At 59.2% G+C, this 230686-nt stretch carries 196 protein-coding genes, 8 tRNA genes, 2 other RNA genes and 1 pseudogene (2 of these 207 only partly in view); 103 read left to right on the top strand and 104 right to left on the bottom strand.

Annotation, left to right across the window (positions count from 1 at the left end):
- The 6 genes from HEQ72_RS04310 to HEQ72_RS04285 form a co-directional block, all read right to left on the bottom strand.
- Positions 1-440, bottom strand: the 5' portion of a protein-coding gene (locus HEQ72_RS04310; protein WP_168019618.1) for a low molecular weight phosphatase family protein. Its footprint begins 13 nt before the window's first position; the window shows 440 of its 453 coding nt (coding positions 1-440); the start codon lies at positions 438-440; its stop codon lies beyond the left edge, outside the window.
- Positions 441-443: 3 nt separating this feature from the next.
- The gene (locus HEQ72_RS04305) at positions 444-968 is read right to left on the bottom strand and encodes a UPF0262 family protein (protein ID WP_168022689.1); all 525 of its coding nucleotides are present in this window, start codon (positions 966-968) and stop codon (positions 444-446) included.
- A 164-nt stretch (positions 969-1132) separates the two neighbouring features.
- The gene (locus tag HEQ72_RS04300; RefSeq protein ID WP_168019621.1) at positions 1133-1411 is read right to left on the bottom strand and encodes a hypothetical protein; all 279 of its coding nucleotides are present in this window, start codon (positions 1409-1411) and stop codon (positions 1133-1135) included.
- Positions 1412-1581: 170 nt separating this feature from the next.
- Positions 1582-2883 carry a UDP-N-acetylglucosamine 1-carboxyvinyltransferase gene (murA, locus tag HEQ72_RS04295; protein ID WP_168019815.1) on the bottom strand — a complete coding sequence of 434 codons (1302 nt, stop codon included), beginning with the start codon at positions 2881-2883 and terminating at the stop codon, positions 1582-1584.
- A gap of 62 nt (positions 2884-2945) precedes the next feature.
- Positions 2946-3500: a dCTP deaminase gene (gene dcd, locus HEQ72_RS04290; protein ID WP_066134997.1), complete on the bottom strand. Its 555-nt coding sequence runs from the start codon at positions 3498-3500 to the stop codon at positions 2946-2948.
- A gap of 133 nt (positions 3501-3633) precedes the next feature.
- Positions 3634-3834 (bottom strand): hypothetical protein, encoded by a 201-nt coding sequence (locus HEQ72_RS04285; protein ID WP_168022650.1) that lies wholly within the window; start codon positions 3832-3834, stop codon positions 3634-3636.
- Between the two features lie 215 nt (positions 3835-4049).
- Here HEQ72_RS04285 and HEQ72_RS04280 point away from each other — a divergent pair.
- Positions 4050-4124 (top strand) — tRNA-Thr (locus HEQ72_RS04280).
- An 807-nt stretch (positions 4125-4931) separates the two neighbouring features.
- Positions 4932-6086 (top strand): hypothetical protein, encoded by a 1155-nt coding sequence (locus HEQ72_RS04275; protein WP_168022649.1) that lies wholly within the window; start codon positions 4932-4934, stop codon positions 6084-6086.
- Between the two features lie 114 nt (positions 6087-6200).
- Here HEQ72_RS04275 and HEQ72_RS04270 read toward each other — a convergent pair whose 3' ends face one another.
- Both HEQ72_RS04270 and HEQ72_RS04265 read right to left on the bottom strand, forming a co-directional pair.
- A complete protein-coding gene (locus HEQ72_RS04270) occupies positions 6201-6395 on the bottom strand; it encodes a hypothetical protein (RefSeq protein ID WP_066134887.1) in 195 nt (64 codons plus the stop codon).
- Between the two features lie 154 nt (positions 6396-6549).
- A complete protein-coding gene (locus tag HEQ72_RS04265) occupies positions 6550-7821 on the bottom strand; it encodes a dicarboxylate/amino acid:cation symporter (protein WP_168022648.1) in 1272 nt (423 codons plus the stop codon).
- Positions 7822-8023: 202 nt separating this feature from the next.
- Here HEQ72_RS04265 and HEQ72_RS04260 point away from each other — a divergent pair.
- A tRNA-Asp gene (locus HEQ72_RS04260) sits at positions 8024-8100 on the top strand.
- Between the two features lie 145 nt (positions 8101-8245).
- Positions 8246-8322 (top strand) — tRNA-Asp (locus HEQ72_RS04255).
- 68 nt (positions 8323-8390) lie between these two features.
- On the opposite strand, the gene HEQ72_RS04250 is transcribed toward HEQ72_RS04255, so the two are convergent.
- On the bottom strand, positions 8391-9857 hold the full coding sequence (locus HEQ72_RS04250; protein WP_168022647.1) for a multicopper oxidase family protein: 1467 nt from the start codon (positions 9855-9857) through the stop codon (positions 8391-8393).
- 179 nt (positions 9858-10036) lie between these two features.
- Between HEQ72_RS04250 and HEQ72_RS04245 the strand changes: the two genes are divergently transcribed.
- The 5 genes from HEQ72_RS04245 (at position 10037) to HEQ72_RS04225 (ending at position 16315) form a co-directional block, all read left to right on the top strand.
- A complete protein-coding gene (locus HEQ72_RS04245) occupies positions 10037-11314 on the top strand; it encodes an imelysin family protein (RefSeq protein WP_168019631.1) in 1278 nt (425 codons plus the stop codon).
- Between the two features lie 115 nt (positions 11315-11429).
- Complete coding sequence (locus HEQ72_RS04240; RefSeq protein ID WP_168022646.1) at positions 11430-12854, top strand: di-heme oxidoredictase family protein; 1425 nt, start codon at positions 11430-11432, stop codon at positions 12852-12854.
- Between the two features lie 27 nt (positions 12855-12881).
- On the top strand, positions 12882-13943 hold the full coding sequence (locus HEQ72_RS04235; protein ID WP_168022645.1) for an imelysin family protein: 1062 nt from the start codon (positions 12882-12884) through the stop codon (positions 13941-13943).
- A 5-nt stretch (positions 13944-13948) separates the two neighbouring features.
- Positions 13949-15088 (top strand): DUF1513 domain-containing protein, encoded by a 1140-nt coding sequence (locus HEQ72_RS04230; RefSeq protein WP_168022644.1) that lies wholly within the window; start codon positions 13949-13951, stop codon positions 15086-15088.
- A 39-nt stretch (positions 15089-15127) separates the two neighbouring features.
- Positions 15128-16315 carry an NAD(P)/FAD-dependent oxidoreductase gene (locus tag HEQ72_RS04225; RefSeq protein ID WP_168019638.1) on the top strand — a complete coding sequence of 396 codons (1188 nt, stop codon included), beginning with the start codon at positions 15128-15130 and terminating at the stop codon, positions 16313-16315.
- 26 nt (positions 16316-16341) lie between these two features.
- Here HEQ72_RS04225 and HEQ72_RS04220 read toward each other — a convergent pair whose 3' ends face one another.
- Positions 16342-17340: a hypothetical protein gene (locus tag HEQ72_RS04220; protein WP_168019639.1), complete on the bottom strand. Its 999-nt coding sequence runs from the start codon at positions 17338-17340 to the stop codon at positions 16342-16344.
- A gap of 403 nt (positions 17341-17743) precedes the next feature.
- On the opposite strand from HEQ72_RS04220, the gene HEQ72_RS04210 reads away from it, so the two are divergent.
- Positions 17744-18052: a formyltransferase family protein gene (locus tag HEQ72_RS04210; protein WP_168019641.1), complete on the top strand. Its 309-nt coding sequence runs from the start codon at positions 17744-17746 to the stop codon at positions 18050-18052.
- Between the two features lie 50 nt (positions 18053-18102).
- Positions 18103-19149, top strand: a complete 1047-nt coding sequence (gene pseI / locus HEQ72_RS04205; protein WP_209315623.1) for a pseudaminic acid synthase — start codon at positions 18103-18105, stop codon at positions 19147-19149.
- A 66-nt stretch (positions 19150-19215) separates the two neighbouring features.
- Here pseI and guaA read toward each other — a convergent pair whose 3' ends face one another.
- Positions 19216-20769: a glutamine-hydrolyzing GMP synthase gene (gene guaA, locus HEQ72_RS04200; protein ID WP_168022643.1), complete on the bottom strand. Its 1554-nt coding sequence runs from the start codon at positions 20767-20769 to the stop codon at positions 19216-19218.
- 211 nt (positions 20770-20980) lie between these two features.
- Here guaA and HEQ72_RS04195 point away from each other — a divergent pair, with 211 nt between their 5' ends.
- Positions 20981-22909: a methyl-accepting chemotaxis protein gene (locus HEQ72_RS04195; protein WP_168022642.1), complete on the top strand. Its 1929-nt coding sequence runs from the start codon at positions 20981-20983 to the stop codon at positions 22907-22909.
- A 2-nt stretch (positions 22910-22911) separates the two neighbouring features.
- Here HEQ72_RS04195 and HEQ72_RS04190 read toward each other — a convergent pair whose 3' ends face one another.
- From HEQ72_RS04190 to HEQ72_RS04175, 4 genes are all read right to left on the bottom strand, one after another.
- Positions 22912-24306 (bottom strand): RsmB/NOP family class I SAM-dependent RNA methyltransferase, encoded by a 1395-nt coding sequence (locus HEQ72_RS04190; RefSeq protein ID WP_245184119.1) that lies wholly within the window; start codon positions 24304-24306, stop codon positions 22912-22914.
- Positions 24307-24380: 74 nt separating this feature from the next.
- Entirely contained in the window at positions 24381-25844 is a 1464-nt protein-coding gene (gene guaB / locus HEQ72_RS04185) for an IMP dehydrogenase (RefSeq protein ID WP_066134857.1), read from the bottom strand.
- Between the two features lie 142 nt (positions 25845-25986).
- Positions 25987-26718, bottom strand: a complete 732-nt coding sequence (locus HEQ72_RS04180) for an RlmE family RNA methyltransferase (RefSeq protein ID WP_416046651.1) — start codon at positions 26716-26718, stop codon at positions 25987-25989.
- 13 nt (positions 26719-26731) lie between these two features.
- Complete coding sequence (locus HEQ72_RS04175; protein ID WP_168022687.1) at positions 26732-27802, bottom strand: Ppx/GppA phosphatase family protein; 1071 nt, start codon at positions 27800-27802, stop codon at positions 26732-26734.
- Between the two features lie 196 nt (positions 27803-27998).
- On the opposite strand from HEQ72_RS04175, the gene HEQ72_RS04170 reads away from it, so the two are divergent.
- A tRNA-Gln gene (locus HEQ72_RS04170) sits at positions 27999-28072 on the top strand.
- 98 nt (positions 28073-28170) lie between these two features.
- Here HEQ72_RS04170 and HEQ72_RS04165 read toward each other — a convergent pair.
- Both HEQ72_RS04165 and HEQ72_RS04160 read right to left on the bottom strand, forming a co-directional pair.
- Positions 28171-28815: an alpha/beta hydrolase gene (locus HEQ72_RS04165; RefSeq protein ID WP_168019651.1), complete on the bottom strand. Its 645-nt coding sequence runs from the start codon at positions 28813-28815 to the stop codon at positions 28171-28173.
- A complete protein-coding gene (locus HEQ72_RS04160) occupies positions 28808-29023 on the bottom strand; it encodes a hypothetical protein (RefSeq protein ID WP_168019653.1) in 216 nt (71 codons plus the stop codon). The genes HEQ72_RS04165 and HEQ72_RS04160 overlap by 8 nt, the downstream gene beginning before the upstream one ends.
- Positions 29024-29182: 159 nt before the next feature.
- On the opposite strand from HEQ72_RS04160, the gene cysE reads away from it, so the two are divergent.
- The 5 genes from cysE (at position 29183) to mnmA (ending at position 33253) form a co-directional block, all read left to right on the top strand.
- Positions 29183-29971, top strand: a complete 789-nt coding sequence (cysE, locus tag HEQ72_RS04155; RefSeq protein ID WP_168019655.1) for a serine O-acetyltransferase — start codon at positions 29183-29185, stop codon at positions 29969-29971.
- Positions 29972-29989: 18 nt separating this feature from the next.
- Positions 29990-30451 (top strand): Rrf2 family transcriptional regulator, encoded by a 462-nt coding sequence (locus HEQ72_RS04150; RefSeq protein ID WP_168019657.1) that lies wholly within the window; start codon positions 29990-29992, stop codon positions 30449-30451.
- Positions 30452-30481: 30 nt separating this feature from the next.
- A complete protein-coding gene (locus tag HEQ72_RS04145; RefSeq protein ID WP_168019659.1) occupies positions 30482-31588 on the top strand; it encodes a cysteine desulfurase family protein in 1107 nt (368 codons plus the stop codon).
- Positions 31589-31701: 113 nt separating this feature from the next.
- The gene (locus HEQ72_RS04140) at positions 31702-32034 is read left to right on the top strand and encodes a ferredoxin family 2Fe-2S iron-sulfur cluster binding protein (RefSeq protein ID WP_168019661.1); all 333 of its coding nucleotides are present in this window, start codon (positions 31702-31704) and stop codon (positions 32032-32034) included.
- 73 nt (positions 32035-32107) lie between these two features.
- Positions 32108-33253, top strand: coding sequence for a tRNA 2-thiouridine(34) synthase MnmA (mnmA, locus tag HEQ72_RS04135; protein WP_209316184.1), 1146 nt, complete (start codon positions 32108-32110; stop codon positions 33251-33253).
- 99 nt (positions 33254-33352) lie between these two features.
- Here mnmA and HEQ72_RS04130 read toward each other — a convergent pair whose 3' ends face one another.
- Complete coding sequence (locus HEQ72_RS04130; protein WP_168022641.1) at positions 33353-36049, bottom strand: Rne/Rng family ribonuclease; 2697 nt, start codon at positions 36047-36049, stop codon at positions 33353-33355.
- A gap of 788 nt (positions 36050-36837) precedes the next feature.
- Between HEQ72_RS04130 and HEQ72_RS04125 the strand changes: the two genes are divergently transcribed.
- The 4 genes from HEQ72_RS04125 to HEQ72_RS04110 all read left to right on the top strand — a co-directional run bounded on the left by HEQ72_RS04125 (position 36838) and on the right by HEQ72_RS04110 (position 42897).
- Entirely contained in the window at positions 36838-38181 is a 1344-nt protein-coding gene (locus tag HEQ72_RS04125) for an N-acetylmuramoyl-L-alanine amidase (RefSeq protein ID WP_168022640.1), read from the top strand.
- A gap of 112 nt (positions 38182-38293) precedes the next feature.
- Complete coding sequence (locus HEQ72_RS04120; RefSeq protein WP_168022639.1) at positions 38294-40771, top strand: penicillin-binding protein 1A; 2478 nt, start codon at positions 38294-38296, stop codon at positions 40769-40771.
- A gap of 115 nt (positions 40772-40886) precedes the next feature.
- Positions 40887-42012, top strand: a protein-coding gene (gene prfB, locus HEQ72_RS04115) for a peptide chain release factor 2 (RefSeq protein WP_168022638.1) whose coding sequence is annotated in 2 segments (ribosomal slippage) — positions 40887-40955 and positions 40957-42012 — 1125 coding nt in all. Because the reading frame shifts where the segments join, the coding sequence is not laid out codon by codon here.
- Between the two features lie 3 nt (positions 42013-42015).
- Entirely contained in the window at positions 42016-42897 is an 882-nt protein-coding gene (locus HEQ72_RS04110) for an alpha/beta hydrolase (RefSeq protein WP_168019669.1), read from the top strand.
- On the opposite strand, the gene HEQ72_RS04105 is transcribed toward HEQ72_RS04110, so the two are convergent.
- On the bottom strand, positions 42831-43190 hold the full coding sequence (locus HEQ72_RS04105; RefSeq protein WP_168019671.1) for a hypothetical protein: 360 nt from the start codon (positions 43188-43190) through the stop codon (positions 42831-42833). The genes HEQ72_RS04110 and HEQ72_RS04105 overlap by 67 nt on opposite strands.
- Before the next feature lie 184 nt (positions 43191-43374).
- On the opposite strand from HEQ72_RS04105, the gene HEQ72_RS04100 reads away from it, so the two are divergent.
- A complete protein-coding gene (locus tag HEQ72_RS04100) occupies positions 43375-43917 on the top strand; it encodes a hypothetical protein (RefSeq protein WP_168019673.1) in 543 nt (180 codons plus the stop codon).
- 95 nt (positions 43918-44012) lie between these two features.
- Here the strand turns inward: HEQ72_RS04100 and HEQ72_RS04095 are convergent, their stop codons facing one another.
- The 4 genes and pseudogenes from HEQ72_RS04095 to tyrS all read right to left on the bottom strand — a co-directional run bounded on the left by HEQ72_RS04095 (position 44013) and on the right by tyrS (position 47829).
- Complete coding sequence (locus HEQ72_RS04095; RefSeq protein ID WP_168022637.1) at positions 44013-44798, bottom strand: MetQ/NlpA family ABC transporter substrate-binding protein; 786 nt, start codon at positions 44796-44798, stop codon at positions 44013-44015.
- 31 nt (positions 44799-44829) lie between these two features.
- Positions 44830-45516, bottom strand: a complete 687-nt coding sequence (locus HEQ72_RS04090) for a methionine ABC transporter permease (RefSeq protein WP_066134819.1) — start codon at positions 45514-45516, stop codon at positions 44830-44832.
- A gap of 61 nt (positions 45517-45577) precedes the next feature.
- Positions 45578-46297 (bottom strand): annotated as a pseudogene (locus tag HEQ72_RS04085) (methionine ABC transporter ATP-binding protein); the annotation flags it as partial.
- 254 nt (positions 46298-46551) lie between these two features.
- Positions 46552-47829: a tyrosine--tRNA ligase gene (gene tyrS / locus HEQ72_RS04080; RefSeq protein ID WP_168022636.1), complete on the bottom strand. Its 1278-nt coding sequence runs from the start codon at positions 47827-47829 to the stop codon at positions 46552-46554.
- Between the two features lie 103 nt (positions 47830-47932).
- Here tyrS and HEQ72_RS04075 point away from each other — a divergent pair, with 103 nt between their 5' ends.
- Positions 47933-49039, top strand: a complete 1107-nt coding sequence (locus tag HEQ72_RS04075) for an anhydro-N-acetylmuramic acid kinase (RefSeq protein WP_168022635.1) — start codon at positions 47933-47935, stop codon at positions 49037-49039.
- Between the two features lie 40 nt (positions 49040-49079).
- On the opposite strand, the gene HEQ72_RS04070 is transcribed toward HEQ72_RS04075, so the two are convergent.
- Positions 49080-50477 carry a gamma-glutamyltransferase gene (locus HEQ72_RS04070; protein ID WP_245184118.1) on the bottom strand — a complete coding sequence of 466 codons (1398 nt, stop codon included), beginning with the start codon at positions 50475-50477 and terminating at the stop codon, positions 49080-49082.
- Between HEQ72_RS04070 and HEQ72_RS04065 the strand changes: the two genes are divergently transcribed.
- The 26 genes from HEQ72_RS04065 to HEQ72_RS03940 all read left to right on the top strand — a co-directional run bounded on the left by HEQ72_RS04065 (position 50476) and on the right by HEQ72_RS03940 (position 81088).
- Positions 50476-51780, top strand: coding sequence for a M48 family metalloprotease (locus HEQ72_RS04065; RefSeq protein ID WP_168019681.1), 1305 nt, complete (start codon positions 50476-50478; stop codon positions 51778-51780). The two genes, HEQ72_RS04070 and HEQ72_RS04065, sit on opposite strands and share 2 nt — an antisense overlap.
- 50 nt (positions 51781-51830) lie before the next feature.
- Positions 51831-52586, top strand: coding sequence for a DsbA family protein (locus HEQ72_RS04060; RefSeq protein WP_168022634.1), 756 nt, complete (start codon positions 51831-51833; stop codon positions 52584-52586).
- A 121-nt stretch (positions 52587-52707) separates the two neighbouring features.
- Positions 52708-53037 carry a heat shock protein HspQ gene (gene hspQ, locus HEQ72_RS04055; RefSeq protein WP_066134807.1) on the top strand — a complete coding sequence of 110 codons (330 nt, stop codon included), beginning with the start codon at positions 52708-52710 and terminating at the stop codon, positions 53035-53037.
- A gap of 46 nt (positions 53038-53083) precedes the next feature.
- Positions 53084-53474, top strand: an RNA gene (gene rnpB / locus HEQ72_RS04050) — RNase P RNA component class A.
- A gap of 338 nt (positions 53475-53812) precedes the next feature.
- A complete protein-coding gene (gene mraZ / locus HEQ72_RS04045) occupies positions 53813-54268 on the top strand; it encodes a division/cell wall cluster transcriptional repressor MraZ (RefSeq protein ID WP_168019685.1) in 456 nt (151 codons plus the stop codon).
- 3 nt (positions 54269-54271) lie between these two features.
- Complete coding sequence (rsmH, locus tag HEQ72_RS04040) at positions 54272-55228, top strand: 16S rRNA (cytosine(1402)-N(4))-methyltransferase RsmH (RefSeq protein ID WP_168022633.1); 957 nt, start codon at positions 54272-54274, stop codon at positions 55226-55228.
- A complete protein-coding gene (locus tag HEQ72_RS04035) occupies positions 55225-55620 on the top strand; it encodes a hypothetical protein (protein WP_168019688.1) in 396 nt (131 codons plus the stop codon). The genes rsmH and HEQ72_RS04035 overlap by 4 nt, the downstream gene beginning before the upstream one ends.
- A 1-nt stretch (position 55621) precedes the next feature.
- Positions 55622-57436 (top strand): peptidoglycan D,D-transpeptidase FtsI family protein, encoded by a 1815-nt coding sequence (locus HEQ72_RS04030; RefSeq protein ID WP_245184116.1) that lies wholly within the window; start codon positions 55622-55624, stop codon positions 57434-57436.
- A complete protein-coding gene (locus tag HEQ72_RS04025) occupies positions 57423-58910 on the top strand; it encodes a UDP-N-acetylmuramoyl-L-alanyl-D-glutamate--2,6-diaminopimelate ligase (RefSeq protein WP_168022632.1) in 1488 nt (495 codons plus the stop codon). Before HEQ72_RS04030 ends, HEQ72_RS04025 begins: the two co-directional genes overlap by 14 nt.
- Complete coding sequence (locus HEQ72_RS04020) at positions 58907-60316, top strand: UDP-N-acetylmuramoyl-tripeptide--D-alanyl-D-alanine ligase (RefSeq protein WP_168022631.1); 1410 nt, start codon at positions 58907-58909, stop codon at positions 60314-60316. The genes HEQ72_RS04025 and HEQ72_RS04020 overlap by 4 nt, the downstream gene beginning before the upstream one ends.
- A 56-nt stretch (positions 60317-60372) precedes the next feature.
- A complete protein-coding gene (gene mraY, locus HEQ72_RS04015) occupies positions 60373-61458 on the top strand; it encodes a phospho-N-acetylmuramoyl-pentapeptide-transferase (protein ID WP_066134785.1) in 1086 nt (361 codons plus the stop codon).
- A 12-nt stretch (positions 61459-61470) separates the two neighbouring features.
- A complete protein-coding gene (gene murD, locus HEQ72_RS04010) occupies positions 61471-62874 on the top strand; it encodes a UDP-N-acetylmuramoyl-L-alanine--D-glutamate ligase (protein WP_168022630.1) in 1404 nt (467 codons plus the stop codon).
- Positions 62871-64010, top strand: coding sequence for an FtsW/RodA/SpoVE family cell cycle protein (locus tag HEQ72_RS04005; protein ID WP_168019696.1), 1140 nt, complete (start codon positions 62871-62873; stop codon positions 64008-64010). Before murD ends, HEQ72_RS04005 begins: the two co-directional genes overlap by 4 nt.
- A complete protein-coding gene (murG, locus tag HEQ72_RS04000) occupies positions 64007-65125 on the top strand; it encodes an undecaprenyldiphospho-muramoylpentapeptide beta-N-acetylglucosaminyltransferase (protein WP_168019698.1) in 1119 nt (372 codons plus the stop codon). Before HEQ72_RS04005 ends, murG begins: the two co-directional genes overlap by 4 nt.
- Positions 65126-65127: 2 nt before the next feature.
- Positions 65128-66558, top strand: a complete 1431-nt coding sequence (murC, locus tag HEQ72_RS03995) for a UDP-N-acetylmuramate--L-alanine ligase (protein ID WP_168019700.1) — start codon at positions 65128-65130, stop codon at positions 66556-66558.
- Between the two features lie 20 nt (positions 66559-66578).
- Positions 66579-67532, top strand: coding sequence for a UDP-N-acetylmuramate dehydrogenase (gene murB / locus HEQ72_RS03990; protein ID WP_168022683.1), 954 nt, complete (start codon positions 66579-66581; stop codon positions 67530-67532).
- Positions 67529-68521, top strand: a complete 993-nt coding sequence (locus HEQ72_RS03985) for a D-alanine--D-alanine ligase (protein WP_168022629.1) — start codon at positions 67529-67531, stop codon at positions 68519-68521. The genes murB and HEQ72_RS03985 overlap by 4 nt, the downstream gene beginning before the upstream one ends.
- Positions 68509-69390, top strand: coding sequence for a cell division protein FtsQ/DivIB (locus HEQ72_RS03980; RefSeq protein ID WP_168022628.1), 882 nt, complete (start codon positions 68509-68511; stop codon positions 69388-69390). Before HEQ72_RS03985 ends, HEQ72_RS03980 begins: the two co-directional genes overlap by 13 nt.
- Before the next feature lie 56 nt (positions 69391-69446).
- Entirely contained in the window at positions 69447-70724 is a 1278-nt protein-coding gene (gene ftsA / locus HEQ72_RS03975; protein ID WP_168019707.1) for a cell division protein FtsA, read from the top strand.
- Between the two features lie 179 nt (positions 70725-70903).
- Positions 70904-72514: a cell division protein FtsZ gene (gene ftsZ, locus HEQ72_RS03970; RefSeq protein WP_168022627.1), complete on the top strand. Its 1611-nt coding sequence runs from the start codon at positions 70904-70906 to the stop codon at positions 72512-72514.
- Between the two features lie 352 nt (positions 72515-72866).
- The gene (lpxC, locus tag HEQ72_RS03965; protein WP_245184114.1) at positions 72867-73883 is read left to right on the top strand and encodes a UDP-3-O-acyl-N-acetylglucosamine deacetylase; all 1017 of its coding nucleotides are present in this window, start codon (positions 72867-72869) and stop codon (positions 73881-73883) included.
- A 134-nt stretch (positions 73884-74017) separates the two neighbouring features.
- The gene (locus tag HEQ72_RS03960) at positions 74018-75436 is read left to right on the top strand and encodes a S41 family peptidase (RefSeq protein WP_168022626.1); all 1419 of its coding nucleotides are present in this window, start codon (positions 74018-74020) and stop codon (positions 75434-75436) included.
- Between the two features lie 122 nt (positions 75437-75558).
- On the top strand, positions 75559-76413 hold the full coding sequence (locus tag HEQ72_RS03955) for an outer membrane protein assembly factor BamD (RefSeq protein ID WP_168019711.1): 855 nt from the start codon (positions 75559-75561) through the stop codon (positions 76411-76413).
- Between the two features lie 47 nt (positions 76414-76460).
- Positions 76461-78134 (top strand): DNA repair protein RecN, encoded by a 1674-nt coding sequence (recN, locus tag HEQ72_RS03950; RefSeq protein ID WP_168019712.1) that lies wholly within the window; start codon positions 76461-76463, stop codon positions 78132-78134.
- A 14-nt stretch (positions 78135-78148) separates the two neighbouring features.
- Positions 78149-80251 carry an NAD-dependent DNA ligase LigA gene (gene ligA, locus HEQ72_RS03945; protein ID WP_168022625.1) on the top strand — a complete coding sequence of 701 codons (2103 nt, stop codon included), beginning with the start codon at positions 78149-78151 and terminating at the stop codon, positions 80249-80251.
- Between the two features lie 99 nt (positions 80252-80350).
- Positions 80351-81088 (top strand): DUF599 domain-containing protein, encoded by a 738-nt coding sequence (locus HEQ72_RS03940; RefSeq protein ID WP_168019714.1) that lies wholly within the window; start codon positions 80351-80353, stop codon positions 81086-81088.
- A gap of 50 nt (positions 81089-81138) precedes the next feature.
- Here the strand turns inward: HEQ72_RS03940 and HEQ72_RS03935 are convergent, their stop codons facing one another.
- The gene (locus tag HEQ72_RS03935) at positions 81139-81417 is read right to left on the bottom strand and encodes a hypothetical protein (RefSeq protein ID WP_168022624.1); all 279 of its coding nucleotides are present in this window, start codon (positions 81415-81417) and stop codon (positions 81139-81141) included.
- A 777-nt stretch (positions 81418-82194) separates the two neighbouring features.
- Positions 82195-82271 (bottom strand) — tRNA-Met (locus HEQ72_RS03930).
- A 158-nt stretch (positions 82272-82429) separates the two neighbouring features.
- On the opposite strand from HEQ72_RS03930, the gene HEQ72_RS03925 reads away from it, so the two are divergent.
- Both HEQ72_RS03925 and HEQ72_RS03920 read left to right on the top strand, forming a co-directional pair.
- Positions 82430-83641, top strand: a complete 1212-nt coding sequence (locus tag HEQ72_RS03925) for an O-antigen ligase family protein (RefSeq protein WP_168022623.1) — start codon at positions 82430-82432, stop codon at positions 83639-83641.
- Positions 83642-83680: 39 nt separating this feature from the next.
- Positions 83681-84616, top strand: a complete 936-nt coding sequence (locus HEQ72_RS03920; protein ID WP_168019717.1) for a 2-hydroxyacid dehydrogenase — start codon at positions 83681-83683, stop codon at positions 84614-84616.
- A 3-nt stretch (positions 84617-84619) separates the two neighbouring features.
- Here HEQ72_RS03920 and HEQ72_RS03915 read toward each other — a convergent pair whose 3' ends face one another.
- The 14 genes from HEQ72_RS03915 to HEQ72_RS03835 all read right to left on the bottom strand — a co-directional run bounded on the left by HEQ72_RS03915 (position 84620) and on the right by HEQ72_RS03835 (position 100106).
- Entirely contained in the window at positions 84620-85426 is an 807-nt protein-coding gene (locus HEQ72_RS03915; RefSeq protein ID WP_168019718.1) for a hypothetical protein, read from the bottom strand.
- 265 nt (positions 85427-85691) lie between these two features.
- Positions 85692-87788 (bottom strand): calcium-binding protein, encoded by a 2097-nt coding sequence (locus HEQ72_RS03910; RefSeq protein WP_168022622.1) that lies wholly within the window; start codon positions 87786-87788, stop codon positions 85692-85694.
- A gap of 143 nt (positions 87789-87931) precedes the next feature.
- Complete coding sequence (locus HEQ72_RS03905; RefSeq protein WP_168022621.1) at positions 87932-88789, bottom strand: hypothetical protein; 858 nt, start codon at positions 88787-88789, stop codon at positions 87932-87934.
- A 122-nt stretch (positions 88790-88911) separates the two neighbouring features.
- Positions 88912-89619, bottom strand: a complete 708-nt coding sequence (locus HEQ72_RS11580) for a hypothetical protein (RefSeq protein WP_168022620.1) — start codon at positions 89617-89619, stop codon at positions 88912-88914.
- Positions 89620-89843: 224 nt separating this feature from the next.
- Positions 89844-90530 carry a calcium-binding protein gene (locus HEQ72_RS03895; RefSeq protein WP_209316173.1) on the bottom strand — a complete coding sequence of 229 codons (687 nt, stop codon included), beginning with the start codon at positions 90528-90530 and terminating at the stop codon, positions 89844-89846.
- 152 nt (positions 90531-90682) lie between these two features.
- Positions 90683-91414 (bottom strand): hypothetical protein, encoded by a 732-nt coding sequence (locus HEQ72_RS11575; protein WP_272487515.1) that lies wholly within the window; start codon positions 91412-91414, stop codon positions 90683-90685.
- Positions 91415-91655: 241 nt separating this feature from the next.
- Complete coding sequence (locus HEQ72_RS11570) at positions 91656-93665, bottom strand: calcium-binding protein (RefSeq protein ID WP_272487514.1); 2010 nt, start codon at positions 93663-93665, stop codon at positions 91656-91658.
- 190 nt (positions 93666-93855) lie between these two features.
- Positions 93856-94137, bottom strand: a complete 282-nt coding sequence (locus tag HEQ72_RS03865; protein WP_168022618.1) for a hypothetical protein — start codon at positions 94135-94137, stop codon at positions 93856-93858.
- A 69-nt stretch (positions 94138-94206) separates the two neighbouring features.
- Positions 94207-94282 (bottom strand) — tRNA-Lys (locus HEQ72_RS03860).
- A 130-nt stretch (positions 94283-94412) separates the two neighbouring features.
- On the bottom strand, positions 94413-95573 hold the full coding sequence (gene rodA, locus HEQ72_RS03855; protein ID WP_168019726.1) for a rod shape-determining protein RodA: 1161 nt from the start codon (positions 95571-95573) through the stop codon (positions 94413-94415).
- Complete coding sequence (gene mrdA / locus HEQ72_RS03850) at positions 95573-97549, bottom strand: penicillin-binding protein 2 (RefSeq protein WP_322099475.1); 1977 nt, start codon at positions 97547-97549, stop codon at positions 95573-95575. The genes rodA and mrdA overlap by 1 nt, the downstream gene beginning before the upstream one ends.
- Positions 97550-98065 (bottom strand): rod shape-determining protein MreD, encoded by a 516-nt coding sequence (mreD, locus tag HEQ72_RS03845; RefSeq protein ID WP_168022617.1) that lies wholly within the window; start codon positions 98063-98065, stop codon positions 97550-97552.
- Between the two features lie 18 nt (positions 98066-98083).
- On the bottom strand, positions 98084-98986 hold the full coding sequence (mreC, locus tag HEQ72_RS03840) for a rod shape-determining protein MreC (RefSeq protein ID WP_168022616.1): 903 nt from the start codon (positions 98984-98986) through the stop codon (positions 98084-98086).
- A 79-nt stretch (positions 98987-99065) separates the two neighbouring features.
- The gene (locus tag HEQ72_RS03835; RefSeq protein WP_066134692.1) at positions 99066-100106 is read right to left on the bottom strand and encodes a rod shape-determining protein; all 1041 of its coding nucleotides are present in this window, start codon (positions 100104-100106) and stop codon (positions 99066-99068) included.
- A gap of 420 nt (positions 100107-100526) precedes the next feature.
- Between HEQ72_RS03835 and HEQ72_RS03830 the strand changes: the two genes are divergently transcribed.
- A complete protein-coding gene (locus HEQ72_RS03830; protein ID WP_168022615.1) occupies positions 100527-101246 on the top strand; it encodes a hypothetical protein in 720 nt (239 codons plus the stop codon).
- A 68-nt stretch (positions 101247-101314) separates the two neighbouring features.
- A complete protein-coding gene (locus tag HEQ72_RS03825) occupies positions 101315-102556 on the top strand; it encodes an MFS transporter (RefSeq protein ID WP_168022614.1) in 1242 nt (413 codons plus the stop codon).
- A gap of 12 nt (positions 102557-102568) precedes the next feature.
- Here HEQ72_RS03825 and miaA read toward each other — a convergent pair whose 3' ends face one another.
- Positions 102569-103660 carry a tRNA (adenosine(37)-N6)-dimethylallyltransferase MiaA gene (gene miaA / locus HEQ72_RS03820; RefSeq protein ID WP_322099474.1) on the bottom strand — a complete coding sequence of 364 codons (1092 nt, stop codon included), beginning with the start codon at positions 103658-103660 and terminating at the stop codon, positions 102569-102571.
- On the opposite strand from miaA, the gene serB reads away from it, so the two are divergent.
- Positions 103642-104577 (top strand): phosphoserine phosphatase SerB, encoded by a 936-nt coding sequence (serB, locus tag HEQ72_RS03815; protein ID WP_168022613.1) that lies wholly within the window; start codon positions 103642-103644, stop codon positions 104575-104577. The genes miaA and serB overlap by 19 nt on opposite strands.
- Before the next feature lie 42 nt (positions 104578-104619).
- On the top strand, positions 104620-106080 hold the full coding sequence (locus HEQ72_RS03810) for a sigma-54-dependent transcriptional regulator (RefSeq protein ID WP_168022612.1): 1461 nt from the start codon (positions 104620-104622) through the stop codon (positions 106078-106080).
- Here the strand turns inward: HEQ72_RS03810 and HEQ72_RS03805 are convergent.
- Positions 106077-108302: a sensor histidine kinase gene (locus tag HEQ72_RS03805; RefSeq protein ID WP_168022611.1), complete on the bottom strand. Its 2226-nt coding sequence runs from the start codon at positions 108300-108302 to the stop codon at positions 106077-106079. The two genes, HEQ72_RS03810 and HEQ72_RS03805, sit on opposite strands and share 4 nt — an antisense overlap.
- A 233-nt stretch (positions 108303-108535) precedes the next feature.
- Between HEQ72_RS03805 and HEQ72_RS03800 the strand changes: the two genes are divergently transcribed.
- Positions 108536-110155 (top strand): ABC transporter substrate-binding protein, encoded by a 1620-nt coding sequence (locus tag HEQ72_RS03800; RefSeq protein ID WP_168022610.1) that lies wholly within the window; start codon positions 108536-108538, stop codon positions 110153-110155.
- Here the strand turns inward: HEQ72_RS03800 and HEQ72_RS03795 are convergent.
- Positions 110136-110732 (bottom strand): hypothetical protein, encoded by a 597-nt coding sequence (locus tag HEQ72_RS03795; RefSeq protein WP_168019740.1) that lies wholly within the window; start codon positions 110730-110732, stop codon positions 110136-110138. The two genes, HEQ72_RS03800 and HEQ72_RS03795, sit on opposite strands and share 20 nt — an antisense overlap.
- Before the next feature lie 84 nt (positions 110733-110816).
- Complete coding sequence (locus tag HEQ72_RS03790) at positions 110817-111701, bottom strand: DnaJ C-terminal domain-containing protein (protein WP_168022609.1); 885 nt, start codon at positions 111699-111701, stop codon at positions 110817-110819.
- 260 nt (positions 111702-111961) lie between these two features.
- Here HEQ72_RS03790 and pdxH point away from each other — a divergent pair, with 260 nt between their 5' ends.
- From pdxH to aroC, 4 genes are all read left to right on the top strand, one after another.
- Positions 111962-112564 (top strand): pyridoxamine 5'-phosphate oxidase, encoded by a 603-nt coding sequence (gene pdxH / locus HEQ72_RS03785; RefSeq protein ID WP_245184111.1) that lies wholly within the window; start codon positions 111962-111964, stop codon positions 112562-112564.
- Between the two features lie 220 nt (positions 112565-112784).
- On the top strand, positions 112785-113729 hold the full coding sequence (locus HEQ72_RS03780; protein WP_168022607.1) for a cation diffusion facilitator family transporter: 945 nt from the start codon (positions 112785-112787) through the stop codon (positions 113727-113729).
- 143 nt (positions 113730-113872) lie between these two features.
- Entirely contained in the window at positions 113873-114709 is an 837-nt protein-coding gene (gene fabI, locus HEQ72_RS03775; RefSeq protein ID WP_168019748.1) for an enoyl-ACP reductase FabI, read from the top strand.
- Positions 114710-114714: 5 nt separating this feature from the next.
- The gene (aroC, locus tag HEQ72_RS03770) at positions 114715-115803 is read left to right on the top strand and encodes a chorismate synthase (RefSeq protein WP_168022606.1); all 1089 of its coding nucleotides are present in this window, start codon (positions 114715-114717) and stop codon (positions 115801-115803) included.
- 30 nt (positions 115804-115833) lie between these two features.
- On the opposite strand, the gene mltG is transcribed toward aroC, so the two are convergent.
- The 5 genes from mltG to fabD form a co-directional block, all read right to left on the bottom strand.
- On the bottom strand, positions 115834-116850 hold the full coding sequence (gene mltG, locus HEQ72_RS03765) for an endolytic transglycosylase MltG (protein WP_168022605.1): 1017 nt from the start codon (positions 116848-116850) through the stop codon (positions 115834-115836).
- A 93-nt stretch (positions 116851-116943) separates the two neighbouring features.
- Complete coding sequence (fabF, locus tag HEQ72_RS03760) at positions 116944-118203, bottom strand: beta-ketoacyl-ACP synthase II (RefSeq protein ID WP_168022604.1); 1260 nt, start codon at positions 118201-118203, stop codon at positions 116944-116946.
- Positions 118204-118314: 111 nt separating this feature from the next.
- A complete protein-coding gene (locus HEQ72_RS03755) occupies positions 118315-118551 on the bottom strand; it encodes an acyl carrier protein (protein ID WP_066134645.1) in 237 nt (78 codons plus the stop codon).
- 217 nt (positions 118552-118768) lie between these two features.
- On the bottom strand, positions 118769-119506 hold the full coding sequence (fabG, locus tag HEQ72_RS03750; RefSeq protein WP_168022677.1) for a 3-oxoacyl-[acyl-carrier-protein] reductase: 738 nt from the start codon (positions 119504-119506) through the stop codon (positions 118769-118771).
- Between the two features lie 52 nt (positions 119507-119558).
- Entirely contained in the window at positions 119559-120506 is a 948-nt protein-coding gene (gene fabD, locus HEQ72_RS03745; protein WP_168022603.1) for an ACP S-malonyltransferase, read from the bottom strand.
- Between the two features lie 302 nt (positions 120507-120808).
- Between fabD and rpsF the strand changes: the two genes are divergently transcribed.
- From rpsF to HEQ72_RS03690, 11 genes are all read left to right on the top strand, one after another.
- Positions 120809-121276 (top strand): 30S ribosomal protein S6, encoded by a 468-nt coding sequence (gene rpsF, locus HEQ72_RS03740; RefSeq protein WP_168019758.1) that lies wholly within the window; start codon positions 120809-120811, stop codon positions 121274-121276.
- Positions 121273-121509, top strand: coding sequence for a 30S ribosomal protein S18 (gene rpsR, locus HEQ72_RS03735; RefSeq protein ID WP_168019831.1), 237 nt, complete (start codon positions 121273-121275; stop codon positions 121507-121509). Before rpsF ends, rpsR begins: the two co-directional genes overlap by 4 nt.
- A gap of 13 nt (positions 121510-121522) precedes the next feature.
- Complete coding sequence (rplI, locus tag HEQ72_RS03730) at positions 121523-122074, top strand: 50S ribosomal protein L9 (protein ID WP_168019760.1); 552 nt, start codon at positions 121523-121525, stop codon at positions 122072-122074.
- A 204-nt stretch (positions 122075-122278) separates the two neighbouring features.
- The gene (locus HEQ72_RS03725; protein ID WP_168022602.1) at positions 122279-123805 is read left to right on the top strand and encodes a replicative DNA helicase; all 1527 of its coding nucleotides are present in this window, start codon (positions 122279-122281) and stop codon (positions 123803-123805) included.
- Positions 123792-124880 carry an alanine racemase gene (gene alr / locus HEQ72_RS03720; RefSeq protein WP_168022601.1) on the top strand — a complete coding sequence of 363 codons (1089 nt, stop codon included), beginning with the start codon at positions 123792-123794 and terminating at the stop codon, positions 124878-124880. The genes HEQ72_RS03725 and alr overlap by 14 nt, the downstream gene beginning before the upstream one ends.
- 4 nt (positions 124881-124884) lie before the next feature.
- Positions 124885-125688, top strand: coding sequence for an MlaE family ABC transporter permease (locus tag HEQ72_RS03715; protein WP_168022600.1), 804 nt, complete (start codon positions 124885-124887; stop codon positions 125686-125688).
- Positions 125685-126473, top strand: coding sequence for an ABC transporter ATP-binding protein (locus HEQ72_RS03710; protein WP_168022599.1), 789 nt, complete (start codon positions 125685-125687; stop codon positions 126471-126473). Before HEQ72_RS03715 ends, HEQ72_RS03710 begins: the two co-directional genes overlap by 4 nt.
- Positions 126474-126477: 4 nt before the next feature.
- Positions 126478-127896, top strand: coding sequence for a DNA repair protein RadA (gene radA / locus HEQ72_RS03705; protein ID WP_168022598.1), 1419 nt, complete (start codon positions 126478-126480; stop codon positions 127894-127896).
- Positions 127897-127943: 47 nt separating this feature from the next.
- The gene (locus HEQ72_RS03700) at positions 127944-128681 is read left to right on the top strand and encodes a CvpA family protein (RefSeq protein ID WP_168022597.1); all 738 of its coding nucleotides are present in this window, start codon (positions 127944-127946) and stop codon (positions 128679-128681) included.
- The gene (purF, locus tag HEQ72_RS03695) at positions 128681-130165 is read left to right on the top strand and encodes an amidophosphoribosyltransferase (RefSeq protein WP_168019832.1); all 1485 of its coding nucleotides are present in this window, start codon (positions 128681-128683) and stop codon (positions 130163-130165) included. Before HEQ72_RS03700 ends, purF begins: the two co-directional genes overlap by 1 nt.
- 22 nt (positions 130166-130187) lie before the next feature.
- Entirely contained in the window at positions 130188-130919 is a 732-nt protein-coding gene (locus HEQ72_RS03690; protein ID WP_168022596.1) for an SDR family NAD(P)-dependent oxidoreductase, read from the top strand.
- Between the two features lie 10 nt (positions 130920-130929).
- Here HEQ72_RS03690 and HEQ72_RS03685 read toward each other — a convergent pair whose 3' ends face one another.
- Positions 130930-131682 (bottom strand): YqaA family protein, encoded by a 753-nt coding sequence (locus tag HEQ72_RS03685; RefSeq protein ID WP_245184109.1) that lies wholly within the window; start codon positions 131680-131682, stop codon positions 130930-130932.
- A gap of 182 nt (positions 131683-131864) precedes the next feature.
- Between HEQ72_RS03685 and HEQ72_RS03680 the strand changes: the two genes are divergently transcribed.
- The 7 genes from HEQ72_RS03680 to HEQ72_RS03650 all read left to right on the top strand — a co-directional run bounded on the left by HEQ72_RS03680 (position 131865) and on the right by HEQ72_RS03650 (position 137253).
- Positions 131865-132584 (top strand): substrate-binding periplasmic protein, encoded by a 720-nt coding sequence (locus HEQ72_RS03680; RefSeq protein WP_168022595.1) that lies wholly within the window; start codon positions 131865-131867, stop codon positions 132582-132584.
- Positions 132585-132589: 5 nt separating this feature from the next.
- The gene (locus tag HEQ72_RS03675) at positions 132590-133333 is read left to right on the top strand and encodes a substrate-binding periplasmic protein (protein WP_168022594.1); all 744 of its coding nucleotides are present in this window, start codon (positions 132590-132592) and stop codon (positions 133331-133333) included.
- A 31-nt stretch (positions 133334-133364) separates the two neighbouring features.
- Positions 133365-134075 carry a substrate-binding periplasmic protein gene (locus HEQ72_RS03670; protein ID WP_168022593.1) on the top strand — a complete coding sequence of 237 codons (711 nt, stop codon included), beginning with the start codon at positions 133365-133367 and terminating at the stop codon, positions 134073-134075.
- A gap of 32 nt (positions 134076-134107) precedes the next feature.
- Positions 134108-134839 (top strand): substrate-binding periplasmic protein, encoded by a 732-nt coding sequence (locus HEQ72_RS03665; RefSeq protein ID WP_066134595.1) that lies wholly within the window; start codon positions 134108-134110, stop codon positions 134837-134839.
- 30 nt (positions 134840-134869) lie between these two features.
- Positions 134870-135580 (top strand): substrate-binding periplasmic protein, encoded by a 711-nt coding sequence (locus tag HEQ72_RS03660; RefSeq protein ID WP_168022592.1) that lies wholly within the window; start codon positions 134870-134872, stop codon positions 135578-135580.
- Positions 135581-135723: 143 nt separating this feature from the next.
- The gene (locus HEQ72_RS03655) at positions 135724-136431 is read left to right on the top strand and encodes a substrate-binding periplasmic protein (RefSeq protein WP_168022591.1); all 708 of its coding nucleotides are present in this window, start codon (positions 135724-135726) and stop codon (positions 136429-136431) included.
- Between the two features lie 99 nt (positions 136432-136530).
- Positions 136531-137253, top strand: coding sequence for a substrate-binding periplasmic protein (locus HEQ72_RS03650; RefSeq protein ID WP_168022590.1), 723 nt, complete (start codon positions 136531-136533; stop codon positions 137251-137253).
- 74 nt (positions 137254-137327) lie between these two features.
- Here the strand turns inward: HEQ72_RS03650 and HEQ72_RS03645 are convergent, their stop codons facing one another.
- Positions 137328-138284 (bottom strand): TerC family protein, encoded by a 957-nt coding sequence (locus tag HEQ72_RS03645; protein WP_168019789.1) that lies wholly within the window; start codon positions 138282-138284, stop codon positions 137328-137330.
- A 262-nt stretch (positions 138285-138546) separates the two neighbouring features.
- Between HEQ72_RS03645 and HEQ72_RS03640 the strand changes: the two genes are divergently transcribed.
- Entirely contained in the window at positions 138547-140148 is a 1602-nt protein-coding gene (locus HEQ72_RS03640; protein WP_168022589.1) for an AAA family ATPase, read from the top strand.
- Between the two features lie 113 nt (positions 140149-140261).
- Here HEQ72_RS03640 and HEQ72_RS03635 read toward each other — a convergent pair whose 3' ends face one another.
- The 9 genes from HEQ72_RS03635 to HEQ72_RS03595 all read right to left on the bottom strand — a co-directional run bounded on the left by HEQ72_RS03635 (position 140262) and on the right by HEQ72_RS03595 (position 166381).
- Positions 140262-141818, bottom strand: coding sequence for an ABC-F family ATP-binding cassette domain-containing protein (locus HEQ72_RS03635; protein WP_209316172.1), 1557 nt, complete (start codon positions 141816-141818; stop codon positions 140262-140264).
- A gap of 69 nt (positions 141819-141887) precedes the next feature.
- Positions 141888-144962 carry an alpha/beta fold hydrolase gene (locus tag HEQ72_RS03630; RefSeq protein ID WP_168022587.1) on the bottom strand — a complete coding sequence of 1025 codons (3075 nt, stop codon included), beginning with the start codon at positions 144960-144962 and terminating at the stop codon, positions 141888-141890.
- Complete coding sequence (locus HEQ72_RS03625; RefSeq protein WP_168022586.1) at positions 144952-151968, bottom strand: SDR family NAD(P)-dependent oxidoreductase; 7017 nt, start codon at positions 151966-151968, stop codon at positions 144952-144954. The genes HEQ72_RS03630 and HEQ72_RS03625 overlap by 11 nt, the downstream gene beginning before the upstream one ends.
- A gap of 71 nt (positions 151969-152039) precedes the next feature.
- Positions 152040-152594, bottom strand: coding sequence for an isochorismatase family protein (locus HEQ72_RS03620; RefSeq protein WP_168022585.1), 555 nt, complete (start codon positions 152592-152594; stop codon positions 152040-152042).
- Between the two features lie 12 nt (positions 152595-152606).
- Complete coding sequence (locus HEQ72_RS03615; protein WP_168020229.1) at positions 152607-154025, bottom strand: FAD-dependent oxidoreductase; 1419 nt, start codon at positions 154023-154025, stop codon at positions 152607-152609.
- A 16-nt stretch (positions 154026-154041) separates the two neighbouring features.
- On the bottom strand, positions 154042-154911 hold the full coding sequence (locus HEQ72_RS03610; protein ID WP_272487518.1) for an ACP S-malonyltransferase: 870 nt from the start codon (positions 154909-154911) through the stop codon (positions 154042-154044).
- Between the two features lie 73 nt (positions 154912-154984).
- Positions 154985-160615 carry an SDR family NAD(P)-dependent oxidoreductase gene (locus HEQ72_RS03605; protein WP_168022584.1) on the bottom strand — a complete coding sequence of 1877 codons (5631 nt, stop codon included), beginning with the start codon at positions 160613-160615 and terminating at the stop codon, positions 154985-154987.
- A gap of 15 nt (positions 160616-160630) precedes the next feature.
- Positions 160631-161473, bottom strand: a complete 843-nt coding sequence (locus tag HEQ72_RS03600) for a polyketide synthase dehydratase domain-containing protein (RefSeq protein WP_168022583.1) — start codon at positions 161471-161473, stop codon at positions 160631-160633.
- A gap of 54 nt (positions 161474-161527) precedes the next feature.
- On the bottom strand, positions 161528-166381 hold the full coding sequence (locus HEQ72_RS03595; RefSeq protein ID WP_168022582.1) for a beta-ketoacyl synthase N-terminal-like domain-containing protein: 4854 nt from the start codon (positions 166379-166381) through the stop codon (positions 161528-161530).
- A gap of 473 nt (positions 166382-166854) precedes the next feature.
- Between HEQ72_RS03595 and HEQ72_RS03590 the strand changes: the two genes are divergently transcribed.
- On the top strand, positions 166855-167730 hold the full coding sequence (locus HEQ72_RS03590; protein WP_168020237.1) for a universal stress protein: 876 nt from the start codon (positions 166855-166857) through the stop codon (positions 167728-167730).
- Between the two features lie 41 nt (positions 167731-167771).
- On the top strand, positions 167772-168236 hold the full coding sequence (locus HEQ72_RS03585; RefSeq protein WP_168022581.1) for a hypothetical protein: 465 nt from the start codon (positions 167772-167774) through the stop codon (positions 168234-168236).
- Positions 168237-168288: 52 nt separating this feature from the next.
- On the opposite strand, the gene HEQ72_RS03580 is transcribed toward HEQ72_RS03585, so the two are convergent.
- On the bottom strand, positions 168289-169491 hold the full coding sequence (locus tag HEQ72_RS03580) for a pyridoxal phosphate-dependent aminotransferase (RefSeq protein ID WP_168020241.1): 1203 nt from the start codon (positions 169489-169491) through the stop codon (positions 168289-168291).
- Positions 169492-169692: 201 nt separating this feature from the next.
- Entirely contained in the window at positions 169693-170115 is a 423-nt protein-coding gene (gene ndk, locus HEQ72_RS03575) for a nucleoside-diphosphate kinase (protein WP_066136653.1), read from the bottom strand.
- Between the two features lie 226 nt (positions 170116-170341).
- Here ndk and HEQ72_RS03570 point away from each other — a divergent pair, with 226 nt between their 5' ends.
- On the top strand, positions 170342-172276 hold the full coding sequence (locus tag HEQ72_RS03570) for an ABC-F family ATP-binding cassette domain-containing protein (RefSeq protein WP_168022580.1): 1935 nt from the start codon (positions 170342-170344) through the stop codon (positions 172274-172276).
- 33 nt (positions 172277-172309) lie between these two features.
- Here HEQ72_RS03570 and HEQ72_RS03565 read toward each other — a convergent pair whose 3' ends face one another.
- From HEQ72_RS03565 to ssrA, 6 genes are all read right to left on the bottom strand, one after another.
- Positions 172310-172777 carry a DNA polymerase III subunit chi gene (locus HEQ72_RS03565; RefSeq protein WP_168020244.1) on the bottom strand — a complete coding sequence of 156 codons (468 nt, stop codon included), beginning with the start codon at positions 172775-172777 and terminating at the stop codon, positions 172310-172312.
- A gap of 95 nt (positions 172778-172872) precedes the next feature.
- Entirely contained in the window at positions 172873-173196 is a 324-nt protein-coding gene (locus HEQ72_RS11375; RefSeq protein WP_168020245.1) for a ribbon-helix-helix domain-containing protein, read from the bottom strand.
- Between the two features lie 107 nt (positions 173197-173303).
- Complete coding sequence (locus HEQ72_RS03555; RefSeq protein ID WP_168020246.1) at positions 173304-174014, bottom strand: alpha/beta family hydrolase; 711 nt, start codon at positions 174012-174014, stop codon at positions 173304-173306.
- A gap of 57 nt (positions 174015-174071) precedes the next feature.
- The gene (locus tag HEQ72_RS03550) at positions 174072-175682 is read right to left on the bottom strand and encodes a fumarate hydratase (RefSeq protein ID WP_168020247.1); all 1611 of its coding nucleotides are present in this window, start codon (positions 175680-175682) and stop codon (positions 174072-174074) included.
- Between the two features lie 269 nt (positions 175683-175951).
- Entirely contained in the window at positions 175952-176482 is a 531-nt protein-coding gene (locus HEQ72_RS03545) for an SspB family protein (protein WP_168020248.1), read from the bottom strand.
- A gap of 46 nt (positions 176483-176528) precedes the next feature.
- Positions 176529-176856: a transfer-messenger RNA gene (gene ssrA, locus HEQ72_RS03540) on the bottom strand.
- Positions 176857-176946: 90 nt separating this feature from the next.
- On the opposite strand from ssrA, the gene HEQ72_RS03535 reads away from it, so the two are divergent.
- Together HEQ72_RS03535 and HEQ72_RS03530 are read left to right on the top strand one after the other, a co-directional pair.
- The gene (locus tag HEQ72_RS03535) at positions 176947-177753 is read left to right on the top strand and encodes a thymidylate synthase (RefSeq protein ID WP_168020352.1); all 807 of its coding nucleotides are present in this window, start codon (positions 176947-176949) and stop codon (positions 177751-177753) included.
- The gene (locus tag HEQ72_RS03530) at positions 177750-178304 is read left to right on the top strand and encodes a dihydrofolate reductase (RefSeq protein WP_168022579.1); all 555 of its coding nucleotides are present in this window, start codon (positions 177750-177752) and stop codon (positions 178302-178304) included. The genes HEQ72_RS03535 and HEQ72_RS03530 overlap by 4 nt, the downstream gene beginning before the upstream one ends.
- Positions 178305-178319: 15 nt before the next feature.
- Here the strand turns inward: HEQ72_RS03530 and HEQ72_RS03525 are convergent, their stop codons facing one another.
- Positions 178320-179153, bottom strand: coding sequence for a 3-keto-5-aminohexanoate cleavage protein (locus HEQ72_RS03525; RefSeq protein ID WP_168022578.1), 834 nt, complete (start codon positions 179151-179153; stop codon positions 178320-178322).
- 264 nt (positions 179154-179417) lie between these two features.
- On the opposite strand from HEQ72_RS03525, the gene HEQ72_RS03520 reads away from it, so the two are divergent.
- Positions 179418-180386 carry a tRNA dihydrouridine synthase gene (locus tag HEQ72_RS03520; protein WP_168022577.1) on the top strand — a complete coding sequence of 323 codons (969 nt, stop codon included), beginning with the start codon at positions 179418-179420 and terminating at the stop codon, positions 180384-180386.
- Positions 180387-180440: 54 nt separating this feature from the next.
- Here HEQ72_RS03520 and HEQ72_RS03515 read toward each other — a convergent pair whose 3' ends face one another.
- The 11 genes from HEQ72_RS03515 to HEQ72_RS03465 form a co-directional block, all read right to left on the bottom strand.
- The gene (locus tag HEQ72_RS03515; RefSeq protein ID WP_168022576.1) at positions 180441-180623 is read right to left on the bottom strand and encodes a hypothetical protein; all 183 of its coding nucleotides are present in this window, start codon (positions 180621-180623) and stop codon (positions 180441-180443) included.
- Between the two features lie 17 nt (positions 180624-180640).
- A complete protein-coding gene (locus HEQ72_RS03510) occupies positions 180641-181081 on the bottom strand; it encodes a cell wall hydrolase (protein WP_168022575.1) in 441 nt (146 codons plus the stop codon).
- The gene (locus HEQ72_RS03505) at positions 181069-181365 is read right to left on the bottom strand and encodes a hypothetical protein (protein ID WP_167804925.1); all 297 of its coding nucleotides are present in this window, start codon (positions 181363-181365) and stop codon (positions 181069-181071) included. Before HEQ72_RS03505 ends, HEQ72_RS03510 begins: the two co-directional genes overlap by 13 nt.
- A gap of 63 nt (positions 181366-181428) precedes the next feature.
- Positions 181429-182946 (bottom strand): phage terminase large subunit, encoded by a 1518-nt coding sequence (terL, locus tag HEQ72_RS03500; RefSeq protein ID WP_168022574.1) that lies wholly within the window; start codon positions 182944-182946, stop codon positions 181429-181431.
- Positions 182947-182976: 30 nt separating this feature from the next.
- Positions 182977-184839: a phage head spike fiber domain-containing protein gene (locus HEQ72_RS03495; protein ID WP_168022573.1), complete on the bottom strand. Its 1863-nt coding sequence runs from the start codon at positions 184837-184839 to the stop codon at positions 182977-182979.
- A 39-nt stretch (positions 184840-184878) separates the two neighbouring features.
- On the bottom strand, positions 184879-185355 hold the full coding sequence (locus HEQ72_RS03490) for a hypothetical protein (RefSeq protein ID WP_168022572.1): 477 nt from the start codon (positions 185353-185355) through the stop codon (positions 184879-184881).
- A 45-nt stretch (positions 185356-185400) separates the two neighbouring features.
- Positions 185401-187332: a hypothetical protein gene (locus tag HEQ72_RS03485; RefSeq protein ID WP_168022571.1), complete on the bottom strand. Its 1932-nt coding sequence runs from the start codon at positions 187330-187332 to the stop codon at positions 185401-185403.
- The gene (locus HEQ72_RS03480; RefSeq protein ID WP_168020261.1) at positions 187329-187898 is read right to left on the bottom strand and encodes a hypothetical protein; all 570 of its coding nucleotides are present in this window, start codon (positions 187896-187898) and stop codon (positions 187329-187331) included. The genes HEQ72_RS03485 and HEQ72_RS03480 overlap by 4 nt, the downstream gene beginning before the upstream one ends.
- 46 nt (positions 187899-187944) lie before the next feature.
- Positions 187945-189009 carry a helix-turn-helix domain-containing protein gene (locus tag HEQ72_RS03475; protein WP_168022570.1) on the bottom strand — a complete coding sequence of 355 codons (1065 nt, stop codon included), beginning with the start codon at positions 189007-189009 and terminating at the stop codon, positions 187945-187947.
- A gap of 47 nt (positions 189010-189056) precedes the next feature.
- Positions 189057-189293 (bottom strand): hypothetical protein, encoded by a 237-nt coding sequence (locus HEQ72_RS03470; RefSeq protein WP_168020263.1) that lies wholly within the window; start codon positions 189291-189293, stop codon positions 189057-189059.
- A 46-nt stretch (positions 189294-189339) separates the two neighbouring features.
- On the bottom strand, positions 189340-190161 hold the full coding sequence (locus HEQ72_RS03465) for a phage capsid protein (RefSeq protein WP_066134517.1): 822 nt from the start codon (positions 190159-190161) through the stop codon (positions 189340-189342).
- Between the two features lie 212 nt (positions 190162-190373).
- Here HEQ72_RS03465 and HEQ72_RS03460 point away from each other — a divergent pair, with 212 nt between their 5' ends.
- Positions 190374-191066 carry a chemotaxis protein gene (locus tag HEQ72_RS03460; protein WP_168020265.1) on the top strand — a complete coding sequence of 231 codons (693 nt, stop codon included), beginning with the start codon at positions 190374-190376 and terminating at the stop codon, positions 191064-191066.
- Between the two features lie 12 nt (positions 191067-191078).
- On the opposite strand, the gene HEQ72_RS03455 is transcribed toward HEQ72_RS03460, so the two are convergent.
- The 7 genes from HEQ72_RS03455 to HEQ72_RS03430 all read right to left on the bottom strand — a co-directional run bounded on the left by HEQ72_RS03455 (position 191079) and on the right by HEQ72_RS03430 (position 195054).
- Entirely contained in the window at positions 191079-191816 is a 738-nt protein-coding gene (locus tag HEQ72_RS03455) for a capsid assembly protein (protein ID WP_168022569.1), read from the bottom strand.
- On the bottom strand, positions 191813-192127 hold the full coding sequence (locus tag HEQ72_RS03450; RefSeq protein ID WP_209316171.1) for a hypothetical protein: 315 nt from the start codon (positions 192125-192127) through the stop codon (positions 191813-191815). Before HEQ72_RS03450 ends, HEQ72_RS03455 begins: the two co-directional genes overlap by 4 nt.
- Positions 192124-192933: a portal protein gene (locus tag HEQ72_RS11690; protein WP_322099472.1), complete on the bottom strand. Its 810-nt coding sequence runs from the start codon at positions 192931-192933 to the stop codon at positions 192124-192126. The genes HEQ72_RS03450 and HEQ72_RS11690 overlap by 4 nt, the downstream gene beginning before the upstream one ends.
- Positions 192879-193697, bottom strand: coding sequence for a portal protein (locus HEQ72_RS11685; protein ID WP_322099471.1), 819 nt, complete (start codon positions 193695-193697; stop codon positions 192879-192881). Before HEQ72_RS11685 ends, HEQ72_RS11690 begins: the two co-directional genes overlap by 55 nt.
- A gap of 3 nt (positions 193698-193700) precedes the next feature.
- The gene (locus HEQ72_RS03440) at positions 193701-194120 is read right to left on the bottom strand and encodes a hypothetical protein (protein ID WP_168022568.1); all 420 of its coding nucleotides are present in this window, start codon (positions 194118-194120) and stop codon (positions 193701-193703) included.
- A 173-nt stretch (positions 194121-194293) separates the two neighbouring features.
- On the bottom strand, positions 194294-194689 hold the full coding sequence (locus HEQ72_RS03435; RefSeq protein ID WP_168022567.1) for a hypothetical protein: 396 nt from the start codon (positions 194687-194689) through the stop codon (positions 194294-194296).
- A complete protein-coding gene (locus HEQ72_RS03430) occupies positions 194689-195054 on the bottom strand; it encodes a hypothetical protein (protein ID WP_168022566.1) in 366 nt (121 codons plus the stop codon). Before HEQ72_RS03430 ends, HEQ72_RS03435 begins: the two co-directional genes overlap by 1 nt.
- A gap of 117 nt (positions 195055-195171) precedes the next feature.
- On the opposite strand from HEQ72_RS03430, the gene HEQ72_RS03425 reads away from it, so the two are divergent.
- Both HEQ72_RS03425 and HEQ72_RS03420 read left to right on the top strand, forming a co-directional pair.
- Positions 195172-195807 (top strand): S24 family peptidase, encoded by a 636-nt coding sequence (locus tag HEQ72_RS03425; RefSeq protein WP_168020270.1) that lies wholly within the window; start codon positions 195172-195174, stop codon positions 195805-195807.
- Positions 195808-195950: 143 nt separating this feature from the next.
- Positions 195951-196829, top strand: a complete 879-nt coding sequence (locus tag HEQ72_RS03420; RefSeq protein WP_168022565.1) for a branched-chain amino acid aminotransferase — start codon at positions 195951-195953, stop codon at positions 196827-196829.
- Positions 196830-196852: 23 nt separating this feature from the next.
- Here HEQ72_RS03420 and HEQ72_RS03415 read toward each other — a convergent pair whose 3' ends face one another.
- The 4 genes from HEQ72_RS03415 to HEQ72_RS03400 form a co-directional block, all read right to left on the bottom strand.
- Positions 196853-199657: an ATP-dependent DNA helicase gene (locus HEQ72_RS03415; RefSeq protein ID WP_416046652.1), complete on the bottom strand. Its 2805-nt coding sequence runs from the start codon at positions 199655-199657 to the stop codon at positions 196853-196855.
- A gap of 61 nt (positions 199658-199718) precedes the next feature.
- Complete coding sequence (locus tag HEQ72_RS03410; protein ID WP_168022563.1) at positions 199719-200105, bottom strand: helix-turn-helix domain-containing protein; 387 nt, start codon at positions 200103-200105, stop codon at positions 199719-199721.
- 291 nt (positions 200106-200396) lie between these two features.
- Positions 200397-200471: transfer RNA gene (locus HEQ72_RS03405), tRNA-Asn, on the bottom strand.
- A gap of 70 nt (positions 200472-200541) precedes the next feature.
- Positions 200542-202803, bottom strand: coding sequence for a HAMP domain-containing methyl-accepting chemotaxis protein (locus tag HEQ72_RS03400; RefSeq protein ID WP_168022562.1), 2262 nt, complete (start codon positions 202801-202803; stop codon positions 200542-200544).
- A 200-nt stretch (positions 202804-203003) separates the two neighbouring features.
- Between HEQ72_RS03400 and HEQ72_RS03395 the strand changes: the two genes are divergently transcribed.
- The 5 genes from HEQ72_RS03395 (at position 203004) to groL (ending at position 208362) form a co-directional block, all read left to right on the top strand.
- The gene (locus tag HEQ72_RS03395; protein ID WP_168022561.1) at positions 203004-204623 is read left to right on the top strand and encodes a lysine--tRNA ligase; all 1620 of its coding nucleotides are present in this window, start codon (positions 203004-203006) and stop codon (positions 204621-204623) included.
- Between the two features lie 95 nt (positions 204624-204718).
- Positions 204719-205471, top strand: a complete 753-nt coding sequence (locus HEQ72_RS03390) for a glycosyltransferase family 2 protein (protein ID WP_168022560.1) — start codon at positions 204719-204721, stop codon at positions 205469-205471.
- A gap of 11 nt (positions 205472-205482) precedes the next feature.
- Entirely contained in the window at positions 205483-206193 is a 711-nt protein-coding gene (locus tag HEQ72_RS03385; RefSeq protein ID WP_168020279.1) for a TVP38/TMEM64 family protein, read from the top strand.
- Between the two features lie 174 nt (positions 206194-206367).
- A complete protein-coding gene (groES, locus tag HEQ72_RS03380; protein ID WP_066134482.1) occupies positions 206368-206658 on the top strand; it encodes a co-chaperone GroES in 291 nt (96 codons plus the stop codon).
- A 57-nt stretch (positions 206659-206715) separates the two neighbouring features.
- Positions 206716-208362, top strand: a complete 1647-nt coding sequence (groL, locus tag HEQ72_RS03375; RefSeq protein ID WP_168022559.1) for a chaperonin GroEL — start codon at positions 206716-206718, stop codon at positions 208360-208362.
- Positions 208363-208497: 135 nt separating this feature from the next.
- Here groL and HEQ72_RS03370 read toward each other — a convergent pair whose 3' ends face one another.
- The 7 genes from HEQ72_RS03370 to HEQ72_RS03340 all read right to left on the bottom strand — a co-directional run bounded on the left by HEQ72_RS03370 (position 208498) and on the right by HEQ72_RS03340 (position 215101).
- Positions 208498-209709, bottom strand: coding sequence for a glycosyltransferase family 4 protein (locus HEQ72_RS03370; protein ID WP_168020281.1), 1212 nt, complete (start codon positions 209707-209709; stop codon positions 208498-208500).
- On the bottom strand, positions 209706-210413 hold the full coding sequence (locus HEQ72_RS03365) for a WbqC family protein (protein ID WP_168022558.1): 708 nt from the start codon (positions 210411-210413) through the stop codon (positions 209706-209708). Before HEQ72_RS03365 ends, HEQ72_RS03370 begins: the two co-directional genes overlap by 4 nt.
- A complete protein-coding gene (locus tag HEQ72_RS03360) occupies positions 210410-211171 on the bottom strand; it encodes a TylF/MycF/NovP-related O-methyltransferase (RefSeq protein WP_245184132.1) in 762 nt (253 codons plus the stop codon). Before HEQ72_RS03360 ends, HEQ72_RS03365 begins: the two co-directional genes overlap by 4 nt.
- Positions 211172-211267: 96 nt before the next feature.
- Positions 211268-212278, bottom strand: a complete 1011-nt coding sequence (locus tag HEQ72_RS03355; protein WP_168022556.1) for a radical SAM/SPASM domain-containing protein — start codon at positions 212276-212278, stop codon at positions 211268-211270.
- Positions 212275-213438 carry a DegT/DnrJ/EryC1/StrS family aminotransferase gene (locus HEQ72_RS03350; protein ID WP_168022555.1) on the bottom strand — a complete coding sequence of 388 codons (1164 nt, stop codon included), beginning with the start codon at positions 213436-213438 and terminating at the stop codon, positions 212275-212277. The genes HEQ72_RS03355 and HEQ72_RS03350 overlap by 4 nt, the downstream gene beginning before the upstream one ends.
- Positions 213439-213471: 33 nt before the next feature.
- On the bottom strand, positions 213472-214260 hold the full coding sequence (locus HEQ72_RS03345; RefSeq protein ID WP_168022554.1) for a hypothetical protein: 789 nt from the start codon (positions 214258-214260) through the stop codon (positions 213472-213474).
- A gap of 202 nt (positions 214261-214462) precedes the next feature.
- Positions 214463-215101, bottom strand: a complete 639-nt coding sequence (locus tag HEQ72_RS03340; protein WP_322099470.1) for a LysE/ArgO family amino acid transporter — start codon at positions 215099-215101, stop codon at positions 214463-214465.
- A gap of 104 nt (positions 215102-215205) precedes the next feature.
- On the opposite strand from HEQ72_RS03340, the gene HEQ72_RS03335 reads away from it, so the two are divergent.
- On the top strand, positions 215206-216102 hold the full coding sequence (locus HEQ72_RS03335) for a LysR family transcriptional regulator ArgP (RefSeq protein ID WP_168022553.1): 897 nt from the start codon (positions 215206-215208) through the stop codon (positions 216100-216102).
- Positions 216103-216166: 64 nt separating this feature from the next.
- Here the strand turns inward: HEQ72_RS03335 and HEQ72_RS03330 are convergent.
- A tRNA-Ala gene (locus HEQ72_RS03330) sits at positions 216167-216242 on the bottom strand.
- A gap of 167 nt (positions 216243-216409) precedes the next feature.
- On the opposite strand from HEQ72_RS03330, the gene HEQ72_RS03325 reads away from it, so the two are divergent.
- The 3 genes from HEQ72_RS03325 to folD are packed head-to-tail and all read left to right on the top strand — an operon-like array spanning position 216410 to position 217924.
- Complete coding sequence (locus tag HEQ72_RS03325; RefSeq protein ID WP_168020285.1) at positions 216410-216721, top strand: YggT family protein; 312 nt, start codon at positions 216410-216412, stop codon at positions 216719-216721.
- Positions 216708-217046 (top strand): DUF167 family protein, encoded by a 339-nt coding sequence (locus HEQ72_RS03320; RefSeq protein WP_322099469.1) that lies wholly within the window; start codon positions 216708-216710, stop codon positions 217044-217046. Before HEQ72_RS03325 ends, HEQ72_RS03320 begins: the two co-directional genes overlap by 14 nt.
- Complete coding sequence (gene folD, locus HEQ72_RS03315; RefSeq protein WP_168020286.1) at positions 217043-217924, top strand: bifunctional methylenetetrahydrofolate dehydrogenase/methenyltetrahydrofolate cyclohydrolase FolD; 882 nt, start codon at positions 217043-217045, stop codon at positions 217922-217924. Before HEQ72_RS03320 ends, folD begins: the two co-directional genes overlap by 4 nt.
- 31 nt (positions 217925-217955) lie before the next feature.
- Here the strand turns inward: folD and HEQ72_RS03310 are convergent, their stop codons facing one another.
- From HEQ72_RS03310 to HEQ72_RS03295, 4 genes are read right to left on the bottom strand one after another with little or no spacing between them, the layout of a single operon-like run.
- A complete protein-coding gene (locus HEQ72_RS03310) occupies positions 217956-219287 on the bottom strand; it encodes a CCA tRNA nucleotidyltransferase (RefSeq protein ID WP_168022552.1) in 1332 nt (443 codons plus the stop codon).
- Positions 219284-219568: a DUF6111 family protein gene (locus tag HEQ72_RS03305; RefSeq protein ID WP_168020290.1), complete on the bottom strand. Its 285-nt coding sequence runs from the start codon at positions 219566-219568 to the stop codon at positions 219284-219286. Before HEQ72_RS03305 ends, HEQ72_RS03310 begins: the two co-directional genes overlap by 4 nt.
- Positions 219568-220200, bottom strand: coding sequence for a CoA pyrophosphatase (locus HEQ72_RS03300; protein ID WP_168022551.1), 633 nt, complete (start codon positions 220198-220200; stop codon positions 219568-219570). The genes HEQ72_RS03305 and HEQ72_RS03300 overlap by 1 nt, the downstream gene beginning before the upstream one ends.
- Positions 220197-220772 carry a DUF1285 domain-containing protein gene (locus HEQ72_RS03295; protein WP_066134417.1) on the bottom strand — a complete coding sequence of 192 codons (576 nt, stop codon included), beginning with the start codon at positions 220770-220772 and terminating at the stop codon, positions 220197-220199. The genes HEQ72_RS03300 and HEQ72_RS03295 overlap by 4 nt, the downstream gene beginning before the upstream one ends.
- 66 nt (positions 220773-220838) lie before the next feature.
- On the opposite strand from HEQ72_RS03295, the gene HEQ72_RS03290 reads away from it, so the two are divergent.
- From HEQ72_RS03290 to HEQ72_RS03275, 4 genes are read left to right on the top strand one after another with little or no spacing between them, the layout of a single operon-like run.
- Positions 220839-221876, top strand: a complete 1038-nt coding sequence (locus HEQ72_RS03290; RefSeq protein ID WP_168020294.1) for an AAA family ATPase — start codon at positions 220839-220841, stop codon at positions 221874-221876.
- A 14-nt stretch (positions 221877-221890) separates the two neighbouring features.
- Positions 221891-222796, top strand: a complete 906-nt coding sequence (locus HEQ72_RS03285) for a DUF58 domain-containing protein (RefSeq protein WP_168020296.1) — start codon at positions 221891-221893, stop codon at positions 222794-222796.
- Positions 222790-225519, top strand: a complete 2730-nt coding sequence (locus HEQ72_RS03280; RefSeq protein WP_168022550.1) for a DUF4159 domain-containing protein — start codon at positions 222790-222792, stop codon at positions 225517-225519. The genes HEQ72_RS03285 and HEQ72_RS03280 overlap by 7 nt, the downstream gene beginning before the upstream one ends.
- Positions 225516-227633 carry a hypothetical protein gene (locus HEQ72_RS03275; protein ID WP_168022549.1) on the top strand — a complete coding sequence of 706 codons (2118 nt, stop codon included), beginning with the start codon at positions 225516-225518 and terminating at the stop codon, positions 227631-227633. The genes HEQ72_RS03280 and HEQ72_RS03275 overlap by 4 nt, the downstream gene beginning before the upstream one ends.
- Here HEQ72_RS03275 and HEQ72_RS03270 read toward each other — a convergent pair.
- Positions 227587-229371 (bottom strand): bifunctional diguanylate cyclase/phosphodiesterase, encoded by a 1785-nt coding sequence (locus HEQ72_RS03270; RefSeq protein WP_168022548.1) that lies wholly within the window; start codon positions 229369-229371, stop codon positions 227587-227589. The two genes, HEQ72_RS03275 and HEQ72_RS03270, sit on opposite strands and share 47 nt — an antisense overlap.
- Before the next feature lie 380 nt (positions 229372-229751).
- On the opposite strand from HEQ72_RS03270, the gene HEQ72_RS03265 reads away from it, so the two are divergent.
- Positions 229752-230686 carry the 5' portion of a carboxypeptidase M32 gene (locus tag HEQ72_RS03265; RefSeq protein ID WP_168022547.1) on the top strand. Its footprint extends 556 nt past the window's final position, so only the first 935 of its 1491 coding nucleotides appear in the window; its start codon is at positions 229752-229754; its stop codon lies beyond the right edge, outside the window.

Raw genomic sequence — 230686 nt, 5'->3', positions numbered from 1 at the left:
GTGCTCTCGGGAGGGGGGCCAAACCGGTCCCGGATCCGCTTGATCAGCTCGTCACGCACCTGACGGTATGCATCCAGCCTTACCTCCCGCGATCCTTCAACGACAGAAGGATCGAACGTGTGCCAGAACTCGACATCACACGCCACCGTGCGGGTCAGCTCAACGGCCTTGTGTTGCGCTTCGGGCGACAGGGAAATCACCAGGTCAAAGCTGTCATCATCCAAGTCATCAAACGTCTTGGGGCTATGGCGCGACACGTCAATACCAATTTCGGCCATAACAGCAACCGCGAAGCCATCCAGCTGGCCACAACGAACGCCGGCTGAATCAACGTAGATTTTTTTTCCATACAGATGACGCAGGATGGCTGCCGCCATGGGAGAACGAATGGAGTTCATCGTGCAGACGAACAAGACAGCCGATGGATCGCTCCGCTCCACCCCTCAACTCCGCGCGTGCAGGACGCAGACCAAGGTGAACAAGCGGCGGGCCGTATCCAGGTCAATATCAATACCGGCATCGGAAAGCTGCTGGCGCAACATCGATGCTCCCTCGTTGTGGAGGCTCCGTCGCCCTGCATCAACCGCTTCGATACGCGACGATGCAGCCGTGCGGATGGCCCCGTAGTAGCTGTCGCAAACCATGAAATACTCCCGGATCACAGCCCGGAATCCTTTCAGGGACAGAAAAAACGTTTCTATTGGTACATCGCCTTCCGTCCTGACATCAAAATACAGCTTCTCTCCTTCAACGGAAAGGTGAAGACTGTACGGACCTTCATTCCCCGCACCTGACACACGGAACGTGTTGTCCTCGATAAGATCGTAAATGGCCACACGCCGCTCATGCTCGACCTCCGGCCTGCGGCTGCGCACGATTTTCTCATCCAGATAAACAGAGACAATCCTGTTCTTGTCTACAGCAAGAACCGCCGGTGTCTTCACACCGTCATTTCCTGACCCCGGCATCAAGAGGCACAGCTCCCGGACAGGGTCAAATACCGTCCTGTATGAAACAATCGGCAAGCCATAGTCTCTCCCAAGAACTGCCAGCAATGAAGGTGCCGGCCCGGCAAGGTTTGCCACACCACAACATCTTGTCAAGGCAGCACATGGAAAAGACTGCGAAAGTTCTACCGGAACCGTACGTAGTACGAGATACCAAAGAACCCGAGACCCAAGGCGATGATCGCAACCAGAACAACCAGAACAATGGTCTGCAGGGCAGAAACAACAGCCCCGCCGCCGCTGTTTATGGCCGCGTTCAACTGATCCATACGTTCCTGGATAGGCTTTTGCATCGCCTTCTTCTTGCCGGGCGGCAAGGCGTTATACATCTCCTGCAGACGCTTCAATTCCTGGATATTCTCTGCACGAGACCCCAGCTTGGGCTTGGACTTGGGCTTGGCCATTAACCCCTCATCTCACCCGGCCCCGCGCTACGCGGATGCCACACACCGGCCTTTGCCGCTGCCCGACTATAGCACGCACCCCCGGGCAATAAAGGGGGGCGGGCCTTTCTGAAGCCGTGGTCTTTCCCGGTGGACGAGAATAAGACCACAGCACAACACACAGTAAAGAATCAGCCACGTAAACGCTCTATATTGGCACCGCAGGCGGCAAGCTTGGCTTCCAGACGCTCGTAACCGCGGTCAAGGTGGTAAATACGGTTCACAATAGTCTCCCCTTCAGCAGCCAGACCGGCCAGAACAAGGGAAACAGAGGCCCTAAGGTCAGTGGCCATCACCGGGGCACCGGAAAGACGGGGCATACCGCGCACAATGGCAGAAGCCCCGTGTACATTTATTCTGGCCCCCATGCGGCACAGCTCCGGCACATGCATGAACCGGTTCTCGAAAATTGTCTCGGTAATCATTGACGCCCCGTTGGCCGTTGCCATCAGGGCCATGAACTGGGCCTGCATATCGGTGGGGAAGCCGGGATAGGGCTCGGTCATCAGATCAATGCCCCGTATCTCGGCACCATCAGCGCGGATACGAACCCCACGCGAGGTTTCAATCACCTCAACGCCACATTCGTTCAGGGCAGAAAAGACTGCGCCCAAGGCTGCAGAATTGGCACCGACCAGCTCCACATCACCACGTGTAATGGCCGCCGCAATAGCATACGTCCCGGTTTCAATGCGATCGGGCAAAACCGAATATTCTGTCCCGTGCAGGGACGACACGCCCTCGACCCGCAAGCAATTGGAGCCAATCCCGGAAATACTGGCACCCATCAGGGTCAAGCAATTGGCCAGATCCGCAATTTCCGGCTCCTGGGCCGCGTTCATGATCACAGTCTCGCCCTCGGCCAGGCAGGCTGCCATCAAGGCATTCTCTGTTCCGCCAACGGTGACGGCAGGAAACATGATGGTGCCGCCGCGCAAACGGCCATTCAGATCATCACGGATACGGGCGTTGATATATCCCTCGTCCAGCGAAATCTCAGCCCCGAGTGCTTCCATGGCCTTCAGATGCAGATCCACGGGCCTGGTTCCGATGGAACATCCTCCGGGCAATGAAACACGACATGCACCAAAACGCGCCAGCAACGGCCCCAGAACCAGAACGCTGGCCCGCATTTTCCGAACAAGGTCATAGGGTGCCGTCAGGCTGGTTATATCGGCAGCCTGCAACTCCAGCACACGGCCTGATGCACTGCCGACACCGCCCTCACCCCCGTTCAGGTGCATACTGGTTCCGTGCTGGGCCAGCAGGTGCGCCATGGTGGTGATATCCGCCAGATGCGGCAGGTTGGTCAGACGCAAGGTCTCCTCGGTCAGGAGTGCCGCCGCCATCAGGGGCAAGGCTGCATTCTTCGCGCCACCGATCGGGATCGTTCCGCGCAGGGGCGTTCCCCCGACGATGCGGATGCGATCCATCCCTCCGCGCTGCTCCTGCCGGGGGCGCTCTACCGTCAGGCTGTCCGCTGCCGGGCGCTCTATCACAGCCGGGGCAGTGTCACGCCCTTCTGGCCCATGTACTTGCCCTTGCGGTCGCCATAGGAAGTTTCGCATTCGGGATTCCCCTTCAGGAAGATAAACTGACAAGCTCCCTCATTGGCATATATGCGTGCAGGCAAGGGAGTGGTATTGGAAAATTCAAGCGTCACGTGGCCTTCCCATTCGGGTTCCAGAGGCGTGACGTTGACGATGATTCCGCATCGGGCATACGTTGACTTGCCAAGACAGATCACCAGCGTGTCACGTGGAATACGAAAGTATTCGACCGTACGGGCCAAGGCAAAGCTGTTGGGGGGAATAACGCAGACATCTGTCTTGCGGTTCACAAAGCTCTTGTCCGAAAATTCCTTTGGATCAACAACGGCGGAATCAACATTGGTAAAAATCTTGAACTCGTCGGCAACCCGGGCATCGTACCCATACGAAGAGACGCCGTAGGAAATCACGCCATCCCGCTCCAGACGGTCGGTAAAAGGCTCGATCATGCCGCGGTTGCGGGCCATTTCACGAATCCAGGTATCAGGCATGACGGCCATGGGGAACAGTCTCCATCATTTGGAACCGGGGTGTTGCCCTGTGACACAACGGGGCGGAAACGGCACCTTGTAGCGCAGCACGCGCCAGACCACAACGGCGTGTTTTTGGTTTCAGGCCCGTTTTACGGGCATATCATCCGGTTTCATCCCGGGGCACGGCAGATGTTGACGGGCATGTCCCTGAATCATCATCAGAAATGGCGCGCGACCGGATCTGCTGCTTGCGTCGCAACAGGTTCTCCCGCAGGGCCATGGCCAGACGATCCTGGCGACGATCTTTCGACGGTCGGGATCCACCGCCCTTCTCTTCCGAAACAACCGGAGTATCTGTCATCAGATAATTGCCTGTACAAAACAATCGCACATGATCCCGCTGCCAACAGGCCGGAACGCTGGCACTGTGCGATGATCAGGTCATCACCGTCAACCCACTGGCCCACATTTTTATGCTTGCATGGGTCGGTACGCTGTGCCATAAACCCGCCCACCCTGCGGGGTGCCCGAAAAGGCCTTGTCACAAGGCAACTTGGGCTGACAATTCAAGTCGTTGCTGCTGTAGCTCAGGGGTAGAGCACTCCCTTGGTAAGGGAGAGGTCGAGAGTTCAAATCTCTCCAGCAGCACCAGCCGGAACCCCCAGGAAAACCTGGGGGTTTTGTTTTTCCCGGACACACTGCCAGACGGTCTCGTATTGCATGCTTACCCCGTGCCTGCATGCCCCTTGATAAGGGGCGGCAAATCATGCCGCAGATACCACACATAGAACATCTAAAGATTATTTGCTTTTATGATCGAACTATCTTAGGGTGATGAATGTCGGCAGGTTCCAAAAATCTGTCGATAGAGGTCCAAAAACCTCGTACATACCCCACAGCAGACAGTCGCCTGTATTGCGCGGCGACTGTCTGTACGGTGACGGACTGATTCCTCGCGGTCCGTGCACGTGTATCATGGCGGGAGGGTGGCGAATAGAACACCCGCAAGGGAAATAAGCCCACCTGATACATCTGACTGTGGGCAGTGTTATTGGGTTTTTGGCCTCCCGCCACCACGTGTGTTGTCAGCGCATGTGGTGGCCGGCGTCTTCGTGCGCTAAACCGGGGACCCGGTGTGGCTTCCCCCCGATGGCCATCCTGTCCGGCTTTCTTGCTCCCCGCCGGACAGGGGCATCGGGTCCCCGGTTTTTTATACGGCTCCATCCCAGACATTCCCATGGCAATACAGAGCTCCACATTCAAACTTCCCCATAAACGCGTTATATAACAAAATACTACAATGTCAGCGTGAGATAATATCGATAAAACATCATTAATTTCAGTGAAACGTTGACTACCCCACAAGCAACCCTGTATGCAAACAACAGGGAATACAACCTGTGCGTTTTCAGAAAGCGCAACAAATAAGCCTTTAATAAAATTCAGAGGGTGCCAAACATGTCCGTATTCACCGTATTCTTTTGTGGAACCGCCTCAACAAGATACGATGCCCACAATCCCAACTACCCTAACGGAGAACTGGTCTCAACACTGGCTCACAACTGCCTTGGCAAGGAATTTGCGGACTGGGTGATCATTGACGGGCCGGGAAGCGGAAATCTTCAGGAAGACCAACTCTGGGAAAAACCCGGCGGTTACTACAGCGTAAAGGGAACTCTTTTTGGTGCGGGGTGGGAAGAGAATGTGGCGCATGCCCTTGCCCTGACAAAAGGAAAAGCCAACTGGAAGCGCCAGCAACTGACCGAGCAAGAATACACAGTCCTGAAAAATGCGGGCATTGCGATACAGGACTTAGAAGCGATAGGCTCTTTCTTCTGGAGACAATACAATTACGGTAATCGCATCGTTACCCCCCAGGACCTACAGGAACAGATCATACGCATGTTCCGAAAAGGACAGCGGATTCCCGAGCAGGTCAATCTGGTGGGATGGAGCCGGGGTGGCATCAGCTGTCACATGATGGCCAACGCCATGGCGGGTGATCCTGAACTCAAGCATATTCCCGTCAACATCTTCGCTATTGATCCCGTACCGGGGCCAGCAAACTTCCAGAAGCACCGGACAGGAATTGGCGCCAACGTCAGGGAATATGTTGCTTTCTACGCCCGGGATGAACGGTCAAAGGGCTTTGCCTGCGTCATTCCAGAGAACACAGCCGACACACGCATACATATTTTCCCCATGGCAGGCAGACATGCCACCCTGGTTGGAAACGGAGCCATCGACGGCGATGTGGGAAGGCAACGGTGTCTGGAACCCGGCATCATTGTACGCCACGTTGCAGAAACGTGCCTGACCCGATGGGGTGTTTCGCTATCCAACAAGCTTCTGTTGACGAACAAGAAGCTGGAGGATGCATACGCAGCCCTGTCAGCGGACGAGGGACTGTACGTACAAATGCGGTCCAACGTGTACACAATTCAGGAAAGCATTGGGGAGAACAAGGACCGCTACGTCTCTCACGGGAACAAAGGGCTTGCCTTCCACGATGTGCATGGCAACGCGTTCTACACAACCGATGGACTGTCTGCCCGCATCGGGCCTGATAACGTTATCCCGCTTCTTGAGCAACAGCCTGCCCATGCCGGATAAAGTCTGCGCATCACCACTTGGTCTGCAAGGAAGATGCCCGGCAACAGGTCGTTGACCATACGTTGAGGTCATATATCACAGGGGGACAGGGCCAAGCACCTGTCCCCTTTCTGATTAATGCCGTACCCCGGTATCGTGATCTGCAGGTACATCACACCCGGCACGGGCCAAGGCATCCAGAACAGAAACACGGGCGGCCCCGACAAGCAAAGCCGGCTCGCAATCCCCCCAACAGCGCAGCATCTCGACTTCCAGCTCTTCCAGGGCCGTCAGGATTTCTCTTCTTTTGGTTTCTTGCTGATGGTCCATGAGGCAACTTCTCCTGAAAAGTGAGAATGCTGAAAAATGCAGGGATTACGTTAGCATTTCACCCATATAGTTCTTTTTGTGTCCAGCCGTACACAAAATTAGCAACACACTAGCGTGCCATCTCATGGCCTTTGTCCTCGGCCCCCGTGTCCGGTTATAACGCAGTGTCATCCGGCGCCACATCATCTTCCACCAAGGCAGAGCACCCATACCTTTCGTCATCCAGAAGGACTTTTTCAGAACGGGCAACAAGCACAGGCACCAAAGCCTGACCGGTTACATTTGTAGCTGTACGCATCATGTCAACAACACGGTCAACGGCAACAATATACCCGATGGCCTCCAGCGGCAGACCAACGGCACCCAAGGTCAGAGTCAGCATAACAATCGATGGCCCCGGAACACCCGCTGTCGCCAAGGACCCCACCACACCAATAACAAAGACAGTCAACAAGGCGCCAGCCGACAGATCGACCCCCGTGTACTGGGCGATAAACAGGGTAGCAATGGCAGGAAAGATGGCCCCGCACCCATCCATTTTCATGGATGCCCCAAGGGGGACGGCAAAACTGGCATAATCCTGCGCCACACCCAGACGCCGCGTTGTGCAGGACAAGGTCAGGGGCAAACTGGCAAAGCTGGACGCAGTCACAAACGCAACCTGCATGGCCGGAGCCACACCACGAAAGAACTTTCGCGGATCAAGGCCGTGCAGGGACAAAAGTCCGCCATACACAACGAACAGGTGGAACAGGCAAGCCACATACAGGGCAAGGATATAGTGCCCCAAGGGCAGAAGTGATTCTGCCCCTGATGTCCCCACCACCCAGGCAATCAGGCCAAATGTTCCGATCGGTGTCAGTTGCAGGACCAGGCGAACAATCTGCATGATCACCTCATTGGCCTGTGCCACGCATGAACGCAGCAAAGCAGCCTTCTCCCCCAGTACGGCAAGGCTGCCCCCGAAAAGGAGCGATACAAACAAGACCTGCAACACATGACCTTCAGCCATGGCTTGAAAAGGATTGGACGGCACAACAGACAACAGCACATCGACCGGCCCCGGAATAACGGGGGTACGGGCTTCACCAACCGCCAGCTGTCCGATACCAATCCCGGGCTCCAGCAACAGGCCGGTTGCGATGCCGACCGCAGAGGCCAAGGCTGCTGTCAGAATAAAGTACAGAACCGTTTTTACCCCCAGACGCAGGGCACCACCAATGCTCCCCAATCCAGCAACGCTGGAAACGATGCTGGTCAACAGCAAGGGAACCACCAGCATCCTGATCAGGGTAATGTACACATCCCCAATCGGCTTGAACCAGACCGCCGCTTGCGGACCGGCCATATAGCCAGCAATTCCGCCCGCAACAAAGCCCGCAACCACCTTCTTCCACAAAGCAACCCGCATCCACGCTGACAACACAGGCTTCTCCTTACCTCTGAACGACCCTTCCGTTGAAGATAGGGCGCGACCCTGAATTATACAAATTTTTTGGGCTAAATTTTTTATTTAACATAGTTTTACCGCTAAATAAGCCGCGTCCGCCTGGCGGCCCCGCTCGCACCCGCACCTATTTTTCTCTTGCGCCGTGCATCGTCCCCCTATATAAACCGCGCTCTCGATTGCGGGTGTAGCTCAGTTGGTTAGAGTGCCGGCCTGTCACGCCGGAGGTCGCGGGTTCGAGCCCCGTCACTCGCGCCATCGAGATCATGAAAGACCGACCATTCCTGTGGTCGGTCTTTTGGTGTAATATCCGGGATTATCTCTCCCGAACTATCTGCCAAAACACAAAAAAAAGCTTGCCTGACCCGGTTCACATGGCTATAAAGCACCCGCACATCACAGCGCGGGTGTAGCTCAGTTGGTTAGAGTGCCGGCCTGTCACGCCGGAGGTCGCGGGTTCGAGCCCCGTCACTCGCGCCATAAACAAAAGCCCTGAACCATGGTTCGGGGCTTTTTGCTATGCCAGAAACCCCACTATCCATAGAACATCAGGCATCAACCCGGATCGTGCCCATCATACCAAAGGCCTGATGCTCGATGATATGGCAATGCACCATCCAGTCCCCGGGATTGTCGGCGACCAAAGCCACCCGCATACGCTCCTTGGGCAACAAAAGCGCGGTATCCGTAAAATGACCGGTACGGATAGACCGGCGGCTCGATGACAGCAGAGAAAAAGCCAGACCATGAATATGGATAGGGTGGAGGTGGGGCGTAAAGTTGTTCAGCTCCAGAATGTAACTGCGGCCTTGCTTCAGCACAGCCAACGGCGTTCCACCACCACACACCGCAGCGCGCACTTCGGGGAAACTTTGCCCAGGCAGGACCGGCAACACCATTCCATCCCTTTCTTCAGGATACCGCTCTACCCAGGCCCGCTTGTTGATCGACCACAGGGCATCCTCTGCTCCACCTTCTCCAAGACCGGCGTTGAAATCCATGCGTATAACCTCTGCTCGATCAACAGAAGGCATGGACACAGGGTTGGGTGGAAGCGGAACAATTCCGGACAAGGCACGGCGGCGCGACATCCCCTGTGATACAAGGCGCATCATAACCCAAGGCGTGCTGGATGATACGTTGTGCAGCTCGAACACCTCCCCCGGGTTGTCGGGCATGCGTACCACCACATCCATCCTCATACCGGGTCCCAGAAGCTCACGCTGCAAGGGCTCGGGAGCCACAAGCGGATGACCATCCACAGCAACCAGAATAGCTGGCGCCCCCTTCCCGACCACCTTGAAAACACGGGTCAGGTCAGCGTTACACAGACGCAAGCGCACAAGGCTACCCGAAGGTACCTGGTAATGCGGTTCCCGCTCCCAGTTTACCGTATGCCACCCCCCGAATGTACCGGCCCGTCCCGCTGCCTCGGGATCAGAGACGGGCAGCCATGCACCCTTTTCGTCACGGCGCCAGTCCCGAATCAGCAGGGGAATATCGGCATCATAACCGGGGTCATCGGCCTCCCGGACAACCAGAATACCGGCCAAACCGGCCCCAATCTGGTCAAGGCTTGCATAATGGGGGTGATACCAGTATGTCCCAGCATCCGGGGGAGCAAAACGATAGTGAAATGCCTCACCTCTTGCGACCGGATTCTGGGTCAGGAACGGAACGCCATCCATGGCAATGGGCAAACGAATGCCATGCCAGTGAACCGTTGTTGACCGGGCCATGGCATTGTGGAAATGAACAGACAGAGTATCTCCTTGGCGTACATCCAGCACAGGAGGCAAAGCAGCCGGAGCAGCCGGCGTCCGGGCATAGGACAGGACCGGAACAGGCTCTCCCCCCCCGGGGGTACCCGGCGCCTCTATGGCATACAGAACTTCATCACCTGATGCCGGAATGGCACGGTACAACAGACCAGCACCAACAAGACCGGCACCAACCGCACCAGCCCCAAGAAACGAACGACGGGATAACCCCGCTTTTTCCTTACTTTCCGACACATAACACTCCCGCCACGAAACCAGGGATAAAATACTAACTTGTTTGCCCGCTGATGATAGTAATTATTATTGACACATGAAAGCACAAAGCGTAGCAGACCATTAAACAGTGCGGGCGTCACCGCATTGCGCAAACCCACCCGGATATTCCCGCACGGGACAGAGGGGATCAGATCACGATGAGAGCATTTCTTGCCACAGCAACATTCCTGACCGCCACAGCGCTGACAGCCGCAGCCCCCACGCTGGCTGCAAGCAAGGCACAGGAAAAGGACGTGGTGTCCACCTATATCACACTTGCCCATGCCAAGTTCGAAGATGCAGAACAAACAGCCCGGGTTCTGCAGAAAGCGGTTGATGCGCTGGTTGCCCACCCCGACGAGAACACGCTGTCTGCCGCTCGCAAGGCTTGGATCGAAGCACGCGTTCCCTATATGCAAACCGAAGTCTATCGTTTCGGGAACCCTGCCGTTGATGACTGGGAAGGGCGGGTAAACGCCTGGCCTCTTGACGAGGGGCTGATCGATTACGTTGATACAGCCAGCTATGGCGAACACTCTGACGAGAACGCCTGGTTCCGCGCCAATGTCATTGCCAATCCGGTACTGGAGATCGGCGGGCAGACCATTGATGCCACCGTCATCAACAAGGATCTTCTGCAGAAACTGCACGAAATTGACGAGATAGAGGCCAATGTGGCGACCGGTTACCACGCAGTGGAATTCCTGCTGTGGGGACAGGACCGCAACGGAACCGGCCCCGGCGCTGGCGACCGCAAAGCCACAGACTTTGACCTGAAAGCCTGCACCAATGGCAACTGCGACCGTCGTGCGGCCTATCTGAAAGCAGCAACAGATCTTCTGGTTGAGGATCTGGCCGAAATGACTGGCGCATGGGACAAGAACGGTGCCATTGCCAAGGATCTGTTGGCTTCGGAACCCAAGAAAGCCCTGACGGCCATGCTGACCGGGATGGGAAGCCTGTCCTATGGTGAACTGGCAGGGGAACGGATGAAGCTGGGCCTCATGCTGCATGATCCGGAAGAAGAGCATGATTGCTTCTCTGACAACACCCATGCCTCGCACTATTATAATGCCGTTGGAATCCGCAGCATCTACAGCGGATCATACACACGCCCCGACGGGCGCACTGTGTCGGGCAAAGGCATGAAGATCCTGCTGCCACAAGTGGAACGCAAGGAACTGGGTGCAGCCCTGGACAAGACCGTGGCAAAAATGCAGGTGCTGATGGATATGGCAGCCAAAGGCACAGCCTATGACCAGATGCTGGGCGAAAATAACCCCACCGGAAACAAGGTCGTTCAGGATGCGGTTGACTCTTTGGTCGCCCAGACCCGCTCTATCGAGCGCGCCACGGCTGCCCTGGGCCTTGGTACCCTGGAGCTGGAAGGATCGGACAGCTTGGATGCTCCTGAAAAAGTCAGTGGCAACAGCTGATCATCCTTGATCAAAAACCGGGCCGGGTGGATGCTTCTGCACCGTCCGGCCCGTGTTGTTTGAGACCCAATGTTTCTCACAACAATTGTCCTTACCCCGTCAAAGCGATGTCTTGATGCCCCGCCGTTTGTATTCCCTGTTGACTGCCTTGGCCCTGCCTTTCCTTTGTACCGGATCAGCCCTGGCGACAGAACCGCGGCCTGACCAAGGCGAACAGACATCACTTGATCGGCGGGCTTTTTCCCGCTTTCTGCCCGGCCTTTCCGCTGACGAGAAAATGGGTGCTGCCGTTGGAAACGGCTTCTTCAAGCGGCTCTGGGTCAGCTCTCCCTCCTCGACCCAGGCATCAGATGGTCTGGGTCCCTTGTTCAATGCCCGGGCCTGTTCTGGATGCCACGTCCGCAATGGACGCGGGCGCCCACCCGATCCAGACAACGGATACGAACACAGCCCATCCTTCTTCCTGCGCCTGAGTATTCCTCCCCAGACCGCACAAGACGAGCACGACATACAAAGCGGCCATCTCAGCGTTATTGGCGACCCGACGTATGGCACCCAGTTGCAAAGTGCCGCCGTTCCAGGACTGAAAGCTGAGGGACGCGTTGGCGTAACATGGACCGAGGAAACCGTAACACTGGCCGGAGGAGAAAGCGTTTCCCTGCGCCGCCCGACCTGGTCTGCCCGGGACCTTGCCTACGGCCCCCTGTCCCCGCAGATCATGATCTCGCCGCGCATGACCCCGCAGCTTCCGGGGCTGGGCCTGCTGGAGGCTGTTCCCGATACAACCCTGCTGAACCTTGCCGATCCGGATGACCGGGACAATGACGGGATATCCGGGCGTATCAACCGGGTATGGAGCGCACGTGAACACGCCATCCGCATTGGTCGTTTTGGCTGGAAAGCCGGCCAACCCACCCTGGATGACCAGAACCAGAGTGCCTTCAACGGTGACATTGGCCTGTCCACACCCCTGTTCCCGCAGGCCCATGGCGACTGTACCGCAGCACAACCGTCTTGCCTTGCCGCGCCCCATGGCAACAGTGCGCAGTTTGACACTCTGGAGGCCCCCAAGTCCGTCACGGACTCTGTCCTGTTGTTTGTTCGTGCCCTTGCACCTCCATCCCGACGTAACCGCACGGATCCTGCCGTGATGGCAGGCGAACAGCTCTTCACACAGGTTGGCTGTAGCGGATGTCATCGCCCGCACCTGCGCACAGGCTCGTCGCCATACCCGTGGCTGGCACACCAGGACATTGCCCCGTTCACGGATCTGCTGCTGCACGACATGGGCGATGATCTGGCCGATCTCCGTCCGGAAGGCCTAGCCAGCGGTCATGAATGGCGCACCCCGCCACTGTGGGGCCTTGGCATGACCAAAGCCGTATCGGGCACAGAGGCCTATCTGCATGATGGGCGCGCCAGAACCCTGACCGAGGCTGTGCTGTGGCACGGCGGCGAAGCACGGCAGGCACGTGAAGCCTTCCGTGAGCTCCCGGCCGAGGACCGGGCAACCCTTCTGGACTTTCTCAGGTCCCTGTAACACCAGGATCATGGATACCGACCCGACATGACTGCACGCCTTGCCCTGACCACCCTGCTCCTGGTCACGCTCCTGCCTGTGAGCGGACGTGCCGCTGACAGCCTGCGCCTGACAGCCGAGGCTGTTGACACCGTTATCCTTCCCGCTTTCCAAGCATTTGCCGAGGCAACCGCAGCCCTTGACCGCACACTGGACCACAGCTGTCCAGAACAGGACAGCAAGGCCGCCTTTGCCACTGCATTCCTGGCTTGGCAAGGCGTGCAACATGTTCGTATAGGCCCATCACAGACAGAAAACCGCCACTACCGTATCCAGTTCTGGCCTGACCCGAAGAACCTGGGTGCACGGCACATGTCCACGCTGCTGTCGGCACCGGATACAGCCCTGACTCCGGAATCCCTGTCCCGGGCCAGCATTGCGGTACAGGGGTTCCCGGCACTGGAACGCCTGCTCTGGAGGCCTGACCCTCTGACTGCACATGAATGCCGGGTTGCCCAAGCGATTGGACAAAACCTGTCATCCATGGCCCAGGCTATCAGAGCGGAATGGACAGAGCCAGACGGCGGATTTCGGGCAATACTTCTGAGGCCGGGTGACAATAACACCCTGTTCCGCAACCCGGCTGAATCCTTGCGGGCCATACACGGGACACTGTCCACCCTTCTACAGGCTGCGCAGGACATGAAATTGGGCAGCCCGATGGGATCCAATCCGACAAAAGCACGCCCGGAACGAGGCGAAGCCTGGCGGGCGGACTTACCGCTACAGGCGCTTCTCGCAAATCTTGATGCAGCCCTTCAGCTTTACCAAGGCCCCGCAGGAAAAGATGGAGGACTGCGCGCCGGAGTTCTGGAGTATGAAGACAGCGAAATCGTTGATATCAGCATCCTGCACGGGCTGACCGAAGCCCGCCGCCTGACGGCTGAACTGGCAACACGCACTTGGAAAGATGTTCTTGACGACCCTGCGGGCTACAGAACCTTGATGCTGATCCGGGCCAATATCGGTACCGCCCGCAGCATGGTGGAAACGGAAATGGCCGGCATGCTGGGGCTGGGCATTGGTTTTAATGCCCTAGACGGAGACTGACCCCCGTGGATGATCAGAACACCCCCCTTATATTATCCAGACGCTCCCTTCTATGGGGCGGCATGGGGGCCTTGGCAGCAGGCATGATCCTCCCCGCCACGCCAACACGGGCAGCCATCCATGGAACGGGAAATACTCTTCTCAGCTCTGCAAGAGACAACAGCGGACGCGATCATGCCGTGGCATGGTCCGAAGATTTTGGCATCGTATGGAAGACCCCCCTGCCCGGGCGTGCCCACGGTCCCGCCGTATCACCGGATGGAACCCGAGCTTTTTTGCCGGCACGCCGCCCGGGAAACTGGGCCACGGCGCTGAACCTTACAGAGGGTACCATAGCCGCATCTGTAGAATGCCAACCCGGAAGACACTTCTTCGGGCATGCTGTGTATACAGTCGATGGCCGCCATATCCTGACAACCGAAAACGCTTTTGATCACGGCGAAGGCCGGATCGGCATTCGGGATGCCCACAGCTATGCCTGGATCGGCGAGTTCCCCAGCTTTGGAACCGAGCCTCATGAACTGGCCTGGATGCCTGATCAGCGGACACTGGTTGTTGCCAATGGCGGCATCCTGACCAGCCCTGAATCCGGACGAGCCAAGCTGAACCTGGGTATGACCGAACCCTCCCTGACCTATATCGACAGCAAGACCGGCACCCTTCTGGAAAAGCGAACCCTGCCGGCGGCACTGCGGGCCGTCAGCCTGCGCCATTTGGCCGTTGCCCCTGATGGAACCGTTATCGTGGCCTGCCAGTACCAAGGGGCGGCGACAGACCGTGTACCCCTTGTTCTCCTGCACAGGCGTGGACGCGACCATGTTTTTCCGGCTCTTCCCGATGCCGTCGTCACTGGCCTGCGGCAGTATTGCGGCAGTGCCCTGTTTTCGCCGGACGGAGCCTATTACGTTGTCACCAGCCCGGTAGGAGGCATTGCCATCCTGGGCACAACAAACACCCCCGGAACTGTTCGAACAATCCAGCTGCCTGATGTCTGCGGTGCCGCCGTGCTGAACGGAAACCTGATTTTGACCAACGGCTTTGGCCAGATCATGGGCGGGTCGTTTGATGACTTTGACCCCGAACCCCGATCAGAGCCCCTGAAATGGGACAACCACGCCATCGCCTTTTCCAGCCCGTACACCTGAACACTTGCCGTTGGCAACAGTCCCGGCTAGAACCCGCTCATGGAAACTGACATCGTTATCATCGGGGCAGGCGCCGCAGGTTTAATGTGCGCCATGACGGCTGCCCGCCGGGGCCGCCGGGTTCTTGTTCTGGAACATAATGACCGTCCGGGGCGGAAAATCCTGATTTCCGGCGGGGGAAAATGTAACTTTACCAACCGGAATGCCGGCCCTGAATGCTATGTGTCCCATAATCCCCACTTTGCCCGCTCGGCACTGAAGCGATACACGCCGCAAGACTTTCTTGATCTTCTGGCAACCCACGGCATCCCTTGGCACGAACGGGACCACGGACAGCTGTTCTGTGATCACTCTGCCGCTGATATCGTCAATGTTCTGGTTGAAGAGGCTGTAGCAGCAGGGTCCACTATCCAGTGTGGCGTCTCTGCCGGTCATGTTGTCCCGACCGGGGAGGAAGACCGGCGCTGGCTGGTGGAAACATCCGCCGGCCCTGTTCGCTGCCAGTCGGTTGTGCTTGCAACGGGCGGCCTTTCCATTCCAAAGATCGGAGCCAGCAATTTCACCCTGCGCGTGGCAGGGCAACTGGGCATCCCGGTTCTTGATCCCTATCCGGGTCTGGTGCCTTTGGTCTTTGGAGAAGACGATCTGGCGTTTATGCGCCCCCTGACCGGCATCGCCCTGGACGCCACCGCAACCTGTGGCAAGACCCGTTTCCGCGAAGCCCTTCTCTTCACGCACCGCGGCTTGTCCGGACCGGTTATCCTGCAGATTTCCTCCTTCTGGAAACAGGGTGACGCAGTACGTATCAACCTGTGCCCCGACAGGGATATACCGGCATGGCTGGCTGAACGCCGCGACAGCCGCCCAAAGGCACGCCTGCATACGGTTGTCAGCGAGATCCTGCCCAACAGGCTGGCGCAAAGCCTGTGCGAACGCGCCGGCATGCCCGACACCGTGATCGGGCAAACCGGCAACAAGACCTTGTCTATCCTGGCCGACCAGATCCAGGCCTGGACCGTCTACCCGACCGGGACCGAGGGATACCGAACCGCCGAGGTCATGGTGGGAGGTGTTGATACCAACGCCCTGTCTTCCCGGACCATGGAAGTCAAAACCAAACCCGGCCTGTACATCATCGGTGAGGCCGTCGATGTCACAGGCTGGCTTGGCGGCTATAACTTCCAGTGGGCCTGGGCCAGCGGTCATGCCTGTGGCGAATGTGCCTGAGACACAGGCTGCCAGATAACCCCTTGTTATGACCGCTGCAAAGGTGGCAGAAACGCGCAGACGCGAACGGGCACCAACCCGATAACCGCGCTGCGACTGCTGTGCCAGAAGGCAGACAACAGCAAAAGAGCAGCACCAATCCCGGCACTGGAAAAGGCAAACCCAAGGCTGACCGCATCGCCGTGATCAAACAGAGATGCAAACACATAAACAACGTATCCAAGAGCGGATACCATCAGCGCACGGCGGTCAACAAGAAGGGATATCAGGGCCAATACGGCATACAACCCCATGACCAGAACAACACTCTCCAAGCCAACGCTCTCCTCTCGCACCCCCAGGAAGCTGAACACCGGGTGCACCAGCAAGGGAGCCGCCAGAAGGTGCAACCAGAAAGCAACGTCCGAGCGACGGGTCTGACGGCGAATATCGGAACTATCCCAGCGCATTGCCAGGAAAAACACAGCCAAACCACAGACAAAAAGAACAAGGTTATCGTAGGCATCCAGACCGGGAAGGAGACTGTCCAGAACAGTTACGCTCGTCAGGACAAGACCGGCAACACCAGCCGCCACCGTGACCGGCACACGGAAACGGATCCAATGCAGGGCCGCAGCCAAGGCCGCAACAAGTCCTGCAATGCTTGCATCGGCACCACGGTCATACAGGGCGGCAAAGGCACACCCGCCCGAGCCCACGACAAACGCACCAAGCAACGCGATCGATGGCAAAGCCATGCGGCGCTTGCGGGTAAAAAACTCCGCCAGAAACCAAGAGACCACAGCAACAAGTGCCGGTCCGGCCCATGGTTGGAACGAAAACCCGATCCAGGCACAAGCCCCAAGCAGCAAGCCACAGGCAATAACCACAAAGATATCATTGAAGCCACTGATCAGACGGAAATGCTCTTCATCCACAGCCAGCGTATTGCTACGCTGCTCCATATACTCACGAAAAGCCGCAACCACACCGGCAGACAAGATGCCGTCCGTTACGGCTCCGTCAAGATCATCATCCGTATACATTCAGCATAAACCCTTACGATATCATCCAGTGACGCATGCCTCACATAAGAAAGTGGCACAGGCATGACCTTGTATATCATTCATAATGGGGGGATTATTTACAGTCAGAATAGCCCACACCCATCGAGAACAGTATAAACATGCAACCAAAGATTATGACGCGCATGACAGCCCCAAAGAAAAGAGCCTTGTTCCAAGGCTATACAAGAGAAAAGACATCATTGATCGAAGAATTAGAGAAGGCAAATCGCGCCGCTTGGCTGCGCCGACGGTCATATTGAATACACTAGATGTTTTGACGTTGTCATAAGCTTCGGATACAGGCACATTCTCAAAAAGTTGGTCATCGAGAGCGCAAACACCCCTATCATAAACCTACATACCTCATATCTTCCCTGGAATCGTGGCGCTCCATCCTAACTTTTGGTCTTTCTTTGACTGCACACCAAGCGGCGTATCCATTCATTTGGTTGACGAAGGAATTGATACAGGCCCTATTCTCTACCAACGTTACGTAAACTTTACCAAAGAACAAAAGACATTTTCCCAAACATACAGGCAGCTCATTGTGGAGATTGAAAGCCTTTTTAAAGAAAACATCCGTGAAATCATACATGGTACCTATGAAGCTACCCCACAGCGAAGAAAAGGCTCTTGCCACAAAGCGGCAGACCTGCCACCGCAGTTTCGTGGGTGGGATTCCAATATCTAGGGAGAAATCACAAGGCTGGTTTCTTTAATGATCAACAGGGGTTGATAGTAATGCTTATCATATCAGGCCGGGAAGTATCGGAGCATCACCCCCCGTATGTCATTGCCGAGATTTCTGCAAACCACAACGGCTCGCTCGAACGTGCCAAGCTATCTATCGAAATGGCCGCAAAATCGGGGGCAAACGCCGTCAAGATACAAACTTATAACGCCGATACGATGACGATCGACTGCAACAAAGATGATTTTATCGTAAAGGGTGGCTTATGGAACGGATACAAGCTGTACGACCTTTATCGCGAAGCCCACACCCCCTATGAGTGGCACCAGGAACTCTTCCGCTTTGCCCGTGAAATTGGGATTACGTTGTTCTCGACACCCTTTGATGAAACTGCCGTTGACTTGTTGGAATCCCTGAATACACCGGCTTATAAAATAGCATCCTTTGAATTGACTGATTTGCCCCTGATCAGCTACGTGGCAAAAAAGAAGAAACCCATGCTGATGTCTACCGGAATGGCCAGTGAGGGGGAAATAGCGGAAGCCCTGGAATGCGCCCGAAGTCATGGGTGTGATTCCATTCTTCTATTCCACTGCATCAGCAGCTATCCCGCACCTGTCGAGCAAGCCAATATACGATCCATAACACAGCTGAAGAAGACGTTTGGTGTAACCGTTGGCTTATCCGACCATACGATCGGCAATATTGCGGCAACGGCTTCTGTTGCCTTGGGCGCTTCTGCCATTGAAAAACACTTTACCATCAGCAGGGCAGACAAAGGCCCTGACAGCGCGTTCTCAATAGAACCGAACGAACTGGAGAAGCTTGTAGGGGACGTCAACGAAACCTGGTCGGCCTTGGGAAAAGACGAACTTGTCAGGCCCAAGGCGGAGACCAACAGCAGGGTTTTCCGTCGATCGCTGTATTTTGTCAATGATCTCAAGGCAGGAACCCCCATAAAACCCTGCGACGTAAGAAGGATACGCCCCGGGTATGGGCTGCCGCCAAAGCATTACGATGAAATCATCGGAAAGATCACATCAAGAGATGTAGAACGTGGTCAGCCTGTCGGATGGGATGACATACAAAAACATTAAACGAACCCTCATGCCCAGCCACATCAATGACCTGACCGGGCATGACCGGGTCCCGATCCGCCCCCTCTACTCCCACTCGATCGTGCCGGGTGGCTTCGATGTAATATCGTAAACAACGCGGTTCACGCCCTTGACCTCGTTGATAATACGATTGGACAAACGGGACAGGAATTCATGATCAAAATGATAATAGTCTGCTGTCATACCATCCGTTGACGTGACAGCCCGCACGGCAAGGGCATAGTCGTAGGTACGGCCATCACCCATAACCCCAACCGTACGCACAGGAAGCAGCACGGCAAACGCCTGCCAGATGGCATCATACAGCCCGGCATTGCGAATTTCTTCCAGATAGATCGCATCCGCCTTGCGCAGAATATCCAGCTTTTCACGGGTAATATCCTGCCCCGGAATACGGATGGCCAGCCCCGGCCCCGGAAACGGATGACGTCCGACCATTTCTTCCGGAAGCCCAAGTTCACGACCCAACGCGCGAACCTCATCCTTGAACAGTTCGCGCAGTGGCTCCACCAGCTTCATGTTCATGCGCTCGGGCAGACCACCAACGTTGTGGTGAGACTTGATCGTGACGCTTGGCCCACCGGTAAAGGAAACAGACTCAATCACATCAGGATACAACGTCCCCTGGGCCAGGAACTCGGCACCCCCAATCTTGCCAGCCTCGGCCTCAAAGACATCAATGAAGGTTTTACCAATGATCTTGCGCTTTTCTTCGGGGTCTGTCTTGCCGGACAGAAGGCCAAGGAACAGCTCCGAGGCATCCACATGCACCAGATTAATATTGAAACGATCCCGGAAGACCCGCACCACCTGCTCGGCCTCTCCCTGACGCATCAACCCATGATCAACAAAGACACAGGTCAGCTGGTCACCAATCGCCTCGTGCACGATGGCAGCCACAACAGAACTGTCAACACCCCCGGACAACCCGCAAATAACACGACCCGTCCCGACCTGGGCCCGGATGCGGGCAATCTCGGTCTCGCGGAAGGACGCCATGGTCCAATCCCCGGAACAGCCGCAAATATCACGAACAAAGGTCTTCAGAAGCTGAGCCCCATGCGGGGTATGCACGACTTCGGGGTGAAACTGGACCCCATAGAAACGGCGTTCATCATCAGCAACGGCCGCAAACGGCGCTCCTTCAGAAGACGCAACAGCACGGAACCCGGGAGCCAGGGCTGTCACCCGGTCACCGTGGCTCATCCATACCTGCTCGACAGCATCAGGAATCCACGTTCCGTCAAACAGGCGGCAATGTCCCTGTACACGTACAAAAGCCCGGCCAAATTCACGGTGGTCCGACCCTTCAACATGGCCACCCAGCTGAGCCATCATGGTCTGCTGCCCGTAGCAAATCCCGAGAACAGGCAACCCCATGGAAAACAGCTCCTGCGGTGCACGCGGCGTATCCGTTCCTGTGACCGAGGCCGGGCCACCAGACAGAATAACTCCGGCAGGAGAAAAAGCCCTTATGCTGTCGGCACTCACCCGGTTGAACGGGTGTATTTCACAGTAAACACCAGATTCGCGCACACGCCGGGCAATCAGCTGGGTGACCTGGGATCCGAAATCGATAATAAGAATACGGTCAGTCATGGGGTTCCGTACAGATACAGGGCCAGAATCGGCAGAACAGGGGCGGACCTTAGCGCAAAGCGGCCCCGGCCTCCACCATTGTTTCATTCCTGCCGTGAACGCACGGACATATTGCATGTCTGCCCGGGCATTACAGCCCCGTATCCGTTGTTCATGCCTATCCCTTAAAGGATAAAGTTGCAGCAATAGCCGTCATGATCGGACAAGTGTCATGTTTCTGAGAAAAGCGCGGATCGAACTCCAGCTGGGGCTTATTGTCGGTGCCATTGTCATCGGCTTCGTGCCTATGTGGGGCCTGTCCCGTTGGCAGGAGCATACCATCCATCAAGCGTCCGAGCGTCAAAACAACGCCAGATCAATCAGGGATGGCGTTGAGGACATAAGATACAACTTCCTGAACGCCCGACGGCGGGAGAAGGACTTCTTCCTGCGCCTGAATGAAAAAGAAATCGGCAACCATGCCGCCGTCACAGAAGAGATTCTTTCTGATTTCAAGGCACTGGAAGCGCAACTGGATAAAGAACAAGCAGCCAATGCAGCCTCCGCCTCTGAAAAGTTCAAGACCTACAACGCCAAGTTCCAGTCCATTGTTGAGATGTGGAAAACTGTTGGCCTGAAAGAAACAGAGGGCCTGCGGGGGGATCTTGAAAAACGTGCCCTCGCGGCAGGCAGTGAAACAGCCATAAAAACCAGCGCCAGCCTGATGGCACGCTATCTGGACCTGCGACGCCTGGAAAAGGACGTCATGCTCTACAGCCGGCCCGCAGATATCGAGGAGTTCCGGAAAGATGCCACTGATCTTCTAACAGCGACAAACAACAGCGCCGTTATTGCGGACTGGCTGAAGCTGTTTGATCAGTATGTTGCTATCAGCGGTACCTTGGCCAAAGAAACATCCTCGCTGAGCAAGCTGTTTGCCGAAGCTGAACCCTTTCTGGAAGCTCTTATTGAAAGGGCCCGCAACGATGTTGCAGCCGCACGTGCGGCCCAGGACGAAACCATGGCGACAAGCCAGCTTATATCTTCCATCACCATGCTGGTTATCCTGACCGTTGTTGTTTGCATAACAATTATTGTTGCCCTCAGCATTTCGCGCCCCTTGGCCCAGATGACAACGGCTATGGAGAAAATATCAAGCGGGAACCTGAGTGTAGATATCCCGGCCGTTGGCTGGAAAAACGCCATTGGCCAGATGGCAGCGGCTCTGGTTGTTTTCCGCGACAATGCCTTGGAGGTTACCCGCCTGAATGCCATGGCTGAAAGCACCCGTGTCCGCACAGATGCAGAGCGGCGTGCAATGATGGAAAAGCTGGCCGAAGAGTTCCAAGCCACAGCCGGTGCCATGGTTGAAACGATGGTCAGCATGATTTCCCAAATAGGAGACCAGATCCGTTCCGTGGCCAACGATGCGAAAATGGTTCTGGAACGAGCTGATGCATCCAGTCGCTCGGCTGGGTCTGCCAGCCACAACGTCGAGGCTGTAGCTGCAGCCACCGAAGAACTGACAGCATCAATCGGTGCCATATCAGAGCAAGTGGAACGTTCCGCAGGGTTGGCGCACAAGGCATCAGACAGTGCCCGCATCACAATCCAGCGTGTGGAAAGCCTTTCAACCGCTGCCGTAAGGATTGGCGAGGTTGTCAGCATGATCACCGCGATTGCCGACCAAACCAATCTGCTGGCCCTGAACGCCACCATCGAAGCTGCCCGCGCCGGCGAGGCCGGAAAAGGCTTTGCCGTGGTCGCCAATGAAGTCAAAGGCCTGGCAACCCAGACCGGCCGCGCCACAGAAGAAATTGTCCGCCAGGTAGGAGCCGTACAAGCCGCAACAGAAGAAGCCGTACAGGCCATTAACGCCATTGCCGGCAATGTACACAATATCAACGATAACATTGCAGCCATTTCAACCGCTGTCAGCGAGCAAGGCGCCGCAACACGCGAAATCTCGAACAACGTGATCAATGCGGTTTCAGCAACCAGCGAAGTGTCTGACAACATCCGCGAGGTGGCCAGCTTGGCCAACACAACCAGCAAGGCCACCCATACCCTTGACGGGACCATTATAGAACTGCGGAGCAAAGCCTCGGCATTGCAGGACAGCGTGACCCAGTTCCTGGGCTATGTGCGGGGTGACAAATAGGTTCACGCCTCTGACGGCTCCGCACGTTCCAGCACGGCAACGAAAAACCCGTCGGTATCATGCTCCAGCGGATCAAGCCGTAAAAACGGGCCTGTCGCAGGGCAAGGAGCCGTGCCCACAAGATCGGACCACAGGGTCCGGACATCCAAAACGCGAAAATCCGGCGAAGATGCCAGAAAACGTTCTATACGTGCCTCGTTTTCCTGAGGCAGCAGGGAACACGTGGCATAGACAACTCTCCCGCCAGGCCGTACCAAGCGGGATGCGCTGTCCAGAATATGCCCCTGCAGCTCATCCAGGGCCTGCACACTCTGACGATCCAGCCGCCAGCGGGCATCGGGGTTGCGGCGCCAGGTCCCGGTCCCACTGCAAGGGGCATCAATCAGAACCCGATCAAAACGACCGGCAGAGCGCTTGACCCACTTGTCCCGTTCACCGGACAAGACATGTCGGGTCACATTGTGAACCCCGGCACGCCGCAAACGGACAGCTGAACGTTCAAGGCGCCCCTGTGACACATCACAGGCAACCAGCCGCCCCTTGTTCTCCATCCCCGCAGCCATAGCCAAGGTTTTGCCACCCGCACCGGCACAAAAATCAACCACGGCCATTCCCGGGCGGGCATCAACCAGCAGACCGACCAGCTGCGATCCCTCGTCCTGCACTTCGACCAGACCTTCACGGAACGTCTCGGTTGCAGGCAGGTTGGCACGGCCCTCCAGCCGAAGAGAGAGCGGCGACAACAGACCGGGACGGACCGTAATCCCTTCATTCTCCAAGCGGGCGATACCCTCGGCCACATCCGCTTTCAGGCTGTTGACCCGGATATCAACCGGGGCCTCGCGATTGAGCGCCTCAAGGAGCGGCATAACCCGGTCACCGTAACAAGCCGCCAGGTCCGGGATGATCCATTCCGGAACCTCACCCTGCACCCAGTCCGGCTGATCACTGTGGGTCAGCCTTTGGCCCCGCAACGCACGGATCAATGCCTTTTCCCGCTCGCGCAGACGATGCGGGCAGAATTTATCCCCTGAACAGAGGAGATCCAGGTCTGACAGGCTGTATCCCGCAACCAGCACACGATGAGCCAGAACCCGCAGACGCGGCGGAACATCGCCCCATTCCGGAGCTTCTCCCGGCAGGCCAAGCTGGCTGTGCAACCGACGGATCCACCAGCCGATACGCGCCCATGTCCGCAGGAGGCTCCATACGTCATCGGCAATGAACCGGCGATCTTTCGAGCCGATATAACGGCGTGCCCGGAAAAACTCCGACGCTGTGCCATCCGCCGGACGGGGGGAGGAGACAACAGCCTCCAGAAGATCAACAGTAGCTTGTAAACGGGCAGCAGGAATCACGATTGCAATCTTTTCATACCAAGCAGGAACCAGGGACAAGCCCCCAAGAAACCGGAGCCGATGGCAACCCACCGGCTCCGGAGCAAAGCATCAACAACGAAGACCAGATACCCTTACGCCCCTACACGGTAGTTCGGCGCTTCATGGGTAATGGTCACATCATGGACATGGCTTTCACGATAGCCGGCGGTCGTAATGCGACGGAATGTACACCGTTGCTGCATTTCGGCAATGGTACGGTTGCCGGTATAACCCATGGCGGCTTTCAACCCGCCAACCAGCTGATGCAGGATATTGCCCGCTGCACCCTTGTAAGGCACACGCCCCTCGATCCCTTCGGGAACCAGCTTGAGGTCATCCCGGACTTCTTCCTGGAAATAGCGGTCAGCCGATCCACGCGCCATGGCGCCAACAGACCCCATCCCACGGTAGTACTTGTAGGAACGCCCCTGATACAGGACCACCTCCCCGGGGGCCTCGTCCGTTCCGGCCAGCAGGCTGCCGATCATGCAGGAGTCAGCCCCGGCAGCAACAGCCTTGGCCAGATCACCAGAGAACTTGATCCCGCCATCAGCGATCAGGGGAATGCCGTGACTGTGGGCCACCGCACTGACCTCAAGGATGGCAGACAACTGGGGCACACCAACACCGGCCACAACGCGGGTTGTACAGATCGAACCCGGACCAATCCCGACCTTCACGGCGTCAGCCCCGGCTTCTGCCAAAGCGGCCGCTGCTTCCGGGGTTGCAATATTGCCGGCAATAACCTGGGCCGCCGGATAGTTCGACTTGATATCGCGAACAGCCTGAACCACCCCGGATGAATGGCCATGGGCCGTATCAACGACCAACACATCGACCCCGGCCTCCAGAAGGGCCTCGGCACGCTTCATGCCATCGCGGCCCACACCTGTTGCCGCAGCAACCCGCAACCGTCCATGATCATCCTTGCAGGCCAGCGGGTAATTCTGGGCTTTTTCCATATCGCGGACGGTCACCAACCCCACACACCGATAGGCATCATCGACCACCAGCAACTTTTCGATCCGGTGGCGGTGCAGCAGGGCCTTGGCCTCATCCTGGCCAAAGCCCCCAGTCACAGTAACCAGGTTGGTATCGGTCATATAGGATGAGACCGGCTGGGACCGGTCATTGGCAAAGCGCACATCCCGGTTGGTCAGAATACCGACCAGGCGACCTGTGCCACGATCAACAACAGGAATACCGCTGATGGAAAACTGTTCCATCATCTTCAGGGCATCGGCAAGGGGCTGGTCAGGGTGAATGGTCAGGGGATTGACAACCATACCGGACTCAAACCGCTTCACACGCCGCACTTCCTCGGCCTGCTCGGCAATACCAAGATTTTTATGGATGACGCCAATACCGCCTGCCTGGGCCATCGCAATGGCCATCGGGCTTTCCGTAACCGTATCCATGGCTGAGGACAAAAGCGGAATTCCCAAGGACACACCACGGGTCAGACGCGTGGAAACATTGGCCTGGGCAGGCAGAACATCAGAGGCTGCAGGAACCAGCAGCACATCATCAAAGGTCAGGGCTTCAGAGAAATTCATTAATTTTGCACCTTACGACCGGCAGCAGCATATTTCGGGGTGCGCGCCATCATACACAGAAAGTTTTCTGTGCCAAGCAACAGAATTGCAGCCCCGCACCCCGAAAAGTGCAACCCGGAACATCTATGAGACAGCAGATCCCTTAGCCCCGGAACCCCCGGGCGACCAGATACAGCTCCGGGCTTTCCTTGCGGCTGGCCGGGGGTTTTATGTGCTTGATGCTGTCAAAGCGGGGCTTGAGAACCTTGAGCAGGTCACCCGTCGCCCCACCCTGAAACACCTTGCAGAGAAAGGTTCCACCGGGGGCCAGAACCTCGGCCGCAAAGTCCCAGGCGACCTCCAGCAACGCAATAATCCGCAGATGGTCTGTACGGGGATCCCCGGTTGTTGGGGCCGCCATATCGGACATCACCACATCGGCAGTCCCGCCAAGGGCGTCTTTCAGGGCCTGCGGGGCAGCCGGATCAAGAAAGTCCAGGGTAATACAATGCGCCCCGGGAATTGGACCCCATTCCAGGATATCGATCCCGACCACGGTTCCGCCACGGGGCTGATCGGCCCGTGTCCGTTCTACCGCAACCTGGGTCCACCCACCAGGCGCAGCACCAAGATCAACCACTTTCTGACCGGGCTTAAGGAACGCCAGCTGCTGGTCCATCTCAACCAGCTTGAAAGCAGCTCGGGACTTGTAACCCTGCTGGCGCGCAGCCACCACATAAGGGTCATTCAGCTGGCGCTGGAGCCATTGCACAGACGACGTGCTGCGCCCACGGGCAGACTTGACCCGTACAGACGTCATCCGTACCGATACCGCCGACCGGTTCGACGCAGACGATACGCGACGACCGCTCTTTTTTCCTGGTGCTCGTGCCATAACAACCAAAAGATTAGTATACTTGAGAAATGCACTCCATGCCAAAATCGGCCGGAGTATTACGTACCCCCATAAGCCCCATAAGCAGCCCTTCGCGCAAGCCCCGATCTGCAATCGTCAGCGAACCACCTGGCCAAAGACTGAAAACAGCCTCCAGAATGGCACACCCGGCAATGACCAGATCAGCCCTCTGAGGGCCAATACACGGCGAATCTGCCCGTTGCCGGGCCGTCATGCCCATCAACTGCTGCCCCGCATCAAGAATGGCCGCACACGACACATCCAGTCCATCAACCGCTGCGCGATCATAGCGCGTCAAGCCAAGATGAAAAGCTCCCAAAGTTGTAACTGTCCCGGACGTACCCACCACCTGAAGCTGCCCCGTCGTCACACGTTCCGCAAGATTATGGCGCTCCCCAAAGGGTTGGACCATGGAGCAAATGCGGGCGCACACCTCCCGGTATGTGCGATACGAGAAGTCCCCCCCTCCACAGGCATCCGCAACGGTCACGACACCAAAGGGAAGAGACATGAAACCCTCAACCCGTAACCCGGAGGCACCCTGCGCAATCAGGACCAACTCAGTCGACCCGCCGCCAATATCAAACAGAAAGATAGAACTGGCCCCGGCAGAAAAAAGCCCCGAACACCCGACCAAAGCCAGGCACGCCTCTTCTGCGGCAGAAATACACTCTACGGTCAAACCTGTCTCGCGGTATACGGTCGCCAGAAACTCCAGCCCGTTCCCGGCGCGGCGACATCCTTCTGTTGCAACGTGGCGCGAGCGAACCGGACCAAACCGGCCAATCTTTTCGGCGCAGCTGCGCAAGGCGTCAAGTGTTCGCTCCTGCGCAGCAGCAGACAAAACGCCCGTTTCAGCCAACCCTTCCCCCAAGCGGGTTATGCGTGAGAATGAGTCCACAACCCTGAAGCGCTCTCCGTCAGGGCGGGCAATCAGCATACGACAATTGTTTGTCCCAAGGTCGATCGCCGCATACGCAGATGCCACGTCTGTCAGGCCACCACCGGAACCAGCAGAGTATCGACGCCCCTCTAACGGCGCGTTTACCGCAAGATCTGCCATACCGGCCCCTTCCATGCCAACCATACATACCCATATAATCATATCCTAGAGGGTTACAAACGGGGAAGCATGCTCCACGACAGCACTGAAAGTTAAAAAAGATAATAAAGGGGGTTCACAGCATGGAAACAGAAGGATATAAGGGCGCCCGCCTGCCGGATCGATCGATCAAGAGTGATCAGGCTGACTGTCCTGTTGGGGGATAGTTTAATGGTAGAACAGCGGACTCTGACTCCGTTAGTCTTGGTTCGAGTCCAGGTCCCCCAGCCAAAAACGAAACTCCCCGCATACATGTGCGGGGAGTTTCGTTTTCAGGGCAACGGAAACAAGGACCGGATAATACCAGCCCTTGCCAAGCTGCCCGCCTGTCACGCCATAACCATGGACTTTGCGATATAAGAATCCACGGTCGATACAACCGTATCAATATGGCCGGAGAAAAAGTGATCTGCCCCCGGAATGGAAACATGATCCACGCTGATATTCTTCTGGGCCTGAAGCTTGTCGGCCAGCTTCTTCACAGACTCAGCGGAAACAACCCTGTCAGCCGCACCATGCACGATCAACCCGGGAGAAGGGCAAGGCGCCAGGAACGAAAAGTCATAATGGCTGGCCGGCGGCGCAACACTAACAAAACCTGAAATCTCCGGACGACGCATCAGAAGCTGCATCCCGATCCATGCACCAAAGGCAAAGCCTGCCACCCAACACTGCCCTGCATGCGGATTTATGGCCTGCATCCAGTCAAGAGCGGAAGCAGCATCGGACAGCTCCCCCTGCCCGCTGTCAAAAGAACCCTGTGAACGGCCTACACCACGAAAGTTGAAACGCAGGACCGAAAAGCCACGCTGGGCAAACACATGAGAGAGGTCAAAGACAATCCTCTGGTTCATCGTGCCGCCATGCTGGGGATGGGAATGCAGCACAAGCGCCAAGGGGGCATTTGCGGTGCTGGAATGGTGATAGCGACCTTCCAGTCGGCCTTCAGGACCATTGAAGATGACTTCATGCATTGGCGTCTGTTTCTTCAGCAAGTTGGTTACCGGAATAAATGCGTGGAGCGAAATCGCACAGCAGGACCAGAACGAAATAAGGCGGCCCGGCGACAGTATAGCCCTGCCCGGACACAAAAAGCCATTCCCACGATACAGGGAAGAACGGAAACACACCACGACTGACCACAATTTTATCATAAACGCAATGAAAAACACGTTTGTTCATGCCCGTGTACGACTATTTTACGTTGCGCCGCCCCCGATTACTTGATCTTTCTTGTCAACTATCCTAGATTCGCCATAAAAAATAAAAGGCCTTTACACAGGCTTGGGAAGCCGGGGCCAACTCGAAAAATCGGGATCTCCCAGACATCAGGACAGCGCAATGATTTTCAGTCGCCTGAAAGAAGACATAGATACGATCCTGGCCCACGATCCGGCAGCACGCAGCCGGCTGGAAGTGGTCTTGGTTTACCCGGGCGTTCACGCCATCATCGCCTATCGTCTGGCACATCGACTCTGGAAAACAAACCTGCGCCTGCTGGCACGCGTGATTTCCCATCTTGCGAAAATGGTGACAGGCGTTGAAATTCACCCCGGCGCGACCATCGGGCGTCGCGTTTTCATTGATCACGCAACCGGCGTGGTCATTGGAGAAACCGCTGAAATCGGCGATGACGTGACCCTGTACCAAGGCGTGACCCTGGGCGGTACATCTCTTGCCAAGGGCAAGCGTCACCCCACCCTTGGCAAGGGGGTTATCGTCGGGTCGGGGGCACAAGTTCTGGGACCGATCACCGTCGGCGACGGTGCCCGGATCGGGGCTAATGCGGTGGTCCTTGCCGATGTTCCTGCCAATGCGACTGTGGTGGGCATCCCGGCCCGACAGGTTGTTCCCCGTGCGAAGCACGAGGCTGAATTCTGTGCCTATGGTATCCCTGAACGGGATATGCCTGACCCACTCGAGCGGGCTATAACAACACTGTGCGAACAGGTACGCACCCTGTCTGACCGGATTGACACGCTGGAGAAACAGAAAGGCTCAGCGGCATCCGCCCAGCCGGAGACCAGTCATACGGCCGTTGTTATCCCCACTCCGTTTGCCCAACCCGGACCGGACCGGACCCCGGGTGATGATAATACCGAAGACGGCAAAGCCGCTTCAGGCATTTAAGAGCGGGAGCCGAAAACCGTGAGACTGAGCACCAAAGGACGCTATGCGGTTATGGCGATGGCTGATCTGGCCAGCCAACCCGAAGGGAAGCCTGTTTCCTTGGCTGATATCGCCGTACGCCAGGAAATTTCACTGTCCTATCTGGAGCAGTTGTTCGGGCGGCTCCGCAAAGGCGGCCTGGTCAAAAGTGTTCGGGGACCGGGCGGCGGCTACCTTCTTGCCCGCACAGCCGGGCAAACGCGCATTTCCGATATCATCCTTGCCGTGGATGAACCTATTCAGGCCACACGCTGCACGCCGGGCAGTCCCGCTGGCTGTCACAACAACCGTGGACGCTGCCTGACCCATGACCTGTGGGAAGAGCTGGGCAACCAGATTTACCTTTACCTCAGCTCTGTTTCCCTGGAGCAAGTAGTCAAACGTACGATTCTGGGGACAAGCGGACCTCTGCCGGTGGTGGCCACCACCGCTGGAACCTGACGAGCAAAAACAACACAACCTGCCTGAAAAATGAACACGCGAACCGTTTATCTGGACTACAACGCAACGGCACCGGTCAGACCCCAGGCGATTGATGCCGTGGTACGCACCCTGCACATGACCGGAAACCCGTCCTCTGTGCACAACCCAGGGCGCAAAGCCAGGGCCATTGCAGAAGATGCACGGGAAACCGTTGCACAACTGGTCGGCGCTGTTCCGTCCCAGGTCATCTTTACATCCGGCGGGACGGAAGCCTTGGTCCTTGCCCTGCAAGGATACCCGCCCGGTCCCCGGCTTATATCGTCCATAGAGCATCCCTGCGTACGGGTTGCCACACCAGAAGCCAAGGATATTGCCGTAACGCAGGGCGGCATTGTTGATCTGGAGCATCTTGAAAACCTGCTACGGACCGTTCCTGCCCCAGCGCTTGTGGCGGTTATGCTTGCAAACAATGAAACTGGTGTGATCCAGCCTATCCGCGATGTTGTACGGATTGCTCATGCTGCCGGCGCCAAGGTTGTTTGCGATGCCGTACAGGCTGTTGGAAAGATACCCGTTGATTTCCAGAGCCTGGGCGTGGACGCACTGGCTCTGAGTGGCCACAAATGGGGTGGCCCCCAAGGCATTGGTGCCCTGATTACCCGCACACCGGAGCAGCTTGTCCCGCTTTTCACTGGAGGAGGACAGGAACGCGGAAAACGCGGCGGGACCCCCAATACTCCGGGTATTGCCGGGCTGGGCGCAGCCGCCGAGGCTGTCCTGAACCAGGGGCAGGCCGAACGGGAACAAATCCTCCATCTCCGTAACACCCTGGAAAGCCGGATCGTCTCCCTGGCTCCCGGGGCCAGAATCTGGGGCCATGCGGAAAACCGCCTTCCCAATACAACCTGCGTTGAACTGAAGGGGGTCAACCAGCAGCGTCAGATCATGGCCCTGGATCTTGCCGGCATTGCCGTATCTGCCGGATCGGCGTGCTCGTCCGGGAAAACAGCACCCAGCCCTGTTCTGGCCGCCATGGGGGCAAGCGAGTCGCAAGCCCGTGACACGATCCGCATCAGCCTGGGCTGGAACAGCCAGAAGTCAGATATTGAAGCCTTCCTGACAGCTTGGTCTCCCTTGGCGCGGGCTGCTGCGTAGGACAGCAGGGACCAACCGCCTGTTTCCTGTAAAATGCCTTGCCCCAACGCAGGACAGGAGCTATCCATTCCCGCACGTGTAACCATAATCTGTTATCATGGAGAGCTGTCGGCATGCCGAAGATGACCTTCCTCAGCCCTGATGGAACCCGACTCGAGGTCGAAGCCCCGGAAGGCCTGTCTGTACTGGAAATTGCCCATCGCAACGACGTTGATCTGGAAGGCGCGTGCGAAGGATCCTTGGCATGCTCCACCTGCCATGTCGTCATTGCTCCGGACTGGTTCGACCGCCTGGAGCCACCGGCAGAGGATGAGGAAGACATGCTGGACCTCGCCTTCGGGCTGACAAAGACCAGCCGGCTCGGATGTCAGATTATCATGAAGCCGGAACTGGATGGCCTGACCGTGCACCTGCCGGCAGGAAGCCGTGGGACAGCGGGAAGCTGACGCCCCCGCACAACACACCCGGAACAGAACACGTTCGCCGGAAACCCCCTCGGATACCGTTTTTGCTATGCAGATGATGTCCCACGCCCTGATTGATCTGGATATTCCCGGCAACCCGGCTGATACACGGGTTGTTGTTGCCATGTCTGGCGGCGTTGACAGCGCGGTGGCCGCAGCCATCCTGAAGGATGCCGGTTACCAGGTCATCGGGATGACCATGCAGCTTTACGATGCAGGCATAACGGTCGGACGCACCAAGACCTGTTGCGCCGGTCAGGATATCTATGATGCGCGGCGGACGGCAGACCATCTGGGTATCCCCCACTACGTGGTGGATTACGAAGCGACGTTCATGAAAGACGTCATGTCCGCCTTTGCCGATTCCTATATTGCCGGCGAAACGCCTGTTCCCTGCGTGTTGTGCAACCAGACAGTCAAATTCCGGGATCTGGTTCAGGCCGCTCGGGATCTGGATGCAGCAGCCCTGGTGACCGGGCACTATGTCCGCCGGATACCAACCCCGCAAGGGCCAGAGCTGTGGCGCGGTGCCGACCACGGGCGGGATCAGAGCTATTTCCTGTTTGCCACAACGAACGAACAGCTGTCGTATCTGCGCTTTCCCCTGGGTGCCCTGGACAAGGATCAAACCCGCGCCATTGCCCGCAGGCACGGGCTGGCTGTTTCCGAAAAGTCGGACAGCCAGGATATCTGCTTCGTCCCCGATGGCAACTACGCCCGCGTGGTGCAGGAACTCAGACCGGAATCTACCATGCCGGGTGACATTGTTCACATAGACGGCACCGTACTGGGACAGCATGAAGGCATTATTCACTTCACGGTCGGTCAACGCCGTGGACTGGATATCGGCGGGACGGCAGAGCGGCTGTATGTTATACGCGTGGAACCAACGTCCAGACGCGTCATTGTCGGCCCACGTTCAGCACTGGGCAGGGATCGCTTTGCCCTGCGGCATGTCAATTGGATGCCCGACAAGGGAACCTTGCCCACCGAGGGGGCTGCTGTCAGCATCAAGGTGCGCAACAGCTTCCATCCCGTTCCTGCCACAGTATACGGGCGCCCAGGTGGATGGGCAGAAGTCGTTCTGGATAACCCCGCTGATGGAGTATCCCCCGGTCAGGCGTGCGTTTTCTATATCGGGGAACGTATGGCCGGTGGCGGCTGGATCGCACGGAACGCTCCGTGGGAGCAGGATATCTGAAAGTCTTATAGCCTTCCTGCGCAACGCAAGAAATAGCCCAACAAAAACCCCGCCATGATCTGGCGGGGTTTTGCACATAAGCACCTTGTGAAACGCGGCCTACCGCTTCCACCAGCCCCGACGGGGAGCAGCGGCAGCATCGGACTCCCCAGCAGCTGCCATGGCAAGCTGCTGGGGCTCTGTTGAAGGAAGCGACTGATGCTCATCAACCTTCACGCTGGTCTCCTTGGCTGACGCCCCATCAGCATCGGCCACAGGGGTCGCAGCCTTTCGGGAAACACGACGCTTCTTGGGTTTCGGATCAGCCGCTTCCGCAACAAGCAGATCTGCTTCGGCCACAACCGCCGCACGGGAACGGGACGTCCGCTTGCGAGCAGGTTTTTTCGCTGGCACCGCCTCTTCCCCCCCGGAATGCTCAACTACATCCGCCACAACAGCGGCAGGAGCAACGATATCGACCCGGTCCAGAACAGCCACAGCATCCCCAGCCCCGGCCACAGCATTTACCGCTGCCATCAAGGACAGGTTATCAACAACAGGATCGGGTTGACCGGGATCTTCGTTCCGACGAACCCGCCTTACACGGCGCAGTGGGGGCCGTACAACAGCATCGCCGGCAATGCCATCAGACGGCGGAGTTGCCGTGACAGCATCACCGCTCACGGGCAGCGCCACCTCCGGGTCACCATGATCCGCCAAGGCCGAGCCTACCACATCAACCCCCTGCTCCGTGGGCCGCCGACGACGACGGCCACCACGCCGGGAACGGCGACGGCGCTTGGCATCACCCCCGTCATCATCAGACGCATCAGCCGTGACGGCGATACCCTGATCCTCATCAGAAGAGTCATCGCCATCAACCGCGACAACCGCATCATCAACACCCATATCACCGGACACGGTAAGATCACTGCCTGACGGCTCCACAGGCATCACAGCTCCGTCACGACGCCGGCGCCGACGCCGCTTGCGCCGCTTGCGAGGATCCCCCCCTTCTCCCTCGCCCGGTTCCCCACCTTGGGAGACAACGACAGAGACAGGCTCACCCACAGCAGCGACTGGAATATCAGCAAGCACCTCATCACCGGAAACGGGCAGATCGTCCTCTTCCTCATCCAGATCGGGCTGAACAGAAATCGGTATAGAACGAACACCGGCAGCGGGAAGCGATATAGCAGGCTTCAGCCGCTCGATCCGACACTCTGGTGGAATCAAGCTGTCATCACCCTTCAGGAAGGCCGTCAGGGCATAACGCTGTTCAATCTCGGTCAGTGCCGCACGCTTGTTGTTCAACACATACAAGGCAACCGGCGTTGCAACATGAACCACAACCTCGGAAGCACGACGGCGCACACCCTCTTCCTCGATCACCCGCAGAATATGAACCGCCGCACTTTCAACAGAACGCACCATGCCCGTACCGGCGCAACGGGGACAGGGCTGAAAACTTGTTTCCATAAGGGATGGACGCAAACGCTGGCGTGAAAGCTCCAGAAGACCAAACATACTGATCCGGCCCACCTGAATACGGGCACGGTCCAACCGCAGGGCTTCTTTCAGACGCCGCTCTACCGCCGCATTGTTGCGGGGCTCTTCCATATCGATAAAGTCAATGACCACCAGACCGGCCAGATCCCGCAGACGCAACTGACGGGCCACTTCCTCGGCCGCTTCCAGGTTCGTCTTCAGTGCCGTTTCCTCGATGTGACGTTCCCTGGTGGCACGCCCGGAATTGACATCGATGGCAACCAGTGCCTCTGTCTGGTTGATGACAACATACCCGCCAGACTTCAACTGCACCGTCGGGTTGTGCATGGCATCCAGCTGACTGTCCACCTGGAAACGGTGAAACAACGGCATGGACGGATCGCGGTAAGGCTGAACACGGCGCGCATGGCTGGGAGTCAGGATTTTCATGAAATCCTTTGCAACGCGGTATCCGTCCTCACCTTCCACCAGCACTTCATCTATATCGGTAGAATAGATATCACGAATGGCGCGCTTGATCAGATTACCTTCCTCATGCACCAAGGCCGGGGCACAGGACTGCATGGTGATATCCCGTATCTGGACCCAAGTTCGGATAAGATATTCGTAGTCACGCTTGATTTCGGCGCGGGACCGTTCCTGACCGGCTGTACGCAAAATCACTGCCATCTGGGACGGAACATCCAGATCGCTCATGATTTCCTTCAACCGCTTGCGGTCAGCGGCGTTTGTAATCTTGCGGGAAACACCGCCCCCACGAGCCGTATTGGGCATCAACACACAGTAACGCCCGGCCAAAGACAGGTAGGTTGTCAGCGCGGCCCCCTTGTTGCCCCGCTCTTCCTTGACTACCTGCACCAGCATAATCTGGCGGCGCTTGACCACTTCCTGAATTTTATAGGACTGCAACAGGGATTGACGGCGGGAACGATAGGCCTGCACATCGCCGCCTTCATCGACGGCTCCCTCAACCTCTTCCTGCTCTGCGGCAACGTTTTCGCGTTCGGCTTCTTCCGCTGCACGGGCAGCCTCTTCAGCCAACAGAGCCTGACGGTCAGCAACCGGAATTTGGTAATAGTCCGGATGGATTTCACTGAAAGCCAAGAAACCATGACGCCCGCCGCCATATTCAACAAAAGCAGCCTGGAGGGATGGCTCTACACGAATAACTTTTGCTAAGTATATGTTCCCTTTTATTTGTTTCTTTGTTGAGGTCTCGACATCAAACTGTTCGAGCCGTGTCCCATTCAAAACCACAACCCGTGTTTCTTCCGGGTGGGTCGTATCGATCAACATGCGCTTGGCCATAAGCCCTGAAACTCCGTGTCACCGCCGGCATACCCCGAACTTGGGGCAGCCTTTGGGAAATCGTGCCGACAAGGCTTCCGGCGCCACGCATCATGTCACCAAGGACACAGCCACCACGCACCGCGCCGGCTTGCCGACTGCGGAGCGAAAAAGAAAACTGTGTTACATCCATGGCGACGTGGGGCTGCACAAAAGCCTCGAATCTTTGTGGTTAATACCGTTTACCCTGGGTTAACCAGCCTGCCGGATTGCTGCGGTGCGATACTCCCCCTTCACCACGAACCTTCTCTGAACCGGCTTGACCGGCCGCGTCCGTTGGTAAAGCACACACGCCACACAGCCTGTTCAGACGCTACCCCCGCCCCCTCCCGAGAATCCAGCAACGCAGGGCTTGTGAGGAGGTAAGGGAGTAATATGGCAGGAAAACTGTCCAACGCCTGTCTGGCAACGGTAACCCATCACCGATGACAATAACGGTCCGTGCCCCCGGGTACAACATTTTGTTCAGCAATACCCCGCTATCACATCACTTCAGTACCCGTCCGGCTCTTGCAGAGACGCCGCAGCTTTGCTGTTGCAAGAAGGCTAGCACGTGGAGAAACTTGTCAAACTTGCGAAATAGCGCCATATGATCCGCACTGGATACCACACTCCAACGCCGTCCCGAAGCAGTGGAACGGGACAAAGCGCTACCCAAGGATGATTGGGGCCACCACAGAACACCTGCACGCCACCACCTGATACTGATACACCCTGCCCTGGCTGACATTTCCTCGATACCGGATACCATGGACACGCCCAAGACTCCTTCCAGAAATACACTTGCTGCCTTTGCTCCCGGCCGGGATGGCTTGGAATATCCCTGCCTGTCACGGCGGGCTGTCTTGGCTGGCGCAGCCGGTCTGGCCGGGGTCGTCCTATTCTCCAGCCACGGAGCCGAAGCGGTTGGCGCACGGAATGTACGCTTGGGCAACCATGGGACATTTACCCGTGTTGTGATCGATGTGACCGGCGACGTCCCGTTCAGTGCCTTTTCCCTGGCGAACCCAGCCCGTATCATCATCGACCTTCCGGAAATTGACTGGCAGTTCGAACAGCCGACTGTTCCGGGAAAACCGGGCCTTCTGGTCAAGGCCATGCGTTATGGCCTGTTCCAACCCGGCAACTCGCGCATTGTCCTGGATCTGGCAGAACCTGCTGCCGTGAAGAATATGTTTGTTCTCCCCCCGGGGGAACAAACCAGCTGGCGTCTGGTGGTGGATCTGGCACCCGTTGACGCAGCTATGTTCCAGCGCTCTGCCGGACCAAGAAACCGGACCGGCACATTTCGCCCCAAACATGGCCCACAGGATACGGAGCCGGCAACAACACAAGCCGACAACGCTCCACCCCGCCAGCCGATGACACCGGAAAAGCGAAAGGCCGTACCCTCTCCGGCCAAGCCTGTGATTGTCCTTGACCCGGGCCATGGAGGCATTGATCCCGGCGCCACCGGGGTATCCGGTATTTTCGAGAAGAACCTGACACTGTCCACAGCACGGGAACTCAAAGCTGCCCTGGATAAAACGGGCCGGTACACGGTACACCTGACCCGGGACCGGGATATCTTCCTTCAGCTAAGGGAGCGCGTGGCCATTGCCCGCACGCACCGGGCCGACCTGTTTATTTCAATACATGCCGATGCCGGTGCCAAACCATCGATACGGGGTCTTTCCGTCTATACCCTGTCGGACAATGCCTCTGACGCCGAGGCTGCCGCCCTTGCCACATCGGAAAACAAGGCAGACATTATTGCCGGAATCGACCTGAGCCACGAGAGCAAGGAAGTCACCAATATCCTGATTGACCTAGCCCAGAGGGAAACCATGAACCTGTCATCCCGGCTGGCTGAAATTGTGATTGCCGAACTGCGGCGCGACGTCACACTGCTGCCGCGGTCACACCGCTTTGCCGGGTTTGCTGTGCTGAAGGCACCTGATATTCCGTCATTTCTAATGGAAATGGGCTATCTGACAAACCGTGATGAAGAACGTCTGCTGCGAACCCGGGGCTATCGCAAGAAACTGGCATCAGCCATGGTCCGCGCCATAGACCGTTATTTCTCGGCCACCCAAAAAGCCTCTCTGCCATGAAACAGACACCAAACTTCGGTAGCTGGCGTGACCTTCAGCCGCTATAGTGTTCGGCTTCTCAGACGTATAGGCATCTGCGGCAGCGGCGCCGTGAAACAAAGGTATACCCGCCATGTCCAGGGTTCTGGTCGTTGTTTTCAGTTTGTTGCTTTTGTCCATTATCGCCGGGATCGCTGTTGTTGGCAGCGTTCTGTGGCACTTTGGACGTGATCTGCCGGACTATCGGCAGCTGGCTGACTACCAGCCACCGATCACAACGCGCCTTTATGCCGGCGACGGGCGGCTGATCACTGAATATGCTGTCGAAAAACGGGTTTTTGTCCCTGTCTCCGCCGTACCCCGCCGGGTTGTCGATGCCTTCCTGTCCGCTGAAGACAAGAACTTTTACCAGCACTACGGCCTGGATCTGACAGGCTTGGCCCGCGCGGTTATCGTCAATGCCCGCAATTTCGGTTCCGACAAACGCCCGGTTGGGGCCTCTACAATCACGCAACAGGTCGCCAAGAACTTTCTGCTGACCAACGAAGTATCCATAGAGCGCAAGATCAAGGAAGCCATTCTGGCCCTGCGTATCGAGCAGGCATTCTCCAAGGATCATATTCTGGAGCTGTACCTGAACGAAATCTATCTTGGCTACGGTTCCTATGGCGTAGCAGCAGCAGCCCTGAATTACTTCAACAAAACGCTGGATCAGCTCACCGTTGCCGAAGCAGCCTATCTGGCCGCTGTCCCCAAGGCCCCAAACAACTATCACCCGGTACGCAAACACGCCGCTGCCCTGGAGCGACGCAACTGGGTCATCATGAGAATGCTGGAAGACGGCAACGTCAGCCCGGAAGAAGCCACCGCAGCACTGGCAGACCCCCTGGAAACCAAGGACCGCGATGAAACAGAGTATGTCCAGGGCGCTGATTTCTTTGCAGAAGAAGTCCGCCGGCAGATTGTCGCCCGCTATGGCGAGAATTCCCTTTACAAGGGCGGCCTTGCCGTCAGGACAACACTGGACCCTATCTACCAACACCTTGCTGAAAAAGCCCTGCACAACGGCCTTATTGCCTATGACCGCCGCCATGGCTGGCGGGGTGTTCTGGCAGAGCTGGCTGACCCGGGTGCCTGGAAACAGGTTCTGGGCACATTCCGCCCCCCCCTTGGCACACCCGAACATTGGGGACTGGCCGCCGTTCTGAAGGTTGAACGGGAACGGGTCGTGGTTGGCTTTGCCGACGGCAGCACCGGAACTGTTTCCTTTCAGTCCATGAAATGGACACGGGCGCAAAGCCCGGGCGCTATCGTCAAGGTTGGCGATATCATCCTGGTTGGGGAAACCAACCGGGCACATGAATACAGCCTGGAACAAATCCCCAAGGTAGAGGGGGCGCTTGTGGCCATGGATCCCCATACCGGACGCGTTCTGGCCATGGTGGGTGGCTTTTCGTCCGAACGGTCGGAGTTCAACCGCGCCACACAAGCCCTGCGCCAGCCGGGATCGGCCTTGAAGCCGTTTATCTATCTGGCTGCCCTTGAGTCGGGATTCAGCCCGTCAACCCTGATCATGGACGCCCCCTTTGTGTACGACCAGGGCCCGGGCCTGCCGCTCTGGAAACCTAAAAACTACTCCGGCCAATACTATGGCCCAACCACCCTGAGGGTCGGGCTGGAGAAATCCAGAAACCTGATGACCATCCGCCTGGCCCAGGCCACCGGCATGGACAAGGTTGCACACACCGCTGAAATCTTCGGCATCGACCGGAAGTTCCCACGCAATCTGGCTTCATCCCTCGGGGCCGGGGAAACCACGGTTCTGCGCTTGACAACAGCGTATGCCATGCTGGCCAACGGCGGAAAACGGATCACACCAACCCTGATCGACCGAATCCAGGATCGTAGCGGCACAACAGTATACCGGCATGACACACGCCCATGCCCGGATTGCCGGGATGTGTTCTGGACAGGACAGCCGATGCCGGAAATCCCGGATTACCGGGAACAGATTGCAGATCCACGCAGTGTGTACCAGATCGTGCATATTCTGGAAGGTGCGGTCCAATATGGTACGGCACGTCGCCTCGCACCGCTCGGGGTTCCCATGGCGGGCAAAACCGGAACCACAAATGACAGCAACGACACCTGGTTCGTCGGATTTACCCCGGATCTGGTTGTTGGCGCCTTTGTCGGGTTTGATGAACCCAAGTCACTGGGACAGCGGGAAACAGGTGCCAGTACAGCCCTGCCAATCTTCCACGATTTCATGAAAGAGGCCCTGAAAGGAAAGCCGGTACGCCCCTTCGCGGTCCCACGCGGGATCCAGCTGGTCCGGGTGGATCACCGCAGCGGCCGCCTGGCCATGCCTGGTGACAGCGATGTCGTCCAGGAAGCGTTCAAGGTCGGCAACAGCCCGGGCTTTACCACCGGCGCCGTTGTTGACGGATCGGCAGCCATGGCAGAAAGCGTTGAAAGCCAGGACGATGCCGTCATTACCGACGAAGACGCACTTCTTGGCCCTGCCGATGTGTACCGCGAACCAGCCGACAGTGCAAAACGCCCCCCGCCCCGCCAGGATGGCCAACCCCGGGCCGGCGGGCTGTACTGAATGCAGGTATCCCATGCCGCAGGGTTGATACCACGGGCAAGATGCCATAAAACCCTCCTCCGTCAGGTGCAATGCCGGACACGGACATAAAAGCGAACAGGAAAGATACGAAACCATGCGCGCTGAAGCACAGGCGATGGCCGATGAGATCAAGCAGGCAATGGCCCTGCTGAGGAGGCATCTTTGACTGGGATACAGCCCACCTCCGACTGGATGAACTGAACGCCTTGGCTGAAAACCCGGCACTGTGGGACAAACCGGCTGAAGCCCAGAAGGTGATGCAGGAACGCACCCGCCTGGAACAAGCCCTGACCAGATTTCGCAAGCTGGAAGAGGAGTTTGAGGACGCCTGCACCTTGGTTGAACTTGGCGAGTCTGAAGGTGATGAGCCAACCGTCGAGGAAGGACTGGCCGCCCTGCGCCAGGTTCACGCGGAGACCGAGAAGCGCCAGCTGGAAAGCCTGCTCTCCGGCGAGGCAGACGCCAATGACGCCTATCTGGAAATCAATGCGGGGGCCGGCGGTACCGAAGCCCAGGACTGGGCCAACATCCTGATGCGCATGTATACCCGCTGGTGCGAGAAACACGGCTACAGCGTCGAGATTCTCGAGGAATCGGAAGGTGAAGAAGCTGGCATCAAGTCTGTCACCCTTCAGGTCAAGGGGCACAATGCCTATGGCTGGCTGAAAACCGAAAGTGGCGTGCACCGGCTGGTACGCATTTCACCGTTTGACAGCTCGGCCAGACGGCATACCTCGTTCTCGTCGGTATGGGTCTACCCGGTTGTTGATGACAACATCGAGATCGAGATTGCCGAAAGCGATTGCCGGATCGATACCTACCGGGCATCAGGGGCGGGTGGACAGCACGTCAACAGGACCGAATCCGCCGTGCGTATTACCCACATACCAACAGGTGTTGTCGTGGCCTGTCAGACACAACGGTCGCAGCACCAGAACCGCGATGCCTGCTGGAAAATGCTGAAAGCCCGCCTGTACGAGCTGGAACTCCAGAAACGCGAAGCGGCAAGCCAGGCCGAGCAGGACGCCAAGACAGACATTGGCTGGGGGCATCAGATCCGTTCGTACGTGCTGCAACCCTACCAGATGGTCAAGGACCTGCGGACCAGCCTTGAAACATCCGATACCCAGGGTGTTCTGGATGGCGATCTTGATCCGTTCATGGCAGCATCACTGGCACAGAAGATCAAGGGATACGCCGACACGGCCAACAGCGGATAGACAATGAACAACTTGGTCAACATAGCAGGGGCAACACTGGGCATTGGTATTGCCCTCTATGTTCTGGCTGTTTTTGGCATGTTCGCCTTCCAGCGTCACCTTCTGTATAAGCCGGAAGGAATACCGGCCCCGCCAAAGGCCAATGATGTGCCGGAAATGCGTGAAATCCTGTTCCGCACAACCGACGGGTTGGCTCTTGCGGCCTGGTGGTCTCCACCCCCGTCGGAAGAGGCAGCGACTGTCATTATCTTTCACGGCAATTCGGGAAACCGGGCGTGGGTAGCCCGCAAGATCCGCCTGTATCTGGATGCCGGCTTTGGCGTCATGGCACCGGATTATCGGGGATTTGGCGGAAATCCCGGCTCCCCCAGCGAAGATGGCCTGCGGATCGATGCGGTAGCGGCACGCAACTATGTTCTGGAAGAAGGCGTGCGTGAAAATCGTCTTTTCTATCATGGTGAGTCGCTGGGAAGCGGTGTGGCCACCTGGCTTGCTACCGAACATCCGCCTCGTGGGCTGATTCTGGAGGCCGCCTTTACCAGTATCCCGGATGTCGCCCAAGGAATTTATCCATGGCTTCCGGCCCGGGCTGTCGCACTTGACCGCTTTACGTCACTGCGCCGTATCGGTCAAGTACGGGCACCGGTTCTGCTGCTGCACGGCGAGAAAGATGAAACGGTGCCCCACACGCACAGCCAGGAACTTCTGGAAGCACACCCCGGCCCCAAGCAAAGAATTACGTTCCCTGACGGCGAACATGCCAATCTGTATGACCACGGGGCCGGTGTGATCGCCATCAGCTGGATACACGACCAGCTCTATTCCCGGGAATCCGGATCCGCTGCTTCGGGCTCAGGATCACTGCCTGCGCCGGAGCACTTGTAATAACTGCGATGCGGTGTTGCGACCGAACATTGCCAGTGTGATGTATGGGAAAACAGGGCTGTCCGACCGGTTCTGCGGCACTGCGCATCCGCCATGTCCTGCAGAACAGCTGGATCTTCATCCGAAACGTGGCAGATCACAATGCGATCCATGGTCGAAGCCCCAACCTGCTTGCCGGGGGATCCAGCCTCACGCCGGCTGTCAACCCATGGTGCCCCGGTACAACCGGCCACAGAGACCGCCAGCAAACATACGGACCCCAGAACCATCACTTTCCGACACACAGACCGCACAGTATTACTCCTGCCTGTAAAAGAATGTCCTTCTTACCCCTCAAGACAAGATGGAGCAACAGGGACGCCATCACCACCCTTATTGATATTAGTTATCATTATCATAAATGATGTGGATTCCGGGTCACAACAGCCCTATAGTGAGCGTATCCTTGTTCGGTTCTGCCTTCCCGGAGCGTACCTGATGTTTTCCGACAAAACCCTGACCCCGCGCGAAGCCATACGCTTGTGCATTCTGGGAACTGTATACCAGAGTACCATGCATTACGCTGATCTGGCCTCCTCTGCACGACTTTTTATTACGCGGCTGTCCGGTCCATCGCTGGAGCTGATGGGGACGTCAGTAGAGCTGCTGCGCTACGAAGGACTGATTGAACCTTTGGATGGAAAGGGCATGGAAGACAACGCGCGTGTTGCCATAACAGAGGCCGGCCGGAATGCATTCCGTACCCTGATGACAGCCCCCCTGCGGCCTGCCAGCGATCTGTCCAAGCTTGTCACTGCACTGAAGTTCCGTTTCCTCCACCTCCTTCCCCCGGAAGATCAGCGTGAACAGGTTGATCTTCTGGTGGAAACACAGGAAACAGGCTTGGCCCGACTGGCTGATCTGCGCGATGCGACAGCCGCTGATTCCGGCTACATGACACGCTGGCTGGATGAAGAAATACTGCGGGCAGAACAGAGACTGTCATGGCTACAGGGCCTGCGCGACCAGGTTGCCCCCTGAAAACACGAACAGGGCGACCGTGTTATAGCGCCTGCGCTCTTGCGCCATAAAAAACAGCGCCCACATCGGGGCGCTGTTTCGCGGAAACAAACGGATCAGAACGCCGGAACAATCGCCCCCTTGAAGGTATCCCGGATGAAGGTACGAATGTCTTCTGACTGATAGGCTGCCACCAGATCCTTGACCCAGCCCTCGTCCTTGTCCTTTGACCGGACGACAATAATATTGGCATACGGGCTGCTGGCATCTTCAATCACAATAGCATCTTTCAGCGGGTTGAGGCCCGCCTCCAGGGCATAGTTGGTGTTGATCGCCGCAATATCAACATCATCTAGGGAACGTGGCAGCTGGGCGGCATCCAGTTCTATGAATTTCAGTTTTTTCGGATTGCCGGTCACATCCGCCGCACCGGGCGTCATGCCGGCAGACGGATTGACGGTTATCACGCCCTTGGCTGCCAGCAGGAGCAACGCCCGGCCACCATTGGATGGATCATTGGGGATGGCAACCTTTGCCCCCTCTTTCAGGTCGGACAGGGACCGCACCGTGCGCGCGTAAACCCCCATTGGCTCGACAAAGTTTGTCCCGGCCACGGCCAGATCAACCCCCAGCCCCTTTTTCTGCTGTTCCAGATACGGAACATGCTGGAAGCTGTTGGCATCAAGATCACCGTTGGCCAAAGCCTGGTTGGGCAGAATATAGTCGCTGAAGGTGATAATCTTCAGGGTATGCCCTTTCGTCTTGATCAGCTCGGCCACCTTCTCGACAACCTGTTCGTGCGAGCCTGGCGTCACGCCAATACGGATCTCCTTGGCTTGGGCAAGAGAAATCAGGGTACCTGTAACAACAGCGGCCGCAGCCAGAACACCATACAAACGCATTGTAGAACCCCTTTATAATCTGCGTATCCCGTTACTGGATATTTCGTTTGTCAGCCTTGCGGGCCAACCAGTCCCCCAGTGTCTGGAGCCCCTGCACCAGAGCCACCAGGACCACCACCACGGCAATCATCACGTCCGGACGGAAGCGCTGATAACCATAACGGATTCCCAAATCCCCAAGACCACCCCCGCCAACAGCACCCACCATGGCGGAGTACCCAATCATCGCCACCAAGGCGAGGGTAATACCGTGGATCAAACCCGGCAGGGCTTCGGGGAGCAATACCTTGAACACCACCTGCAAGGGCCTTGCGCCCATTGCCTGGGCAGCTTCAACCAGACCGGCATCTACCTCGCGCACAGCCCCCTCGACAATACGGGCCAGAAAGGGTACTGCGGCCACGGTTAACGGAACAATTGCCGCCGTTGTCCCGATAGAGGTCCCGGCCACCAGCCGTGTAAACGGAATAATGGCGACGGCCAGAATAATAAAGGGCACCGACCGGGCGGCATTGACAACCGGCCCAACCACAACCTGGAACCAAGGCATCTCGAAGAGCTCACCCCGACGGCTTGTGGCCAACAGCACCCCAAGCGGAGCACCAAGCAGCACACTCAGGAACAGGGACACCGAGACCATGTACAGCGTCTGCAGGGTTGCCTCCCACAAGATGCCGATCGTGGCACTATCGAGCAGCAGTTCGTGAATCGAAGGCATGGCCGTTCTCCAGGGGAATCACATTGCCGTCTTCTTCCTCGTGACCATGCGCAAGCAGCAAACGGGTCACCGGGTGACGGGGGTCAGCAAAAACATCGGCTGTCGTACCGCTTTCCACCACTTCACCGTGGTCCATGACGGCAACCTTGTCACACAAAAGGCGTACCACCTCCATTTCGTGGGTGATCACCACCATGGTCAGGTTAAGACGCCGGTTGATATCTTTCAAAAGGCGCAGGATCTGGCGTGTGGTCTCCGGATCAAGAGCCGAGGTTACCTCGTCACACAGCAGAACATGGGGCTTGCTGGCCAAGGCCCGCGCAATGCCAACCCGTTGCTTTTGTCCACCGGATAGTTCCGACGGATAACGGTCACGCTTGTCTGCCAGTCCGACCAAAGGCAGGAGCGGCTCCACCGCCGCCTTTATATCGGCACGCGAGGCCCCCGCCAGCTCCAGTGGCAAAGCGATGTTCTGGAACACCGTGCGCGAGGACAACAGATTAAAGTGCTGGAAAACCATCCCGACCCGACGACGAAACAGGGGAAGTTCCCTCTTGCTCAGGGCCAGGACATCGATGCCATCAACTTCCACCAAGCCGCTGGTCGGGCGCTCAAGAACATTGATCGTCCGCAACAAGGTTGATTTCCCGGCACCGGAACGACCGATAATACCAAAGACCTCCCCTTCCCCTACGGTCAGGGTGATGCCCTTCAGGGCAGCATGAGGCAAAGTGCCCTTGCGGGCAGGATATACCTTGCACAAATCAACAAGACGGATCATTCAGGATCCTCCGGGCAACAAAAAAACCGCCAAGCCTTGCTGCCTGCGGCGCTTTGGGTATTCCCGTGCACTCGCTTTAGCCGCATTTATTAAGCGCCCGCAAGCTGAGAAGCAAATCGGCGCTGTGTACACACGTTAGCGGAAAGAAAGCATACAATCAAGCCCTAAAAGTACAAAATATCCGGAAGGACAAAACCGTGCGGTTGGGTTTCCGCCAGAAAGCCGGAATCCAACCGCACCCGGAAGGCAGGCAATCAGCCCAGACGCACCAATGCGTGCTTCTTTTTGCCTGCCGAAAGACGCACAGCACCATCCACCAGATCCGTCCGCGTCAGACAAAAGGCCTCGTCCCCAACGCGGGTATCATTAAGGCGAACACCCCCACCACGCACTAAACGCCGGGCCTCGCCCTTGGATGCTGCCAACCCGGTTGCAACCAGAACATCAAGGACAGAAACGCCCGCGTCCAAGGCAGAACCATCCAGCGACACCGATGGCAGATCATCACCGGCACGGCCGCGTTCAAACGTTTCCTCGGCGGTACGGCGCGCCGCAACCGCTGCCTCATCACCACGGGCCAAAGCTGTAACCGCATCTGCCAGAATCTTCTTGGCTTCGTTGATTTCAGCCCCCTGCAAAGACTCAAGACGTGCAATTTCATCCAGGGGCAACTCCGTAAACAGGCGCAGGAAACGCCCGACGTCCGCATCCTCGGTGTTGCGCCAGTACTGCCAGAAGTCATAGGCCGGCAAGCGCTCCTCGTTCAGCCACACGGCGCCGCTGGCTGATTTCCCCATCTTGGCACCGGATGCTGTTGTCAGAAGCGGCGAGGTCAGACCAAACACCTCACGATACGACTCTGTACCACCCTGCACGCGCCGCGTCAGTTCCACCCCGTTGACGATATTGCCCCATTGGTCGGATCCCCCCATTTGCAGGCGCACCCCTTTCCGCCGGGCCAGCTCGCAGAAGTCATACGCCTGAAGGATCATGTAGTTGAATTCCAGGAACGTCAGCGGCTGTTCCCGGTCCAGACGCAAACGGACTGAATCAAAGGACAGCATCCGGTTGATAGTGAAGTGGACACCGTACTCACGCAGAAACGTGATGTAATCGATACCGGACAGCCAGTCATTGTTGTCCACCATCATGGCGTCGGTGGCAGCATCACCAAACGTCAGATAACGGGCAAACACCTTGCGAATACCGGCCATGTTTGCCGTAATCTGCTCATTGGACAGCAGGCGACGGGCTTCGTCCTTGCCAGAAGGGTCACCGATACGCGTTGTACCGCCGCCCATCAGAACCACCGGCTTGTGCCCGGTCTTCTGAAGCCAGCGCAGAAGCATGATCTGGATCAGGGAACCAACGTGCAAACTGTCGGCCGTGCAGTCAAAGCCGATATAACCCGGTACAACCCCGGCACACAAGGCATTGTCAAGGTTTGCCAGGTCGGTACACTGGTGAAAATAGCCCCGCTCGCTCACCACCCGAAGAAATTCAGAGCGGGGGGTGTAAACAGCGGTATTCATCGACAGGTTCCTTTTGTACAGCAGTCAAAACAGGGGTAGAAATCAGGACAGGGGGCAAGCTTTAGCATACCTGCCCAGACACGACAACGGAGCCGGAACCTCAATGCTTCACCTGCCCTGCCGCGCCTTGGGACTGATGAGCGGCACGTCGCTGGACGGTGTGGATGCCGCCCTGATCGAAACGGATGGTGAGCGGGTCCACGCTTTTGGCCCTTTCCTGACCCAACCTTGGCCGGATGGTTTCCGCGATACACTGCGCGGGATCCTGGGGGAGAAGGACAACACAGAACAGGTCCGGCTTGCAGAACAAACCCTGACCGACGTACACGCCCGGGCCGTATCAGCCCTGCTGGAGAAAGCAGGGCTGGGCGCGCAGGACATCGGGATTATCGGCTTTCACGGCCAAACCATCCTGCACCGGCCCCAGCAACGACAAACCCGGCAGATCGGGGATGGTGCGCGACTGGCAGCCCTGACTGGTACACCGGTTGTCTTTGACTTCCGCAGTGCCGATGTCTCTGCCGGAGGACAGGGGGCGCCACTGGTACCGGTCTATCATCAGGCCCTGCTGGGATCTGTGGCCGATACAACGGTGGTGCTCAATATCGGCGGGGTGGCAAATGCCACGGTCATCACACCCCGGGGGCCCCTGATGGCGTTTGACACCGGGCCGGGCAATGCCCTGCTCGACGATTGGGCCCAGCGCCATACCGGCATACCGGCTGATACCGACGGTACCTTGGCCAAGGCCGGAACCGTTGACCACAAGGCCCTGGCCACCATGCTGGATGACCCATGGTTCCACAAGCCACCCCCCAAGTCCCTGGACAGGGATGATTTTGCGGGCATGATGCGCCACATTAACTCTCTGGGTGCGACTGACGGCGCCGCAACCCTGACAGCATTCACCGTTGAAAGTGTCCGCCTGGCACTGCGCTGGATGCCGACACCTCCAGACCGATGGCTGGTCTGCGGGGGAGGACGCCACAATCCCGCGCTGATGTCCGGGCTGCGGGCAACCCTTGGGAACGTTGATCCGGTTGAAGCTGTCGGATGGAACGGCGATGCCCTGGAAGCACAGGCTTTTGCCTTTCTGGCCGTGCGCCATATCAGGGGGCTGCCGCAAAGTTTCCCCGGTACAACCGGCTGCCCCCGCCCAATGACCGGAGGGCGCCTTGCCCCTGTACCGGGGCACGAAAAACCCGGCTGAGCAACAGCCCAGCCGGGTTCCCGCAATACAAAACAAGGAACTATTCGCTACGGCGTCCAATCAGCAGGCCATAACCGGCACCGCGACTGTCCGCAGCTACACGACACGAGCCGGGCCAGGGCGGCAAGCCGCGGTCACAATGCAGGGCAGAGACCAAGGCCGGACCAGAGGCCGACGAAGAGAGTGCCATCACGGATTTCGGCAGCACATCATCCCCACCTTTGCCCAGCGCGGACGACAAGACGGCAACCGCATTTCCGGCAGCCCCGGCACCCGCCGCCGCAATACCGGAGCGGAATTCGTTGACATGGTCATTGATGGCCAACGCAACCGCCAGAGGCGTATCGCCACCGGACGCAGGTGTCAGGAAGCTTCCAAAACCGGGGACCATCCGCCCGGTTCCGAACGGCTTGCGCATGGTCAACGCACACGCCACGGCTGAACCGGACGGATCAACCACTACAAAACCGGTACCACCGCCGTTCAGCCCTGCAACGGGCGCAACGGCACGCTTGATCCAGGCATCATGAATGCTGCCACCGGCACCGGACATCGGAGGTGTATACAGGGTATCATGCCCGTTCACGATCGTTTCAGGGGTGACCCAGCGCGGCTTCCACGACCGCATATGCTCAAGGGTCAATGAAGCCCCGGCATGCCTGGATGCGGCAACAAACTCGCGCCCCAGGACACCACCATACAAGTCAGCCGGATTCCGGCGCAGTCGTCCGATGAAGGCCGCCAAATCCATTTGGGTCAGATGATCGCCGGCCCGCACCGGCTCGCCGGTACCCCGGGCAAAAACCTGACGCGCTGCGGAATCGTGAACCAGACCGGCGCCATGCGTGCCCAGATCAACAGCCAGTGCCCTGGAAACGGGTTCCCCGAACCGGGCCAGTTGCTCCGCCGGGCCAAGAATTTCTTCCCACCGCATACGGCCATAGCGGGCATGCAGGGCAAACAAGCCACGCGGCAGGGCTGGCACGGCTGCAGAAGACTGTCCGGGCAGGAAGTCCAGCACCTCGGTTGTCCCTTGAGCCCGGTCGTGCACCACGCAGATGCCGCCCCCGCCGATACCGGCAGATGACGGCAGGGTTACGGCCAGCGAGAAACCCGCGGCAACAGCGGCATCAACCGCTGACCCACCGGCCGTCAGCACATCACGCCCGACCAGAACAGCCCGCGGCTCATCTGCCACAATCCCGCCAGCAAAACCTTTTACATAACCTACTGTTCCGGTTTTCAGGTCACGGGCCGGATCCCAGCATCCGGACAGAGCCGGGACCAGGGCTGTCATGACCATCGCCACAAACAGCCCCCGTTGACGGGGAAACATCCCCACCCTACGCTTTGTTTCTCTTTCCGGGGTCAAGACTGTGCACATATTCTTCTCGATCACTCGCATGTTCCGATACGCTGTCCTGGCATTGTCAGCCATGGCGATTATTCCGGGGAATGCCCTGGCCGGACGGGGTGGAGGCATCCTGCGGGATGCCGAAGTAGAAAGTATCATTCGTTCCTATGCCGATCCACTGTTCCGAGCCGGCGGCATTCCACCGGCCAGTGTCAGGATACGGGTGATCAATGACCCGTCGCTGAACGCCTTTGTTACATCCGGATCACGGATGTACATCCACTCCGGCCTTCTGGAACGTACCGAAAACCCGGAACAACTGATCGGCGTCATTGCCCACGAAACAGGACATATTGCCGGAGGGCATATTGTCAACCGGATCGATGCCCTGGAAAAAGCCGGCATATCCAGCCTGGCGGCACTGGCAGCAGGTATTGCCATCGGTGCGGCATCAGGTCGACCGGATGCCGGGCTGGCCGTCACATCACTGGGAACCAGCGTGGCAACCCGGAACTATTTCTCTTTCTCCAGAACACAGGAAGCTTCAGCGGATGCCTTTGCCCTCAAGGTCCTGGACAAGACCGGGCAAACCGCAGAGGGGCTTCTGGAATTCTTTCATATCCTGGAAGGTCAGGAATACCTAGCCTCGGCCAGCCAGGATCCCTATGTCCGGACACACCCGCTGAACGCAGAACGCATATCTGCCGTTGCCGCCCATGTGGAACAATCTTCCGCAACAACGCATGCACCAACGGCACAGATGGCCGCACACAAGAGAATGGTGGCCAAGATGTTTGCCTTCCTGCAAACCCAGGGCCGCACCCTGCAGAAATATCCGGAAACAGACCAATCTGTCGCGGGACGCTATGCCCGCGCCATCGCCTACTTCCGCCGTGGAAATACGGCCAAGTCCCTGCCCCTGATTGACGGCCTTCTGAAAGAGTATCCGTCCGATCCCTACTTTCATGAACTGCGCGGGCAAATGCTGGTGGAAAATGGGCGTGTTGCCGAAGGACTGCCAAACTATCGCAAGGCTGTCTCACTGCTGCCCAACGAGCCCTTGATCGCCACAAGCTATGGCCATGCCCTGATTGAAAGTGGATCACCCGAAGCCATGAAGGAAGCAGCACAGGTCCTGCGAACAGCCCTGGCCCGTGATCCGGAGAACAGTTTTGGCTGGAGACTTCTTGGCACAGCATGGGGACGCACCGGGAATGAAGGCCAGGCATCATATGCCCTGGCCGAATACGCCCTGCAAACCGGTGACCCCTCGCAGGCGTCCTTTCATGCCGGAAAGGCCGAAAAGCTTCTGGGGCAAAGCCATCCCCTGTGGCTGAGGCTTCAGGACATCAAGATGGAAGCGCAGAACCAGCTTGACAAGAAGTAGGCCTTTCCACTCTGCTCACGTCCCGAAACACAAATCCGGAGAGTACCCCAGTGCCCCTGTACCCGTTCCTTCGTCGCCTTGCCCTTTGCCTTGCCGGCCTGATCGCCTCGGGCATTGCCTTACCAACAACCACCTGGTCCTCTTCCCAGATCGACAGGACAGAGCTGCACCGGGAAATCCGGTCCTATCTTCTTGAGCATCCAGAGGTCATTACCGAGGCCATAGACGTCCTGCGGGCACGTCAGGCAGAACAGGCAGAGACCGAACTGCGCTCCGTCCTGGAAGCCCGCCGTCCCGAACTGGTGGCTTCAACGGCCGATCCGGTTCTGGGCAACGCCAAGGGTGACGTAACAATCGTCAGCTTCTCCGATTATCAGTGCGGGTACTGCAAGCGGATGCTCAAACCCTTGATGGAGGTGCTGAAACAAGATCCGAATGTGCGGATTGTTTTCAAGGAACTTCCCGTTCTTGGCCCGATGTCCACAAATGCGGCCGAAGCCGCTTTGGCTGCACACATGCAGGGAAAATACCGGTCGTTCTATACAGCCATGATGGAGCACCGCGGCGCCTTGACCGAAGCCATCATCCGGGACACAGCGCAGAAAGCCGGGCTGGACATGAAGCGCCTTGACCGGGATATCAAGCAAAAGTCTATTGCCGGAACGCTGGAGAAGAACATTGCCCTGGCAACGGCACTGGGTATTCGCGGCACACCGGCTTTTGTCGTTGGCGACCGGATTCTACCCGGGGCCGTAGACACCAACACGCTCATGACGGCCATAAAAAGTGCCCGGGAATCATCCTGATCACGTACTTCTGATCGTACATGGCTTGCAGGCCCCGTGGACATATCCTGTATCATTGTTCTTCAGGGCACATCTTATCCCGTAACCGGCCCGGATTCGGGCCCTTGCCTGTCGGGGAGCGATGAACATACGCCATGCAAGATTCGAAATTGGCCAGATTGTCCGGCACAGGATCTTCCCGTTCCGCGGGGTGGTTTATGATGTAGACCCGATTTTCTCCAACACGGAGGAATGGTGGCTGGCCATACCCGAGGAGGTGCGCCCTCCGAAAGACCAGCCCTTCTACCATCTTCTGGCAGAAAATACCGAAGGTCCCTATCACGCATACGTTTCTGAACAAAGCCTGATCGAGGACAACAGCGGTGATCCCGTTGAACACCCGGACGTCGACAGCCACTTTGTCTGCCTGCGTGACGGACACTATGTCCCGCGCCATGGAACCCCGAATTGACTGTTTCTGCTTGACCCCGGCCCGGAACGCTCTATGGTCCGGTTCGCCAGATGGCCGGATGGTCGCCCCTTGCCACCTTTGATGATGGCTGGGGGAGGAAAGTCCGGGCTCCACGGAAAAACGGTGCCGGATAACGTCCGGCGGGGGCGACCCCAGGGACAGTGCCACAGAAAGCAGACCGCTGCGGCCTTGGCAGCAGCAAGGGTGAAAGGGTGCGGCAAGAGCGCACCGCGCCCCTGGTAACAGGGGCGGCATGGTAAACCCCACCGGGAGCAAGACCAAGTAGGGACGGCAGCCGCAACAGGCGGCAGGCACTTTTCCGGGCCGCCGTCCGGGTCGGTCGCACCAGGTGTCCGGTAACGGGCATCGCAGATGAATGACCATCCAGCGCACAAACCGTGCGTGGACAGAACCCGGCTTACAGGCCATCTGGCACATCCCCCCCGCCACTCAGGCGCATAATCCACGAAAAGAAACCATTGCGCGATAAAATGCGTCGCGACAAAACCTGTACGCTCATGAAAAAGGTCAGCGTTCATGCGGGATGCGGCCTTTTATTCCCCGGCGGTCAAATCCCGTTATCACAGGGCAGGTGTCGTTGACACCCATGTGATCCCATGACATACCATGACATACCATAATTGCTTCCCGCCCAGCACGGACTCCGGCCACCGGCTTCACTGTCGGTCAGGGCGCATCCAAAGCGGAAAGCGTTGCTTTTGACACACCTGCGGTGCTGGTCACACCGCCCAACCATGGGAAGGCCCGGGAAGCGATGTCGCTTTTCGTTTCCACGATCATCAACAAGATTGACCGGAAGGGACGGGTGTCTGTTCCGGCACTGTGGCGATCATCCCTGACAGGGCAAGGCTTTGCCGGTGTTGTCTGCTACCCGTCCTTCACGACATCCTGCCTGGATGGCATGGGCATGGATCGCCTTGAAAAGATTGCCTCCAGCCTGGATCGGCTGGATATTTTCTCACCTGAACAGGATGAAATGGCCCAGCTTGTTTTTGCGTCTGCACGCCAGCTCGCCTTCGATACCGAAGGCCGGATCATGGTCCCCGAGGATTTGCTCGAACATGCGGGGCTGTCGAGTGAGGCCGCTTTTGTCGGTCGGGGGCGTACCTTCCAGATCTGGGAACCATCTGCCCTGAAAAAGGCCGAAGCCGAAATCCGGCGCCGGGCAGCGGAACGCCGCCCGTCCCTGCACCTTGGCAGCGGGGACTGAACCATGACAACAGAAACAGCCCTGCACATTCCGGTTATGCTGACCGAAGTCCTGGATGGCTTGCAGGTACACCGTGGCGGAACATACGTTGACGGCACATTCGGTACCGGCGGTTACAGTCGCGCCATTCTGGAGGCTTCAAGCGATACATGCGTTGTTGCCATCGACCGCGATCCCGAAGCCGCACCGCGCGCAGAGGATCTGGCCTCCTGCTACCCCGGCCGTTTCCTGTTCCTGCCCGGTCGTTTTGGTGACATGGCCTCCCTGCTGCAACAAGCCGGCGTTGGCCTTGTCGATGGCATCACCCTGGATGTCGGGGTCTCGTCCATGCAGATCGATACCCCGGGACGAGGGTTCTCTTTCATGCGCGAAGGTCCCCTGGACATGCGGATGGAAAAGGCCGGTCTATCTGCTGCAGACGTAGTCAATACCTTTGAGGAAGAGGATATTGCCTCGATTCTGTATCGCCTTGGCGAAGAGCGGCAGTCGCGCCGCATCGCACGGGCCATTGTACGGGAACGCCACAACGGCCCGCTGCAGACAACCCGTCAACTGGCCGAGATTGTCCGCTCTGTCGTGCACAAGGGCAAGGATACCATAGACCCGGCAACGCGGACTTTTCAGGGATTGCGCATCTTCGTCAATGATGAAATCGGTGAACTGCGCCGCGGTCTGGAAGGAGCACAGTCCATACTGGCCCCTGGCGGACGGCTGGCTGTTGTGTCCTTTCATTCCCTGGAAGACCGCGAGGTGAAGGCCTTCCTGTCAGAACGCTCTGCCAAAAGCGCCTCACGCCTGTTGCCGGGCGAAATACCGCCCCCGCCAGCAACCTTTGTCGGGTCAGGACGCAAGGCCGTACAATGCTCGGCTGCCGAGGCACAACGAAATCCCCGGGCCCGCTCCGCAAAGCTGAGAGTGGATACCCGAACCGATAGCCCCGCACAGGATGGTGCAGCATGATCCGCGGCACCACAGCATTATGGGTTTTTCTTGTGCTGGCCGTCAGTGTCGGCATGTTTCTGATGAAATTCCAAGTCCAGAACCTGGAAGACCGGCTGGCCGGACTCAACCGGGATATCCACAAGACACACAACGAAATTCGCGTTCTGTCTGCTGAATGGGCTTATCTGAACGATCCGGCCCGTATTGCGGACCTTGCGTCGCGCCTGCTGGGCCTTGGTATCCTGGATGGACAGGCCATGGCACAGATTGCCGACCTGCCGCTGCAACAGCCTGAAAACCCTGCACATCAGGGAACCTTCTCCCCGACACTGGCCAACCATTCCAGTCCGGAGATGGTGCCATCGCATACATCGCGATCCCGGGTTCCCTCCAGAACAGGGAAGCCATAGCATGATGGCCCGCCTGTTCCCACGTCGTCGGAAGGTCGCACCGTTTCTCTACCCAGGGGAAGAGCTGCTTCCATCCGCAGGCATTGACCGGAAAGGAACCCATGTGGTTCTGGACGGAGAGATCAAACAAGCCCTGGAAACCGGGCGCGTCCGCATGCTGGTCACAGCCAGCCTGTTTACCTTGGCTTTCTGCGGGATCAGTGTCCGGCTGTTCGACGTCATGGTCCTGGGGGCTGTTGACCACCAAGTCTCGTACAAGGCCAAGGCCGTCGCGAAAACCGAGGTTATTACACACACACGTGCAGACATTGTGGACCGGAACGGGCTTCTTCTTGCCACAAACCTGCCAACCGTCAACCTGTATGCCGACAGCCAGAAACTGATCAACCCTGCCGAGGCCGCAGACAAACTGGTCGCCGTTCTGCCTCACCTGAACCGACACGATGTGTTCAACCGCCTGACATCCGGTCGGCGCTTTGTCTATCTTGACAGGAACCTGACGCCACGCCAGCAGCAAAGCGTCAATTCCGAAGGCATCCCCGGGCTCTTCTTCGAGAATGCCGAGCGGCGCGCCTATTTGCAGGGTTCGTTGTTCAGCCACGTCCTTGGCGCCACAGACCCCGACAACAACGGCATTGCCGGAACCGAACTAACCTTCAACGAAGCCCTGCGCCAGAACCCCTCCATCCCGCTGCGCCTGACCGTGGATGCCAGGGTCCAGCATGCCGTCCGCCACACTCTGTTGCGCAACATGGAAAAGTTCAGCGCCACAGCGGCAAGTGCAGTGATCATGGACGTACGCAGCGGAGAAATCGTGTCGCTGGTTTCACTGCCTGATTATCAGCCGGAAAACTTCGGAGCCTCTGATGCCAATGCCCGCTTCAACCGGGTCACGTTAGGCGTTTATGAAATGGGCTCCATCTTCAAGCTGTTCAATACTGCCATGGCCCTGGAATCCGGTCAGATCCGCCTGCAGGACAGTTACGACACGATCAATCCGCTGAAAGTGGCACGCTTTACCATACGCGATGTACACCGCGAGAACCGTCGGCTGAATGTCGCCGAAATTCTGACCCGCTCGTCCAATATCGGTTCGGCCCGGATGGCCATGCAGCTGGGAACCGAATTCCAGAAGAAATTTCTTGGCAGGTTGGGCATTCTTGATGCAGCCCGTATCGAACTTCCTGAAACGGGCCACCCGCTGTATCCCCAGCCATGGCGGGACATCAATACCATGACCATATCGTTTGGCCACGGCATTGCGGTCACGCCGATCAGCATGATCAGGGGGCTGGCTCCCTTGGTCAATGGCGGCTACATGGTTCAGCCAACCCTGCTGCCACGCGATGCCGGCGATCCGGAACCGCAGAAAGTCCTGCGCACGGAAACCTCTCTGGCCCTGCGCAAACTGATGCGGACCGTCATTACGGATGGCACGGCCCGCAAGGCCGAAGTTCCCGGCTATATGGTCGGTGGCAAGGGAGGAACAGCCGAAAAGATCTCTGCATCCGGTGGATACAACCGCAAAAACAACATGAACAGCTTTGCCGGTGCCTTTCCCATGGATGATCCACGCTATGCGCTGGTTGTCACACTGGACGAGCCAAAAGGACTGAAGTCCACATGGGGCTTTGCAACATCGGGATGGAATGTTGTTCCAACAGCCGGCGAGATCATTGCTGAAATTGGCCCCATTCTTGGTATACAGCCCCATGTCAATGGCCAACCGATTGAGGTCAGGGCCATGAAAACTGCCCAGGCACGGGTGGCCAGGACAGCGGTTGTGGAAGAGGAAGGTATTGATGTTGCTCGGTGACCTGGCAGAAAAAGCCGGCATACAGAAACCGGATGAAGGGGCTTGCCGGACAGACATCCTTGGCATTACGGCCGACTCGCGGCTTGTAAAAGGCGGTTTCCTGTTTGCTGCCATGCCCGGAACCCGGTCCAACGGGCAGGATTTTATTGCCGATGCCCTTCAACGGGGGGCCGTAGCCATTCTTGCCGCACACGGCACCACCACACCTCGTGAAGCATCCTGCATTCCTGTTCTTGGAACCGACAACCCCCGGCGCGACTTGGCCCGGCTGGCCTCTGCCTTCTATGCACGCCAGCCCGAAACAACAACCGCTGTCACCGGAACCAACGGAAAGACATCAACGGCTGTCTTTTTCCGCCAGATCATGACCCTTCTGGGCAGAAGGGCCGCCAGCCTGGGCACGCTGGGGCTGACCGGTCCCGACTTTGACTGCACAGAAGGCATGACCACCCCGGACCCGGTCAGCCTGCATCGCCTTCTGGCCATGGCGGCGGATCGGTCCTGCTCTTTCCTGTGCCTGGAAGCGTCCAGCCATGGGCTGGACCAGTTCCGCCTGGATGCCGTGCGACTCAAGGCCGCCGCCTTTACCAACCTGTCCCGCGATCATCTGGACTATCACGGATCGATGGAAGCCTATCGGGCCGCAAAGACACGCTTGTTTACAGATGTGCTGGAACCGGGTGGCCTTGCTGTCCTGAATGCAGACAGTCCGGACTATGGCATCCTGGATGCCGCAACCCGTAAAGCCGGGCGCCGTGTCTGGAGTTATGGCAGAAACGGGCATGAAATCCGCTTGCTTGAAAACCGGGCCAGTCCACGCGGACAAGCCCTGTCGCTGGATGTCCTGGGTAACAGGATGGATGTTGACCTGCCCCTGACCGGGCATTTCCAGGCGATGAATAGTCTTGCTGCCCTTGGGCTGGCCTTGGCCTGCGATCGCTCCATCACACCGGCCGCAGCTGTGGCCACACTCCCTCGCCTGACCGGGGTGCCGGGACGACTGGAATATGTAGGCAGCTGTGCCGATACAGCCACTGTGTATGTGGACTACGCCCACACACCGGATTCCCTGGAACAGGCCATACTGGCCCTGAGGCCCCATACACAAGGGAGATTGATCGTTCTATTTGGTTGCGGTGGCGACCGCGATCCCGGCAAACGCTCCCTGATGGGCGAGATCGTCCATCGCCTGGCCGATGGCGTCATTCTGACAGATGACAACCCACGCACCGAAGACCCGGCTGCCATCCGGGCTGCCGCACGAACCGGGTGCCCGGACGCTGTTGAAATCGGTGATCGCGGCGAAGCAATCCGCACAGGCATTGCCATGCTGCGTGCGGGCGACGTGCTGCTGCTGGCAGGCAAGGGACATGAAAGTGGGCAGACCATCGGCATAACCACACTTCCTTTTGATGACCGCCACGTTGCCCGGGAAGCCCTGGAAGCCCGCATGCTACAGGAGATGGCGCCATGACCCTATGGAGATCATCGGACATTGCCAAGGCCACCGACGGCAAGAGCAGCGGAGCTTTTCCGGTCACCGGCCTGTCGATTGACAGCCGGACAACAGCACCCGGTGATCTGTTCATCGCCCTGAAAGGCCCCAACTCTGATGGACATGACTGGGTAAAGCAGGCTCTTGAATCCGGTGCGGTCGGCGCCTTGGTCCATAAGGCGGTACCAGACGTCAATCCAGAACAGCTGATTATGGTCTCCGATACCTTTACGGCCCTGCATGCCTTGGGACGAGAAGCGCGGAACCGTTTTGGTGGCCGCGTGGTTGGTGTCACCGGCAGTGTCGGCAAAACATCAACCAAAGACATGCTGGCGCACATCCTGGGCAATTTCGGTCCCACGCATGCCGCCTTCGGGAGCTTCAACAACCACTGGGGTGTTCCGGTTACCTTGGCACGGATACCTGCCGATGCACGCTACAGCGTCGTCGAGATGGGGATGAACCATGCCGGAGAACTCCGCGCCCTGACAGCCCTCGCCCGGCCCGACATTGCCGTGATCACATGGGTTTCGGATGCACATCTGGAATTCTTCCGTGACGTCTCTGAAATTGCTGATGCCAAGGCCGAAATTCTGGAAGGCGTACAGACTGGTGGCACAGCCATCCTGCCCCGCGACAATCCATTCTACGAACGCCTGGAAGCACGGGCACGGGATCTGAATCTGAACATCCTGACCTTCGGACAACACGGCGAGGCTGACGTGCGGCTTCTGGATCTGGTGATCGGGGCAGAGCAGACCGAGGTCTCTGTACGGCTTGACCGGGAAGGACTGAATTATACCATCGGAGCACCAGGTGCACACTGGGCCCGCAACAGCCTGGCCGCTCTTGCCGTTGTCCATGCACTGGGGCTTGACACGACACAGGCCGCCCGCACACTGGCAACGCTGGTCCCCTCACAGGGACGGGGCCAGACCCGGATCATCCCCCTGCCCGATAGGCGTGGATGTATCACGCTGATCGATGAAAGCTACAACGCCAATCCGGCATCGGTCCGCGCCGCCCTTGAAGCTCTTGCCGTTGCAAAACCCGGACCGGGCGGACGACGTATTGCCGCACTGGGGGACATGCGCGAACTGGGACCAACCGGTCCAGAACGGCACGCAGCCCTGGCAAAGGAAATTGTGGCACTGGGGATAGAGCAGGTGTATACCGCTGGACCCTTGATGATGAACCTGCATGAAGCCCTTCCCCCCGCGATCAAGGCTGCCCACGCCGTTGACAGTGCCACACTGGCGTCGTTGCTTGCACCGGCCCTGAAAAATGGCGACGTTCTGATGGTCAAGGGATCATTCAGTACCCGGATGGGGCATCTTGTCTCCTTCCTGGAAGCCATGACCGACAGCGTAAGCGAGGCGACCTGACCGGAAGCCCCCGCCCGTTTCCTCTTGCTACCCAAGGATCACAAGAAGACCACACGATGCTCTATTATCTATCCCAGCTGTCCGGCGATCTCAGCATCCTCAACCTGTTCCGGTATCTTACCTTCCGGGCCGGGGGTGCTGTGCTGACAGCCCTGCTGGTGGCCTTTGTCTTCGGGCCGGCTATCATTCGCTGGCTGAAGCACAAACAGAAGCAAGGGCAACCGATCAGGGAGCTGGGACCGGAAAGTCATCTGCTGACCAAAAAAGGGACACCGACCATGGGCGGGATGATGATCCTGCTGGGATGCACGGTCTCTACCCTGCTGTGGGCAGACTTGGCCAACTCCTATGTCTGGGCTGTTCTGCTGGTCACCATCGGCTATGGCCTGGTTGGCATGATCGATGACCTTCTGAAAGTCACCAAGCGGAATACAAAGGGCGTTCCGGGCAAGATAAAACTAGTCGCACAGTGTGCTGTCGGCGGGGTGGCCACATGGTGGATCATGTCGATCACAGATCCATCCATTGCATCGGCGCTGACCATTCCGTTTTTCAAGAACGTCCTGATCCAGATGGGTTGGTTCTATCTTCCTTTCGGCATGGTTGTCATTGTCGGCTCCTCAAATGCCGTTAACCTGACCGACGGGCTGGATGGGCTGGCAACGGTCCCGGTCATGATAGCCGCCGGCGTCTTTGCGCTGATCGCCTATTTCGTGGGATCAAACCTGTACGCAACCTATCTGGGGATCCAGCACATTCCGGGATCGGGCGAACTGTCGGTCTTTCTGGCCGCCCTTATCGGTGCATGCTTGGGATTCCTGTGGTTCAATGCACCGCCCGCAATGGTTTTCATGGGTGATACCGGGTCCCTGGCCCTTGGTGGCGCACTTGGCAGCGTGGCCGTTGTGACCCGCCATGAGATTGTCCTCGCCCTGGTGGGGGGGCTGTTTGTGCTGGAAACCGTCTCTGTCATTGTCCAGGTTGTCAGCTTCAAGCTGACAGGGAAGCGGGTCTTCCGGATGGCTCCCCTGCACCATCACTTCGAGAAAAAAGGCTGGGCCGAGCCAACCATCGTGGTCCGGTTCTGGATTATTGCCACTATTCTGGCCATTCTGGGCCTGTCTACCCTCAAACTGAGATAAGGAAGCCGGCGAATGCACCCAGCGCTGCATTACCTGAAAAGTCGCGTCGCCATCCTGGGACTGGGCAAGTCCGGGCTGTCAGCGGCGCGTGCTCTACAGGCTGTCGGAGCAACGGTGCTGGCGTGGGATGACAACCCCGAATCCCGCAACAAGGCCGCACGCATGGGGATTTCCATTGCCGAGCCATCAGAGAAAAACTGGGTTGGCCTGAAATCCGTTATCTGGAGTCCGGGTATCCCGAGTACCCTGCCCTCTCCCCACCCGACAGCACTGCTGGCACGCCGGATGGGTATTCCCCTGGTATGCGACGTTGATCTTTTGTGCGAGGCACGGACAGACGCCTTTGTCATTGCCATCACCGGCACAAACGGAAAATCCACAACCACGGCCCTGATTGGTCATATCCTGGAACAGGCCGGGCTTCCCGTTGCTGTTGGTGGCAACATCGGGGTTCCAGCCATGGACCTGCCAGAGATGGACTGGCGGGGAACCTACGTCCTGGAACTGTCAAGCTATCAGTTGGAGCTGATGCCTCACCTGAAGGCAAACGTGGCCGTATGGCTGAATATCAGCCCTGATCATCTGGATCGCCATGGCAACATGGATGGTTACGTCCGCGCCAAGACAAGGGTCTTTGCCGATCAGCCTGCCCATGCCACCAGCATTATCGGCGTTGATGATCCCGACAGCGCCCGTATGTACGAAACAGTATCACGGCACGCCCTGCACAAGGTCATTCCCGTACGCACAGGACGGGCAGTCGCCAGCGGTATCTTTGTTGCCGACGGCATCCTGTTCGATGCCAGTGAAGGCACGCCCGTTGAAATCTGTGACCTGCGTCCGCTGAAGCGCCTGCCGGGGATCCACAACGGACAGAATATTGCCTGCGCTTTTGCCGCAGCCAGGGCACGGGGTGTTGCCGTCCCCGTTATCATAGAAGCGCTACGCACCTTCCCCGGCCTTCCACACAGGCTGGAACTGGTCGAGGACATAGAGGGCGTACCCTTCATCAATGACAGCAAGGCAACCAATGCCGAAGCCACAGCCCGCGCCCTGGCCTGCTACGACCGGGTCCTGTGGATCGCCGGCGGGCAGGCAAAAAAAGGCGGCATCCAGGCCCTGCGCCCGCTGTTTCCACGCATTCGCCATGCCTTTCTGATTGGAGAGGCGCAAGACCTGTTTGCACAGGAGCTGGGGCAGGATGTGCCTTGGACCAAGTGCTCTGACCTGCAGAACGCGGTTGAACGTGCAGACGAAATTGCCGACCACGGCGATGTGGTCCTGCTCTCCCCGGCCTGCGCATCCTTTGACCAGTTCCGGAACTTCGAGCACCGGGGCGAAGTCTTCCGCCGGATTGTTCAGGAACTGGCCGAAGAAGAGTCCGAGGACGTACCCGAAGGAGAAGAGGCAACATGACCCTTCTTCAGTTCACCCGTACCGACACATCGATTATCGGCCGTTGGTGGTGGACCGTGGACAGGGTTTTGTTAACGGTTACACTGCTGCTGGTCATCATCGGGGCTATCCTGCTGATGGCAGCCGGACCCGCTGCTGCGGGGCGCATCCATGCCGAGCCATTCCACTTTGTCCGGCGCCAGTTTGTCTTTCTTCCCTTGGCTGTGGGCCTTATGTTTGCGGTGTCGCTGCTTTCGCCACGCTGGATCCGTCGTGTGGCCTTGGCGGGCTTCCTGGCATCGGTGACCCTGATGATTGTGGCACCATTCAGCGGGGTGGAAATCAAGGGCGCAACACGCTGGATCCATCTGGGTGGCCTGTCGATCCAGCCGTCCGAGTTTCTCAAGCCAACCTTTGCCATCGTTGCCGGGTGGATGTTTGCCGAAGGCCGAACGTCCGAAGCGTTTCCCGGGTTCCGGATTGCCAGTGCCCTGTTTCTTGTTGTTGTCGGCCTGCTGCTGATCCAGCCTGATTTCGGGCAAGCGATGGTTGTCACCGCCATGTGGAGCACACAGTTCTTCCTGGCCGGGCTGTCCTTGTTCTGGGTTTTCCTGCTGGTTGCGGTCAGTCTTGGCGGGGCGGCAGGGGCCTATTTGATCTTCCCGCACGTGCAAAGCCGCGTTGACCGGTTCCTGAATCCGGACGGCGGGGATACCTACCAGATCGAGAAAGCGCTTCAGGCATTTCGCAACGGCGGTATTTTTGGCCGTGGCCCCGGAGAAGGACGGGTCAAGGAGCAGCTTCCGGATTCCCATACAGACTTTATCTTTGCTGTTGCCGGGGAAGAATTCGGGGTTCTGTTGTGCCTGCTGATCGTGGGGCTGTTCGCGGTTCTTGTCCTGCGGGCCATGAGCCGAACCCTGCAGGGCAACAGCCTCTTTGTCCTGATTTCTGTTGGTGGACTGGCCGTTCAGTTCGGTCTTCAGGCCATTATCAACATGGCTTCCAGCCTGCATATGATGCCGACAAAAGGGATGACCATGCCTTTTGTGTCCTACGGGGGGTCATCCATGCTGGGACTGGCACTGGGGATGGGCATGATCCTGGCCCTGACCCGGCGCCATCTTGTGCTTGGCCCGGGGGGGACGCTGCCATGAATGGACAGGTGACTCCCCGTGGATGCATTGTGCTTGCGGCCGGGGGAACAGGCGGACACGTGTTCCCGGCCGAGGCGCTGGCCACAGAACTGTCAAAGCGGGGTTGGTCCCTGAGCTTGATCACCGACCAACGCGGACGCGCCTATGGGGGAACTCTGGGGCAGGTCGAAACATTTGGGGTGTCATCGGCGCAGGTTCTGGGACAAAGCCCCCTGGCCCGCATCGCCGCCCTTGCGGCGCTGCTGCGTGGAACCTGGCAAGCCCGGCGCATCCTGCAGCAAATACGCCCCAAGGCCGTTGTCGGGTTTGGCGGCTATGCATCAGTTCCGGCCATAGCTGCAGGCATACAGCTGGGTATCCCGGTTCTGATCCACGAGCAGAATGCCGTTCTGGGGCGTGCCAACCGCCTTTTTGCAAAACGGGTTCAGGCTGTTGCCACTGTTTATGACGCGATCCGCTTCCTGCCGCCACAGGTTCCGGCGATCCGTGTTGGTATGCCGGTCCGGAGTGGCATACAGGATATTGCAGGAACCCCTTACATACCACCGGGCCCCGATGGCCCCGTTGAACTTCTGGTCTTGGGCGGCAGCCAGGGCGCCCGTATCCTGACCGACGTCGTTCCCGCAGCCCTTGCCGCCTTGCCCGACGCCATACGCACACGCATTACCGTCAGCCATCAGGCAAGACCGGAAGATCTGGAGCGTGCCCGTCATGACTATGACCGTGCCGGAGTCCCCGCAACGGTCAACGCCTTCTTCGACGATGTACCCGAACGTCTGGCACGTGCGCACCTGCTGATCGCACGCGCCGGGGCATCAACCGTTGCCGAGGTAACCGTCGCCGGCCGGCCTTCTGTTCTGATCCCCTATGGCGCGGCAGCCGATGATCACCAAACGGCAAATGCACGGGCTGTAGAAGTCGCCGGTGGCGCGACTGTCATACCTCAGGATTCCTTTATACCCTCGACCCTGACCCATACCCTTGTGCATCTTCTGTCCGCCCCCGAGCATCTGGCTGCCATGGCACGGCACGCCGGCGCGTGGTCCATACCGGATGCGGCTGTCCGCTTGGGCGATGCGGTCGAGAACCTTGCCTGTACCCCGGAGACTGCCTGACCATGCGTGCGATTCCCCTTGATATTGGCCCCCTTCACTTCACCGGCATCGGCGGCATCGGTATGTCCGGTATTGCCGAGATCATGCATAACTTGGGATACGCCGTTCAGGGATCGGATGTTGCCGAGAATGCAAACGTCCAAAGACTGCGGGCGATGAATATCCCGATTTCCATCGGTCATGATGCCGCAAATCTGGGGAACGCAAAGGTTGTTGTCGTCTCTTCGGCGATCCAGGCTGCCAATCCGGAAGTCGAAGCCGCACGCACACGCCATCTTCCAATCGTACGCCGCGCTGAAATGCTGGCCGAACTGATGCGCCTGAAGTGGGCCATTGCTGTCGGCGGCACGCACGGCAAGACCACAACCACCAGCCTGATTGCCGCTTTGCTGGATACAGCCGCCATGGATCCAACCGTGATCAACGGCGGTATTATCAATGTCTGGGGCACGAATGCCCGCTTGGGCACGGGTGACTGGATGGTTGTAGAGGCTGATGAATCTGATGGCACCTTTACCAAGCTGCCAGCCACGATTTGCGTGGTGACCAACATCGACCCCGAGCATATGGACCACTATGGCCGTTTCGAACGGCTTCAGGACGCGTTCCACACCTTTGTCACCAACATCCCGTTCTATGGCTTTGCCGCCCTGTGCATTGATCACCCGGAAGTGCAGACCCTGATCGCCCGGGTGGCAGACCGGCGCATTGTCACCTATGGCTTCAGCCCGCAGGCAGAGATACAGGGGATCAACGTTGAGGGCGGTGTCAACGGGGCCCGCTTCGATGCCGTGGTGCGAAATGGTGATCCGCACACATCCCGTACGATCGAGAATATCCGCCTTCCCATGTTCGGGGATCACAATGTGCAAAATGCCCTGGCAACTGTTGCCGTCGGAGTGCGCATGGGGCTGACGGATGACGTCATCCGCCGGGCCTTGGCTGCATTTGGTGGTGTCAAACGCCGGTTTACGCGTACAGGCGAAAGTGACGGGGTCACCGTCATCGATGACTACGGCCACCATCCGGTGGAAATTTCTGCCGTCCTGAAAGCTGCCCGCCAGGCAACACGTGGACGCGTGATTGCTGTGGTGCAGCCGCATCGTTATTCACGTCTGAGAGACTTGTTCGAAGGATTCTGCACCTGTTTCAACGAAGCGGAGGAAGTCATTGTCGCCGACGTCTATGCGGCCGGAGAAGCACCCATCGAAGGCTTTGACCGCATGGCTCTGGTCAACGGCCTGCGCGATCATGGACACCGCAGCGTCCATGCCCTTGAGGGACCAGAACATCTGGCATCGCTGGTCAAGTCCCTGACCGCACCGGGTGATCTTGTTGTATGCCTTGGGGCCGGCAATATCACAGCATGGGCACAGACCCTGCCCCGTGAACTTGATGCCCTGTCAACCTCGGCCGGGAAAGTAACAGCCTGATGCCGGAAAGCACCCGAACCATGACACGAACAGCCGGAGCCCATCTGCTGGAGCGCCTGCGCCCCCTGATGGACGGGGTTCGCGGACAGCTTCGTGCCGATTACGATCTGTCACGGGTTACATGGTTCCAGGTCGGTGGCTTGGCTGATATTGTTTTCAAGCCCGAGGATGATACGGATCTGGCGCATTTCCTGTCCGTGCTGCCAGATGACGTGCCCGTAACCGTTATCGGTGTCGGCTCCAACCTTCTTGTACGGGACGGCGGCATTCCGGGGGTCACCATCCGGTTGGGACGGGGATTTTCTGCTGTCGTATCCAGCGAGGGGCACATCCTGAAGGCTGGCGCGGCAGCCTTGGATGTTCATGTTGCCCGCTTTGCGGCCGCACAGGGTTTGTCCGGTCTGGAATTCCTGAGCGGCATCCCCGGAACTCTTGGCGGTGCCCTGCGCATGAATGCCGGGGCCTATGGGTGCGAAATGGCCGATATCCTGCTGTCCGCCACCGCCATCGACCGCAGCGGGCGCTCTCATACCCTTGACCGGGAGGCTATGGGACTGTCCTATCGCCACTGCGCAGTTCCGGATAGCTGGATCTTTACCCATGCCACCCTCCGGGGAACACCGGGCTCCAGCCACGCCATCCAGTCACGGATGGACGAGATCGCCCAGTCCCGCGAAGACACACAGCCAGTCCGGACCCGAACCGGCGGCTCCACATTTGCGAACCCGGACGGCCACAAGGCGTGGGAGCTGATTGATCGCGCCGGATGCCGTGGCTTGCGCCATGGCGGGGCGCAGGTCTCGGAGAAACACTGCAATTTCCTGATCAATACCGGCAGTGCCACGGCACGTGACCTCGAAGAACTGGGGGAAATTGTCCGGCATAAGGTCTGGACCAGGTTCGGGGTGGAACTGCGTTGGGAAATTCGTCGTATCGGGGTCGAAAAACGAACGCCTGCCGGAGACAGATCATGAACCTGGACTTCACCAGCACAACAGCCACGCAACCTGCCAATGCCGCAGCTGTCGAAGAAGTTGCACGGCTGCGCGCAAACCGGCGCCACAGGAAGGTCACTGTCCTGATGGGAGGATTCTCCGCAGAGCGGGAGGTTTCTCTCAGCTCAGGAGCTGCCGCTGTCAGGGCCCTGGAAAGTGTTGGTTATGCCGTGCAGGCGGTGGATGTCTCACGCAATGTCGGGGCCTTGCTGCATCATCTGGAACAAACCAGTCCGGATGTTGTGTTCAATGCCCTGCATGGACGTTACGGAGAGGATGGCTGCATCCAGGGCATGCTGAATGTTCTTGGCGTCCCCTACACCCACTCGGGTCTGATGGCCAGTGCCCTGGCCATGGACAAACCGATGGCAAAGAAACTGTGTGCCAGTGCCGGCATCGCCGTTGCACGGGAAAAGATTGTCACGCGGGAGGACTTGATCGCGGGTGACCCCATTCCGGTTCCCTATGTTGTCAAACCACACAACGAAGGCTCATCGGTCGGTGTCGCAATCATCACCGACACCAAAAGTCCCCGGCCTTTTGCCACCCACTGGCCTTATGGCGAACGCGTCATGGCAGAAGAGTTCATCCCCGGGCGTGAACTGACAACAGCCATCATGGGGCACCATGCCTTGGGGGTTACAGAAATCACAACCAGCCACAGTTTCTATGACTACGATGCCAAGTACGCGGCGGGTGGATCCGCGCATACCCTGCCTGCCGACCTGCCTGCCGATATATATGCCGAGGTGCAGCGGCTGGCTGTCGTGGCCCATCATGTCCTGGGATGCCGGGGCGTATCGCGCGCAGATTTCAGGTATGATGGAAAACGGCTGGTGATTCTGGAGGTCAATACCCAACCCGGTATGACACCCACATCACTGGTGCCAGAGCAGGCTGCCCTGTCCGGGATTTCGTTTCCCGACCTTTGCACCTGGATGGTGGAGAATGCGCAATGCGACACATGACCATGGCCGTTCCCTTTCTGGTCTCCCTACCCGGTACCCGGGCCCGGAAATGGCTGGCAGCAGGTACGATGACCACGGCCTTGGTCATGGCAGCCTGGATGTCTGGTGCCATCGCATGGACGCAGAACATGTTGCGCGATGTAACGCTGGACGGCCTGATGGATATAAGCGCAGACGCCGGCATAAAGCTGCGCCAGATTACCGTAACCGGACGGGGGCGCACAGACCCGGATGATCTGCTCGGTGCCGTGGACCTGCCACGGGGTGCGCCGCTTCTGGAGCTGGATCCGGCAACCGTCCGGACACGGCTTGAACAGTTGCCATGGGTCCGGCTGGCGACTGTTGAACGGCACCTGCCCGATGAACTCCACATCACGTTGGTGGAAAAAACACCCATTGCCCTGTGGCAGAACGGAAGTGATTTCCGAATGGTCGATGCGGACGGCAGCGTCATCGGTCCCATGTTGCCGGAATACAGCCACCTGCCCTTGATCGCGGGTCGGGGTGCGCCCGATGCTGTCAGCGACCTGTTAACCCTGTTATCCGCAGAACCCGATATCATGCAACGTGTCCGGGCCGCTGTCCGGGTTGGATCCCGGCGCTGGGATTTGTGGATTGATGCTGTCGGCGAGGGAGGCACAGAAGTCAAGCTGCCTGAATTTAATACCGGCACGGCCCTGTCGCGACTGGCCGCCATGGACCGTGAGCAGAAACTTCTGGAGCGTGGGCTGGAAATGATCGACCTGCGTGTTGTGGACCGTATGATCGTGCGTGCCGCACCGACCACGCAGACACGCAGCACACCTCCGGGCAAGGGGCGTACCCAGCCCCCTGCACTGCCTGCAACCGGTCCGGCACGGAATGCCTGACGTTACTGAAACAAAAAACAAATACATAACAGAGTGCACGGAGACTACAGTATATAATGGCAAGAAACCGCCAACGTAATGATCCTGTTACTGCTCTTGACGTGGGCACGACAAAAGTTGCCTGCTTTGTTGCAACAGCGGATGAAAATGGTGACCTGCGGGTACTGGGCGTGGGGCATCATCGGTCACGCGGTATGCGCAACGGACAGGTTGCGGATATGGCCCAGCTGGAAGAATCTGTCCGCGCTGCGGTTGATGCAGCTGAACAAACAGCCGGCGTCCGCGTTGGGGATGTTTGCATCAATGTCACTGGCGGAGGCCTGCACTGCCGTAACGTGGATGCAGAGGTCTCTGTTGCCGGTCACGCCATCCGCGACAACGATGTGCGCCGCATCCTGGAACAGGGACACCAGTTCCTTTTGGCCGAAGGTGGCGACCGGGAGCTGATCCACTGCATCCCGACGGGTTACACCATTGACGGGACCGACGGCATTGTTGATCCACGCGGCATGTATGGCGATCGCCTGGGCGTGCGCATTCACATGGTTGCTGCGGGTGGCGGTGCCCTGCGTAACCTGGCCAATGTCATTGATCGTTGTCATCTGCGCATTGAAAGCCGCACGGCAAGTGCCCATGCCTCTGCTGTGGCCTGCACCGTGGATGACGAAAAAGAAATGGGCGTAACCGTCATCGACATGGGCGGCGGGACAACAAGCATCTCTGTATTTCTGGATGGACACCCTGTCTTTGCCGATGTCGTACCGGTTGGCGGGCATCATGTCACCAATGACATCGCTCGTGGCCTGTCAACACCAGCCGGAATGGCAGAGCGCCTGAAAACCGTCTGGGGCACAGTTCACAGCGCACCGGCCGATGCGCGGGAACTGCTGAAGGTTCCGCAAGTCGGCGAGGACGAAGATGCAGGTGCGCAGGAAATTCCGCGCTCCGAACTTGTCCGTATCATCAGACCCCGTATCGAGGAAACATTTGAGCTGGTCCGCGCACGGCTGTCCACGGCAGGAATGCTGCATGCCGCAGGCCGGCGTGTCGTGCTGACAGGTGGCGCAAGCCAGTTGCAGGGACTGCGTGAAATGGCCGAGCTGGTGCTTGACAAACAGGTGCGACTTGGACGGCCGCGACGGATCCGTGGGGTCCCCGAGAACGCTCTTGGTCCCGCATTTTCTACCTGCGCAGGACTGCTGCGTTACGCCATACGCGACCAGGCATTCCGGACCGCACCCGCCGATGCCGACATGGCCGGATTGGTGGAAAGAAATGCGCGCCCCAGTCGCGGGATTGGTCGTGTCTTTGGATGGCTGAAAGAAAATCTTTAGGAAAAAGCGCCGGGCCTCTTCCAACGTGGCTCAGGATTATGTACCAAGGAATGTCAAGATACGTAAAACAGAAACCTGACATAATGTAGCGGGATCAAGAACGGTATCAGTACCGCATCCGCACTTTCGTCAAAGGCACTGAACAGAAGCAGAAGCGATCAAGCCCGGAGGCCCACGATATGATAAACCTCACTGTTCCACAACAGGGTGAGCCCCTGCTCAAACCCCACATCACAGTTGTTGGTGTTGGTGGTGCTGGTGGTAACGCGGTCAACAACATGATTGCAGACAATTTGCAAGGTGTTGACTTTGTCGTTTCCAATACGGACGCACAGGCCCTGACCATGGCGCGGACCAACCGCCGCATTCAGTTGGGGGCAACCACCACCCAGGGACTGGGGGCCGGTGCACGTCCGGAAGTCGGGCGGGCGGCCGCCGAAGAGACAGTCGAGCAAATCGCTGCAGAAATCCAGGGATCGAACATGGTGTTCATCACCGCCGGTATGGGCGGTGGAACCGGAACCGGTGCTGCACCCGTCATTGCCAGGGTAGCCCGCGAGATGGGCATTCTGACCGTTGGTGTCGTAACCAAGCCGTTCCAGTTCGAAGGCGCCAACCGCATGCGTCTTGCCGAAAGCGGTATCGAAGATCTGTCCCAGTACGTTGACACCCTGATCATCATTCCGAACCAGAACCTGTTCCGGGTTGCCAACGAAAAAACCACCTTTGCCGATGCCTTCAAGATGGCGGACAACGTCCTTCACCAAGGCGTACGCTCCATCACCGACCTGATGATCCTGCCCGGCCTGATCAACCTTGACTTTGCCGACGTACGCACCGTCATGAGCGACATGGGGCGTGCCATGATGGGAACCGGCGAAGCCACAGGGGAACGGCGCGCACTGGACGCCGCCGAGGCCGCCATTGCCAATCCCCTGCTGGAAGATACCTGCATGAAGGGGGCACGGGGTGTTCTGATCAACATCACAACCGGCATGGACGTGACCCTGTTCGAGGTCGATGAAGCAGCAAACCGCATCCGTGATGAAGTGGAAGGTGAAGCGCATATCATCTTCGGCTCGTGCTTTGACCCAAGCATGGAAGGCACCATGCGCGTCTCCGTTGTTGCGACAGGCATCAACAGCGAGGCCGCCTGCCTGCCCCAGACCACGCCGATGCGCCCGGCAGTCCAGCAACAACCGCAGCCCCAGACGGTTCAGGTTGTACAGCCTCCCCGTGTTCCGGAACCTGCGACTGTTCATGCCCCACCTGCCTTTGCTGCACCGGCTCATGCCAACCCTGCCGCGGCTCAATCACCAATACCGGTCCCGGTGCAGGCGACGCAGACAACAGCACAGCCTTCATATCAGGCCATGCCCGCACAGGTTTCTGTCAGCGCAACAGCCCAGATGCCACCCAGAAGAGAGGCCGACAGCTTTATTCCTGCGCAGTCTGCAAGCCATGACCCCTTGGCCTATCAGATGCCGCAGCAGCATGGCTATGCCTCCGGCGCTACGGCTCATGCCCAAGCTACGGCAGTAGCTCCGGCTGCGGCAGTGGAACCCGTTCTGTATGCCGAAGAGCGTACAGCCCCGGCCAGCGCACCACGCAACAACCTGTTTGCCCGGCTCAGCCGCTTGGCACACCGGGATGAAATGGCCCCGACCGAAGCCCATGTCGAGGCTCACCCGGCGGCGGTTGCCCCTGCAGCAGCGCAGGCTATGCCGGTAACCCGGCGCGAGGAGGATGAGCTGGAAATTCCGGCGTTCCTGCGCCGCCAGGCCAACTAGTGGCTTTTGTGCTGGATTGCTTCACCCACAAAAGGTCCGGTGCATGATACCGTTTGCCTGATGTGGCAGAAACGTGCCAACCTGACAGGGAGAGCTTCGGCTCTCCCCTTTTTTTTCATATATTTACAATGCGTTATGGAGTATCAGATTGCACGCTTGAGAAGAATAATATGCCCCTTGCAATCAGGGCATATCGCCCAGTATGAAACATTTCGCAACAATCATTGATTTGCTCTGTTGTCTCCGGGTTGCTAAGCCTTTACCGGTTGAAAAGTTTGATGGCCCGCCGCTATAGGCCGGGTATGTTTTGTAGTGTTGTTCAGATTGTGCCCTGTGGATTGGATTGTACCAAATGATGTTTGATGGTCTGGCTGATGCATCTGTTGCCTCCCATGCGGTTGACACCAAGCGGGTGTCCCGTCGTGCCGGAGGACAAAGGACCGTCTCGTCATCATCCTTGTTGCGGCAGAGAACACTCAAAAGCACCATATCCTGCACAGGTATCGGGCTGCACAGCGGCATCAAGACCCGCATAACGCTGGCACCTGCTGCCCCGGACACAGGCATTGTTTTCCGCCGCACGGATATCGCGGGCAGCGCGGCCATAATCCCTGCGAACAGCGATCATGTCCGGGATTCCCGCCTGTGCACAGTTATCGGTGACAATACAGGCAATACCGTGGCAACGATTGAACATCTGATGGCCGCACTGGTCGCCATGCAGGTAGACAACGTGGAAATCCAGATCAATGGCCCGGAAGTACCGGCCATGGATGGCAGCGCCGCACCTTTTGTCTTCCTGACAGAATGTGCCGGGATCGTGGAGCAGGATGCCCCTCGCCGGGCCATACGGGTTCTCAAGCCCGTAAACGTCAGCGCACATGGGGCCGAAGCATCCCTGCACCCAGGGCGAGGCTTCAGCATAGACTTTACTGTTGATTTCCCTGCAGCTGCCATCGGTCGTCAGTCCTGTTCGCTGGACGTAACCAAAACGTCTTTCAAGGCTGCCCTGTCGCGCGCCCGTACGTTCTGCCTGATCGAAGATCTGCCGAAAATGCGTGATATGGGGCTTGCACTGGGGGGGTCCCTGGACAACGCCGTTGTGGTCAACGGTGCCGATGTCCTGAATGACGGCGGTCTGCGTTACGGCAACGAGTTCGCCCGTCACAAGGCCCTGGATGCCATAGGCGACCTAGCTCTTGCCGGACGGCCCTTGCTTGGTCATTACAGCGGCCTGAAGTCCAGCCATGCACTGAACACTGGCTTGGTCAAAGCTCTTCTGGCGGATCCTTCAGCATGGGAAGAGATTACCATGACAGAAGAAGACCTTACGCCCAACCGCGCCCCACTCTTCGCCGCCTCGGCCTGATATCATCTTTACGGTTGTTACCTGTGAAAAAAAACACGGCTCTTCTGGGACCGTGTTTTTTTTGTGCTGGCGCCCACGGTCAAGTTCTTCCAGAATTCCAGGCAGGCCAAAAGCCAAGGAAACCAGAAAAGACCATGCCGAGGATTATTCCAGTACTGTGCGTCCTTGCCGTACTTCTTCTTGTCCCGGTCTGGACAGAACAACAGGTGCGTGCCGCAGCTCCGGTATCACTGAACGGGATCTGGAAAGCCAGCAACCGGCCCGATGTCCTGTGGGTGGAGGCACCCTATTACACGATCTATCAGATGACCGGCCCCACGACCCTGATCCGCAAGCGGGGCATGGTTGATGACTTGCGCCGCGATGCTTCCGTTATTTCACGGCAGGGCGCCGATGAACTGATGATCACCAAGGGGGGTGATCTGGTTCCCGTACGTTACCAGCTGGCTGACGATGATACCGTGCGCCGTATCAAGGAGCGATCGGTGATGGAGCCAGCACGGGGGACAACCCTGACCCCTGATCTCAATACCATGGTCTTTCTGATGCTCTTGGCCAACGCCAACCGTTCCGAGGAAAGCCCCAACCTGAAAGAACAGGCAGCAGCCATTCTGGAAAACCTGCCCACAGCCAGCATACATGGCTCGGAACTCTTTACCCGCCTGTGCACAGCCTTGATTGAAAGCGGCGACGACCTGGGCACCATGGTCCGCCCTGACGGAGCACTCTGCGAGGCTGCCCCGGCATCGGCGGGCACCATGCTGAGCCTGTGGAAACAAGCGGGGGGTGCATCCGGCGATACAAGCGATGCAACCAGTCTGGAAGCCTTGCGCGGGGCGTTTATTGCCCATATGAACCGCACCATGCTGGGCGGGAAAGCCGTATTCAGTGCCCGGGGACGCATTGTCCGGGGAAAACTGGACGATGGATCGGCCTGGCTTGGGGTTCTCGACCTGGAAGGTTTGTCCGAGGAATCAGGGGCCGTCACAAACACGCAGGCCCTGATCAACGCCTTGAGCGAAGCCCTTGATGACCTGAAAACAGCACCAAGGCTGGTCCTGGACCTGCGCTTCTCCACCGGCGGCGGCCTGGCGACGGGACTGGAACTGGCCAGCCGCTTCACAGATGCCACGCGCGTTGCGTTTCTGGTTGCCCCGGCAAGTCCGCAGGCCGGTCTGACCGATGCAGAGGAAATTTACGTAACACCCAGCCTGCGCAGCAGCTGGTCCGCGCCCGTCGCAGTCCTGATCAGCGACCTGACAGCAGGAGCCGCTGAAGCCGCTGTTCTGGCCATGAATGATGTTCCCGGGATTATCCTCGTCGGGGACAATACACGTGGCGAGCTGGCCGAATCCCATGACTGGGTTCTTCCCAACAACTGGCGCGGCACCCTCAGCGCAACCCGCTTCCTGGCCAGCGACGGCACAGCCTATCAAAGGACCGGCATTCCCCCTGCCGTCAGAACATCGCCGGGCAGCGCCGATACCTTCCTTGATGACTTGGTAGCCGATATCAACCTGGCGATAACACAAATCCCGGCCCTGCCCCGCTAAACAAACGGGTTGGTTGCGAACGTCGTGTTTCTTCGTCATGGCACAGAGTATCTCTTGCCCCGCAGCCGGACCTGCGTGATATAGTCTGCCGACCTTCAAGACAGGGTGAACCGGATTATACCATGCTTCTGCTGCCCAACCCGCAGACACTCCGTTATCTTCTCCGCCACATGGCCACCATCTCTGTGGTCGCGCTGCTTGCCGCCTGCGCCGGAGACAAGGACCAGGAATACGTGGAACGCCCGGTCGGCGAGCTTTATGGCAAGGCGATCGAGGAACTGAACGACCGCAACTACGTTGAAGCCGCCCGGGCTTTTGACGAGGTGGAGCGTCAGCACCCGTATTCGACGTGGGCTACAAAAGCCCAGCTGATGTCAGCCTATGCCTATTACGAAGACGCAAAGTACGATGATGCCATCATTGCCTTGGACCGCTTCATCCAGCTGCATCCCGGCAACGTCGATACGCCATACGCCTATTACCTGAAGTCCCTGTGCTATTACGAGCAGATCAGCGATGTCGGTCGTGACCAGAAAATGACCGATATGGCCCGTTCTGCCCTGGAAGACGTCATCAACCGTTTTCCCGGCACATCCTATGCCCGGGATGCCCGCCTGAAACTGGATCTGACCCTGGATCACCTGGCCGGCAAGGAAATGGAGGTCGGGCGCTGGTATCTGCGGCATCAGAAATACCTGGCCGCCATAAACCGCTTTCTGGTCGTCATCAACCAGTATGATCGCACATCCCATGCCCCGGAAGCCCTGTACCGCCTGACCGAATCCTATACGGTCCTTGGTCTGAAGGATGAAGCCAAAAAGACAGCGGCTGTGCTGGGGCACAACTACCCGGGCAGTGACTGGTATGACGACGCCTATGACTTGGTCGAGCGTGGCGAGACAAATCCCGAGGCCAACAACGCAGCCCTCGACGAAGGCGGTGAAGGCTGGTGGGACAGCATTACCGACATCTTCTGAGAACGGCGGGTTCTGTCTCCGTATGAACACAAGGATAGCATCCTCTCATGCTTGTACGGCTGTCCATTCGTGACGTTGTTCTGATCGAACGTCTTGACCTGACGTTCGGAGCTGGCCTTGGCGTGCTGACCGGTGAAACCGGGGCTGGCAAGTCGATCCTACTGGACAGCCTGGGGCTGGCTCTGGGGGAACGGGGTGACAGCGCGTTGGTCCGCAATGGAAGCGATCAGCTGTCGGTTACGGCGGCGTTCGACCTTCCGGCTGCCCACCCGGCCCTGCTGCTGGCCCGTGAACAGGGACTGGACAGCCCGGACGGCGAGGAACTGGTCCTGCGTCGCACCGTGTCGCGGGATGGTCGGTCACGGGCCTTTGTCAATGACCAGTCCGCCAGCATCGGCCTGTTGCGCCAGCTCGGGCGGGCTCTGACGGAAATACACGGCCAATTCGATGCCCATGGCCTTCTGGATCCATCAACCCACCGGGGTGCACTTGATGAATGGGCGGGCACAGGCCAGGCCCGCCAGATATGCCAGCAGGCATGGCAAAGCTGGAACACAGCCCGCACCAACCGCCGCCGGATACAGGAAGGGCTGGACGCCGCCCGACGGGAAGAGGACATCCTGCGCCACCACGCGGAGGAACTGGCGGCTGTTGCCCCCAAAGCCGATGAAGAAAACAGCCTGGCCGAACAACGACAGTTGTTGATGAACCGCGAGAAACTGGCTGAAGGTCTGGAAACAGCCTTGCGGTCCCTTGCGGCGGGTGGAAGCGGGGTTGATGCCCTCTTGCGGTCTGTCTCACGGCAACTGGAACGCCTGACCCCCATGGCCGGGGAGGTCTTTCACCCCGTTATCGAATGCCTGGACCGGGCCGCTCTCGAAACGACGGAAGCCCACGCCACGCTTGAGCGGATCAGCAGCGCCCTGGATCTGGATCCCGGACAGCTGGAATATCTGGAAGACAGGCTGTTCACACTGCGCAGCCTGGCACGCAAGCACCATTGCCGGGTTGATGACCTGCCTGCTGTCCTGGAATCCCTGCATCAGAAGTTACGCGCCTTGGATGACGGGGGGGCTGATGTGGCGCAATGGGAGGCTGAAGAACGGCGTGCACGCGAGGCGTACCAGCATGCCGCACAAACCCTGTCGAACGTGCGTACCAAGGCCGCCGGACAGCTGGACAAGAAGGTTGCAGCAGAACTCCCCCCGCTGAAACTGGATCGTGCGCGCTTTGTGACGCGGGTTGAGGAACTGCCCGAAAACCGCTGGGGACCGGATGGAACGGATCTTGTCACCTTTGAAGTGGCGACCAATCCAGGGGCAACTCCTGGCCCGATCGGGCGCATTGCCTCCGGGGGGGAACTGTCGCGCTTCATGCTGGCCCTGAAGGTTGTTCTGGCCCGTTCGTCCACCATCCCCACGCTTGTGTTTGACGAGGTGGATACCGGTATCGGTGGCGCCACCGCAGCCGCTGTAGGGGAACGACTGGCCCGGCTGGCCGCGGATGTCCAGGTTCTGGTTGTCACCCATTCCCCCCAGGTCGCCGCACGGGGAACCCACCACTGGCGTGTGGTCAAGACAGTCCGGGGCGGAAAGACAACAACCGGGGTCGAACCTCTTGACGAAACAGCACGGCGCGAGGAAATTGCCCGCATGTTGGCTGGCGAAACCGTGACCGAGCAGGCACGTGCCGCCGCCGACAGCCTGATGCATTCCATCTGATCCGGACCGTGTGGATGAAAGAAATTGCTGCCCTTTCCCGACAGGAAGCTGTCGCGGAGATCGAAGCCCTGTCGGTCGAACTGCAACGACACGACACCCTGTATCACCGCGATGACGCCCCGGTTATCAGTGATGCGGATTATGACGCCCTGAAACGGCGTCTTCTGGCTTTGGAGGAACAGTTTCCCGATCTACGCCGTCCCGACAGCCCGTCGCTGCGGGTCGGGGCTCCGGCTGCAACCGGCTTCGGCAAGGTGCGGCACAAAGTCCCCATGCTGTCTCTCGACAATGCTTTTGATGCAGAGGAAACCGCCGAGTTCGTAGCCCGGGCCCGCCGCTTCCTGTCCCTGCCTGAAGACACCGTCCTGGATATCCTGGCCGAGCCCAAGATCGACGGGCTGAGTTTCTCTGCGCGTTACGAAGATGGTGTTTTCGTTCGTGCCGCAACCCGCGGCGACGGACAGGAAGGAGAAGACATCACAGCCAACCTTGCAACCGTTGCCGACCTGCCGGCGCGGCTGAATACGTCCACCCCACCCCGCATTCTCGAAGTCCGGGGCGAGGTGTACATGCGCCGTGATGACTTTGCGACCCTCAACAGCCGACACAGCGCACGTGGTGGCAAGGTCTTTGCCAATCCCCGCAATGCCGCCGCCGGGTCCCTGCGTCAACTGGATGCCAAGATCACGGCATCGCGCCCGCTACGCCTGTTCTGCTATGCGTGGGGAGAGCTTGACGGTTTCACGCCGGAAACCCACAAGGGCTGGCTGGACCAGCTGCAGGCCTGGGGGCTGCCTGTCAATCCGGAACACCGCCTGTGCCAAACGCTGGAGGATGTGGAACGCTTCGCAGCCGATATCTACGCACGGCGGACCGATCTTCCCTATGACATCGACGGACTGGTGCTGAAAGTCAACGACGTCGCACTACAGAAACGGCTGGGCTTTGTTGCCCGTGCACCCCGGTGGGCCATTGCCCGCAAGTTTCCTTCGGAACAGGCGCAGACGCGGCTGCGGTCCATTGAAATACAGGTCGGACGGACCGGGGTTCTGACGCCGGTTGCACATCTGGAACCTGTCACGGTTGGCGGCGTGGTTGTCAGCCGGGCGACCCTGCACAACGAAGACGAAATCCGCCGGCTGGATGTACGCGTCGGCGATCTGGTCACCCTGCAGAGAGCTGGCGACGTGATTCCCCAGATCCTCGGGGTTATAACCGGGCAACGCCACGCAGACAGCACCCCATTTGCGTTTCCCCATACATGCCCGGAATGCGGGGCTACCGCGACCCGCGAAGATGGCGCCGTCGCCTGGCGCTGTACGGGCGGCCTGACCTGCCCGACCCAGGCAACCGAGCGTCTGAAACACTTTGTTTCCCGCAATGCCTTTGATATCGAGGGACTGGGCGGGAAGCACATCGAGGCATTCTTTATCGATGCCCTGATCCGCACACCGCAGGATATTTTCACTCTGGAAGCACGCGACAAGGCAAGCCTGTCCAAACTGAAGAACCGCAACGGCTGGGGCCCGGCCAGTGCCGAGAAACTGTTTGATTCCATCAATGCCCGCCGCACCATTACCCTGGACCGTTTCCTGTTTGCCCTTGGCATCCCACAGGTTGGACAGGCCACCGCCCGCCTTCTGGCCCGTCATTACGGATCTTTGGGCAATCTGCTGGATACCCTGGACGCAATCCCCGTACCGGATGAGGAAGCCCGCCTCAGCGAGGCATGGCTCACCCTGACCGGTATTGAAACCATTGGTCCAGCCGTTGCGCAGGAACTTCTGGCTTTTGCGCGGGAACTCCACAATCGCGATGTGCTGCGGGCCCTGCAGGCTGAAATTACCATTCTGCCTGTCGAGGAACCGGATACAACCCACTCCGCGATTGCCGGCAAGACCATTGTGTTCACAGGAACCCTGACCCGGATGGGACGGGCTGAAGCCAAGGCCAAGGCCTTGGCACTGGGGGCAAAGGTCGCAGGATCGGTGTCAGCAAAGACCGATCTGGTTGTTGCCGGGCCGGGTGCGGGATCAAAACTGAAGCAGGCCGAGGCGCTGGGGGTCACCGTCATGGACGAGGACAGCTTTTTTGACCTTGTTTCCAACATGACCTGATGCCACACAGACGATCGTTTCCCTGCTCTCTGGCCCGGGCAACGGAAACCTGCCACAATTCACCTGCTTTCCCTGTCCCTGCTTGCGGATTATGCCCTGATGAACGCCTCGCCCCTCCCCTGGATGACTCTGGCCGACTGGCTTGGCTTGGCCAGCTTCTTTGCCTTGTGGACAGGTTATACAATCTTTGCCGATATCAGCCCGGCACGGCATCGATCGATTGCAACCCTGATGGCCAGCAGGCGGCGGGCCTGGTTCAGGGAAGCCACGCGACGGGATTTGCGCATTGTTGATGCCAATATTCTGGGCAACCTGCTGCAGGGCGTCAGTTTCTTCTCCTCCACCACAATCTTTGTCATCGGGGGCTTGATGGCCATGCTGGGAGTTACGGAAACCGTGGCCCATGCCATCGGGCGCCTTCCGTTTGCCGAAAATGGGAGCATCGATGCCCTGGAAAGCAAGATCTGCTTTCTTCTCGCCATTTTTGTATACGCATTTTTCAAGTTCAGCTGGGCATTCCGGCTTGCCAACTACTGCTCCATTACGGTAGGCGCACTGGGCCCGGCAGCGGATGCCGACAGTGAACGCTCCCGCTGTATTGCAGAAACAGCTGCGGTCCTGTCCTCGCGCTCGGGGCATCACTTCAACCGTGGCCTGCGAGCCTACTTTTTCGCACTGGGGGCGTTGGGGTGGCTGGTCAACCCTTTTCTTCTGACGGCTGTAACAGCCGGGGTTGTCGTAACCCTGTACCGTCGGGAGTTTCACTCCCTGGCCCTGCAATCCCTGTCGCACCTGAACGCGATCGATCCGGCACCTCCGACAAGGCCCGGCCAGTAATCACACCACGGCCCCGGGGTGGGCCATATTCCCGCCCCGGAACGCGTACATCAATGACGGGAAGAACGGTGTCCGCCACGCACCTTTGCTTCGGCCACAGCACGGTGGCGCAGGGCGGCAGCAGCCAAAACAGCGATACACAGAGAAACTCCAAAGACTGCCATAAATGATGCCATAGGCCCTGCCCCCGTCCTGAAGAATGACGATGACTCTATAGTGGGGAGACCCGCACCGGGCCGCAAGGGAGCCGTAGGAACCATAGGCTCTTTTTTCCGGACGGGAATATTCATAAAGCCCTTGATTGTATCTACAGATACAAGAAACCCCATGGATGCTGCTCAGAGCCCCGGCTTTCACAGATCTTGGGCACGGCACGCAAACAACATCGCACGCAGAGCTACCGGATACCCTTACCGCACCGGATTACCCCGAACGGCGAATCCACCCTGCCGGGCAACACGAGGGAGGAACCTCCTCTCCTGGAAAAAAGTCTTCCATGCGCTGTAGTTATCCAATCCCAATAATAAACGCCCACACTCCCCCCAAAGCCAGGGCGATGAAAGACGCAAAACCGGAGCCGATTGCCCAACGTCTGCAAGAATCACCACGCTCAGAGGATTCACACGTGTAAGCTGATTGTGAAAAATAGCAAAGAAATCCACGGAGTAGTGAAAGAGTGAACCCAGCAGAAAAACAAATCAGGGATCCGGAGTATAGTCTGAGCGTAGCCCCACTCTTGAAGGTAACAAGCGCAGCAATCGCCGCCAAATTCCCTGCAATTAGTCCATGAATAATCGTTACACCATAGTGGGCTGTGGACTGACAGCGGCCAGCGCAATTCGCTCTTGCTTATCGTACACGCCGCTCATCTGTTAGCGCCCCCCCCCTGAACATACAAAGAAAATACCTATATTAGGGATAATGGAAAAAGAATAAACAATCATTGACATCGGACAGGAATGTGCAAATTCCCGATAAAGATAAGTATGTTATGTTGATATAATGGAGCGAACCGATGCTCTTCACTACTCAAACAGTAGTTTGCCCTTATTTCGCAATAAAAAAGACCCCAGCACATCATAATATGTGAAGAGGTCTTCTGCATTTGGTAGCGGAGGAGGGATTTGAACCCCCGACCCCAGGATTATGATTCCCGTGCTCTAACCAGCTGAGCTACTCCGCCATCGCGCTGGGAGCGCTGTGTTTATCTGTTCTCCCATTTTGTGTCAAGCTGGATCTTCAACAATATATTCACCATCACACAATCACGGATCATGGACAAATGGCGACCAAAACAGCATGGTTCGGTCACCTTGTTGTTTGTACCGGATCCTTGCCACAATGCCTGCCCGCTGCCTTCTGCTGATACCACTGGCCCCCGTCATAGGATTCATTGCCCCGAAAGGCCTGTGGATCCTGGTGATGCTGACGGCCCTGTGGGGACTGTGGCACGTTCGCCCCTCGATGAGGGACCTGTGGTCCTACAACCCCTGGCTCTGGTCCCTGTTCCTTGTCGGGCTGGCACTGTCCCCCCTGTCCCTGATACCGGGCCACAGCGCTGTCGTCGCCCTGCGTCTCTTGCTGCTGACCCTGTGCGGTTCTGTGATCGCCATGGCCATGATGAGACTGGACACGCACCAGCGCGGCACACTCGCCCTGGTAACATTAGGCATCGCAACAGGGATTGGCGCCCTGGCCCTTCTGGATATGCAGACAGCCGGTATGCTGAGCATCCCGTGGCGCAAAACAATCACGATCAAGGCCTTGACCCAGGGCAGTCCCTACAGCCGTGGGGCAGCCTTTCTGGCACTGCTTCTGTTCCCCTGCGCCTTTGCCGGCTGGCAGGGGGGATGGCGGCGTAGCAGCATCACAATCGCATTCCTCGCACTTGCTGTCCTCAGCCAACACTCCAGTGAAACAGCCATCGGGGCCGTCCTTCTGGGTGGAACCGCAGCAGCAGTGATCCGCGTTCTGCCTGCCTTGTGGCGGTTGGTACCTGTGGCTCTGGCAACCGGCCTGCTGCTGATGCCTCTTCTGGCCCCGTCCCAGAATAGCCCGGCCTATTGCTTCTTTGTCGAACGGGCGCCATCCATGGCCCACCGCATGATGATCTGGACCTTCACAACCGGGAAAATCCAGGAACAGCCGCTGATCGGGTATGGCCTGGAGGCAGAGCGCGTCATCGAAGGGGGTAATGACACCATAGCCATGACCCGGTGCCATAATGGGACAACACTGGGCTATCTTGAAGCCATGCCACTGCACCCGCACAACGGCCCGCTTCATATCTGGTTTGACCTGGGCCTTGTCGGGGCCATCCTCGCGGCGGCGGCTCTTTTCTTTGCCCTGCGCCGTATCCCTCCCGGAACGCCACGGGTAGCCACCACAGGCGGAGCCGTTATAGCCTTTGTCATTGCATCGCTGGGCTATGGGCTTTGGCAAACGTGGTTTGTGTGCGCCTTGTGGATTGCCCTGCTGTTCCTGATCCCCTTGCCACAGGAAAACAGCATGGCCCCAAAAGATGGAGACCTTGATACAGCTGCAGCATCATGAGACCCTTTCGGGAAGAAAATCGATGACGGGCCTGTCTGAATGTCAACGGTTCTGGTTGCAACACCGTCCAACGCCGCACTGTGGGCAGAGCTGCTGCAACGTGCCTGCCCTGGAAGAACCATCTCCTTCTATGACAAGACAGCCCCGCTTGCCCGGTCAACCGATGACCTGATCCTCTGGAAGCCGGACCAAGACCTATTTGAGCATGTTGTGGTGAGACGCTCCATCTTTTGTCTTGGGGCCGGCGTAGACGCCATTCTGGCACTCCCCAACCTGCCCCGCACCGTTGACCTTTTCCGCCTGGTTGATACCGGCATGGCACCACAAATGGCAGCATGGTGCAGTTACGCCGTGCTTCACTTCTTCCGTGACATGGATGCCTATCAGGACAGCCAAAGGGAAAAGAGGTGGCACCCGCTGCCATACCGGGCACCCGCAGACTTCCCGGTTGGCATTCTGGGAGCCGGTACATTGGGAATAGCCGTTGCCCGAGCCTTGTCCGGGTTTGGCATACCCGTGACCGGCTGGCGTCGCACTGCCTCCGGACAGGCAACCGATTTTCCCTGTGTCTATGGCCCGGAAGGGCTGCACACCCTTCTTGCCAACAGTATGGCTGTCATTTGCTTGCTGCCCCTGACACCAAAAACCCGGGGCCTGATCGATGCCGGATTCCTGGCACGCATGCGCCAAGGGTCCGTGTTGATCAACGCGTCACGCGGGGATCTGGTCGTGGAAAAAGATCTGCTCAACGCTCTGGAGCAAGAACATCTGCACGGTGCTTTTCTGGATGTGACATCTCCGGAACCACCGCCCCTGGACTCATCCCTGTGGCATCACCCCGGCATCCGGTTGACACCACACAGTGCGGCCGCAACCATACCTGAAACGGCTGTCGCGCAAATAGCCGCTGCACTGGAACAGCTTGACCGGGGTGAGCGGCCCGCCGGGTACGTTGATCCCGATCAGGGATACTGACGATCAGCGGAACACGACCCTGTCGTGACTCAGCCACAGGATAGCCCCACTGTCAGTTCTCACCTGATGATACAGCGCACCTGTTTTCCGCATCCCGGGATCAGACACAAGCACATGCCGGGAATCAAGTGGCCCACTGACGACGGTTCTGGAGTGCAGAATGCGACACCCGGGGCCAGCTATAATCCGACCGGCCTCTGCATACTGGTGCATGCCCAGCGCGGCATGGTAACGGCGCAGAAGGTCGGGGTTAACACAGGCATACTCCTGCTGGCGAACCATGCCCTGCCCGAATTCCAGCACAGGCGAGGACGAAAGCCCTGCATCAATAAAGGTAGCAAGAGAATGTACAGGGGCCGCGTTATCCCCGTAACCGGTCCGATAATGGTTTGCCAGCGTCATAAGATCACGGGGAACGAACCCAAGCGACTGGTATATACGTGACCCGTTACCATCGCCCAAACGGTCCAGGCGTTGCTTCCAGTCGCTGAAACGGCAGCACGCATCGAAACCAACCCTGTGAAACTCCGGATCATGCCGGAATGTCTGCAATTCATTGTACAGTCCCCTCAGGACAGCAACATGATCGGCTTCTATCGGTGAAGCTGGCGACCCCATACGACCAGCAGACACGTTATGATCAAGATATCGGGGAAGAAAGAGTGCGCACAGAACAACAAGACATGCGAACAGGGCTGTCCGAACAACACGTCGCCGCACTGGCGGACCAAGGCGTACGCAGGACCGCATCGCCGCACAGGCCATGGCAAAAAACAGGATCAGGGACAGGATAAACGTGATTTCCTGCATGGTTTCCACCTTGTCCGAAAGCACAACGCTGACAAGTCAGGATTACAGGACACATTATTCCCCCCACCCGGATGCACAGGACAGGCAGAAACAGAAAGACAGCACACGGTATACAGCCAGAACCATGGCTGAAGCACACAAACAGCCACATATGTTACACGCTGGCATATGACCGCCTGGAAAGACAGGCACAGCAAACATGTCCCCGGGATTTCCCCGGGGACAAAATCAGTTCCTGCACCACGGCCGGGTCAGAGATGAGCTTCTACACAAACTCCGGTGCCGAAACAGCAAACAAACCACCGGTTATCAGCGTATAGTCTGTCACGTCAGATGGCATAAGGTGCACAACCCCCATCATGGTGATGGCCATTTCATGCGTCTGGATATCACCATCCACATCCCCGTACAGGACCAACCCACTTCCATCCTGTGCCCGCTGATACCAGAGGGAATGGGCTGTCGGCGTCTGACCGGAGAAACCGAACAGCTGCTCCCCCGGCTGCAGGGTGTTGGCATCAATATTCATCAAACAGATACGGTCACCATCAGCCCGGCTGAAATCAACAATGATGTCGCCGAATGTCTCGTCCAGGGACCAATACTGAAACGCATCGGATGACTCTCCACCGGTCAGGGTATCGGCTCCTTGCCCACCTGTCAGATAGTCAATGCCATCTCCGCCCTTCAGGCGATCATTCCCGTCGCCTCCAACCAAGTGATCGGAGCCATCACGCCCGACAAGAAGGTCATCGCCACCGCGACCATGGATCCTGTCATCCTCCGAACCACCAAACAGCAGATTGGCATTGTCTGTACCCAGAACAACATTGTTCACACCATCTTTACCAACAAACGTGCTGATGCCGACAAAATCAGGAGCCTCCAGATCCGCAACAATTGTGTCGTCCCTAGAGGACACAAACGTCAGTGCCGAACCAACAATATCGGCTGCCAGCCCGGATGAAGGCGCATTCTGCACACGGACTGCCGCCTGCATCACCCCGCTGTCGGGCACCCGCACCGGCGAACTGTCTGAATGGCCTAGGTCCGGAGGGAACGGCAGGTCTCCGGCCAAGAGAATATCCTTCCGCTCCAGATCATCGACCCCATTCAATCGCACTTTAAGCTCAGGGGTTGATACGTCACCATCCCTGTCCACAGACAGCAGCAGATCACCCCCGTCACGGGTGAACCAGGCCGAATACGGGGTTGCTACGTCGCCCGCAAAATCAAGCTGTGGTGCCAGCCTGGAAAGATCGATGCGGTCGCCCTCGTCCTGACTGAAGTCACGGATGATGTCCCCTGGCACAGGGTCAAACGCAGAAAAAACAAACAGATCGGCACCGGGTCCACCGATCATGATGTCCGCACCGATCCCACCGTCCAGAATATCATCCCCGAAGCCACCCGAGAGAGCATCATCACCAAAATCACCACGCATCACATTCGGACCTGCATCGCCGAGCAAAACATCGTTACCCATGCCCCCGGTCACGTTTTCGACATTGCGTACAACATCGCCGGGCACGCCACCGATCCAGACGGCACTGCTGTCCGAACCATTCAGCTCAACCCACAAAGACGGGAACTGTCCCCTGTAAAGGACCGTATCCCTGCCCCCTCCCCCGTCCAGGATCCGGTTCCCGCCAAGACCGGCCAGGACATCATCCCCTGGTCCGCCATACAACTGGCTGGCCCCGGACGCCACCAAACGGTTGTTAGCTGCATCCCCGATCACAGTCCCCATGACAGGGAACATCAACGTAACATTCTTGATGCTTTCCATGCCGGGCACTGTCAAATCGACCACCACCTCAGGGCTGCCGACAGATGGCTGCATGTGCATCACACGACCGCTCTGATGAATGACAAGGTCGGAATCCAGATCCTTGGGAACACGATGGCCAGAGCCAGATACATCAGCAAAAGAAGAAGCCGCCTCACCTACACCAGAATCCGCGACTGTGCCCCCTTCAAATTCCGGAAACACAATATTGCGCACACCGTCCTGGATCACGTCGCCAACCTGATCCAGAACGCGTCCAACCTCACGGCTGACATCCGGAAGCTCCACCTTCTTTACCGCGTCAACACCGTCCTGGATCACATCACCAACCTGATCCAGAACGCGTCCAACCTCACGGTCGACATCCGGAAGCTCCACCTTCTTTACCGCGTCAACACCGTCCTGGATCACGTCGCCAACCTGATCCAGAACGCGTCCAACCTCACGGTCGACATCCGGAAGCTCCACCTTCTTTACCGCGTCAACACCGTCATGGATCACATCACCAACCTGATCCAGGGCATCCCGACGTGCTTCCTTGTCTTTCAGAAGACGAGACCATTTGATCTTCATGGCAGATTCCCTCCTGCGCCTTGATAGCTATGAATCAAGGTGCGCTTTTTTCTCCATAAATATCAACCCTAGATATTTTCTTTTCTATACAAACAACCTTTAATAAATAGGCGAAAGCACCGTAAAACCAACAGCCACGGATACTACACAAGACCGTCCAGCAGCCCTTGGTCGAAGGAGAGAGGGGACATGCCCTGCAAGAAAATATTAATCTCGCAGCTGTTGAAATTCCCATCAACATCACCCTCCAGCAAGAGTGGCTTGCCGGCACCACTGACCGTATACCACAAGGCATGGGGCGCAGGTTTCTCACCGGAAAGAACGAAGGGCTGCTCCCCGGGCCTGTCCTTGTCTGCATCACCCAACAAGGCGATCTTCAGCTCCATAGAGACATGCGTTCTCTCGGCCACAGAGCGCGCAAGAGGTGCGCCATGCCCCTCGAATGCATTCGACGCAAAAACATACATGCCCGTTTTCTGATGATCCGCCAGCGCAGAGAGAAGCGTAACGGACTCAGAAGACGTTGTTTCGGCATGGCTGTAGAACCAAGCTGAACCATAATGATCAACGATCAGAAAAAGGGGGGACGAAACCGTTTCCGGTATTTCGATAAACCCATGAACATCTGGTCCGGACTCCGGATCTTTCAAAGGATCAAAAATATCATTCATGAACAGGTTGAATTCCTGGGTCTCCATATTCCCGTCTGTGTCCCCCCTGAGGGTGATAATCCCGTTTAATTCATCCAGCCACAGGGACCAGGGGAAAGAATCAGAGCCACTGAAAAACAACCCCTCACCTGTGCCAGAAAGATGGAAGGTCTGACCGTCATCGGTATGAAAGTCTGTTACGATATCATCACCGTCATACCCCTCTGTCACATAAGACAGCTGGTCCGGTACAGACGTATGCAACGTAAGATCCAGCATGGTATCGGCAAAGCCCTCAATATCCATCGGGCCTGCGGCATGAACGAACGAGCGTTGTGCATCATGTGTCATGGTATTCCCCCTTCATACGGTTTCTGACCGCAACAGCATCTCCCCCCTGCATCATCCAGAACAAGGATGCGGAGCAACAGCCAACGGTGCAAAAAGAAACCGAAGATAACAATCTTCAGGGGTTAGGCAATCCCATATTGAAAGACAACATCGGAGGGCTGTAGTTCAGCTACGCCCCGTAGAACGATCTGTATTTCCTGCGTGTCCACATGCCCATCCGTATCCCCCAGAAGGGTTATATCCTTGCCATTACCAGCAACACAGTACCACAGGGCATTGGCTTCCGGCTCTGTTCCGTGAAAGGACAAGGGCAAGGGGTGCTCGGGATCGGGCTTGAATCCATCCTGAACAGACGCCTGCAAAAGGGTGTCCGCAAACACAAACTGAATAACATCCCCCTGATCATGACTGAAATCCGTAATGATATCCCCCCGGGTTTCAGACACGCTGCTGTACAGGAAACGGTCAGCACCCGCACCACCGGTCAACAGGTCAGCACCCGAACCGCCGGCCAGCGTATCACGACCCGGGCCACCATCCAGAACGTCAGGCCCACCACGACCACGCAGCCAGTCATCACCATCCATCCCCTGCAACCGATTGGGGCGCCTGTCCCCGGCCAAGCTATCCGGGGCATTTCCCCCGATCACACCCGATGCATAACGGACTGTTGATACCTGCTCTCCCCCGACAAAGACAGGGGTCGGAGCACCCTCCTCCAACGAAACAACAACAGATCTGTCGGCACCGCTGTAATCCAGCACCTTGTTCTTGGAAGAATATCTCCATGTTACTTCGGCAGCGGCCAAAGGGCTTGGCAAGGAACGCATGGCGCCTCACATGACAGTCGAGGGAAGATCGTGAGCAGACGCTACACCTCTTGATTGTACCTGTGCAAGTACCAAGCTGGCTGGGAACAACCAACCCCTTTGACACAGGCTTCTTTATTTGGCTGTAAGGAAATGAATTCAGAACAAACAAAGAGAACCCCCCGAATCCACGACACCATGATTCCGGGGGGCCTGTTTATATAAGAGGTACGGAGGCGCGGGCCTTATACCCAGTATTCAAACACAAAGTCTGAACTCTGAAGGCTTGTCACGCCTTGCAGGGTCATGGAAATTTCGTGCGTGTCAACCTGACCGTCCGTATCACCGAACAGATGCAGGTCCTTGCCATTCTCGGCAACCTGGTACCACAAGGAATGAGGTGCCTCCGCTGTCCCGTTCAGGGCCATGGGCATGGGTTGCTCGGGATCAGGCACATACCCCGGCTTCGGGTGGTTATGGGCATACTGCTCTTCTTCCGTAAAAATGAAATTGATGATATCGCCCTGGCCATGATTGAAGTCGGTAATCACATCTCCTTGGGTATCGGATGCCTTCCAGTACACAAATTTGTCGGCACCCGGACCACCCGTAATGGTATCGGCGCCTTTTCCTCCGATCAGGAAATCATTGCCCGAACCACCGACCAAGGTGTCGTCACCTTTACCACCACCTAGCAGGTCATCGCCACCAAGCCCAACCAGAACATTGTTGTGGCTATCACCGTGAATGTTGTCTGGCGCCGACCCACCGATGACATTGCGGGCTCCATCTACCCACCCTGAGGAATGCCGCCCTTGTATCGATACATAGGACTGCTCAAGTGAAGCAACAATAGACCTGCTTTCACCCGCATAATCAATTGTATCCTGTGCATTCAGGCCATACATATTCCGGATCATAAATGAACTCATTGGAGAAACTCCCAAGGTAGAGTGAACGATGACAGGGTCACAAAGACCTGCCGGCAGGGCGCAGACCATCGTCCTGATTTTCAGCACAGCTGCCACATCAGGAATGATTTGCGGAAAAGTGGGAAAAATCAGGGCAAGGCCCGAAGGAACTCTCAGGTGTAGTAGTTAAATTGGATGTCAGAGTCCTGAATGTGGGCAACACCCTGAAGGGTTATCTCGACTTCATGCGTGGAAATGTCACCGTCGCTATCCCCATAAAGCACTACATCCCGACCATTTTCTGACGGCGTGTACCACAAGGTGTTTGGTGCGGGAGTGGTCCCGTTCAGAGGCAAGCGCATCGGCTTTTCAGGATCCTGGACATAACCTGGCTGCGATGCAGCATAGCTAACAGAATGATCGAACGAGAAATGAATCTCGTCGTATTCTGACCGATTGAAGTCCGTGATAATATCACCCTTGCTGTGCGACAGGCGGTTGAATACAAACACATCATATCCCGTACCACCGGTCAGGACATCGGCCCCTGGACCGGGTACGAGATAGTCATCACCTGGCCCTCCATCCAAGATATCATTGCCTCCATTACCAACCAGAATATCTCTTCCATCCATTCCCTTGAGAATATTGTCACGATCATCGCCCCTCAGAATGTCACCCGAAGATCCCCCAATAACATTCTTGTCGTAGCGGATGGATCCAATGCGCTCATCACCAACAATGATGGGCGATACAATACCAAACCCCTTGATCTGTACAAGAACGCGCTGATCTTGATCGCTGAGATCACGAGTTCCCTCCATGATGACATGCCGCTTGTCACGGGCCACATCACCTTCTGCATTCAGCCCGGCTACACCGGAATGTTCCACCGATACAGTCATCGTCAACATCCTTCCACGCAATATGCAAAACATCCATAACGAACCGTACATAGACAATCACACCCAGAAGGAGAGTCAAGGTAATTTTGACAATTAAAATCAGGTAATTTGTCATTAAAAGGACAGAAATATGTGCATCTACCGTCGCGGCGTAGGCCCAGTATCAAACAAAAAACAGGGCCCTTCCTACAGAGCCCTGCACCATGCATCCGAAATGGAAAAAATAACGAGAATTCCATTTTTATATAATAAAATCAGATAGGTGGAGAGATTCTAATCCTGGCATGGACACCACCACTTCCCACGTATCCACATCACCATCAATATCAGCAATCAAAATCAGCCCAGCTTCCTGATCTGCAAGGCGATACCAGAATGTATGCGGCGTGGCCACGGCATCAGAAAATCTGAAAGGCTGCTGTCCGACAAAGTCAGGGTTGGCATCAAACTGGTGGTGCAGCCAAATCCGGTCCCCCTGCGCACGATTGAAATCTGTTATCGTATCCCCATGCATATCCCACAAGCGAAAGTAGCCAAACAAATCAGCACCGGACCCACCAGTCAGGCTATCAGCGCCTTGGCCACTGAAAAGAGAGTCATGCCCCGGACCTCCGTCAAGAACATCGTCACCATCTCCTCCATACAAGGTATCACTCCCCCCCTCACCCCGAAGAACATCCTTTCCACCCCGGGAACGGAACCAGTTACTTTTACCATCACCAGTCAAGAGATCATTCCCGTCCCCGGTCTCAATCTGCTCGACATTACGCAAGCTGTCCTCAATGCTTCCGCCAATACGAACATAAGCATGCGTTGAGCCATTCAAGGTCACGGCAACATTTTCCACCCGGTTACTGTACACGGCGCGATCAAATCCATCACCCCCGTCCAGAACATCACGATCGGGGCCCCCATCCAGAACATCATTACCGGAGCTGCCAAACAAAAAGTCACGACCGGCCCCACCAGACAACTGATTGTCACGGTTGTTCCCGATCAGATGGTCATGCCCCGCACCCGTGACAATATTTTCAACACTGCGCAAGAGGTCTTCGTGAACTCCGTTGACGTACACAATACCATCGCCGGAATCATTCAACAGGACATACACAGAAGCTGTGTCACGCCGGGTATACAGCGCTGTATCATCACCGGCTCCCCCGTCCAGAACGTCGTTGCCTTCACCGCCATCCAGCAGGTCATTCCCCTCCCGTCCCATCAGGACATCATTTCCCCGGTTGCCCCAGAACATATTATGGCGGGTGTCACCGACCAAAACGTCGTGACCGTCACCACCCTCAACGTACTCGATATGACGGAGCGTATCTTCAGCAACACCCCCGACGTAAACAATCGTGTCCGCTCCGTTATCAAGATTGACAACCACGGCCTCGTTTTTCTCCCGGTAGATTGCCGTATCGCGGTCCCCCTCACCGCCATCGATCAGATCTTTTCCCTCGCCACCGTGCAGATCATCATTCCCGCCTCGCCCACGCAGGGTGTCATCTCCCTTTCCTCCGCACAGGTAATTGGGTTCATCATCGCCCACCAGAACATCGGACCCATCCCCGCCTTCCAGACTCTCGATATTCTTCAGGGTATCTTCCGGTCGCCCGCCAACGAAGACTACGCTCTCCAGCGGCCCCATCAGGACGGCCAGAACCGGTTCCTGCCTGTCGCTATAAGACGCCGCATCATACGCACCCAGTCCACCGTCAATCCGGTCTGCCCCTGTCCCTCCACGCAAGGTATCACGAGAAAGCGGGCTTCCGATCAGAAGGTCATCGCCATGACCACCGACCAAATCCACAGCATGGTGAATCTGGTGGCTGGCATCCAGAACATTGGGAAAGCGCAAAGCCCCATCAACGCTCGTGATGGACGCCATGGATGGATCATGCCAGTCCACAGAAACGGGGGACGACGCTTCAGCAAGATTCAAATGACCATCGCCGGCTGTCAGAACCAGACCAAGATCATCAGCCGATACACTTTTCACACCCGGCAAACGGTAACGGGCTTCAACGGTACGCAGGTCTCCGTCGGCATCAATAAAAATATCAAGGTTGTTCGCGTCACGTGAAAACCAGACCCCATACCGGAATGGATCCTGCCCACTGAACACCAATACAGAAGACAAAGGAGACAACATAGACCTCAGGGACTGCAGGGCATCAAGCCCATTTCCTGACACATCAGCGCTCTCCCTTAACACAACGTGGACAGAACGATCTTGGTCAATAGTATGCATGGCACCCCCCTTCCAAAAGAAAAGAGATGAAACCATAAGTTTAAAATGGAGACAGGTCCATCATCATACCGCCACAATAATATAATCACGAATTATACATACACATTACACAGAACTGTTTATTGCCGCATAACATACGTGCATGACCAATAAAGTACATGATTATCAGACTATTCTTATAAAGATGCATCTACCGAAGAACATCCTGCACAGCGACAACAAGATCGAATTCCGCAGGGTTCTGGATACCATCAGCGTCCATCAAACGAACCGCAAAACGCAGAAGGGTCCGGCAGGCTACAGCATCAGCAGCAAGGGAACGCAGTGCACTGTCGACAGCCTCACGCTCCGGGCGCAAACGCCGAATCCATCCGGCAAGCACGGAACAGCTATCGCTGGGCAGTTCTCCCCCGCCCACTTGTATCACGTTGGCTGCATAATCAAGCATAACGCCGACATCGGCATCGTCCATCAAGCCATCTACATGAGCAAGACCTAGAAAAAATAAAAAACCCGGCCTTCTAGGCCGGGTTTTTTATATTGGTGGGTGCACAAGGACTCGAACCTTGGACCCGCTGATTAAGAGTCAGCTGCTCTACCAACTGAGCTATGCACCCAATAGATTGTTTTTACGGAAGAACCGCGAAAACCTCCCCCTGTCGGAGAGGGGCGTTTTATAGCCCTCACCCTATGGGATGACAAGAGAAAAATACGTCCCTGCCATTCACGCGCTCTATCAGCCAGACCCTACCCATCATCAAAGGCACCGCCGCGACCGATATGAACATCGCGGTGCACATGCACACTCATCAAAATACCAAACCCCAGCATCAGGGTAATCATGGCCGTACCGCCATAGGAAATCAGGGGCAAGGGGACCCCGACCACCGGAATCAGCCCCATCACCATGGCGGTGTTGATGAAAATGTATAAGAAGAAGTTGCACACAATGCCTATGGCCACCAGCCGCCCAAACTGATGGCGGCAACGCAGGGCAATGGCGTATCCATAAGCAATAACCAGGATATAAAGCCCCAGAAGCCCCATACCCCCCAGCATGCCGAACTCTTCACCCAGCATGGTAAAGATAAAGTCTGTCTGATGCTCGGGCAGAAAGTTCAAATGGCTCTGGGTTCCCTGCATGTACCCCTTTCCCAGCACCCCCCCGGACCCCAGGGCTATCTTGGACTGGGTAATGTGATAACCCGCCCCGAGGGGATCACGCGAAGGATCGAGAAACGTCAGGACACGGTTTTTCTGGTAATCGCGCAACATGCTCCAGGCGACAGGAATGAAGGCCACCCCTGATACACCGCCAACAATAAAGATCCAGATCCGTACCCCAGCCGCAAACAAAAGCGCAACCGCGCCCATCATCAACAGAAGGGCGGTCCCCAGATCGGGTTGCTTGAGAACCAGAACCACCGGCGCCGCAACGATCAGTACCGGGGGCACAAGAAAGGTCAGGCTGCGCACCTCATCGTGATCTGCGCCATGGAAATACCGGGCCAGACACAGAATAACCGCAATCTTCATGATTTCTGAAGGCTGGATCTGGAAGACCCCCAGATCAATCCAGCGCTGCGCCCCCATACCGATCTCGCCGCGCACCTCCACCCCGACCAGCAGGATCAGACCAACAGCATACGCTACATAGGCATAACGCATGAACTGGCGAATATCGATCACCGCACAGGCCAGGAGGAACAACAGCCCAACCCCGAAACGAACAACCTGCCGATCCGCCCAAGGCGACCAATCCCCTCCGGCGGCTGAATACAGCATCATGAAACCAACAGAGGCCAGCAGGACAAGCAGCAAGATCAGGGACCAGCTGACATGCCACAGCTTTTCGCCTACAGGCATGTCGCCACGCCGGCGGCGCGTACCGGAAAGACCAAGGGACATCAGCCGCCCCTCCCGTTCTGGGTTTCAACATCAAGCGAGGGCATCTCGTCCGGTTCAACCGGGAACGATTCCTCGGGAACCGATGTGGCCTGTGCGGTTACGGGCTGTGCGGAACGCGCCGGATCCAGGCGCAGGGTTTCCGCCATGACCGAACGGGCAATCGGGGCCGCCGTGGCAGCCCCCCCACCGCCATGTTCAATAACAACGGCCACAGCATAACGGGGCGTGGACACCGGCGCATAACAGACAAACAACGCGTGATCGCGGCGTTCCCATGGCAGATGCTCATTCTTGATCACGCCGGTTTCCCGCTCCGCCCGCGAAATGCGCCGCACCTGGGCTGTCCCCGTCTTGCCTGCCATTTCCCCAAGATCCGACGGCAGCCTGGCCCGACGTGCGGTTCCTCCATCGGCATTCACAGCTTCCCACATCGCCCTTTGAACCAGCTGCATATGGGCCGCCGGAATACCCATGTCCGGCCCCGGCGTCGGCACACGCGGCACCAAGCTGCCCTGACTGTTCACAGTGACCCGCGACAGGGTTGGATGGACAGCCAATCCCCCGTTGGCAATACGGGCCGTCATCATCGCAAGCTGGAGAGGTGTTGCGGTTATATACCCTTGGCCAATGGCAGCCACCACGCTCTCGCCCGGGTGCCAGACATCCCCCATGACGGCCTGTTTCCAGCCACGGTCCGGTATCAGACCGGGTTTCTCCCCGGGCAGGTCAATACCGGTCAGGGTTCCAAGACCAAAGCGACGGGCCATGTCGGCAATCCGGTCAATCCCCAGACGACGCCCCACTTCATAGAAGTACACGTCACAGGAATGACGAACAGACCCGACCATATCAACATGGCCATGCCCCTGCTTGCGCCAACAATGAAACTTGGCCGTCCCCAAGGTAAAACTTCCCGGACAGTACACCGTCTGCTCAGGGCGAATGACACCGGCTTCCAGGGCTGCCAGCAAGACAATCATCTTGAAGACCGACCCCGGAGCATACTGACCGGCAATGGGCTTGTTTGCCAAAGGCCCCTTGGGATTACCGGTCAAGGCTTTCCATTCTTCAGCCGTAAGCCCCCGGCTGAACGCATTGGGGTCATACCCGGGCTGTGATGCCAGGGCCAGAAGCTCTCCGGTCATGACATCCATCACAACGACCGTCCCGCTTTCATCCCCGATCGCCTTGCAGGCAAAGTCCTGAATTCTGGAGTCAATGCTCAGGGCCAGTTCTGACCCGGTCTGGCCATCAACCCGCGCCAGTTCACGGATAACACGGCCAACAGCGTTCACCTCCACCTGCAAGGTACCGCCTGTTCCACGCAGGGCACGATCAAACTGGCGTTCGAGTCCGGCCTTTCCGATCCGGAAACCGGGCAGATCAAGCAGAGGATCCTCGGAGCCGACAAGATCCTCTTCCGAGACAGCCGCAACATAACCCAGGACATGCGAGGCCTCGGCACCAAAAGGGTAGTAACGCGCCAAACCTTCGTCGATGAAAACACCGGGCAAGTCCGGCGCATTGACCTGGATCCGGGCCATTTCCTCCCAGGTCAGGTTTTCACGAACCGGCACCGGTACAAACCGGCGCTTGCGGCGTACTTCGCGCAGAACCCTTGTCTTGTCCCCCTCACCCAACGGCACGATCCGACCGAAACGTTCCAGGGTTCCGGACAGGTCCGGTGTTTGTTCAGAAATGATCAGGGCCCGGAAGTTCTGCTGGTTCACAGCCATGGGCACGCCGAACCGATCAACAATCTGGCCACGGGGAGGAGGAAGCAAACGCAGGTTGATGCGGTTTTCTTCGGCCAGGGTGGCATATTTCTCGGCCTCGACCACCTGAAGAAAATACATCCGCCCGACCAGCGTTGCCAAAAGGGCAGCCTTGCCAGCCCCCAGAACAGCGATCCGACGCGTAAACAGCCGGGTCAGATCCTGTTCCCTGCGCGCTCCGCCCAGTGTACTTGAAGCCACTCAGACCTCCCGCAGAAAAGCCATCTGCAGCCGCCCGAAAATCCATGCGACCAGAGGATAAAAGGTGACAGTCATAAAGAACGTTGCCAGCGCCAGCGGCGGATCAGACACCATGCCCTGGGCAAGACCGGAAAGGGCCCACCGCACAACCGTGGCAAAAGCCGCAACCACCAGAAAAGCCCACCACGTTACGATAAAAGACCGATTGCGGAAGAAGCGTTCCTGGGTCAGCACGATCATCAGCGACAGCAGCAGGGTCAGGGAACCAACCCCCAGAGGCGTTGCACCCAGAATATCTTCCAGAAGGCCAACAAAGAAAGCCGTGCCGTATCCGGTGATATCCGGCCGCTGGACACCCCAGTAATAAATGCCGACCAGGGTCAGCATTGGCGATATACTGGCAAAGCCGGGCACATGCGTGGGCGTGGCCTCAACCAGCATCAGGGCAAGACACAGAAAAAACGGCAACTGGTGCCGGGCAAGTATATCCAGCCTTTGCAACAGGGATGGCTGCATGTCGCTCCTCCGCGCCCCTCAGCGGTTCTTTTCCGTCCGGGATTCCCCCGCCGCACCGTCAATGGATGGCGAGGCAAGGTCACTGATGACATCGGATACACCATAGTCAACCACCCGGACATACTCCAGACGGTCACGCTGGTAATAAGGCTTGATGCGGATCTCGCCATCGTTGACAGATGCCACAACACCTACCGGCAAACCCGGCGGAAAAACACCGGCCACGCCTGATGTGGCCACACGATCCCCTGGCACCACCGCCATCTGCCCGCGGGAAAACATCAGCCGCGGTCGGTCGGTATTATCGCCGGCCAGTATAGCACGCTGCCGGGCATTGCCGATCGCAACGGGAATCCGACTGTTGATATCGGTCAGAAGCAAAACGCGCGAAGCACGCCGCCCTGTTTCGATTACACGACCGACCAATCCCTCACCGGAAACAACGGCATGCCCCTTGGAAACTAATTCGCGGGCACCGGCCGTTACCAGGACAGAGTGCGCAAAAGCACCGCCAGTATCAGCCACAACGCGTGCGGATACAAATGTTGCCTGGGGACCGGGAACAAAATGCATCAGCTGGCGCAAGGATTCGTTTTCTGTCTCCAATACCCTGGCTGCTGTCTGCCAGCGCAACAAACGCGCATTCTCGTCGCGCAAGCGGGCGTTTTCTTCCCGAATGGCAGCCAATTCGCGGATATTGGCGGTCACAGCCGTGATAAAGGACGCAGGCTGGGACATCACATCCATAACCGGAACCAAGGCATCGGCTACCCAGATCCTGACACTGCGGACAGCAACCGTATCCGCCTTGCCGACAAGCATCAGGGCAAACGACAGGATCACCAGAACGACAAAGGCAAAACGCCCGAACAAGGTGCGCAGATGGCTCAGCCGTGTTGACGTCGGCGCAGATTGCTTCACGTTCGGTCAGCCCCTGTTTGTGTTGCCGGCAGACTGTGGAAGTATAGCACAGCTTCCCGGAATAGCACGACCAGAGCGCTCAGTACATCGACGTCAACACGTTGCGCAGCTTCTTCAGCTCCTCCAGGGCCCGTCCTGTTCCCAAGGCAACACACGACAAGGGATCGTCGGCAATGGAAACCGGCAGCCCGGTGGACACACGCAACACATAGTCCAGGTTCTTCAGAAGGGCACCACCGCCGGTCAGGACAATGCCTTTTTCAACGATGTCCGCAGCCAGTTCCGGAGCCGTGTGCTCCAGCGCAACCTTGACTGCCTCCACAATATTGGCAACAGGCTCAGCAAGGCTTTCCGCGATTTGCCGCTCCGAAATAACCAGCTCTTTCGGGACACCGTTCATCAGGTCACGCCCCTTGATCTCGATGGTACGTCCCTCACCCTCATAAGGGGGGCAGGCACACCCGATATCTTTCTTGATGCGCTCCGCCGATCCTTCGCCAACAAGCAGATTATGATTGCGCCGGATGTAGGCGATGATCGCCTCGTCCATTTTGTCGCCACCGACACGAACGCTGCGGGCATAGACGATTCCACCCAGTGACAGCACGGCCACTTCGGTGGTTCCGCCACCGATGTCAACCACCATCGACCCTGTCGGCTCGGTCACGGGAAGCCCGGCACCGATCGCGGCAGCCATCGGCTCCTCGATCAGATAGACCCTGCGGGCACCGGCAGCTTCGGCTGATTCCTGGATCGCGCGTCGCTCGACAGCCGTTGACCCGGACGGAACGCAGATGATAACCATCGGGCTGGCAAAAGAACGACGGTTATGCACTTTGCGGATGAAGTGCTTGATCATCTCCTCGGCGACTTCAAAGTCGGCGATGACACCATCGCGCAAGGGACGTATGGCCTGGATATTGCCCGGCGTGCGGCCCAGCATCTGCTTGGCCTCGTCCCCGACGGCCAGAACCTGCTTCTTGCCCTTGACCTCGGCGATGGCAACCACCGATGGTTCATTCAGAACGATACCGCGCCCCTTGACGTACACCAGTGTGTTGGCGGTACCAAGATCAATAGCCATATCGGCGGAGAGCCAGCCGGTCATCCTAGAAAGCATCTTGCCTCACTCGTCCTAAACGGGGTCGTTGCCTGGCGCCGGAAACGGCGGAACAATCTTTTGTATCGACCATCCGGAAACGCCAGCACCCAACGGCGGGGCCTGCTTTTCCCGAACGTTTGCGACATTGCTGCACACGCTGTTGCGCATCGCTGCCGCATCACCGCTGCCTGTTCGCCCAAACAACAGGTGACCGTGTGTTTATCTTCTGCCGCACGGTGAAGTTCAAGGGGAAACGATGCAGCGGATCATTCTTTTTCTCGCTTTCCACACCAATATCCTCCACAGTGCCGTCGTATATTTGCTGAACAAGCTTGTTCACAGGTTATCATGCCCTACGTTTTCGCCTCTGCCGATGCCGCACAGGGATCCGACACCCTTCTGACAAATATGACTTAATACCATGCACCGGTTTATCACATGACTGCCTTGTCCATCACACTTGCCTTGCGTCATACCCTCCAGGCGATTGCCCACGTCCCGAACCTTCTGGCGCACCTGATGCTGCCGGCACTGGCTGTCGCGACCCTGTCGGCTGGAATGCGGTTCAGCCTTGGACAGGAACACCCGGCGCTTGTAATCCCAAGCCTCCTGGAACTGTGGCTGGGGATCACACTCAGCGCCAATATGGCACGCTTGGCTGTCCTGGGGCCCGATGACCTGGAAAATCCCGGTCGCGCAGCCTGGCATCTGGGCAGACGGGAACTGGTGGTTCTGGTGATGAACATGTTGGTTGCCGCCCCCTTCTTCGTCAGCCTGGCTGTATTTGGAGCCATAGGAGCAGGATCCACCAACGCAGGCCCCGCAATGGGCGTTCTGCTTGCCCTGGCTGTAGCTGGCGGAGCATGGGTTGCCCTGCGTCTCAGCCTGGCACCGGTTGCGGCTGCGCTGGACCTGCCGGCCCCGGCCAGGGTCAGCTGGCGCGCATCGGATGGCATAGTCCTGAAGCTGTTTCTGCTGGGACTGGCCTGCACGCCGGTACACCTGCCATGGTTTGCCCTTCAGGTCACCGAACCGGACTCAGTCCTAGCTGGAATGCTGGCCGGTATCCTGCAGGTGATGGCCATGACATTCAGCTGGCTGGCCTTGGGGTTTGCCTTCCGGCAGGTCCGGGACCGGGAGGGACAGACAGTATCCTGATCCTGAAAGCATGACGTGTGCACGGACATGCGTCTGCGACCTTAAACACCAGCACAAGGGGGCCTGTTTTGGGGCATAAGACCATACTCAGCCTGGCGGGAATCTATCTCGTCATTTTCATCGACAGCCTGGGGGCCAGCCTGATCATCCCGATGCTGACCCCCATAGTCCATAACCCGGATATCGGGTTGATGGCCTCCGGAACCGAACACTATCGCAATATCCTGTATGGCGTGGCTCTGGGTGCCTTTTCCTTGGCCATGTTTTTTGGCTCCCCCCTGCTTGGCTCACTGTCAGACAGCCTGGGACGCAAAAAGACCCTGCTGATCTGCCTGGCCGGTCTGGCAGCCAGCTATAGCCTGATGACCTTTGCCATCATGCTGAAAAGCGTGTGGCTGTTCATTGGCGGGCGACTGGTCGGTGGGTTTTTCTCCGGCAGCCTGCCGGTTGCCCAGGCTGCCATTATTGATGTCACCGAACCGGATCACCGCGCCCGCTTTATCGGCTACATCATGTTTGCAGTTTCCCTGGGGTATGTGATTGGCCCACTGGTTGGCGGGTGGTTGAGCAATCCGGATATTACGCCCTGGTTCAGCCTGACAACGCCGTTTGTGTTTGTTGCCGTCCTGTCTGTGATCAACCTGCTGGCCCTGCTGCTGACCTTCAGGGACAGCAGCCATACAGGATCCGACCGTGTACCCTACCAGAACCCGGTTCGCACCCTTGCCGATGCCTTCCGTTCCGACAGCGCCCGCACCTGCTGTATCCTGCTGCTGTTCATGCTGGTGGGGTGGAACACCTTTTTCCAGTTCATTGGTCTGTTTGTCACCCTGGAGCGGAACTTTGACCCACAGACGGTCAGTCATCTGGTTGCCTGGGCCGGTTTCGGCCTGGCCGTGTCTTTTCTGGTTCTGGTGGGCTTGGCCCTGAAATACATGAAGCCTGCCACCATGGTCTCACTGGCCCTGTTCCTCATGGCCCTGTGTATCGGGGGGGCTCTGTTTGTCTCCCACCCCTATGCACAGTATGCTCTGGCCACCATCGGGGCCTGTGGCTTCGGCCTGTCCTACAGCGGGCTGATGGCACGCCTGTCCGCCAGCTTCGATGCAGACCGGCAAGGCTCCATCATGGGGCTTGCTGCGGCAATTGCGGCCTTCAGCGCCGGCTTCTCGGCATTCTCTTTCGGAGCCATGGCCAATATCAGCCCCGGCGCCCCCCTTGCGGCGGCGCTGGCTTGCGTTGTTCTGGCCCTGTTGCTGAGCTGCCGGCCATCGCTGGATCCCGCGGCAACCCTCCAGAGCCAACCTTGATTCCACCCCGGGTCACAGCCCGGCTAACAGAGCTGCAGCCTGCTCGCACCACTGTCGGGAATCCTCCCCCGACAGGCGCAGGGTTGCCGGCAATTGATGCCGGAACCAGGTAACCTGCCGCTTGGCAAAGTTGCGGGTTGCCTGTTGGGCTGCATCAATCGCGGCTTCTTCCGACATTACCTCATGCAACAACGCCCGCAGTTCCGGCACACCCAGTGCCTTCAGGACCGGGGCATCGGCAGGCAGCTCCATGGCATCCAGGGCCCGCACCTCGTCGCGTGCCCCCTGTTGCATCATCTGCACAAAACGCAGGTCACAACGCTGGTAGAGCCACGGACGTGCCGGATCCAGAATGATGGTCAGGACATCCGCATCAACAACCGGCACCGGCGGTTCTTTCTGCCATGCGGTGATGGACCGTCCGGTTGCCTCCAGAACCTCCAGCGCCCGGATCTGTCTCTGGGTATCCCCCACCGACAGACGGGCCGCTGTTACGGGATCCCGCTCTGTCAGCAGGGCATGAAAGGCAACATTCCCGATGTCGTCCATCAGCGCCCGTGCCTGCACCCGCACATCCCATGGAACATCTGGTATCGGCGACAACCCATACACCAAGGCACGCAGGTACAAACCCGTCCCGCCAGTGACAACGGGCAGGACGCCCTGCTCCCGGCATCGGGCAATATCCTGCGCCGCCATATCAGCCCAGCGCGCTGCCGAACACACTTCGTCCCCACCAAGCACACCATACAGGCTGTGGGGAACGCTTTGCTCATCCTCCACAGTCGGGCGGGCCGTGACCACGCACAGTTCGCGGTACACCTGCATGGAATCCGCATTGATAACGCAGCCACCAAAGCGATGGGCCAGATCCAGGGCCAAGGCAGACTTACCGCTGGCTGTTGGCCCGGCCACCACCACCACGGCCCTGTCACGCTGCACGTGGCCCAATGCATTAATTACCCTTGCCAACTGTCTTTCCTGCCCCGTAATACCTGTATCCGGATGACATACCGGGGCAAAAACCCCGGCTTCCGCGCCGGCATTCTGACCGCCTGTTCTCTTCCTTGCAAGGGCTGCCAAAAATGGATTGTGTGCTGACACTCATCGCCCCCGAAGCCGGTCAGTTGAGCCCGGACATGGTAAACACCGCGCGTGCCGCCCTGCGCAGCCGCCATGCCGAAACCGGGCGCCCGGAATGGCTGGCAAAGGAAGAAGCGTGCGACATTCCCTTTAGCGCCATCGACCCCAGCCTGGCCGATGCCGCTGTTCGCCACGTCCTGCAGGGGTACCAGCTTGACTGCATCAGCCAGCGCACGGAACACCGCCGCAAGATGCTTCTGGTCGCCGACATGGACTCCACCATCATTACCGGGGAAACGCTGGATGATCTGGCCGCCTTTGCCGGGGTCCAAGACAGGATCACGGCCATCACGGCCAAAGCCATGCGGGGCGAACTGGATTTCGAGGCCGCCCTGGAGGAACGCGTGGCCATGCTGCGCGGCCTGCCGGTCAGCACGCTGGAACAGACATGGCAGGCCATCACCCTGACTCCGGGTGCCCGCACACTGGTACAAACCATGCGGGCCCACGGGGCTTATTGCCTTCTGGCTTCCGGGGGATTCACGTTCTTCACAGAACGGGTTGCCCGGACCTGTGGCTTTGACGAACACCAGGGCAATACCCTTGAGCTGAACGGGCAAACCCTGGCCGGAACCGTCGCGTACCCGATCCTGAATCAGGGAACCAAGCTCCGCCTGCTGATGGAACGCGCCGGCGCACGGCACATCCCCCTCAGCGCCACGGCGGCAATCGGGGATGGCGCCAACGACATTCCCATGCTGAAAGCCGCCGGCCTTGGCATTGCCTGGCGGGCAAAGCCCTTGGTCCACAGCAGCACGGCGTTCCGGCTGGATTACTGCGACCTGACCGGGCTGTTGTATACCCAAGGGTATCGCAAGGACCAGATACAGGAAAACAGCAACCCCGGTTGCGAAGCGACCGTCACTGATATAGCGTAACAGGTGGGACTGAACGGGGGACCGGGGGGCGACCGCATATCCATGAAAGCCGGGATACTCATCGTTGAAGATGATCCCCTGATGGCGGAACGCTATGCCGGTGATCTTGCGGCATGGGAAACCCGTGCGGCCGAAACCGGCAGGCAGGCCATGGATATCCTGTCACAATCCCCGCCGGATGCCGTGGTTCTGGATGTCAACCTCCCGGATATGAACGGGCTTGAAATCCTGCGCCATATTCGCGGCAACGGCATGCCATGCGGTGTCGTGGTTGTAACGTCACAGGCCTCGGTTCGTCTGGCTGTCGAGGCTCTCCAGGCCGGGGCCGACGACTTCCTGGTCAAACCTTTTCCACCCGAACGCCTGCAGGTTACGGTCGGCAATGTCATTGCCAAACAAAAGCTCAGCACAAAGGTCGAGCAGCTGACCGAACAGCTCCAGCCTGAACCACCGGGGCAATGGGGTGGATTTATTGGGTCATCGGCCGCCATCCGGGGCGTATACCGGATGATCGAGGCCGCAGCCCCGTCACGCGCCACCGTCTTTATCACCGGCGAAAGCGGCACCGGCAAGGAACTCTGCGCGGAAGCCATTCACAGGGCCAGCCCGCGCCGCAACGGGCCGTTTGTTGCTGTCAACTGTGCCGCCATCCCCCGGGACCTGATGGAAAGCGAGCTGTTCGGACACCTGAAAGGGGCCTTTACCGGGGCCATCGCAACCCGGGACGGTGCCGCAAGCCAGGCTGACGGCGGCACGCTGTTCTTGGACGAGATCGGGGAAATGGACATCAACCTTCAGGGAAAGCTGCTGCGCTTTCTCCAGACGGGAATGGTCCAGAAGGTCGGGGCCGACAAGGCGCAAAAGGTTGATATTCGCGTTATCTGCGCCACCAACCGCGACCCCCTGAAAGAAGTGGAGGAAGGACGGTTCCGCGAGGACCTGTACTATCGCCTGCACGTTATCCCGATCCATCTGCCTCCCCTGCGGGAGCGGGACGGCGATGCGCTGGAAATTGCCCAGGCCCTGCTGCTGCGCCTAGCGGCCGAGGAAAACAAGCCCTTCCGCCGCATTGCCCGCCCGGCCGCCCTGGCGATTGCCGGACATGACTGGCCCGGGAACGTGCGACAGCTTGAAAACGTTTTGCGCAGCGCCATTGTCCTGCATACGGGGGAAGAGCTGACCCTGGACATGCTCCCCGAGCAACTACAGGCTGAAGCAAAGGCAAACCCCGGACCAGCCGCCTTGGCCATTCTGGGCAATACGGTTGCCGCCACATCCAGTGCCCTGAAAGCAGCGATCCTGCACAATCACGATGCAGGCCATCCTGATGCAGGCAATGGTCCGGATCATCTGAAGCCTCTGTGGCTGATCGAGAAAGAGGCAATTGAGTCCGCAATCCATGTGTGCGGGGGCAACATCCCACGTGCCGCTGCGCTGCTGGAAATCAGTCCGTCCACCATTTATCGCAAAAAGATCAGCTGGGCCGAGAAACAACCGAATTAAGGGGACAGGTAACCGGGGCTTGCCTCTTGCAACACCCTCTGCGGCTCAGAGGCAGAAACAGGATCGTGCAATGGAAGCGTAAAATGGACGGCACTGTCCTGCCCATCCGGACCCAGACCACCTGACGGATCAATCCACAAGCGGCCACCATAGTTTTCAACGATACGGCGGCACAGCGACAGCCCGATACCACCGGCTGTCACCACAGGGCGGGTGTCATCGCCATGTGGAGCCACATCATGATGCGTACTGATCGGCGCAGCATGCCCGTTGTAGGCAACAACACATTCACAGAAAGCCCCGGCCTGCAAAACACGGATCACAATCTTCAGCGCATGCTGCGGATCCCGGCTGTCGAGAATATGAAACAGCACATTACGGAACAGCCCGGCCACAGGCTCGGGATGTGCAGCAACCGACGGCAGGCGACCATCAACGGACAGTACGGCCCCACACTCCTCAAGAACCGGTCCAAGTCCCCTGGAAACCCGTGCAACCACATCCCACAGGGGTACGGGCTCGCATGCGCCACCACAGCCAATCCGGGAATAGTCGAGAAGCTCTGCAATCATGCGCTCCATGCGCCGCCCGCCCTCGGCAACACGCCCCATGTCGCTGCGGAATGACTCATCAAGCAGATCACCGGCCCTGTGGCCAATCTGCTGCAGGCCATTGACCATCGCACGCAAAGGATCCTGCAAGTCATGGGCAATGCTGTGGGCAAACTGTTCCAGTTCGCGGTTTGAACGTTCCAGATCATCGATCAACAAACGCAAACGATTTTCATAATGCTTGCGATCCGTAATGTCTGCCAAGCCGACCAACGCAATGGCACGACCATCCAGCGCACCGGTACGGGCGGATACCAAGGCCCAGAACGGTGGCGCCGCAACACGACGGAACTGCATGTCCAGACGCTCCACCGCGTCATTGTTACGTAAACGGGACAACACATCCGAGACCGCTTCGTGACTGACCCACAAATCCTCGGCCATTACACCGGACAAGCCATCGCACCGGATCCCGAACAGGTCGGCAGCAGCAGCATTAACGCGGGAAACAAGACCCGAGGTCAGATCAACCAGCATGAAAGGGGCGGGCGAAATATCCAGCAGATATTCCAGCTGCTGTCGGCCACGCAGGGCATTCTGCTCGCTGTCCTTCAAATTCCCCAGGGCACAGGACAAACGTTGAACCGCCTCCCCAATCACCTGGAACTCTTTCAGTGATGCCGGTTCCTGCATGGGAAGAGGATCCCCGCTGTAAATCGCATCCAGGGCTTCACGGGCACGAACAGCCGGTCGCACAACATGCCGCAGCAACAAAAGTCCGCCCACAAGGATCAGAACCAAGGATCCACACACCAGAACAGAGCCCATGATGATGCCCTGCCATCCAGCCTCGACAATCGCCGCAGCACTGTTCCGGACCGTGTTTGCAGCCGTCCTGGACAGATTTGCCGTCATATGCTCCAGCGACACACGCGTCTGGCTGGCCTCCTTGTCAGCCTGCACCAGGACCGCCAGCTGTTCGCGGCGCAGATCAACCACCGACAGGATATCCTGCAGCAGACTGGCGGCAATTTCAGGACATTCCAGACATGGAGAAGACCCTTTGTAGAGAGCAAGCAGACGGTTGCGGGCGGCAGAAATATGAACCTGAAGAGCTTGCAGCCGGTCCATGTCCTGCTCGGCCTCCACACGGGCCAACAATGACTGCAGTTCCAGCATGATCTGTGACCAGAGGGCATTGACAGGGCGGACAGGAATGATGACTTCGACCAGCCGCACCTGAATACCAACCCGTTGCACCGCCAATGTATCGGCAAGATCACGCAGATAGGCACTGCGCCGAATGGCAGACAGCGCTGTATCCAGACAAGCCATACTGTCCACGCCGGCAAGGGGAGCAAAACGGACAGCCGTTCTTTCTGCCGTCAGCAAAGCCTTGTCGCGACGGACAGGATCATTGGTTCCCAGAACCACTTCGGCTGTTCTGGCCAGTTCCGCCGCCAGTACAGCCAGTGTCTGTTGCCCCAGAACTTCCGGGATAATACGCCCCTCTGTTTCTTCAGCCAAGGATATGGTACGGCTGAAGGCTAGAAGAATAGCCAGCGACGCACCGGCAACCGTCACCAGCATCACAATGCTGGCGACCATAACAACGGAACGAAGGCTCATCCCCTTCAAGGGAAAGGCAGGCGAAGCCGAAGACGGGAACATGTCACACCCTGCTTACGGGGTACAGCCAAACCCCAGACATCCTGTCAACAAACAGGCCCGAAACTGACTTGAATTGTTGCACTTTATCAGCTTCTTGACCATCCTTCCACAGTCCATACCGCAACAGCCACATGGAGTCTGCAGGCGCTATCCGGTCTCCGGATCTATCATTGACACAAGCCCCGGCATGCAACACCAACGGCCATAATGATCGCGTCAGGAACAGGTGCACAATGACACAACAGCCCGAAAACCTGCAGAAGAAGATATGGAAAAGGGGAGCCATCCTCGCGGTGATAGCCTTGGTCCTGGCAAGCCACAGCGCGGCGTACGCACGCAACCTGTCGGAAAAAACCCTGCGCATTGCCCTCGCTTCGGAAATCATATCGGCGGACCCGCACCGCCATGTCTACATGCCTGATATCCTGCTGCTCTCACACATCTACGATACCCTGATCACACGCGATCAGGATGGGCGCCTTGCTCCATCCCTGGCCGTAAAGTGGGCACAGCCAGCACCGAATACATGGGATTTCACCCTCAGGAAAGGCGTCAGGTTTCACGATGGGTCACACTTGCGGGCACATGACGTGGCATCATCCATCCAACGGGCCCGGTCGGTGCGCGACAGCCCGGTATCCTTCGGCGATTACCTGTCTGCCATTGCGCGGACAGAGATCCTGTCACCCCATGTCCTGCGCATTCACACAACAGACCCCATTCCGGATCTTCCATACCGGCTGAGTATTCTGAAGATCATACCGGCCAAGGCTGTTATGGCCAGCCGGGCTGACTTTGACCAACTGCTGCAAAAAACAGGAAGCGGGCCCTATCAGATCCAGCAATTCGATCGCCAGAAGCAGGAAATCATTCTGCGGGCTTCCACCAGCTACCATGGACCGCCACCACAATGGGATACCGTTATCCTGCGCGTCATACCCGATGATGCCCTTCGGGTTACTGCCCTGATTGCCGGGCATGTTGATATTATCGAACAACTTCCTCCTGCTGATGCAAGCCGTCTGGTCCGTAATCCCGCCTATACGGTCACCAGCCTGAAACCCGACCAACTCCTGTTTCTGGCCCCTGACACCCGCAAGCGCCACAGCCCGTTTGTCCTGAAAACCGGAAACCGGAGTACCAACAAGAACCCGCTGCATGACCCACGGGTTCGACGGGCCATTTCACTGGCAATTGACCGCCAGACCCTGGCAGAAGACAGTCTGTGCGGCTTCGCGGAACCAACCGACAGCCCCCTGCCCACTTCCGTACATCCGACACAGCTTCGGTCAGAGCCGGAGCAAGCCAGGGAGCTCCTGCGCGAGGCCGGCTGGGAAGGCGGCTTCACGGTTACCCTGCATATGCCGGAAGACCGCTATGTATCCGCGCTTGAAATTGCCAACACCATAGCCCTGCAACTCAGCCGGATCGGGGTAACAGTTGTCATAGAACCCGTTGATCCGGAACGGTTCTACCGGGCCGCCGGGAATGGGGACTATTCATTGATGTTGCTGGGAATAGCCCTGGATATCCGGACCCCCATGCATCCTGCCTCTTCACTTCTCGGCAGCACACAAAAGATGAACCGGACAGGGTGGCAGAATCCACGTATGGACAGACTGCTGGCAGCGGCTGCGGAAACAGGAAACGCCGGAGATAAGGGCACGCGACTGGCAGAAATACAGGTCATCCTTGACGCAGAGGCACCCGTTATCCCCCTGTATCGACAGATCCCGCTTTATGCCATGCGGGCGCACCTGACCATGAACAGTACCCAACAGGAAGGAAACTTGGCCGACACGATCACACCGTCACCCTCTCCATCCCGCACGGTCAGTGACGCGGGGCATTGATCTGCGACAGGATCATCCGGCGCACCTCGGATACAGATCCCAGAACATCCTGGGCCCGCACCATAAGATCTGCCAACTTCGGCGTTGTCGTTTTGCCGGGAGACCCGACACCGCGTGCCACCTCGGCATACAGCTCGTCCAGCTGGCCGCCCGGATCCTTGATCTGCGAGGCATCCTCGTCCAGGGCCTTGTACAGCAGAACCACCGACATGGCCGCCGTTGCCCGGCTGGTCAAGGTAGACAGGTCACGGGTCAGCCCGATACGGGCTTCCGGCGGCAAGGAAGCGCTCTCTTTTTTCTGCTGGTCCGAATCAGTGATCCAAGACCGGGTATCTTCCAGAAGCCCCAGAAGGTCATGGAAGACTCCGTCAACAAAGGCGGATTCATTCTGTCGTTCTGCGCTCAAGGTCTCTCTCCGGGAAACAAGCCCCAGGCACAAGGCCGGAATGCAGGGATCATCACACAGAGGCAGGGCGCCGACAATCATCCCCGCACAGACCGGAATACCGGCGCAGAACCAAAGCCGGCTGCCATCATGCCCAAGAGCCTGATAAAACAAGAGGCTGGGAGCCAACATTCACGACACAGACTGACACCATCCTGGAAGGCAGGCCCGAAAACGTCGTTTCTGCACAGACACCAGGCCATACTGGACCCGATTCTATAGCCCCTGCGCAACGCCGGCATTTTGCAGAAAGTCCTTCAGAACCGGGTCCGATGGATCTTCCAGCACAATCATCAACCGGCAAATCTGGTCGCCACGCCCGCTTCCGGAACCGGAACGGACAATCCCTTTCCCCTTCAGACGCAACTGGGTTCCTGTGTTGGATCCGGACGGAATCACAAGCTGCACAAGCCCGTCAACCGTCGGCACCGTCACCCGCGCGCCCAAGACAGCCTGGGACAGGGATACCGGAATATCGGCCAGCACATTCAGACCATCACGCCGGAACAGGGGGTGATCCTGCACAGTCACCTCCACCAGGGCATCACCGGGCTGACCGTCGCCGGCTCCCGGAAGCCCCATGTCTTTCAGACGCAAAACAGCGCCTGTCTCGCAGCCTGCAGGAACCTTCACATCCAGCGCCCTGCCCGAAGCCAGGGTGATACGCTTGACCCCACCCAGAGCCGCTTCCTCGAACGTTACAGACAGCGTATAGCGCACATCCGATCCGGGCCGCGATGCGCCGCGGTGCTGATACCCGGTCCGGCGCAACAGATCGGCAAACAGGTCATCATCAGAGGCTCCATCGTCCTCATGGCCGTATCCCCATGGCGACCGTCCGGCTGTCCCCCTGGCATAGCGGAAAGAAGAGGCCCGCTCGCTGCCATCGGCATTGATCTCGCCCCGGTCAAAACGGGCACGGCGCCGTGGATCCGACAACAGGTCATAGGCCGCCGTAACATCGCGGAAACGCTCCCCGGCCCCGTCATCGCAAGGGTTGCAGTCGGGGTGCACCGTGCGGGCCAGGGCACGGTATGCCTTCTTGATCTCGGCACTCGTTGCCGTTCGGGGTACCCCCAAAACAACATAGGGATCCTGCATGCACCATCACTCCGTGGAACCGGAAAGCGGCAGGCCCGGATTCCGGAAGCCGTCACAGCCTGCCCATACACGCCCACCCCTTATAGTGGGAGCAGGCTGACAGAACCGCAAGCCCTGCACAAGAACACGGACAATACAAACCCATCCATTGCATACATCCTGTTTTTCTGGGAACCGGAAACAACAGGCGTTATGGTGGGGGAGCAATGCGCCCGGAAACGGCACAAGACCCGCAGCATGCCCAGCAGGATTGCCCCACCATGAGCAGCACTTCCCTTGACGAGAACGCCAACCCCATCGTCCAGTTCGGCCAGTGGCTGAAAGCTGCGGAAGCATCCGAACCCAACGACCCGAATGCCATGAACCTGGCCACGTGCAATGCACAGGGGCACCCGTCCTCGCGCATGGTGCTGCTCAAGTCTTTCGATCACCAGGGCTTTGTGTTCTACACCAACCGGGAAAGCCACAAGGGTACGGACCTGCAGGAAAACCCCCGCGCAGCCCTGTGCCTGCACTGGAAGTCCCTGCGGGCGCAAATCCGCGTGGAAGGGCACGTAGAAACCGTCAGCGAGGCCGAGGCCGATGCCTATTTCGCCTCCCGCCCGCGGGATTCGCGGATCGGGGCCTGGGCTTCTTCACAGTCCCGCCCGCTTGGCAGCCGTTTCGAGCTGGAGAAACGCATCGCCACATACGGCCTCAAATTCGGCTTTGGAGACATACCCCGCCCCCCCTACTGGTCGGGGTTCCGGGTTGTGCCGGCACAGATTGAATTCTGGCGTGACCGCCCTTTCCGCCTGCACGACCGCATCGTGTACACAGCCGAAAGCGACGGAACGTGGACAACCAAACGCCTGTATCCGTAACCGGACCGTCCTGCCTGCAACCAACCTCGCTTGGCGGGGCTTTCCCTGCATGATAGGACTGGGGGCCACAGCAAAACCCCGCAAGGTTGAGAGGCTGGCCCGGGACCTGTTCCCCGGCAGCACGCCATAACAGACCGGGACCACGCCACCCACCTTGGCCATCAATCGAAAACCCCGTTTCCGCCCACACCAGATACAGCATGCTCCCCATGGAAACACCATGACAGACAACACAGCACCCCCGGAAACCCCCACCTCTGTCAGCCCGGAGCAGGCCGCACGCCTGATGCGCGGTGTGACTGCCCTGGCAACCGGGATGGCGGTTCTGATGGTTGCCATCAAGTTTGCCGCCTGGTGGATGTCGGGTTCGGTCGCCCTGCTGTCCAGCCTGATCGATTCGGGCCTGGACTTTGCCGCATCCCTGATCACCATGCTGGCCGTCCGCAAATCCCTTGTACCGCCGGATGCCGATCACCGCTTCGGTCACGGCAAGGCTGAACCCCTGGCAGCCCTGGCCCAGTCTGTGTTTGTCGGTATATCGGCTGTCCTGCTGAGCATAGAGGCCGTATCGCGCGTGATCACCCCTGAACCGGTACAGCATGAAACAACCGGCATTGCTGTCATGCTGGTTTGTATTGTCCTGACCCTGGGCCTTGTCGCCGCACAGAAACGGGTTGTCCGGCTGACCGGGTCCGTTGCCGTATCGGCCGACAGCCTGCACTACTCCGGGGATTTGATGATCAATATGGGGGTCATTGTCGCCCTGCTGGCATCCTCACAGATAGGCTGGACATGGGCTGACCCCCTGTGTGCGCTGATCGTGGCCGGCGTTCTGGTCTACAGCATTGTCCGCATTACGGCCCATGCCCTGGACAACCTGATGGACCGGGAGCTACCCGATGCCGACCGCGAACGGATCCTGGCCCTGGCCGCGCACGATCCACGGGTCATCGATGCCCATGACCTGAGAACCCGGCGTTCCGGGCTCCAGACCTTTATCCTGCTGCACCTGACCCTGCCACGGGACATGACCCTGGGCAGCGCCCACGATATCTGCGAGGCCGTGGCAACATCCATACGCCAGGCCTACCCGGGGTCCGAGGTCACAATTCACCAGGACCCCGGCGGACTGATTGAAGAGCGACTGGATGACCGGATCCGCTAGGACACCGGTACCAACACGCCAGCGCAACCAATTCTGGCGTACACCATGCTGGTCCTTTGACGTCCATGGCAACTGGTGTAGGATGCCGCCTTTCTGCCTGTCGGCAGAACCACTTGTTGTCTCACCGCTGCTAAGAGGTCCTGATGAATGTTCCCGCGCCGCTGATGGCCAATAAAAAAGGCCTGGTCATGGGCGTTGCCAACGATCGCTCCATTGCCTGGGGGATCGCCCGCGCCTGTGCAGCCCACGGGGCTGAACTTGCCTTTACCTTTCAGGGAGAAGCCCTGGAGAAACGTGTGCGCCCCCTGGCCGCCGGAGTTGGCAGTTCCCTGGTTCTGCCCTGCGATGTTACCAATACCGACAGCCTGGAAGCCTGCTTTTCCACTCTTGAAAAGGAATGGGGGCAACTTGACTTTGTCATTCATGCCATCGCCTTTTCCGACAAGGAAGAGCTGAAAGGCCCCTATTACAACACCAGTCTGGACAACTTCCTGAACTGTATGCACGTCTCGGTCTATTCCTTTACCGAGGTGGCCCGGCGTGCCCGCCCGCTGATGAAGAATGGCGGCTCCCTGCTGACCTTGTCCTATTACGGCGCCGAACAGGTGATGCCGCACTACAACGTCATGGGCGTGGCCAAGGCCGCCCTGGAAGCCAGCGTCCGCTATCTTGCCGTTGACCTGGGCGGTGAAAAGATCCGCGTCAACGCCATATCCGCCGGCCCGATCAAGACCCTGGCCGCCAGCGGCATTGGTGATTTCCGCCTGATCCTGCGCTGGAATGAACTGAACGCCCCGCTGCGAACCAATGTTTCGATTGACGATGTCGGTCATTCCGGCCTGTACCTGCTGTCCGACCTGTCTTCGGGCGTGACCGGGGAAATTCATCATGTCGATGCAGGCTATCACACGGTTGGTATGCTCAATCCAGCCAGCGCCGGCGATCTGTCAGACCTGCTCGGCCAATTCCGGAAGGACTGAGACACGTGGCCGGCAACAGCTTCGGAACCATGTTCCGGTTCACGACATTCGGTGAAAGCCATGGACCGGCCCTGGGATGTGTGGTGGATGGCGTTCCCCCCCGCATCCCTCTGTCCGAAGAGGACATCCAGACATGGATGGACCAGCGGAAACCCGGCACAAGCCGCTTTGTGACCCAGCGGCGGGAGCCTGATACGGTCAAGATCCTGTCCGGCGTGTTCGACGGGCAGACGACCGGAACGCCCATCGGGCTTCTGGTGGAGAATGTCGACCAGCGCTCCCGCGATTATGGGGATATCGCCAACCAGTTCCGCCCCGGACATGCTGACCTGACTTATCAGCTGAAGTATGGCATCAGGGATTATCGCGGTGGCGGGCGTTCATCGGCACGTGAAACGGCAATGCGGGTCGCTGCCGGTGCCATTGCCCGCCGGGTTCTGGACCACCTTGTCCCCCACGGGATTTCCATACGCGGTGCCATGGTGCAAATGGGCCCTCACCGGATTGACCGCAACCGCTGGAACTGGAGTACGGTGGGGCAAAATCCCTTCTTCTGCCCCGATGCTGTTGCGGCGGCAGAATGGGAAAGCAGGCTGGAAGAGGCCCGCAAGGCAGGTTCGTCCTGTGGTGCCATTATCGAGGTCATGGCCGAGAACGTTCCGGCCGGGCTAGGGGAACCCGTCTATGACAAGCTGGATGCCGACCTAGCCCGGGCCATGATGTCCATCAACGCGGTCAAGGGGGTGGAGATCGGCGACGGCTTCGCGGCAGCAGCCCTGTCAGGGGAAGACAATGCCGACGAGATGCGACAGACCGACAAGGGGGGCATCGCATTCCTGTCCAATCATGCCGGTGGCATTCTGGGCGGCATTTCCAGTGGTCAACCGATTGTCGTGCGTCTGGCCGTCAAGCCAACATCCTCCATCCTGACCCCCAGACGCAGCGTGGACCAGGACGGACAGGACATCACCATCCGCACAACCGGACGGCATGACCCCTGCGTCGGCATTCGCGCCGTTCCCGTGGCCGAAGCCATGGTGGCCGTTACGCTGGCCGATCACCTGCTGCGGCATCGCGGACAGTGCAGTTGGTGAAGGCCGGGGCATGGAACACTGGCCCGTAGGCTAGCGGGCGTCTGCCCTTTCCTTGCCCCGACTGATCTTGCGCCAGCGGGCAACGTTGCGGTTATGCTCGTCGAGGGTCTCTGCAAAGACGTGCCCGCCCGTACCGTCAGCAACAAAGTACAGGTCCTTTGTCTGTGCCGGCGCCAGAACGGCTGCGATGGACTCCCGCCCTGGGTTGGCAATAGGGCCAGCCGGAAGACCCGGACGGGTATAGGTATTCCACGGGTGATCCTGCTCCAGATCCTTGCGCAGCAGTGCCCTGTCCAGACTGCCGTCATCCGGGCTGAGACCATAGATGACCGTGGGATCGGACTGCAGGGGCATCCCCAGACGCAACCGGTTGATAAAAACCGCAGCAACCCGCGGACGTTCCCCGGGAACAGCGGTTTCCTTCTCGACAACAGACGCCAAGATCAACGCCTGCTGCCGGTCCTTCAGCGGAAGTCCCTCTACCCGCTGTGACCACAATGCCTCAAGGGTATCGTCCATCGCCCCCATCATACGACGCACCACCGCATCGCGGCTGTCCCCACGCATAACCTGCCATGTTTCCGGCAGCAGGGTGCCTTCTCCCGGAGAAACCGTCAGCTCTCCGTCCAGAACCGCCATATCACGCACACGATGCAGCACTTCTGCGGTCGTCAAGCCTTCCGGAATGGTCAAGGGATAACGGACCATGCCCGTTCCGGCAGCCAGCTGATCAAGAACAGCCGCCATCGATGCTCTGGCGGGAATGGCATACTCGCCGGCCTTCAACGACGCACTGCGCCCGTCGAGCCGGGCTGACAGCAAGAAGATCTCGGTATCCAGGCGCCCGGGCAACAACCCGGCCCCGTGCAGACGTTCCGCGATGCCAGCCAAACCCGATCCACGCGGAATCAGGACCACAACATCCTGCTCATGCAAGCCCTGCTCTTCGTAACGCTGGTGGACCCGGAAAGCAAAGATGCCCGCACAGACTACCAACACACCGGCACACAAAAAGAATAATTTCCCCAGAAACCGCACGACACCCATCCTGAAAGCCCAACCAACCTTATACCAGAATCAAAGAACCGCCGCAGCCCATGCCCCGGCGGTTCCTTCTTGTCAACGACCGGGAAACCCGGATCAAACAGCCCCGATCACCAAGGAGGCATTGGTCCCGCCAAACCCGAAGGAGTTTGACATCGCCACCTTGATCGAACGTTGCTTGGCCTGATTGGGCACAAGGTCAACATCACACCCATCCAGCGGATCATTCAGGTTCAATGTCGGCGGACAGACCTGATCCTGCAAGGCCCTGACGGTGTAAATTGCCTCAACGGCACCGGCAGCACCCAACAAGTGACCGATAGAGGATTTGGTCGACGACATGGACAGGGCCCGTGCCTGTTCGCCAAACAGACGTTTCACCGCCCCCAGCTCGATTTCATCGCCCAGCGGGGTCGATGTACCATGGGCATTGATATAATCCACACCCGAGACATCCAGGCAGGCATCACGCAGCGCATTGCGCATTGCGCGGAAAGCACCGTTTCCATCCTCGGCCGGAGCAGTAATGTGGTGGGCATCACCGGACATTCCGTACCCCAGAACCTCGGCATAAATCTTCGCACCGCGCCTGCGGGCGTGTTCATACTCTTCCAGAACCAGAACCCCGGCCCCTTCACCCATCACAAAGCCGTCACGCCCCTTATCCCAGGGACGGGATGCTGTTTCCGGCGTATCATTGTAACCAGTGGACAGGGCCCTGGCAGAGGCAAAACCGGCAATCCCCAAGCGGCAGACTGCGGCCTCGGCACCACCGGCAATCATGACATCGGCATCACCATACTTGATGATACGGGATGCATCACCAATGGCATGGGCACCTGTTGAACAGGCCGTCACCACGGCATGGTTCGGTCCCCTGAATCCATAACGGATCGACACATGCCCGGAGACAAGGTTGATAAGAGAAGACGGAATAAAGAACGGACTGATCTTGCGCGGACCGCTGTTGGCAAGGGTCATGGCCGACTCTGAAATACTCGGCAACCCGCCGATACCAGACCCGATAATCACCCCGGTCCGCTCGCGCTCTTCCTCGTCGGAAGGCATCCAACCGGAATCTTCGACAGCTTCGATTGCGGCTGCAAGCCCGTAGACGATAAAGTCGTCCATACGGCGCCGCTCCTTGGCTGCAGCCACCGCATCAGGGTCGAAGCGCCACGGATGGCTTTCCTCGACCGGCACCTGGCCGGCAATGCGGGCCGGCAGATCGCCAACGTCAAAACGCCCGATAGCCCGAACGCCCGACACGCCCTTCAGAATCTGCTCCCAGTTTCCCCGGACACCGCTACCCAGCGGGGTAACCATACCCAGCCCGGTAATGACCACTCGCCTCATCACACACTGTTTCCGTTATTGTTCCTGAAAAACGGTAACAAATCCACAGGCCCCGGGTATGGTCCCACACCGTGGAAACCACCCCAAAGCCGGCAGACTTGTGCCGTAAAATCAGGCCGCGTTGGCCTCGATGAAGGAAATGGCATCCTTCACAGTCTGGATCTTTTCGGCTGCATCATCAGGGATTTCGACGCCGAATTCTTCCTCGAATGCCATAACCAGCTCGACGGTATCCAAGCTGTCAGCACCCAGATCGTTGATGAAGCTGGCAGTTTCGGTCACCTTTTCGGCCTCTACGCTCAGCTGTTCGATCACAATCTTCTTCACGCGCTCGGCGACGTTGCTCATTCGTCTGTTCCTCGGTTTCAGTTTTTGGCCGCTTCGGGAATACAGGATCCGAAGCTGGCCCGATTTGAACTTAATAACGCATCCGGTCAAGTAAAATCCGGGCACCCGCCCCGATCTTCGTCACTATATCCGGCTGCAAGCGTTCTGACCTAACACAGGACAGAACACAATACCAGACTCACAGAACACCAATACAATGCCCTGACGGAAATCCCTGTCAGATCATGGCCATACCACCGTTGACATGCAGGGTCTGGCCCGTCACGTACCCCGCCTCGCGCGAGGCAAGGTAGACGACAGCGGCTGCAATATCATCTGCCGACCCCATATGACCAGCAGGAATACCCGCGTTCAGCTTTTCCTTGTGGGCTTCGGGCAGGCCTTCCGTCATAGCGGTGGCGATGAAGCCCGGGGCTACGCAGTTGACAGTAATCCCGCGTGAGGCAACCTCGGCCGCCAAGCTTTTCGACATCCCGATCAGGCCGGCTTTCGAAGCCGCATAGTTACACTGCCCCGGGTTCCCGGTCACGCCGACAATCGAGGTCACAGAAACAATACGGCCAAAACGGCGCTTCATCATCCCCTTCAGGCAGGAACGGGCCAGCTGGAACGAGCTGGTCAGGTTGACACGCAGCACCGAATCCCAGTCTTCGTCCTTGAGACGCAGGGCAAGGTTGTCACGGGTCAGACCGGCGTTGTTGACCAGGATATCCACCTTGCCCATGGCCGCTTCGGCAGCGGGTACCAAGGCGGCAACCGAATCCGGATCCGAGAGGTTTGCCGGCGTTACGAACGCCCGCTCTCCCAGCTCGGCCGCCACCTGTTCCAGCGCGTCACGGCGCGTTCCGGACAGGGCGACAACAGCCCCCCGGGCGTGCAGGGCACGGGCCACAGCCCCGCCAATGCCACCCGAGGCCCCGGTAATCAACGCACAGGCACCGCTCAGATCAAACATGGCACGGCCCTTTTCCTTGTCCGATTCCCCGGCGCAAAACCCGACAGACGCATCAGGCGACAGATGTGGTGAAGAAAGCATCGATATCCTCCGGTGTGTTCAGGGCCTGCGCAGACATGTCGCGGTCAATACGCCGGGCCAACCCTGTCAGGACCTTGCCGGCACCGCATTCAACCAGGTCCGTCACGCCCTGCTCTTTCATATACAAAACACTTTCGCGCCAACGCACTGCACCGGTGACCTGCTCGACCAGAAGGCGCCGGATTGTATCCGGGTCCTGCACAGCAGCCGCGGTCACATTGGCCACAACCGGCACCACAGGCGGTGCGATGGCAACAGACGCCAGAGCCTCGGCCATGGCATCAGCCGCAGGCTGCATCAGGGCGCAGTGGAAAGGCGCCGACACCGGCAACATGACCGGCCGCCTGGCGCCACGGCCCACAGCAATCGCAATGGCCCGTTCAACTGCCGCACGGCTTCCCGATATCACGACCTGCCCTGGCGCATTGTCGTTGGCAGCCTGGCACACCCCCCCGTCACGGGCAGCCTCGGCAGCAATGGCGCGGGCTTCCTCAAGATCAAGACCCAGCAGGGCAGCCATGGCACCTTCCCCGACCGGAACCGCCTGTTGCATGGCCCGTCCCCGAATCCGCAGCAGCCGGGCTGTATCCGTTATGCTCAGGGCGCCCGCTGCACACAGGGCCGCGTATTCACCCAGGGAATGCCCGGCAACGAATGAAGCGGCCGTTGCCAGATCAAGGCCCCGGCTTTCCAGAATCCGGACAACCGCCATTGAGACGGCCATCAGAGCTGGCTGGGCATTTTCGGTCAGGGTCAGCGCGTCGCCCGGCCCATCGGCCATCAGGGCAGACAGATTCTGGCCCAGGGCGTCATCAACCTCCTGATAAACCGCCCGGGCAACCGGAAACGCATCCCCCAGCGCACACCCCATACCAACGGCCTGTGACCCCTGGCCGGGAAAAACAAATGCACGTAACATCCGTAGTACTGACCTTTGTTCCGGACATGAATTTAAAGAACGCGGCGAAGGTGATGACCCTGGCCGCCGATGTCAAGTCATACCGTCATGCAGCATTCACCAAGCGGTGGAAAACAAACAGAAAGTGTTCACCCGTCCCCCGAATACCCGGAAACAGCTGTCCGAACAGCCCGGTTTTGCTTGCCTGCCGGGCAAAATGGCGTATAGTGCCGCCCTTCGTTACTCCTTGCCGGATGGTCCGGCTATGCTCGCAGCCCCCAAGACACGGGGTGCGGGAAGAGAATCCAGAAGGGGTTTATATAATGCCTTTGTACGAAAGCGTGCTTATCGCCCGCCAGGATATCTCCACCCAGCAGGTGGAAACCTTGGCCGATGAGCTTTCCGGCATTGTCACCGAACGCGGTGGCAAAATTGCCAAAAAAGAATTCTGGGGCCTGCGCAGCCTGGCTTACCGGGTCAACAAGAACCGCAAGGGTCACTACGTCCTGCTGCACATCGATGCACCGGCCGATGCTGTCCTGGAAATGGAACGCGTCATGCGTCTCAATGAAGACGTGCTGCGCTACATGACCCTGCGCGTTGATGCCCTGGAGGAAGGTCCTTCGGCCATCCTGCAGCAGAAGGGAGAGCGCGAGCAGCGTGGCCCCCGTGGTCCGCGTGGCCCCCGTGAAGGCGGCTTCCGCAACGACCGTGGCCCGCGTGAAGACCGCGGCCCCCGTGAAGGCGGCTTCCGCAATGACCGCAACGACCGTGCCGAGGGAGTCAACTGATGGCTGCGCCCCGTCGTCCGTTTTTCCGCCGCCGCAAGACCTGCCCCTTCTCGGGCAATGGTGCGCCGGTGATTGACTACAAGGACATCAAGCTCCTGCAGCGCTACATTTCCGAGCGCGGCAAGATTGTTCCGTCCCGCATCACTGCGGTTTCGGCCAAGAAGCAGCGCGAGCTGGCCCGCGCCATCAAGCGCGCCCGCTTCATGGCCCTGCTGCCTTACGTCGTGAAGTAAGGGAGTACGGTCCATGGAACTGATTCTGCTTGAACGCATCGAAAAACTTGGCCAGATGGGCGATGTTGTCCGGGTCAAGTCCGGATATGCCCGCAACTTCCTGCTGCCGCAGCGCAAGGCCCTGCGTGCCAACAAGGACAACATGGCCTACTTCGAGCGCCAGCGCGCAGAGATCGAGGCTGTCAACCTGAAGCGTCGCGATGAAGCCGCAGCCGTTGCCGCAAAGATGGACGGCGTCCGCGTCGTCCTGATCCGTCAGGCATCTGAAGGCGGGCACCTTTATGGTTCCGTTGCCGCGCGTGATATCCAGGAAGCCCTGCGCGAAGCCGGCTACAAGGTCGAGCGTCGCCAGGTTGTCCTGAACACGCCGCTGAAGAGCTTGGGAAGCTATACGGTGCCTGTCAGCCTGCATCCGGAAGTATCGGTGGATGTGGCGGTTGTGATTGCCCGTTCCGCTGCCGAGGCGGAAGAACAGCAGAAGGTCGCCAGCGAAGAGCAGGTTGTCCCGGCTGAAGAGATCTTCGAGGACAGCGTCCTGGAAGAAGGCGAAGAAACAGAGGCCTGAGCCACCCGGCCCAAGCACCTGTTGCCATGAAAACCGCCCCGGTCCGGGGCGGTTTTTTTTCATGCAACAACGTTACCCCATCACGACTGACAGACACATATCCGGAACCGGAACGGAACCTGTGCGCACATCCCGCCAGACAGGTTCTGTTTTCGCCAAAGAAGAGCTTTGGCGCGGATGAAAAGCCGGTGTATTCTCCGCCCCATGAACAGTTATTCCGCCTCGACCTCTGCACCGGACGCCCCGGACCGGGATTCCGTCCTTCGCGTGCCACCGCACAATATCGAAGCCGAGCAGGCCCTGCTTGGCGCGATCTTCCAGTCCAACCGCGCCTATGAACGGGTCAGCGAATTCCTGACACCCGACCATTTCAGCAACGTCCTGCATGCGCGCATCTACGCAACATGCGGACGCCTGATCGAACAGGGGCACATTGCCAACCCGCTGACCCTGAAGGCATATCTGGAGCAGGACCCCCTTCTGCAGGACGCCGGTGGTCCACAGTACCTGGCGCAGCTGGCCAATGCCGTGGTCACCATTGTCAATGCGGCGGATTACGGGCGCCTGATCCATGATCTGGCATTGCGTCGGGAATTGATCGATCTGGGCCAGACCATGGTCAACGATGCGTTTGTGGTGGATTTCGAACGCACCGCCATGAATCAGATCGAAGGCGCGGAACAGAAACTCTATGACTTGGCCACCACCGGCCATCAGGAGGGAGGATTCCAGGAATTCCGGCTGGCGCTCAACACGGCGGTCAGCATGGCAGAGGCCGCCCACCGCCGTGAGGGGCAGCTGTCCGGTGTTCCCACGGCCTTGGCCGACCTGGACAAGAAGCTGGGCGGGCTGCACCCGTCCGACCTTCTGATCCTGGCCGGGCGTCCGTCGATGGGGAAAACCGCCCTGGCCACCAACATCGCATTCAACGCCGCCCGCCTGTACAAGGAGCGCGTGGATGCCTCCGGCAACCGCGAGGTTATTGACGGGGCCAAGGTTGCCTTCTTTTCGCTGGAAATGTCCGCCGAACAGCTGGCCACCCGGCTTCTGGCACAGGAAGCGGAGATCAGTTCCCACAAGATCCGCACCGGGGAACTGTCGAAGGAAGATTTCAAGCGTATGGTGCAGATCAGCCAGGAACTACACACCCTGCCCCTTTACATTGATGACACACCGGCGCTGTCGGTCTCGGCCGTGCGCACGCGCTGTCGGCGGCTGGCCCGCCAGCATGGCCTGGGCCTGGTGGTGATTGACTATCTGCAGCTTCTGTCCGGAACACCCGGGGTCCGCAGTGAAAACCGTGTGAACGAGGTTTCGGCCATCACCCGTGGCCTGAAGGCCTTGGCCAAGGAACTGAACGTGCCGGTCATTGCCCTGTCCCAGCTTTCCCGTGCGGTGGAACAGCGGGACGACAAACGGCCACAGCTGTCGGACCTGCGTGAATCAGGCTCTATCGAGCAAGATGCCGACGTAGTGATGTTCGTCTACCGCGAGGAATATTACCTGTCCCGTGCCGAACCGGCCCGGAAGGGTGATGAAAACGAAGACCGTTTCCAGGAACGCCACCGGGTATGGATGGAGCGATGCGAAAAAGCCCACAACGTGGCCGAAGTCATTGTTGCCAAGCAGCGTCACGGCCCCATCGGCACCGTGAACCTGTACTTCGACGGCAACTATACGAAATTCGGTAATTACATTGCCCCGGACCACCTGCCCCATGACCGTCATTGAACAGGAGCGGATCCGCACCGGTGGCCTGCTGACCATCGATGTCGCTGCCGTGGTCCGGAACTGGGACACCATGCGCCGGCGCATGGGCAACGGGCGTGACTGCGGGGCCGTGGTCAAGGCAGACTGTTACGGCCTGGGTGCAGCACAGATTGCCCCTGCCCTTGCCCGCAGGGGATGCCGGGTGTTTTTTGTCGCCATGCCCGGAGAAGGGATCGCCCTGCGCCGGGTCCTGCCCGATCCGGATGTGGCCATTCACGTCCTGACCGGCCCCTTGGACGACGGAACCGAACTGACGGCTCACCACCTGACCCCGGTTCTGAACACGCCTGAACAGCTGGCGGACTGGCAAACGCATGCTCCCGGCAAGCCATTTACATTGCATGTGGATACCGGCATGAACCGGCTTGGCATGCCCTTGTCTGCTTTCATGACCCTGCCTGACTCCTGCACCCCTGCTGTTGTCATGTCACACCTGGCCTGCGCCGACGAGCCGGGGCACCCCCTCAATGCCCTGCAACAGGACCGCTTTGCCACCGCACGGGCACGGTTTCCGGGTGCGGTGGCGTCCTTGTCCAATTCGGCCGGCATGTTCCGCGGGGATGATTTCCTGTTCGACCTCGGGCGCCCGGGCATTGCCCTGTACGGGGGCAACCCGGTCCCCGGACAATCCAACCCGATGCACCCGGTGGTACGCCTCGACCTTCGGGTTCTCCAGGTCCGGGAAATTGACACTGCAGGAACGGTTGGCTATGGTGCAACCCGCCCGGTAACCCCGGGTATGCGCCTGGCGATCGTGGCTGCCGGCTATGCCGACGGGCTGCTGCGCACCTTGGGAGACCAGGGGAGCGGGACGATACACGGGGCAAGGGTTCCGATCCTGGGGCGGGTTTCAATGGACCTGATCACGTTTGATATTTCGGCCCTCCCCGCCGGTTCTGTCCACCCCGGGGATTATGTGACCGTGCTGGACGCACACCACGGCATCGACAGCCTGGCCGCCGAAGCCGGCACGCTGGGCTATGAAATCTTGACCGGACTGTCCGGTCGCTACACACGCACCTGGACCGGAAGCTGAGCTGATGAACACGTCCCCCCATGTGGATGCTGCCCTTGATTTCATGGCCCTGGTCGGGCGCGTGTTCCTGGGCTTTGTCGAGCGGGCCGGACGGCTGTCGGTCTTTACCGGGGTTGTGCTGTTCCATTGCCTGACTCCGCCGTTTTATATACGGTCCCTGGTGCGCCAGATGGTGGAGATCGGGTACTATTCCCTGCCTGTAGTGGGCCTGACAACCCTGTTTTCCGGCATGGTGCTGGCCCTGCAAAGCTATACCGGGTTTGCCCGCTTTTCGGCTGAAAGCGCCGTGGCCACCGTTGTCGTGATTTCCATGACACGGGAGCTGGGGCCGGTTCTGGCCGGGCTGATGGTGGCCGGTCGCGTCGGGGCCTCGATGGCGGCCGAACTGGGGACGATGCGCGTCACCGAACAGATTGACGCACTAACCACCCTGTCCACGAACCCGTTCCGTTATCTGGTTGTACCCCGCGTCCTGGCTGCCACCCTGATGCTGCCGCTGCTGGTTCTGGTCGGTGATATTATCGGGGTGTTCGGCGGTTATATGATCGGGACGTGGAAGCTTGGCTTCAACCCGGCCATCTATATCCAGCGGACCTGGGAATACATGCAGGCCATGGATGTCATATCCGGGCTGGTCAAGGCCGGCGTATTCGGATTCCTCATTTCCCTGACCGGCTGCTACAACGGATACCACTCCGACCGCGGGGCACAGGGGGTGGGACAGGCCACCCGCAACGCCGTGGTTTCAGCCTCGATCCTGATCCTGATCTTCAATTACATGATTACGGAGTTGTTCTTCACCCAATGACCACACCCACGGCAGACAACCCGCCCAAGATCAGCCTGACCGATGTCAGCAAATCTTTTGGAAGCAAGACGGTTCTCAACGGCGTCACGCTGGATGTCATGCGTGGCGAAAACGTGGTTGTCATCGGGGGATCGGGAACGGGGAAGTCCGTCCTGCTGAAGTGCATCCTTGGACTGATGAAACCGGACAGGGGGTCCATCCGTGTTGACGGGGCGGAAATGACACGCCTTGGCTCACGCGCCCGCGACCGCATGGCCCGCAAATTCGGCATGCTGTTCCAGGGGGCAGCCCTGTTTGATTCCCTGCCGGTCTGGGAAAATGTGGCTTTTGGACTGATCCAGGGCGGACAGATGGACAGGGCACGGGCACGGGACCGGGCGCTGGAAAAACTGGCCCAGGTCGGGCTGGGGGATGATGTCGCCGATCTTCATCCGTCAGAGCTGTCCGGCGGCATGCAAAAGCGTGTCGGACTGGCCCGCGCCATTGCCGGGGAACCGGAAATCATCTTCTTCGATGAACCCACAACCGGGCTGGACCCGATCATGGCTGATGTGATCAACGACCTGATCATCAAGTGCGTGCGGGAGCTGGGGGCAACCGCTGTCACCATCACCCACGACATGACCTCGGCACGCAAAATTGCCGACCGCATTGCCATGCTGTACCAGGGGCGGATGATCTGGACCGGCACCGCCGCCCAGGTGTTTGAGTCCGGGAATCCCTTTGTGGACCAGTTTGTACACGGTCGTGCCGAAGGGCCGATCCAGATGACGGTCAGGGCCTGACCCCGTGGCCCGGGCAGCCAGCCAGTTTTCCTGCCAAAGCTGCGGCAGCGTGTTCCCCCGCTGGGCCGGCCGCTGTGACGGGTGCGGAGAATGGAACACTCTGGTGGAGGAAAATCGCCCCGGCACGGGACCAAAGGCCATAGCCGGTGCAAAGCCGGGGCGCCGGATCGACCTGGTCGGTCTGGAAGGACAAAGCAAGATCCCCCCGCGCATGCCTACCGGCATTGCCGAACTGGACCGGGTCTGCGGGGGCGGTCTGGTCCCCGGGTCGGCTCTTCTGGTCGGGGGCGATCCCGGTATCGGCAAGTCAACCCTTTTGCTGCAGGCTGCGGCGGCACTGGCTGGAACCGGGCTGAAGGTTGCCTATATCTCCGGTGAGGAGGCCATTGATCAGGTCCGTCTGCGCGCCGCCCGGCTGGGCCTGTCACGGGCCCCCGTCGGGCTGGCATCGGCCACCAATGTCGGTGACATTGTTGCCACCCTGGAAGAAAATGATCGCCCGCAGGTGGTGGTGATTGACTCCATCCAGACCATGTACCTGGACACCCTGGATTCAGCCCCGGGCAGCGTGGCCCAGGTCCGTGCGTGCTCGCACGAATTGATCCGCCTGGCCAAACGGCGGGGCTTTGCCCTGTTCCTGGTTGGCCACGTCACCAAGGAAGGTGCCTTGGCCGGACCACGGGTGATGGAGCACATGGTCGATACCGTCCTGTATTTCGAAGGCGAACGCGGACACCATTTCCGGATCCTGCGGGCGGTGAAAAACCGCTTTGGTGCCACCGACGAAATCGGCGTGTTCGAGATGACCGACACCGGCTTGGGGGAAGTCCTCAACCCCTCGGCGCTGTTCCTGGCTGAACGGCGTGGCAATATCTCGGGCAACTGTGTGTTTGCCGGCATAGAGGGCACCCGCCCGGTGCTGGTGGAAATACAGGCCCTGGTCTCCTCGTCCGGGGGGGGATCCCCCCGCCGGGCCGTGGTCGGGTGGGACAGCAGCCGCCTGTCCATGATCATGGCGGTACTGGAGGCACGTTGCGGTCTTGCCCTGGGATCAAATGACGTATATCTGAATGTTGCCGGGGGGTTGCGGGTCAGTGAACCCGCCGCCGACCTGGCCGTTGCAGCCGCCCTGGTGTCGGCAGCCTGTGGCACGCCGGTTCCGGCAGACCTTGCCGTTTTCGGTGAAGTCGGCCTGTCCGGGGAAATCCGGGCGGTAACCCAGGGGGAAGCCCGCCTGAAGGAAGCCGCCAAACTTGGCTTTGCCGAGGCACTGTCCCCGCGCCGGCGCCAGAAACCCGGCGCACGCGGGGGAACCGGCCCTGTGGATGGCATGGCCGTACGGGAAATAGGGCACTTGCAGGACTTGGTTGCCCTGTTCCCTGCAAAGGCCCTGCGCAAGCAGGACTGTGACGCGGAAGCCTGAGACTACAAAACAGCCGGATACCTGTCCGGCACTGCCCGGGGATTACCATGATGGACTCTGTGCCCTTGACCTTTCTGGATCTTGTTGTCCTGGCCGTGGTGCTGATTTCCGCCGCCCTGGCCTTTTTCCGGGGCTTTGTGCACGAGGTGCTGGCCATTGCCGCCTGGGTCGGGGCCGGATTTGCCGCCATGTACGGGTTTCCGCTGGCGCGTCCCTTTGCCCGCGATGCCATTCCCCTGCCCTGGGCTGCCGACGGGGCCGCTGCGGTCGGCCTGTTTCTGGTGGCCCTGGTCACCCTGTCGCTTCTGACCAAGGCCCTGTCCGGCCAGGTTCAGGGCAGCCGCCTGAACTCCCTTGACCGCTCGCTTGGCTTCCTGTTCGGCCTGGCCCGGGGGGTTGTCGTCATGGCCTTTGCCTTTATGGTCCTGTCATGGGTTTATCCGACGGCAGAAGGGCGGCCACAATGGATCTCCGGCGCCCGGACCCTGCCACTGGTCGAGGCCGGTACCGAGGCCCTGCGATCCCTGATCCCCGACCATCTGAAGACAGAAGAAGCCAAGGCCCGTGGCCTGACACGCCAGACGCAGGAAGACGTACACCGGGCCATAGAGGCCAAGGCCCTGTACGACAAACTGTCCCGCCCAAGCCCGGGCGCAACATCCGGATCCCCCGACCCGGCGCTTGCCCCCGCGCTGCAGCCGGGGTATGACAGCGCAGCCAGCAACAGCCTGGACCAGTTGTTCCAGGACGAGGCATCCCGGCAGCCCCCCGACGAGAGGCCATGATGGTCAACTTTCCCGCGTTCCCGTTCAGCCTGAACCGTCACGATGATGACAAACCACAGGAAGAGTGCGGCGTTTTCGGTATCTTTTCCGACCCCGACGCCGCCGCGCACACGGCTCTCGGCCTGCACGCCCTGCAACACCGGGGCCAGGAAGCGGCGGGGGTTGTATCCTGCGACGGAGAGAACTTCCACACCCACAAGGGACTGGGGCACGTCCACCGGGTCTTCCGGCCCGAAGCAGGGGTACCGGGCCTGCCGGGAAGCATGGCCATTGGTCACGTGCGTTACTCCACGTCGGGCGATACGGCCCTGCGCAATGTCCAGCCCCTGTACGCCGACCTGGCCTGCGGCGGCATTGCCCTTGCCCACAACGGCAACCTGACCAATGCCCTGACCCTGCGCCACCAGCTGGTCCAGCAGGGCTGCATCTTCCAGTCCACCAGCGATACCGAGGTGATCATCCAGCTGATGGCCCGGTCGCGCAAGGCTTCGGTGGAAGACCGCCTGATCGATGCCCTGTCCCAGGTGGAAGGGGCCTTCTCCCTTGTGGTCATGACCGCCGATACCCTGATCGGGGTGCGTGATCCACACGGTTTCCGCCCCCTGGTGCTGGGCAGCCATGGCGATGCCACCCTGTTTGCATCGGAAACCTGCGCGCTGGATATCATCAGCGCCGAATACGTGCGGGATATCGAACCCGGGGAAATGGTGGTGATCAACCGTGCCGGCCTGCGATCCATGCGGCCTTTCCCAACGGTCGGGCGGCGGTTCTGTATTTTTGAATATATCTACTTTGCCCGTCCGGATTCGGTCTGCGAAGGGCTGAGTGTCTATGACATGCGCAAGAAAATCGGCATGGAGCTGGCGCGGGAAGCCCCGGTTGCGGCCGATGTTGTGGTGCCGGTTCCCGATTCCGGCATTCCGGCCGCACTGGGATATGCCCAGGAAAGCGGCATCCCCTTCGAACTGGGGATCATCCGCAACCATTATGTCGGACGGACCTTTATCCAGCCGACCCAGAAAACCCGCGATATCGGCGTACGGCGCAAACACAACGCCAACCGTCTGTATCTGGAAGGCAAGCGCGTGGTCCTGGTTGATGACAGCATCGTGCGCGGCACCACCTCCACCAAGATTGTGGACATGGTGCGCCAGGCCGGCGCCGCCGAGGTACACCTGCGGATCTCGTCCCCTCCAACCGCACACCCGTGCTATTTCGGGATCGATACCCCGGAACGGGAGAAACTGCTGGCCGCACGCTTTGATGTTCCGGGCATGGCCCGCATCCTGGGGGTAGACAGCCTGGCCTTTATTTCGGTCGATGGCCTGTACCGCGCCGCCGGCCAGCCCGGACGGAACGAACAAAACCCCGGTTTCTGCGATGCCTGCTTTACCGGCGATTATGTCTCGAAACTGACCGATCTGGCCACGCCGGATACCCTGCGGGTGGTATCCCGTCTGAACGAACACCGTCGTAGCATCTGACTGCACAAGGATCTGAACAGCCGTGAGCAAACGACTGGAAGGGCGCATTGCCCTGGTAACCGGGGCATCACGCGGAATCGGACGTGCCCTTGCCCACCACCTGGCCACCGAAGGCGCCACGGTTGTGGCCGTTGCCCGCACACAGGGCGCGCTGGAAGAACTGGATGACGCGGTTCATGGCGCATGCGGAACCCGCCTGGTTCTGGTACCCGAGGATCTGCGCAAGACCGACAGGATCGACCAGATGGCCGCCGCCCTGTACCAAAGGTTCGGACGGCTGGACATTCTGGTCGGCAATGCCGGGCTTCTGGGGCAGCTGGGACCGGTCGGACACATCAAGCCCAAGACGTTTGATGATGTGATGAACACCAACCTGCGCGTCAACTGGGAACTGATCCGCTACATGGATCCGCTGCTGCGTCTGTCCGATGCCGGGCGGGCGGTGTTTGTAACCAGCTCGGTCGCGCGGGCACCACGGGCCTACTGGGGTCCCTATGCCGCATCGAAGGCCGCGCTGGAGGTTCTGGTCAGAACCTGGGCGGAAGAGGTCAGGCAAACCCCGCTGCGGGTCAACCTGTATGACCCGGGTGGCACCCGCACCCGGATGCGGGAACAGGCGTTCCCGGGGGAAGATCCGCAAACCCTGCCCCCGCCAGAGGTTCATGCCGCACCCGTTCTGGACCTGGTGGCCGCCGACTGCCCGCACCACGGGGCAACCATCGTATACCGGGAACAAGTGGAAACACCGCTCTGAACCGCCTGCCCTAGAACAGGAAAACAGCCCCGACCCCCAGGGCCAGAACAAACATCCCGCCCCAGAACAGCGGGTAGAAATGGGTGTCGATCACTGTTCTGGCCCGGGCGCCGTACATGCGGAACAGCCAGGCTACAAACAGGAAACGGGCACCACGGGTCAGGGCGCAGGCCAGAACAAAAGCCGGCAGGTTCATCTGCGCCACACCGCCGGCAATCGTGACCAGCTTGAAGGGAATGGGCGTCAAGCCCTTTGCCACAATAATCCAGGCGCCCCATTCGGCAAAGCCGTCACGAAACACGGCAAAGGCATCCTGCAGGCGATAGGCCTCGATAATCGGCCGGCCGACCAGCTCGTACAGGCCTGCGCCGATCGCATAACCAAAAAGCCCCCCCAGAACAGACATAAGGGTACACCACAGGGCCGCCCGTATAGCCCGGTCTGGCCTGGACAGGGCCACCGCCATCAGGATGGGATCTGGGGGAACCGGAAAGAACGACGCCTCGGCAAAGGAAACCAACCCCAGAATCGGAATGGCCCGGGGCCCCTCGGCCACGCGCAGGGTCCAGTCATACAGGCGGCGAATCAGCCCCTTGCGGACAGGTGGGGATGCAACAGGAACCGTTTCGGACAATCTGGACACAATCATCAAACCCAAGCGAACAGAAACAGGCCGCCAGATTGCCTGTCCCGGCACAAAAATACAGCCTTTTTTCCGACAGTCCTGTTCACAATCCACCGCCATACCGCACATAGGCGTCATGACCGGGCAGAATACCCTTCAGGGCACCGGACAGAAATATCTTGATGATTCATCGTTCTGCCCTGAAGCTGACAGGACAGCCCCGTACGGTGCCCTGTTCCGGCGCTCCGGGCTTTTGTTGCGTCATCCCTGTACAGACACCCTGCCCCCTGTCTTTCCCATACGGATGCGGAGTGCACTCCATGACGAAACGCTTTATCCCGGTTGTGCTTGCAGCCTTTCTGCCCCTTACCGCGACAGCAGCACCTCTGACCTTCAATACCGAGGACTGGTTTCCCTACAACTACACCAAAAACGGAAAGGTTGTCGGGTCATCGACCGAACTGGTCAAGCTGATCGGCAAGAACGCCGACGTTGAATATGAAATTGTGCTTGGCCCGTGGAACAAATCCTACACCGAGGCCCTGAACCTCCCCGGCAAGTGTGTTTATACCACTGCTGTCACCGACGAAAGAAAGCCCCTGTTCAAATGGGTGTATCCCATCGATACAACCCGTCTGATCATCTACAAGCTCAAGGGCAAACCCCTGACCGCATCATCCCTGGATGATCTAAAGGGCAAGAAAATCGGCAGCTATACCGATGATGCTGCGGCTGAATTCCTGAAGAGCAAAGGTTTCACCGTGGATGAAGCCCCGGCAGACAACGTCAATCCGAAGAAACTGGTAACCGGGCGCATCGATGCCTGGATCACAACCGATACATCCGGCCTGAAACTGGCCAAGGAAGCCGGTGTGGAGGTCGAGGAAGTGATGGTTGCCCATGAACATCCGCTGGGACTGGCCTGCAACAAGTCGGTCGAGGATGCCGTGATCGCCAAAATGCAGAAAGCACTGGATGACCTGATTGCATCCGGCGAGGCCGACAAGATCCGGAAAAGCAAGTTCCAGATGCAAGAGTAACCAGCATGCCCGGTTCCGGACCTCTCAGCCGCCATGCCAGCGCCCTTGTGGCCTGTGCCTTGGCTCTTGCCCCGGCTACAGCCGGGGCCGGGCGGCTTGTGTTCAACACCGAGGAATCCCCACCCTTCAATTACTTCCAGGACGGGAAGGTCGTCGGGACATCGGCTGATATTGTGCGGCGGATCGCCAAGGATGCTGACATTGCGTATGACATCATCGTCGGCCCCTGGAAAAAGAGTTACAACAATGCCCTGCACCAGGATGGGCACTGCGTCTTCTCAACAAAGTTTACCGAAGCCAGGGCACCCCTGTTCAAGTGGGTCATGCCGATCGAAATCAGCAAGTCCGTTATCTACAAGCGCAAGGGAGATCCCTTCAAGGCACTGTCCCTGGAGGACCTGCGCGGCAAGAAGATTGGATCGTACAGCAACGATATCTGGGTTGGTTACCTGCGCGACGCCAACATCGAGGTTGAAGAAGCCAACAGCGATTACGTCAACATGAACAAACTGAAGACAGGGCGCATCGACCTGTGGGCCGGCGGCGAAGGCGATGACCTGGTGGCTCGTGAAGCCGGGATCGAGGTCGAGGAAGCGCTGGTTTTTGCCGAAAATGTCATCGGGTTGGCGTGTAACAAAAAGATTGATGACCATATCATCGAGCGGTTGCAGGAGGCTCTTGACCAGCTTAACGCATCCGGAGAGGCTGAAGAGATACGCCGGTCCCGATACCAAACACCTGTCCCGTGATTTTGGATCTGTAACAAGGGGAACTGTTACAATGCCGGAATGCCGTGGTCCTGTCCTTTTCCTTGGCCTGGTGCTTGCGTGTGCACCAGCCGGTGCACAGCCGCTTGTGTTCAATACAGAAGAATGGGCACCCTACAACTATATGGAAAACGGGCGGGTTGCCGGTACATCCACCGACATTGTCCGCTTGGTCGCCAAGAACGCAGACATTGATTATGAAACCGTTCTGGGGCCATGGAACCGGTCCTATAACACCGCCCTGAATCACCCGGGAAACTGCGTGTTCTCCACCGTCATCACCGACGAACGCAAACCCCTGTTCAAATGGGTCGCCCCCATTGAAAGAACCCGCCTGGTCTTGTTCAAGCTGCGCGGAAACAGCCTCACAGCCACATCCTTGTCCGACGTGAAAAATATGAAGATCGGCAGCTACAAGGGATCGGTCGAGGTCGAGTATTTGGAAGCGCGTGGCCTGACCGTAGAAGAAGCGCCGGCTGATTACGTCAATGCCAGCAAATTGAAAAGCGGGCGCATCGATTTGTGGGCAACAGCCGATACATCGGTTCGTCAGGCCCGTGAGGCCGGAGTGGAGATAGAACCAGCCCTGGTCTTCAGCGAGAATGATCTGGGTCTGGCCTGCAACCTGGCCACCGATGATGCCGTTATTGCCAAGCTACAAGCTGCACTGGATGCCATAAACGCCTCCGGCGAGGCTGACAAAATACGCCAGTCCAAATTCTGAAATGATCTGACCGGTTCACAGGGGATACCACCATGAAGTCATTTTCTGCCATTGCCCTTCTGGCCACCCTCGTCATCGGACCGGCGGTAAAACCCGGTACGGCCATGGCCCAAGGGCAAACACTGATCTTCAACACCGAAGAGTGGTTTCCCTATAATTACGCCAAGGGTGACAGCGTGGTCGGCACAGCAACCGAGCTGGTCAAACGTATCGCCAGCAAGGCCGGTATTCCCTATACGATTACGCTCGGCCCGTGGAACCGCTCCTATAACAATGCGCTGACGCTTCCCAATCATTGTGTGTATTCCACCAATATCACCGAGGAACGCCGGCCCCTGTTCAAATGGGTTGCCCCCATCGAGAATGCCCGCTGGGTTGTCTACAAGAAAAAGGGAAGCCTGATAGAGGCCAAATCCCTGGAAGACCTGCGCAACCGCGTGTTTGGCGGCTATCTGGGGGATGCCATTGCCACCTATCTGAAAAACAATGACTTCAAGGTGGAGGAAGCCGCCAGCGATCACATCAACCCCCGCAAACTGGAAGCCGGACGCATTGATGTGTGGGCTACCTACGATGCCTCGGGGCTGAAACTGGCTCAGGACAGCGAAGTCGAGATCGAACTGGTACTTCCGATCCGCGACAACGAATTGGGGCTGGCATGCAACAAAATGGTCGATGACAACGCCGTTATGGCCATGCAAAAAGCCCTGAACGAGCTCAATGCATCCGGCGAAGCCGATGCCATCCGCAAATCCAAGCTCTGATCCCGGGCGACAGCACAAGGATCAAGACTCATGACCAGCTTTCGCGTTCCTGTCATCCTTGTTCTGGTATTGGCCTCCCATGCTGCCAGATCAGAGCCACTGATCTTCAATACAGAAGACTATTACCCGTACAATTATCTGGAAAATGGCAAGATCACCGGAACATCAACGCGCATTGTCGCCTTGATGGCAGAAAAAGCAGGCGTTTCGTACCGCCTGGTCACCGGTCCTTGGCAGCAGTCTTTCAGCAATGCCCTGAGCCAGAACAACAATTGTGTCTTTTCAGCGATCTTCAGCGAAGAGCGGAAAGATCTTTTCAAATGGGTCCTGCCCATAGACACCATGCGGATGGTCATCTACAAGCTGAAGGACAGCCCCCTGACAGCCAAAACCCTTGATGATCTCAAGGAGCATACCATTGGTGGGTACAGCGGCGATGCATCAGCATCCTATCTGAAGCTGCGCGGCTTCCGGGTCGATGAAACCACAACAGACAGCCTGAACCCCATGCGCCTGCGCACCAAGCGGATCGATGCCTGGGCCACATCAGACTTTCTTGGCCCCAAGCTGTCCAAGGAAGCCGGCGTGGACGTTGAACCTCTTCTTGTTGTCAGCGAACGCGCCATGGGATTGGCCTGCAACAAGTCAATTGATGATGTTACTATAAAAAAACTTCAGGATTCACTTGATGATATGAATAAAAATGGTGAACTTGAAAAAATAAGGAGCGATAAAAAGTAGAAGAAAGATACAAAAACTAAATACATATGAATGCATATTACAGATAACATATTGACCTTGGATAAAAATTAGTAGTTTAATCATCCGGCGCGTGGCGAGTGGAATTTCTGTGATTAAGCCCATCAAAAACGGGGAGTGTCCTGATGTTCAAACGCTTTTTGCCTGCTCTTGCCCTGCTCGTGGCACCGGGTGCGGCTGCAGCCCAGACCTTGACCTTCAATACTGAAGAATGGTTCCCCTACAACTATGCCAAGGATGGCAAGGTTGCCGGCACGGCCACCCAAATTGTGGAACGGGCTGCACAGGCTGCACAGGTCCCCTACACCATTGCCCTCGGGCCATGGAACCGGGCCTACAACACAGCCCTGACGCAGAAAGACAACTGCGTTTATTCGACCACCGTCACCGACGAGCGCAAGCCCCTGTTCAAGTGGGTCACGCCCGTGGAAACCGTGAAGTGGGTGGTTTACAAGGCCAAGGGCAACGCCCTGACGGCTGCATCCATGGACGATCTGAAAGGCAAGAAGATCGGTGGCTATGTCGGGGACGCCGTGGCCAACTACATGAAGAGCCAGGGCTTCACTGTTGACGAAGCCCCCGGCGATGATGCCAACCCGAAAAAGCTGCAAGCCGGGCGTATCGACGCGTGGGCCACAACCGATATTTCGGGGATCAAGCTGGCCAAGGACGCCGGCGTGGAAATCGAGAAGGTAATCGACATCCGCGAGAATGTTATGGGCCTTGCCTGTAACAAGGAAATCGACGATGCCATTGTCGCCAAGCTTCAGGCTGCGCTGGATGCCCTCAACTCATCCGGGGAAGCTGAAAAGATCCGTCAGTCCAAGTTCTGATCCTTACCCCTGTTGTACACCGTGGGAACACTGTTTTCCCCGGTGTACAACAGGGACCCTGCTTTCAGGCATAGGCGAGAGAGAGGTAAGGAGCACCTTATGCGCATACGCCCTGTGCTTGCCGTGCTTGCGTTCACGATGCTGCCAGAGCAGGCCACGTCGGCAACGCCGATCCTGACCCTCAACACTGAAGAATGGTATCCCTTCAGCTATACCAAAGAACACAAGTCCTCTGGTACAGCTGTCGAGATTGTGCGCCTGATCATGAAACAGGCGGGCATCAGCTACCAGATTGTCAATGGCCCGTGGAACCGGTCGTACAACACGGCCCTTGTCAAACCCGAAAATTGCGTCTTCCCGACCCAGATCACAAAAGACCGCAAGCCGCTGTTCAAGTGGGTCAGCCCGATCGAAACAAACAGGTGGGTGGTCTACAGGAAAAAGGGCAGCCCGTTGCAAGCCAAGACCCTTGATGATCTGAAAGGCAAGATCATTGGCGGCTATATCGGCGATGCTATTGCCGTACACCTGAAAGGCAGGGGCTTCTCGGTTGAAGAAGCAACAGCAGACCACTTCAATGTCAAGAAGCTGGAATCCGGCAAGATTGATGCCTGGGCGACAACCCAGATTTCCGGCATGAAGCTGGCCAAGGATGGCGGCCTGGAGATCGAACAGGTTCTGGAGATCCGCGAAAACACTCTGGCACTGGCCTGCAACCGTACACTGGATGATGCCCTCATCTCCAAGCTTCAGGCTGCCCTTGATGCCCTGGAAGCTTCGGGGGAGGCCGAAAAAATCCGCCAGTCCAAATTCCAGGAATAGACCGCCCCGCACATACACGCACCGGAATCAAAAAGGCGGGGAACCTGTCCCCGCCTTTCTGCACACCCCTCACATCATGGATCACGACTGTCCAGTGGCTCCGGCGCAGCCTGGGGACCTTCATTGCGGGTTTTCCAGATAGAAAGCAGGACCGATCCCCCGATAATGCCGACAATCAGGGACAAGGCGACCCAAGTTGGCATCTTGTAGAAATCGACCATCAGCATCTTCACACCGACCACGACCAGCAACAGCGCCAGGCCATATTTCAGATACCGGAACCGTGGCAACAACCCGGCCAGGGCAAAATACAGGGACCGCAACCCCAGAATGGCAAAGACGTTGGAGGTAAAGACAATAAAGGGATCTGTGGTAATGGCAAAAATCGCCGGAATACTGTCTACGGCAAAGACCACATCCACAGCCTCGACCGCCAGCAAAGCCAGGAACAAGGGCGTCGCATGGCGGACGCCATCGATGGTGACAAAGAAGTTATGGTCATGAAAATCCCGGGTCACGCGGAAGAAACGCCGGGCCAGACGCACCAGCCATATTTTCTCCGGCGCTGGCTCGGCGTCTGCGGCTACCACCATCTTGATACCGGTGAACACCAGGAACGCGCCAAACAGGTACAGAATCCAGTGGAATTCCCGGACCAGCGCTGTTCCGGCCAGAATCATGCCCGCGCGCATCACCAGCGCACCAATAATCCCCCAGAACAAAACCCGGTGCTGGTAACGGGGCGGAACGGCAAAAGCCGTAAACACCAGCGCAATCACAAAGATATTGTCGATGGAAAGGCTCAGCTCAATCAGATACCCGGTCAGGAACTCCATCCCGGACACAGGCCCACGGAGATACCAGACCCCCGCCCCGAAGCTCATCGCCAGCACAAAATAAAACAAACACATCAAAAGGGACTGGCGCAGGGACACAACCTCGTCCCGGCGGTTCAACACCCCGAGATCAAGCGCCAGAAGCCCAAGCACAAAGACGGCAAAGCCACCCCAGGCCAAAACGGTCAAATCCATGGACACGCTCCGGATACACAGGCGCGCCGCGTTCGCGCAGACTGAAACGGGGATCCGACATCACGGTGACGCCTCAACCGCCAGAGGGGCCCGGATCCAGGCACACAGAAGCCCAAATATCAGGAAAACAGCCGTTTACGTCAAGGTTATCCCCCATTCTTCACCATAATTATAAAAACAATGCGCTTTCTTGTTCACGTTCACGTTCGTTTCGGGTAGTGTCCGCAACACTTTTCCTGGACCAGCCCCGGATTGCTTCACGATGACCATACCGTCACCGCAGGATGTCGTTCTTGCATTTCTCGCCGACCCCGCCACACACAATGGACAGGCGGTTGAAAGAATAGACACCCACATATCAACGGTGTTCCTGTCCGGCGACCGGGCCTGGAAGGTCAAAAAGGCCGTAACCCTGCCTTTCCTGGACTTTGCGACCTGCGCCATGCGTCATGATGCCTGCCAGGCCGAAGTATCCCTGAACCGCCGCACCGCGCCGGACCTGTACCTAGATGTCATTCCGGTCACCCGCAACGGCAACGGAGATCTGATGCTGGGGGGGATCGGGGAACCCGTGGAATGGGTCATTGAAATGCGGCGCTTCCCCCAGGACATGCTGTTGTCTGCCGTTGCCCGGCGCGAGGGGGGGCTGTCCTACAACATGCTGCTGGATATGGCCGAAGCCATTTCCCGGTTCCACAGCAATGCCGAAATTTTCCCGGGCCGATTCGGCTCCAAGGGGGTTATGTCGATCCTGGACCGGAACCACAAGGCGACTACGCCTCACTGTGAGAGCGGAACAGGGACACCCGTTCTGGACCCGGATTCCGTCAGCGACCTGTTCGGGCAGCTGATGACAGAGGTTCGCCAGCTGTCCCCCCTGCTTGATGCGCGCAGCCATTCCGGTCAGGTCCGTCGCTGCCATGGCGACCTGCACCTGGGGAACATCTGCCTGTCCGAGAACAAGACGATGCTGTTTGACTGCATCGAATTCAACGAGCTGTTCTCGACCATCGATGTCCTGTACGACCTTGCCTTCCTGATGATGGACCTGCTGCACTGCGGGTACAAACCGGAAGCCTCCATCCTGCTGAACGCCTATCTGGAATGGCGCAATGACTTAGATGGCTTGGCCGCCCTTCCCCTGTTCATCGCCATCCGGGCGCAGATCCGCAGCTTTATATCGGCTTCCATAGCCCCTCATCAAAGCAGCCCTGTTGCCATGCAGGAACAGGCCCGCATCTATCACCGGGAAGCCCTGGCAGCCCTGCAACGCCCCACGCCGATGATTATCGCCGTCGGTGGATTGTCCGGCTCCGGCAAGTCCCGTTGCGCCCGTCACCTTGCCCCGCACCTGGGCGGCGCCTTTGGCGGGATCGTGTTGCGGACCGACGTGATCCGCAAGCGCATCCTTGACCACGACCCCTATGAACACCTGCCGCCGTCTGCCTATACCGGGGAAATGTCCCGCAAGACCTACGACACCCTGTACGATGACTGCCGCCGCGTTATCGCCGATGGCCTGCCCGTTCTTGCCGACGCCGTTTTTGCCAAGCAGGAAGAACGGGAACGGATTGAGGCCCTGGCCCACGAGCTTGGGGTTCCATTTATCGGCCTGTGGCTGGAAGCAGACCCCGAAATCGCCGCGACCCGCATTGAAAACCGCAAGCGGACCCCGTCTGATGCCACCGTTGAAGTTCTGCACAAACAGCTGGCATGGAATGTGGGTGAGGTGCGCTGGACACGCATCGACAGTTCCGGCAGCAAGGAAGTGACCGATGCCATCGCACTGGATGCCGTGCGGGCTGGCACAAGTGGTCTTCGTGCCAATAAAGTTGTAACGATGTCCGGCACGCGGAAAGGATAAACAATATACACCCCTCAGGTTTATACTTACTCTGGCATAAACCTGAAAGGTGTACTGCCCATGTTCCAACCCTTATGACACAGGCCCGGATGGAAGATCCCTGGCTCCTGCTGTCAGGCGGTCAGACGTATCTCGCCCGTCACGCCTATGTCCGCTATAAAGTCATTGTCGTGACTGACAATCAACAGGCTCCCGGCATAATCGCGCAGGGACTTTGCCAGCATAAGGCGTGAGTCCATATCCAGGTGGTTGTCAGGCTCATCAAGAAGCAACAGGGTATCGCCTGACTGGTGACTGATCGCCAGCATGGCCACCTTCATCTTTTCCCCACCGCTGAGGGTAGAAACCGCTTGGTCCGCCCGCTCACGCTTCAACCCTATGCCTGCCAAGAGCGTCCGCCTGTCTGTTTCCATCAGGTGAGGACAGAAAACAGACAGATTTTGCAGCGCAGATCCCGCATTATCCAGCAGCCTGAAATGTTGATCCAGATAGCACAGCCGTGCCCGAACCTGAATGGACCCCCCGGCAGCAGCTGCGTGCCCGGAAATAATTTTCAGCAGTGTGGACTTGCCGCTACCATTGGCACCGGACAAACGGATTTTTTCCCCGAAATCAAGCGAAAATGTAATGCTACTATGACTGTCATTATAAGGAAGGCTGACATCCGTAACGTCAAGTATACGTGTTGCACGCTTTTCTGGCTTGCCCAAGGACAACGTTTGCGGCTTCAACATTTCATGTTGCTGTCTCAACTGATCGAACTCAACCTTCATCGTTTCCAGATGCTGGTTCTGTCTGTTTTCCCTGGAACCGCCGGCACGTTCTGCATCCTGCTTCTTGTTATTCAAAATCATCTTTGACTGACTGCCAGAACGAGCAACCTGTTTGCCCTGGACAGCTCTTTGTCGGGCCTTCTCCCGATTCTTCTGTATAGTCTGGCGTACCTGCTTCATGTTCTTCACGGCATCCTTGATACGTCGCTCCTGACCAGCCAGTTCATTGGCACGCTCTTCCACAAAAACGTCATAGTTTCCACCATACCGATGTAAACCAAGACCGTTCAGTTCCAGAATCCCGTCCACACAGCGCAAGATATCGCGATCATGGCTGATCACCAAAACACCGCCACAAAATTTTTGTAGCTGCTCGACAAGCCAGATCTTCCCCTCTTCATCTAGATGGTTTCCTGGTTCATCCAAGATCAGATAGTCGCAGCGGGAGTGTAAAAACCGATGCAAGGCAAGCCGGGTGAGCTGACCTCCACTCAGAACCCGGCAAGGTAAAAAAGGATCAGCAGGCAAACTCAATGACCGCAGCTGATCTTCCAGCTCTTCCCTTAACAACCACTGATCCCCGATCAAGTCAAAATCATGGGGATCACATCCACCGGCAGCGACACGCGCCAAAGCTTCCAGTTTGCCACGAACCTCAAGAAAATCACTGATTGTTTCGTATTGGAACAGATTACCCTCCGCACCAAACTGCTTCATCCAGCCAATACGGCAAGAGGATGTGACCGAACCAGAACTGGGAGCGACTTCCCCAGCCAGTATTGAAGCCAGAACAGACTTGCCCGACCCGTTTCGGCCAATCAGCCCGGTAACCCCATCATCCAAAGTAAACGTCAGATCGGAAAAAAGCGTATCACCATCATTAAATTGATAGGTCAAACCCCTTGCATCTACCCTGATCACAAGACCTCCCACCATACCTTGAAACAGCTCAGGCACCACAAGGCATCAACCTACGAACTCTCTATTCAGGAAACGAAGCAAGTGCGTATTAAAAAAACGGCTCGCCGTCAGGGGGATAAAATGTCCATGGCCCTTCACAACCAGCCTGGAAGCACCGGGAATGCAAGATAGCCTGCTGAATGCGGCATCATCAATCACACAATCATCCTGACCATGCGCCAGCAGTACCGGCATGGAAATCTTGCCAAGACCTGCATTGATATCAAAACGCACAAGCGCATTATAGTAATAACGCAATACATTCATTGATGCACCGGCACCAATCTTGGCAATAAGATCCTCTGCTCCGTCAAAGACCACCTCCAGAATATCCTTATGCGCATTCAACTCATCATGAAGATCCAAAGTATTATCAAATACATCCTCATTAAAACTGGGCGCAGTACTAACAAGTGTCAATGAACGCACCAAGTCAGGATGATTGATCGCAATCAGGCAGGACAAACACCCCCCAAGAGACCAGCCCACCAGATCAATGGCATCGTTCCTTGCCTGCTGTCCCATGAAAATCGCTATATCTTCCGCCAATTCTTCCAATGAAAACGTCGAGGCATCAAACGGGCACTCCTTGTGACCGGGATAGATGGGAATCAAAACCCGTCGGCCAGATTGTGCCAGCATTGCAATCTGCTGAGTCCAAGCCTCCGCACCGGTGTTCAGCGGTGGCGTCAGGACAATGGGTCTCCCCTCTCCGTAACTCAACCACTGTGCCATTGGGCCGGAAACAACCGGAGATGAACCCCTCCCCGGGGCCACCTCAGGACTTGTGCCACCGCCAGCGCCGTCATCAACTCCATATGCAACAATCGCAGCACCAAGATCAGCCAGCGTTCGGTACTTGAACAAGTCATGAGCCTGCAACCCGGGACAGCGTTCCCGATAGGGAGACAGCAGCTTCAGGGCGGACAGCGAGTCCAGCCCAAGGTCTTCAATCAACACGTCAACAGGCAGTTCATCACGTGAAAACCCAAGCAGCTCAGCGACCGCCACACGCAACGTTTCCACCAGCGCATCGGATGAAGGCTCCAATGAACGCATTACAGGATCAGCCACCTCATCCTGCGCATCCCCGTCAAGCCAATAGCGCCTGCCGTCAAAAGGATACACCGGTATCCTCACATCCGGATCCAGTGACGCAACCGGCAGTAACTGTGAGCGCACCTGCTCCTGTTTGCCTGCACACCAAAGCGTTACCAGTGACACCATGGCCTCTGACAGGGAGAGGCCGCACATGGCCAGAGGCACGTCTCGCAGGGCATCTCCTGCTCTCAGCTCCTGCACCAGCTGATCCAGTGCCAACCGGAGACCGGACATATCTGCGGCAACAACAACGCAATGCAATCCGTAACAGGGCCGACGCAGCAACAGCTGACTAACATCGTAAAGGACATCCTTGCCCAGCGCCGCAATGTCGTCCCGAAGCTGCATGACACTGGCAATCAAGCTGTTACGGCTTTGCGCCGAGAAACAGAACGGCAACGCCTCGCCTGCAGGCCGGGCAGGTACCTCCAGCATTGTCGCTGGTATCTTCTGTAACAGGACATGACCATTTGAGCCGGTAAAACCAAAGGCACTGACAGCGCACAGTGTCTTGTCTTTTGGCCACGGCAGGGGGTCTGGGTTCATGCGGAAACCGGCAAAGTCAATCAGCTCATTAGGCTTGCCGAGGAGTGGAAACGGCGGGATCGCCTCGTGACGGAAGCTCAGCAACACCTTTATAAGGCTGGCAAGTCCAGAACAAACCAGGGTATGGCCAATAACAGGCTTTACCGTTCCCAACAGGCAGGTATAGTCCTTCCCGCAGTCCCTGAACGCCCCGGTCAGCCCCCGCATCTCAATCGGGTCGCCCAGATGTGTACCGGTGCCATGGGTCTCTACATATGCCAGACCGTCAAGATTCACACCGTGGCGTTGATAAAGACCACGAATCAGCGCACTTTGCGACCGGGCATTCGGCGCCATCAATCCATTGCTTTTACCGTCATGATTCAGGCCGGTCGCAGCAATTGCCCCATATACACGCAGCCCGCGCACCCTGGCTTCTCCAAGGCGCATCAGAATGATCGCTGCACATCCCTCCGCCGGCGTAAAGCCATCTGCATCATTGCTGAAGGCCGCACAACGCCCCGTCGGGGATGACATACCGGAACGTTGCGCAAACCGGAACAGTTCCGGCGTACTGAAAACAGAAGCAGCGGCCACCACGGCCGCACCACACTGCCCCGCCTGGATATTGAGGCAGGCCTCATGCAGGGCGCTCAATGAAGAAGAACACGCCGTATCCAAGGTCAAGGACGGTCCGTTGAAATCATAAAAATATGAAATCCTGCCGGACAGGGTCGAGGCCGCATTACCAAGGAAGCTGTGCGTGCTGAACGCCTGCCCGGGCTGTCTTGCTACAACGAACTTATAGTCACCGGGAAGACTGGCCGCAAAGACCCCGCACTGTAGCTCCCGAAGCTCATCCGCACCCAGATAACTGTCATCAATGGCATGCTGTACCGACTGCATCAGCAGACGCTGCTGTGGGTCCATATAGCGGGCCTCATTAGGGGAGATTCTGAAAAAACCGGCGTCAAAAGAATCATGGCCGGTCAGGAATCCCCCCACGTACACTCCTCCGTCATCGTGCCACCCCCGACGCTCTGCCACCTTCAAGCGGGAAGCTCCGTCCATGATCGCATCCCAATAGGCATCCAGTCCGTCGCAGCCGGCAAACCGGGCCGCCATTCCCACCACAACGATGCGGTCATCATCGAGGCCCTCATCACCCAACACCGCTACGGTACCACGTGGTGTATCCGACCCGAACCCGCTCTGCCGCCATTTGTCTGCAAGACACCTGCCGACATGCACAGCCAGACCGTCGATGGTAACGCACTCGTAAAGATCTGTCGGCGTGACGGCAATATTGAAGCCATGGCTGATGAGCCTGCCCAGCTGCGCGGCCAGAATGGAATCTACCCCAAGAGATGCGATCTCCACATCCGTCCCGATATCATCAGATTCCGCCAGCAACGCTTCTGCAAACAGTGCAACAAGGCGCTCTTTAACGTCCATGACCCACCTTTTTCATCACGGCGCTGTCTGCCGCCTGTTCAAACCAATAAGGCTTCGTGTCAAAAACGTAGCCCGGCAAGTGCAAACGGCGACAACCGCTGCCCTTGAATAAAGGCGTCCAGTCAATCAAGGCACCCCGCTGATATTGCTTCAGGGCCTCCTGCATAACTTCCCCCCATTCGTTTTGAGCTGGATCAGGTACCCAGGAAGATGATTTACCGGCACACTTGGCTATGCTGTCTGGATCTGTAGCGCGTATGCGGGTTACGAGATCCTCGACGGAGGTAGCAATCCAGCTCAGGCGACAAGGAAAGGCTTCACGCCCGGTGTTCAGGGTAAAAGCAATATCCGCCAGCTCATGACCGGAGTCTTGAAGGCAGTCCAGAAGCCGTACACGCATCCCTTCCAGAGAATAAGGAGTACGCGCGCTCAACGTTATCAGCCAGCAAGGCCTTTTCACGCGTGGGGCCACAGATTGTTTCGGCTCTTCGGATATAATGACATGGGCGTTGGAACCACCAAAACCGAATGAACTGATGCCCGCCACTCTTGGAGCAGATGTCTCCCAGTCGCGATTCCGGCTCAACACGTAAAAAGGACCATCATCAAGATGGATCATTGGATTGAGCCGGCTGAAATGAATGTTCGCAGGCAATTGACGATGCTTTAGACAAAGCAGGACCTTCAACAGGGATGCCATTCCAGCGGCAGGCTCCAGATGGCCAATATTGGATTTCACTGCACCCAGCGCGATGCTGCCCTCGGCCCTGTTCGGGGCCAGGGAATGGAACGCCTGGTGCAGGGCATCAATTTCAATAGGGTCCCCAAGTTGGGTACCGGTACCGTGCGTCTCGATGTAGCTGACCCGATCAGCCAGCTCCGGGGTATAGGCCGTTTGCAACAACACGGCCTGCGCCTGTGGGTTCGGCGCTGTCAACGAATTCGCACGACCACCGTGGTTTTCCGCTGACGCCTCGATCACACCGTAAATGCTGTCAGCGTCTCTTTGTGCGTCAGCCAGACGCTTGATCACTACACACCCCACGCCTTCCGCCCGCACGTAACCATTGGCGCTTTCATCAAAGGTGGCACAACGCCAGTCCGGAGACAGAACCCCCATGCTTTGCGCGGCATCGCTGACAGCCGGATCAATCAGCAGGCTCACCGCCCCCACCAACGCCATGTCACATTCGTTCCCCTGCAAGGCCATCACCCCGCGATTGACTGCCACCAATGCACTGGAACACGCCGTATCAATGGTCTGGCTGGGGCCATTGAAATCAAACAGGTACGATACCCGGTTGGCCAGCATCGCATGAGCATTTCCGGTTGCCGCATAAGGGTGGGAACTTTGCCCCCAGGACTGCAGCAACGTCTGATAGTCATTGAACTGAACACCTGCAAACACACCGACGCGACTCAGGGCGGCAGGCTTATAGCCGGCATCGGCCAGGGCATTGTAGCTGGTCTGCAGGAAAAGGCGGTGTTGCGGATCCATCAACATCGCCTCACGGGCAGACAGACCAAAAAAACGGGCATCAAAATGCGTGATTCTATCAATGGTTCCTGCATGACAAGGAGTATCACCCCAACGCTCCACACGCCGGATTGCACTGCGGTTCTCTATCAGAAGATCCCAAAAGGAATCCAGATCCGCAGCACCCGGCATAATGCCGCTCATACCGACAATGGCAAAGCGTCCCTCTGCAGGGGATCGGCTGTCCCGTATAGAAACAAGCGTTGCAGGCACACGTTCCATGTGTGTCACCTTCTGGACAATCGATGGCGAGGCGCGGTCTGGAACAGGCTGTACGGAATCGCCGGAAACCACCGGAACCGCACCCTGTTGATGCAAATACTCGGCCAGACGGTGGATGTTGCCATAAGTAAACAAGGCATTGGGAGGGACCTGAACACCAAAGATCTTGCCTGTACCCTGCGCCAAGGTCTGTATCATGACGGAATTCAGGCCAAGGTCACCCCAGCTCCGGTCAATGCCGATATCCTCTTCCGGAAGCTGCGTCAGGGCCTTGACCAGATGGATCAGTCCTTCCTGCAGCTGTACCCCTGAGGCTGCAACGCGGTCATGGCCGTGGGTATGACCGGGATCATGAACTACGGGTGGATCATCCGACAAATCCACCGGGGATAATGCAAAATGCCTGCGTATTTTATTGTGGTCACCCACCAGCCCCATGACCTGATCGTGGTGATCGGGAACGCCATTGATCCAGGTGATGAAAAGCTCCGCCCCCCGGGACAGCGTCAGCGGAACAAACCCGTAATGACGACGCAGATAGTCCGCCAGGGCTTGATACTGCTCCATCCGGTTCTCGCTGTCCTGATCATCGATCCAGAGAGGCCAGTTGATGGACAACGTATGCCCCTTGCGCGCTCCCTGCCTGACCTTCCGGTTACGCTCTGCTGCAAACGCATCAAGAAAACGGTTAGCCGCTACATAGTCGCACTGTCCTACGTTCCCCATGATGCTGGACATGGAAGAAAACAGACAGAAGAAATCCAGATCCAGATGAGCTGTACAACGGTCCAGTTGCCGGGTTCCTTCCACCTTCGCCGACATGACCGCAGAAAAGTCGGCCAACGACTTGTTCTGGACCTGGGTATCCCTTAACACACCAGCAGACTGTATAACGCCATTCAGGCAGCCAAATTCTTGCAAAACACCCGTTACCACACGCTGCGCCTGAATAGGGTCAGCAATATCAGCCTGCTGATAGGACACCGCGCCTCCGGGCCATTGCTCCAGCCAGGCATCACGCTCCTGCGACAGGGAAGAACGCCCGACCAACACCACCCTGGCATTGTAATCCGCGTGAAGACGACAGGCGATTTCCCTACCGATCATCCCCATACCGCCACTGATCAAATACACACCCCCCTGGCGCAGACGCACACCACGGGTCAGTTCGACAGGATGCAGCGCCCGCTCCCGGCGCTCCCCTTCCCTGTATTCAACCTCCCTGGAATCTTCACCCGCCCCGGCAAGCTCGGTCAACAACCAACGCCAGTCTTCCATGTCAAGATCCGACGCAGGCTTCGCCAACTGGACCTGTCTGTAACAAATATCTGTATTTTCCAGCGCCAGAACCCTGAAAACACCGCCCATGGCAATGTTCTCCGGAGACTGTACAGGATCGTTGACATTCAATATGACACACGGACGCAAGCAGGCCTGCAGTGCCTTCGCCAAATGCAGTGCCTTTGCATCACTCCAGGCAACATTGAAATTTATCCAGTGGATCTCCTCCTGATGTTGCTCCTGCGTGATGTAATCCAGAGCCCGGGCCAGGTCTTCAGGATTGTCTGGGCGCAACGTCACTTCATTGTGACCAAAACATAACATCGCACCCGGATTGATACGCAGAACCTTCACATTGCCGATCATATGGGGCAAGGACTGCTCCGGTGAGGCCAGAACAACCACCGATGTCACACGTCGTAACGAGGTCGGCACGGCATGGCGCTGCCATAACGGAGCCAACAGAACGGAAGGCAGTGACGCGTGATCGTGCGCTGCAGGTATGACCGGCGTCGGACGAGGGTCTGCCTTCAGCGTCGGCGCCCAGTAAACATCACGGGCAAAAGGATAACCGGGCAGACCCCGAAGCAGCGATTTGACAGGAAAGCAGTCCGTAAAATCGGTGGCATCCCCCTGGAGATAGGCACGCATAAAAGGCGCAAACATGGTGCCCGCTGGAATATCGTCCATAGACGCATGGCCACGCTCCAACCTGTCGATCAATGCCGGTACAGACCCAACCACATGGCATTCCCGCTCGACATGATGTTGCCTGGCGCAACACAGCGTATAACTCAGACTGTATAAACAAACATGATCACGGGTGCGCAAATATGCCGCAAGCTGTTGCTTGACCCGCCGTAGTCCACTGCGGTTGGGAGCCGACAACACAATCAGATACTCTGCCTGCATCGGAGCTGTTACAGTCGCCCCCCCCGGAAGATACTGCTGGAGAATGGCATGGCCGTTGGATCCACCCGCTCCAAAAGAGCTGAGGCCGGCAAAACGCGTAACCCCACCCACCAGAGGCCAAGGTTGCTTTTCCCGCACAAGCCGAAATCGGGTTTGCTCAATATCCAGGTAAGGATTCTCGATGGTACAATGCAGGGTGGGGGCAAGCTGCCCATGAGAAAACTGTTGAACGACCTTGAACAGTCCCGCCATTGCCGCGGCAGATTCCAAGTGTCCGATGTTGCTTTTCACTGAACCAAGATAACAGGGAACCTCCTTGCCTTCCCCGTACGCACCCTGTAATGCCTGCAATTCAATGGGATCACCAAGCCCGGTACCGGTACCATGCGCCTCTACATAATTGACACAGGCAGGTTCCACGCCAGATTTACGCAATGCCTCCTGAATAACATGCTGTTGTGCCCGTACAGACGGAACCGTAAAGCTGCTGGTCCTTCCACCGGAGTTAATCGCTGTGGCACGTATAATGGCGTAGGGAATATCCTGATCACGAATAGCATCAGCGACGGATTTCAGCACCACCACCGCAACACCCTCGCCGGGAACATAGCCATCGGCGTCCACGCCAAAGGCATGACAGCGGCCACTGGGACTTAAAAACCGGCCTTGGGACAAAAGCCTGTATTTGCCGGGATGTGCCATGATGTTCACCCCACCGGCAAGAGCCATGCGGCACTCACCAAGACGCAAACTGTTACACGCCATATGCAGGGCCGTCAGGGACCCCGAACACATGGTGTCAATTGCCAGGCTGGGGCCTTGCAGGTCAAACGCATAAGAGACACGGTTGGCAATGGCGGCAAATGAACTGTCAACCACGCGTCCGGGAGCATCCAGATCCTGGTAATGGCCAAACATGGCGGCAACAAATACACCAACGTCCCGCCCCGGGGATATGAAGTAACCCGCATCTTCCAGTGCATGGTAACTGACGTGCAGGAAACGCCTTTCCTGGGGATCAAGCACTTCAGCATCCACCGGCGCAATGTTGAAAAACGCAGGATCGAATTCAGCAAACCCCTCTATAAAACCACCGTGACGACCATAAGTCGTCCCCGCCTGCCCGACCGAGGCTGAATAATCCTGCCGCCAATCCCAGCGCTCCCGTGGAATAACACGTATGGCATCTTTGCCATCAGCCAGTGAACGCCAAAATGCATCAATGGTCGCACCATTGGGAAATTCACCCGCCATGCCGACAATTGCGATGTCATCATCCCGATAAACAGCCGCCGCAAGATCTGCCTCTGCTTCCCGTGCGGGATCTTTATCCCGCGTCCGGCTGCGGTCAATCGCGTCAATATCGGTAGCAGGCGCAGCATGAAGCACATTCATCCAGGATTGCCCGGTATGTTGCCGGCCCGATGCCGGTTCTGCCGTTACACCATCTGCATCCGGCAAGCAGGCGTGCAACTGTGAACCCGCCCGCTCCAACACATAATCTGCCAGTTGTGCAATCGTAGGGCACTCGAACAAAATGGCACGACTGAGCTTGAACGTACCTCGGGACGACAGTTGTGCCGCAACGTCCGTACTGATCTGAATGCTGGCAACACTGTCAAGTCCCCTGTCCAGCATGTTTTCGTCGTCCTTCAGCGTTTTCAGTCCACTGTGACGACACACGATACCCTTGAGCCAACGACGCGTCCGTTCCACCAGTTTCCCGCGATCCATATCAACCAGTGGCACACAGGCAACACCATCAGGCTCGCTTCCCCGTTCCGGCACAGCCACATCACCACGCAGTACCGCCAGACTATCTACCTCGCCATCATAGATCACCAGATGACGTTCTTCCGCCACCAGGGCAGACAGCATGCGTCGGCAGGCTGTCTGCGGATCCATCGGAATCAGACCAGACCCGTCCAAGGGCATCTGCATCCCCTGCGAACGCCACAACCCCCAGGCAAAGCTATACCAGTTCGGGAACTGCTCCGATGCCCGTTCGACGAATTCGTTGGCGGCCCCGTATGCGCACTGTCCAACATTGCCGACAGTCGCTGTAAGAGAGCTGAAATTAACCACATAACGGGGTTGATAAGACTGCTGCAAAGCCGCAAGGTTCAGGGCCACCTCGACCTTGGCAAACAGCGTCCGGTGCAGGCGCTCCACGTTCAGATTGTGAAAAAGACAGTCATCAAGTATCCCCGCCAGATTAAATACCGCCTTGATTGGGCCAAATTCTTTCTGGATATGCACGAAGGCTGAATCCAGAGCACCATGGTCCGTGGCATCAACGCGCAGATAGCATCTCACACCACATACCTTCAGCATCTGTATCAACGCAGCATCCGGCACCTTGCGACCCAGCACGACCACATTGAGGCGACAGGCCGATTGCAAAACGCGGATCAGTTCCCGCCCGACGCCCCCCGCACCGCCAATCAGCACAACCGTGTCACCGTCATGCAACGGCATTGCCCCATCGGTACCCGGCCCAGCGGCAACCCATAACTCCCTGAACAGTCCCTCCTCCCCAAACCTCAAACGTTGCCCCGGCAAGGAAAGTGCGGCAGAAAGACAATCCGGCAACCCTGCACCGAGGGGGCCTGAAGGAATCCGCACCGAAGTAAGGACACAGCGCGGCATTTCCAGGCAGGCCGAACGCGCCAGTCCCTCGAACAGGGCGGACAGAACGTCCTGTTGTGTATGAAACGACACGATATGGACGGCGAGGTTCTGCGCGAATATCCAGCGCAGGAACTCAAGGCTGTAACGGCTGCAGGACATCCAGCTTTCCCGGTTCAATGATGCCATCGGCCGATCACGACCGGACATCACTGCAACAATATCCCGGCCAACACCGACACGTTCCAGCACCGCCTGCATATCCGCCTTGTCCGACATCTGGTCCAGGCGCAGAACCGCTGCCCCCATGGCGTATGCCGCTTCTGCTGCCTCAGCACTGTCTGTTGCCACCAGCACACGCCCAACCTCAATATCGCTGCCGGGGGGCATGGCAACCTGCAACTCTTCCCGTCTCAACATTTCCATTCGTACACCACTCCCATCATGCCTCGGAATCCCGGTCTTCCCGCACCGGGACATACGCCGTTCAAAAGCGGTCAACGAATGTAGCGACCATCCAGATATTTCATCGCCAGATTCAGGTAATTGGGGTACTCGGAATGCCGGATCAGTTCGAAAAAGAACATTTCCCGGGTAATCAGCTCGATACCACTCCGCCCAAGGCGCTGCAGCGCCGCCTCGTGATCGGTTCGGGACCGCGCGGAACATGTATCAGCCAGAAGAAACACCTTTTTCCCTTGCACTTGCAGACGGAACGCGGATTGCAGGATGCAGACGTGGGTTTCCGCTCCGGCCAGCACATAGTGATCCTGCCCGGCAGCCTCCACAGCCGTTGCTGCAACCGGCTCCTCCATGAAATCAAAGTGGGTTTTCTCCAGATAATCCGCCTTGCCCGCCACCTCGGTCAGGGACCGCGACAGTTTGCCAAGTTTCTTGTGCTCGATAATCCGGGTTGGTACCTGCAGGTCACAACACATATCTGCCAACCAGCAGCAGTCATTCAACAACTGGGTGCCATTCTGCAGCAAGGGAATCAAATCCAGCTGCATATTGAAAATGACCACAGACGCCTTCTCTTTTTGCAACAACATGGCCCGGCTCCCCTAGACGATCAGGTCCTTGATAAATTTGTGGGATTGCTCCTTGTGCAGGGACAAGGTCCTCGCAACACGGAAGATTGCATCACCCATCCAGGACACGACTGTCTCGCCCGGCGTATTGACACCCATAATGTCCTTGACAACCTTGAACTGCACGCAGGCCAAGGTGTTATTGCGGTATGGATAGGCCGCCCCCAGTCGATCTGCGACCACCATGGCCGACACAATGGCACCTTCGTGTCCTGTCAGACTGGTATCTGTTCCGCAGAACCACAGATTGTTGACGCCCTGTATCTCCCTGATACGGGTCTTGCGGCGGAAGTCGGCCGGCCTGAGCTTGGGCAGCTTCCATGCCTTCTTGCAAACGATGTATTCCGGCTTGATCGCAGCTTTGGGATCAAAGGTTACCAGCAGCGGCTTGTCCACGCCCTGGTACGGAGGCAGGACGTTGTTGACACGTGTGAGCGTTCCGTATTGTGTTTTCAGAGATCCGCTACCGAAGGCATCGGGCATTCGGAACTGGCAATAGTGCCCATCGCCCTGCGGGCTGACCCAGTGCCCGTCATGGTGCAGGTAACTCTTGACAGGAACATGCTCGAACCCACCAAGAATGTCCTGATACAACCGATCCGTTGTCACCAGCATGGACAGGGTTGTATCAGCATGGGTAGCAAATATCACGTGGTCAAAACACCGGCTTTTGCCGTTGAACTCCACCGTTACACCCGCCGGGGAAGGAATGACACGATCCACCTGCGTCCCCAGTTTTATCCGGTCTCCCAGTTCGTGGGCAATGCACTTCAAGTAAGCACTCATGCCGCCCTTGGCCTTACGCCAATAACCCGGTGAAAAGAACGAAAGCAGATTCATGTTAAAGGAGATGGCGACATACATCAGCGTATAGTCCAGCGAAGGAGCATTACAGCCGGAGTAAACTGTCATCAGAGGCACCAGCGCCTGATACCGGAATGCGTCCGAGTACCCTCTTTCGTCCAGATACTGACCGATGCTCATTTTCTTGTAGCGTTCATCCCCCGAACTCAGCACGGCTGCCATATCAAGATGGAACTGGTCAAACTCCTGCCGCAGTTCCGCAGCCAGGTCGCCCTTCCCGGTCATATTGTTCCAGAACCGTCCTTCTCCGGGAAACTCCACATGCATGGTCAACGGCGCCACATAGCTTTCGATACCGAAATGCTCCAGAAGCGCACACACATTCGGAGAAAGGCGCTCGTTGAAATACTCCACGCCCATATCGACATACCGGGTTCCCGCCTCTGTCTCGACAGGATAACTGTAAGCATGACCACCCAGATAATCGCTGGCTTCAAACAACGTAACCTTGTTGCTTTTGCCCAGCATCCATGCCGCCACCGCACCCGCGCCGCCACCGCCAATCACGGCAATATTATGTGTTTTCATTTTTTACCTCCATGCATCAAGCCGTTGCCTGCGTGGCAACTGCACCTGAAATTTTTGCATGCAGGTTGGCAAGAACCCGCCCCGGACCCAGCTCGACAAAATGCGCCTGCGGATAACGCCGCAACAGATGCTGGATGGTCCGCGACCAGCGCACTGGCTTCACCAGCTGGAACGCCATGTCTTCAATGAGGTGCTCGCCACCGATAACCTCGCCACTGGTGCTCGAGATCACGGTTTTCTGTGGTGGGTTGAGATCAAGCCCAAGCAGGAACTCTGTAAATTGCTCTCGACAAGGCTCCATGTAACGGGAATGAAATGCACCACTGACCGACAATGGCACGCAGCGGTACCCGTGCTGTTCCAACAAGGGGGCAAGCTGCTGCATACGCTCTTCCCTGCCGCTCAACACCACCTGTCCCGGCGCATTGTCATTGGCAACATCCACATCGAAGCAGTCCAGCTGGACCAACGTCTCCCGCACGGTGTCGGTATGATCCCCCAACACCGCCAGCATACCGCCCCCACCAATCGCCTGCATCAGCTCCCCACGTTTGGCAACAATGCCAAGCCCTGTCAGAAGGTCAAAAACCCCCGCTGCAAACAACGCTGGAAACAGCCCCAGACTGTGCCCCGTCAAACAGCCATCAAAGGGATCATCAAAATGGCGGCCAGCCCGCTCCAGGTAATCCAGGTAAGCCAGACAGCACACAAAATAAAGCGCCGGCTGGGTATACACTGTCTGGTTCAGGCGTCCATCACGGTCTTCCAGGCACAGGTCGGAAATCGAATAGCCCAGAATATCTTCTGCAGCACGGCACTGCGTCGGGTAACGGTCGAACATATCTCTCCCCATGCCTGGATGCTGCGATCCCTGGCCGGGAAACATTACGATTTCCATTGTTCCAGCACTTCCATTGCCATAGTTCATCAGGTGGCACCCGGACCCTCGGGCTCCTGCGTCAACCAAGATCAAAGATCTCGAACCGGGATTCCGGCCTTGCAGGTCCAGCATGCGTATCACCAGCCCCTTCTCCTGCGTTCGGACGCACGACCACGGACATCATATCTTCCAGCATGATCAGCACCTCTCCCCGCATATCTGTAAAATAGAAATCAAAACGCCTGGCCTTGCTGGCCTGCCCCGTCGTACGTTCCAGGCAATAGCCGTACACGGCTTCATTGTCCGGCAAACGTTTCACCACCAAACGGCCAAGATGACAGGGCATAAAGACCGCTGTTCCGTCACGTCCCGCATCCACCGGAACCAGAATCGCCAGCTGCAGACCAGCATCCAGCAGCGCAGGTGACACCAGCTGCCCCCAGTCATGGTCAACCTGCAAAAAGGCCCGGACCAAACCCGGACGGACCTGCGCCCAGCGAATGCCCTGCAGGGGAGCCCCATAGTCATAGCCACGCTGCCTGAACCCCGCATAGATCTCTGCCCGGGATAAACGGGAACCACCGCATACCGCTTCCAGGGTATTTTCCATACCCGTACGCGCAAGGACAGCCGCAATGTTCGCAGGAGCCTCCTCATTCCGGGTGCGCTCTGCACTGCAATACCGGGTATACCCGTCCCGTCCGACAAAGAACGTACGGTCTCCCTCTTCAACCATGTCCACCAGCTGTGGATCGGTAATCCTGTCTTGCCACATAATGTCGGCAAAACCACCACCATCAAGACGTCCGCACAGGTTCGACAGGGTCCAGGCGGCCGGCGCCATGACCTGACCATTGATACGATGAGCCTGTATCAAGGAACGGAAACCCTTGAAGCCGGACTCAACAGAATCAATCCAGTGGCGATGACGGATGAACACATATTCCGGAACCGGCACCAAACACCGCTGTGGATAGAACTCGTCCCAGGGTAGATCCTGTCCGGCCTCGTACAGTGCCGCAACATACCCGGCATTGTCACCGGTCAGCTGTTGCGGCGGCTGCCCCGAAACCTCTTCCCGCGGCAAGGCCGAAGATATTTGCAGATCCTGCCCCAACTGCTGGATCAGCCCGGCCTGGTCATGACATACCAATGCACGACGGAACCGGTTGTGATCACGCGCACACGCCAGCGTGCAGGCCAACGCATACATGTCTACCTGCCGGTGGGACAGCCACTCATGCAAACAGTCCAGCGTTTGTTGCAATCCCGCGCTGCAGTGATGGGACAGTGGAATAACATACACATCCTGTCCCGTTACCATCGGCACCGGCGCCCGGGGCACCCCCTGGATCACGACATGGGCATTGCCACCGCCTGCGCCGAATGAACTGACTGCAGACATGCGCGGTACATCTGGATCCCACGCACCCCGGTCCCTGTTCAGCAAAAACGGGGTACGGGTAAAGTCCAGATGGGGATTGGTTTGCTCCGCATGCAGCGAGGGAACCCACTCGCCGTGATACATCTGCAAAACCGCTTTCAATACACCACAAAGGCCAGCAGCCGATTCCAGATGCCCCACATTTGACTTGACCGACCCCAGACGAATACTCTGGCACGCTGCCTCGGCATAACCCCTACTCAACGCACGCAGTTCAACAGGGTCACCCAGTTCCGTACCGGTACCGTGCGCCTCCACATAACCAAGATCCCGGGCAGAAACACCAGCTGCCCGCAGGGCCTTGTCAATCAACGCCGCCTGTGCATCCGGGTTCGGTGCCGTGTACCCGTTGGAGCGACCGCCGGCGTTGATAGCCGATCCCTTGATAAAGGCATAAATCCGGTCATTGTCACGCATGGCGTCCTCTGCCCGCTTCACCACCAGGCACACCACGCCCTCGCCATCGACAAAACCATCCGCATTGGCACCAAAAGGCTTGCACCGACCACTTCTGGAAAGCATATGCAAGCCGCACAGCAACTCATAATGACGGGGGTGCGTGACAAGATTCACTCCTCCCACCACCGCCTGGTCACAATCCCCGCTTCTCAATGACTGGCAGGCAAGGTGCAGGGCTGTCAGCGACGCCGAACAAGCCGTATCCACCGCCATGCTTGGACCACGCCAGTCAAAAGAATAGGAGGCGCGATTAGCCATGGACCAGAACAGCGACGTCGCAGGTGCTGTCGTTGCATGCGCCGGCGTGTGCCAAGCATAATCACCGTTCATGACACCAACGAATACAGCTGTGTCGCTACCCGCCCACTGCCTGCGGGAATACCCTGCATCCAGCACTGCACGATAGATCTGCTCCATCAGGATTCGCTCCTGCGGATCCATCCTGGCCGCTTCATTGGGCATCAGATTAAAGAAAACGTGATCGAATGCGTCCACGTCATCGATGAAGGCACCGCGATTGGTATAACTGCCACGACCATTCCGGGGGACGTCAGCAAGGAACCCGTCCTGATTCCAACGCTCTGCCGGAATCACATCCGTACAGTCACGACCATTGCGCAGATTGTCCCAGAAATGCGCCACGTCCTGCGCCTTTGGCAATCGGGCGGCCATACCGATAATGGCGATATCACCACGACGCCACGACGGCATCTGCGAATCACCGGAAGCTGACCACAGGCACCGCCCCTGCCCGTCAGCCCCATCGTCACCTTCGTCTGAACCGGTATCGAGAACCGGCATGGGTGCGCCCCCGGATCCCGTACCGGAAGCAGATGACAACGTTGCCAGATACTCTGACAGCAACCGCAGACACGGATATTCAAACAGGACTGTTGCCGGCAGATAGCCAAATCGCTCCTTCAGCGGGCGGAGCAATTCCAGTGAAATAATGGAGTCAACGCCATACTCATAAAACGGCGTTTCCGCATCAATTTCCTCCGGTGCCATCATCATGGTATCTGCAATGACAGCACGGACCTGACGCATGATTTCCATCAAACTGCCACGGCCCGGTGATGACGGTGCGGCGTACTCCCCGGCCGGGACAAGACCTGGTGCCTCGTCCGTATCCACTTCGTGCCAAGCCAGCCCTGACTCCAGCACATACTGCGCAAGTTGCCGGACTGTGGGATACTCAAACAGGATCGTGGCAGGCAGATATCCTGTTCTCGCCTTGATCGGCTTCAGGAGCTCCATGGAAATGAGAGAGTCAATGCCCATCTCGCTGAAGGGCATGTCACACTCGATCTCGCCGGGATCGAACTGCAACACGTCGGCAATGGTCTGGCGCAAAAAGTCTTCTATGGACACCAGGCTGGCACGCTTCTCCTGCGGTGCAGAACCCGCCGCGACCACACCGGCCTGAAGCACTTCGGGGCGGGAGGACGGCGTCTGCGGATCTTCCAGACGGCACGGCGCACCCTGTTGCACAACGGTTCCCGCAAACCCCACAAGCACCTGCTGGTCTTCACCGCCATGGGCATCCACGTCCTGAAATCCGGCTTCCAGGATCAGACGCCGCCAGCTGTCTCCGGACAACAAGGGACTGTCAGGAATACGGTACGGGTCCTGGCTCAACCACCAGCCATCCGTAAGGCCAAAGGTCAGTGTCGCGTAATCCTGGCAGGACGTAATCTCGTTCAGTACAAATATGCCGTCATCGCTTAACAGAGCACGAACCTGGCGCAGGCTTTCCGGCAGGTTCGTGGTGGCATGTATGGCGTTGGTGGCAATGACAACATCAAAAACATCCCCGAATACAGGTGGTTTTTCGATGTCGCAGATCTTGTATTCCACAAAGGGATACGCAGAAAACTGTTTCCTGGCCTTGTTCAAGAATGCAAACGACAGGTCTGTAAAGGTATAGCTGACATGGCCCGGCACCAGCTCCGGCAAGACAAACCGGGTTGTGCTGCCAGTACCTGCACCGATCTCGATAATGCGTAAAGGACGCCCGACACGTGCCTTCTGATAGTTGGACACAATTCTGGCAACAACCTTATTAAAGTAATCTGCAATCGGATTGCCGCGATACACAGGCTCGACCAGATCAAAGCAACCATCGGGGAAAAGAACGCCAAGTGGGTCAATGTCACCGCGCAAAACAGCAGGCAAATTCTGTATGCACTGGTCCAGCAGCCGAACATGTCCTTCAAGCTCTGGATAGCGCCGTATAGCATCCGCGCAACACGACACAGCATCGGCACTGATGCTTCCAAGCGCCGCCACCAGCTTGTCAAACTTTGGCTCTACACGTTCCGGCATGCGAACCTGGCTCAAGCTCCAGCGCGCATAGTCCTGCAGTGCGGCAGACATCGCCTTGTTGCGCACTACCAACGCATCGTCCGCACTGTAAGGTGGAATCAAGGCAGCCCCGTTCACGGCAGGTGTCTGCATAGAGGGATGAGGCGTGATACGCAAACGTTCCAATGCTGCATCAGATGCCTTCACAACAGTAATCTGCCTGCAATCCGTCACCAGAAAGCGCTCGATGATGGCAAGCCCCTCATCCGCTTCAATGGAACCAATCTGCAACTTCCTCATACGTTCCCGGTATCGTTCGGTGGCCACCACACCCACAGAACCCCAATATCCCCAATTGATAACTTTGCTGTTGATCATCAATCCATTGTGCAACACATCTGCGAAAGCATCCTTGGCCACACAGGCTGCGGTGTAGTTCCCCTGACCGGGGTTGGCGATGTAGGATTGTATGGACGAGAAAAACAGGCAGAAATCCAGCGCCCTGCCCTTCAATACACGTGCCAGGTTGTATGCCCCGTGTACCTTGGGTCGCAACACGTTGAACAGGGTCTCTTCCGACATGGCTGCCAGCGACGCATCTTCCAGCACCAAAGCAGAATGCACCACGCCGTGAATGACAGCATACTGGTCCATAACAGCCTGCAACGATGCACGGTCACCAAGATCGACAGAATGATAAGCCGCCCCGGAAGCCCCCAGGTCACGCAACCGCGCCAGCAGATTGCGCGCCTCCGCACGACGCCCGAGAAGAACAAGTTTTGCCTGATAGCGAGCTGCCAGATACTCCGCCAGCATGCTCCCCAAGCCACCGGCACCACCAAGAATGACATAGGTTCCCTGTTGCCGGAAAGCAGACCGCTCAGGCCATGGGCTCAGGGTCACAGGTTTCATCACAGGCTCGCCGTACCGGCCGTGGGCAATGCATACCGGCACACCGGGCAAGGTTGGAAGTGGCACACGCAGCATTTTCCAGAGGGTATCCGGTGTCAGCTTCTGTAGCGAGAAACTGCGCACGGTCCACTCCGGACGCTCCCTGGCCAAGGTTTGCACCAAACCGACATAAACCCCGTCCACCGGATGAGTGACACTCTCGAACAACGGGCTGGCAACCGCCTTGTCTGTGAATACATCCAACGTGACCACAGGCTTTTCAGACAGCGCCTTGATCAGATGGAAGAAGGCCCGGATGTCCTCGTCCGGCACAGCCGCACGCCAAGGCGTACAGGTGACAAAGCATAAATTCGGGGATACATGGCCATCGACAGCCCGCGCCAGATCATCAATAGACTGCCGGTTCAGAAGACAGACTTCGGTACGGGGGAAACGATCGACAAGATCCCGGTACAGTGATGACTGCGAAGGCGGAACAACAAGAATGCGGGGTACATCCATCCCGGACGCAGCAGCCAGGGGCAGACTCGTCCACTCAGGGGAAAACACCAGCGAATCAACAGCTGCCTGAGGAACTCCGGGAAACTTCATGGACCTCATACTCCTTCATTGTAGATGCGATGGCTTGACGCCCAGGTCAAAAACAGACAGCAAAGGGGTATACGCTTCATCAAAGACCGTAAGATTGGTACGAAACGGCGACAGTTTCTCCGTCAGCACAAAGGCTCTGTCCAACGCATGATCAGGCAATGCCTGATGCAATATCAGCCTCCCCAGGGAATAGGGCATCAGGCTTTCCCTGCGCTCACCGATGGAGATCGCCATACCCGCCTGGAATGCGCAGTCCAGCAAACCGGCCCATCCCAGAAAAATGCCATCATGGTTGCCAAGCCAGGACAACGCCTTGTTGGATTGGCGCTGCACATAACTGATGCGCCGGAAACAAGGCCCATAGACGATTCCCATATCGGCAAATGCAGCGTAAACCGCACTTCCCGGAAAGTGGTCCCCGGTCTGTTCATCAATCTGGTTGCGCACAGACAATGGTGTCGCCAGATGATCTGTGCATGTGGACACAGCCGCCACATTCAGGACACCACTCCCGCAGACCTCATGCCCGTGCTCGATACGAAAGTCTATGCGTCCGGGGCCTGCCTGCAACAACCGGATGTCTATCTCCGTCTCCGGCGCACCAGCAAGAACGGGACGCAACCAGACCACTTCATCAAGAACACCGGGACGAAAATCCGGTTTTTGCCTGGCAACCGCTCCCAAAGCCAGTTCCAGATACACCACGCCAGGCAGGACTTTCCAGCCACGCACACGATGGTGCGAGAAGTAAGGATGATCATCGCGTAACGTGACGCGGTACCCTCTACCGTCATCCAGAAGACGCCAGCATCCTTCCATATCAAAAAAAGAGTCCCTGACCTCACTATATGGTCTCATCACCAGCCCCTCTATCCCCCCGGTGCTGTCCCTGACAGCGCCAATTCGGTCCGTTCAGTCCCTGGCGTACCAATACGCACGCTCGTCAAACCGGTACGTTGGCAATCTCATTTTGACGACATCGGAACCCTCGTACAGACGCCACCAGTCAATGGAGCATCCCTCCAGATAGCGGACTCTTGTGTGCTCCAGCATCTCCGGATCATCCAGTTCACCGGGATCAACAACATCGGCAACGATCTGCCTGTACTGCGGCACATGCACACCGGAACAGCGGGAACGAAGCTGTAGCAGCAAGTCGTCCACCCCACTCACCAACCAAGCTTGCCTGTGCTCGAAATGCTCGCGCCCGCAACTCAGGGTAAAGGCCAGGTCAGCCAGTCCACACTCTGCCAGCACGGCACAATGCCCTGCGACAAAGTCTTCCAGTGCCGCCATATTTCCCATAAGAGAAGCCCCGGTACGGGCAGAAACCGGTATCAGATACCTGTCGTACCGGATCACGGAACGACGGTCCTGCCGGAATGGCGCAGACAGGACAACATGGGCATTGGTCCCCCCGAAACCGAAAGAACTGACGCCCGCAGTCAGCGGTTCCTCACCCTGCCAGGAAACGCTGTCCGCCAAGACCTGGAAAGGCGACGATGACAGGTCAATCTCGGGATTGAGCCGCTGAAAATGCAAATTGGCGGGCAAATGCCCATGCTCAAAGGCCTTGATAACCTTCACCATGGACGCAACGCCAGCCGCCGGCTCCAGGTGTCCGATATTTGACTTGACCGCACCAAGCCAAATCTTTTGTGCAGAACCCGGATCAACTCGTTCCTGAAACGCACGTTTCAGGGCCGCCACCTCCACAGGATCACCCAGACGGGTCCCTGTGCCATGGGTTTCAATGTAGCTGACCCGCCGCGCCAAGTCCGGCGTATAGGCATCCAGCAGGAGGCGATATTGCGCATTGGGGTTGGGGGATGTCAGTGAATTGGCCCTGCCGCCATGGTTTTCCGCCACATTCTCGATCACAGCATGGACAAGATCACCGTCTGCCTGCGCATCCCGTAATCTTTTTACAAAAAAACAGCCGTACCCCTCTCCCCTGACGTAACCATTGGCCCGCTCGTCAAACGTGGCACAACGGCTGTCCGGGGACATGAAACGCCCTGCCTCCAGCCCTTGATTGACCTGCGCGTCCAGAATCAGGTTTATGCCACCGACCATGGCCGCATCACAAACACGGGACTGCAGGTCACGACACGCTTTCACAAGCGCGGTCAACGCCCCGGAACATGCTGTGTCCAAGGTAAACGAAGGACCGTTCCAGTCGAAAAAAACAGACAAACGATTGGCCAGCATGCTCAGCGAATGACCTGACAGGGAATACGGCGTCTGCTCTTCGTTGTCACGGGCCTGCAACAGCGCGTAATCCCCACCCGCAGCCGCCATATAACAGCCAATCCGACCGCCGGACAGACGGGACGGTGCATAGCCCGCATCCTCCAGCGCTTTCCACGCAGCCTGCAACAACAGACGTTGACGTGGATCCATTCTGGATGCCTCCAGAGGCGAGATGGAGAAAAAGCGTGCGTCAAAACCCCTGACCGAAGAAATGAAACCCGCACGACAGTCCCGGATGGCCCGGTCCGCCGGCGCAACAGCAATACAGTCCTTGCGGTCCAGAAGGGCACGCCAGAATGTTGCCACATCATCCCCGCCCGGCAAGGTGGCCGCCATGCCAACAATCGCCAGTCTGGCATCTGCCGTCCCGTCAGGATGATGGACAACACCGGCTTTTTCCGTCCGGACGGCCTGATCCGGTGACTGGCGTTGGCAAATGGCTTCCGCCACCTCGTTGATGGTGTTGAACTGGTAAAATTCGTAACTGCGAAACACAATGTTGAAACGCTTCTGGATCGCAGCAGACAGCAGGTTATAACTGATCGAATTCAGGCCCAGCCATCCCAGGGGTTGGTCCGGGTCGGAAGCAGAAACGCCCAGACTCTCCCGCAGAATATCACGGATCTCCTGCTGTATCCCCTTCTCCTGCGGACGAACCCAAGACCGCGACCGGGAAACAGGCGGAGACGGCACAACAAGGGGCAACGCCTCGACAGGGGCCTCGCCCAGCCGTTTGACATCCGCCTTACCATTGGCCGTCAATGGAACAGTGGCCAGACAATGAATCGCCTTGGGCACCATATAATACGGCAATGTTTGCCGGCACCATTGCAAAGCCTGTTCTGTATCAAATCCACCCGCATCCGGAACCTGCACAAAGCAACACAGGTGCGGTTCCGGTTTGTTCCTGACAACGGTGAAAACCGTAACATCCGAAGCAAACGCCTTGATGCACTGACTGACCTCGCCGGTATCAACCCGATAGCCGTTCACCTTGCACTGACTGTCCAGGCGCCCGACATACTCTATGTTCCGGTGCGACAGGTAATGGACAATATCACCGGTTTTATAACCACGGACACCATCTGGTAACATGACAAAGGCCGGCTCGGACGGTGCATTCAAATACCCTTTGCCAACACACTCGCCGGCAATCATCAATTCACCCCTCATCCCGGGCACCACAGAGTTACCCCCGGAATCCAGAACGTAGTACGCACTGTTGAGCACCGGATGCCCCAAGGAAACCCGCCCAGCCTCTGTCACCCTGCAGCAACCAGCCCAGATCGTTGCCTCGGTCGGCCCGTACATGTTGTATAAGTGGCCTGTCTGCTCCAGAAGGTATTGAGCCAGATCCCTGTCCAGCGCTTCGCCACCGCACAGAATCCTCAGTTCGCCCGAAGCATGCCAGCCCGCCTGCTGCAGCATGCGCCACGTTGATGGCGTAGCCTGCACCACATCCACTTGACCCTGGTTCAGCACATCCCCCAGCAGATCGGCACTCATCCGAACCTGATCGGATACAACATGCAGGCTGCCTCCACATACAAGAGGCAGCAACAGCTCCAGTATGGAAATATCAAAGCTGACCGGCGTCAGGGCCAGCATGCGTTCCCCGGCCCGGAAACCCGGCGACACCCGCATTGAAGCAAGAAAGTTCGCCAGGTTGCGTTCACTGATCGCTACGCCCTTGGGCTTGCCGGTGGACCCCGACGTAAACATCACATATGCGGTTGCATCAGGTTGTGCATCCAGCATCAGTGCCTGTTCAAGGCCACCACCGGCACCAGGCTGCGTCATGGCAGCCTCAAGACAGGCCGGGACATCAACAACGGGCACGCCGGGAAACAAGGTCGCCGCCCTGGCGCACGTGCAGCTGTCAACCAACATGATACCGATATTGGATACATCAAGCATGGAAACAAGCCGTTCATCGGGCAACAGCGGGTCCATGGGCACAAAAGTGCGCTGCGATGCCATGACACCAAGGCACGCTGCCGGCAAGGCAACCGTACGCTCCAGAAAGATGCCGACAGCCGCACCCGGTGGGATATCCGCATGCGTGACAATGTCGCGGTACAAATGCCCAACAGCGGCATGGAGCTGCCGATAGGTCAGCAGCCCTGCCTGCCCGTCACTGACAGCCGGTTCATCGGGGCGCAAGCCCGATTCAGTCAGAAACCTTTCCAGAACACGTACATGTGGCGCAGCATCATCACGATCGCCGCGGATAACCGGCGTCAAAGGCTTCGTAACCGCGCATTCATGCAGAGGACGCTCCGGTGAAGTGGCAATAAAAGCCGCGACCCTGACAAAATTATCCGCCAAGGCCCTCAGTGTTTCTCCGGACAGGAAGCGGGACGATGAATCAAACGACAAAAAGAGCTGTTGGCCATCAAAACTGTAGTTGATGGCCACGTCATTCTGGCCTCCTGTATCCGGGCGTTTGGTCAGAACCATATGGCATCCCGCCAAATCCGGCGTTGCATAAGGCATAAGCCCATCAGAACAATTGACCACTAAATTGAACAATCGACCATGACGATTGGCTTCGGCGTCCGCCCACTGAATCAGGTGCTGCACAGGCACGCACTGATGCTTGCGCACATCCTGCCGTGCCTCTTTGACATGCGCAATCAGGCTGCTTCCCGACCGGGCGGGATCAACGACAAGAAACAAGGGAACAAGATTCGTATAACAACCAAATGCCTGCTGTTCATTTCGGCAATTCACCGTGTGAGACATGGTGACACGGCCATCGTCATCTTCTTCAGCTGTTGAATACAGCCTGACCACAGCACCTGTAACAGCAACAAGAAACTGAAACAGTGTCGTGTCCATACGCGCAAGCGTCTTGCTGACGGAAACAAGAAAGTCTTGCCCAAGCGTCCGCTTGACAGAAAGATACACCCCTCTCTCTTTCGGTATTCTGTAGCAGAATGGCAGCGCCCGGAACAGACGCGCGCCTTTCAGGCGGGCGGTCCAGTAATCAACAGATTCCTGCCCGACCGGTACCTCGGCAACAGCGAGAAACCCTGCAGCTACCTTCTGCCCAACGGCATCACACGCAGACTCCGGATGCTCCAGGGACTCCGAAAATGCATCCAAAAATGGCCGGTAGCACGCACCGTCAAAGACCATGTGGCTGAACTCAAGCTGCAGGGCCGTGACTTTTTCATTGTCAACAAAGCAGGCAAACCGGAACAGCTTGTCGCCTGATGGATCAACAGGTTCCACATGATCCCACTCCGAAACATCGGTAACACACTCCACAACCGTGCCCTGCAAACTGTTGCAGCCGACAAAAAGCTCGCCATCCCTCTCGAAAAAATAACCCAGCAGACACCCGAACCTGCTTGCGACAACCTCTCTCAGGGAGGAGTCAAGGCGCTGAAAGTCAATGGCTCCATCTATGGCAAACCTGTACCTTAATGTAAGACCCGGATCATCGGGGTTAATTTTATGGCGCATCCACTGAAACTGTTCGTAACTGGTTGCCTTGCGCAATGTCATTTAGCCCCCACGCACCGATACCCTGTCATACAGGCAGTACAGACCCGGTCAGTCCTCCCCCCCCAGCCTCCCGCCCCCCGGTGGCAATGAACAGCCAAGACGCCTGACTCTCCACCTCTTGCGGTTCACTTCAACCATAAAGACATTAAAGACTTGAGTTCCGATCTTGTTACGACAAACAAGATGACCACTTCAAGTAGATAATTAATAAAAATACACTATAAAGTGAAATCATGACGCCATATCCTGTCCGGAACTGTTTTCTGCCACCCCGGAGCCTGCACAACACCATGACATTCACGCACACAGAAAATGTGCACACCTTTCATCCGGATCATACGGCATCATTCTCTACCCCCGCTTGTCTCTTGGGCTTTTCTGGAACCGGGAACTGGTTCATACTCCCCTGCATACCATAAGGAGAGGAGGCAGCCACGCGCACACCTCTCCCGCTACGAAGGGAGCCTGTATAGATGTCCAGTTTACGCATCCTGCAAGCGGTTGTTCCAGATACCGAGGGCGGCATTTCAACACTTGAAACAGCGCTGCTTGTTGCAAGGGATTTTGCCGCCCACGTCCAGGTTCTCCACGTGCGCCCTGACCCGGCACAGGCTGTCCCCTTGGTGGGTGAAGCCATGTCCGGGGCCATGGTTGATGAAATGATCCGCCTGTGTGAAACCCGTGGCCGCGAACAGTCCAACCGGGTGCATGCCCTGTTTGACAGCCTTGTAACCCGCTACAGCCTTCCCATTGTCGAAGAACCACCGGGACCGTCGTCTGTTTCGATCTCCTTCCGCGAGGAAACAGGGTCCGAAGACAGCATCGCAACACGTCTGGGGCGTTTGTGCGATCTGGTCATTGCCGGGCGCCCGACCGGAGAAGAAGACCCGTGGCTGGAGGCAACCCTGAACGCCGTGCTGATGGACAGCGTGCGCCCCTTGTTGGTTGCCCCGCGTACTCCGGTGCGTCAACTGGGAAAATCTGTCGTCATTGCCTGGAACAACAGCCCGGAAGCGGTGCGGGCCATCCATGCCTCGCTGCCTTTCCTGCTGAAGGCCGAAACCATCACCGTGCTGGTTGCCGATGAAGGCCATGCCGATGCCGCAACACGGGACCTGGAACATTGGCTTGGCTGGCATGGGCTTGCCATCAAGACCCGCCAGATCAAACCCACCGGGCTGACCGGCAATGCCGTCGGCGGTGCCCTGCTGGAAGCTGCCAGCCAGGAACAGGCCGACCTTCTGGTCATGGGCGCCTTTACCCACTCCCGACTACGCCAATTGATCCTGGGCGGCGTCACACGCCATGTCCTGGATCATACCACCATGCCCCTGCTGCTGTGTCATTGAGCGCACGGTACGCAGGAAAAGCCCCAGGATACAGACGTGTTATGACTCCGCGACCGTCACGCATGCTGAAAACCGTGTGGATCGCCCTTGTGACCTGTCTTGTCCTGGGATCAACGGCAAGCGCCCTGTTCCTGCGGGATGCGTTGCGTGAACAAAAAGCAGCCCAGGACGCAATGATCGCCCGCAATATTGAAGCCGGCGCACGCGTCATGGAGCTGGAACAGCAGGTTGCGGAACTGGAAGCCCGGGTCCATGAACTGGCGGACTATAATGCCAACCTGAACCAGCGGCTTGACTCCACCTATGCCCCGACCGAGGTCAGGGGCATGGCAGACTTCCCGGTCCTGCGCGGCATGGCCCGCCACGGCGACACGGTGGAAAGCTTCGCCCGGCGCGAAGGCACAAACCCTGATGTCATCCTTGCCCTGAACCCATGGCTGCGGGGACGCCGGGAACCCATGGTCGACTACCAAACCGTCTGGATCCCCAAGGTACCCCGCTCCTGACAGCCGTCAGCCAGGCACCCCGGATCGCGGTGCCGGCCGACAGAATACCTGTTCAGGACAGGCTGGCGCAGAAACGCTGGATCCGGGTGCAGGCTTCGGTCAGGACCTGTTCCGATGTGGCATACGAAATGCGGAAGTACGGAGACAGGCCAAACGCCTCGCCCTGCACGGCGGCCACACCCTCGGCTTCCAGAAGTTCGGTGACGAAATCACTGTCGCTGGAAATGGTACGCCCGGACGGAGCCTTCTTGCCCATTACCCCGGCGCAGGACGGGTACACATAAAACGCCCCTTCGGGGGTCAGGCAGGTCAACCCCCTTGCCGCGTTCAGCATCCGGACCACCAGATCCCGACGGGCACGGAAAGCCTCGCGCCAGGCCGGGAAGAAATCCATCGGCTGCGACAGCGCAGCAGCAGCAGCAGCCTGGGAAATGGAGCTGGTATGCGTGCTGCTCTGGGACTGCACCATGTTGATCGCCTTGATCAGCGGCAGCGGCCCACCGGCATAGCCAACCCGCCAGCCGGTCATGGCAAAGGACTTGGACACACCGTTCATGGTCAGCGTACGGTCGATCAGCTTTGGTTCAACCTGGGCAATGGTGGCAAAGCGGAAGCCGTCGTAAACCAGATGCTCGTACATGTCGTCGGTCATCACCCACACGTGCGGATGCTTCAGCAGAACATCGGCCAAGGCGCGCAGGTCGGCGGCGGAATAAGCCGCCCCGGTCGGGTTGCTGGGGCTGTTGAGGATCAGCCATTTTGTTTTCGGGGTAATGGCCTTTTCAAGTGCCGCCGGTGTCAGCTTGAAGCCATCGGCCTCGCCACAGGCCACAAAGACCGGAGTTCCACCGGCCAGAAGGGTAATATCCGGATAGGATACCCAGTACGGGGCCGGAATAATCACTTCGTCACCGGCATCCACGGTCGCCATGATGGCGTTGTAGATGACCTGCTTGCCACCACACCCCACCGTGATCTGGTCCGGCGTATAGGTCAGCCCATTTTCGCGGTGGAACTTCTCCACAATCGCCTTGCGCAGGACCAGTGTACCGGCAACCGGGGTGTACTTGGTCTCGCCACGGTCCATGGCTGCCTTTGCTGCCGCCTTGACATGATCCGGGGTGTCAAAGTCCGGCTCTCCGGCACCAAGACCAATCACATCACGCCCGGCCGCTTTCAGGTCGGCGGCTTTCTGGGTCACGGCAATGGTCGGGGAAGGTTTGATGGCAGACAGGCGGCTGGCAAGAATGGACATGGTGGGCCTCTGTGGATAAAGCACCCCGGAACGGGGGCAGTGACAACAGCACGGTCGGAACACCGCGCAGGCTGCACCCTATCCAACACGGGACACGGGCGCAACCGCTCACGCTTGCCTGATCCACAGCGGTGACATGTAAAAAAGGCAGGCCCCCCCGATGGAACCTGCCTTTTCAGCGTCATCAATCCGTACGCAGGATCAGCCGACAATCTCCGACTGGGAGAAGAAGAAGGCAATCTCGGCGGCGGCATTTTCCGGGCTGTCGGAACCGTGGACCGAGTTGGCCTCGATCGACTCGGCAAAATCAGCCCGAATGGTGCCGGGGTCAGCATTAGCCGGGTTGGTGGCGCCCATGATCTCGCGGTTTTTCAGGACGGCGTTTTCACCTTCCAGAACCTGAACCACCACCGGGCCGGACATCATGAAGGACACCAGATCCGGGAAGAAGGACCGCTCGCGGTGCACGGCATAAAAACCTTCGGCCTGGTCACGGGTCAGACGCAGACGCTTCTGGGCAACAATACGCAGACCGGAATCCTCGAACCGGGCATTGATCTTGCCGGTCAGGTTGCGACGGGTGGCATCGGGCTTGATAATGGACAGGGTACGTTCAACAGTCATGATCAGCATGTTCCTTGAAAGGCACGGGGCCCTTTCGGAAAGGGGGACATCCCCGCCCGACAGGCATAAGGAAGACGAACAGCGCCCGCCCCGGGATCCGGAAGGCAGGCACAAAACTTTCGCCGGGGGTTATACCTGCAAAGCACTGCCCTGACAACCAACTGTTTTGCACCGGCACACAACGACCATTTTGCATCCACTCCGGATGTATGCTAGACGAACGCCCATGCTGCACCTGAATTCCGTCCTGTTTCGCCTTGGCGGCCGCGTCCTTCTGGACGGCGCCTCGGCCCACATCCCTGCCGGGGCCCGGGTTGGCCTGGTTGGCCGCAACGGCACCGGCAAATCCACCCTGATCAAGCTGATCACCGGCGACCTTGCCCCCGACGGGGGTGAAATCCGCACCCGCTCCCGGGCCAGGATCGGCTATCTGCGCCAGGAAGCCTCGGAAAGCACCGGATCGCTGATCGATACCGTGCTGGCTGCCGACACCGAACGCTCGGCCCTGCTGCAACGCCTGGAACAGGATCCCCCGCCCGGGGAGCTGGCCGATATCCACGAACGCCTGAATGCCATCGATGCCCACAGCGCCCCGGCGCGGGCTGCACGCATTTTGTCCGGGCTTGGCTTTCCCGCCACCGACCATGAACGCCCGGTGCAGGACTATTCCGGCGGCTGGCGCATGCGCGTGGCCCTGGCTGCCGTCCTGTTCTCCCGCCCCGACCTGCTGCTGCTGGACGAGCCGACCAACCACCTGGATCTGGAAGCCACGCTTTGGTTGCAGGGCTATCTGGCCCAGTGGCCCGGCACCCTGGTGGTTATCTCGCATGACCGCGACCTGCTGAACCAGGTGCCAAACCGGATCCTGCACCTGGAAAACCGGACCCTGACCAGCTACGGCGGCAATTACGACACGTTCGAGAAGACACGGCGCGAGAAACTGGACCTGCAGGTCAAGGGAAACGCCAAACTTCTGGAACAGCGCAAGAAGATGGAAGGGTTCATCGCCCGCTTCCGCGCCAAGGCCAGCAAGGCCCGCCAGGCCCAGAGCCGCATGAAAATGCTGGAGAAAATGGATCTGCCGGTCAGTGTGGTCGAAGAACGCACCATTGTGCTGGACTTCCCCGACCCGGAACCCCTGCCCCCGCCCATGATCGCCATCAATGACGCCAGCGTCGGCTATGGCGGAAAGACCGTTCTGCGCGACATCTCCCTGCGCCTGGACATGGACGATCGTATTGCGCTGCTCGGGGCCAACGGGAACGGAAAATCCACCCTGGCAAAACTGCTGACCGGACGACTGGACCCTATGTCAGGCACCGTGCAGCGGTCTTCAAAACTGCGCATCGGCTATTTCGCCCAGCACCAGACCGATGAACTGAACCCCGAGGATACCCCGCTTGGCCACATGACCCGCGCCATGACCCCCAAAGGCGGCTCTGCCCCGCCGGAAAGCCGGGTCCGCGCCTTTCTTGGCCGGTTCGGGTTTGGCGTTGACCATGCCACAACACGGGTGGCCAAGCTTTCCGGCGGCGAGAAGGCCCGCCTGCTGATCGCGCTGATGTGCCGGGAACAGCCGCACCTGATCGTGCTGGACGAACCCACCAACCACCTGGACATTGATACCCGCGATTCCCTGATGTCGGCCCTCAACGCCTTTGGCGGGGCTGTGGTACTGATCGCCCACGACACCCACCTGGTCGAGGCCTGTGCCGACCGGCTGTGGCTGGTGGCCGATGGCCAGGTCCAGCCCTTTGACGGCGACATGGCAGATTACCGGCAGTGGTTGCTGGACCGCGCGCGCGATGACCGCCGGGGCAGCACCGGCAAGACCGGGAATGACGATGCGGGCACAGCCCGGACAGGCACAGCAAGCAACCGCCGCGAGGACCGGCGCCTGGCCGCGCAGATCCGCGCCCGCCTGGCCCCCTTGCGCCAGCGTGTGGAACGGTGCGAACAACAGGTCACGCGCCTGAATGCCCGCCGGGATGATCTGGAAGCAAAGCTGGCTGACCCGACCCTGTACAGCGGACCGGATGACACGGTGGCCGCCCTGCGCATGGAACTGGGGGCTGTTGGCCGCGACCTTCAAATGGCTGAGGACCGGTGGCTGAAGGCCGTGGAGGAACTGGAGGAAGCCAGCGCCCGCGAGCAGGCCTAGCGCACCAAGGCACCATACCCTTTCAGTGGTTGTTCACGCCCCGGCGTTGGCGCTGGCCTTTTCCACCCAGCGCCCGTCGGCGGATTGCTGCCAGTACCGCAGCGCGTGCCCCTCTTCCCGTCGCTGGCGCCAGCGTTCCCGTGCCTGGGCAACCGAAGCCTCGTCCAGCCCGTTGAACAGGTCAAACACCCGCTCCATGCCCTCGACCAGGGTACTGTCACTGCCATCACACAAAAACAGGTAACCGGCCCCGTTGGCATTGTCCTGCGGATCCTCGGTCAGCCACACCGGCTGCTCTTCGGCGTATCCGTCCCGGCGGGATCCATGCGGCAGCCATCCGTCGCGGTCATTCCACAAAGCCTGCACCAGATCTTCCACCCGCTCCTCTGAACCTGCCACCACCAAAGCCCTTTCTCCGGTCTGCAGGACACGGGTCAGCAGGCGCGGCAGAACCTCTTCCAGACGGGATCGTTGCAGGTGATAAAAATCAATACGGGCCATTACACACCAACAGGGTCACACAGATCAGGGAACAGTGCCGCCCCGGCGGGCCACAGGCAAGAAAAACACGCACCCCGGCCCACAAGGCAAGACCATCAGGATGCAGATGTATCCGGCGCGGGAGGGGATACAACAGCCCGGCGCCGGAACCATTCAAGGATATACACCCTGACCGCACTGGACAAATTGCCGCCCGCGTTATGACTGCGGGCAGAATCAATTTCCGAAACCATGGCATTGATACTCAGGCCGCGGGCTGCAGCAATAGAACGCAGTGCGTCCCAGAACACATCTTCCAGCGATACCGATGTAGGATGTCCGGCAATACGGACACTGCGCTTGATAACCGTACTGCCACCACCATTCCGCTCGGGCGGAACAGCGGGCGCATTGGCCGGAATACTCTGGGGCCCGGTCATGACTGCCTCCCTCTTCGGGGCTGGACCATACCGGCCCCGCCAGTATCCTATTTATACATTCATTTTCCACAGGGGCAACAGATACGTAAACATGTGAACATCCTGTTCTACGGTAAATAGATACCATTGCCCGGCAGCCCGGCAACAAAATCTGCCACAGCCCCGGCAGCCCGACACAGGTGTTCTTCTGCCCGGTAACCAGACGATACCCTGGGGCAAAGGTCATGATCACCGTCACACATCCAGAGAATGTCCAGGCTTGATGGCAACCGCAACGTATCAACCAACGCCCTGCCCCCCAGAGGATCCCGTGTGCCTTGAACAATCAACCCCGGGACTGAAAGGTTTTCCAGCGGCGCACATCGCTTTTCCACCCGTCCCGGCTTCCGGGCCGGATGAAAGGGATAGCCCAGGGCCACCACACCATCAGCTCCGACCTCGGCTGCGATCATAACCGCCATGCGCCCACCCATCGATTTACCCCCGATTGCCAGACAGGGTGGACGAAACAAGGCCCGCGCCTGCATCACAGTCTCTGTCCATGCCTGCAACAGAGCTGGCTCCCGGTCCGGAGGCCGCCGCCCCCCATGCCCCGCACGGCGTGCCGCCATATAGGGAAACTCGAACCGCAGCACGGCCACCCCTGCTTCCGACACCAACCGGGCCATGGCCTTCATGAAGGGGCTGTCCATGGGAGCACCGGCACCGTGCGCCAGAATCAGGAGCGGAACCGACAGCGGCACACCAGAAGGACCATCCGGGCCATCGAACATCCACCCCCGCGCCGTCGCCATGGCCCCGGCAGACGAAACCATCATGCCAGCGCCACCTTGCGGAAAAGCCTGCCTGCACCCGACATGACGCCGGAACCTCCCTCAAAGCTGGCGGAAAAAGTCATTGCCCTTGTCATCAACAATGATAAAGGCCGGGAAGTTTTCCACCTCGATCTTCCACACGGCTTCCATGCCCAGCTCGGGATACTCCAGAACCTCCACCTTGCGGATGGACTGCACCGCCAGCTGGGCCGCCGCACCGCCGATGGATCCCAGATAAAAGCCGCCATGCTTCTTGCAGGCTTCCTTGACCGCCGCGCTGCGGTTGCCCTTGGCCAGCATGACCATGGAGCCGCCATGGGACTGGAACAGGTCCACATACGCATCCATGCGCCCGGCTGTTGTCGGACCGAACGACCCGGAGGCATACCCGTCCGGCGTCTTGGAAGGACCGGCATAGTACACCGGATGGTTCTTGATGTAGTCCGGCAACCCCTTGCCGGCATCCAGGCGTTCCTTCAGCTTGGCATGGGCAATATCACGCGCCACCACCATGGTTCCGGTCAGGCTGACGCGGGTCTTGATCGGGTAGCGCGACAGGGTGGCGCGGATCTGCTCCATCGGCTGGTTCAGGTTGATCTGCACCACTTCGCCAGACAGCTTGTCCTCGCGCACGTCGGGCATATAACGGGCCGGGTCGGTCTCCAGCGCTTCCAGAAACACACCGTCACGGGTGATCTTGCCCAGCATCTGCCGGTCGGCCGAACACGATACACCCAGCCCGACCGGGCAGCTGGCACCGTGGCGCGGCAAGCGGATCACCCGCACGTCATGGCAGAAGTACTTGCCGCCGAACTGGGCCCCGATCCCCAGCGTGCGAGTAATCTCCAGCACCTGCTGCTCCATCTCGATATCGCGGAATGCCTGGCCGAACTTGCCGCCCGATGTCGGCAAACCATCCAGATACCGGGCTGATGCCAGCTTGACCGTTTTCAGGGTCATCTCCGCCGATGTGCCACCTATGACCAGTGCGAGGTGATAGGGCGGACAGGCCGAGGTCCCCAGCTTGATCACGGACTCCGACACAAACTTGCGCAGGCTGTCCGGGTTGAGCAGCGCCTTGGTTTCCTGGAACAGGAATGTCTTGTTCGCCGATCCGCCCCCTTTGGCCATAACCATGAATTTGTAGGCCGCCCCTTCGGTTGCATACAGGTCAATCTGGGCCGGCAGGTTGTTGCCGGTGTTCGACTCCTCGAACATCGACAGCGGCGTCAGCTGTGAATACCGCAAATTCAGGCGGGTATAGGCATCGGCAATGCCCTGCGACAGATACAGGGCATCATCAACCCCGGTCCAGATCCGCTGCCCCTTCTTGCCCATGACAATCGCCGTGCCGGTGTCCTGGCACATCGGCAGAATCCCGCCGGCGGCAATATTGGCATTCTTCAGCAACTCCAGCGCGACAAAGCGGTCGTTGGCCGATGCCTCGCTGTCGTCAACAATCGCCCGCAGCTGGGCCAGGTGCCCGGGGCGCAACAGGTGGGAAATATCGCGGATTGCCTCGGCCGAAAGCTGAACCAATGCCTGTGGGTCAACCACCACCATCTCCTGCCCGGCAAAGGACTCGGTCCGGACATAATCGCCGTCCAGACGACGCCAAGGGGTTGTATCCTCTCCCAAGGGGAAGATTTCGGCAAAAGCGGCATCAATCATGGTGGTTTCCCTGCATAACAAGCGGCCCGGCCCGGCTGGTTGCGGCAGGGCGCGGGCAGAACTCTCCCGTTGGCCGGGTATAGATCGAAACGTCCGGCCCGTCCAGACAAGGACCCGGCGAAAACCGGATCAGGCACCCCCCTGGACCTGCCAGCCCGCCCGGACCCGGCCTCCCTGATACAACAGGACCATCCCCCCGGCATGGCCACACAGAAAACGGGCACCTGCCAGAGGTGCCCGTACACAGTCATAAAATGCAGGAACCACGCCTATTTGCGGCGAAAGGCGTCCAGAGCCACAACATTGCTGCCATCCGAAGGGCCGGTGGAGTCATCGCCCGGGGCATCATCCGTATTCCGGGCAACAGGCTCGCCATCGCCGTATTCCGGATCGTCGTACCCGTCGTCCTCGCTCCCGTCATCCTCCATGTCCACATCCACATCAAGCCCGCCACGAAACTGCAGGCCAAAACGGGCATACGGATCGGCAAAGGCGGTCACAGCCGCAAACGGCACCCGCAAATGCTCCGTTTGTCCGGAAAACGACAGGTCAACGGAAAACATCACGTCATCAACCGTCAGGTTCCAGAACTGGTGCTGCAGGACAATGGTCATTTCTTCCGGATAGCGCGCCCGCAAACGGGAAGACATCACAACCCCGTCGGCATCAGTCTGGAACGTAATGTAAAAATGATGCCCGCCGGGCAAGCCCTGGTCGCGCGCGCCCCTCAGCACATCGCGCAACACCGTGCGCAATGCCTGCTCAACCAGGTCTTCGTAGGAAATGTGGATCTCGCTCAAACTGTCAACTCCCGGCACTGCAGATCCGGCCCCGTCAGGTAACCAAAGTGGGGGGCTTCTGTTGCCCGGTGCCCCCCGGACCGCGCTTACCGGCAATTAAGCGGCAGCGGCAAGTTCAACGTTGTCGTTGGCACTTGTAGAGTTCAGCCCGATAACGGCGGATACTATACCGGGCACAGCCTAGGCCTTTACTACGCGCGTCGATCCTGTTTCGTCCCCACAGATCCACCCTGCCCGGCAGGGAGGAGTGATGGTGGAGACGCCGGGTACCGCCCCCGGGTCCGCTACGCCTATTCCGCAAAGGGTTTAGCGCCATAGCCGGGCAAGCCCGGCAAGTACAAGACTATAGGGTCTTGCCCTGTGCATGCAAGCGAAACCGCACAGAGATTCTGCCCTTGCGCCACAAAGGCAGAATACGCTTTATAGACCCTGTCATCCTTCGCAACACCGAGGCCACAATTCCCATGCAACAGTACCACGACCTGATGCGGCTGGTTCTGGAAACCGGCCACCGCAAGGCCGACCGCACCGGAACAGGCACCCTGTCCCTGTTCGGGCACCAGATGCGCTTTGACCTGGAAGACGGATTCCCCCTTCTCACCACCAAGAAACTGCACCTGAAGTCCATTGCCTACGAGCTGCTGTGGTTCCTGCGCGGGGATACCAACATCGCCTGGCTGAAGGAACACGGCGTTTCCATCTGGGATGAATGGGCTGATGAAAACGGCAACCTCGGCCCGGTCTATGGGGCGCAGTGGCGGTCGTGGCCGGCCCCGACGCCCGACAGCCCGGACCGGACCCTGGACCAGATCCGCACCGTGGTGGACAGCCTGCGCACCAACCCGGATTCGCGGCGCCACATCGTGTCGGCCTGGAATCCGGCGCAGGTGGACTCCATGGCCCTTCCCCCGTGCCACTGCCTGTTCCAGTTCCACGTGGCGGAAGGCCGCCTGTCCTGCCAGCTGTACCAGCGCTCTGCCGACATTTTTCTCGGGGTGCCGTTCAATATCGCCTCCTATGCCCTGCTGACCCTGATGATGGCGCAGGTCACCGGCCTCCAGCCCGGGGAGTTTATCCACACCCTGGGGGATGCGCACCTGTACCTCAACCATCTGGATCAGGCCCGCGAACAGCTGACCCGCAAGCCGATGGCCCTGCCACGGATGACTCTCAACCCGGCCGTGACCAACCTGTTCAAGTTCCGGTACGAAGATTTCACCCTGGAAGGTTACAACGCCCATCCCCACATCAAGGCTCCGGTTGCAGTATGACAAAAACCAGTACACCGGCCACAGCACGCCCCCTGGTCTCGCTGATTGTTGCCGTCGCCCGTAACGGGGTGATCGGCCACAACAACACCCTGCCGTGGAAACTGTCCGATGACCTGCAGTATTTCCGCCGCATGACCATGGGAAAACCGGTTCTGATGGGGCGCAAAACCTTCCTGTCCCTGGGCCGCCCCCTGCCCGGACGGACCAACATCGTCCTGACCCGCAATCCGTCCTGGACAGCCAACGGCATTCTGACCGCAGGCTCTCTGGATCAAGCCATCGACCTTGCCGCCCGCGATCCACTGGGACAGGAAAGCGGGGAAATCATGATTATCGGGGGGGCAGAACTCTATGCGCGGACCCTGGATCGTGCCGACCGGGTCTACAGGACCGATGTCCATATGGACCCACAGGGCGATGCCTTCTTTCCCGCGCTGGACCCGGCACTCTGGCACGAAACCAGCTGCCGGGAGGGAGCACCGGCACCCGATGGCACCCGGACCCACACCTTCCGGATCCTGGAAATACGGCGACCGGACCAGAACGGCTGAGCCTTCGTCCCGGTTTCACGCATATTCCGGCAATCCCAGCATCTGGCGGGTTTCCGCCACGCTGGCCGGGCGGCAACCATAATCCATACAGCGTGCCACCGCCCGCCGCACCAACTGGCCATTGCTTTCAGCCAGGATATGGCGGGTCAGGCGGATATTGTCTTCCAGACCGGTACGGATGTGCCCGCCCAGGGACAAGGCCCAGTCCATCACCAGATCCTGATGCGACCCAAGCCCGGATGCCATCCACGAGGCGTCCGGGAACAGGTCCCGGATTTCCGCCACCATGAAATCCAGCACCTGACGCCTGGCCGGCAGGGCGGCCTGCCCCCCCAGAACAATGTGAAAGTGCGGACGTTCAGGCAAAAGCCCCTGCCCGATCAAGGCCGCCGTGGCATAAAGCATCGACAGGTCAAACAGCTCCAGGGTCGGCTTGATCCCCATACGCACCACAGCCTGCCCCAGCTCGTGCACCACATCGGGCGGGTTGAGATAGACGCCGCCGGGCATGTTGAAAGACCCCGGGGCCAGCGCCACCATTTCCGGGCGCAAGGGCAGCATCGCCAGCCGCTGGGATGGATCGCCATCCACGCCGCCGGTCGACAGTTCCACCACCATCCCCGGACAATAACGGGCCACACCCTCCATCACCGTGGCGAAACGGTCGGGATCAAAACTCGGATTCTCGTTGTCATCGCGGACATGCAGGTGCAGCAGCGTGGCGCCGGACTCAAACGCGTCCTGCGCACTTTCCACCTGCTCGGCCGGGGCAACAGGCACCGCCGGATTATCCGCCTTGCGCGGGCGTGATCCGGTAATGGCACAACACACAACAACAGGACGACTCATGAAAACCCCATAGTCCCCGGATATACCACGCCACAGGCACATACGCGCCAACCAGCGCCCCCGGTATCGTCATCAGAATCTGGCTGTACCCCTACCCTGCAGCAAGCAGAAGGCGATGCCAAAACGTTTGTTGTCGCCCAAGGACAACGCCACGTCAAGCCCAACCGGATGCACACATGCCTTGTGGCGGAACCGGACCATTGACCCGGGCAGCGGGTTTCGCTACAGAGCAGCCTTCCCGCTTCCCGGATATGGTTCCCTTGCATGCGCCTGATTCTTGCCCCCATGGAAGGGCTGACCGATCCGCCGGCACGCCGCCTTCTGACCGCGACCGGGGCCTTTGAACGGGCCGTGTGCGAATTTGTCCGGGTTTCCCGCGGCCTGTTGCCACCCCATGTCTGGTACCGCCTCTGCCCGGAGCTGCTGACCGGGGGCAGAACCGACTCCGGCACCCCGGTCTATGTCCAGATCATGGGGCCGGAACCCGCCGTGACCGCCGAAAACGCAGCCTTTGTCGCCAGCCTGGGGGCACCGGGGATTGACCTGAACTTCGGCTGCCCGTCAAAAACCGTCAACCGCCGCGCCGCCGGGGCCAGCCTGCTGCGCACGCCCGACCGCATCGCCGCCATTGTCGCCGCCACGCGAAACGCTGTTCCGGATCACATCCCGGTCACCGCCAAGGTCCGCCTGGGTTACGAGGATACCAGCCAGCATCTGGAGATTGCCCTGGCCGCCCGCGATGGCGGTGCCGACGAGCTGGTCGTGCACGCCCGGACCAGGGCCGATGGCTATCGCCCGCCGGCTCGCTGGCCCCTTCTGGACGGTATCCGCCAGGCCGTGGATATCCCTGTCATTGCCAATGGTGAAATCTGGACCCCTCAGGACTGGCACGAATGCGCCCGGGTTTCAGGGTGCGAGGCCGCCATGCTGGGGCGCGGGGCCATTGCCCGTCCGGATCTGGCCCTGCGCCTGAAAACCGGGGCCCCGCCGTGGCCGTGGGAACGGGTCTGCACCCTGCTGCTGCACTATGACAGCCTGCTGGGATCACAGGATGGCTGCACACCGGCTATCCGTGGTGGGCGTCTGAAGCAATGGGTGACCTTTATCGCCCGGCACGCCGGCCATGACTGGCCCCAGGCCAGACCCCTGTTCGAGCGTATCCGGCCGGAACGGGATATCACCACCATCCGGGCCATGCTGGAAGACCGGGAACCGGCGCAATCCACCCCCTGAAACGCAAAAAGAAACCCCCGCTTCCCGAAATATCAGGAAGCGGGGCAAAAGGCTTCAACCCGGACCGTGGTGACGGTCAGGCCGGGCCGGGCCGACATTCAGCGCCAGAAGGTCCACCAGACGCCGCAGGGCACCAACCCGGCGGTCATCGTCCAGACCCGGCGTCACCGCCGCCACCGCCGAGGCCACCGTCACCACCGAGCTGACCAGGTGCCACAGGCCACCAAGATTTTCCATGATCCAGTCCAAAACCCTTACTCCACGATTGTATAAAAAACATGTCCGCCGATTTCCGCCGATGGAATGCGGGACCACGCCCAGCGCGGATGCACCGAACGGGCGTGATAACAAGTGGCACCACCAGTCGGATCCTCCAGAACGCCAGCCACTGCCCGCCGTGCAATGCGCACGCAGACAGCCAGGCACGGATCGCCGGGCACAGCGATCATGGCATCCGGACATCCCCCCGACAGGCTGGACCAACAGGAAAACTGGGCCGGCTTCAGGCAAACATCCGGGATGGTCTGCCCCCACCACATTGCCCGCCCGGCCCGGGCATGGCGGACCCGATTCACCACCACCGCCGCCACTGCTTCCTTTCCTCGCACACTTTCCCCCCTGGCTTCCCCCCACAGGGTACGGGCCAGAATATCGACCGGCTTACCGGAAGCCGGTGACAGCGTTACCCGCTCCACGGTGCCGCCCCCCGCCCCAAAGACCGGACCTGGACCGCATCCAGCTTCAGCTCGATACGCTCCAGATGCGCCCGCAGGCGGTTTTCCACATCCTTCAGGGTCGCCATGGACACATGAGTACGGGCAACCTCCAGCTTGTAGTCGGCCAGGGCCTCCCGCACGGCCCCGGTTCGCGTTTCCGTATCCTGGCGTGTCCGCCAGAGCAGCCAGAGCAGCCCACCCAGCGCCGGCAGCTCCACCGCTGTTACCCACCACATCAGATCCACCGTCCAGGGTATGGACATGCTTCTTTCTCCTCGGGAAAATAGATTGCTCAGAACGCACGGAGCCCTGTGCGCCCATACTCTTCAGACAGAAAAATCGGTGCAGGCCGTCCAGGCAGCCCCCCCGCGCTGCCAGACCGGAGACGGATCGGAAAGACCCGACAAACCGTGGCGACGCAACCGGACCGGTTCAGCCAGCAGACACGCGGCCACGGCATCCAGGCCATCGTCGTGACCACGGCCATCGGGCCGCCAATCCCGCAGCTCGGTGATGAAGGGGGTCTGCAACACACTGCGATGCGCTTTCAGGCGACCGGCGGCCAGCGGCGCATCCAGTGCCTCCAGGATACGTTCTGCCTTTGAACGGTGGCTGGTGTATTCCAGAACCGCTACCGGCAGATTGTCGTCGGCCAGAACCTTGCGCAGCAGGGACGGCAGGAACCGCCCCAGCCCGTTGATCTCCACCCGGATCGCCGGCAGGTGCAGGTCACGCACAAACGCTGCCACATGACGGCACTGCCAGGTTGCCACATCATCCCGGCTCCCCGCCGGTGCTGCCGGCAGCCAGCAGATCCGGTGCAGCCAGTACGTTCCGTCCCCGTCGCAGAACAGGGCCGCCACCACACTGCCGTCCCGCCGGCCATCAGACCCGGCACCAAAGGCCGGATCCCAGCAACAGGCCACCGAAACCATCCGCACCCCGCCAATCGTCAGCAGGCTCTCTCCGTTGCCCTGGATCAGGCGCAGATCGCCGTCGTAAACACGCAGCAGGTCCGGATCCAGACGGCCGTCCTCGCTGTTGACCGGCAACAGCTGCATCTGGCTGGCAAATTTTCTGGGGCCTGTCCGCTGGCGCAACGCCTCGATCGCAGCAGAGGGGAAACGCTCCGGCCAGGCCGGCACACCGTCCGCGTCCACCAGCGGAATCTCAAGACGCTCAAAACCGTCCAGGAACGGGCCGGCGTCCGGATCATCCGGCGAGGCCGTTGCCGCATACACACTGTCCGCCGCATGCGGGGTGCCGATGTAAAGCTGCATGCCCCCCGGCACGATTACATAGTCCAGCTCGCGCAGGCGGGCCCGCAAATCCGACCGCCGGACCACCGATGCGCAGGTGTTGGGCACCTCCACATCGTCACACACCACCAGATCAGCCCGGGCCCCGGTAATGTTGGCCCCGATCCCGCGGGCCAGCATCGACGGGTCACGCCACTCCGCCTGGCGGGCCACGGTAAATTCATCCGCCGCCCATTGGTCACGTGATGGCGGCAGCAACCCCGGTGTCATCACGTGACGCTCGATAATCCGTTTGACATTGCGGGCCATCTTGCGGGCCAAACCATGCTCGGCCGCCACCACCAGAATACGGGTTTCGGGAACCCGGTACAGGACCCAGGCACAGAACAGGCCGACCAGGGTGGATTTACCGGAATTGCGGAAAGACATCAAAAGTGCGTTGCGCTGCACCGGGCTGGACCAGCGTTGCTCCAGCCACCCGGCCATGCGGTGATGATGTGCCGGCGTCCCCAGGTTCATCGCCGTGTTCCAGGCCATGACAAAGGCGGGAAAGCTTTCGCCCCCGCCAACAGGATACTCTTGCATTTCACACTCCCGGAAAAAGAACCGGGGCCGTCAGGATCGGGTCATCACCACCAAGTGATCATCGCTCAGGCGTTCGGTGAACACGGCAACACGGCGCACCCAGCCATACAGGAACCGGGTTGGCCCGCCCCGCAGCTGACACCCCAGAGCCAATGCAGTGCATGTCCAGGGCTTCCCGAACTGCGATGTCTGGAACACAACCCCGTCGTGCACCGCCACAATGCCCCGGTCACTCCAGCCCATCGCGAAACGCAGCGGCACACCCTCGCGAACCGGAATGCCGCTTTTGCTTTTCCCGCCAAAACCCGAGGCAATACTGCCCAGATTCACCGCTATGCCTTCCTTGTACACACCCAGGGATGCTTCAACGACCTTGCCGGCATCGGCGCTGGAGAACAGGGTCTGGGGGTCGGGATGTTCCGGCCCCGGAACCACCTCGACGTACAAACTCCCCACAGCCTCATCCAGACGGGTCCCGATATCGTCAACCTTCAGGACATCCGCCTCACGGAAAGCACCTTGCGGACCGTCAACAATCGCCGAGGTCGGCACCCGCCCGGTTTCGCACTGCATCCAGTCCACAACAACAGCATCATAGGCCTGTGCCATCCGGATCCCGGGCTGTATCGGACCGGCTTCTGCCACACAGTGCACACGGGCCATCCCGGTGGCGGCCAGCCGGTCGGTAATATCCACCCACGTTGTCCCGCCATCACAGGTCAGCGAAACGGCCCCCGTTCCCTTCACCCGCCCGATCCACAGGCTGAACACACACGGCGCACTGGCTTCCAGGCGGCTTGTCAGCAGTATCCCATCCGCCGCCGATGCCTCCAGAACCCGGGCCGTAGCCGGTGCCGTGCCGTCAAAGATCTTGATGCGGGTTGCCGTGCACTGCGACAAAAGGGTTGCCGTGTCCGTACCCAGCAGGTTTTTGGCCGGCCCCTCGACATGCCAGCCCAGATAGGTCTGCCCGTCAGGACTGAAATCATCACGCACGGTATCAGCCGTGGCAGAAACAACACGGCCGGTCCGGTCAACCCGGGTTGCCGAATAGTCCTGCTGCACCTTCAGCAGATAGGGCACCCGGTCGGGCACCGCCCGCATATACACCGACGGCACCAGAGGCCCGAACCGCTCCGATGCCGACAGCTGGCTGCCCTGGACCGAAGCCGATGCCACACTGCCATACAGGCGGTCGTGCACCCGCTGCAACACCCGCTGTGCCCAGACCGATTCATCAGACAGCCAGGACGCCTGCCCCCCGACCAGATCCGCTGTCTTCCAGCTGTCCTCGTCCTTTGCCGCACCACCGGGTGTCAACGCCCCCGTACTGCCGGTGGCCACAGATGCCACTTTTGGCAGGACCGTGTCCGGCGGCGAACCAGCCCGCAGCTCCTCCACGGCCCGCACCAGACGAACAAAACTGTCCGGTCCATTGACCAGGCGCCGCCCGTCCTCCGACCACCCGATGATCTGCCCCGGCTGCGGGACAGGCAGAACCGGACGCACCGGAGCCTCCACATCAACCGGCAACACAACCGACCGGTCTATCTGTTCTTCAAGCTGCTGCATCAACACCAGATGGTGGTCCAGCTCCATACGCAGCGCCTGGCCTGATACCTGGCCACGGGCCATGATCTCGGCCTTACGGGCAATCAGCAAATGACGCTTCAGAACGATCACACTACCCTGGGCCGGCGGCACGACAAAGGAAATGCTGCCCCCGTTTTCCCGCCCCAGGCCGGTGACGTAATACCCCTCGCGGCACACCGCACCATCGAGCCACACCTGCAGGTCATCCGGCGTAAAAATCCGGAAATGAAACGGATAGGTCCCGGTTATGCCGTCCCCCGTGTAACGATGAAACCGTCTTTCATATCTTTGTGCTTTCACGGATATCTGCCCCCACAGAATACCACCCGGATGAAGAATTCAGTCGCGGGCAATCACAGTGTCATCAAACACATTATTGGCGTGAGATCTCTTGAGCAGGGCATCCATCTCCCGCTGCTTTTGCGCGACTTCCCGTACAATGCGGGACTGGACAGCAGCCTGCCTGTCAGAGCGTTCAATGGCACGATTGGCATCCTCGGACAGACTGTCGGTCAGGGCCTGGAACGATGCAGACTCCATCCCGCCGGGCGACAGGGCAGCACGGGCCCGACGCGTTGCCAGCTCGCGGTCCAACTTGCGCTGCTGACGCAGTACATCATCCTGCCGCCGCAATGCAATCATCTCCCGGCGAGAAGTCTCCTCTGGATCAGGGGCAGCAAAATCCGGTTCGGGCCGCGAAACCACGGGCACCGTACGCGGTACCTCGCTGTCTCGCGCCCTGCGGCGTGGCACATCCCCGAACGAAGACCCGCCCCGGGCACGGATAAAAGGTTCTATAGCCTGGAAACCGGCCACGACTTTCTCCTCACTGCAATCAGGATCATAAAAAAAACCGGCCTCTCAGCCGGCGGAACGAAGATCGGTCAGAACCGAAAGAATGGTGCAGGGTGCCGGCGTATCCTGCTCGATACGCCACAATGGCCGGGGATGCCCGGTCCGCCAGCCCAGCGCCCGCACGGCAACCTCGCACACCGCCTTGTCGTCCTCTGCATCCCCGCGAAAGGACAGTGGCACAGCAGCACAGAAATCAACCGGCACCGGGCCGGAACCGGTATCCACAACCAGGTGCCCTGTCCCCAGAACCCGGAACGAAGCCCGGATCAGGCGGATGCTGCGCCCGTATACGCCTCCGCCTGCCCCTGCAACAGCGGGCGGCAGCGGCTCCACAACATGGGAAAATGGCAATCCGACATCCGGCGACCGCAGGGGATGCGACAGATGAACCCACCCCCGGCGCACGGTCGCCGGCACAAAGCCCTGATCCGCACCCGCCACATACACCTGCTTGTTGTCCAGCGCCACCAGCCCGCCCAGCGATGCCACCGCCCCGCGGGTTTCCCTTTTCTGGGCACAGTCGGTAAAGGCGGTCTCGTCCAGACACTCCAGACACACCACCGCACCACGACGGACCAGAAGACAGGTCAACCCGCCACAGACCCGCACCGACAAAATGTCCCCGTCGGTTTCCTGGACACTCCAGGCGGTGATCTGCTCGCGGCGATAGTTGGTGACGGTTGCCATGGTCCCCGCACCCATCACCATATGCAGCAGACGCCAGCGCGGGTCATAATCCATATCCACCGGGTCCTCCACCCGGTGCGAAGCCATCAGCGACAAATCCTGGGCCTGATAGGCCTGCTCGCTGTCGGAAAACAGGAAGGCCCGCAGCTCCCGCCCGCCGGCAGCCACAAAGACCGTGGCCCCGTCCACATCACAGGGCGGAATGGACCGGGATGCCAGGCTGCCGATCCCGGTCTGCCGACGAACCAGGATACTGGCCGGACTCAGGGGTTCCCCCAGCACCATCCACTCTGCCCCGGTGGTAAACACCTGCAGGTGGCGGCCCGGGAACACATGGCGGATGGCGTTGACCTGATCCGACAGGATCGGCATGTGCAACGCATCGTCATCCAGCCCCTGCCCGGGGTCAAAGTTGAAAAAATCCCCCACCCGCGACAGCCACAAGTGATGCGGCAAATCCCGCGACCCCCCGATCACCAGACGGTTCTGGTGAAACGTGACCGAAACCGGCCACCCCCGTGCTTCGGAAAAAACTGCTTCCACCCAGTCGGTGCTGTATGCGGCCGCAGGCAGGGTTCCCTCGACCCGCGCCTTCATTTTTTGCGCTGTCACCCGGGACAGCAATTTCACCGGCACCCCGCGCAAACGGATCCACCCGCCAACATGCGCCGGGGTAAAGAACGGCTTGTCGGCATGCAGGTGCACCTCTCCGGTCACACCGCCATCCGTGCGCAAGGCAACGTCAAGCGGTGCAAACCGGGCAAACGGTACCTTGGGAACACCTCCCTGCCCGGTTTCAAAGACCCACGGCGTCACCGACCAGGAATCCTCTGCATGGCAGACAATCTTGTGCGGCGGCACCAGCGGATGAACCACCAGCAGGGTGTCGCTGCTCTGGCTCCAGTTGATCGCGGCCAGATGCTCCAGCGTCCACGGGGTTTCCAGCGCCTGGATATACTGGACCTCCTGCCCCGATGGCAGCGGCCTGAACACGGTCATCTTCCGGTCGGTCAACACCAGCACAAAGACCAGCGCCGTGTTGAACTCAAAGGACAGAAGACGACCCGGACCCGACGCAACAGCCAGCCACCGCAAACCGGGACGGCGAGTTATGCCCCCGGTCGGACGCACCAGAACATTGCGCAAACACGCCGCACCATTGTCCCACAGGCGCAGGTCCACCCGCCCCAGCAGATCGGGGGCCAGCTCCCCGGCCGTGAAGTTGGACTTGACATGACCATGCCCGCTCATCGCCGCACATCCAGAAGAATGCTGCTGCCCACACGCTTTGGCGTATCCTCGCTGGAATCAACCGCCCGCGCCCGCCGGAACTCCTGCTCCGCCGCCTGCCACAGGTGATCCGCCCGCCCCGCGCTTTCGGTCAGGGGCAAACAGAACGCCGCCGCCAGGCGCAAGACCAGGGCATTGACAAAAAAAGCCGGAAACACACTCTCCGGAACGGCGGCAATGTAATGCAGGACAACCGGCGAGGCGTCACACTCCACCTGACGCCCCACAATGCGGTACGCCACCCCCCGGTCCTGTCCGACACGCCCGACCGACAAAACCCGCAGACACGCCACCGGCAAAGGTGCCGTAAAGGCATACCCCGAACACGATACAGACGGCATGACCGGCACCACTTCGGTGGTCAGGGCAAAATTCCACGGATGCACCGACAGAAAGGCATCGCGGACCATATCATAGAAATGGCGCGCCACCTCGGCCACCGGGGTTGGATCTTCCAGCGACGAAACCGGCAGGGCGCCGATCATCAGCAGCGCGCGGTTGCAGATATCAATCCTGTCCAGGGCCATGCCTGCTTCCTTTCACCAACACCACAGACAACGAACCGCACAGGCTTCAGACGCCCGGCCCGGCAGGATCCCCGGTACCGGAAAACGCGTCCAGAACGGCCTGCGGGGTCTGCCCCATATTCGGCCAGCCCTTCCCGGGGCAACGGGTGTTGTAATCCTTCAACCATGCCGCAAAGGCGACCTGCACCGCTTCCAGCGTCCCGAAAGGCCGCTCCCGGATCCGGGGCAGGAAGAACTCCTCACGCACAGTGTCGCGAAACCGTTCGACAAAACTGCCGCGCCGGGATGGCAGGGAATCAACTGTCTGATGCCCGATCCCCGCCAGATCCAGATACGTCTGGTACAGGTGCCTGGCCCCGCCGACAAATTCCCGCCCGGTATCAGTTCGCACGACATGAACAGGCCAGCCATGACGGCGGAAGAACGGCAGCGCCATATTGTGCAGAACTGCGGTCGCGGCTTCCGGGCGACGACTGTCATGCAGAAACCCGAAAGCATAGGACGAAAAGGTGTCCACCACGGCATGCAGGTACACCTTACTTCCGCGTCCGGGACAAAAGACAAAGAAGCTGTCCGCGTCCAGAACCTCGCCCGGGGCCTTTGAAACCGGCGACAACTCGCGGAAGCACGGGTTCATGCGTTCCACAAACGCGGTCTGTTCCGCGCTCAGGACCAGCGTACCCGCAGCCCATTGCTGTTCCAGGGCCAACCAACGATCCACCGCACCGCCCAGGCCATTGTCCCCCAGAACACGCTGGACCAACGCGGCGGACAGGGCCATGCCCTCATCGGCCAAGGCTGCGGACAGGCGGACCTGCCCCCACGCCGGATGCTCCAGGGCCATGGCTACAACACGTTCAACCACCGCCACCGGGATCGAACGCCGCCGCCCTCGACGGGACTCCCTCATCACCGCATGGTCCTGGAGTCCGTCAAAGCCACTCTGGCGGAACTGCTCGGCCAGGCGGGAGAAACACTCCCGCCCGCCTGATTTCCGGCGGCGGATACCGGCCACATCAGCCAACATGCGCCCCAGATCGGCAACATCCATCACCCCGGCAGAAGACCCTGTGCCAGGTCCCGCACCGGAACTGTCAAACACTGTATTCATTATTTCTCTCACTGCGTAATAGGGAAGACATCACCGTGAACCGGCTGTCAGGACAGGGCCGTGACAGTCACCCCTGAACGTCCCGCATCCTGGACCCGGTACAGGGCCACGGTGCGGGTGTTTTCATCATCCAGGTTGACCACCATCAGGTCCCCCTTGCGCAGCATGTCCGCCACGCTGTTGAAATACCCGGTTGCCAGGGTGGTATCTTTAGTCCGGTAATGCCACTGGGTAAATCCATTGGCATACGACAGAACAGACAGGTTGCAACGTTCAAAAGCCATGGCGGCATTCCTTTGTCCTGCAATCATGCAATCGTGGCAGCAATCCTCATGTTTCCAGGCATGGCATGGAAACAATGCCCCGGGTATCAATCAGGGCCGCACCCTGACTCATCATATTGTTGACAAAATGGGCAGCCCGGTCGCCGTGCCAGGAAATATCCGTCACCACATCAGAGCCAACAGCATGCCCGACCGCCGTACGGTGATACCAGAAACAGCTGCGCACTTTTCCTTCAGACAGGGGCAGACCGGTATGAGGCATCCACAAACTGCCCAACCACCGCTTGGCCTGGGTACCCTGCCACGGCAACGCGTCGGGTCCTATATAATCCGAACGCGCAAATTCAGAAATCTTCAGAAGTTCAGACCATTGCTTCCAGCCGACAATCACAAACCGTTCGCCGTCATCGGGCACATCGGCATTGCCCAGTTGCTCGAAAGCGGCCAGGGCCTTTTCCCGCGTCATCCCGGTTGTACCGTCCAGCGCCGACACGGTTGCCTTGGCCATCTCGGCCAGAATCAGCTCGTCGGTCTTGCGCCCCAAGGCACCGGCCCCCGCCTTTACCAGAACGGCCCGCTCGTCCAGGCTGGTCTTCAGCTCGTCCAGGCGGTCCACCCAATCCCCGGCATAATAATCCTGAAGGATACATTCCACCGGGGTATGGTCCATGTTCATGACCGGAACCATGCCATGGCGCGCCTTGGTCGAGGCCGTGCCCTTGCCAACCTTCTGGAAAACGGTCGAACTCCCCCTTATTCCTCCCTTGCTGCGCACCGTCGGGCGCAGGCGGGACCCGTACTGCTGATAGGCCAGATGCACATCGGCCTGAAAATGCTTGATAAAAGACTTGTCGACAGAGACTGACATAAAAGCTCCTTATGGTTGAAAAACGACAACGGGGAGCAGGACACGACCCGGCGGAAAAACAAACACCCGAAAACCGTCATTTGTGTTGCACCGTCGCCCGGGGCTCGTATCCTTGGGACGGTGTGGCCCTGGTTCGTCCACATCCGCCCGGAAACGGTCCCGGATTGCGCCGCGCAGACCCCAGTCAACCCCGTGGCAGACGAGGCAACGACGTGTCCACAGAAGCAGCCACAGAAGCAGCCGCAGAAATCCCGGCCGACGCACCGGTTGTTGTCGAGCACCGCCTTGAAGGCCGGGCCGGCGAAATGTTCACCCAGTGCGAAACCGCCCTGCAGGCCTTTGTCAAACTGCGTGAACTGTCCGAAGACATGCGGATTCTGTCACTGAATGCCGAACTGGCCGCCGGCCGGGCCGGAACCGCCGGCGTGGCCGTGCGGGCCCTGACCCAGTACACCCGGCAGCTGGTCAGCCAGCTGAACCGGGTTCAGGAAGACATGAACACCCTGCAGGCCCGGGCCGAAGAACTGGTTGCGTCCAACAACGGCACGTCAGGCGGCGAAGGTGGTGAGGAAAACGCCAGTTCCCTTCCCGTGCACGAGTTGTCCGACCGGGAAAGGGAAGATCAGGAACAAAGCGCGATCTCCACCATCAGCGACCATGCCAAGCAGATTTCTGTCCACGCCCAGACCATCCGGCGTATCGCCGAGCAATCCAACGGTATTGCCACCAACATCGCCATCGAGGCCGCCGGTGCCGGACGCTACGAACCGGAATTCCGGACCGTTGCAAACACCATGAAACGCTATATCGCCGATTTGCGGGCGATGGTGGACGACTCCGAACGGGCGGTCAAACAGGTCCTGGAATCCGGGGAACGCCTCAACAACGCCCGCAAGGGGAACTGACCAGCCACCTCCCTATCCGGGATACAGGCGCCGGAATCCCTCGCTCACGCGGCGGACCAACGCCGGGTCGCGGTCGCGCCAATAGCGGGGATCACGCATCAGACTCCGGATATCGTCTTCCGATGCCGCCACACCTGCCCCGCCAGACCGGCCCAGCCCCGGTTCCGGAGAGGTCATCATCCGGTGCAGGGCAATCACCCCCTCTGCCGTTCGTGACAGGGTCTCCAGAACATCCGCCGACAGATTCGCCCGCCCCCAGGCCATAACCTGACGCTGAATCTCGTGCCAGCGGTCCTCCCCCCCGAAATGCTGTACCAGACGCGTCTTCTGGCACTCCGCCTCAAAGACTTCGGCCATCTGCTCCAGAACCGGGATCACTTTTTCAAGCGCCAGGTCATAGACCAGCTGCGCCTGCTCGGCCGTAAAGCCACACCGGTGCAGACGGGCGTTCACATCAGGATCCGGCTCCAGCAACGGGTGATGACAGGTAATGCAATAATCCTCCGGCTTGTCCGGCACCCCGCGCAAACGATCAAGGGCCCGGCGCCCGTCAAAGCCGGATTCAGGCCCCGAACCCCCTTTGCCGGCCTGCAGCCGGGCCTCCAGCTCCCGGCACGCCTGCACCAGGGCTTCACGCTCGGCATCCGCCGCCCCGCTGCGGGAAACAGCCGGACGTTCCGCCGCCAAAGCCGGAGGGGCACACCCCCCGACAGAAACAGCGGTACTGGGTGTATCAGATAAATGGATCATTCCGTCCTCTCGTTACTGCATGTCTTCCGGTACAACGGAACCACTCCGCCGCCGCGATCAATCAAGGCCAGCAACCAGGCAACCAGGGCCCTTTGTCCTTCCAGGTGACGCAGCGCCGCATCCGGCAACGCCGGCCCGGCTGTCCGGTGCAGGGTCATCCCGACCAAGGCATCCAGCACACACTGCCCGTCCACACCGGCAAAGCACCGCGCCGCCGCCGTGGCCAGCCCGGTTGCCTGCTCCGGGTCGGGGACAACACCGTGCCCCGGCCCCGGAAACAGCCAGGCATCGCGCCCGGCGTCTTGCGTCATGTGCCGTCTCCTTCACCTGCATCCGTTGGACTGGAATCCCCATCCGGAACCGGCCGTACCGGCACCGGAAGCGGTGAGGCCAGCAGATCCGCCGGCACCCCCAGCGCCCGGCCCAGCCAACGTGCGGCTGCGGCCGGATCAACCACCGCCATGCCTTCCAGCCCCAGACGCCGCAGGCTGTCCAGCCACATCAGCGCGTTGCGGGCATCATCCCGGGCCTGCTGGCGGGCCACCGGGGCGCTGTAGCGCAGGTCCACCAGACGCCCGTCCACCCGAAGATCCGGTATTTCCCCGCGCCGCCGCAGGATCGAGACCGCCCGCATGACCAGCGGCGTCAGCAGTTCGGTCTGCAAACGCCCATAGGTCGCGCCCAGGATACGGGCCATCTGGGTGGATCGCTCCAGAACCTCGGTCGCGGTCATCCGCGGGCTGTTGACCTGCCCCAGACGATCGGCCAGCAACGCATGGCGGATCCGCGCCCGCAGATCATCCAGAACCAGCTGGCTGACATCAAACCGCCCCGGGGTGGCCAGCGGCGTCAACCCGCTGGATCCCGGTGCCTTGGGAATGATCGATCCCGGCAACAGCGAAATGTTTGCCGGGTTCAACACCCCGTCATCCTCGGCCATCCAGATCCCGGTCACCGCAATCGATGCATTGCGCAGCACCAGCTCCACCACCTTGTTGGCCGTCTTGATATCGGGCAGCGCCTTCATCACCGGCGACCGCCCGTATGCCTCCCCCGGTGCTTTCAGCCAGCGGAAACACACAAACGGCGAGGCCGGAAACATTCCGTCACGCAGCACAACAGTCCGCTCCCCGGACCAATGTGAACCCGATGGCAGCAACAGCGCCGTATACCGGTACCCGTTCGGCACAGGCTCGGAAGCTTCCAGAACCTCCACCAGCGGGTCGCCGCTGTCATCGCCCCCCCCGGGCGCACATCCGGCACATCGGCGTCCGGGAACCGGTGCCGCACATGGGACAACGGCATCGCGGCATGGCGATACACCACATCCAGCCGCCCCGAAGGCCCTTCGTCCAGGGTCAGCTCCGTCATCGGGATTGCCGAAAAACGAAAGGCGCTGATCTCGCCCGGCGGGGCTTCCTCGAACAGCAAGGCCGCCGTACCGATTGTCACCAGATCCAGGAAACACTGGTGCAGCTCCACCGCAAAGGTCGAGCGGTCGAAATGCAGACGCAGTGTCTCGGCCACATCTTCCAGCAGCGGTGCCAGAGACGCCCGCCCCACCTCGTCCAGCCCGACGCCACCCTCCAGACCGAACCACCGGGTCCAGGGCGGCGTCAACTCGGCCAGCAAGCTTGCGGCCAGCTGGTCCACGGCATCGGGCGCCGTCCCGTCAAACAGACGGTCCGTGCGCTTTCCCCCGACCGGAGACCCGAACAGACCGGTCCGCTGGGGCAAGGCAAATTCATAACATTCCTGCCAGTGCGCCTCCCACAGACGGCGACGCTCCAGCGCCCGCTGATAACGGGCCAGAAGACCCTCGGCACCACCATGCCCGGGTTCCGGGTCCATCTTGAAACGAATATCCAGGGAACGCCCCATGCCCTATTCCCCCAGCAGCGAACGACGGCCCGACAGGGTTGAACCACCATCCCCCCGGTCCCGCGATGTACCGGACAGGGTTTCAGTCCAGTATCCGGACAACAGGGGCAAATACCGGGGCCGGACCGGGCGCGGACGCGCCGCCTCAACCGATTCCCGGGATGCCTTTGCCAACACGGATACGACAGGCGCGGATGGCACACTCCCCCCGCCTGCCGGCTCTGTCGGAGCGGGAGCCGGGGGAGGAGGTGGTGGTGGAGCGGAAACAACAGGAGCAATACGGATCTCGGGCATTGGCAAACCACGCAGCCCGGATGAACCGGACATATGCGATGACAGCAAGGCCGACCCGGCATGAGACGGACCAAAACGGCGCATGGCCAGCATCATGGCTGCATTGGTGGACGGCGTAAAACTGGCCATCAAATCCCCCTGTTCACACAATCCAGAAACACAACACGCCAACGCCAAAAACCCGCCTGCCGGAACGACAGGCGGGTTTCCCCCGTCAGCAATCCGGCACGGTGGACACACCTCCGGCGTTGACAGGGATTGGTATACAGAGAGACACCCCAAAAGTCAAGAATATTTTCCTATTAGAGGTCTTTTTTCTCATTCAACAGCGCCCGGTACAACTGCCAGGGCGTCAGAACCCAGGGCCAGCGACGCCCCAGAATGCGCTTCACCGCCTCCACGCAACTAAAGACACGCACCGGCGCCAAACGGTGCGGCGGCACACCCCGCCGCGTAACAACCGTCTGATAGCCCCCCGCCGCCATCACCTGCGCCACATCCAGAGCCGGGCACACCGGATCAACAGGCATCACGATCACTTCGGTACAGTGCGCCATGGGATTGACCACAACCCACCCCCCACGGCCGGCATCACAGACCGCGATCAGGCAATGACGGAACCCCGGGCGCAATATCTTGAGAAAGGGCACATCCGCTACGCCGGAAAAGCCAACAACGGCATCAGACTCCCCGGCCATCACCCGACAATCCCCTTGCGCCGCAATGGCTCTTCCAGAAGTCTCAGCCCCTCTTCCCACCACCGGGCGGCCTGCCGCTCTTCCTCCAGGCGGGCATCCGGTGGAGCCAATGCACGCCCGTAACGGGCCAGAACCATGGCCTGCCGTGCTCCCAGCACATTCTGTTGCCGCAACCCGGCCGCCACACGGTACACATCATCGGGATCACAGGGCCGCGCCGTGTCACCGGCATCCGCCACAAAACGCGCCCCCTCGTCACGGGCCAGCTGGCACCGCCAGAACCATAACCAAGCCTCCTCCGCACTCATGAACGGACAACTTTCTCGTATACTCAGGGGGCGCGGCGCCTTTCGCCGTGTTGCCATCAGGTCGTCTCCACGTTAAGACACTATCAAGAAGCACCCCATGGTCTAGGAATATAATCCTTGCTCGTCAAGGGCGAGCTTACACAGTGTGTTCCCGATAACTGGAGAGCAGAACGCATGCTTACCCATCACGCCCTGTGGACAGCCCTTGACCGCCTGGCCGAAGATCACGGACTGTCCCCATCGGCACTGGCAAAAAAAGCAGGCCTGGACCCGACCACGTTCAACCCGTCCAAACGGTTTGGCCGCGACGGCAAACCCCGCTGGCCAACGACAGAAAGCCTGTCCAAGGTCTTGCAGGCCACTGATACGCGTCCGGAACATTTCCTGCAGCAGGCCGCTGAAGCCATGGCGGAACCATCCCCCCCCCCACAATCCATCCTGCCCCTGGTCAGCCAGAATCAGGCCCGCAACGGGCTGGATGCTGCCGGAAACACCCCCGACAGCACCCAGGACGCCATCGCCTTTCCTGATGTCAGGGATGCGGACGCCTGGGCGCTGGAAATTCACGGTGACACTTGCCTGCCGGTCTATCGCGACGGCGACCGGCTGATCCTCTCCCCAAACGCAACTGCAAGGCGCGGCGATCGGGTTGTCATCTACACCAAAGACAAGACCTTGATCATTGGTGAACTGACAAGAACAACAGCAACCCGCATGATCGTCCAGCCCTTCGGGGCCGGCAGCACGGATCAAGCCATAGACCAGACAGACATCGCCTGGTCGGCGCGAATCCTCTGGGCCAGCCAATAAAGACATCCCCGAAAAATCGACACGAACACCACCGCTCACACGGTAAGGTATATTTATTGGCAGAAATACAGCGCAACCTGTATGCTGACAGCCGAGGAAACAGGTTTGTCTCGAAACAAACTGCAAGGAATACGAGCGCGCTTATGTCAACACAATCAACCCAACCCGGCATTTCCATAGTTTTCGTTGATGGCACCTGGCACACCGGCAACCCCATGATCATGGGACCGGGCACCCAGTCCGTATGGATGGGAAGCACGGCCTTCGACGGGGCACGCTACTACGAAAGTGTAGCTCCGGACCTGGAAGCCCACTGTGAACGGGTTGTTCAGTCTGCCCGCATCCTGGGGCTGAACCCGACCCTCGGCGGGGCGGATATCGCAGCCTTGGCCCGGGAAGGTATTACCCGCAGCGGCGGAAAGAAGGCCCTGTACATCAAACCCCTGTTCTGGTGTGACAACGGCTTTCTGGTCCCTGATGCCAGCTCGACCCGCTTTGCCCTGCACCTGTTTGAAATCGCCATGCCGCCCGCAAGCCAGGGCTTCAGCGCCACCCAGTCTCCCTTTCGCCGGCCGACACCCGATGCCGCACCCACTGCGGCCAAGGCTGCCTGCCTGTACCCGAATGTCAGCCGGGCCCTCAGCGACGCGCATCAACGCGGCTTCAATACGGCGGTCATGCTCGACAACCACGGAAACGTGGCGGAATTTGCCGCCGCCAACCTGTTTCTGGTCAAGGATGGCATCATCCGCACCCCGGTTCCGAACGGCAGCTTCCTGAACGGGTTGACACGACAGCGCGTTATTGCCCTGTTGCAGGCCGATGGCACCCGGGTGGAAGAAACAACGCTGTCCTACGATGACCTGATGCAGGCCGACGAGATCTTTGCCACCGGCAACTTCTCCAAGGTATCGCCCTGCATCCAGATCGAAGGGCGCACCCTGCCGCACGGCCACGTAACCCAGTGGGTGCAGCAGCTGTACAGGAACTTTGCCTTCGGGCATGCCAGCATCGCCGCCTGAGGGATACCCCGGCCTGCCCTTCCCTACGCGGTCGGGGGGCAGGCCGGGACAGGTCCCAGAAAGTCCGATACCTCGCGCACCGCATCGGCCAGACCCAGGCGGCGCACTTCGGTCCCCGGCGGAAACGCCCCGTGCAAACGCGATGGCAACAGCGGATCCAGCAGGACGAACACACCCCGGTCATCCGCCCGTCGTACCAGCCGCCCAAAGGCCTGCTTCAAGCGCAGCCGTGTCAGGCGGTCATCCCAGTCACGCCCGCCAAAGGCCTTGCGCCGCACCCGGTGCAGGATGTCCGGGCGGGGCCAGGGAACCCGGTCAAACACCACCAGACGCAGGGCACGCCCCGGCACATCCATGCCATCGCGCAGCGCATCCGTTCCCAAAAGGCACGAAGGTTCGTCGGCACGAAACAGGTCAACCAGCGTGGCCGTATCCATTCCGCTCACATGCTGGGCGTACAGCGGAATGGCATGTTCGGCCATTGCCGGCATGATGCGTTCGTACACAGCGCGCAACCGGGATACCGCCGTAAACAGCCCCAGACCACCTCCGCCGGACGCCAGGAACAGCGACCGGAACGCCGCCGCCACCCGCGCCGCGTCGTCACGGCGTACATCGGTCACCACCAGCACCCGGGTCTGGCCGGCATAGTCAAACGGAGACGCCACCGCCGCCCGCACAGCCGGCAACGAAAGATGCACGGCACCGGTGCGGGCCTCGGCAGCCTTCCAGTCCACGGCCGGATCACCGGATCCATCCCGCAGCGTTGCCGAAGCCACCAGCACGCCATGGGCCGCATCCTGCAACACCTGGGCAAAGGGCAATGTGGGGTCGATCCAGTGCCGGCGCATGCCGACATCAAAATCCCGCCCGTCCAGCCGTTCCACGGCGAACCAGTCCACATATGTCTCCGGCGTCCGGGTCTGCAGGCTGTCCAGCATGGCACGCCAGGCAGACAGATGCCGCAGCACCCGGCGTTCCAGAGACCGGATCAACCCCTCCATCCGCAAGCGCACCGATGCATCCAGCTCTGCTGCATCGGCATCCAGGCGCACGGCCAGCGCCTTCATCAGGTCCTGGACCGGACGGGACAGGGTTTCCAGGGCACGCTCCAGCTCTGCCGCAGCAGCAGCCAAGCCGGGGACCGGCGGCTCGACATCCGCTTCCAGGGAATACGGGTGCCCGCCTTCCTGCGACCGGGCATACACCTGCTGCCGCACCCGGTGCAAAAACCGCTCCGCCGGGCCATGCGGGCTGTCCGACCCCAGACGGTTCATCCACCCCGGCCCGGGCAAACAGCGGGCCCCGTGCAGGATCGCATCCAGCGCATCCTGTGCAGCGGGATCATCCTGCACGCATTCTTCGGCACGGCGTTGCAGCCCACGGGCACGGGACCGGGTACCCTCTTCCGCCCCCAGAATCCAGCGCCGCAGTTCCGCTGTTTCCAGCGCCCCCAGATGAGCCGAAAAGGCACCATCGGCCGCCTCGAACACATGGTGGCCTTCGTCAAACACATAACGGACCGGCAGCCCGCCCCCGGGATCACCCCCCGACGCGGCAGAGCCGTTGCCCAGCATCCGCATCACCAAGGCATGGTTGGCCACCACAATGCGCGCCCGGCGGGCCTTGCGCACCGACCGTTCAACAAAACAACGGTTGTAATGCGGGCAGGCGGTAAAGACACACTCCCCCCGGCGGTCGGTCAGGCCCGCTACGGTGGAACGCCCCAGAATATCCACCAGCCATCCCGGAAAATCACCGCCGATCATGGCCCCGTCACGGGTTGCCAAAGCCCAGCGGGCCACCAGCCCCAGGGCAACCGCCCGGGCCGGGTTGACCGACAGGCGACCGGCGGCTTCCTCCAGATTCAACAGACACAGGTAATTCTCGCGCCCCTTGCGGACCACAACATGGCGCGCCTTCTCGCGCGGGTCGGGGTACAGGCGGGCCAGTTCATCCTCCAGCTGGCGCTGCAAGTTGCGGGTATAGGTGGACAACCATACCGCACCGCCATTCTTCTCGGCCCACAGGCTGGCCGGAGCGACATAGCCCAGGGTCTTGCCCACACCGGTTCCGGCCTCGGCCAGCACGAACCGAGGTTCCCCCTCGGCATCACGGGGCTCGAACGCCTCGCAGCACGCCGAGGCAAAATCCGCCTGCTGCGGCCGGTCCTCGGCAGCGCCGCCCAGAATCTGTGCCAACCGGGCACGGGCATCGGCCGGGCTGACCGGCACACAGGAGGCCGGCGGTTCGGGCGCATGCTCGGAAATCTCCGGCAGGCTTTCCCACACCCGGAATCCCGCAGCCACCACTCGGCTGTGCGGCGGGTCGCCGGTTTCACCAAGGGCATGCAACACACAGCGGGCCCACGGCCACCCCGCCCGCAGCAACCCCCAGGCCAGCGCACGCGCCTGGGGCCGTGACGTGCGCGACAAGGTGGACAGATCCCGCAGCAGGGCCACCACAACCGCCGACAGGGTGGTTGCTTCCTGCTCCGGCCCAGCGGGCAAGGCAATATGACAGGCCGCTGCCAGCCCGGCCACCGTCGGCAGGCAAAAGACCGCCGGCCGCACGAAAGCGTACAGCTCCAGAACATCACAGGCCGGAAAAGGCGCACGGCCCAGGCATGCCGCCACCGCCGGCGCATGGCACACCAGCGGAGGAGCCGAAGACGCAAGCCAGCGGACAGCCGCCGCCCGGTCCAGGGTCAGGATCTCCCCGTCGGGCGTCAACACAACCGCCGACACCGCACCGGCAACAAGAACCGGGGCATCGGGCAGCAAAAGCTCAAGCGTATCAGGATGTCCGCACGTCATGGAGGGGACCATAACGCGCCCGCAGACATCCGTCACCTGCCCATCACACGGCACCACGCAGAAAGCGCGGCGATCATCTCCCCCCGGGACGGCCCATGCCGGCAAGGGACTGCACAAGACGGAAAACGGCTTTTTTCTGCTCCGCCGTCAGCACGGACAGCCAGGCCAGAAGGCGCAGCTGATCACCATCCAGCGGATAGTCGGCGGGGGCCACGCACCCTTCAAGACCATCAAAGAAAGCCTGGACCGGCACATCCAGACAACAGCCGATACGAAACAGGCGGGACGCCGGAATACGGTCCACCGCACGTTCGTATTTGTGGATCTGCTGCGGCGACACCCCGGCAACCTGCCCCAGGGAACACAACGTCAACAAACGCAACTTGCGGAACTGCCGCAGGGATTGCCCCAGATGGCTGTCAACAGGGTCCGCCGCCCCACAATCAAAACCAACCGTCACAAACACCCCCCGCACACGACACAGCACACAAACACACAGCCTGTTGCCAAGGCATGGAACAAACCCTGACGCTACGTTCTGATTACCACAAACACGCTATGGTGTACGCAAAAAAGAACGTACAAGAACATATAATACAACACGTTGTGATCTGGCTGGCATTATGCGATCGGCATAATCTGGTTTTATCGACGACATGCCGACATCAAGGCAGGATACCTGCATACATCCGATGCACCGGGCATGAAAAAAGGCACCCCGCGCAGAATACGGGGTGCTTTTTTAATTCGATGGCTCCGGCGGTAGGATTCGAACCTACGGCAACCCGATTAACAGTCGGGGGCTCTACCGCTGAGCTACGCCGGAACGCGCTGTCGAGGCGGGGTTTTTAGCAGTATCGCCCTCATATGGCAAGGCTGTTTTCACACACCCGGCCTTATACCGCCAACCGCAGGGCTCCCGCACTGAACCCCGACCACTCCCGACTCAACCGGCCGGATCGCTGCGACAGGGTGGTGGATACCTCCAGCAAGGACCCCGCTTCGGATCGCGTGGCCTGCGCGGCTTCGGACAGGGCGTCCAGATCCTCGGCCGCCTGGATCATCCGGGTGGATGTCTGCTGGATCCTGTCTGCAATCACCCCCGTGGCACGGGACTGGTCAACCATCGATGACGTCAGGTCACCAACCAGTCCGTTGACACCGGAAATCAGGCGACTGACACGGATCATGGCATTGGCCACGTCCTGGCTGACATCTGCCACAGCGGCAACCCGCACCCGCACATCCTCGGTGGCGGCGGCGGTCTGGCGGGCCAGCTTTTTCACCTCGTTGGCAACCACGGCAAACCCCCGGCCGGCGGCTCCGGCCCGGGCGGCCTCGACCGTGGCGTTCAGGGCCAGAATGTTGGTCTGCTCCGCAATGTCCGTGATCAGATCCACCACACCGTCAATTTCCTTTGCCACCCGCGACAGACCGGACACGGCACGCATACTGTCCTCGGCCATTTCCACGCCGTTGATGGTCAGGGTATTGGCACTGGACAAACGCTCGATCATATCGGCGCTGGAACGGGACAAATCCTCGGCCGAACAGGCCAGGCTGGTCACGAAGTCCGAAACCTGGCTGACCGCACCATTGACCATGTCAATACCACTGGCTGCGCGGCAGGCAATGGTATCCAGCTTGCGGGCGGCTTCCTGCACCACACCGGCATCCCCGACCACACCTTCCATGCTGGTCTCGAACACCTCGGCCATCCGCCGGCTGGAGGTTACAATGCTCCAGGTCAGCATGGCCGCTGTCATCTGGCCGTAATGGTCCAGAACCGGAAACACGGACAGGGCCACCCGCTCGTTACCCAGATGAACCTCGCCTGTCCACGGCAACTGACCGGGGTCGGCCACCAGCTCCGACAGCCAGCCCGGCTGCGGGTGGAACAGGTCGACCGAAAGCCCCTCCAGACTGTCTGTCCCCGGGGGCAATCCGTTCAGGGATGGTGCAATCTGTTCCAGGGCATTGCGGGTGGCGGCATTGATCCAGCTGATCCGCCCATCCTGGGGGCTGACCGTCACAATATTGACCGGCATCGCTTCCAGCATCTGCCCCAGGGCAAAGGCACGGGTTGCCGTATGGCGCAACACCTTCAGGGCTGAGGCAATGGCACCAATTTCGTCCCGCCGCCAGAAATCCGGCACCGGGGTTTCCACATCGCCTTCGGCAAGACGCTGGATCGACCGGCGCAGGGTCACCAGCGGAACCGACAGCGATTCCACGGCATAGCGGTTTGCCGTATACCAGGCCGCACCGAAGAAAAGGGCCAGGATCAACAGGCTGATGGACAGGATGACAACCGACCCCTGAACCCGTTCATTCAGGATGGTCTCAAGGCCCCACAAGGACCGGCGGCGCATGTCCTCGAACGCATCCAGCGCGGCCAGCAGAACCGCCTGGCGCTCCTGACCGGAGACAGCACCCTGCCCACGGCCAACGCTGGCCAACGCCGTATCCACCGCCCCGGAAACACGGGTGGACAGCGCCGGCATCATGGCGGCTACAGCCGAATCCTCTGACGTCTCCATAACCGTGGCATACCCGCTTTCCAGCGCCGAGAGGTGCCCCCCCATCACCGCGCTGGCACGGATGATATCAAGCCAGGTATCGCCGGATGCCGATGCCTCCAGCACGTACCCGGCCATATCCGCCACCCCGGTAATCATCTTCGGCAAGCGTACGACCAGGGAATCCATCAGGTAATAGCTGGGCAGCTCCGGATCCAGGATCAGGTTGGAATGATCCCCGGCCTGCGCAACAGCAGACTCCAGCCCCGCGATCATGTCGCGCGCCCGCTCGGGGCCGGGTACCGCTGCAAAATCAGTCCACAGCCGCTCCACAATCGCGTGGGGGCCCCGCATGTCCAGAAGATCGGCCTGCCCCCGCACCGATTCGAGCCCCGCCGCAACGCGGGCCACGGTTCCCGCATCCGGATTCGTGGCGGTCACCATGTAACGGGCCGTGGCAATCTGGGCGTCCAGAAGCGGGGTGATATAGGCCGTCCCCACCGTTTCCTTGCGGGCGAAGCTGATGGCCTCGTTCTCGTGCCAGACCAGAAGGGCAACCGAAGCCAGTGCCGGGGCCAGAAAAACAGCCAGAACCAAGTGAATCTGGTGCTTGACCGACAAAAAACGCAGCGAGGACATGGGAAACACCCCTTGATCGTTTGACGGGCAGAAAAACACTCAAAGGTAAAGTCACACGGTACAGCAGGGGGTCGGAACGCCGCAAGGTACGTTGACGGATCACCCCTGCGGCCCTAGGGTGCAGACCAACGCATGCAGGCGATTCGCATTGCGTACAGACCCTTTCGTCCATCAACAGCCCGTAACGGATCTGACACATCATGTCACACTCTCTTGCCCATTCCGCCCGCGAGTCCTCGGCCTGGCCCTTTCAGGAAGCCCGCGACCTGCTGGACAAACGGCTGAACGGCAAGGTGCCGGACAAGGGCTATGTGCTGTTTGAGACCGGCTATGGCCCCTCTGGCCTGCCGCACATCGGCACCTTTGGCGAGGTGGCACGGACCTCGTGGGTCCGCCGGGCCTTTGAAATCCTGGCGCCCGACATCCCGACCCGCCTGTTCGCCTTTTCCGACGACATGGATGCCCTGCGCAAGGTCCCGGACAACATCCCCAACAAGGACAGGGTGCGCGAACACCTGGGCAAGCCGCTGACCCGCATTCCCGACCCGTTCGGAACCCACGAAAGCTTCGGGCACCACAACAATGCCCGCCTGCGCGGGTTCCTGGACAGCTTCGGCTTTGATTATGAGTTCAAGTCCGCCACCGAGATGTACACCGGCGGCCACTTTGACCAGGCCCTGCGCGGGGTTCTGGAACACTATGATGCCATCATGGCCGTCATGCTGCCCACCCTAGGCGCCGAACGTCAGGCCACCTACAGCCCGTTCCTGCCGCTGTGCCCACGCACAGGTGTGGTCTTGCAGGTTCCGGTCATCCACCGCGACGTGGATGCCGGCACCATCGTCTATCAGGACCCCCAGACCGGGGAAAAGGTGGAAGTGCCGGTCACCGGCGGGGCGTGCAAGCTGCAGTGGAAGCCCGACTGGGGCATGCGCTGGCACGCACTGGGCGTGGACTATGAAATGTCGGGCAAGGACCTGATCCCTTCGGTGGACCTGGCCGGAAAGATCTGCCGCATCCTGGGCAGCACGCCGCCGAAGAACCTGTCCTATGAACTGTTCCTGGACGAAAACGGGCAAAAGATTTCCAAGTCGAAGGGCAACGGCCTGTCGGTGGAAGACTGGCTGAAATACGCCCCCGAAGAATCCCTGGCCCTGTTCATGTACCAGAAGCCAAAGGCTGCCAAGCGCCTGTACTTCGATGTGATCCCCCGCGCGGTGGATGACTATGTGGCCCATGCCGCCGCCTTTGCGGAACAGGACCCGGTCGCCCGCCTGACCAACCCGGCCTGGCACATCCACAACGGGGAACCGGGAACCGACAAAACCCCGCTGACCTTCGGCATCCTGCTGAACCTGGTCGGGGTGGCCAACACCGATGACCCCGCTGTCCTGTGGCATTACATCCGCAACTACGCCCCGGGATCGTCGCCGGAAACAATGCCGTTCCTGGACCGGCTGGTGCGTTACGCGATTGTCTACTACAACGACTTTGTCCGCCCGACCAAGCAGTACCGCATCGCCAACAGCGCCGACAAGACCGCCCTGGCCGACCTGCGCGAGGCGCTGAAAGCCGCCCCGGCCGATGCGTCCGGGGAAGACCTGCAGAACATTGTCTATGCCATCGGCAAACAGCACGGCGAAACCTATCCCGGCCTGCGCGACTGGTTCCGGGCCCAGTATGAAATCCTGCTGGGTCAGGAACAGGGGCCGCGCATGGGCAGCTTCTTTGCCCTGTACGGGCTGGACCGCTCCATTGCCCTGCTGGACCGCGCCATCGCCGGAGAAGACCTGAAAGCACCGGCAGAGCTGGACGCCTGACCCCGAAACCGCACGCCGCCCGGGACTTTTCTCTGGTCACCGGGCGGCCCCGGCGGTACAACCGGCTGATCCCTTGTATGGCCTGCGCGTGTGTGATGACTGAACCAAGCTGCCCGGACCTGTCTGTTGTTGTGCCCGTCCACAACGAAGCTGACAACATCCTGCCCCTGATCGAAGAAATCGCCGCCGCCCTGGATGGCGTGGTACCGTTCGAGATTGTCTATGTCGATGACGGATCAAACGACGCCACCCCGCACCGCCTGGCCGAGGCCCGCGCCCGGTTTCCGGCCCTGCGCTGCGTGCGCCACCGCACCGCCTGCGGGCAAAGTCAGGCGATTTATACAGGGGTTCTGGCAGCCCGTGGCACCTGGATTGCCACCCTGGACGGCGATGGACAGAACGACCCGGCCGACATTCCCGCCTTGCTGACCCGCCTGCGGGATGAAGAGAAACGCACCGGCCTGGATGCCGCGCGCCTTCTGATCGCCGGACACCGGCAAAAACGGCAGGACAACGAACTGCGCCGCCTGTCCTCGCACATTGGAAACGGCGTGCGGGCGTGGCTGCTGAACGACGGAACCCCCGACACCGGGTGTGGCCTGAAGCTGTTTGCCCGGTCCCTGTTCCTGAAATTCCCGCGCTTTGACCACATGCACCGCTACCTGCCGGCGCTGACCCTGCGTGAAGGCGGACAGGTTGTCAGCGTTCCCGTCAACCACCGCCCGCGCGAACGGGGCGTATCGAAATACGGTGTGTGGAACCGGCTGTGGGTCAGCCTGTTCGACCTGGTCGGCGTAATGTGGTTGCAGCGCCGGGCCCGCAACCCGGTTCTTGAACAGCAGGACTGAGCCGGGGTTCCATGTCCCTGTCTCCTGAAACACTGCTGCACGACGACGCCGAGGAAACCCTGCGGCGCAGCAACCCGCTCAAAGCCCTGTTCAAGGGGCTTGTGATGATCGCAACCCTTGCCGCCGTTGGCTTTGGTGCCCGGGAGTTCGGGCTGACCGAGGCCCTGGACACCCACTGGCTGGATGATCAGATCGTCGGACAGGGCCTGAACGGAGAGCTTCTGTTTGTTGCCGTGGGCACCGTGGTCGCCGCCATCGGGGTCCCCCGCCAGATTGTCGCCTTTGGTGGCGGCTATGCCTTCGGGTTTGTCGAAGGGGGCCTGCTGGCCCTGCTGGCACAGACCATGGGTTGCGCCACGGCGTTCTTCTATGCCCGGATTCTGGGGCGCTCCGCCATCCGTCGCCTGTTCGCCCGCCGGATCGAACGCATCGACGCCCTGCTGGGGCACCACCCGTTCACCATGACCCTGCTGGTGCGACTCCTGCCCGTGGGATCAAACCTGCTGACCAACCTGGCCGCCGGCGTCACCGCGCTGGCTCCGTCACGCTTTCTGGGCGGAACAGCGGTCGGCTACATTCCGCAAACTGTTGTTTTCGCCCTTCTGGGCGCCGGGGTACAGGTGGATGCAACCACCCAGGTTGGGCTGTCCGTTGCCCTGTTCATCGCATCCGGGCTTCTGGGAATCGGCCTGTACAAACGGCTGAAAAACCGGCTACGGTGACACGCTGTTCGTCCCCGCGCGATAACAACCCTGACGCTAACACCCCCCTTGACAGAAAAGGCGGTCCGTATTACCTCTGTCAGCACTCTCCGGGGGGGAGTGCCAACAGAAACCTCGGGCTCCCCTGACCTGGTGAGATGTTCAACTGGGAAACGCTCGTTCTGGAGGAACCCAATGAAATTTCGTCCGTTGCATGACCGCGTTGTCGTAAAGCGCGTTGACTCCGAAGAAAAGACAGCCGGCGGGATCATCATCCCCGACACCGCCAAGGAAAAGCCGATGCAGGGCCAGATCATTGCTGTTGGCCCCGGTGCCCGTGGCGAAGACGGCAAGCTGGTTGCCCTTGACCTGAAGGCCGGCGACAAGGTGCTGTTCGGCAAGTGGTCCGGCACAGAAGTGAAGATCGAAGGCGAAGATCTCCTGATCATGAAGGAAGCAGACGTCATGGGCGTGATCGAAGCCTGAGGCTTCGTTCTTTCCCTGTCGCCTTTCACCATATCTTTACCTAGAGGATAAAAAACAATGGCTGCCAAGGACGTTAAGTTTTCTACCGATGCCCGCGACCGCCTGCTGCGCGGCGTGGATATCATGGCCAATGCCGTGAAAGTCACCCTGGGTCCCAAAGGCCGTAACGTCATCATCGACAAGTCCTTCGGTGCTCCGCGCATCACGAAGGACGGCGTTTCTGTCGCCAAGGAAATCGAACTGAAAGACAAGTTCGAGAACATGGGCGCCCAGATGCTGCGCGAAGTGGCTTCCAAGACCGCCGATCTGGCCGGTGACGGCACCACCACCGCAACCGTTCTGGCCCAGTCCATCGTCCGCGAAGGCGTGAAGGCTGTTGCCGCCGGCATGAACCCGATGGACCTGAAGCGCGGCATTGACCTGGCTGTCAACGCTGTGGTCGAGGACATCAAGACCCGCAGCAAGAAGATCACCACCTCTGAAGAAGTGGCCCAGGTCGGCACCATTTCCGCCAACGGCGAAAAAGAAATCGGTGACATGATTGCCAAGGCCATGGACAAGGTCGGCAAGGAAGGCGTGATCACCGTCGAAGAAGCCAAGGGCCTGACCACCGAACTGGACGTGGTTGAAGGCATGCAGTTCGACCGTGGCTACCTGTCCCCGTACTTCGTCACCAACGGCGAAAAGATGGTGGCAGAGCTGGAATCCCCGCTGATCCTGCTGCACGAAAAGAAGCTGTCCACCCTGCAGCCGCTGCTGCCGGTTCTGGAAGCTGTTGTGCAGTCCGGCAAGCCGCTGATGATTGTTGCTGAAGACATCGAAGGCGAAGCCTTGGCCACCCTGGTGGTCAACAAGCTGCGCGGCGGCCTGAAGGTTGCGGCTGTGAAGGCTCCGGGCTTCGGCGACCGCCGCAAGGCCATGCTGGAAGACATCGCCATCCTGACCGGTGGTACGGTAATTTCCGAAGACATCGGCATCAAGCTGGAAAACGTCACCGTGCAGATGCTGGGCACGGCTAAGCGCGTGACCATCTCCAAGGAAGAAACCACCATCGTTGACGGTGCGGGTTCCAAGGACAAGATCGACGAGCGCTGCAAGCAGATCCGTGCGCAGATCGAGGAAACCACCTCGGACTACGACCGTGAAAAGCTGCAGGAACGTCTGGCCAAGCTTTCCGGCGGCGTTGCCGTGATCCGCGTCGGCGGTGGTTCCGAAGTGGAAGTGAAAGAGCGCAAGGACCGTGTTGACGATGCCCTGCACGCTACCCGCGCTGCAGTGGAAGAAGGCACGGTTGCCGGCGGTGGCGTTGCCCTGCTGTACTCCACCCGCGCCCTGGCATCCCTGAAGGGTGTGAACGAAGACCAGAACGTTGGTATCGAAATCGTTCGCCGCGCCCTGCAGGCTCCGGTGCGTCAGATTGCCGAAAACGCTGGTACCGACGGTGCCGTTGTTGCTGGCAAGCTGCTGGAGCAGAAGGACGTCAACTTCGGCTTCAACGCCCAGACCGGCGAATACGTGGATATGATCAAGGCTGGCATCATCGACCCGACCAAGGTTGTGCGTGCAGCTCTGCAGGACGCCGCTTCGGTGACCGGCCTGCTGATCACCACCGAAGCCATGGTTGCCGAAATTCCTGAAAAGAAGGAAGCCCCGATGGGCGGCGGCATGGGCGGCATGGGCGGTATGGGTGACATGGGCTTCTAAGCCTTTCTCTTCCTGCCCTTGTGGTATGCCAAAGGAAAAGGTCGCACCTTCGGGTGCGGCCTTTTTCCATTCCGGGACAGAAGCCTGTCGGTCAGACCATGACCAGCGTTACACTCATGGCATCCCCTGCCTTCCCTACAAAAAGGACTCGTATCGCGCCAGCAGCTGTTCTGCCATGACCTCGGGCGCCAGAAATTGTTCGGCATACCGTCGGCTTTTGCGCCCCATCTCCTCCAGAAGATCCCGTCTCTCGTCCAACAGTGTTAAATGCTGACAGATCTGCTCGGGGGTGCTGGCATCGAATCCAGGCATTGGTTCCGGAAAATGCTGCGCAAAGATCTCATTACGCAACTTGGCCATAACAGGGCGCCCCATGGCATAGGCGTCTGTTGTCACCATTCCCGGAAAGGCTGTGCCGAATTGATCACAAACCAGGTCTGCCGCCGCCACTTCCTTGTAATAGGCAAACAGGGGCAGTTCATCCAGCCACTCAACACTGGCTCCGATACCCAGGTCTGCAATCAGTTCCGCAGCAGCCTCCTGATCCTGCCCTTTCCGGGGCAAGCGGAGCAATCCTTTCCCGCCACCCTTGACATACTGCGCAAACCCTTTGATCAGAACATCCGTCCCCTTGAAATCCAGAGGGCTGAAGCCCGGATGCTGATCTGGCCTGTAAACAATCCGGCTGCCACAAAAGATGGTCAGGCGTTCATTGTGCGGGAGGCTTTGATATTCGAGATCAAGGGTATTGGACAGGTACACCATAAAGCGTCGTTCATCTGAAACCCCGATGTCATCAAGAATATGATCCCCGGACGGTATCAGTCCACGCTGGAAGTAGCATATAACTTCGGACGCCAGAATACCGTCCCGCTGCCGAACCACAAAATCAGAGAACCGCAATACGTACCGTCGCCCTTCCGGCGAGCGCCGGAGCTTTGGATGCCATGTTCCCGTTCGTATGTGCAAGGACTCAAAATTGGCGTGGCTGGCAAGATCATGCCCGGTCAACAGGGAAATATGCGGTGCATTCAGGAAACAGGCCAGTGCCGGCCCTGTATCATTCAGAATGGCCAGATCCACCTTGTTGGTAAGGCGATAAATGGCATGATCCAGCGCTTGCGTCTGATAAGCGACATCCAGATCGGTGAGGTAAGAACAATCATAAATCCAGTCGGGATAGGCATTGGCCCACTCCGGAAACAGCGCTTCGGGCATGTGGTGTGCAGTTTTATGGTTCAGAATCAGACGGGCATCATGACCCAATGCCCGAAGGCCACGGACCAGAAGCAAGGGATAGTTGTTGACGTTGCCAAAGACAATGATGGAAAGCTTTGATTTTCTCATTTCGCGACTATAATCCTGTCTGGTGTCCGGCTCCGCACAAGATGCTTTGCCTGTTGACCGCAATTGGCAATCAGGTCCAGCACCGTCACCCCGCCGATAAAATCGCCCCAAAGCTGCGGATAGGGATCGTAATCGTAAGACTTGTATTCAAGCTGGATGCCGTGGTCCCGGAACGCGCCCTTGTCAAGGTAGGCATCCGCGCTTGGTCCGCTCAGGTATATTGTAGCCCCCAGCTTTTTGATCATATCAACAAGGCGATCTGTCCTGCTCCCCTGCAGGGATAATTCGCTGGACGGGATCATCGGGGTCTTGATGTCCAGATACGCACAGATCCTGCGGATCAGATAGATGTTCAACTGGCTGATGGTTGTGTGCCGTACGTCATCAAACCCGGACAGTACGTCCATGGCAGCGTCGAAATATGGCGCGGAACGGTAGGAAAAAGACCACGTACCACGGTGTTTTTTTTGCCATGCCACCGCATTCTGGATCCGAGTGTCACAAATACGTTGCGTCTGTTTCTCATGCACGACAGGGACCGTAAGCCACTCAGCCCCCTTGGATGTCTTGATCTTGTTGCGACTTCTCCAGTCACGGACTGTATACTGGACATCATCAAGAAAAACGAACAGATCAACGCTGGCAATAATATCAAAATACCCGCGCCATGGAATAAAGGAGGATTGAATAGCGCCAACTCTCACCAGTCTACCTCGATAAAGCCTGTTGGATTGCTGTGCCAGGGGAACTTGACGATACGTGGACGCTTGCCAAAACGCTTTTCGAAATACGCGTCAACGGCCTTGGACTCACCGCCAAATGTATCAACAGCATACTCGTCAACAATAATGATAGCACCTCTGGCCATACGCGGCACGAAATGCTCCAGCGCAACCTGTGTAGGCTTGTAAAGGTCAAGATCAAGATTAAGAAGGGCTATGCGCAACCCCTCTCCCTTGTCCTGGATGAACTGTGGAATCGTGTCACACACATCACCCTTCACAAATTCAATGCGACTTTTGTGCCTTAGATGCCTGTCCTGGTCCATGGCATCACGAGCAAGAGCCAGATCAGCCTCCACCGAGGCTCCGCCGAAATACCCCCCGGGCACACGATCCTGCGCCACATTCTCGGGGCCATCTTCATGATCGAGGTGCACAAAACCTTCTAACGTATCAAAGCCGAAGACAGTTTTCCGAATATCCGTAGGGCAGAAAATTTCGCATAACTTGGCCCATGTGAAAGCGGATGCCCCACGATAGACACCAAGATCAACAATGACCCCTGGAACATCTATTATCTTCTTGAATATTTCATAATGCGAAAGAAACCTTGCAATATTGAATCGAGGAGTAAAAACAGGAAAGTTCCTCAATATCTCGAATATTGTAAGGTCTGTTCTTGAGAATATCGCCTCCAACGTCTCCTTCTGTAATCTTTCTGGCTCATGCCTGCTTGCCATATCATTCATGAAACATGCTCCACTCCCGCACCCTTCAGAAACGCTGTCCAACACAAGGTCCCTTGACCCTACCGGCAATGGGCTGGGTCACATGACTCATGGCACCGGACTCTCATCCTGAATGAAATCCTCCACCATATCGGCGTAACTCCGTCCCTCGCGGGGCCAGCGGGTTGCGGCCCAGTCCGGACACTGCCCGCAGAACGGGTGATTGTGGTAGGCGTTGGTTTGATGCGCCTCGCGCAGGCGACGGTAAAACGCACCCTGCCATTCTTCATGAATGGTGGTGTTGCGATAATCGGCAACATACGACCCATGCACCCAGTCGGATGGGCAAAAAGCCAGATCACCACGTGCATTGACCGTGATGCGTTCCCAGGGATACAAGCAGGGACGACGCACACCGTCTGCCTGTACAACCCGACTTGCATCTGCGACATCAGCCACGGCCCCTGAATGGGAATGCAAACGGCGCATGACAACGTACTGCGCCCCCTGATCTTTCCAGTAGCGCTCGAAGTCGGCCGCTTCGGCGGTGTTTTCCGGCTGCTCGACAAAGCTGACCACCACCTTGGTTTTTGCCCCGCTTTCCCTTACCCACCGGATCAGACGCAACGTATTCTCACGCGTCACCTCAAGGTTGCCCTTGACACGAATCTTGGCATACGTCTCGGGGCGAAATGCATCAATGCTGATATCGATCAGGTGTACCCCTGCCTCCAGCAGGTTACGGGTCCGCTTTTCGTTCATGATCTTTCCATTGGTGGTCAAGGTCACAAAGACACCGGAATAATCCACCGCAGCCTTGATCATGTTGTAACCATCGGGGTGAACCAACGGCTCGCCATTGCTGGTATAACGGATATAGCGGGTGCGTCCCTGCCCGTGCTGGCGCACCTCCTCGATCATCTTCTCGTTCAGCGCCGGATCAAGATAACGTCCGGCGTAATGCTCTGACTTGGCAAAGACGGGGTGAGGACAGTGGGTGCAGGCCAGATTACAGACCTCGGTAATATCCATGATGATCTGCGAGGGGAACCGGGCTGAAAGGCGGCCACCAAAATCATAGGTCTCTGCAAGCGTGGATTCCGGTGCACAGGTAATCATTGCAGGACCTTTTCATGATTGAGAAGACAGGCCAACTGCCCGACAACATAATCCACATCAGCCAACGTCATCCTGGCGCTGATCGGCAAGGTCATGATTGTATCCGCCAAGAATTCCGTAACGGGCAGACAAACCACCCCCTGTGCACTGTACAGGGGTTGCCTGTGCAGCGGCCGATAATGAATGCTGGCACCAATATTGCGGGCCCGCAGCGCCAGCAGCAAGTCATCACGCCTGATCATGGTTCTGGCGGGATCGAACCGGATGACCAACAAATGCCGGGCATGACTCCTGTCAAAGACACCCTGCTGAAAAGCTACCTCTATCCCCAAGGCGTCCAGACGTTTCCTGTAGTGTTCAGCAATCATCAGCCTGACGCGCGCCATTTCGGGCAGACGGCTCAATTGCACCCGCCCGATCGCGGCTTGAAGATCTGTAAAGTTTGCCTTGTAACCAAGCTCGGTTACATCGGCAGAAAAGGCCACAGACGGCCGGATGTATCGTGACCAGGCATGGGATTCCAGGCCGTTCATACGCAGGCGCCGCAGACGTTCCGCCTTCCCGGAGTCAAACAGCGCAAGGGCACCACCCTCGGCCGTAGACACATTTTTATTGGCATAGAAGCTGAAGCAAACCGTATGGCCCGACGCCCCCACGGGCCTGCCGTTAGCATACATGGCACCCAGTGCATGGGCGGCATCCTCGACAAGAATGACATCCGCCGGCAGGGATGCCCTCAATGCCTCAACATCAACGGCGTAACCGCCATAGTGCACAACAACAACCGCCCGGGTTCGCCCCGTCACCTTTGCAGCAACGGTTTGTGGCGTCACGCACATGCTGTAAGGATCAACATCACAAAACACCGGCGTGGCACCAAGATAGAGCGCCGCATTGGCTGTGGCACACCACGTCAGGCTGGGAACGATCACTTCGTCTCCCGGACCGATCCCTTCAACCAGAAGAGCAAGAAAAAGCGCAGAAGTACACGAGTTGACGGTCACGACCTCCGGCGCACCGATGAATGCACCCAGCTCGCTTTCGAATGCCAGGGTCTCCTGCCCCATGCCGACCCAGCCGGAACGCATGACACGGGCAACAGCGTCTACTTCAGCTTCAGTGAAATCAGGGGTACCAAAAGCAAGATACGCGTCTCTCATCAGGGCGTTCCCCGGCAACAGGACAATCAGGCACTACACCGGGTCAGCCATGGAGGCATGCACCGCTGAACAGGGTTTCCAGGCCGCTTGCCTTGCATACCACCCCTGCTGGGGAATAACCTTGCCCGTGGATTGCGCGCCTTTTGTCGCGACGCAAAAAGTTGCGCAAAAATTCCCGTCCATTTTTCCATACCTGGATGGGTCAAGCCGATCCGGTTCATAGTCGACAAACGTGCACGGATCCGTCCACTCGTTCGACGTAAACTGGACAACTTTTATTGCATTCACCTCCCATGCATTGGCCGCATAGAAATCGCGGAAAAGGGTAGGCTGCATCATATAAAAACCGTGATCAAAAAAACCGGAGACAGGCGAGCTTGTAATGGCCCTTCCACCAATCTTCAGGAACTGGAAAACAGCATGCATTGCGTTGGGGAAGTGAAAAATATGCTCCAGCGTTCCGTGGTCCATGACAACATCGAATTGTCCTCGCCACTGCTCCGGAATATCCGGGGCATTCATGTCATGAAGAATATCCGCCCCTTCAAAGTCCGAACAATCGAGCGCCATGACTTCAGAAAACCCAAGGCGCCGGAACACAGACTGGGTATCAAGACAGCCTTTCTCCGCAAAATCCGGCTTGTATGAAAGAGCAGGCTGAACGGAGCCATCAAGCTCAACCCCAACCATTTGGGCCATCTGGCGATAGGCATCATCAGAGAAGTAAATGTCCCCCTGACCGAGAAGCAGAAGTCTCCCCCCAAACGGCCTTCTTTTGCTCTCCTCAAGAACAGGAATGATATTTGCTTTTATGAATCCCACGCCATTTCCCCCTTAATATTCCAGAATAAAAACCACACGTAGTATATATGGTACAAAGAGCCTTTTATTGCAATGATTTAGGAGATTGAATAGATAACATGCAAATAGAGAGTATGTAATCATTACGATCCGACCTCTTGCATGACTGAAGCAAATGTCCCCACAAGGCAGGAACAGAATGCTCTTTTGCACGCGCAGACCCTCAGAACCCCGTCAGAACGCGATGGATCAAGAGACCCGCGATGGTCAGCATTGTCACCCCGACAAAGGCATCCAGAAAACGCCAGGCCACAGGACGGGCAAACCAGGGGGCCAGCCAGCGCGCACCAAACCCCAGTGACACAAACCAGATCATGCTGGCCACACAGGCTCCGGCGATAAACCAGACCTGCAACGACGATGGATGCTGGGCACCGATGCTTCCCACCAGCAGCACCGTATCCAGGTACACATGGGGGTTGAGGAACGTAAAGGCAGCCGCCTGGGCCAAGGCAGCCCCCCGCCCCAGCCCGGCCCCGCCTGTATCGGCCCTGAGGGCCTGTGACAGCCGGGCCCGGCGCAAGGCCTGCCACCCATAGACCAGCAAGAAGGCGGAACCGGCCAAAGCCAGCGCATGCGCCAGTGCGGGGCGATTCCCCAAGGCTTCGGCCATGCCCATCACACCAGCCGTAATCAACACGGCATCGGCTGTTGCACAGAACAGCACCACGCTGCCCATATGCTCGCGCCGGAGACCCTGGCGCAACACAAAGGCATTTTGCGCCCCGATCGCGACAATCAACCCCATGCTCAGGGCCAGCCCCTGGGTAAAGGCCGGCATGGAAAAGGAAAGGAATCCCACAACACACTCTCAGTCAAAATCAGGTTACGACGGCCTGACCTTGCCCGGCGCAGGGAATAAAGGCAAACTCACTTTTCTTTATTCAGTTAAGGAAAACTAATCTTATGCTGGACTATACCGCCCTGTATGTCATGGCAACTGTTATCAGGGAAGGGAGCTTCGAGCGGGCCGCACGCATCCTGCACGTCACGCCATCGGCCATTTCACAGCGCGTCCGCCAGCTGGAGGAACGTGTGGGCTGTGCCCTGGTGATCCGCGACCAGCCGTGCCGGGCAACCGATGCCGGCAGGCGTCTGTGCCAGCACATGGACCGGGTGCGTCTTCTGGAACAGGATCTTCAGGACACGCTGCCAGCTCTGGCGCCCGAAGGCATGACCCGGGTTGCATTGCCTGTTGCGGTCAATGCCGACAGTCTGGCGACCTGGCTGGCTCCTCCCCTGGCGGCCTTTGCCGCACAGGCCCCGGTGCTGATGGATATTGCCGTGGATGATCAGGACCACACCATGGAATGGCTGCGCAATGGATCGGTTCTGGCCGCCGTCACTGCCTCTGCCCGGCCTGCCGCCGGATGCAACAGCCAGCCCCTTGGAGCCATGCGCTACCGCGCGGCCGCCAGCCCGGCCTTTATCCGGCATTATTTCGCCGATGGTGTGGGATCAGGAAGCCTGGCCCGTGCCCCCAGCCTGGTGTTCAATACCAAGGATGAGCTGCAGGCACGCTGGGCCCGGCGCCTGTGCCACCGGAACGTTGATCTGCCCCGGCACACGCTGCCCTCGCCACAGGCCTTTGCAACCGCCGCTATGGCCGGCATGGGCTGGGGGTTGCATCCACAGGCGCTGATTGCCGAACATCTTGAGGAAGGCTCCCTTGTGGAGCTGGTGCCCGACACCCCGCTGGATGTACCGCTGCACTGGCAACAGGCCCGGGCGGCGTCAACCGCTCTGGATGACCTGACCCGCCACATTATGGCCGCAGCACGGACGGCCCTGCTTCCACCCTGAGAGCATTTTTATGGGCCTGAATGCCCAAAGGCCCGACTTGTTATGGCCGGGCCTTTGGATATTATGGTGGAGCTGAGCGGGATCGAACCGCTGGCCTCGTCATTGCGAACGACGCGCTCTCCCAACTGAGCTACAGCCCCGTCATGCAAAAGGGATGCGGATAATCCCCGGAACCCCCTTGACTGTCAAGACCGTTTCTGGCCCTGCACCGACAGCCCGATGGCCGTGTCTGTTTCCCTTGCACCGCAGGGGTCATCCCGCTAGGGTAAGGCCGTGTTTTACGGTTTGGCCGACAGGTAACAACTCCATGCAGGCTGTCAGTGGTTTTTTTCAGGTTCTGGACGCGATCCTGAATTTTTATGAATGGATCGTGATTGCTTCGGTCATCCTCAGCTGGCTGTTTGCGTTCAATGTCCTGAACTACAGCAACGGCGCGGTGCGGACCATCAGTGATATTGTCCACCGCCTGACCGAACCGGTCCTGGAACAGATCCGCCGGGTCCTTCCGATCATGGGCAACCTGGATCTGTCGCCGCTGGTTCTGTTTTTCGCCATTATGCTGGTCCGGGCCTCTGTTCTCCCGGGTCTGCACGAGCTGGTTCTCCGTGCCCTGTTCTGAAGCCCCGGATCATTCTCTTTTGCTCAAGCCCACGGCTGATGGAATCCGGCTGGTGGTGCGCCTGACCCCGAAAGCCGGGGCCAATGCCATCCGGTCCCGCGCCCTGGAAGCGGACGGAACGCCGGTGCTGAAAGTGTCAGTCACCGCCGTTCCAGAAAACGGCAAGGCCAATACGGCACTGATTGCCCTGCTGGCCAAGGCGTGGAAACTGCCGAAAAGCACCTTTTCCATTGTTTCCGGCACGACGGACCGCCGCAAGACCGTACAGATTTCCGGCGACCCTGCCATTCTGATCCCCCACATTACCGGGATATTGCCACCATGACTGATCCTTCTGCCCGTTTGATCGACGGCAAGGCCTTTGCCGCATCCCTGCGCCAGTCCATCGCGACCGAGGTTGGCCGCCTGAAAGACCGCCTTGGCACCGTGCCGGGGCTGGCGGTCCTGATGGTTGGCGATGATCCGGCCAGCGATGTCTATGTCCGCAACAAGGCGCGCCAGACCGCAGAATGCGGCATGAAATCGGTGGAACGCCGCTTTGCTGCCACGTTGACAGAAACCGACCTGCTGGAAGAAATCGCCCGCCTGAATGATGATCCGACCATTCACGGCATTCTGGTCCAGCTTCCCCTGCCGGCACATATCAATGCCGACCGGGTTATTGCCGCCATCCGCCCGGACAAGGATGTGGACGGGTTCCACCCGGTCAACGCCGGGCTGCTGGCCACCGGCGGCAAAGGGCTGGTGCCGTGCACCCCGCTCGGCTGTCTGCTTCTGCTGCGCGATGTTCTGGGGGACATGACTGGTCTGCAGGCCGTGGTGGTCGGGCGGTCCAACATTGTCGGCAAGCCGATGGCCCAGCTGCTGCTGCAGGAAAGCTGCACCGTGACCGTGGCTCATTCCCGCACCCGTGACCTGCCCGCCATCTGCCGCCAGGCCGATATTCTGGTGGCAGCCGTCGGGCGTCCGGCCATGATCCGCGGCGACTGGATCAAGCCCGGGGCCACGGTTATCGATGTCGGGATCAACCGCATTGCGGCAGAGGGCGGCAAGACCCGCCTGACCGGCGATGTTGCCTTTGACGAAGCAGCCCGCGTTGCCGGGGCCATCACCCCGGTGCCCGGCGGGGTCGGGCCGATGACCATTGCCTGCCTGTTGCGCAACACGCTGACCGCGTTCGCCCGCATCAACAACCAGGACTGAAGCGACCCGGCGCAAAGCCGAAGGGGTGGCCTCACCCTGCTTCGGGGTCCGGCGACGGGGGACGCAGGGATGACAGAAGGGCAGCACGGTCCAGCCGGCACCCGCTGTGAAGCCACTCCCCCTGAAGTCGCGCCAGCTCCTGGCCAAGAAGTGGCCCGGACCGGTATCCATTGGCCAAAAGATCCCGGCCTTTCAGGGGGAATGACGGAACGGGCAGCGACAGGGCCAGATCCAGGGCACGTTGCCACAAAGCGCTGCGCCGGGGACACAGCCTGTGCTCTCCGTCGCGCTCAGAGGACCACACCAGAAGGATCATGTCCACCACCGTCTTTCGCCCCAGACTGAAAAGGGCTTGAAGAAGAAGGGGTTCTCCCCCATCCGGGTCGGGGCAAGGCGTGATATCGGACAAAACGGACAGGCGTTGCATCTGATGCGATGACAGGCGCAAGCGGCGGGCCACCTGCATGGCGGTGTGTGGATCGGTGTGCAAAACCGCAGCCAGCCGGCGCACGGGATCGGGTTCAACGCCATCCATCACCAGGCCCCGTGTTTCCAGGAACACCAGCTGACGCAACCGCCCGAATGCCCCGGCTTCGGGCAGAACCTGTTCCAGCACCCGGGCCCCGCGCATCAGCAACAGAACATCGGTACAGGCCGGCGTTTCCAGGATGCCGATCAGTTCATCACGGATGCGTTCGGCCGACAGCTCCTTTAGATGAGGGGCCAGCGCCTGGCAAGCCGACAGGGCACCCGCGCTGGCCGGGGGGCGGCCAAAGCGCGCATAAAAGCGGAAAAACCGCAGGATCCGCAGCCAGTCTTCGGCAATACGCTGCATCGGGCGGCCCACAAACACCACCCGGCCATGCGACAGGTGCTCAAGACCGTCAAAGTAATCGTAGACCGCACCGTCCGGGGTTGCCGACAGGGCATTGATAGTAAAATCACGCCGGGCCGCATCGGCCATCCAGCAGGACGACCATTTCACAACGGCATGCCGGCCATCCGTTTCCACATCTTCCCGCAGGGTGGTGATTTCAAAACTGTGATCCCCCACCCGGGCGGTCACGGTACCGTGTTGCAGCCCGGTGGGTATACAGCGCAGGCCGGCTTGTTCCAGCAGGTGGATCACCGTATCGGGCGGATCGGGGGTGGCCAAGTCTATATCGCGCGGCATAACCCCCAGCAGGGCATCACGGACACAGCCGCCAACAAAGCGCACGGTGGATCCTTCGGCCTGAAGGGCATCCACAACCGCCCTGGTTTCCGGCCACGACAGCCAGGGAACAGGACCCAGCTGACCCCACGGAGGACGTTCCCGGCGTGACCAGACCCGACGGGGTTCCTCCGGGGCGGACGCGGTCATTTCGCCCCGAACCCGCCGGGGACAATTCGCCCGTCCACCAGCTTTGGCGGTGTATAGGCATCACCGGGCTGGCCGGCTGGCTCGATCAGGGCCACAACAACCAGCGACAGGATGACCAGGATGAAACCTGCCAGAACGGCCACAAACCAGGCTCCCTTCTCAAGCGGCGGCACCGCACCGCCATGACGTTCCACCCAGCGGGCCCGCACCCGGACCCAAAGCACAAGGACAACCAGAGGCACCAGAAACGGCAACAGAACCGTGACCACGAACTGGATCATTACACACTATCACCTTTTCCCGACCCTGGATCCACGGCCCCACCGTTCAGAACACGTGACAGGTTGACCAACATGCCGGCCGTTGCCCCCCATATATAATAGTCATTCCACGACAGGGAATAAAAAAGGCGGCTCTGTCCATTGACAATAGTTTGATTCTGCCTGTGATTGCGGGGATCCAGGACAAAATCAAGTGGAACCTCGAACACCTCTGCCACCTCGCCCGGGTCCGGATCCAGACCCAGCGGCGGGGCAAGCAGACCCACCACCGGCGTCACCCGGAATCCGGTCACGGTGCGATAGTCATCCAGACGGCCAACCACATCAACACCGCGACGGTCCAGCCCGGTTTCCTCGGCGGTTTCACGCAGGGCACAGTCCACGGCATCCTTGTCCCCGGCCTCCAGCCTTCCACCGGGGAAGGCGATCTGCCCGGCGTGATGGTCCAGATGATCGGTGCGGCGGGTCAGCAGAATCGTACAGCCCGACGGATGGCACACCAGCGGAACCAGAACCGCCGCCGGGCACAGCGTATCACCACCAGAAAGAGGATCCGCATCCTCATCGGAAGACAAGCCGGTTCCGTACCCCTGCTCCAGCATGGTGACCAGCCGGTCGCGTGAAAAAATCATGGTCCGGTTTGTCCCAGCGGAAAGAAAGACCCGCAGCTCCACACCCCGACCGTATCGGGACCGGCACCGCCCGGAGCGGCTTTTTGTGATGATGCCGCGACAGTCACGCACAGCGCCAGATCGACCATACGGTAATACACCGGGCGGCTCAGGCGTGCCTCCAGCCCTTTCCTGATGTAGATATAAGGCAGGGGGCATCCTGTCGCACGGTCGCGCGCCATACGCAGGGGATGGGCATCATCAAGCACCACAACGTCATCGACGTTGGTATGCAGGCTGATGACCTGATCCGGGCCGGGATGGGCAACGGTCATGTCCACGGCAACAAAGGGAACATCGGCTACGCTGACGGTGCCGCGCTCTGCCGGGGTGACAAGCCAGTAAGTACCAGATGCATCGCGCGACAGGACCGAGGCAAACAGGCGGACCAGTTCCGGACGACGAATGGGGGAGCCAAGATAAAACCAGTCGCCATTGCGGTCGATCGACAGACCAAGATCACCGCAGCTGTCAGGCACCAAACTGCGCAGTACGGCATCGGCAGGTTCAGCATCGTGATCGTGGTGGCCCATGGGCCCTGTCCCCTCGTTGTCCAGCCCGGACGGCGGATTATACCAGGAAAGCGTGGAGAAGGCATTATGAACAACCCGAATTCGTCCTTTCCCGGTTCTGTCACCCCTCCGCCCCTGTCCACTGAACGACAGGACCAGCTGATGGAGCTGGTATCCCGCGCGCACCGGGCCGTGGCATCGGTTATCTTTGGCCAGGACCAAGTGATCAATGAAAGCCTGGTAACACTTCTGGCCGGGGGCCATGTGCTGCTGGTCGGGGTACCGGGGCTGGCCAAAACCCGCCTGGTACAGGCCATGGGGCAGGTTCTGGGCCTGGAAACACGGCGGATCCAGTTTACGCCCGACCTGATGCCGGCCGACATCCTGGGATCGGAAATCCTGGACACCGCACCGGAAGGGCACCGCTGGTTCCGCTTTGTACCCGGGCCGGTATTTACACAGCTTTTGATGGCCGACGAGGTCAACCGCGCCGGGCCACGCACCCAGTCCGCACTGCTGCAGGCCATGCAGGAACATGAAGTGTCCATTGCCGGGCAGACCCACCGGTTGCCGGCTCCGTTTCATGTGCTGGCAACACAGAACCCGATCGAGCAGGAAGGAACCTATCCCCTGCCCGAAGCCCAGCTGGACCGCTTCATGATGCAGGTGGATGTCGGGTACCCCGACCTGGATGCCGAACGCCAGATGCTGATCGCAACCACGGGCACCACCACCACACACCTGCACCCGGTCATGACCGCCGAAGACCTGATGGCCGCGCAGGACCTGGTGCGGAGAATGCCGGTTGGAACACGGGTGGTGGAATCCATTCTGGCCCTGGTGCGGAACGGACGACCGGAAAGCAGCAATCTGGACATGGTCCGCCGCGCCGTGGCCTGGGGACCCGGGCCACGGGCCAGCCAGGCGCTGACCATGGCTGTACGGGCACGCGCCCTGCTGGACGGGCGGCTTGCACCATCGGAAGCTGACGTGACCGCCCTGGCTGCTCCGGTCCTGCGGCACCGCATGGCGCTGACCTTTGCCGCACGGGCCGACGGCATCACCGTGGACGCGGTTGTCCGTGCCCTGGTCGCGGATCTGGAAACACCGGCAGCCGCAGCCTGAACGGGGGGAAGACCGTGAAACCAGGGGCGCTGTCACTGTATCACCGGGCGGAAGGACTGGCGGCAAACCTGCCTCCGCTGCTGCTGAAAGCCGAACAGGCTGCCGCCACCCTGCGCGGGGGCAACCACAGACGACGGACCGCCGGCTACGGAGATTCATTCTGGCAGTTCCGCCCCTGGGAGAACGGGGATACCACCTCGGCCATCGACTGGCGCCAGAGTGCCCGGCGGGACAACCTGCATATCCGCCAGCAGGAACAGGTCTCGGCACGCAGCCTGTGGTTCTGGTGTGCCGATGGCCCGTCGATGGCCTGGCATTCATCCCCCCATCTTCCGGAAAAGCGCGACCATGCCCGGCTGCTGGTCCTGACCCTGGCCTGTCTGGGACTCTGGGCGGGGGAACAGGTTGCCCTTCTGTCCCCGCGCATGCCCCCCGGCAGCGGACGCCCGGCCCTGATCCGCATGGCAACACATCTGGAAACACCGGCACCGGAAACAGAACGGGCCCTGCCCGCTCCGGACCCGGGAACGTTGCGCCACAGCCTGGTGATCCTGGTCGGCGATTTCCTAGACCCGCCCGACACCCTGGAACACACCCTGCGCACCTGGACCGGGGCCGGCATTCGCGGTCATCTGGTCCAGGTTCTGGACCCGGCCGAGGAAAACCTGCCCTTTGACGGGCAGATCCGCTTCTTCCAGCCCGGACAGGTGGGCACACCGGGCCTTCTGGTATCCCGGGTCCGGGATATCCGCGAGGCCTACTGCCACCGTCTGGAAGCACACCGCCGCCACCTGGAAACCATTGCCATGCAGTTCGGGTGGACCTTCAGCCTGCACCATACCGACCGCTCGCTGGAGCCGGTCCTGCTGGGCCTGCACAGCAGGCTGGGAACACACCGGATGACAGGCGGGCCATGCTGACAGGAACCCTGAGCATCCTGAACCCGTGGATACTGGCCGGGCTGGCCATCCTTCCGGCTGTGTGGTGGTTGTTGCGCATCACCCCGCCGCCGGAACGGCACATGACCTTTCCGCCGCTGCGCCTGCTGGCCGACATGTACCCGGGCACCATTACCCCGGCCCGCACGCCGTTATGGATCCTGCTGCTGCGGGTGCTGATCCTGGCCCTGGTCCTGGCCGGGCTGGCCGGCCCGGTCATGGATGCACGCCTGCCGGCAGAAAGCCGCCGGCCGCTGTTGGTTGTGGTTGATACCGGCTGGGCCGCCGCAGCCGGATGGCAGGACCGGACCCGTGCCCTGAACACCGTTCTGGATGATGCCGCATCCCTGTCGCGTCCGGTTCAGGTTGTGGCCACCACCCTGCGCCCGGGGGAATCGTATCCGGCGGCGTCCCCTCCTGGCTCTGCCGCCGATGCACGGGCGTGGCTGCGCCGGATGGCACCGGCACCCCATCATCCCGACTACGCGGCGTTTGCAGCATGGCTGAACCGCCCCGGTACGGTTCCTGATACGGTGGAAACCCTGTGGCTGAGTGATAGCCTGGAGCATCCGGAACAGGACGAAGCCGCCATGCTGTTGCAGCAGCGCGGTCCGGTAGCCGTTCTGCTGGCACCGCCAACACGGACCGCCGTTCTGCTGCGTCCGCCGGAACGCACCGCAACGGGCATTGAGCTGACCGCCCGACGCCCGGATGACGGACAGCTGCCCCCACGCACCCTGGTGGCCAGAGGTCTGGACCGGAACGGCACCGTGCGGGTTTCCCGGCCACTGACCCTGGCAGCCGGAACAACGGAAGCAACCATCACCCTGGACCTGGAGCCGGACCTGATCCCGCTTGTCACCCGCCTGGACATCACCGATCCCGGCGGGATCCCGCTTGGAGCCGGGGCAGTCCAGCTGACCGACGACCGCTGGCAACGCCTGCCGGCCGGTGTGGTCACGCGGGGAGACAACAGCCTGCCTTTGCTGTCAGGGTCGTGGTATGCCGAACGGGCGCTGGCCGGATCGCTGACCGTGTATACGGGGTCGGTGACAACACTGCTGGCACGGCGGCTGTCAACGGTGGTCATACCGGGTGGCACCATTCCGGACAGCGAAGTGGAACCCCTGTCGCAATGGGTGGACCAGGGCGGGGTTTTGATCCGGTTTGCCGATACGACCCTGGCCGAACGGGGTGATACGGCGCTGTTGCCGGTCTCGCTGCGCACCGGGGGACGCTTCATGGGCAAAGGGCTGAGCTGGCAGGAGCCGTTGCCCCTGGCCCCCTTCGACAGCACCAGCCCCCTGTCCGGGTTGACCGTACCGGACGGCATTACGGTTTCCACCCAGCTGATGGCCCACCCCGGCCCGGAAACGGAAAGCCGGACCTGGGCCCGCCTGCGTGACGGAACCCCCCTGATCACCGGGCTGCGGTCCGGGGCGGGATGGATTGTGTTGATCCACACATCGGCCAACACAGACTGGACCACCCTGCCCTTGTCCGGCCTGTTCCCGGCCCTGCTGGATCGTCTGGCAGGACTGGGAGCCGGAACCACCGAAACAGCATCCCGCGATACACCGCTGCCGCCGTGGCAGGTGCTGGATGGTTACGGGCAGCCTGTCACCCCGGGCGCGGGGGTCAAGCCGCTTCCCGCCGCAACCGAGACACCCGGAACCCGCATCACAGTCGGGCCGGAGCATCCGCCCGGGTGGTACGGCATCCCCGGCAACCGGCAAGCCTTGTCCCTGGCGACCCGCACAACCGCGATGGACGCACGCACCCGGTGGCCAGATGGCATCCGCGTACAAATAGCCGGAGACACTGCAGCCACCCGCATGGCATCCAGGCTTGGCCCGCTGCTGCTGGGCATGGCCCTGGCCCTGCTGCTGGCAGACAGCCTGATTCATGCCCTGCCCGCCGTGCGATCATGCCTGTTGCAGGGTTTGCGCCGGACAGGGGCCATGCTGGCCTTGATGGTCCTGCTTCCCCTTGTCTCTGCAACACGGGCTGACGCTGCCGACAATCCCGACATAACCGATGCCCTGGACACACGCCTGGCCTGGGTTGCCACCGGCGATGTCGATATCGACATCCTGACTGAATCCGGACTGCAACGTCTGACCGGGGCGCTGGCCCTGCGCACCTCGGCCGAGCTGGCCAAGCCACGCCGGATCAACCCGCACACCGATACCCTGGAATTCTATCCCCTTATCTACTGGCCGGTCGAACCCGGTGCAGTGGGGGTTCCGACACAAACGCGGGACCGTGTCGCGCGCTATCTGGAACGGGGCGGGCTGCTTGTTCTGGACGGACGCCATCCTGACAACGCCGCCGCCCTGCGAACAGTGATGGCATCACTGGACCTGCCTCCCCTGCGGCGCATGCCCGAAGACCACGTTCTGACCCGCAGCTTTTACCTGTTGCCAAACCTGCCCGGACGCATTGCCGGTGCCGATGTGTGGATCGGGGAACAGGCCGCCCGTGGCGAAGGGGTTTCGCCGGTTATCGCCAGCAGTGCCGACTGGGCCGGGGCATGGGCCTCCGATCGCCGGGGACACCCGGTCCTGCCGATGGTGCCTCCGGGCGAACGCGGGCGGGAGCTGGCCCTGCGCAGCGGGATCAACATGGTGATGTACGCCCTGACCGGTGACTACAAGGCCGATCAGGTGCATCTGCCGGCCATTCTGGAAAGGTTGACCCAATGATACCGGTCAACGACATGGCGAGCCTGTCCCTGGAACCGCTGCTGCCCCTGTGGCTGACCGGCGGTGCGTTTGTGGTCATGCTGGCCCTGACCCTGCCCGGCCTGATCGTATCGGGCCGCCGGGAGATATGGCGCCTTCTGCCGGCCTGTGTGGTGTGCGCTGTTCTGGCCGGGCCGGTCCTGGTGCATGAAACACGGGAACCGGTGGATGACATTGTGCTGCTGGTCCTGGACGACAGCGACAGCATGCAGCACGGGCAACGCATTGCCCTGCGGGATTCCACCGTGGAAATGCTTCAGGCCCGGATCGGCCAGCATGCCCATGTCCGGACACACACCGTCATGGTCAACAGCCAGGGACAGAACGGAACCCGGCTGACGGGAGCGGTGGAACAAGCTGTCGCCGGGTTGGCCGGCCAGCCGGTTGCCGCCGTTGTGCTGGTAACCGACGGGCAGGTGCACGACATGCCATCAGACCCGGACGCGGTACAGGCGCTGGCAAGCCGGATCAAGGCCCCGGTTCACACCCTTCTGACCGGGGCCCCGGGGGAGAAGGACCGGCGGATCCACATCGACTCCGCCCCGGACTTCGGCCTGATCGGACGGGAAGCCACCATCAGCATTACCATTTCAGAATACGACACCGGCGTTGCAGAACGGTCCTCGCCCATTCCCCTGACGGTACGCATCAACAACGACCCGCCACAGGTACGGATGGTGATCCCCGGGCGTAAACAGGATCTTGCCATTCCGCTGACCCATGCAGGACAGACCGTTGTCGGCCTGTCTGTTCCGCCCCTTGAAGGCGAACCCGACACCACCAACAACCGGACCGCCCTGGCGATCAACGGCATCCGCGATCGTGTCCGCATCCTGCTGGTCTCGGGCGAGCCGGCAATCGGGGAACGCGCCTGGCGCCGGCTGCTGAAGGCCGACCCCGGCATTGACCTGGTGCACTTTACCATCCTGCGTCCCCCGGCCAAGGACGACGGCACCCCCCTGCATGAGCTGGCGCTGATCACATTCCCGGTCCGGGAGCTGTTCGAGGAACGGCTGGCCGACTTCGACCTGGTTATTTTTGATCGCTACACCCGTCGATCCCTGGTACCGGGACTGTTTCTGGAACGCCTGTCGGCCTATGTCCGCAATGGCGGGGCCTTGCTGTTATCCGCCGGTCCCGAATTCGCCGGTGCCGGCAGTCTGGCGGAGTCACCCCTGACCAGCGTTATTCCGGCCCAGCCAACCGGGCGCACGGTGCGCTCGCGCTTTGTACCAGGTCTGGACCCGGTCGGGTTCCGCCACCCGGTTACAGCCGGCCTGCCGGATTCCGGAACGCAGGGCCAAGCTCCATCGTGGGGGGCCTGGCTGCAGTATGTTGAAGCCAATACAGCCCGGGGAACAACCCTGATGCGGGCCCCGCGGGAAGCCCCCCTTCTGGTTCTGGAACGTGTGGAAAAAGGCCGCAGCGCAGTCATTCTGTCCGATACCCTGTGGCTGTGGGCCCGGGGCTGGGACGGTGGCGGACCACAGGCCGAGCTGCTGCGCCGGCTGGTTAACTGGCTGCTGGCCGAACCCGCGCTGGAAGAAGAATCCCTGCATGCGGCCATCGCCCCCGATACCGGCATCATGACAATAACCCGGCGCAGCCTGTCCGACCCGCCGGCAAACCGGCACGGAGTTACCATCACCGACCCGGACGGAAACCAGGTCACCGCCACCTTGCACACGGTCGCGCCAGGACGGGAACAGGTGCAGACAGAAGCAACCAAGCCGGGAATCTGGTCTGTTGATGATGGAAGCCGCCGCATTGTCACCGCATCGGGAACCGGCACCAGCCCGGAGCGTGCCTCCCTGATCACCACCGACCGCATGCTGGCCCCCTTGAGTCAGGCAGCCGGAGGCAGCATCATCTGGCTGGCACAGGACGGCGTGCCACAGCTGCGCAGCATCGACCCCGACGCAAGACGCCATGGCGGTCCGTCTTGGATCGGCATGCGCCGCAACGAAGCCCACATCAGCAGCGGCGTGCACACGACACCGTTGCTACCCGCTGGCGTGGCCGCAATACTTATTCTGGGAACACTGGTTCTGGCATGGTGGCGAGAGGGACGCTAGCCCTGCGGACCGGTTCCCCCAGACAGGCCACAACAATCCGGTCTGGCGCAGACTTGGCTTCCGACTTCAGCCGGGCCATGGTCTCGGCCAGATGATCACAGCAACGCCCCCCGGCCCCTTGTGGAATGTGCACAACCGCCGCCGAAGCGGACAGAAGCGGAAAATACTGCCGGGTCCCGTTTCTGTCAGAAGCCACAATGTAGCCGTTGCGGCGGGCATCCGGATCATAAAAACTTTCGACATCTCGACGAAAACACGCGGTCAGATCGCGCACGCGCTCCAGGACCATTTCAGGGCTGATGTTGCGGAACCCGGCAACAAAATCATCACCACCGATGTGGCCAATAAACACATCATCACGACGCAGATCGCGCACCAGAAGATTGGCAAACAGGACAATCGCCCGGTCCCCCTGCCGGAATCCATAGGTGTCGTTGAACGGCTTGAATCCATCAAAATCAAAGTAAACAACACACCAGGATGACTGGCTGTCCTCCATCACCCGGGCCATGTATGCGTTGATCATCGTATTGCCCGGCAAGCGGGTCAGCGGATTCTGGTCCCGCGCCACGGCCAGGTTCTTTTCATTCAGAAGCCGCAGCAGGGAACGGGCAGACAAAAAGCCGGCATAGCATCCGTCGGCAGTAATGATGATACCCTCGGAATCCTCGTCAGCCGAAAAAATCTCCAGGATCTTCTCCGCACTGGTCCGGATATCGGCTACTGGACAGGGCCAGAGAAAATCCCGCAGTTGACGGGCATAGCCCTTGTTCGACAACAGCTCCTTGCCATACGGCGCGTACACATAATTCTTCAGCGTCTGTTCGCGCACCAGGCCCAGCGGTTCTCCGTCGCGAGACACAACCGGGAAAAACGTGTGGGTGCTGTCAAGACGGAACCGCTCCAGCACATCGGCCAGCTGCGCATCTTCCGGGATAGGGGGAATACGGGTGATGCGGGCCTGGACCAGATCCTGGTCCGTTTCCGCACGCCGGCGGTCACGGGCGTTGATATCCCGCGCACGGGCAAGCACCTGCTCCATATCAGGACAACAGCGATCGGACTCCGCACCGAACAGGGGGCCCTGAACCAAATCAAGACCGGCCTCGCGGCAAGCCAGATACTCCTGCTCGGTCTCGACACCCCGGGCCATGACTCGAACCCCAAGAAGATGGGCCAGGTTAACCATGTGCCCCAGGAAAATGCGGCGACGGCTGCTGCTCAGGCCGCCTGTAATAAAGAAACGGTCAAGCTGGATATAATCCGGATTGGCCAGGAACAGAAGCAGGAGACCGGACGACCCGGTACCGAAATGACTGATGGCAACCCGACCGGCCACAGCCCGCAGAGCATTCAGGCCTTCCATAGCCTCATCGCAAACCCGAACCGGTCCATGGGCTTCCAGTGCCAGAACCACACGACCGCGATCGACCCCACAGGATTCCATCAACGCACCCAGCTGTGGAGCCAGACGATCCGAACACCCCAGGACACGCACATCCATGCTGACAAACAGCCGGTGTTCCTCCCACCGGGGGCACTGCACAAACGCATGCAGGGCCAACCGGAATACCTCGACCGTAATATCGGGCAAAACCCCGGCAGCAGCAGCCTGCACGAAAAGCGGCTGGAGACCTTGCGCAGATCCTGTGTCGTCGCTGCCATCAACCAAAACAGCTTCGTACCCGATACAGCGTGCACTGTGCAGGCTGACAACCGGCAGCAGGGCCACGCGCATGCCCTGCACCTGCCTGATCACCTGTTCACTGGTACTGGATAGCAAAACAGACAGATCCCTTTTTATTTTTCTGTTCCGGGGTGACCGGAGAGCACAACCATTATGCGTTAATATGCAACAGCTATACGCGGAAGAGGCAGTTCACCAGCAACGCGCCACAAATGCAAGATGTTTTGTCCACCGCACCCTGTCTCTCAGGCCCGCACCGGCTCGTGGGTTCCAACCCCGTCACGCACACCATAACCGGACAGGACAACCGCAACACCGGGAGCAGACATAGCATAATATCCTTATTCTGCGTGGGGTTCTCAAGACGGGGGAAGCAGACTACCCTGTGGACACGAATGTTTCCACCCTTGCCGAACAGGATACCCGCCACGATGACCCGGGCCATGGATGCCTATCATTCCCTGGAAAAACAGTTTGCCCGCCTTGCCGCCCTGCAGGAAGCCGAAGGGCTTCTGCACTGGGATTCATCGGTCATGATGCCCGAGGGGGGCGGGGCAGACCGCGGCGAACAGCTGGCGACCCTGGCCGCCCTGGCACACGACATGATCACGGCACCGCATGTGGGGGATCTGATCGAACAGGCAGCAGAAGCTGACCTGACCCCTTGGCAGGCCGCAAACCTGCGGGAAATGCGCCGGACCCGGGCGCATGCCACCGCGGTCCCCGGTGATCTGGTCGAAGCCACCAGCCGTGCCGTTTCATCCTGCGAGGGAATCTGGCGCCAGGCGCGGGCGAAGTCTGATTTTGCAGCGGTTCGCCCGGCGCTGGAACAGGTTGTGGCCCTGACCCGGCACAGCGCACAGGCCAAGGCCGAGGCAATGGGCTGCACCGTTTATGATGCGCTGCTTGACCAGTTTGAACCCGGCGGATCCTGCGCCGCAATCGACCCGCTGTTTGCCGATCTTGAATCATTCCTGCCTCCCTTCCTGGATGCGGTGCTGGATCATCAGGGAGACGTTGCGGACATCCCGCCCGGCCCCTATGACCGGACAGCCCAGGAAACGCTGGGACGAACGATCATGCAGGCCATGGGGTTTGATTTCCGGCACGGACGGCTGGACGTATCGGCACATCCCTTCTGTGGTGGAACCCCGGGGGATGTGCGCATTACCACCCGTTACGATACCGGAGACTATTCCAGCGCCCTGATGGGGGTGATTCATGAAACCGGGCATGGTCTGTATGAACGGGGCCTGCCGGCAGCATGGCGGCGGCAGCCGGTGGGGCTGGCCCGTGGCATGAGTGTGCACGAGAGCCAGTCACTGCTGATGGAAATGCAGGCCGGACGATCGCGGGATTTTTTCAG

This window comes from Haematospirillum sp. 15-248, from assembly GCF_012102665.1.
Taxonomy (GTDB): Bacteria; Pseudomonadota; Alphaproteobacteria; order Rhodospirillales; family Rhodospirillaceae; genus Haematospirillum.
This window is presented reverse-complemented; position numbering and strand designations above follow the sequence as displayed.

Coding starts and splice junctions, on each gene's coding strand:
- HEQ72_RS03600 (WP_168022583.1), bottom strand. CDS start 161,473: ATGAGACCATATAGTGAGGTCAGGGACTCTTTTTTTGATATGGAAGGA.
- HEQ72_RS03400 (WP_168022562.1), bottom strand. CDS start 202,803: ATGTCCTCGCTGCGTTTTTTGTCGGTCAAGCACCAGATTCACTTGGTT.
- HEQ72_RS03585 (WP_168022581.1), top strand. CDS start 167,772: ATGACTCCGCGACCGTCACGCATGCTGAAAACCGTGTGGATCGCCCTT.
- HEQ72_RS03810 (WP_168022612.1), top strand. CDS start 104,620: ATGAAAGCCGGGATACTCATCGTTGAAGATGATCCCCTGATGGCGGAA.
- HEQ72_RS03640 (WP_168022589.1), top strand. CDS start 138,547: ATGACCATACCGTCACCGCAGGATGTCGTTCTTGCATTTCTCGCCGAC.
- HEQ72_RS03580 (WP_168020241.1), bottom strand. CDS start 169,491: ATGTCCATTCTTGCCAGCCGCCTGTCTGCCATCAAACCTTCCCCGACC.
- HEQ72_RS03275 (WP_168022549.1), top strand. CDS start 225,516: ATGATACCGGTCAACGACATGGCGAGCCTGTCCCTGGAACCGCTGCTG.
- folD (WP_168020286.1), top strand. CDS start 217,043: ATGACTGATCCTTCTGCCCGTTTGATCGACGGCAAGGCCTTTGCCGCA.
- HEQ72_RS04065 (WP_168019681.1), top strand. CDS start 50,476: ATGGCGATTATTCCGGGGAATGCCCTGGCCGGACGGGGTGGAGGCATC.
- mraZ (WP_168019685.1), top strand. CDS start 53,813: ATGTCGCTTTTCGTTTCCACGATCATCAACAAGATTGACCGGAAGGGA.
- HEQ72_RS03605 (WP_168022584.1), bottom strand. CDS start 160,615: ATGAAGTTTCCCGGAGTTCCTCAGGCAGCTGTTGATTCGCTGGTGTTT.
- HEQ72_RS04035 (WP_168019688.1), top strand. CDS start 55,225: ATGATCCGCGGCACCACAGCATTATGGGTTTTTCTTGTGCTGGCCGTC.
- fabF (WP_168022604.1), bottom strand. CDS start 118,203: ATGAGGCGAGTGGTCATTACCGGGCTGGGTATGGTTACCCCGCTGGGT.
- HEQ72_RS03795 (WP_168019740.1), bottom strand. CDS start 110,732: ATGTTGGCTCCCAGCCTCTTGTTTTATCAGGCTCTTGGGCATGATGGC.
- mnmA (WP_209316184.1), top strand. CDS start 32,108: ATGATGTCCCACGCCCTGATTGATCTGGATATTCCCGGCAACCCGGCT.
- purF (WP_168019832.1), top strand. CDS start 128,681: ATGGTCAACTTTCCCGCGTTCCCGTTCAGCCTGAACCGTCACGATGAT.
- HEQ72_RS03385 (WP_168020279.1), top strand. CDS start 205,483: ATGTCCCTGTCTCCTGAAACACTGCTGCACGACGACGCCGAGGAAACC.
- HEQ72_RS03830 (WP_168022615.1), top strand. CDS start 100,527: ATGACTGCCTTGTCCATCACACTTGCCTTGCGTCATACCCTCCAGGCG.
- HEQ72_RS04025 (WP_168022632.1), top strand. CDS start 57,423: ATGTTGCTCGGTGACCTGGCAGAAAAAGCCGGCATACAGAAACCGGAT.
- rodA (WP_168019726.1), bottom strand. CDS start 95,573: ATGTCCCTTGGTCTTTCCGGTACGCGCCGCCGGCGTGGCGACATGCCT.
- tyrS (WP_168022636.1), bottom strand. CDS start 47,829: ATGAATACCGCTGTTTACACCCCCCGCTCTGAATTTCTTCGGGTGGTG.
- HEQ72_RS03450 (WP_209316171.1), bottom strand. CDS start 192,127: ATGACGCAAGACGCCGGGCGCGATGCCTGGCTGTTTCCGGGGCCGGGG.
- HEQ72_RS03470 (WP_168020263.1), bottom strand. CDS start 189,293: ATGGCTTTTGAACGTTGCAACCTGTCTGTTCTGTCGTATGCCAATGGA.
- HEQ72_RS04090 (WP_066134819.1), bottom strand. CDS start 45,516: ATGCCTTCGATTCACGAACTGCTGCTCGATAGTGCCACGATCGGCATC.
- HEQ72_RS04220 (WP_168019639.1), bottom strand. CDS start 17,340: ATGTATACGGATGATGATCTTGACGGAGCCGTAACGGACGGCATCTTG.
- HEQ72_RS03680 (WP_168022595.1), top strand. CDS start 131,865: ATGACGAAACGCTTTATCCCGGTTGTGCTTGCAGCCTTTCTGCCCCTT.
- HEQ72_RS03710 (WP_168022599.1), top strand. CDS start 125,685: ATGACCACACCCACGGCAGACAACCCGCCCAAGATCAGCCTGACCGAT.
- HEQ72_RS04180 (WP_416046651.1), bottom strand. CDS start 26,718: ATGGCACGAGCACCAGGAAAAAAGAGCGGTCGTCGCGTATCGTCTGCG.
- HEQ72_RS04020 (WP_168022631.1), top strand. CDS start 58,907: ATGACCCTATGGAGATCATCGGACATTGCCAAGGCCACCGACGGCAAG.
- alr (WP_168022601.1), top strand. CDS start 123,792: ATGACCGTCATTGAACAGGAGCGGATCCGCACCGGTGGCCTGCTGACC.
- HEQ72_RS03595 (WP_168022582.1), bottom strand. CDS start 166,381: ATGACATTGCGCAAGGCAACCAGTTACGAACAGTTTCAGTGGATGCGC.
- pseI (WP_209315623.1), top strand. CDS start 18,103: ATGCTTATCATATCAGGCCGGGAAGTATCGGAGCATCACCCCCCGTAT.
- HEQ72_RS03370 (WP_168020281.1), bottom strand. CDS start 209,709: ATGAGAAAATCAAAGCTTTCCATCATTGTCTTTGGCAACGTCAACAAC.
- HEQ72_RS03940 (WP_168019714.1), top strand. CDS start 80,351: ATGAACGCCTCGCCCCTCCCCTGGATGACTCTGGCCGACTGGCTTGGC.
- HEQ72_RS03865 (WP_168022618.1), bottom strand. CDS start 94,137: ATGGACGATGCCGATGTCGGCGTTATGCTTGATTATGCAGCCAACGTG.
- terL (WP_168022574.1), bottom strand. CDS start 182,946: ATGCAAGAGTATCCTGTTGGCGGGGGCGAAAGCTTTCCCGCCTTTGTC.
- ndk (WP_066136653.1), bottom strand. CDS start 170,115: ATGACTGTTGAACGTACCCTGTCCATTATCAAGCCCGATGCCACCCGT.
- HEQ72_RS04270 (WP_066134887.1), bottom strand. CDS start 6,395: ATGGACCATCAGCAAGAAACCAAAAGAAGAGAAATCCTGACGGCCCTG.
- HEQ72_RS11575 (WP_272487515.1), bottom strand. CDS start 91,414: ATGACTGTATCGGTGGAACATTCCGGTGTAGCCGGGCTGAATGCAGAA.
- HEQ72_RS03790 (WP_168022609.1), bottom strand. CDS start 111,701: ATGCAGGATCCCTATGTTGTTTTGGGGGTACCCCGAACGGCAACGAGT.
- HEQ72_RS03610 (WP_272487518.1), bottom strand. CDS start 154,911: ATGTTTCCCGGCCAGGGATCGCAGCATCCAGGCATGGGGAGAGATATG.
- HEQ72_RS03650 (WP_168022590.1), top strand. CDS start 136,531: ATGCGCATACGCCCTGTGCTTGCCGTGCTTGCGTTCACGATGCTGCCA.
- guaA (WP_168022643.1), bottom strand. CDS start 20,769: ATGACTGACCGTATTCTTATTATCGATTTCGGATCCCAGGTCACCCAG.
- HEQ72_RS03435 (WP_168022567.1), bottom strand. CDS start 194,689: ATGGCCGGGGAGTCTGATGCCGTTGTTGGCTTTTCCGGCGTAGCGGAT.
- rsmH (WP_168022633.1), top strand. CDS start 54,272: ATGACAACAGAAACAGCCCTGCACATTCCGGTTATGCTGACCGAAGTC.
- HEQ72_RS03300 (WP_168022551.1), bottom strand. CDS start 220,200: ATGATTTTTTCACGCGACCGGCTGGTCACCATGCTGGAGCAGGGGTAC.
- HEQ72_RS03515 (WP_168022576.1), bottom strand. CDS start 180,623: ATGGAAAATCTTGGTGGCCTGTGGCACCTGGTCAGCTCGGTGGTGACG.
- HEQ72_RS04160 (WP_168019653.1), bottom strand. CDS start 29,023: ATGAACAAACGTGTTTTTCATTGCGTTTATGATAAAATTGTGGTCAGT.
- fabG (WP_168022677.1), bottom strand. CDS start 119,506: ATGTTTGATCTGAGCGGTGCCTGTGCGTTGATTACCGGGGCCTCGGGT.
- HEQ72_RS03325 (WP_168020285.1), top strand. CDS start 216,410: ATGCAGGCTGTCAGTGGTTTTTTTCAGGTTCTGGACGCGATCCTGAAT.
- HEQ72_RS04285 (WP_168022650.1), bottom strand. CDS start 3,834: ATGACAGATACTCCGGTTGTTTCGGAAGAGAAGGGCGGTGGATCCCGA.
- ftsZ (WP_168022627.1), top strand. CDS start 70,904: ATGATAAACCTCACTGTTCCACAACAGGGTGAGCCCCTGCTCAAACCC.
- guaB (WP_066134857.1), bottom strand. CDS start 25,844: ATGAATTTCTCTGAAGCCCTGACCTTTGATGATGTGCTGCTGGTTCCT.
- HEQ72_RS03535 (WP_168020352.1), top strand. CDS start 176,947: ATGCAACAGTACCACGACCTGATGCGGCTGGTTCTGGAAACCGGCCAC.
- HEQ72_RS03910 (WP_168022622.1), bottom strand. CDS start 87,788: ATGAAGATCAAATGGTCTCGTCTTCTGAAAGACAAGGAAGCACGTCGG.
- HEQ72_RS03290 (WP_168020294.1), top strand. CDS start 220,839: ATGAACAACCCGAATTCGTCCTTTCCCGGTTCTGTCACCCCTCCGCCC.
- HEQ72_RS04120 (WP_168022639.1), top strand. CDS start 38,294: ATGTCCAGGGTTCTGGTCGTTGTTTTCAGTTTGTTGCTTTTGTCCATT.
- HEQ72_RS03570 (WP_168022580.1), top strand. CDS start 170,342: ATGCTGCACCTGAATTCCGTCCTGTTTCGCCTTGGCGGCCGCGTCCTT.
- HEQ72_RS03780 (WP_168022607.1), top strand. CDS start 112,785: ATGACAGACAACACAGCACCCCCGGAAACCCCCACCTCTGTCAGCCCG.
- pdxH (WP_245184111.1), top strand. CDS start 111,962: ATGAGCAGCACTTCCCTTGACGAGAACGCCAACCCCATCGTCCAGTTC.
- HEQ72_RS04175 (WP_168022687.1), bottom strand. CDS start 27,802: ATGGCAGATCTTGCGGTAAACGCGCCGTTAGAGGGGCGTCGATACTCT.
- HEQ72_RS04140 (WP_168019661.1), top strand. CDS start 31,702: ATGCCGAAGATGACCTTCCTCAGCCCTGATGGAACCCGACTCGAGGTC.
- HEQ72_RS03645 (WP_168019789.1), bottom strand. CDS start 138,284: ATGGATTTGACCGTTTTGGCCTGGGGTGGCTTTGCCGTCTTTGTGCTT.
- HEQ72_RS03685 (WP_245184109.1), bottom strand. CDS start 131,682: ATGACGCCTATGTGCGGTATGGCGGTGGATTGTGAACAGGACTGTCGG.
- HEQ72_RS03625 (WP_168022586.1), bottom strand. CDS start 151,968: ATGGAAATGTTGAGACGGGAAGAGTTGCAGGTTGCCATGCCCCCCGGC.
- HEQ72_RS03915 (WP_168019718.1), bottom strand. CDS start 85,426: ATGCAGGAAATCACGTTTATCCTGTCCCTGATCCTGTTTTTTGCCATG.
- HEQ72_RS03455 (WP_168022569.1), bottom strand. CDS start 191,816: ATGATCCATTTATCTGATACACCCAGTACCGCTGTTTCTGTCGGGGGG.
- HEQ72_RS03270 (WP_168022548.1), bottom strand. CDS start 229,371: ATGCGCGTGGCCCTGCTGCCGGTTGTCAGCCTGCACAGTGCACGCTGT.
- HEQ72_RS04225 (WP_168019638.1), top strand. CDS start 15,128: ATGGAAACTGACATCGTTATCATCGGGGCAGGCGCCGCAGGTTTAATG.
- HEQ72_RS03755 (WP_066134645.1), bottom strand. CDS start 118,551: ATGAGCAACGTCGCCGAGCGCGTGAAGAAGATTGTGATCGAACAGCTG.
- ftsA (WP_168019707.1), top strand. CDS start 69,447: ATGGCAAGAAACCGCCAACGTAATGATCCTGTTACTGCTCTTGACGTG.
- HEQ72_RS03620 (WP_168022585.1), bottom strand. CDS start 152,594: ATGTTGTTGCAAAAAGAGAAGGCGTCTGTGGTCATTTTCAATATGCAG.
- HEQ72_RS03475 (WP_168022570.1), bottom strand. CDS start 189,009: ATGAATACAGTGTTTGACAGTTCCGGTGCGGGACCTGGCACAGGGTCT.
- HEQ72_RS04240 (WP_168022646.1), top strand. CDS start 11,430: ATGCCCCGCCGTTTGTATTCCCTGTTGACTGCCTTGGCCCTGCCTTTC.
- HEQ72_RS03715 (WP_168022600.1), top strand. CDS start 124,885: ATGAACACGTCCCCCCATGTGGATGCTGCCCTTGATTTCATGGCCCTG.
- HEQ72_RS04125 (WP_168022640.1), top strand. CDS start 36,838: ATGGACACGCCCAAGACTCCTTCCAGAAATACACTTGCTGCCTTTGCT.
- HEQ72_RS03305 (WP_168020290.1), bottom strand. CDS start 219,568: ATGATCCAGTTCGTGGTCACGGTTCTGTTGCCGTTTCTGGTGCCTCTG.
- HEQ72_RS03525 (WP_168022578.1), bottom strand. CDS start 179,153: ATGAGTCGTCCTGTTGTTGTGTGTTGTGCCATTACCGGATCACGCCCG.
- HEQ72_RS03310 (WP_168022552.1), bottom strand. CDS start 219,287: ATGACCGCGTCCGCCCCGGAGGAACCCCGTCGGGTCTGGTCACGCCGG.
- HEQ72_RS03665 (WP_066134595.1), top strand. CDS start 134,108: ATGAAGTCATTTTCTGCCATTGCCCTTCTGGCCACCCTCGTCATCGGA.
- serB (WP_168022613.1), top strand. CDS start 103,642: ATGGATTGTGTGCTGACACTCATCGCCCCCGAAGCCGGTCAGTTGAGC.
- HEQ72_RS03675 (WP_168022594.1), top strand. CDS start 132,590: ATGCCCGGTTCCGGACCTCTCAGCCGCCATGCCAGCGCCCTTGTGGCC.
- HEQ72_RS03835 (WP_066134692.1), bottom strand. CDS start 100,106: ATGCTTTCTAGGATGACCGGCTGGCTCTCCGCCGATATGGCTATTGAT.
- HEQ72_RS03905 (WP_168022621.1), bottom strand. CDS start 88,789: ATGACACATGATGCACAACGCTCGTTCGTTCATGCCGCAGGCCCGATG.
- HEQ72_RS03565 (WP_168020244.1), bottom strand. CDS start 172,777: ATGGCCCGTATTGATTTTTATCACCTGCAACGATCCCGTCTGGAAGAG.
- HEQ72_RS04195 (WP_168022642.1), top strand. CDS start 20,981: ATGTTTCTGAGAAAAGCGCGGATCGAACTCCAGCTGGGGCTTATTGTC.
- HEQ72_RS03465 (WP_066134517.1), bottom strand. CDS start 190,161: ATGTCAGTCTCTGTCGACAAGTCTTTTATCAAGCATTTTCAGGCCGAT.
- HEQ72_RS04165 (WP_168019651.1), bottom strand. CDS start 28,815: ATGCATGAAGTCATCTTCAATGGTCCTGAAGGCCGACTGGAAGGTCGC.
- HEQ72_RS03440 (WP_168022568.1), bottom strand. CDS start 194,120: ATGGCCAGTTTTACGCCGTCCACCAATGCAGCCATGATGCTGGCCATG.
- HEQ72_RS03800 (WP_168022610.1), top strand. CDS start 108,536: ATGACACAACAGCCCGAAAACCTGCAGAAGAAGATATGGAAAAGGGGA.
- HEQ72_RS04030 (WP_245184116.1), top strand. CDS start 55,622: ATGATGGCCCGCCTGTTCCCACGTCGTCGGAAGGTCGCACCGTTTCTC.
- HEQ72_RS04300 (WP_168019621.1), bottom strand. CDS start 1,411: ATGGCCAAGCCCAAGTCCAAGCCCAAGCTGGGGTCTCGTGCAGAGAAT.
- HEQ72_RS03615 (WP_168020229.1), bottom strand. CDS start 154,025: ATGAAAACACATAATATTGCCGTGATTGGCGGTGGCGGCGCGGGTGCG.
- murG (WP_168019698.1), top strand. CDS start 64,007: ATGAATGGACAGGTGACTCCCCGTGGATGCATTGTGCTTGCGGCCGGG.
- HEQ72_RS03955 (WP_168019711.1), top strand. CDS start 75,559: ATGCTTCTGCTGCCCAACCCGCAGACACTCCGTTATCTTCTCCGCCAC.
- dcd (WP_066134997.1), bottom strand. CDS start 3,500: ATGGCCGTCATGCCTGATACCTGGATTCGTGAAATGGCCCGCAACCGC.
- HEQ72_RS04145 (WP_168019659.1), top strand. CDS start 30,482: ATGAACACGCGAACCGTTTATCTGGACTACAACGCAACGGCACCGGTC.
- HEQ72_RS03390 (WP_168022560.1), top strand. CDS start 204,719: ATGACTGAACCAAGCTGCCCGGACCTGTCTGTTGTTGTGCCCGTCCAC.
- mltG (WP_168022605.1), bottom strand. CDS start 116,850: ATGGGTGTCGTGCGGTTTCTGGGGAAATTATTCTTTTTGTGTGCCGGT.
- HEQ72_RS03420 (WP_168022565.1), top strand. CDS start 195,951: ATGTCAACACAATCAACCCAACCCGGCATTTCCATAGTTTTCGTTGAT.
- hspQ (WP_066134807.1), top strand. CDS start 52,708: ATGAACATACGCCATGCAAGATTCGAAATTGGCCAGATTGTCCGGCAC.
- HEQ72_RS03920 (WP_168019717.1), top strand. CDS start 83,681: ATGTCAACGGTTCTGGTTGCAACACCGTCCAACGCCGCACTGTGGGCA.
- murD (WP_168022630.1), top strand. CDS start 61,471: ATGCACCCAGCGCTGCATTACCTGAAAAGTCGCGTCGCCATCCTGGGA.
- HEQ72_RS03670 (WP_168022593.1), top strand. CDS start 133,365: ATGCCGGAATGCCGTGGTCCTGTCCTTTTCCTTGGCCTGGTGCTTGCG.
- HEQ72_RS03425 (WP_168020270.1), top strand. CDS start 195,172: ATGCTTACCCATCACGCCCTGTGGACAGCCCTTGACCGCCTGGCCGAA.
- HEQ72_RS04110 (WP_168019669.1), top strand. CDS start 42,016: ATGAACAACTTGGTCAACATAGCAGGGGCAACACTGGGCATTGGTATT.
- HEQ72_RS03935 (WP_168022624.1), bottom strand. CDS start 81,417: ATGGGGTTTCTTGTATCTGTAGATACAATCAAGGGCTTTATGAATATT.
- HEQ72_RS03630 (WP_168022587.1), bottom strand. CDS start 144,962: ATGGACGTTAAAGAGCGCCTTGTTGCACTGTTTGCAGAAGCGTTGCTG.
- HEQ72_RS04275 (WP_168022649.1), top strand. CDS start 4,932: ATGTCCGTATTCACCGTATTCTTTTGTGGAACCGCCTCAACAAGATAC.
- mreD (WP_168022617.1), bottom strand. CDS start 98,065: ATGCAGCCATCCCTGTTGCAAAGGCTGGATATACTTGCCCGGCACCAG.
- HEQ72_RS03590 (WP_168020237.1), top strand. CDS start 166,855: ATGTCCAGTTTACGCATCCTGCAAGCGGTTGTTCCAGATACCGAGGGC.
- HEQ72_RS04095 (WP_168022637.1), bottom strand. CDS start 44,798: ATGCGTTTGTATGGTGTTCTGGCTGCGGCCGCTGTTGTTACAGGTACC.
- HEQ72_RS03335 (WP_168022553.1), top strand. CDS start 215,206: ATGCTGGACTATACCGCCCTGTATGTCATGGCAACTGTTATCAGGGAA.
- HEQ72_RS03395 (WP_168022561.1), top strand. CDS start 203,004: ATGTCACACTCTCTTGCCCATTCCGCCCGCGAGTCCTCGGCCTGGCCC.
- HEQ72_RS04005 (WP_168019696.1), top strand. CDS start 62,871: ATGACCCTTCTTCAGTTCACCCGTACCGACACATCGATTATCGGCCGT.
- HEQ72_RS03725 (WP_168022602.1), top strand. CDS start 122,279: ATGAACAGTTATTCCGCCTCGACCTCTGCACCGGACGCCCCGGACCGG.
- recN (WP_168019712.1), top strand. CDS start 76,461: ATGCTTGTACGGCTGTCCATTCGTGACGTTGTTCTGATCGAACGTCTT.
- HEQ72_RS04130 (WP_168022641.1), bottom strand. CDS start 36,049: ATGGCCAAGCGCATGTTGATCGATACGACCCACCCGGAAGAAACACGG.
- HEQ72_RS03295 (WP_066134417.1), bottom strand. CDS start 220,772: ATGGGCCACCACGATCACGATGCTGAACCTGCCGATGCCGTACTGCGC.
- cysE (WP_168019655.1), top strand. CDS start 29,183: ATGATTTTCAGTCGCCTGAAAGAAGACATAGATACGATCCTGGCCCAC.
- HEQ72_RS04100 (WP_168019673.1), top strand. CDS start 43,375: ATGTTTTCCGACAAAACCCTGACCCCGCGCGAAGCCATACGCTTGTGC.
- HEQ72_RS03960 (WP_168022626.1), top strand. CDS start 74,018: ATGCCGAGGATTATTCCAGTACTGTGCGTCCTTGCCGTACTTCTTCTT.
- HEQ72_RS03480 (WP_168020261.1), bottom strand. CDS start 187,898: ATGGCCCTGGACAGGATTGATATCTGCAACCGCGCGCTGCTGATGATC.
- HEQ72_RS04070 (WP_245184118.1), bottom strand. CDS start 50,477: ATGGCTGACAATGCCAGGACAGCGTATCGGAACATGCGAGTGATCGAG.
- HEQ72_RS03415 (WP_416046652.1), bottom strand. CDS start 199,657: ATGGTCCCCTCCATGACGTGCGGACATCCTGATACGCTTGAGCTTTTG.
- murA (WP_168019815.1), bottom strand. CDS start 2,883: ATGGATCGCATCCGCATCGTCGGGGGAACGCCCCTGCGCGGAACGATC.
- murB (WP_168022683.1), top strand. CDS start 66,579: ATGACACGAACAGCCGGAGCCCATCTGCTGGAGCGCCTGCGCCCCCTG.
- rplI (WP_168019760.1), top strand. CDS start 121,523: ATGGAACTGATTCTGCTTGAACGCATCGAAAAACTTGGCCAGATGGGC.
- HEQ72_RS03350 (WP_168022555.1), bottom strand. CDS start 213,438: ATGAGAGACGCGTATCTTGCTTTTGGTACCCCTGATTTCACTGAAGCT.
- HEQ72_RS11685 (WP_322099471.1), bottom strand. CDS start 193,697: ATGGGGCGTTCCCTGGATATTCGTTTCAAGATGGACCCGGAACCCGGG.
- HEQ72_RS03520 (WP_168022577.1), top strand. CDS start 179,418: ATGCGCCTGATTCTTGCCCCCATGGAAGGGCTGACCGATCCGCCGGCA.
- HEQ72_RS03805 (WP_168022611.1), bottom strand. CDS start 108,302: ATGTTCCCGTCTTCGGCTTCGCCTGCCTTTCCCTTGAAGGGGATGAGC.
- HEQ72_RS03280 (WP_168022550.1), top strand. CDS start 222,790: ATGCTGACAGGAACCCTGAGCATCCTGAACCCGTGGATACTGGCCGGG.
- ligA (WP_168022625.1), top strand. CDS start 78,149: ATGAAAGAAATTGCTGCCCTTTCCCGACAGGAAGCTGTCGCGGAGATC.
- groL (WP_168022559.1), top strand. CDS start 206,716: ATGGCTGCCAAGGACGTTAAGTTTTCTACCGATGCCCGCGACCGCCTG.
- fabI (WP_168019748.1), top strand. CDS start 113,873: ATGAATGTTCCCGCGCCGCTGATGGCCAATAAAAAAGGCCTGGTCATG.
- lpxC (WP_245184114.1), top strand. CDS start 72,867: ATGATGTTTGATGGTCTGGCTGATGCATCTGTTGCCTCCCATGCGGTT.
- rpsF (WP_168019758.1), top strand. CDS start 120,809: ATGCCTTTGTACGAAAGCGTGCTTATCGCCCGCCAGGATATCTCCACC.
- HEQ72_RS03925 (WP_168022623.1), top strand. CDS start 82,430: ATGCCTGCCCGCTGCCTTCTGCTGATACCACTGGCCCCCGTCATAGGA.
- HEQ72_RS03505 (WP_167804925.1), bottom strand. CDS start 181,365: ATGTCCATACCCTGGACGGTGGATCTGATGTGGTGGGTAACAGCGGTG.
- HEQ72_RS03700 (WP_168022597.1), top strand. CDS start 127,944: ATGATGGACTCTGTGCCCTTGACCTTTCTGGATCTTGTTGTCCTGGCC.
- groES (WP_066134482.1), top strand. CDS start 206,368: ATGAAATTTCGTCCGTTGCATGACCGCGTTGTCGTAAAGCGCGTTGAC.
- mraY (WP_066134785.1), top strand. CDS start 60,373: ATGCTCTATTATCTATCCCAGCTGTCCGGCGATCTCAGCATCCTCAAC.
- HEQ72_RS03895 (WP_209316173.1), bottom strand. CDS start 90,530: ATGAGTTCATTTATGATCCGGAATATGTATGGCCTGAATGCACAGGAT.
- HEQ72_RS11580 (WP_168022620.1), bottom strand. CDS start 89,619: ATGCGTTCCTTGCCAAGCCCTTTGGCCGCTGCCGAAGTAACATGGAGA.
- HEQ72_RS03485 (WP_168022571.1), bottom strand. CDS start 187,332: ATGAGCGGGCATGGTCATGTCAAGTCCAACTTCACGGCCGGGGAGCTG.
- HEQ72_RS03985 (WP_168022629.1), top strand. CDS start 67,529: ATGAACCTGGACTTCACCAGCACAACAGCCACGCAACCTGCCAATGCC.
- HEQ72_RS03360 (WP_245184132.1), bottom strand. CDS start 211,171: ATGGCAAGCAGGCATGAGCCAGAAAGATTACAGAAGGAGACGTTGGAG.
- HEQ72_RS04075 (WP_168022635.1), top strand. CDS start 47,933: ATGCTTCACCTGCCCTGCCGCGCCTTGGGACTGATGAGCGGCACGTCG.
- HEQ72_RS04305 (WP_168022689.1), bottom strand. CDS start 968: ATGCCGGGGTCAGGAAATGACGGTGTGAAGACACCGGCGGTTCTTGCT.
- HEQ72_RS03430 (WP_168022566.1), bottom strand. CDS start 195,054: ATGGCAACACGGCGAAAGGCGCCGCGCCCCCTGAGTATACGAGAAAGT.
- HEQ72_RS04235 (WP_168022645.1), top strand. CDS start 12,882: ATGACTGCACGCCTTGCCCTGACCACCCTGCTCCTGGTCACGCTCCTG.
- HEQ72_RS03355 (WP_168022556.1), bottom strand. CDS start 212,278: ATGATTACCTGTGCACCGGAATCCACGCTTGCAGAGACCTATGATTTT.
- murC (WP_168019700.1), top strand. CDS start 65,128: ATGCGTGCGATTCCCCTTGATATTGGCCCCCTTCACTTCACCGGCATC.
- HEQ72_RS03660 (WP_168022592.1), top strand. CDS start 134,870: ATGACCAGCTTTCGCGTTCCTGTCATCCTTGTTCTGGTATTGGCCTCC.
- fabD (WP_168022603.1), bottom strand. CDS start 120,506: ATGTTACGTGCATTTGTTTTTCCCGGCCAGGGGTCACAGGCCGTTGGT.
- HEQ72_RS11375 (WP_168020245.1), bottom strand. CDS start 173,196: ATGACCGGGCCCCAGAGTATTCCGGCCAATGCGCCCGCTGTTCCGCCC.
- HEQ72_RS03655 (WP_168022591.1), top strand. CDS start 135,724: ATGTTCAAACGCTTTTTGCCTGCTCTTGCCCTGCTCGTGGCACCGGGT.
- HEQ72_RS03980 (WP_168022628.1), top strand. CDS start 68,509: ATGCGACACATGACCATGGCCGTTCCCTTTCTGGTCTCCCTACCCGGT.
- HEQ72_RS03555 (WP_168020246.1), bottom strand. CDS start 174,014: ATGATGGTTTCGTCTGCCGGGGCCATGGCGACGGCGCGGGGGTGGATG.
- HEQ72_RS03530 (WP_168022579.1), top strand. CDS start 177,750: ATGACAAAAACCAGTACACCGGCCACAGCACGCCCCCTGGTCTCGCTG.
- HEQ72_RS11570 (WP_272487514.1), bottom strand. CDS start 93,665: ATGCATACTATTGACCAAGATCGTTCTGTCCACGTTGTGTTAAGGGAG.
- HEQ72_RS03550 (WP_168020247.1), bottom strand. CDS start 175,682: ATGATTGATGCCGCTTTTGCCGAAATCTTCCCCTTGGGAGAGGATACA.
- HEQ72_RS04245 (WP_168019631.1), top strand. CDS start 10,037: ATGAGAGCATTTCTTGCCACAGCAACATTCCTGACCGCCACAGCGCTG.